Origin of the sequence: Rhodococcus globerulus (genome assembly GCF_019334125.1) — a bacterium.
GTDB classification, from domain to species: Bacteria; Actinomycetota; Actinomycetes; order Mycobacteriales; family Mycobacteriaceae; genus Rhodococcus_F; species Rhodococcus_F globerula.
In genome coordinates, this window is the sequence record NZ_CP079698.1 from 690,163 (window position 1) to 920,848 (window position 230,686).

A 230,686-nucleotide genomic window follows, 5' to 3' on the forward strand; every position below is an offset into this window, starting at 1 on the left:
CGCGCGGCTGTTCTGCTCCTCATTGCCGAAGAACCGATGCACGGCTACGAACTGATTCAACAGATCGTCGAACGCAGTGGCGGAGTGTGGAAGCCGAGTCCGGGATCGATCTACCCCGCACTGTCGCAACTCGAAGACGAAGGCCTCGTGATCATCGACAAGGTCGCCGGACGGAAGACTGCAAAACTCACCGAGGAAGGTGCCGCGTACGTCGAGCAGCACCGGGCGGATCTCGGTGCACCGTGGGACGAGGTTCGCGACAGCGTCGGCGCTCCCGAGCAGGATCTGCGTGAGCTGATCGGGCAACTGATGGGTGCTGCCGGTCAGGTCGCCGCAGTGGGTACACCAGCGCAGGTCAAGGCCGCTGCCGATGTTCTGATCGAAGCGCGTCGAGCGTTGTATCGCGTTCTTGCCGACGACGGGTCCACCGATACCGACAGTTGAGTGCGGCACTCGTGTTGGTGTGTCCGGTCACTATCGCCGGCGAAGCATGAACTACCTTGGGTAGCAATATAATCACTTCGATAATCAGGAGAGTTCATGAGTGTCCACGACTTTGCCGTCAAGGCTGCCGACGGATCCACCGAGGATCTGAGCCAGTACAAGGGCAACCTTCTGTTGGTCGTCAACGTGGCAAGCAAGTGTGGATTCACACCGCAGTACGAGGGCCTCGATGCCCTGTACCGGGAGAACAAGGACCGCGGCCTTCGGGTCATCGGATTCCCGAGCAATCAGTTCGGAGATCAGGAGCCTGGCCAGGACGCTGAGATCCAGGAGTTCTGCAGCACGACCTACAACGTCACCTTCCCGGTGTACGCAAAGATCGAGGTCAACGGCGACAACGCGGACCCGCTGTACGAGCACCTCCGCAGCGAGGCACCCGGTGAATTCGGGCCCGAAATCGGATTCCTGTTCGAGCATGTCAGCAAGACGCGCCCCGAGGCGATCGGTACCGACGAAGTGAAGTGGAACTTCACGAAGTTCCTCGTCGATCGTGACGGAGCGGTAGTTCGCCGGTTCGAGTCGACGGTCACCCCCGAGCAGATCGCCGAGGAAATCTCCGAGCTGCTGTAATTTTCGGAGCTGCTGTAAGCAGGTCTACCAACTGAATATTTAGTCGCAATCCCGGGAGCCCCTGCGTGGTCTCCCGGGTTTGCTGTCTTAAGCGTCGGACCTGTTGATTTCGATCGCACAACGCAGCACAACGTGCCAAAGTTCGTCGAGATCGACGTCGGCGATTGCGAAACCTTTTGCGGTGGAGTGGTGGTCCTGCCCGATCAATCCGGCTAGTTCGGCGAAACCCGGGTGCTGACGTACAACCTCGTATTGGTTCCAGGTTCCGTAGGCCATGAGTTGGCCGGTTTTGTTGATCCACAATTGGATGGGCGCGTACCGGAGTCCATAGGGGTACAAGAAGATGCCGCCTCCCGGACGATTGCCGAACCACAGGTTCTCGTGCTGTCCGCGGGTGTCATCGAGATTTTCGAGAAGTTCGAAGATCCGCTGGGCGGAGACGCGGTCGGACGTGGCGTCGAGTGCGTCGAGGAATGATTGTGTGGTCCAGGATGTCGAGGGGCCAGAACTGCGGGCTTTAACGGCCGCGATTTCGCCGCCGTAGGTGGAAGGCATCAGGAATTCGATGTCCCCGTGTCGGGCATAAGTCAGCTGAAGAGCGGTGACTGCCACTTCGTCGCGAGTTATTCGGTTCAGGAATTCGACCAGGCGTTTGAGATCGTTGTCGATACGGTCGACGGCAAGACACAGGTCGATGCGGCCTTCTGTGATGTTGAGGTCGAGTTGTTCGAGTGCAGTCTCCCCGAGCGCGGCAAGATCATCACCCCGCTGACGATTCCATTTCTCCCTGAACGATTTAGTCCATTGCTCCCTGAACGATTTAGCACCATCGACCCAGATCGCGGATGCGTAGTCGAGAACCTGCCCGATCACCATTCTGCGTCGCTCGGAGTTCGATGCAAGCTTGCACTCGACGATCGTGATCGTGCCGTCAGGGCTGACAATGCACACGTCTGCGGGGCCTGCCGTGGTCGAAAGCTCGCGAACAGTCAAAGCGCCTTCGGGGACACCGGGTACGTACTGCGGGTCGGTTGCGACGATCCGCTGCAAGTGGTCTTCGTTCTCGTAGGCGGTCATCTCGGGTGAATCCCAGGATTCTGTGGATCCGATCCGTCGGATCAGCAATCCGGGGTCTACATCGCGTGCCATGTGACGACTCCTCCGTGGCCTTAGTTCCACTGATTCTGACGTGTGAGCTGCGTCGGCGCCGAGTCGTGTGCACGATTCCTGATGAATGCGCGGATTGTTGGCGCGAACAGTGATGTCCAGGTTGAGCAGTCTGGGCTCGCAACGTCACGTCAACTCCCAAAATTTGACAGATAGTCTGTTGAAAAAATTTCGATAGAGACAGCTCACATCCAAGACCTTAGAAGAAATAAGCAGCTACCCTGGCTAATGAGACTAGGGAGAATCGCATGGACGAACGGGCCGACCGGCTGCGGGAAGACGTGGCGCTGTTCAGTCGAAGGATTCGGACGAAGAGTTCCGGGCATTTGTTGACTCCAACCCAACTGCAGGCACTTGCGCATCTGGATCGGGTGGGCGCGATGAGTGCGCGTGCGCTTGCCGACTTGGAGCGGGTGGTGCCGCAAACCATTGCGCGTACTGTCCTTCTTCTCGAGGAGAAGGGGATGGTGACGCGCACCGTCGATCCACATGATGCTCGCGCGAGTTTGATCTCGATCACGGACATCGGCCGCAGGACCTTGGACGTGGACCGCGCCGCCCGTAGTGAATGGCTTACGTCCGTGCTGACGGAGGAGTTCACTGACGTCGAACGTGAGTTGCTTTATCTCGCAGGACGTTTGCTGCGGCGTGCGGCTGAGTCGACCGATACAACACCGGCGCAGGAGTCAGTGATGCGCGCATGACTGCCGTCGAGGACCAGGCAGATACCAAGGCCTTGCCTGTTCCGTTCCGGGTGAGTGGTGCGGCAGCGACCGGCAGCATTCTGCAACCGCTGAATTCGTCGATGATTGCCGTGGCAATTGTTGGTATCGCCGCTCAGTTCGGTTCGAACGGCGGCGTTTCCTGGATCATCTCCGCGATGTACATCACGACCGCTGTTGGTGCCCCCATGATGGGTCGGCTCGGTGCATTGCTGGGCGCTCGTCGGGTATTTCTCGGAGGCTTAGCCCTGGTCGCCATCGGATCGTGCGTCGGGATGCTTGCCCCGAATGTCGGTTGGTTGATCGGTGCGTACGTGATCCTCGGATTCGGCATTTCAGCCCACATGCCCAACGCGATGACCATGGTCCGCAGCTACTCCGAGCGCTACGGGCGCCAGCCGCGTACAGCGATTGCAACGTTGGTTGTCTGCAGTCAGTCCGTTGCAGCTCTTGGTCCCACTGTCGGTGGTCTCCTTGTGGGGGCTTTCGGGTGGCAATCGATCCTGTGGGTGAATCTTCCCGTCGTAGTGCTCAGTGCTGTTGTGGTTATGCGTGCTGACGTGGGCTTTGCCGGCGGTGGGCGAGTGTCGGTTCGGGAAGCGCTCCATGCTCTCGATGTAGTCGGAATCGGATTGTTCCTCGTGACGATCACGTCGATGATGGTGCTGCTGGTTTCGTTGCCGGGGAACCCGACGTGGTGGCTGCTTCCCGTTGCGGTGACGGGACTCGGTCTCTTTGTCTGGTGGGAGCACCGCGCTCCGGAGCCGTTTCTGGATGTCGAGGCTCTGGCACGTAATCGCGCGCTCAGTGCAACTCTGGGTCGGACATTGCTCACGTACACGTGCTTCTACTGCGTCTTTTTCGGAATTCCACAATGGCTGCAGTACGCGCGGGGGATGAGCCCGATCGAGGCCGGCTTGACGATGCTGCCCGTTGCGGGGGTCAGCGTGGTGGCCACCATGATCGGGTCTCGCACATACCGGCGGTACGGCGCCCGTCGCACTCTGTTTGTCGGTACGTGTGCGCTGCTGGTCGGCGGGGTGTTGATCGCTTCGGTCGAAAGCTCGACTGCCCCGGTCTTGGTGCTTCTCCTTGTTGCCGCGGTACTTGGTATACCGAACGGTTTCAACAACATCGGCAATCAAAGCCTGATCAATGCGGTGACAACCGTGGACGAAGTTGGTGCAGCTATCGGCGTTTACCGCACAGTCGCGTTCATCGGCGCGAATCTTGCGGTTGTGGTGTTGCAGGTAACGGCCGGTCATCAGATCGACGACGCTGGTCTGCACCGGACTGGATGGTTCATCGCAGTTTCAGGATTGGTCCTTCTTGTCGGGATCATGTTCTCGCGCAACATGGGACCGGCCCGCGCTGTCGATTCCCCGAGTTCGTCTGCCTGATCTCGCTGTCGATCAGCTCGCTGCGGCGCGTCGCAGATCTTCGCACGTGCTCCGGTAAATCTGTGCCAGATCAGCCTCGGCGCCGTTGTCCAGGCGTTCTGCCCAGGTGTCGACCGCGATACGTGTTGTCATCGCGGCACTTTCGACGAGTAGTCGAGCGTAAGGGCGGGCATTCTCGCCGCCGAGTTTGATGGCAACTCGGTCCGTCAGTTGGATCAGTGCCATGGATTCTGTGGCAAATGACGATGCGCACAGATGGGGGTCGGATGCGAGGAGGCGTCGAACTCGCAGTATTCGATCTCGCCTGTCAGGAGAGGCCTCCAGTCTCTCGATGATGTTCCCGTAGATTTCCTGCATCCCTGTCAGAGTCACGTCGTCGGCAGGGATCGCATCGAGCCATTCGACGATTTCCGTCTCGAACTCGACCTCGACGCTGAGGGCCGAGTCTTCCTTGGTGGCGAAGCATCGAAAAAATGTGCTGGGCGAGACTCCGGCGCGGCGCGCGATTTCGTCAACCGTCGTCGCCGACGAGCCGTGGAGTTCGAAAAGTTCCAGAGCGGCCCGGGATATCTCGAGGCGAGTTTCCTGGCGGCGGCGTTCCCGCAGGTCGGGAGCGCGTTTTGCCGCGGGGACCTTGACGCTGTCGTGTGTGGTCATCCGCAGTCCTCCATGCGGCTCAACTTACCAGCCGAAATCAACTTGACAGTGACTCTCAAGATGATTGATATTGTCAGTTAAATAAGTTGATTTGTCTTCTAAGACCAGAGAGTTCTCAGTAGCGCATGCATATTCAAGAGACGGAAGCCCAACCGGAATCGGTTGACCTCGACCGCGGTAGCAAATTGTTGATCACCGTGCTGGTCGTCGCAGCGTTCGTGATGATCCTCAACGAGACGATCATGAGCGTGGCACTGCCACGTTTGATGGTGGACCTGGACATCACCGCCAGCACAGCACAGTGGCTGACCACTGGATTCATGCTGACCATGGCCGTCGTGATTCCGACGACGGGCTACCTGTTCCAGCGATTCACTCTCCGGCAAGTATTCGCAGCAGCGATGACGCTCTTCAGCGTCGGCACGCTCCTCGCGGCGTCCGCACCCGGATTCGAACTTCTTCTGGCGGGTCGAGTGATCCAAGCCGGTGGTACCGCCATCATGCTTCCACTCCTCATGACCACGGTCCTGCGTGTTGTTCCCGCCCATAAGCGCGGCGCCATGATGGGCGTCATCTCCATCGTGATCGCCGTCGCTCCGGCGATCGGTCCGACACTCTCCGGTGTGATCCTGCGATCGCTGGACTGGCGCTGGATGTTCTGGCTTGTGTTGCCGATCGCCCTGGTTGCGTTTGCCATCGGTTCCGCTTTGGTCAAGAACCTCACTACTACCGGCGCAGCACCGTTCGACGGGTTGTCGGTTGTATTGTCCGCGTTGGCATTCGGTGGCATCGTCTACGGACTCGGTAGTCTCGGACATTCCGCCGAGGGATCCGGCGTGCCGGTGTGGGTACCGCTGGTTGTCGGTGTCGTGGCGCTGGTCGTGTTTGTTCTGCGTCAGTTGTCGCGGCAGGAGGACGGGCGTGCCCTCCTGGACATGCGGCCATTCCTCACGCCGACGTTCAGCATCGGATTGGCCATGTTGGCGATCAGCATGATGGCCCTGTTCGGTGCGCTGATTCTGCTGCCGTTGTACCTGCAGAATGTGCTCGGCCTCGACACGTTGAAGACCGGTTTGTTGCTTCTCCCCGGTGGTTTGCTCATGGGCATCCTGGCACCGTTCGTCGGTCGGGTCTTCGACCGCGTCGGTCCGCGCCCGCTGGTCATCCCCGGTGTTGTCGTGGTCAGCGCCGCGTTGTGGCTGATGACGCTCCTCGACACGGAGACCGGCTTGCCGATGGTTGTCGGCATCCATTCGATGCTGATGGTGGGTCTGGCATTGGTGATGACTCCGCTGATGACGTCGTCGCTCGGATCGGTCCCGTCGGAGTTGTATTCCCACGGCAGTGCAATTTTCAATACCGGTCAGCAGTTGGCCGGTGCGGCGGGAACCGCGTTGTTCGTCACAATTATGTCGAACACAGCCGCCTCACAACTCGCCGATGGTGCGACCGATGTCGCTGCGCAGCAATCGGGTATCCACACAGCATTCATGTGGGGTGGCGTCATATCCCTGATCGCGGTGGCAGGTTCGTTCTTCATCCGGAAGCCGGCAGTGACCAGCTAGGGATGTGTGTTCGTCTGCACTTATGATTGGCCTTGGTGTGGATCGGGATCGGGGCGGGAGTGCTGAACTATGTCGGGTAGAACAAGAATTGCAGGATTGGTGTTGGCTAGCGCCTGTCTGGTGGCGCTACCAAGTGTTGCCGGCGCGCAGTCCGGGGCGAGCGTTCCCACACACGTCGGACCGGCACAGATAAGCCGTCACGCGGCAACCGCATATGCAGAGACTCACCCCGATTCGGTGCCGGCCGGGTCCAATAATTTCGACTGCAGGCCCACGGCCGAGCATCCACGTCCGGTGTTGCTTGCACATGGCACGGACACTCAGGCGTACACCGACTGGGCGGCTGTGGCGCCGGCTCTCGCTGCCGATGGCTATTGCGTTTTTGTACTCAACTACGGCGGGGATCCTGAGGAAGATACCTTCGGCGTCGGCGACATCGTCTCGAGTGCAAGCGAATTCAGTGCCTTTGTCGATCAGGTGAGATCGAGGACGGGCGCTGATCGCGTCGATGTCATCGGGTACTCGCAGGGCGCCACGGTAACTCGGTACTACACCAACAAACTTGGTGGTTCGCAGTTTGTCGACCACTGGATCGGGCTGGCCTCGCCGACGTACGGCGGTGTGATGTTCGGGCTCGTGCCGCTTGTACGGGCGATACCCGGCGGCGAAGAATTTGTCGAGGACACTTTCTCGGTTGCCGTGCGCGAGCAGATGGAGGGATCGGATCTGCTGCGCAGCCTCAACAACGGCGGCGACACCGTGCCAGGGGTGCGATACACCACCATCGGCTCGCAGGTCGACGAAGTGATCCAACCGTCAGGCAACATCGCGTTGCGGGACTCAGGCGCCGAGAACATCGTCCTGCAGGACCTGTGCCCGCAGAACCTGACCGGGCACTTCCGGATGCCGTACGACCCTTACGTGATCGACATCATCCGCACCTCCCTCGATCCCGATGCCGAGCGGCACGCACCGTGTACGGCCGTCCCGCTCGGCACCGATATTCCGCAAGTGGTGATCGACGCAAATTCCTGACTTCTGCAATCGATTACGACCCCAGAAGTTGCCGACAGTCACGACCGATATGCCGCGCGGTACAAGCTGGGCTCAGCACTCCCTAGACTGAGGGTTCCATTCGTACAAAATCCGGGAGCGCTTTCGTGACTTGCAGTCCACCACGTTCGAGCGGCCAGCGAGCTGATCACAGTCTCTGCAGCCCTGAGAATAGGGAGGGCTGACATGCGCGTTGTATTCGCCGGAACGCCGGAACCTGCCGTCCCGTCCTTGCGTCGACTCATCGAGTCGGCCAATCACGAGGTCGTTGCCGTGGTGACGCGTCCTGACGCCGTCGCCGGTCGCGGACGGAAAGTCACCCGGTCACCCATCGGCATGCTCGCGGACGAACACGGCATTCCGGTGTTGACTCCCGCCAAGGCGTCAGATCCCGAATTCGCGGCCGAGCTGAAAAGCTACGAGCCGGACTGTGCGCCTGTTGTCGCTTACGGAAATCTGTTGCCGCAGAACGTACTCGACATCCCGAAGTTCGGTTGGGTGAATCTGCACTTCTCGCTGCTTCCCGCGTGGCGTGGTGCTGCGCCGGTGCAGGCAGCGATCAGCGCCGGTGACGAGGTCACCGGTGCCAGCGCCTTCCGCCTCGAAGCGGGCATGGACACCGGACCGGTGTACGGCGTGATGACCGAACGCATCCGCGACACGGACACTGCCGGCGATCTCCTAGGGCGACTGGCCGAAGGTGGCGCCGGCCTGCTCGAATCAGTGCTCGACGGAATCGAAGCCGGTGCAATCACGGCGGTTCCTCAATCCGACGACGGCGTCTCGTACGCGCCGAAGGTGACCGTCGACGCGGCCCGGGTGCGCTGGGATCGTCCCGCTGCGGCCGTTGACCGCCACATTCGGGCGGTCACGCCTGCGCCGGGCGCGTGGACGATGATCGGTGACCTGCGGGTCAAGCTCGGACCGGTCACCGTGACTGACGACGTACTGGCAGTCGGCGAGATCGCAGTACGCAAGGACGGTCTGTACATCGGTACCGCTACGACGGCGGTGCGACTCGGGCAGATACAGCCCCCGGGCAAGAAATTGATGTCGGCAGGGGACTGGGCACGCGGTGCCCGACTCGACGCGGAGGTACGAGCAGCATGACCGAATCACGACGACCAGCCCGCCAGGCCCAAGGCCCCGGCGACAAGCGGAACGGGTCGCGAAACAACAAGCCGAAGCAGGCAAAGCGGCCCGATCCGACGGCTGGACTCGATCAGCCGCGTCTCGCAGCTCTCGACGTGCTGCGCGCGGTCCGCGAGCGCGACGCCTACGCAAACTTGGTTCTGCCCGGATTGCTCCGCGATCGCAAACTCGACTCCCGCGATGCTGCCTTGGCAACAGAACTGGCGTACGGCGCTGCCCGCGCGCAGGGGTTGCTCGACGCTGTGATCGTGCACGCGTCGGGTCGTCCGATCGAGGAAATCGACGGCAACCTTCTCGACGTGCTGCGGTTGGGTTCTTACCAACTGCTGCGCACGCGCGTCGCGCCGCACGCTGCCGTCGCGACGTCCGTCGACCTCGCACGCGCTGAATCCGGCCAGGGGCGAGCAGGATTCGTCAACGCGGTACTGCGCCGGGTGTCCGAACGCACTCAGGACGAGTGGGTGGAACTGCTGGCGCCGAAGGATCCGATCGGGCACCTCGCGTTCGAGCACGCGCACCCTGTGTGGATCGCACAGGTCTTCGCCGATTCGCTCGGCGCTGCGGCCGGTGAACTCGAAGACGTCCTGATTGCCGACGACGCCCGCCCCGCCGTGCACCTCGTTGCGCGGCCCGGCGAAATCTCGGCCGAAGAGCTGGCGCTGGTCACCGGCGGCGAGATCGGCCCGTACTCGCCGTACGCCGTGCATCTGGACGGCGGCGATCCTGGCCAGCTCGATGCGGTGCGTCAGGGCTTGGCCGGCGTGCAGGACGAAGGCAGCCAGCTGGTTGCCCGCGCCCTGACTCTCGCACCGCTCGACGGTGACGACGGTGGCCGCTGGCTCGATCTCTGCGCTGGTCCCGGCGGCAAAGCAGCGCTTCTCGGAGCACTGGCAGGAATCGACGGTGGGCGCCTCGACGCCGTCGAACCCGTCGCCCACCGCGCGGAACTGATCCGCAAGACCACCCGTGAGCTGCCCGTCGACGTACACGTGGCCGATGGCCGTGAGTCTGGCCTCGAACCCGGCTACGACCGCATCCTCGTCGACGCGCCGTGCACCGGACTGGGTGCGTTGCGTCGGCGTCCGGAAGCGCGGTGGCGTCGCCAACCGTCGGATGTTGCCCCGCTGGTGAAGTTGCAGCGTGAATTGCTCGCCGCGGCAATCGAATTGGTGCGTCCCGGTGGTGTGGTGCTGTACTCCACGTGCTCGCCGCACTTGTCGGAAACGCTGGCCGTTGTTGCCGATGCGGTCCGCCGTCATGGCGTTGTCGAACTCGACACCAAGGAACTGGTGCCCGGTGTGCCGGACGTCGGCGACGGCAATTCGGTTCAATTGTGGCCGCACCGCCATGGCACGGATGCAATGTTCATGGCGGCATTGCGTAAACCACTGGCGTAGGTAGCTGTGCGCCGTTTTGGTAGCGGGACCTACCAAAACGGCGCACAGGGGTGGGGAGGTGACTTCCGGCCCCCGGAGTCGTATGGTTCCCTCCATGGTTACGTGGGAACAGGTTGTCGTACTCGCTTCGGCGCTTCCGTCAGTGGAGGAATCGACGTCGTACAACACCCCGGCACTCAAGGTGGCAGGCAAGACATTTGCGCGCTTGCGAACCGAAGCCGAGGGTGCATTGGTCGTGATGTGTGGTCTGGACGAGAAAGAGGCGCTGCTCGCCAGTGGGGAAGCGCCGTTCTTCACGACGGATCACTACCACGGGCACGGTTCGATCCTGGTGCACCTCGAACTGATCGAGGAGGATCAGTTGGCGGAAATGCTCGAGGACGCATGGCGGATCAAGGCTCCGTCGAAGGTGCGCAAGCTTCGCGCCGCAGTCAAGCACTGACAGATTTTCGACCGCACCGACGGGCGTGCACAGGGGCGCAGACGCCACGGCTAAACTCGGGCACGTGGCTTCCCCGATGATTGCACCGTCCATTCTGTCCGCCGATTTTGCACGCCTCGCCGACGAAGCGGCCGCCGTTGCCGGTTCTGATTGGCTTCACGTCGACGTGATGGACGCGCATTTCGTTCCGAATCTGACACTGGGTCTTCCGGTGGTCGAAAGCCTGCTCAAGGCAACGGATATTCCGCTCGACTGCCATCTGATGATCGACAACCCCGAGCGCTGGGCGCCGCCGTATGCCGAGGCCGGTGCATACAACGTCACGTTCCATGCCGAAGCCACCGATGATCCGCGTTCGGTTGCCCGCGACATTCGCGCTGCCGGTTCCAAAGCAGGTCTGAGCATCAAGCCAGGAACCGACATCGAGCCTTACCTCGAAATCCTCAAAGATTTCGACACGTTGCTGATCATGAGCGTCGAGCCAGGCTTCGGTGGGCAGTCCTTCATGCCGCAGGTCCTCGAGAAGGCCCGCACGATTCGTAAGCTCGTCGACTCGGGCGAGCTGAAACTGCTTGTCGAGATCGACGGCGGCATCAACGCGGACACTATCGAACAGGCCGCAGAAGCGGGCATCGATTGCTTTGTCGCCGGTAGCGCCGTGTACGGCGCGAGTGACCCCGGAGAAGCTGTGCGCAAGCTTCGTGCGCAGGCCGCATCCGCGTCGCCGCACCTGACGCTGTCGGTCTGAGAACACCGACATGGCAAAGGCTGTTCCGGTGTCGAGTTCTGATCTCGACGCCGCAATGCAGATCGCGTTGACTGCTGCTGATTCCGCACGCGGGTTCACCAGCCCCAACCCGCCCGTGGGTGCCGTCATTCTGGGCGCCGACGGAACCATTGCGGGCGTGGGCATGACTCAGCCCCCAGGTGGTCCGCATGCGGAGATCGTGGCTCTTACCGAAGCCGGCCGGGCAGCGCGCGGCGGCACGGCGGTGGTCACGCTCGAACCTTGCAACCATCAGGGGCGGACCGGGCCGTGTTCACAGGCGTTGATCGACGCCGGTGTGGCGGCCGTGGTTTATGCCGTCGGCGACCCCAATCCTGAAGCGTCCGGCGGTGCGGCGACGCTGATGCGCGCCGGAATCTCGGTCACGTCCGGACTACGAGCGGCTGAGGTCGAAGCGGGTCCGCTGCGCGCCTGGCTGCACAAGCAGCGCACCGGCCGTCCGCACATCACGTGGAAGTACGCGGCGAGCCTCGACGGCCGCAGCGCTGCCGAAGACGGCACGAGTCAATGGATCACGGGTCCGGCTGCTCGAGCACGCGTACATGCCCAGCGGGCGCAGGTCGACGCAATCGTGGTGGGTACCGGCACGGTCTTTGCAGACGATCCCTGGTTGACCGCGCGTCAGCCGACGGGGGACCTCGCGGCCCATCAGCCGGTGCGCGTGGTAGTCGGCAAGCGTGAAATACCCTCGACTGCAAGGATTCTCGACGACGCGGCTCCGACGCTCGTCCTGAACACCGAGAGCATCGACGAGGTTGTCGAGGCGCTCACCGAATACACGGACGTGCTGCTCGAAGGCGGACCACGCCTGGCGGGCGCATTCCTGGCCGCAGGGTATGTCGACGTCATCGAGGCGTACATCGCTCCGATCCTGCTCGGCGGGGGAGCGTCGGCGCTGGTCGACGCGGGAGTACACACCATCGCCGATGCTCGCCGGTTCCACTTGGAGTCCGCGGTAACGATCGGCCCCGATATTTTGTTGAGTCTGGTTCCGGAGAATTCCGCTCCGGGGAACGAGGAGTAGGCAAGCGTGTTCACTGGAATTGTTGAAGAACTCGGCGAAGTTGTCGCCAAGGAAGAACTGGTCGACGCCGCGCGCTTCACGGTGCGCGGACCGTTGGTCACCTCCGACGCCGGTCACGGTGATTCCATCGCGGTGAACGGCGTCTGCCTCACGGTTGTCGACGTACTCGACGACGGTTCCTTCACTGCAGACGTCATGCAGGAGACGCTGAACCGTTCGAGCCTCGCGAGCTTGGCTGTCGGCAGCCGCGTCAATCTCGAGCGCGCAGCAGCACTCAACAGCCGTCTGGGTGGACATCTCGTGCAGGGCCACGTCGACGGTACCGGTCACGTCATTTCGCGTTCGCCGTCCGAGAACTGGGAGATCGTGCGGATCTCGCTGCCCGAGTCCATCTCGCGGTACGTCGTGGAGAAGGGTTCGATCACCGTGGACGGTGTGTCCCTGACGGTGTCGGCGCTGGGAGGTGAGCGTGGGTTCGAGTACTTCGAGATCTCGCTCATTCCGACGACGTTGGAGTTGACGACACTCGGAACCGCGACGATCGGCACACCGGTCAATCTCGAGGTCGACGTGATCGCGAAATACGTCGAACGGTTGCACGCTGCCGGTAGGTAGGACCGCCTCGATCGGGTCTTGACGGACGGTCGTAGGGTTGGTAACAGGGTTGGTCAGTAGGCTTGGCCAGTAGGGTTGTCGGTGCATCCACATCGGATGTACTCGTTGTTTTCGATGATGACTAGTAGTCAAGACTTTGGAGTGCGAGCACGTGACCAGGTTCGACAGTATCGAGCGCGCAGTAGCAGATATCGCTGCAGGTAAAGCTGTTGTCGTTGTGGACGACGAGGATCGTGAGAACGAGGGCGACCTGATCTTCGCCGCAGAGAAAGCCACTCCTGAACTGGTGGCGTTCATGGTTCGGTACACGTCCGGTTATCTCTGTGTTCCGCTCGACGGAAACGACTGCGACCGTCTGGGCCTGCCCCCGATGTACGCCACCAATCAGGACAAGCACGGCACTGCATACACGGTGACCGTCGACGCCCGTGAGGGAATCGGCACCGGTATCTCGGCGTCGGATCGCGCTGCGACCATGCGCCTGTTGGCTGATCCCAACTCCGGTGCCAACGATTTCACCCGTCCCGGCCACGTAGTACCGCTGCGCGCGAAGGAAGGCGGAGTTCTCCGTCGTCCCGGACATACCGAAGCCGCAGTCGATTTGGCTCGCATGGCTGATCTTCGTCCCGCCGGTGTCATCTGCGAAATCGTCAGTCAGAAGGACGAAGGCGCAATGGCTCAGACGGACGAGTTGCGCGTGTTCGCCGACGAGCACAACCTGGCGTTGATCTCGATTGCCGATCTCATCGCGTGGCGTCGTAAGCACGAAAAGCACGTCGTCCGCATTGCCGAAGCCCGTATCCCGACGCGTCACGGTGAGTTCACCGCAGTCGGCTACACCAGCATCTACGACGAGGTCGAACACGTTGCGCTGGTGCGCGGCGACATCGCCGGCCCCGACGGTGACGGCAGCGATGTTCTCGTGCGCGTGCACTCCGAGTGCCTGACCGGTGACGTGTTCGGCTCACTGCGCTGCGATTGTGGTCCGCAGCTCGATGCCGCGCTGGACATGGTGGCGCAGGAAGGCCGCGGCGTCGTTCTGTACATGCGCGGACACGAGGGTCGCGGAATCGGCCTGATGCACAAGCTGCAGGCGTACCAGTTGCAGGACGCCGGCTCAGACACGGTCGACGCCAATCTCGAACTCGGGCTCCCCGCTGACGCCCGTGACTACGGCATCGGCGCGCAGATCCTCGTAGATCTGGGCATCTCGTCGATGCGTCTGCTGACGAACAACCCGGCCAAGCGTGTCGGCCTGGACGGTTACGGACTGCAGATCACCGACCGGGTTCCGATGCCGCTGCGCGCCAACGCCGAGAACCTCACGTACCTGCGCACCAAGCGCGACCGGATGGGCCACGATTTGATCGGACTCGACGAGTACGAAGCCGCTCAGGAAGCCGTCAAGCAGGACGGTGCGGTATGAGCGGTGAGGGACAGCCCCAGCTGGCTATCGCCGAAGCGAAGGACTTGAAACTGGCGATCGTTGCGGGGCAGTGGCACGCCACGATCTCCGAAGCATTGATCGCGGGTGCTCAGCGGGTGGCCGCAGAGGCGCAGATCAAAGATGTGACGTTGATCCGCGTCGCCGGCGCCATCGAACTGCCCGTCGTTGCACAGGCGTTGGCCAAGACGCACGATGCCGTTGTTGCGCTCGGTGTGGTCATTCGCGGTGGTACACCGCATTTCGAGTACGTCTGTGACGCGGTGACAGCTGGTCTGACGCGGGTCTCTCTCGACGAGAGCACACCGGTCGGCAACGGCGTCCTGACCACCGATACCGAACAGCAGGCCCTGGATCGTTCCGGTTTGCCCGGTAGTGTCGAGGACAAGGGTGCGCAGGCCTGTGCCGCAGCATTGGACACGGCGGTCACCTTGCGCCACCTACGACAGCCATGGACTGAGGATTCGTTTCGATGAGCACACCTGACGACAACTGGGAACTGATCGCGAAACCGCGCAAGTCGACGCGATACGCGATCGGGGTTGCGGCTCTCCTGGTCATCGTCCACGTCACTCTGGCAGTCTCGCTGCGAAGCGGATCGACCGGCGTGTACTTCCGCGCGGCCGATCAGCTTGCCATGGCCACGATCGGCTGTGTTCTCGCCGGTGGTGTTCTGCTGCTCACCCGCCCTCGGGTGCGAGCGGGTCAACGGGGTATCGCGGTTCGCAACATTCTCGGCGAGAAGATCGTCGAGTGGGATCTGTTCGAAGGCCTGTCGTTCCCTGACGGTGCCGCGTGGGCCAGGATCGAACTGCCGGACGACGAGTACATGCCGGTCATGGCAATCCAGTCCAACGACCGCGAATACGCGGTGGACGCCGTCGTGAAGCTGCGCGAAATCGCTAACCGCTACGCCCCGGCAGCACACGAAAGCAACTGACGTTCGCCAGGCCGATTCGTCGGACACCACCAGCGTGTTTCCGAATCGGTCGGTGGCGACGACTAACGTGGAACTGTGCCGGATCCTTCGACTTATCGCCCCGCCACCGGAACAATCCCGGTGGCGCCTGGCGTCTACAAATTTCGTGATCCGCATGGTCGGGTCATCTACGTCGGCAAGGCCAAGAGCCTTCGTTCGCGTCTGAACTCGTACTTCGCGGACGTCACGACGCTTCATCCCCGCACAAGGCAGATGGTGACCACGGCCGGCAGCGTCGAGTGGACGGTCGTCAGCACCGAAGTCGAAGCGCTACAACTCGAATACAACTGGATCAAGGAGTTCGATCCACGGTTCAATGTTCGCTATCGCGACGACAAGACGTATCCCGTTCTTGCGGTCACGCTGAACGAAGAGTTTCCGCGGCTGTTCGTCTACCGCGGTCCACGGCGCAAGGGTGTCAGGTACTTCGGTCCGTACTCGCACGCGTGGGCCATCCGAGAAACACTCGACCTATTACTTCGGGTGTTCCCGGCCCGCACGTGTTCCGCCGGAGTGTTCAAGCGCCACAACCAGATCGGCAGACCGTGTCTGCTCGGGTACATCGACAAGTGCTCTGCGCCGTGTGTGGGCCGTGTCAGCCCCGAGGAACACCGGCAGATCGTCGAGGACTTCTGCGACTTCCTCGCCGGGCGGACAGACAAGTTGGTGCGTGACCTCGAGAAGAAAATGCAGCAGGCGTCCGATGACCTCGATTTCGAGACCGCAGCGCGACTGCGCGACGATATCGGAGCCCTCCGCAAGGCGCTCGAAAAACAGGCCGTCGTGCTCGGCGACGGCACCGATGCCGACCTCGTCGCGTTTGCGACTGATGACCTCGAGGCCGCGGTCCAGGTATTCCACGTGCGCGGCGGTCGGGTGCGGGGTCAACGCGGCTGGGTAGTGGAGAAGGCCGGTGACGCCATCGACTGGGCAGCTCTCGACGCAGACTCCGACCTCCCGATTCTGGTCGAGCAGTTCCTGACCCAGTTCTACGGCGAGCAGGCATCCCTCGAACCGGGGAGCGACTCGGAATCGGGTTCGAGCGCCGTTCCTCGCGAGGTGCTGGTTCCGGTACTTCCTCCCAACGCCGCTGAGATCCAGGTGTGGCTCAGCACCCTTCGTGGTTCTCAGGTTCAGCTGCGAGTTCCGCAGCGCGGCGACAAGAAGGATCTCGCCGAAACCGTGCAGCGCAACGCGAAAGAAGCTCTGGCGCAACACAAACTCAAGCGAGCGGGAGATTTCACGTCACGATCGGCCGCGCTTCAAGGTATCCAGGAAGCCCTCGATCTGGACTCGGCGCCGTTGCGAATCGAGTGTGTCGACATCAGTCACGTTCAGGGCACCGACGTGGTTGCCTCGCTCGTGGTGTTCGAGGACGGCTTGCCCCGCAAATCCGATTACCGCCATTACGCGATCAAGGAAGCGGCCGGCGACGGGCACTCGGACGACGTCGCGAGCATCGCCGAGATCACGCGTCGACGGTTCCTCCGGCACAACCGTGACCTCGGAATCCTGGCCAATTCGGCCGCAAGTATGGACGCGGACGGCGGCGACCTGGCGCCGGAAGCGGCGATCGATCCTCAGACCGGTCGGCCACGACGCTTTGCCTATCCGCCCAATCTGTTTGTGGTTGACGGTGGTGCGCCGCAGGTCAATGCCGCCGCCGCCGTGCTCGACGAGCTCGGCGTCACCGACGTAGCCGTCGTCGGACTCGCGAAACGACTCGAAGAAGTGTGGGTGCCCAACGAGGAAGATCCGGTGATCCTGCCTCGGACCAGTGAATCGCTGTACTTGCTGCAACGAATCCGCGACGAAGCGCACCGCTTTGCCATCACGTTCCACCGCAGCAAGCGCTCGCGGCGAATGACGGCGTCGGTGCTCGATTCGGTCAAGGGACTGGGGGAGACCCGGCGAACCGCGCTCGTGTCCCATTTTGGTTCCGTGGCAAATCTCAAGACCGCGACCGTCGAGGAAATCATGGAGGTCCCCGGCATCGGTGCCGCTACGGCGCGGGCCGTACTCGACGCTTTGGGCGGGGAACCTGCACAGACCGTCAACCGAGCGGAAGCGCTGCCGGGCGGGGTAGGGGATGATAAACAGGACGTGGAGTTCGAAATGTCGGATCAGCTGGTTCGGCAGGTACCGGACTCCGTGTCGAGCGAACCATCCATATCGACGACGGGGCAGAGTGCCGAGTGACCACAGACAGCGCAAACGACAGCCGAACCATGGACTTTCTCTTGGTCACGGGATTGTCCGGCGCCGGACTCAGTACTGCAGCCAAGGTCCTCGAAGACCTCGGCTGGTATGTAGCGGACAACCTACCGCCCGAATTGATCTCGCGAATGGTCGGATTGAGCCTGACGTCTGATCCACCGGTTGACCGACTTGCCGTGGTGATCGACGTGCGGTCTCGACTGTTCACCGGCGATCTCGGCTCGGTCCTCACGGAATTGGAAGCCGCGCCGATCCACACGCGTGTCCTCTATCTCGAGGCGTCCGACGACGTTCTGATCAGGCGGTTCGAGCAGGTTCGCCGTAGCCACCCGCTGCAGAACGAGGGCGTCGACGGCACACTCGCAGAAGGTATCGCCGCGGAGCGTCGGCAGTTGGCCGTGGTCAAGGCTGCCGCCGACTTGGTGATCGACACGTCTGCGCTCAAGGCACATCAATTGCGGCAGAAGATCGAAACGGCTTTCGGGGTCGAGGCGAACCGAACCATGAAGGTCACCGTGCAGTCGTTCGGGTTCAAATACGGTTTGCCCATCGACGCGGATCTCGTGTGCGACGTGCGTTTCCTGCCCAATCCGCATTGGATTCCCGAACTCCGCGATCACACCGGCCAGGAGGCCGGCGTTCGCGATTACGTCCTGTCTCAGGACGGCGCCGAAGACTACCTCGACACCTATCTGCATCTGCTCGACCTGACGATCGCCGGATATCGTCGAGAAGGAAAGCGCTACATGACAATTGCTGTGGGTTGCACCGGTGGGAAACATCGAAGTGTGGCCATGTCCGAGGCTCTTGCACGCAAGTTGGGCAGTGAGGCCGACATCGCGGTCAGCATCGTGCACCGAGATCTGGGCCGCGAATGAGCGGTTCGACGGGGCAGGATCTTCGGGGGCCCGCGGTCGTCGCTCTCGGTGGTGGTCACGGACTGTTTGCGACGCTGCAAGCTGTTCGCCGACTCACCTTCGACGTGACTGCCGTGGTCACTGTCGCAGACGACGGCGGCTCGTCCGGTCGCTTGCGCGCCGAACTCGGTGTGATCCCGCCTGGTGACCTTCGGATGGCGCTGGCGGCGTTGGCTGCCGACGAACCCGATGTCAGGGACTGGACGCGCACCATCCAGCACCGTTTCGGTGGTGTCGGCGCGTTGGCCGGGCATTCGGTGGGCAACCTGATTCTGGCCGGCCTCACCGAGGTGCTCGGCGACCCGGTTCAGGCGCTCGACGAGATGGCGCGACTGTTGCGGGTGCGCGGGCGGGTGCTGCCCATGTCGCCGATCGCGCTCGACATCGAAGCCGACGTTCAGGGTTTGGAAGAAGACCCTCGCGTCAGCCGGTGTATCCGCGGTCAGGTTGCAGTGGCGACCACGCCGGGAAAGGTGCGACGCGTGCGTCTGTTGCCGGCAAATCCGCCCGCGAGTCCCGACGCGGTGGCTGCCATCGGACGAGCTGACCTCGTGGTGCTCGGACCTGGCTCGTGGTTTTCCAGTGTCATCCCACACGTGCTCGTCCCGGAATTGGTCGAGGCTCTCTCGTCCACCGAAGCCCGAAAGGTGCTCGTTCTCAATCTTGCTCCGGAACCTGGGGAGACGGCCGGATTCTCGGCAGAGCGTCACCTGCACGTACTCTCCCAGCATGTGCCCGATTTCCGGGTTGACTACGTCGTCGTCGATTCTGCGTCGGTTCCGCCGGGACGGGAACGTGAACATCTGGCGCGGGCAGCGCAACAATTTCACGCCGAAGTCCGATATGCGGACGTCGCCGATACTGCGGCGGGTTCGGCGCATATCCACGATCCGGTGAAACTCGCCGAGGCTCTCGCCCAACTGACCGGGCGGACAGGCACTCTCGAACCGGCCAATGGGGCCGGCACCGATCATTCAACAGCAGAACAGAGGGAGAACACTTCGTGGCAATGACAGCGGAGGTCAAGGACGAACTGAGCCGGTTAGTGGTGACTCAGGTCAGCTGCCGAAAGGCTGAGGTCTCCGCACTGCTCCGATTTGCCGGCGGACTCCACATCGTCGGTGGCCGGGTTGTCGTCGAGGCCGAGGTGGATCTGGGATCCACCGCGCGTCGACTACGCCGCGAGATCTTCGATCTCTTTACCTACAGCGCCGACGTTCACGTGTTGAGTGCGGGTGGGCTGCGAAAATCAGCCCGCTACATCGTGCGCGTTGCCAAGGAAGGCGAAGCCCTCGCACGCCAGACCGGGCTGCTCGATCTGCGTGGCCGGCCGGTCCGCGGCCTGCCGGCTCAGGTTGTCGGCGGAAGCGTCGGTGACGCCGAAGCAGCTTGGCGCGGAGCATTTCTCGCACACGGTTCCCTGACCGAACCAGGCCGGTCCTCGGCGCTCGAAGTGAGCTGCCCCGGGCCCGAAGCGGCACTCGCGCTGGTCGGTGCTGCTCGCCGTCTCGGGATCTCGGCGAAGGCCCGCGAAGTGCGTGGAACGGATCGCGTCGTGATCCGCGACGGTGAGGCGATCGGTGACCTTCTGACCCGGATGGGCGCTCAGGACACTCGGCTCGTCTGGGAAGAGCGTCGGATGCGCCGCGAAGTGCGGGCAACGGCCAACCGGCTCGCGAACTTCGACGACGCCAATCTGCGACGCTCGGCTCGCGCTGCCGTGGCGGCCGCCGCGCGCGTCGAGCGGGCCCTGGAAATCCTCGGTGAGGATGTTCCGGATCATTTGGCTGCCGCAGGTGCCCTGCGCGTCGAACATCGCCAGGCGTCGCTCGAGGAGTTGGGGCAGCTCGCTGACCCGCCGATGACGAAGGACGCTGTCGCGGGGCGTATCCGGCGTCTGCTGTCGATGGCCGATCGCAAGGCGAAGGAAACCGGCATTCCGGACACTGAATCCGCAGTCAACTCGGAGCTACTCGAAGAGGGATGATGGTCCCTCGCCGGCGGGGTCTTCAGGGTGGGCTGCGCACTCTGGAGCCAAGCACATTAGGGTAAGGGTCACATCGACCGATGAACCCCACGTCCGCGTCGTGCACACACGGATTCGGAACTGCGTGGGTCAAGTTGCACACCAGAATCATGGTCAAAGGAGCGAATTGTGACTGTCCGGGTTGGCGTAAACGGTTTCGGCCGTATCGGACGTAACTTCTTCAGGGCGGTGGATGCGCAGAAGGCGCTCGGAACCACCGATATCGAGATCGTGGCAGTCAACGACCTGACTGACAACGCGACGCTCGCTCACCTGCTGAAGTACGACTCCATCCTCGGCCGCTTGCCGTACGACGTGTCGCTCGACGGTGACGACACGATCGTCGTCGGCGATCAGCGCATCAAGGCCCTCGCACACCGCGGCCCGTTGAACGAGCTTCCCTGGGGCGAGCTGGGCGTCGACGTCGTCGTCGAGTCCACCGGCATCTTCACCGACGCAGCAAAGGCCAAGGGACACCTCGAAGCCGGCGCGAAGAAGGTCATCATCTCGGCTCCGGCCAAGGGTGAAGACATCACCATCGTCATGGGCGTCAACGACGACAAGTACGACGGCAGCCAGAACATCATCTCCAACGCCTCGTGCACCACCAACTGCCTCGGCCCCATCGCCAAGGTCCTCGATGACGAGTTCGGCATCGTCAAGGGTCTGATGACCACGATCCACGCATACACGCAGGATCAGAACCTTCAGGATGCGCCGCACAGCGACCTCCGTCGCGCCCGCGCAGCCGCTCTCAACATCGTTCCGACCGGCACGGGCGCTGCCAAGGCAATCGGCCTGGTTCTCCCGCAGCTGCTCGGCAAGCTCGACGGTTACGCACTGCGCGTGCCGATCCCCACGGGTTCGGTCACCGACCTCACCGCGAACCTGAAGAAGTCGGCTACCGCTGACGAGATCAACGCCGCCATGAAGGCTGCAGCCGAGGGCCCCCTCAAGGGCATCCTCAAGTACACCGACGCACCGATCGTCTCGTCGGACATCGTCACCGACCCGCACTCGTCGATCTTCGACTCGGGTCTGACGAAGGTCATCGACGACCAGGTCAAGATCGTTTCCTGGTACGACAACGAGTGGGGCTACTCCAACCGCCTCGCCGACCTCATCGGCCTCGTCGCCAAGTCACTCTGAGCGGAGTTTCGATAACAGTGGCAGTTCAGACGCTGAAGGATCTGCTGGACGCTGGGGTCGAGGGGCGCACCGTACTGGTGCGTTCCGACCTCAACGTCCCGTTGGATGGCGGAGAAATCACGGACCCGGGCCGCATCGTCGCGTCCGCTCCCACCTTGCGGGCACTTGCCGAGGGTGGAGCGAAGGTCATCGTGACCGCGCACCTCGGGCGCCCCGACGGTCAGCCCGATCCCAAGTTCTCCCTCGCACCGGTTGCCGCGAAGTTGGCCGAAATCCTCGGTCGCAACGTGCAACTCGCCGGTGACGTCGTGGGACAGGACGCGCTGGCTCGTTCCGAAGGACTCACCGACGGTGACGTCCTGATGCTCGAGAACATCCGTTTCGACCCTCGCGAGACCAGCAAGGACGAAGCCGAGCGGGTCAAGCTCGCCAAAGCTCTCGTCGAGCTGGTCGGTGATGACGGCGCATTCGTCTCCGACGGATTCGGTGTTGTTCACCGCAAGCAGGCGTCGGTCTTCGACGTCGCGAAGCTGCTCCCGCACTACGCGGGTTACCTCGTCGGCGCCGAGGTCGAGGTGCTCGCCAAGCTCACGCAGGACGCGGCGCGTCCGTACGCAGTGGTGCTCGGTGGCTCCAAGGTCTCGGACAAGCTGGCCGTCATCGAGGCACTGGCACCCAAGGTCGACACACTGGTGATCGGCGGCGGAATGTTCTACACGTTCCTCGCGGCTCAGGGTGTGTCCGTTGGCAATTCGCTCTGCGAAGAGTCCATGATCGAGACCTGCAAGAGCCTCCTCGACCGGTACGCGGACGTCATCCACATCCCTCAGGATGTTGTTGTCGCGGACTCCTTCTCGGCTGATGCCGAGTCGAAGATCGTTCCGTTCGACAAGATTCCCGACGGCTGGATGGGTCTGGACATCGGACCGGAGTCGGTCAAGCGCTTTGCCGCGATCCTGACCGGAGCCAAGACGGTGTTCTGGAACGGCCCGATGGGCGTGTTCGAGTTCCCGAAGTTCGAAGCCGGCACCCGCGGTGTTGCGGAGGCAATCGTCGAAGCAACCGCCAAGGGCGCGTTCAGCGTCGTCGGCGGCGGCGACTCTGCTGCGGCTGTCCGCCAGCTCGGAATCCCGGACGAAGGCTTCTCGCACATTTCCACCGGCGGCGGCGCTTCCCTCGAATACCTCGAGGGTAAAGAGCTTCCCGGCATCGCAGTACTGGAAGGCTGATCCGACATGGCACGTAAGCCGTTGATCGCCGGCAACTGGAAGATGAATCTGAACCACCTCGAGGCTATCGCCCTGGTGCAGAAGATCGCGTTCTCCTTGCCTGCGAAGTACTTCGACAAAGTGGACGTCACGGTTATCCCGCCGTTCACCGACATCCGTAGCGTCCAGACGCTGATCGAGGGCGACAAGCTCCTGCTCACGTACGGCGCGCAGGACGTCTCCGCTCAGGACAGCGGTGCATTCACCGGCGAGATCAGCGGCTCCATGCTGGCCAAGCTCGGATGCACCTACGTCGTGGTCGGACACTCGGAGCGTCGCACCCTGCACGGTGAGACCAACGAGCTTGTCCTCGCCAAGACCAAGGCTGCCTTGAAGAACGATCTCACACCGATTGTGTGCATCGGTGAGGGCCTCGAGATTCGCGAAGCAGGCAACCACGTCGCCTACAACGTGGAGCAGCTCAAGGGTTCTCTGGCCGGCTTGAGCGCGGAGGAGATCTCCAAGATCGTCATCGCGTACGAGCCTGTCTGGGCAATCGGCACCGGTCGAGTCGCTTCTGCTGAGGACGCTCAGGAAGTGTGCGCAGCGGTTCGCGGCACGGTCGCCGAACTCGCCGACGCTGACGTGGCTGCAGGCGTACGAGTCCTGTACGGCGGCAGCGTCAGCTCCAAGAATGTCGGAGAGATCGTCGGCCAGGCCGACGTCGACGGCGCTCTTGTCGGCGGCGCGTCACTCAAGGCGGACGAGTTTGCCACGTTGTCTGCGATTGCAGCGGGCGGGCCACTGCCTAGCTAGCATGTGATCTGAAAAGAACAGTGGGCGCGTAACCGAAATGGTTACGCGCCCACTGTTTTTGCATTCTCAGGCAACCAGTTTTGAGCCGAGTGCGTCGATGGTGTCGGCGGTGAGGCCGAGTCCGTCGTGCAGATAGTTCTCAATTGACGAGTAGCTGGCGCCCACCTGCTCGAAGGCTGCACCGAGGTAACTCTCCTCGACGGTCAACATGACACGGACCACGTCGGCCCGACCGATCGCAGCCGTTTGAGCAATACGCTCGGCAGCCGCGTCGACGTAAGCCGCGGAGTAGGTGTTGGTGAGCAGATAATCGTCGACGATGGTCTCCTGCGGAACCCCTGCGAGAGTCTGCAGCAACGCTGCTGCCCAACCCGTGCGATCCTTTCCGGCGGTGCAATGGAACAACTGGGGTCCCGGTGTTGTCGCGAGCGCGGTAAGCAATTGGGAGAACCCGGCGCGGGTCGCGTCGTCGGTCACAAAACTGCGATTGAGTTCGCGCATGAAATCCTGCGCAGAGTCGACGGTGCGGATTGCCAGAGCCGAGTTCTGAATTGTTCCCGGAAGGATCGGGATGTGTGTGTACTTGGCTGCCGAGAGAATGGTGTCCGAGGTTTCCGAAGCCTCGGCCTCGGAGCGAACGTCGTAGACGGCGGTCAGGCCCAACGATTCGACAACAGCCAGATCCGCCCCGGTGGGGATGAGGACGTTGGCACGGTAGAAGACACCGCGCCGCATGGTGGTCCCGCTTGATGTCGAGTATCCGTTTCCGGCGACATCTCGGAAGTTGTGGACGGAAGCGAGACGCGGAGTGCTCTCGTGTGTTGTGGGACCAGTGGTGTCGGTGTGCATCAGAACAAGCCTTCCGAAGGTAACGTCGCGTCACTTCGAAACTAGCGGGCCGGAAACTCGGCGTTGTGATCGGTACCACCGAACGAGACAACCTGTCGCACGGGTATGTGGTCGGGTTAGCTGTGATCGCCTGTATGGTGTTATCGGTTGTAGTTGTCCCTATTGGATTGGTGGCCGTAGACAGACATGGAACTGTTCTTGGATATCCTGCTGGTCATCACCAGCTTGCTCTTGATTCTGCTGGTGCTGCTGCATCGGGCCAAGGGCGGCGGGCTGTCGAGCCTGTTCGGCGGCGGTGTCCAGTCCAGCCTGTCCGGATCGACAGTGGTCGAGAAGAACCTCGACAGATTGACTGTTTTCACCGCTCTGATCTGGGTCATTTCGATCGTCGGCATCGGCCTGGAGATCAAGTTCGCCTGATCGCCTCCCATCACGTATTTCACACAGAACCCCGCCATCGAGCGGGGTTCTGCGTTTCCGTTGATAATTGAACGATGACCGAATTCGTCTCGAATCAGCATCGTGAAACACCACGCGAGGCCACCGAGCCACTGCGTGAGGACATTCGGCTTCTCGGCGGGATCCTGGGGCAGATTGTTCGCGAACAGGCCGGCGACACCGTATTCGATCTTGTTGAACGCGCCCGGGTGGAATCGTTCCGAGTACGCCGTTCCGAAATTGACCGCGCCGAACTGGTGTCGTTGTTCGCTGGAGTCAGCACCGCCGACGCTATCCCGGTGATCCGTGCGTTCAGCCACTTCGCCTTGCTCGCCAACCTGGCCGAAGACATCCACCGTGAGCGTCGGCGCGCCATTCACATCAATGCCGGCGAACCACCGCGTGACAGCACACTGGCCGCTACCTACCGCAAACTCGACGGTGCGGACATCAACTCCGCGACTGTCGAAGATGCACTGCGCGGCGCCCTTGTCTCACCGGTCATCACAGCTCATCCGACGGAAACGCGTCGACGGACAGTCTTCGAGACACAGTCTCGCATCACCGAATTGATGCGCTACCGCGAACGCACGGCGTTGAGCGTCGGGGAAACCGCGGACGTCGACCTGGACTTGCGTCGGCAGATTCTTACTCTTTGGCAGACCGCGCTGATCCGGCTCTCGCGTCTACGAATCCAGGACGAGATCGAAGTCGGATTGCGTTACTACGACGCAGCCCTGTTCGAAGTCATTCCCAAAATCAACGCCGAAGTGCGCAAGGCGCTTCGAAGCCGGTGGCCCGACGCAGACCTCCTGCGTGAGCCGATCTTGCGTCCGGGTTCCTGGATCGGCGGTGACCGCGACGGAAACCCCTATGTGACGGGGGAGATCGTGCATCGCGCGACGACCCGAGCGGCGGCCACGGCAATCGAGCATCACCTCGCCGAACTCGAACATCTAGAGCGCGAGCTGTCGATGTCGGCGCGGTTGGTCACGGTGACACCGGAATTGGATCTTCTGGCATCGACCTCGGGTGACGATTCGGTGTTCCGGGCGGACGAACCCTACCGTCGCGCAATCCGAGGAATCCGTGGACGCCTCACCGCCACAGGACTTTCCATCTTGGGGGAGATGCCCGCGCACGGCGGCGACTCCGGGTTGGAGGCATACCGCGAACCCGCGCAACTTCAGCACGATCTAGCTGTCATCGACACGTCACTGCGCCGCAACGGTGACGCGGTGATAGCCGATGATCGCCTCGAACGTTTGCGAGAAGCCGTGGAGGTGTTCGGGTTTCACCTCTCGGGTCTGGACATGCGGCAGAACTCCGAAGTTCACGAGAGCGTCGTTGCCGAGTTGTTGGCCTGGTCGGGTGTTCACCCGGACTATGCGTCGTTGTCGGAATCGGAAAAAGTGGACCTGCTCTCGGCGGAACTGACCACCCGTCGGCCGTTGACGTCGCCGGATGCGGAGTTTTCCGAACTGACGACCAAGGAACTGGCGATCATGCACGCCGGTGCCAAGGCAGTTCGAGTTCTGGGCGCCGGTGCCGTTCCCAACTACATCATCAGCATGTGCAGCTCCGTGAGCGACATGCTCGAGGCCGCGGTCCTGCTCAAGGAGGTAGGAGTTCTCGATCCGGGTGTTGGCGGTGAGCCGTCATGCCCCATCGGCATTGTTCCCCTGTTCGAGACGATCGAGGACTTGCAGGGCGGCGCGGCAACATTGCTTGCCACGCTCGACATTCCGATTTACCGAGCCATCGTGACGTCCCGGGGAAACAGCCAGGAAGTGATGCTCGGGTACTCCGATTCTAACAAGGACGGTGGCTACCTGGCTGCCAACTGGGCGCTGTACCGCGCAGAACTCGATCTGGTCGACGCCGCACGGAAGAGTGGAATCCGGTTGCGGCTCTTCCACGGTCGCGGCGGAACCGTCGGGCGTGGTGGTGGACCCAGCTACGAGGCAATTCTTGCGCAACCTCCCGGAGCTGTCGAAGGTTCGCTGAGGATCACCGAGCAGGGTGAGGTGATCGCAGCGAAATACGCCGAGCCGCGGTTGGCTCATCGCAACCTCGAGACGCTCATCGCTGCGACGTTGGAGTCGACGTTGCTCGACGTCGAAGGACTCGGAACCGATGCCGAGGCGGCGTACACCGTTCTGGATGAGCTGGCTGCGCTGGCGCGTACCGCGTACAGCGAATTGGTCCATGACACAACGGGATTCGTCCAGTACTTCGAGGCGTCGACGCCGGTTGCAGAAATCGGCGCACTCAACATCGGTAGCCGACCCGCCTCGCGTAAGCAGACCAAGGCGATCTCCGATCTGCGTGCGATTCCGTGGGTGTTGTCCTGGAGTCAGTCACGCGTCATGCTGCCAGGCTGGTACGGCACAGGCGCGGCTTTCGAGCGATGGATCGACGGCAACCCGGAGCGTTTGGCGACGCTGACGCGTTTGTACGAGAAGTGGCCGTTCTTCCGGACTGTGCTCTCGAACATGGCGATGGTGATGTCGAAATCCGACATGGGCTTGGCGGCCCGCTACGCGGAGTTGGTTCCCGACGTAGAACTGCGTGATCGAGTCTTCGGCATGATCACCGACGAGCATGCGCGAACCGTTCGGATGTACAAGGAGATCACCGGCTACGACGATTTGTTTGCTGACAATTCAGGCCTGGAACGTTCCGTCCACAACCGTTTCCCGTATCTCGAACCGCTCAATCACTTGCAGGTCGAGTTGATCAGGCGATATCGATCAGGTGACGAGAGTGACCAGGTCCGGCGCGGTATTCAGCTGACGATGAACGGCCTGGCCACGGCGCTGCGGAACAGCGGCTAAATAGCGGTCATTTTGCCCACGCCGGGAGCCTCCGGTGTAGTCGGTCGGCGTGACCATGTCATGCCGACCGACCAGAAATCCAAATTGTCTCATTTGACAATTGGACGACCGTTCATGTGGTAGACATCACATCGCCTGACGTAATCGGGAACGGCAGACGCAAGCGGCTAAAGTCCTCAATTCGGGCACCGCGGCGGGTTTCTCATTCCCTGACGCGTCGAGCCGCCGGCCATCGCGCCGCGCGACACTCTTGTCTCGAGGAGGCTTGTCTACGATGTCCACTGCGCTGTTGAATACCTCGGGGCCGCTGATGCTCGGAGGCGAACCCGCCTCCACTGCGGTCCGCGACTTCGTCCCGCTGGCGGCCGAACTTGTGAAGAACTTCTCCCGCGCCAACGCAACCTTCAAAACCCTCAACCTGGAATCCGTTCAGGAGGATTTGGTTGCGGTGACCGCGCAGGGGTTGCAACTGGCGATCCAACTCATGGACCACAGGAAGCTGCCGACCGACCGCGACCTGGACAGTATTCACACCCTGACCGTCCGGCAGGCCCGCCAGGGTGTCCCGCTCAGTGCCATCCTTGCCGTAACAGACGAGGCCATCAGCGTCATTCGGAACCTTATCCTCAGCAGAGCGGGCGTCGAGGACTCTGCCAACCTCAAGGAGCTCAACCACCTCCTGTTCACAGTCGCGCAGCGCCTTCATTCATTCATCTCGGTCAGCTATCTGGCGGCGATCCCTGCCGGCGCCCAGCTCGAGGGAAGCTCCGCCGGCGCCCTCGTCAAAGCCATGTTGGACGGAGACGATCCCACTGATCTTGCGTTGCAGTTGGGTATCGAGCTCGCACCCCGCTATCTCGTTCTGCGGCTCCTCGTGAACCTACCGAAACCCCGGCCGGGGGCCAGGGACGGCGCGCATCAGCGACTGCAGGCATACCGTGATCTCGCCGCGGCACAAGCCAAGGTCGCTGCCCACTTCGGAGCCAAGTTGCTCGAAGCCCCGGCGCCGCAACGCGGCCTGGTCCTCATCGAGGGCACACCACACTGGGGGTTGGTGTGCCAAGTTGTGCGTCAGGCGACGGCCAAGATCGGGGTGCAGATCACGGCAGTCGGCGAGAATGCCGCACTCGAGGATCTCCCAGCGGCCCAGGCGACCACCCGCGAGTTGGTCCACCTCGTCCGGAGGCTCGGGCTGCCGGCGCAGTCATACCGGATGGAGGACCTCGCGCTCGAGTATCAATTGACCCGGACCGGCCCAGCGCGCGACAGCCTGATCGGCCTACTCAGGCCGCTCGACAGCAACCCTGAACTGTTGCAGACGCTGTCCGTGCACTTGTCGAACGACCAGCACCGGCAGCGCACCGCGTCAGCGTTGGGCCTGCACACGAACACTGTCGACAACCGGATCAAGCGCATTGCACACCTCACCGGATTAGACCCGACTTTGCCCTCTGAGCTGCTTAAACTGCGTGCGGCGATGATCGCACTGACCTTTGTCAGCACCGACGTGGACATCCGTCCAGTGAAATTGTGAAACCTCACATAACTCACTGGTAACAACCCACTTTTGATGGCTGGACCCCACTTTTCAGTAGACAGCCGGGATATAAAAATGTGGCGCGAATCACCGCGCAGACCAGTAACGAAAAAGGGGAAAGACATGATCAACGGCCAGGAAAACGCCCTCCTCGGTGCCTTCTTCGACACGATCCTGCAGCTGTTCAACGCAGGCAGCACCGGAACTGGCTCGACGAACGGCGGCGGCGTCGCCTAGGGACGCATTTCGTGCCCCTGTGCGAGATCCTTCGCACAGGGGCACGTTTCTCGCCCCCACGATCTGAGGGGGTGACCACACCGCCACCCCGCTTAGGCCAGGAGTAATACATGATCGCCTCACCAACGACCGGCGCTTTGGCCGTCGTCATGAACACCGTCCTGCAGATGTTCAACGCGGGCAGCAGCTTTCTCTTCACCAACAACGCTCCGCTTCCAGGCGGCGGCGAAGACCCCACGACGCCCGTGCCCTGATCGCTCCACCCGCTCGCACCGTAACGTCGCAGACAGGAATCATCGTGATCAACTCGCCGTACACTCAGGGCAGCCTGGTCATCGACTTCGGCTCTCTTGCCAGCGCACTCGGTTTCGGAAGTGCCGGCCCGATCGTCTCGTTCGGCAGTGCCGGAAGCATTGAATTCAGTAGTGTCGGCGGACTTTGACAGACCTCACTGTCTCCCACGCACATTCGTATCCACTCGCGAAACAGAAAGCAGGTCTTCCTGTGCCTACAATTCCGCTCACCGGTGACCCCGTCGTGATCAACATAATTGTCCAGCTTTTCAGCGCAGGCAGCAGCAATGCGCTCGCACTGGGCGGTGTCGGGAGCAGCGGTCTCGGTAGCACCGGGCTCGGCAGCTTCGACTCAGCGAGCATGGGCAGCGCCGCATAGCAGCCATCGTTCTGCGTGAACTGCTCCCCGAATCTCGGACTGACAAGTTCAGTTCTGACATTCGGGGAGCAGTTCAGTTCGAGTAGTCTCGCAGCGTAAAAACGAACCCGACTGCAATCGCGGCACCTGCCAGGACATACACCGCAATCCGCAACCATGTCGGGCCGGCAAAACTGACGGCAATCGCCGCAGCCAGAGCCACGATGATCATCACGACGCCGTAAGCCGGTGTGCGTTCCGGATGTGCCGCGTGTCGATGCTGTGAATTCTCCACTACTTCACTGTGCGCCACCGTGGTTGGCAGATGCAATGGTGAGTGTTTTTGTCAGCGTGAATACAACTGTGTTTCGAGACCTGGGTTCGCGTGGACGGATTCGAGCCGGGCGAGGTCGGCGGACACGACAAGCGTGTCCATGTCGTCGATCCCGGTTGCGCCGCACCAGGATTGGTCCGCGGGCCACCAAAAGTTCGGGGTGCGCGTCCGTGTGGCGCGTTGTGCGGGGGACCGGGTTGTCGTGACTACCTGGTAGTTCCACCCTTGCAGGCCTTCCGAGACGCGAGCACACCCGCGGATCGGTTCGTCGAGGAACTCGCCCCACCCGTCCCAGAACAGTCCCGATTGCACGTCGTCGAAGTGGTCGTAGACGACATCGATCAACTCAGGCGGCAGTGACCCCATTTCCGGTTCAGTGTCGAAGATGCCCTCGATTGTCGCGCACGGATCCGGGCGTTTGACGGGATCGGGAAACCACGCGCGGACGATCTCGGAAAACTGCGTCCCGACAGTCATCTCTGTGCCGACGGCAGTGGCGATCTGGGACCATGTCACCGCTCGCGACTCGCCGTCGTCATGGATATACGCCGGGTGCAGGATTCGCAGAACATGCGGGTAGCGGTCGGCTAGCCAGTGACCCGTCGGTCCTGCGTCGGGGTACGGGTAGGGCGCGAGCCATGTCGCGCTATCGGGCAACGGATCGCCGATCCAGCCTAGGCGTGGGGACATGCTGCGATTCTCCATGCGTCGTAGCGGCGCTGCATGAGTGCGATCAGGAGCAGACTTGTTGGAAAGTTGTGGCGCCCGGTCGTAATTGATAGCGCTTCTCTCTCCCGTCAGCCTCGAAAACAGCTGCGGTTTCAGATAACCGGGTCATAGTGCCCTTCTGGTACGGGTCGTCCCAACCGGAGGGCGAGTTGTTTCGCCGAGCATCAGTGTTGACCGCTTCCCAGTATTCGCCGGCGAACTTGGCTTCTCGCGCACCGCAGTGGGTGTACATCTTGTAGCTGTAGGCGGTGCCGATTTCAACCTTCTCCGGTGATGGTTCGGACGGAGCGCCGCATCCAGCCAGGCCCGTTGTGAACAGCGCCGCTATGCTCAGCCACTTTGCTACCGAAAGCCTTGTCATACATTGACTTTAGCTTTTGGGAATTTAGCTTTTGGTACGTTGATTGATCGCCGCGAGTCAGTGCCAGGTGTTCCACCACTCCGCATTCGACCATTCCACAAGGGGAACCAGCCATGGCGTCCAGATCTTCCAACTGGTACCGAGTCCGTAAGGCGGAATCGGGATCATCACGGCACCTCCTGATGGTACGAAAATGAACGGCTCGACTGGTGGTACTTCACAGTGGTGTCGGTCCGGGTTGTCGGTGTTGTCGGGTCGACCGTCTTTGCAATTCGATCCTGGCGGAACCGAAACAGACCCACTCAGAGCAGTGTTGGCAGCCCAGATGAAGGTAAGTGAGCGATGCGGAAGGAAAACGAGCTTCACACTTTGAGATGTAACGGGTGATACATTCTCCAGTGTGAATTCCGAGTCATCCGTGAGTTGGCGGATAATCCTGATCAAGATTGCTGCCGAGCCGACGCGTCACCGTGTTGCCGTGTGGCGAGAACTGCGCAAAGTGGGTGCGTTGTCGATCGGGCAAGGCACCTGGGCTGTGCCCAACGTTCCGGCGTTCGCGGCGGGGGTCGACCGTGCGAAAGAACTTGTCGACCGCGCGTCCGGTGAAATTGTCTTCCTCAACGCAACGGGTGCGAGCGAGGAAGACAACTCGCGATTCGCCGCGATGTTCACCGCGGCCCGCGAGGAAGACTGGACCGAATTCCTGTCGGACTGTGCGAAATACGAGGCCGAGCTCGACAAGGAGATCCGGATCCAGAAATTTACACTCGCAGAACTCGAGGAAGAAGAGCAGAGCCTGGACAGGCTTCGTCGCTGGCATCGAGACTTGAAGGCGCGCGACGTATTCGGCGCGAGGCATGCGGAAAGCGCAACGGCGGCGCTCCAGCAGTGCACCCTGCGGTTCGAGGACTACTCGGAGCGAGTGATCAACGCACTGCACTCTCCTGAAGGCATTGACGACGGTGATCTCACATGAGTGACAACAAAGCCCAGGTCGAAGGCGCGCGATGGCAGATGTGGCCGCTGTACGCGGCCGGGTTCACGACTGCATTCGGAGCCCATGCCGTTGCGGCGAACCTCGTGTTCGATCTCGACGATCTGGCGAATTCGCTGCTCTATCTCGGTCTACTGCTGGCCCTGTACGACGGCGCCGAAGTCCTGCTCAAACCTGTGTTCGGCACGCTGGCAGATCGGATCGGTGCCAAGCCGGTCCTGCTCGGCGGGCTCGTCGCGTTTGCCGCAGCATCGTTTCTGTTTGTTGTTGTCGCGGATACGGATTGGTTGTGGTTGGCGCGGCTCGGCCAAGGTGCGGCAGCATCGGCATTCTCGCCGGCTGCAAGTTCTTCGGTGGCTCGATTGACCCGAAAAGGCAAGCACGGCAGTGCTTTCGGAACCTACGGGTTCTACAAAAGTCTCGGCTATACCCTCGGTCCGTTGCTGGGCGGTGTGATCGTGTGGATGGGTGGTCTCACACTTCTGTTTGCAGTCATGGCCGTCCTCGCGCTGGTTGTCGCGATCTGGGCCAAGGTCGTGGTACCTGCGCTTCCGCCGCTACCTCGGGCCAGGCAAACCGTGGTTGATTTGGCTCGTCGCCTGAGTGATCGTCAGTTCCTCGGTCCCACCGCAGCTCTTGCGGCGTCGACTGCCGCACTGTCGGTCGGTGTGGGGTTTCTCCCAGTTGCCGGCGTTGATGCGGGCCTTGGACCGATAGCAACAGGTGCGGCCGTGTCAGTACTGGCGTTGTGTGCGGCATTTGCTCAACCGCGAGCAGGGCGAGCACTCGACGCGGGAAAAATCACCGTCGAGCGAGGTGTGGCATGGGGATTGGTTGTCACCGCCGCCGGTCTGGCGCTTGCCATGATTCCGGGGCTGGTCGGGATTCTCACTGCGGCAGTTGCTGTCGGCATCGGCACCGGCATCATCACGCCCCTCGGCTTTGCCGCACTTGCTGCATCGACGCCCGAGGAGCGCATGGGTCAAACCATGGGTGCAGCCGAACTGGGACGTGAACTCGGTGACGCGGGCGGCCCGCTGATCGTCGCAGGCGTGGCAGCCGTCGCGACACTGACGGCGGGCTTCGGGGTACTTGCCGTAATAACACTGTTGATCGGCGCAGATTCCGCGCGTCAGCGCAACGTCCGTTCATGACGCCGTCGATGCTCCGTGGCTCGGTTGCCGGGAACGTCAGGTTGAAACGCCGCTCGTAATCTCGAGGCTCTAAGTGGTGGCCTGCGCTCTGATCAGTTGCGCGAGCGTCGATGACGTAATGCACAGAACTAGCGCGGAGATCACGACCAACCAGAGCCCCCATCCCACTGACGGTCCAATGATCTTTCCGGCGATCTCGGTACCGCGTTGGAGTATGCAGGCGGCGTTGCCGACGGCAACGATCAAGACTGCGATTCCCGCCAAGGGGCCAATGCAGTGGTTCTTCACCTGCGGTGTGACGCCCCTCGAAAGAAGCGGAGTCAATGCGAAAGCCGCACCGATCCCGAGGATCAGGGTGATCACGCCGCATTCGCCGATACCGGAACTACCCAGCGCGAGGAACGACGTCCACGGACCGATGCTGCCGATGATGATGCCGACACACGAGAGCGCTGCTGCGATCAGATTCGGCCTGAAATGAGCAGGCATCGGCATCTGAGGTACCCGGGGTGAAATCCCGAACGGCTGCTGCTCATACGGCTGACTTACCCGAATAGTCACTGGGTGGACCGACTCTCTCTAACAGCGTTGTTGCTCGTGTCTAGCTTCTTCGGAGTCTAGGGACCGCCCTCTGTGTTGTGACCGATTCGACAATATTCAATTGAACGTGAGTGCAGACCTGGCCCGGACAGTCAGCCCAAAGCAACGGGAAGCAAGCCTCGCGGAGTGTCCTGAACTATCTGGTTGAGCGCCGTGTCCAGCGTCGGAAATGTGAACTCGAAGCCGGTATCGGCGAGCACGCCCGGGTCCACCCAGCGGCTCTTGAGCACTAGCTCGGCTTCGGTGCGTATTACGCGTGCGCCCAACTTCAGCATCCAGTCGGGCGTCGGCAACCCGCGCGCTCGACCCAGGGATGCACGCACCTCACGCATCAACACGTCGTTGGTCACCGCAACGGGCGAGGCGACATTGACCGGACCGGAGATGGCCTGGTGCTCGTAGACGTGGGTGATGGAACGAACTAGGTCATCGGCGTGAACCCAACTGAACATCTGCCGACCGTCGCCCATTCTTCCGCCGAAGCCGACGCGGGCCAGATTGATGAACGGATTTATCGCCCCGCCGCCGGCGCCGAGCACGATCGACATCCGCAGCGCCACCTTGCGAACGGTTGTCGGTGCCTCGAACAGCTCTTGCTCCCAAGCTCGCGCGACAGCCACCGAGAATCCTGTTCCCAGCTCGCCGGTCCTCTCGTTCATCGGCCGATCACGAGCGTCTCGATAGATTGTGCCGGTGCTGGCATTTATCCAGAGCGACGGCGGCTGCGGTGTGCGGGCCAGTGCGCGACCAAGCTGCGCCGTGGTTTCCACGCGTGAGGAAAAGATCTCATCGGCGTTGCGCTTGTTGTAGCGGCAGCTCACCGAGCGTCCGGCGAGATTGACAACCAGATCCGCTCCATCCAGAACGTCGACGACGCCTTGTCCGTCGGACCAAGCGGCATCACACGAGTCGCCCCGCCCGATCGTCCGAACATTGATCCCACTGGCTTCGAGCGAGCGACGAAGGTACTGCCCGATATAGCCCGACGCTCCGCAAATGACGACGCAATTCATGGTGCTCATCGCACGGTCTCCTCTTCTCGCGCAGTGACTTTGGCCATCAATTTCGCGACGTCACCGACCAAGCTCCTGGCCACTGGTAGGCGGGCGAGCTTGACGGTTTTCGCGACCACTGGGGCGAGACCGTCGACCAATGCACGCGTACGTGCTTGTCCGGGCGACGAATCGGTGACCCAGTGCAGAGTCACACCCATATAGGTGAGCCACAGAAGTGTGGGGAGCTGTTTCTCCAATGAGGGCGGTGTCCGCTGGTGGGAGGCAGTCAGAGCCTCGCGCATCAGATCGATCGCCATTGCTCGGGCATCGGTGGACTCGACCGAAAACGGGCTGGATCGCGAGGTGGTAGGTAACGCACTTTGCAGGAATGTTCCGCCGAAGTCGTGATAGGGCGTCATGACATCGAGTCCGGAGTGCAGAACTGTCTTCAGGTTCTCCGTGAGTGAGCCGCCCTGGCGCAACAGTGGAAGTGCCCGATCGCGGTGATCGCGCTGGACGACTAGATACAGCTCATGGACAAGTTCGTCCTTGCTGGCGAAGTAGTAGTAGGCATTTCCGAGAGAGACGCCTGCCTCGCTTGCGATCCGGCGCATGGTTGTCGACTGGAAGCCCTCGTCGCGGAAGAGTCGCAAGGCGGTATCCACAAGCTTTTCCCGCGTCTCAGTTCCGCGACTACTCATGACGTCTCCTAGTTTTGAACGTGTTCAAAACTGAGTCTACGCGCCATAGTTGAACGTGTTCAATTAGAGGTGTGAGGCTACTGTGAGTGCGCGAAATCCAGGGCTTCCTTGATCCAGGCGTTGAACTCCACGGTTGAACTGGTGCCAGTGCGATCGACCTCGACCCACCCTTTGCTCATCGGCCTTCCGCGCATGTCAGGCCAGTGTGCGCCCTTGTGTAGCAGCAGTTCGTCGACGCGTTCCGGCGCGCAGCGGATCAAGAGGTTGCCGTGAGAGTTCGCTGCGACCGCCAATTGTCCGTTGACCATGTAACTCAGGCCGCCGAACATCTTCACCTCACTGACGTCGTCCTCGCTCACGAGTGCATCGCGGATCCGGTCTGCCAGTGCTTTGTCGTATGTCATGCGACCATCCCTCGATGTCGATATCGCGTACCCGGTACGGATATGTCTCACAAGCGTGACATGCGACGACCGATAAGCGTTACGAATGCGCAGGCTGTGGGGCGGTGAAGAACTCGACGAGTGAGACCGGAGCGCGGTCGCCCAGGCAGATTCTCAGGATCACGTCTGCGTCCGCCGCTTCCGATTGGCTGCGGGAGAACATCGCCGCTTCGTAGTCGGCAAGTGCCTCTTCGAGATTGTCTGGATGCGCTGCAATCGCCTTCCCGAGTTCGGCGCCGTCGTACATTGCCAAGTTCGCTCCCTCGCCGGACGGCGCCATCAGGTGCCCCGCGTCACCGAGGAGCGTCACTCCTGGAACACGGTCCCATTGGTGATCATTCGGGAGTGCGTGGATCGGACGCGAGATCAGCGCGGTTTCGCCCGCGGTGATGAGCGCGGTGAGTTCTGGTGCCCACCCGTCGAATTCGGCTGCGACTCGGGCGATCGATGCGGCTGTGTCGGTGAAGTCGATGCTCGCAATCCACTCGGCGGGCCGGTTCAGTTGAACGTACGTGTGAATGACGCCACCGGACTCGCGGTGCGCGGTGATTCCCTTACCTGGGGCGAGCGCATACAGAGCGCCGCCGCCGACTACGTCGGCTGTCGCAGGGTGTCGCTCGTCAACATCGTGCAGGTATGTCTCGATGAATACGGTGCCCACGTACTCGGGTGTGGCGTCGGAGAGTAGAGGTCGAATCTTCGACCACGCGCCGTCGGCGCCCACGAGAAGGTCGGTAGTGACGGTTGTGCCGTCGTCGAAGGTGAGTTCGTGCCGGCCGTCGCCGAGGGAAACGGCACTGGACACTTTCCGCCCCCACTCAATGGTCCCGTCAGGTAGTGAGTCGAGCAGGATCTGGCGAAGATCCCCGCGAAGCACCTCGGGGCGTCCACCGGTGCCGTCGTCCGGTTCGTCGAGCAGCACCGTACCGTGTTGGTCGAGTATCCGTGAAGCCGCGCCACCTTCGTGGATGATCGCGCGGAACTGGTCGGTGAGACCGGCCGCTGCGAGCGCGAGTTGCCCGTTGTTTTCGTGGATGTCGAGCTGACCTCCCTGCGTGCGGGCTTCGGCAGAGGGTTCCGACTCGTAGATCGTTGCAGCGATGCCGTGAACGTGTAGGACACGCGCGAGGGTGAGGCCGCCGAGGCCGGCTCCGATGATCGTGACTGGAGTTGTCATGGTCTTAATTCCTTTCAATGAAATTGGAACGTTGTTCCATTGTCGATCTTGGAACAGTGTTCCAGATATGTCAAGATGGACAGATGGACACAAAGTCGCAGCGGAACGAACGACGCACGGATGCACTGTCGAAAGAGCGAATCGTCGAGGCCGCGATCGAGATCCTCGACACCGAGGGCGAGGGCGCCCTGACATTTCGAGCGTTGGCGTCTCGCCTGGCAACCGGAAGTGGCGCAATCTACTGGCACGTTGCAAACAAGAACGAACTGCTTGCAGCGACGACCACCGACGTCATCACACGTGTTATGACCGGCGTCGTCCCAGGGGTGACGCCGCGGGAAACCATCCGCACCACGGTTCTCGATGTCTTCGACGCGATCGACGCACACCCGTGGGTCGGCACCCAGCTCTCTCGTGAGCCGTGGCAGTCCGCGGTGCTGCAGATATTCGAAGGCGTTGGCCGGCAACTCCAAGAACTCGGAGTTCCCGAATCCGCGCAGTTCGACTGCGCTTCCGCACTCGTGAACTATGTCCTCGGCCTGGCCGGACAGTATGCCGCAGGGGCCCGCCTTCACGCACGCGAGACGGATCGATCGGCCTTCCTCGCGACAATCACCTCAGGGTGGGAACAACTCGACTCAGCCGAGTACCCGTTCTTACGTCAGGTGGCACCGCAGTTGCGTGATCACGACGACCGCGACCAATTTCTTGCCGGCATCGATCTCATCCTGGCCGGAATCGCGACTGTCCGATAGACGGCGTTCGCCCTTGGTTGCCACTGACCCATTCCGGAGAGCCGAATCTTCGATACCGCCGCTGCCGCAGGGGGATTGTGCATCCGCGCGGTTGATCAACCGCGCGGATGCACAATTCGCGCGCGGACGTTCGACGCCTTCGGAAAACCGGGTTAGTGTCTGGCCGCGAGCAATTCGGTAATCCTCGCGACGAGGTCGAGCGGGATCGGCTTGTTCAACGGAAACTTCGCCGTCGCTTTGGCTGATCGATACGGGTCGATTGCCTTCTCGAATTCGGCGTCGCCCTCGGGGAGTGGATACATCGAAATGTGGTGTTTCCATCCGGCAAAATGCACCAGGCTTTTGCCGTCGACCGTGAAGGTCGGCATCTGGTAGCTGATGGTTTCGCCGACGCCGGGGACTGCTTCGTGGATGGTCTGACGGACGCTCTCGAGCACAGGTTGCACATCGATCGGGAAGGACGCGATGTACTGGTCGATCGTCTCGGGGCTTTCTGTGGTCACGTGTCGAACATATCGTCATCGAGCGTTGTCGACCGTGCATTCGACAATCGATCGAGCAGTATGGTGCCTTATGCGGTGTTCACGGGAATTGCTGGGCGTTGCGGCCGTCGCCTTGTTAGTGGGATGTGGTGCGCCGAGCAACAACGCGGATGACGTTGCGCCACCGACGTCGCGAGTGAATGTGCCTGGCCTGGTGGAACCAACCTGCCTGGCCGGCAATCTTCTCGGATTCTCGGACTTGCCGCAGGCAGCAGCACCGGTTCCAGAACCGCGGCCGATCCCGGCTGATTTTGTGCCCGTCCGAGTGGTCACATGTGAGGGTGACTGGAGCGCTGGCGTCGTAGAGCACTCAGTGTCGTGGGTCGAGGAACGACGCGAGGGCGATATGGACGCCGTTATTGCAGGCTACCGGCTTCCATCAGATACACCGCCGGAAATGCGCACCTGCTTTGTGGACCAGCCGACACCTCCGATTGTGTGGCTCGTCGACGATCAAGGCCTGGGACTGCTCGCTCCGGACCCGCCGACAAATGAGTGTGGCGCGTTTAAGTGGGAGGCGATCACTGCCATCCGGGAGCTGCCGGTCACTGAACGGATTGTCCACCTCATCCCAGTTTCGCCGACGGTCGAAGCTCGGTTCATCAAACCGGAGTGATGGGTCAGGCCCCCGATCTACCCACGCGTTCTGAAATGAGACCATTAGGTATGGCGAATCTGGAACCTTGGGAAATCTCGAGATTGACTACCCACCTTCGTGCATATTTGGTCAACGCGAAGCGCTTTGTTCAAGGGTGGTCATTGCGTGAGGTCGAGGACAAGCGCGACGACCATCGTGCCGTCGATTAGTCCGGCTTCGGCTGCCAGAAGTTGGGCCTCGAACCATCTATGTCGGCGAACCCGTACTCTGCTCCGAGTTCACCTGAACTGACAGATCGTTGATTCCATCGGGCCCGATTCGGATCGGCGGCAAGGGCGGCCACTGCGCGTCCGACAAATCTCGGCGACTCGGAATGAGCAAAATCAGGTGGCGCAGTCGGCCCATCCCGATTCGGCAGTAGTGCGTCGCGCCAATTCGATTCTGTGACACCAAAATTATCGAGCATCATCTCCGATCGCAGGAAACCCGGAGTAATGGCAACGGCGGAACATCCGAACGGGCCAAGTTCATGGCCCTGCGAATATGCGAGCCTGTTCACCGACACTTTTGCCAAGTCGTAGAACACTGAGATGCGATAGTTCGAGGCGTTGTATTCGGTAGTGCCATCGGTTATTTCGACAACCAGTCCACCTGGCCGATCGATCATGAGCGGCAGCAGATGATGCGACGTGGTGATGTGGGTGTCGATCGCCAGGCGCAAGATGTGAAAGCCTTTGTCCAGATCGTGTTCCCATACCGGAGTGTTCCACTCCGCCGGTCCACCCTTGAGTAACTCTGCGCCCCAGATGTCGTTGACCAAGACGTCGATCTGTCCGTAGTCGGTGCGTAGTTGCTCAGCGAGATCAGCAACTCGAGTGCTCTTGAGGTGATCGACGGCAATCGGTACTCCGACGCCACCCAATTCGGTGACCAGAGCGGCGGTCTCCTCGATGGTTTCGCTCCGCGGGTAGTCCGATTGAAGGATGCCGGTGGACGTGCTCCGTCCAGTGCAGATAACCGTGGCGCCCGCCTCGCCTAATGCTGCGGCGATTCCGCGTCCAGCGCCCCGCGTTGCCCCGGCAACAACAGCTACACGCCCGCGTAGGGCATCACGTTGAGGTGTCCACGCCATTGTCCGATTCTGCTCGCCGGCGCTGCCACGTTCAAGGCCTCGAAACGCAGGAGGAACCGAAAGCGCTCTGGGCGCGTCAAAATTCATGAGTGCTCAAGAACATGGACCGGGGGGGAACATGAATCGTTGTGTCGGGCAGAGTGCCGAGTGGAGAAACGGTGTCACGCCGATGAGTTCGGTTGTGGCACGAAGAAATTCGAGCAGGCTAGCGATTGTGCGTAGCGGCCGTCGTGGGGGAGTGGCCACAGAAGTTCCACCGGCACGGGAGTCGCCCGAAGACGACTCCCGGCCGGAGTGAATCTGAGATCAGGGCAACTGCGAGGCAGCGTCCGAATCGAGGAACCACCGGGTGGCAACCAATCCTGTGGCGCCGGCACATGGCCAGTCGACCGCTGCAGCGCCGCCAACGGCAGCAGCAACAGCTTCAGCCTTTGCCGTGCCGGAAATGAGCAGCCACACTTCCTTCGCGCGCTGAACGGCGGGAAGAGTCAGAGTGATGCGGACCGGCGGGGGCTTGGGGGAGTCCGTCACCGCGACCACAAAACGAGACTCTTCACGAACCGCGTCTGTGTGCGGGAACAGAGAGTTGATGTGTCCCTCGCCGCCCATGCCAAGCAGGTGTACGTCGAATGTGGGGACCTGCTTGCCGTGCGCCTGCGCGCCCAGCAACTGCTCGTACGCTGTTGCCGCGCCGTCTGGATCGCCTTCGTAGATGCCGTCGGACGCAGCCATCGGATGTACCCGATCCGGATCGACCGGAACATGATCCAGTAGCGCCTCGCGCGCTTGAACCTCGTTACGCTCCGGATCGCCGGCCGGGAGGAAACGCTCGTCGCCCCAGTACAGGTCGATCTGCGCCCAGTCGATATCACCGGGAGTTTTGCGCAACTTTTCGAGCAGTGCGATGCCGGTTCCGCCTCCGGTCAGAACGATGGACGCAACGCCGCGAGCCTTCTGAGCCTCGACGATGGTGTCTACCAAACGTGCGGCGGCCGCATCGACCAACTGGCCCGCGTCCGAAAACTTTTCTACGACAACATCACTCATATGTCACCTTCTCGAGGCCGGCCAGCGCCTCTTCGTAGATTTCGTCAGGATCGAGTCGACGTAGTTCTTCGGCGAGGCAATCGCGTGTCTCCCGGCGACCAAGGGACACAAGTGCATCCGGCTGACCTGTCCGGATCAGCGTTGCAGTTGTGCCCTCCTGTGGGCGGCTGATGGAGATGCTGCGCGTCTCGAGCTTCAACTCCACATTCAGTGCGCCGGTGCGGCGGTATACCGGAACTCCGGTCTTCGCAGCCAACCAGCCAGCCAGAATGTCCAGTGCGGGTTCGGTTTTCAGGCCGGACACCACAGCAGAGGTGACGTTTTCGTGTGGCGGAAGATCGAGCGCCGACGCCAGTAGTGCGCGCCAGTACGTGACGCGGCTCCACGCCAGATCGGTGTCGCCGGCGGTGTACGACGCGAGCCGCCCCTTGATAGTCGCCGTCGGATCAGGTGCGCCGGTGGCGTCGGTGATACGACGGACGGCGAGCTTGCCCACCGGATCCTTGGCCGGAATCGCGGGAGCCTCGAGCGGCCACCACGCGACTACCGGTGTGTCCGGGAGCAGGAACGGGATGACAACACTGCTCTCGTGATCTGCCAGCGGACCGTAGAGACGTAGCACCACAACTTCCGAGGCGCCGGCGTCGCCGCCGACGCGGATCTGGGCGTCGAGGCGTGGTTCGCTTTGTTCGTCGCCGCGCAGCAGCACGATGACGCGACACGGGTGCTCGCGGCTTGCTTCGTTGGCTGCCTCGATCGCTTCTTCGGCGTTGCCGGTGTCGCGGGTGCAGACAACAAGAGTCAACACACGACCCAACGTGACAGCGCCGCCGGTCTTGCGTACCTCGACCAGTTTCTTGCTGACCTGGACCGTGGTGGTTGACGGCAAATCGAGAATCACTAGGGTCGCCTCCATTCGCGTCCGGTGCGGTTCAACATTTCGTCGGCAGATTCCGGTCCCCAGGTACCGGCCTCGTACGGGTCCGGTTTGCCGCCGGCAGCCCAATGTTCGAGGACGGGATCGAGGATCTCCCATGACAATTCGACTTCAGCGTTCACCGGGAACAGTGACGGCTCGCCGAGCAGCACATCGAGGATGAGTCGCTCGTACGCTTCGGGTGAAGACTCGGTGAAGGCCTGGCCGTACGAGAAGTCCATGTTGACGTCGCGTACTTCCATGCTCGATCCCGGAACCTTCGACCCGAAGCGCATGGTCACGCCTTCATCGGGCTGCACCCGGATGACCAATGCGTTCTGGCCGAGATCGTCGGTCATGGTCTTGTCAAACGGTAGGTGAGGCGCACGCTTGAAGACCACGGCGATCTCCGTGACCCGGCGACCCAGACGCTTACCGGTGCGCAGGTAGAACGGCACACCGGCCCAACGTCGAGTGTCGACCTCGAGCGTGATGGCCGCATACGTCTCGGTGATGGAATCAGCCGCGAAGCCGTCCTCTTCGAGAAGCCCGACAACCGGGAGACCACCCTGCCAGCCGCCCGTGTACTGGCCACGGGCCGTGGTCTCGTCGAGAGGTTCGGCGAGCCTGGTGGCGGAGAGGACCTTGATCTTCTCGGCTTGCAGGTTGAGCGGCTCGAAGCTGATGGGCTCTTCCATCGCGGTGAACGCCAGCAGTTGCAGCAGGTGGTTCTGGATGACGTCGCGAGCGGCGCCGATCCCGTCGTAGTATCCGGCGCGGCCACCGAGACCGATGTCCTCGGCCATCGTGATCTGAACGTGGTCGACGTAGTGCGCGTTCCAGATCGGATCGAACAGTTGGTTCGCGAAACGCAGAGCCAGGATGTTCTGAACCGTTTCCTTGCCGAGGTAGTGGTCGATACGGAAGACCGTGTCCTCGGGGAACACCTTGTTGACCACAGCGTTCAGTTCACGAGCACTTTCGAGATCGTGACCGAACGGCTTCTCGATGACAACGCGTCGCCACTGGCCTTCTTCTGCCTGGGCAAGCCCGGACGACGACAACTGCTCGAGAACCTGCGGGAAATCATCCGGCGGGATCGCGAGGTAGAAGCCGTGGTTTCCACCGATTCCCCGCTCGGTGTCGAGTGTGGCCAAAGTATCGGCCAGGTTCGTGAAGCCCTCGGAATCGTCGAAGTTGCCCTTGACGAATCGGATGCCGTCCGCCAGCCGCTCCCACACGCTCTGCCGGAACTTGGTGCGAGCACCGTCCTTGACCGCGTCCAGAACTACCTGTGCGAAGTCTGCGTCAGTCCAGTCGCGCCGGGCGAACCCGACCAGAGCGAATCCGGGCGGCAGCAGCCCTCGGTTGGCAAGGTCGTAGATGGCCGGCATCAGCTTGCGCCGCGCCAAGTCACCGGTGACCCCGAAAATCACCAGGGCACAAGGCCCGGCAATATGCGGAAGACGTTTGTCCGTGCTGTCTCTGAGGGGGTTGACCCAATCTGATGCCGCCGCGGAATCGCTCACAGGCTCAGCTCTTCTGGGTTGCTGCGCGGAGCTGCTCGGCAGTCGCGTCGAGCAACTCGTTCCACGACACCTCGAACTTGTCGACACCCTCGGTCTCGAGGACATTGAACACGTCCGCGAGATCGATGCCGACGGCTGCGAGCTGATCGAACACTGCCTGCGACTCCTGAGCGGTGCCCGAGACGGTGTCGCCCGTGATCTCACCGTGGTCGGCAAGTGCGTCGAGCGTCTTCTCCGGCATGGTGTTGACCGTGTTGGGCGCAACCAACTCCGTGACGTAGAGAGTGTCCGGGTAGTCAGGGTTCTTCACGCCCGTCGACGCCCACAGCGGACGCTGGGCCTTGGCGCCGTCAGCCAGGAGTCCCTGGAAGCGCGGCTGCACCTCGAAGACCTGCTGGTATGCGTTGTATGCCAGACGAGCATTTGCGAGTGCAGCCTTGCCGCGAAGCTCGAGAGCCTCCGGCGTGCCGATCGCCGTGAGGCGGTTGTCGATCTCGGAATCCACGCGGGAAACGAAGAACGACGCCACCGACTCGATGGACGAGATGTCGCGGCCCGCAGCCTTCGCGGTCTCCAGACCGTCGAGGTATGCACCCATGACGGCTTCGTAGCGCTCGACCGAGAAAATCAACGTGACGTTGACGCTGATGCCTTCACCGATCACCTTGGCGATGGCGGGAATGCCGGCCAGCGTCGCGGGGATCTTGATGAGGACGTTCGGGCGATCGACGATCTTGTGCAGTTCGATGGCCTGCGCGACAGTCGCGTCGGTGTCGTGTGCCAGGCGAGGATCAACCTCGATGGACACGCGGCCGTCGACGCCGTTCGACGCCTCGAACTGCGGAGCCAGGATGTCGCACGCTGCGCGCACGTCGTCGGTGGTGACCGCCGTGATGGTGGCGTCGACATCGGCGCCGCGCTGGGCCAACTCGCGGACCTGCGCGTCGTAGTCCGAACCCTTGGACAGGGCTGCCTGGAAGATCGACGGGTTGGTGGTGACACCCACGATGGACTTGGTGTCGATCAGGTTCTGCAGGTTTCCGGACTGGATGCGATCTCGCGAAAGATCGTCAAGCCAGATGGAAACGCCTGCGGCGGACAGCTTTTCGGTGTTCACATTCTGTGTCATCGAGATCATCCCTTCACAGCGGCGAGGGAGCGCTGCGCGGCTTCGACAGTCGCGTCGGCGGTGATGCCGAACTCCCGGAACAAAGTCTTGTAATCGGCGGAAGCGCCGTAATGCTCGAGCGAGACGGCCTGGCCGGCGTCGCCGAGAATGCGCCACCACGGCATTGCGATACCGGCTTCGACGGATACGCGGGCACGCACGGCCGGAGGAATGACCTCGTCGCGGTATGCCTGATCCTGCTCGAGGAACCAGTCGAGGCACGGAACCGACACAACACGCGTTGCGACGCCCTGAGCTTCGAGGGTTTCGCGAGCCTCGGTTGCGAGGTGCAGTTCGGAACCGGTGGCCAGCAGAATGACCTCGGGAGCACCGTTGGCGGCATCGGCGAGCACGTATGCACCGCGCTTGACGCCCTCGGCTGCCTTTTCCTTGGTGCCTTCGAGAACCGGGACGTCCTGGCGGGTAAGTGCCAGAGCGGTCGGGCCCGTCTTGTGCTCGAGGGCGGCCTGCCAGGCAAACGACGTCTCGTTGGCGTCACCCGGACGGACAACGGACAGGTTCGGGATGGCGCGCAGAGCAGCAAGGTGCTCGACCGGCTGGTGCGTCGGGCCGTCTTCGCCGAGTCCGATGGAGTCGTGGGTCCACACGTAGGTGACAGCCGTCTTCATGAGAGCGGCGAGTCGAACAGCCGGACGCATGTAGTCGGAGAACACCATGAACGTTCCGCCATAGGGGCGGGTCGGGCCGTGCAGCGCGATGCCGTTGAGAATCGAGCCCATCGCGTGCTCACGGATACCGAAGTGGAGCGTGCGGCCGTACGGCTTTGCGTTCCAGTCGTTGGTGGAGATGGAGTACGGACCGAAGGAGTCTGCACCCTTGATGGTGGTGTTGTTGCTGCCGGCGAGGTCAGCGGAGCCGCCCCACAACTCGGGCAGGATCGGGCCGAGTGCGTTAAGCGCTGAACCGGAAGCCTTACGAGTTGCGACGCCCTTGGCATCGGGTTCGTACGTCGGGAGAGCGTCGGCCCAACCGGCGGGGAACTCACCGGCGAACAAGCGGTCGAACAGTTCCTTGCGCTCGGACTCACGCGACGCCCAAGCGTCGAACTCGACCTGCCACGCCTTGTGCGCGTCGGCTCCGCGCGAGACGACCTCACGGGCGTGAGCCAATGCGTCGGCATCGACGTCGAACGACTTGGCCGGATCGAAGCCGAGAGCTTCCTTGACCGCTGCAACTTCGTCGGCACCGAGAGCGGAGCCGTGAACGTCTCCGGTGTTCATCTTCTTCGGAGCGGGGAAACCGATGATCGTGCGAAGAAGAATGATCGACGGGCGATCGACGACGGCCTTGGCCGCAGCGACTGCGTCGAGAATGCCGGAGACGTTTTCGCCACCCTCGACATGCTGAACGTGCCAGCCGTATGCCTCGTAGCGCTTGCCGACGTCTTCGCCGAGAGCGATCGTAGTGTCGTGCTCGATGGAGATCTTGTTGTCGTCGTAGAAGACGATGAGGTTGCCCAGTTCCTGGACACCCGCAAGCGACGACGCCTCGGACGTGACGCCTTCCTCGATGTCACCGTCGGACGCGATCACGTAGATGTGATGGTCGAAGGGGGAGGAGCCGACCGGGGTTTCCGGATCGAACAATCCACGCTCACGACGAGCAGCCATTGCCATGCCGACTGCGGACGCGAGGCCCTGGCCCAGCGGACCCGTCGTCATCTCGACGCCGACAGTGTGACCGAACTCCGGGTGACCAGGTGTGAGGGCGCCCCACGTGCGGAGAGCTTCGAGGTCTGCCAGTTCGAGGCCGTAACCCGAGAGGTAGAGCTGCGTGTACAGCGTCAGAGAAGAGTGGCCACAGGAGAGGATGAAGCGGTCGCGCCCGACCCATTCCGCATCCGACGGATCGTGGCGCATGACACGCTGGAACAAGGTATATGCCAACGGCGCCAAGCTCATTGCGGTTCCGGGGTGGCCGTTGCCGACCTTCTGAACCGCATCGGCGGCGAGCACGCGGGCGGTATCGACAGCCTTCGTGTCCAGGTCGGTCCAGTCCGAGGGGTGGACTGGCTGTGTGAGGACGTGGATCTCGTCTGTGATCGACACTGGCAGATGTCTCCTGACATTGTGTACGTGGATTGCGAGGGAGAGGTGTCCCTCCGCTGCGTCACCTAGCCTAATGGTCCTGGCTGTCCGGGTCGATTCGGTTCCACGATGACCGCGGTCTACCATCGTCCGTAGTAGCAAATGCGATAGTCCAGAGAAGTGTCAGCAGTGTGTCGTGAAGAGATAGTGCGGTAACGCGTGGTGCAAGGAGAGAACGTGCGGACAGGGCAACAGCCGAGCGGACATGGCTTCGGCAGCCCCGGAGCAGCCCCGCGGGCGACCAATCAGAACACCGTTCTGGGTCGCGCAATGGGGAAGGTTCTGGCTTACATCGCGCTCACGAAGCCGCGAGTCATCGAATTGCTCCTGGTGGCAACAATTCCGGCGATGCTCATGGCTGATCGCGGAAATGTCGACCTGTGGTTGGTGCTGAGCACCTTGTTCGGTGGATGGATGGGCGCCGCGAGCGCGAACTCCCTCAACTGCGTCGTCGACGCGGATATCGACAAGGTCATGAAGCGCACTGCCAAGCGCCCGCTGGCCCGAGAAGCCGTCCCGACGCGCAACGCGCTGGTCTTCGGTCTTGCGCTCGGACTGGCGTCGTTCGCGTGGCTGTGGTGGCGCGCCAACCTGCTGGCCGGTGTCCTCGTTGTCATCACCATCGCGTTCTACGTCCTGATCTACACCATGGTGCTCAAGCGTCGTACGTGGCAGAACGTCGTCTGGGGCGGCGCCGCAGGCTGCATGCCCGTCTTGGTCGGTTGGGCCGCTGTTACCGGTTCGCTCAGCTGGGAACCGTTTGTTCTGTTCCTGATCATCTTCTTCTGGACGCCGCCCCACACGTGGGCTCTCGCGATGCGTTACAAAGAGGACTACAAGGCTGCCGGCGTCCCGATGCTCCCGGTCATCGCCACCGAAGAGCACGTCACCAAGCAGATCCTGTTCTACAGCTGGGCAATGGTTGTCACCAGCCTGATCCTCGTTCCCGCAGCCGGTCTCGTCTACGCGATCGTTGCTCTGCTGGCCGGTGCCTGGTTCTTGCTCCTCGCTCACCAGCTGTACCGCGGAGTCCGCGGCGGCGCAGAGGTCAAGCCACTCAAGCTGTTCTTGCAGTCCAACAACTACCTGTCCGTGTTGTTCGTGGGCCTGGCCATCGACTCGGTGCTGGGACTGCAGACGATCAGCGAAATGTTCAGCTGACCGCCTGCAGTCACGAACCTACGGAATCAGCACGATCGATCCCGTAGTTGCCCGGCCTTCCAGATCACGATGAGCCTGGGCAGCATCTGCCAGCGCATACTGCGCACCCACCCGAATCTTCAAGGTGCCCGCAGCGATGGCGTCGAAGACGTCGCCGGCCCGCCACCGCAACTCCTCCGGCGTACGAATGTGATGAGCCAACGTCGGCCGTGTCAGGAACAGTGAACCCGAGCTGTTGAGCCGCTGCGGATCAACCGGCGGCACAGCGCCACTGGCAGCCCCGAACAACGCGACGGTCCCGCGGATTCGTACCGACGCCAGGCTTGCATCGAACGTCGTTGCACCCACCCCGTCGTAGGCCACCGCGACACCTTCACCGTCGGTCAACTCACGTACCCGGGCCGCAATGTCGTCCTCGTATCGCAAAACCTCCGACGCACCGGCCTCGCGGGACAGTTGCTCTTTGGCATCTGACGACACCGTCGTGATGACCCTGGCGCCGAGACTCACTGCCATCTGCGTGAGGATCAATCCGACGCCGCCGGCACCGGCGTGCACAAGCACCGTGTCACCCGGCTGGATCGGATACGTGGACTTGGAGAGGTAATGCGCGGTCATGCCTTGCAGGAGTGCTGACGCGGCAACCGGCGCAGGGACGCCGTCGGGAACCTTTACCGCAACAGTGGACGCGACAGCCACCTTTTCGGCGTAGCTTGCGGTTGCTGCCGCCCATGCCACCCGCTCGCCGACAGTGAACTCCGTTACCTCGGAGCCGACTGCCTCGACGATCCCGGTTCCCTCGTCGCCGGGGATGTAGGGGAGATCCCGTGCATACATGCCCATTCGGAAGTACGTGTCGATGAAGTTGATGCCGATGGCTTCGGTGCGGACAAGGAGATCGTGTGCACCGATCGTGGGCTCGGGTTGTTCGGACAGCGTGAGAACGTCTGGTCCGCCGGTCTCGGAAACATAGATGGCTCGCATCTTGTCTGTTCTACACCTGAGGTCGCGTCAACTCAGGCCATGCCTCATGTTGCGGCCGGACTACCGACCAGTATTGTCGAGCTATGAGCACCGATACCGAGAAGTCGGACGCCACACCGTCCGCGACCGCGCCGGAACTTCCGAAGTCGACGGTCAAAGCGATCACCAAGTTCGTCGCCGAACATGGCGGCACCGCGAGCGCCGTCATTCAGCCCGTCGGCGTTGTTGGAGTGCGCATCACTCTCGTGGGTGCCGACGGCATTCTCGGCGACCAGGTGGTCAAGGATCTTGCTACGGCAAATGCCGTCGTCGCGTCCTTCGACAACGTCACCGTTGCCGAGTGGGAACGTGAACTGACCAGCATCGTCACGCCGGCCGACGGCCACTTCAAGAAGATGGCCGGGTGGGTTGCCCACCAGACGCGCTTCCCGAAGGCCCGCAACGGCGCCTGAACAACCTGATTGCGGCGAATTCCGGCAGCTGATGGCAGGAACTTCGCCGCAATTGGTCTATCTAGTTGGTTTCGTCAAGTCGGAAACTGGCAGCTTCGAGCGCAAGCCGCCGCACTTCGACTAGAGCTCGCTCGTAGATCACCGTCCCGATGAGCATGGTCTCGACGGCAGCGGTGCGATCCGGCATGGATCGAGCGTAGTGAACTTCGGCTTCGGCTGTTCTCTCGACGAAGTCTGCGGAGTTGTCGAAATCCGATACCGCTGCCGGGAAGCCGAACCGGCGCAGAGTCGCGACGAGTTCCGCGAGTCGGTACGGCGCCGGAGCGTCATCCTCGATTTTCCAATTCCTGTGCCTCAGCCACACCTGCACCTCGTCGTACGCCGCCAGGACATCGGCGGACAGGTCGCCGGTCGGAATTTCGTCGAGTCCGTGCATCACCGCCCCGAATGCATCGTGCATCGGGGTTGTCTCGTCTTCCGTCGCAGCCAACGTGGCTCGAACTTTCGATATCGACAGACCTCCGATATCGATCAGGGAACGAATCAGTCGTAGGCGCCTCACGTGGTAGTCGCCGTAGTCGGCCTGATTGGTGGCTGATTGTTGACCGCTGGTGAGCAGGCCCTCACGCAGGTAGTACTTGATCGAAGCGATTGATACGCCGCTTCGGGCGCTGAGTTCGGAGATCCTCACAGATTTGCCCTTGACTTCACGTTCGGATAGTAGCACTATCCATTATAGATAGTGCCACTATCCGTATCGAGGCAACATCAAACTGCGATGGAAGGGTTCTCATGAATCGACATCAAGTGCAGAACGGCCGATATACCGCGGCCATCGACGACCAGTTCGTGGTGTTCATCATCGGCATGAGGTTCAACAAGCTCTGGAAGATCCACAAGTGGATCGGCGCGTTTGTTGCGATGCCTCGAATGCTTCGAGAACTGCAGCGATCGCCGGACAAGGGGATGCTCGGGGCACGAATGTCCTGGGGTGGGCGCACGATTACCGTGATCCAGTACTGGCGAAGCTTCGACGACCTCGAAGCGTTCGCGAAGAACCCGAACGATCCACACTTGCCGGCTTGGAGGGCATTCAACCGGCGCGTCGGCAAGAGCGGCGATGTGGGCGTCTATCACGAGACATACCGCGTCGGAAGCGGGCAGCACGAATCGGTCTACGTGAACATGCCCGTCATGGGGTTGGCTGAGGCCACTACGTCCGTGCCAGTGGGGAAGCGACGCGACACCGCAAGGGAGCGGATGGTTCGCTGACCGCTAGGTGGTTTCAGGCCGCTACTGCGGATGCTGCCGGAACGTCTTGTCTGACCTTTCCGGCTGCCCACACCGCCGCCGTTGCTGCCGTGCACAGACCGGCACCCGCGACATGCAGGATCACGAGGATCTGCGGTACATCGGTGAAGTACTGAACAACGCCGATCAGCGCCTGAGCAACAATCAGGACCAGCAGAACATGCAGGCGTTTCTTCACGGCAGCGGATGTTCCGACCGCATAAAGGCCGAACGTCAAACCGACGACCAAGGCCAGATAGCCGACCAGTAGTTGTGAATGCAGATGAACCAGGGTGACGATCTCGACTTCGAGGCGGGGAACCGTCCGGTCAAGACTCTTGTCGCCGGCATGCGGGCCGGCACCCGTCACGAGCGTTCCCGCGACCAGAACTCCGGCAAGAGCCACACCACTCAGTGCCGCGAGCCAGCGCAGCGGCTTCGGCATCACGATCAGCGTGGTCGCGTCATCAGGTTCGGCGATCTTCGCGTACATAACCGTCGCGATCCACACCATCAGCATCGACGCAACCAGGTGTATAGCAACCGTCCACCACAGCAACCCTGTGAGGACGGTAATTCCCCCGATGATTGCCTGAATGACCGTGCCGAGCGGAATCATCCACGCGTACACCAGAACCTCGCGGCGACGACGCGCACGCGTCACAGCCAGGACGATCGCAGCCGCGACAATCACAACCACAAAGGTCAGCAGCCGGTTTCCGAACTCCACAACCTGATGGATGATCGCGACCTCACCATGGCCGACCGGAACAAAACTGCCCGGGAAGCACTGCGGCCAGGTCGGGCAACCCAGCCCCGACGCAGTCACACGCACAACCGCACCTGTGACAGCAATACCGCCCTGGGTCAAGATCACGATGAACGCGATGATCTTCTGCGTCTTCAGCGAGGGGAGAGGCAGGCGATCCACCAAGCTCAAAAATCCGGCATACACACGATTCACCACGCCAACGATGGTAGTTCCCCAACAACTACAGCGTGTCGTTGGGGCAGCCCGCCCTACTGCAGAAGACTGTCGGCACCCCTCACTACGATTCTCCGAGTGACGCATTACGACGAACTCGACATGTTCGGTGGCCTCGACGCCTCCACCCTCCCGTTCCGCCAGCAGCAGATTCTCGCCACAATCCGGGACTGGGTGACCACAAACGGATCCACGCCGAGCACCCGGCAAATCGGGGACGCGGTAGGTCTGCGGTCGACGTCGTCGGTATCCAAACACCTCAAGAGCCTCGAGGAAAAGGGATTCCTCCGCCGGGGCACGGCGATGGCTCGGCAACTGGACGTCCGGCCCTTCCTGGTCGGAATCAAGGGGGGTTCGTCGAACAACAGTGTCGAGGTGCCGGTGGTCGGCGATATCGCGGCCGGTGCACCGATTCTCGCCGAAGAACACACTGACGAGGTATTGGAACTCCCGCGCGAACTTGTCGGCTCCGGAACTGTGTTCGGGCTGCGAGTGCGCGGCGAGTCGATGGTGGACGCCGCGATCTGCGATGGCGATGTTGTGGTGGTGCGCCGTCAGGACGAGGCCCATTCGGGCGAGATAGTGGCCGCGATGATCGACGGTGAGGCCACGGTGAAGGTGCTCCGACGCCGTAACGGCCACGTCTATCTCGAGCCCCGCAACTCGGCATACCAGGTCATGGACGGCGACCACGCAACCATATTGGGCAAAGTTGTTTCGGTGATGCGGCGGATCTGAGGATCTCGATCATCGCCGACCTGTGACAGTCGAGGAGCAGGTCGAATCGCCGGTCTCTCAGGGACTACGGCAGTGGAATGATCGCTGCCGCCAGTACGGCGGGTGGAGGCAGCTTCAGGTGAGTAGTGACAGGTCCGAGACCGATCTCTGGCCACTCTGCGATGAGGGGTAGATCCTCTGCGTCAGGCAATGGCGTCAGCTCAAATAGGTACTCGCGCTGCTGCATCTCGGAGTTCTCGTATCCCTGGCCATCTCTGTGCCGAATGGGTTGAAGCACCGAGTCCTCGAGAGCTCTCAACCGTAAAGGTCTCCCATGCGTCTCGCCGGGTCGGCGTCGGCCGGTTTCAGGATCGGTGATCGCCGGCGCTGTGTATTGACGTAGTAGCGCGTCAGCGTGAACGCCTTTGGCGACCACGACAATTGCGAGTTCGAGCCCCGATGTGTAGGCCACAATCGACCGTAGCCCCACAGTCACGCCTTCCACTTGGGCCAACAGCCTCGGACCGTGTGCGATTGCACCCAACTCTTTGGCGTCGGGCGGCATGAATCTCTGATACCAGACCATGGTCTGAGCCTGGCACACGAACAGATGCATGTGCAGTGATTGCCCACCGGCCCGACGCGTTCGCATCCCAGCCGGTTTGATACTGCTGTCAAAGCCGACGCGCTCAATCCTGCTGATGTGAATGGGATAGGTGTCGAGCGCGGCGGAGGGGTCTTCGGTGTCCTGAGTCAGTACGCGCGAACGCGCACAATTCCGGAGATCGTTCCCTGGAAGTACTCGCCGGACGCGGTGATGAGGGCCGACATCTGCAGGGTGTCGTGCACCGCGGTGGCCGGCATCGTTGTGGACCCAATCTGGGTTCCGTCCTTCGAGTCGATGACGGCAAAGGAGTACCCGTCGAGTGGCGTCGTGTCGGCTGAGCCGTTGCGCGTCACTGTGTAGATGTTGTCGTCAGCCGTGGATAGATGCGGGACTGCGGAGCTTCGAATCGTGTTGTCCCACACAACATGACAGCCAACCGGATCGATGTCGACCCGGGTCATTCCGCCGTTGAATGGTGCGGTGGCTGGAACCGCAGGACCGGCGCCTTCCGGTGTGGTCGGATACGGATACCCGTAGGTGCCGGCTACGTAGATGGAGTGGCCGATCGCAATGGGGGAGTTCTCGCTGCCGCTCGGTGAGCCGTCCTTGCCGGCTGCGGTCAGGACGGGTTGGGAGCACACTTCAGCACCCGTATCTGACCGATAGACCCGGACGCTGACGGTCGGGTGAGCGTTGTCGACGATCGTGACAAAATCACTGCCCGTCGACGGCCCGAAGTACGTGGGTGTCGATCCTGTTCCCCAACTCAACTGGCCAGGGTTCCTCGCGGGGCCGCGGTCGTACGGCTGACGCCAATCGACGGCGATATCGTCGCCCTTGCGGCTGAGTTGGTACAGCGCATGAGTGGTGGCGACGGCCGTTCCCGTGGGCGAGGTGGAAATACTGTTCTGAACCTGTTCGCCTTCGGGGAGGTCGATGGTGTGAGCGATTCGATCGGTGCCGACAACGCCGACGGTGCCGTGGCCGGTCGCGAACCAAACATTGCCGGTCCAGTCCGGCGCCAGCCCGGTGACATTGTCGTCGGCTGCGACAACCCCGGAGAGGTCGATGACGTCGGAGAGTTCCAGACGCCAGGTTCCGTCGGGGTTCTGAGCATGCGCGATGCGAACGAGTTGACGATTGCCGTCGACGGCAACCAGTCGGTTCTCGTGGTCGAGGTATGCGTAGACGCCACCGAGCAGGCTGCCCTTAGCCAGGGGCAACTGCGCGACGGATCGGCCGAACGGTGACGCCTCGGCCTTGGGATCGATGAGGTGAATGGTCGGGATCTGACCGAGCATCGTGGTGCACAGAGAGACGATCAGGCCGTCGGAACCTTGCAAGATTGTCGGGCACGCCGACATCAGAGGAAACGCGGTGACTTCGTGAGGTTCGATGCCCGGCCCTGGGAGGGGCGTGACGTCGGACGAACCGGCGTCGCCGTGCATCGTTGCTGTGCCGACCGGACCGAGGTAGGGATTGGCCGGTGCCAGCGGGCCCGCAGTCGGCAACGACGCGGTTGACGGAACGGCAGCAAGTAGCATCAGCGCACTGGTTGCGCCGGCTATCCGGAGTGCCTTCCGCGAAATGCTCACGTGAATTTGAACCACCGTGCGGCGCAGGCTCCGCCGATCACAGCCCAGACGAGCAGCACGACGATCGAGAACCAGTCCATCGAGGACGCGAGGGCCGAGTCGAGTGCATGGGCCAAGGCGCCGGACGGAACCAGGCGTACCAAGGTGTGCAGCGCGTCGGGGATGTCTTCGCTGATCAGTCCGACACTGCCGATGCCTGCCATCACAAACCACAGGACATTGGCAAGTGCCAGAACGATTTCCGCACGCAATGTGCCGCCGAGGAGCAGTCCGAGTGTGGTGAAGGTAACGGTTCCCAGCGCGATGACCACCGCGCCGATCGCCAGTTCCGTCGGCGTCGGGCGCCAACCAAGCGCCAGGGAGATCAGGCCGAGTATGACCGATTGCAATGCCACGACGATGATGACGGCTGCGCTCTTGCCGGCGATGATTCCCCACCGCGGAAGTGGTGTAGCGCCAAGACGTTTGAGTGCGCCGTATCGGCGGTCGAAGCCCACTGCGATTGCCTGCCCGGTGAATCCGGTGGACATCACCGCCACCATCATGACGCCGGGCAATACTTTGCTGACCCTTGAATCGCCCAGATCGCCCAGGGGCAGGAGGGACAGTCCGATCAGCAGCGTGATGGGAATCAGCATCGTCAGCAGTAACTGCTCGCCGTTGCGCAGCAACAACGTCAATTCGAGCTTGGTCTGAGCCGCCATCATCTTCGCCGCGGAGTTGGGGCGAGGATCGGGGGAGAACGTACCGGGCTCGAAGCGATTGTCAGCCAACCGTCGGTCCCGGGCGCTGTTCGCCGAAGCATTGTTCTGGCTATTCGACACGGCTTTGTTCACGACCTTGTTTCCCGTCATCCCCGCAGATCACGACCCGTCAATTCGAGGAAGACGTCTTCCAAACTACGTTGATCGACGCGAATGTCATTGATCAGGACATTTTGTTCGGCACACCATGTTGCCACCGTCGCCACCGTCGACGGTTCGATCGAGCCTTCGATCAAGTATGTCCCCGGATTGGCTTCGCTCACTCGGAATTCCCCGGCGAGGGACAGTGCAAGTGAATCGACACTCAGTCCGGACATCGTGGTCAGTCGCAATTGACCCTCGGCTCCCTTGCTGGTGACTTCGGCGGGAGTGCCCGATGCGACGATGCGGCCGTGGTCGATGATGACCAACTCGTCGGCCAGTGCCTCAGCTTCGTCCATGAGGTGAGTGGTCAGGAGAATGCTGACGCCGTCGCGGCGCAACGCATCGATCAACTCCCACACGAGGAGACGGGCCTGGGCGTCGAGGCCTGCAGTCGGTTCGTCGAGGAAGACAAGTTCCGGTCGGCTTACCAGTGCACAGGCCAACGACAGCCGTTGTTGCTGGCCACCGGACAACCGTCGATACGGAGTTCGCCGTGCGTCGGTCAATCCGAGCTTGGACAGAAGCCAGGTGGGATCGAGAGGATCAGCGGAGTACGAGGCCACGAGGTCGAGCATTTCGCCGGCTTTGGAGCCGGGGTACGCGCCGCCGCCTTGGAGCATGACGCCGATCCGCGAACGAACTTCACCGGAATCGGCGATCGGGTCCAGTCCGAGTACTCGGACCGTTCCGGAATCAGGGGTGACAAAGCCTTCACACATCTCGACCGTAGTGGTCTTACCAGCGCCGTTGGGGCCGAGAAGGGCAACGACCTGCGCGGTTTCAACGGTGAGATCGATACCGTCCACGGCACGAACACCGTCAAACGATTTGACGACGCCTTCTATCCGCACGGCAGGCGTCGACGATCTTGTTGCACTCGAGGTCACGGAGAATCAGCGTAAGCCCCGGCAGAGTTGCCTTCGTCCACTGGTCTGGTTTTCGTGATTTCCGCTACTGGTTTCTCACTACGCCAGGGCAGGGAATTCCGGGTGACGTAGATCAACGCAAAAGCGGTGATGATCGTCGCGACGACCGCTTGGACGATCATGAACGGCAGGTATTCGGCGCCGTTCGACATGAGCATGACGCTCACGATCGACGTGAACACCACGGCAGGGACGCGGAATATCGGAGCGGTTGCCCAGGCTGCGAGCGGGAGTATCGCCCAGAGCAGGTACCACGGTTGGACAACCGGGAAGAGCAGCACGATCGCGCCGAGGGCGATTCCGAGCCCGCCGACGGGATGGAGGCGTCCCATGTAGACGGACACCATCATTCTGGCCGTGATCAGCACTGCGACCAGATATGCGATCGGGCGGGTGATGGTGAGAATCGCCGTCGTGTGGTCGCCGAGTCCGAGAAGCACTCCGGCCAATCCGGTCCCGACGCCAAGAAGCGTGGGTATCGACATCCAGCTTCGCACGGCTGTTGCGGTGTTGAGCGTGTTGATCCAACCCATACCCAAGCCACTGGCGACGCTGATGACGCCGATCACGACAACGGTCACGCCGGCGAGCAGCAGCGCCGCCGAGAAGAAGGACTTCCAGGTTCCGCCCCACCGGCGGGCCAACGCCATTCCGACAAAACCGAGTGCAAGCAAGGACGGGATCTTTACGGTCGCCGATAACGCGATGAGGCCGGAACCGGCTATCAACAGAGCAAGCGAGCGACCTCGGATCGGGCCGGCGCCTTCGACCGCGCGCAGCGCGACCTCGATTCCGGCGAGCATGAGACCGAGCATCAGGGCTTCGTTGTGAATGCCGGCAACCAGATGGAACAGCAGGAGGGGATTGGCGGCGCCGAGCCACAGGGAGCTGACCGCAGAGACACCGCACCGCTTGGCCAAGCGGGGCAGGGCCCACACGATCAACGCAACGCCCACCAGAACGAGCAGGCGATGAAGGAAGATTCCGGCAACGATGTTGTCGCCGGTCAGCGAACTGATGCCGCGTCCAAGCCACAGAAAGAACGGTCCGTACGGTGCCGGGGTGTCACGCCAGATCGTCGGAACAGTTCTGGTGAGCACGTGATCGACGCCGAGCGCGGCTTTGGGGCCGATGAGATACGGATCGAGTCCGCGTGCCGCGATCTCACTCTGCGCCAGGTACGAATACACATCGCGACTGAACATCGGCGGTGCGACGGTCAGCGGCAAAATCCACAGCAACAGCGTGCGGTCCAGTTGTGATCTGCTCATGCGGCGCGGCGCGCCGGCGCGAGTTCGCAGATCACCGACGGCAAATCGGCCCAACATGAGCCACGCCAGGACAACCAGAACAGTTCCGGTCATTGTCATCGTCAACGAGACAGTCGGCATTCGTCCGGGGAGACTCAGCACCCGTAGTCCGGCCGTCGGATTCTGGAGTACAGGCTGCGCACCCGCACCGAGTGCGCCAACCGCCATCAACACGGTGCCTGTCGCGCCGAAACGCCTGATTCCGCGAAGCTGAGCGGTCTCCTTCTCGTTCAGGCCGGGGCGCTCGTCCTCGTCGCCGTGCAGCGTCGCCATCACGGATTGCCGGGGCTTGGATCCGAACGGCCGGACACCGAGGGTGGAGAGGACAAGTTGTTTCGGCTTGTCCAGCAGGATCGCGCGGGTCGACTGCGCGGTCGTCTTCTGCGTGGGGGTCTGCGGCACCCAGGAAGCCTAGCGGCTCGTGCGCAGGGCTCGGACAACTGTGAACAATGCGGGCAGTCCGCCTATTCCCAAATGTAATGCAGGTTGCCCTTAGTAGACCTGCGAAAAGAATTCCGTCACACTTGTGTTGTGAAAAGAAATGCGACTCGCACTCAAAGCAAGGAAGCTGCAGGTCAGTCCACTGCAGCTGCCTCGCAGAGTCCTGTCGTAATGCCGGTAGCGGTGGGTGTCGAAGGCCAGACTCGGGCAGCGGTGGTCAAACTACTCCTCGAAGAAGGGCCCATTACAGCCTCCGAAATCGGCACGCGACTCGGTTTGAGTGCGGCCGGTGTCAGGCGTCACCTGGACGCGTTGATCGAGTCCGGTGAAGCCCGCGCCGCATCCGCGTCGTCGCTCCGTCAGCGTGGACGCGGGCGTCCGGCCAAGCAATTTCAGATCACCGCCACTGGACGTGGGCGTCTCGGTCACGCGTACGACGATCTTGCCGGGGCAGCAATGCGCCAACTCCGCGAAATCGGTGGAGACGCCGCGATCGAGGAATTCGCCAAGCGGCGGGTCCAGGCAATTGTGGGAGATGTCGAACCGGCAGATCCCGCCGACCTCGGCGCCGTTGCGGAGACGGCAGATGCCATTGCTGACGCTTTCAGCGCCGTCGGATTTGCCGCGTCGACCAGGCCGGTGGGTAACGGCGTGCAGATCTGCCAGCACCACTGCCCGGTTTCCCATGTGGCAGAGGAGTTTCCGGAACTGTGTGACGCGGAACAGGAAGCGTTCCGGCAACTGCTCGGCACGCACGTTCAGCGTTTGGCCACCATCGCGAACGGTGACTGCGCCTGCACGACACACGTTCCCCTCGTATCGAACGGGAGTAGATGAAACCTCCCGATCCGCTAGTTCCCAAAGTTTTTCGCTAGTTCTTCACAGTCAGAAATGTTCCTCGCGTCGAATTCAGCCCTCGTCGCTGCGGAGCAGCCGTCAAGTAACAAGACTCCGGAAGGAGCTCGCATGACCGTCACATCAGACCAGGCGACTACCACTGCAGCTGCAGGCACCGAGCCGCTATCGCAGGAAGAGGCCATCGCGTCCCTCGGTCACTACGGCTACGGCTGGTCCGATTCCGACGTAGCCGGAGCCAGCGCACAGCGCGGACTCTCCGAGGCTGTCGTGCGGGATATTTCCGCGAAGAAGAGCGAGCCGGAGTGGATGCTCGACATCCGCCTCAAGGCTTTGCGTACCTTCGACAAGAAGCCGATGCCGAACTGGGGCAGCGACCTCGAAGGTATCCACTTCGACAACATCAAGTACTTCGTCCGGTCCAGCGAGAAGCAGGCCGAGTCGTGGGAAGACCTGCCCGAGGACATCAAGAACACGTACGACAAGCTCGGCATCCCCGAGGCGGAGAAGCAGCGCCTTGTTGCCGGTGTTGCCGCTCAGTACGAGTCCGAGGTCGTCTACCACTCGATCCGTGAGGATCTCGAGCAGCAGGGCGTCATCTTCCTCGACACCGACACCGGTCTCAAGCAGCACCCGGAGCTGTTCAAGGAGTACTTCGGATCGGTCATCCCGGCCGGCGACAACAAGTTCTCCGCGCTGAACACCGCGGTGTGGTCCGGTGGCTCGTTCATCTACGTCCCGCCGGGAGTCCACGTGGACATCCCGCTGCAGGCGTACTTCCGCATCAACACCGAGAACATGGGTCAGTTCGAGCGCACCCTGATCATCGTCGACGAGAACGCCTCCGTGCACTACGTCGAAGGTTGCACCGCGCCGATCTACAAGTCCGATTCACTGCACTCGGCAGTTGTCGAGATCATCGTGAAGAAGGGCGGCCACTGCCGCTACACAACCATCCAGAACTGGTCCAACAACGTCTACAACCTGGTCACCAAGCGCACCAAGGTCGAAGCCGGCGGATCCATGGAGTGGATCGACGGCAACATCGGTTCCAAGGTCACCATGAAGTACCCGGCCGTATGGCTGATGGGCGAATACGCCCGCGGTGAAGTTCTCTCCGTCGCATTCTCGGGCGAGGGACAGCACCAGGACACCGGCGCCAAGATGCTCCACCTGGCTCCGCACACGTCGTCCACCATCATCAGCAAGTCCGTCGCCCGTGGCGGTGGACGCGCGTCGTACCGCGGTCTGGTGCAGGTCAACAAGGGTGCCCACGGTTCCAAGTCGACCGTCAAGTGTGACGCTCTACTGGTCGACCAGATCAGCCGCAGCGACACTTACCCGTACGTCGACATCCGCGAGGACGACGTCACGATGGGCCACGAGGCCACTGTTTCCAAGGTCAGCGACGATCAGCTCTTCTACCTGATGAGCCGTGGTCTGACCGAGGACGAGGCCATGGCCACCATCGTCCGTGGATTCGTCGAGCCCATCGCGAAGGAACTCCCGATGGAGTACGCGCTCGAGCTCAACCGCCTTATCGAACTTCAGATGGAAGGGGCTGTGGGTTAGTGACCACGCCAGAGACCGGTGTCATCGGAGCTGTAGTCGGGGAGAACCCGACCGCTCCTGTAAAGGGTGCAGCCACAGGCTCACCCATCACGAACAAGGGTGAGCAGTTCTCCTCGTTCGACGTCAATGCATTCGAGGTTCCCGGCGGACGTGACGAGATCTGGCGGTTCACCCCGCTGCGTCGTCTGCGCGGATTGCACGACGGCAGTGCTGTTGCCAACGCTCAGATCACGGTCGACGTCGAGGCCGGTAGCGATGTCACCGTCGAGACTGTCGGCCGCGACGACGAGCGCCTCGGCAAGGCCGGCGTCCCTGCCGATCGCATTGCAGCGCAGGCATACTCGAGCTTCGAGTCAGCGACGGTCATCTCGGTTGGAGCCGAGGTCGAGGTCGAGAAGCCCGTCGTCGTCACGATGACAGGCGCAGGCGCCGACACAGTTGCCTACGGCCACACCCAGATTCGTCTGGCACAGTTCGCCAAGGCGACCGTTGTCCTCGATCAGCGCGGCAGCGGAACCTTCGCGGAGAACGTCGAATTCGTTCTCGGCGACAGTGCGCACCTGACCGTCGTCGCAGTTCAGGATTGGGCCGAGGATGCCGTGCACGTCACGTCGCATCACGCTCGCCTCAGCCGCGATGCAGTTCTTCGCCACACGGCGATCAGCCTCGGCGGCGACCTCGTTCGTCTCTCGGCAACGGTGAAGTACGACGGACCAGGCGGCGACGCCGAACTGCTCGGTGTGTACTTCGCTGACGACGGACAGCACTTGGAACAGCGTCTGCTCGTGGATCACAGCCAGCCCAACTGCAAGTCCAACGTGGTCTACAAGGGCGCGCTGCAGGGCGATCCGAATTCGAGCAAGCCTGATGCGCACACCGTGTGGATCGGCGACGTTCTGATTCGTGCGGCAGCCGAGGGAACCGACACCTTCGAACTCAACCGCAACCTCGTCCTCACCGATGGTGCACGCGCCGACTCGGTGCCGAACCTCGAGATCGAGACCGGCGAGATCGTCGGAGCCGGACACGCCAGCGCTACGGGTCGTTTCGACGACGAGCAGTTGTTCTACCTGCGCGCCCGCGGCATCCCGGAGGATCAGGCACGTCGCCTGGTCGTACGTGGGTTCTTCCACGAGATCATCAACAAGATCGCTGTTCCCGAGGTGCGCGATCGCCTCGAAGCCGCAGTCGAAGCCGAACTCGCAGCAGTCGGCTCCTGACCGCCCCGATACTTCTCATCTTGAAGGAATTTCATGTCTACCAGTGACAACAGCACCACACCGGCCACCTCGGTCCTCGAGGTTCGTGACCTGCACGTCGAGGTTGCCAACAGCGACGCCAACGCCGAACCCATCCAGATCCTCAAAGGTGTCGACCTGACGGTCCGCTCCGGCGAGACGCACGCGATCATGGGCCCCAACGGCTCGGGCAAGTCGACGCTGTCGTACGCCATCGCGGGTCACCCCAAGTACCAGGTCACTTCCGGTTCCATCACCCTCAACGGTGAGAACGTCCTCGAGATGAGCGTCGACGAGCGCGCTCGCGCCGGACTGTTCCTGGCGATGCAGTACCCCGTCGAGGTTCCCGGCGTCTCCATGTCCAACTTCCTGCGCACCGCCGCTACCGCAGTGCGTGGCGAGGCTCCCAAGCTTCGCCACTGGGTCAAGGAAGTGAAGGAAGCTCTCAACGAGCTCGAGATCGATCCCGCGTTCATCGAGCGTTCGGTGAACGAAGGTTTCTCCGGTGGCGAGAAGAAGCGCCACGAGATCCTTCAGCTGGGCATGCTCAAGCCGAAGATCGCGATCCTCGACGAGACCGACTCCGGTCTCGACGTCGACGCGCTGCGCACCGTTTCCGAGGGCGTCAACCGCTACAAGGAGCGCGAGAACGGCGGCGTTCTGCTGATCACGCACTACACGCGCATCCTGCGCTACATCGCTCCCGATTTCGTGCACGTCTTTGTCGGTGGCCGCATCGTCGAGTCCGGCGGACCGGAATTGGCCGATGAGCTCGAGACCAACGGCTACGTTCGTTTCACAGCGGACGCTTCAGCAACCCAGGGAGCATAAGCGCGATGACCACCTCGGTGCGCGAGCTCGACGTCACCAGGATTCGGGAAGATTTCCCTATCCTGGGACGTACGGTGCGCGACGGAAAACCTTTGGTGTACTTGGATTCCGGTGCCACGTCGCAACGGCCACTCCAAGTTCTAGACGCCGAGCGGGAATTTCTCACCACGTGCAACGCAGCGGTTCACCGGGGTGCTCATCAGCTGGCCGAAGAGGCTACCGACGCCTACGAGGACGCGCGAGCTTTGATCGCGGAGTTCGTCGGGGCTGATTCCGACGAACTCGTCTTCACCAAGAACGCCACCGAAGCGCTGAACCTGGTGACATACGTTCTCGGTGACGACCGCTTCGATCGGCACGTCGGTCCTGGCGACGAGATCGTCATCACCGAACTCGAGCATCACGCCAATCTTGTTCCGTGGCAGGAACTTGCGCGGCGTACCGGCGCTACGTTGAAGTGGTACGCGGTCACGGACGACGGCCGGATCGATCTCGATTCGCTCGAATTGACCGACGCCGTCAAGGTTGTTGCCTTCACTCATCAGTCCAACGTGACAGGCGCGATCGCGCCCGTCGAGGAATTGGTTCGGCGGGCCCGCGCGGTCGGCGCTCTGGTGGTTCTCGATGCGTGCCAGTCGGTTCCGCACATGGCAGTCGACTTCCATGCACTCGATGTCGACTACGCGGCATTCTCGGGTCACAAGATGCTCGGCCCCACCGGTATCGGTGTTCTGTACGGCAAGGCCGACCTGTTGGCAGCGATGCCTCCGTTCATCACGGGCGGATCGATGATCGAAACCGTCACGATGGAAGCCAGCACGTACGCGCCGGCGCCACAGCGGTTCGAGGCAGGCACGCAGATGGTCTCGCAGGTAGTCGGTCTCGGTGCTGCGGTGCGCTATCTCAGCGATGTCGGAATGGATGCGATTGCCGCACACGAGCATGCGCTGATCGAAGCCGCACTCGCGAAGCTCTCGACAATCGACGGCCTACGCATCGTGGGTCCGCAGACCGCTGAAAATCGCGGCGGCGCAATCTCGTTTGTCGTCGACGGCATCCATGCCCACGATCTCGGTCAGATTCTCGACGACGAGGGTGTAGCCATCCGCGTCGGACACCACTGCGCCTGGCCACTGCACCGCCGCCTCGGGGTCGCGGCTACGGCCCGTGCGTCGTTTGCCCTCTACAACACCGCTGAGGAAATCGACGTGCTGGTTGCGGCGATCAAGCGTGCCCAGGAATTTTTCGGTGTTGCAGGGGAGTTGAACTGAATCATGCGTATGGAGCAGATGTATCAGGAAGTGATCCTCGATCACTACAAACATCCGCACGGCCGCGGCCTTCGTGAGCCGTTCGGCGCCGAGGTTCATCACGTCAACCCGACCTGTGGCGACGAAGTAACACTGCGCGTGCACATCGCGGACGACGACACCGTCGCTGACGTGTCGTACGACGGTCAGGGCTGTTCGATCAGCCAGGCGTCGACGTCGGTGCTCAACGACCTTGTCATCGGCATGAAGGTCACGGATGCGCTCGAGACCGTGGCAGCTTTCAACGAGATGGTCAGCAGTCGCGGCAAGATCGAGGGCGACGAAGACGTTCTCGGTGACGGCATTGCCTTTGTGGGAGTTTCGAAGTACCCGGCACGTGTGAAGTGCGCGTTGCTCGGATGGATGGCGTTCAAGGATGCAGTTGTCCAGATTGTTGACGGTGGTGCCGTGAATGCTCGAGACAACAGCAGTGATTTGGTCGACACGACTAGAGGACAGGGATCATGACCGAGACACAAGCAACACAGGAGTCCGAGGCCACCGCTCCGGTGAACCCCAATCCCGATTCCACTGCGGAATTCGGTGGCGCGCAGGGTTCCGGAACACTGCCCTCACCGGAACGACTCGACGAACTCGAAGAAGCCATGCGCGACGTTGTCGACCCCGAACTGGGAATCAATGTCGTCGACCTCGGTCTTGTGTACGGGATCTTCGAGGACGACGGCGTTGTCACGATCGACATGACGCTGACGTCGGCGGCGTGCCCGCTGACCGATGTGATCGAGGATCAGGCTCGCGGCGCGTTGGTTCGCAGCGACCTGTGTACCGACATGAAGATCAACTGGGTGTGGCTGCCGCCGTGGGGCCCGGACAAGATCACCGAAGACGGACGCGAACAGCTTCGAGCTTTGGGTTTCACAGTCTGATCCACTGATGCTTTTCCCCTCTGACGCCGGTACCTGACCAAGGTGCCGGCGTTAGGCGTTATGTCCGGTAACGGAGTTATGTGTTCGCGCGATCTTTACCAGCGAAGGCATTTTGCCGTTTTCGTACCGTACATCCCAAGGGAGATCCGCGTGAAAGGCAGCTCCGATAGACACCGTGCTCTCGGAACCTCGCGCGATCGCCGGTCATCTCGTCAGGGTCAACTCACGCTTCTTTCGCCGCAGCAGCAGGAACTTCTCGAGGCGCAGCATTCTCGGCCCGACGTTCCACTGACGGTCAGCCACTACGTGGACGTCGCAGGAAAACTGGACGTCGACACGCTGAAAGCTGCTAGTTCACTCGCCAGCCGTGAATTCGGATGCCGATCACTGCTACCGGCGCAGGGTGTTGTCATGAGTCATGGTGGCAAGCTGGGCGCGAATTCGTTCGACGTAGTAGATCTCCGAACCGAATCGGATCCACACACCGTGGCCCGGAACTGGATGCAGCGCGAATCGGCTCGGCCGATGGACCCGTCGACCGAGCAACTGGCACAGTGGGCCATTCTCGTTCTGGGTGACGAGCACTGCATTTGGTACGCCCGAGTGCATCGCATCGCGCTCGATGTTGCGGGCTGCCGGTCGATGATGATTCGAGCGGCCGAGATCTACACCGCGGCCGTGCGGAACACGGCTCCGGATTCGCCATATTCGCCTCGTACGGCAGTCGACACCGAGGTCGGCTACCGTGTGTCGAAACGCTGGATCCAGGATCAGAAGTATTGGGACGCAACGCTTGCGGGTGCGCCGACCCGAACGTCGCTGGCGGCTGAAACCGCGACGGCTGTGGCATTGCCCAACGTCCGAACCGGAACTGTGCCGCGACATGTCATCGCCTCTCTCGAAGGCATCGCCGAAGCGGAGAGCGTGAGCCTGTCCACGGTGCTCATTGCGACGTTTGCCGTGTATCTCGGGCGCATGACGGGTTCTCGTGATGTAGTTCTTCGAATTCCGACGCCGGCGCCGACTTCGTCGAGTGCGCGGGTGGCCGGCGCAAGCGCGTCGAATATCGTGCCGTTGCGCGTCATGCTCGATCCGCATTGCCGAATTGGTGAATTGGTGCAGGCAGTCAAAGTCGAATTGGTGGGTGCGATTCGGCACCGCCGCTACCGCGACCAGCAACCGCTTCGCGCACCGGTTCTGGCATTGAATCTGTTTCCATCTGGAATCACTCTTGGCGACGCGCGGGGTGTGCTGCATCTAGAGTCTGTGGGCCCCGTCGAAGATTTGGAGGTTACGCTCCAGTCGCACTCCGAAACGAGCGGCATTCAGGTCGATTTTGCAGCGCATCCTGATCTGTATTCGGAGGAAATCCTCACCGAGCACCATCGCAGTTTTTGTGAACTTCTTGCCTTGATCGGTTCCAGCGACGCGGCGACCCTCGTGGCGGATGTCGATCCGCGAGCTGACACGACACCGGATTCAGCGGGGTTGCAGGCCCGTAACTTGGAGTATTGGCGTGAGGCGTTGTCGACACCCGCCCCGACGTTGGGTTTGCTTCCTATGCTCGCAGGTGAGCGTTCCTCGGCGCCGGTCGTCATCTCCCCACAGCTGTATCGACGGCTCGAATCGCTGGCAGCATCGATGTGCACCAGCATGTTCGTGGTGTACCACGCGGCCGTCGCAGGATTGCTGCGTCGACGAGGTTCAGCCTCGGAGGTCTCGATCGGGGTCCCGCTTCGAGGGTATGGTGCGCCGCACCCGGACAACTTTGCCTCGATGTACGCCCATCACGTCGTACTTCGTTTGACCATCGACACCGCGGAGAGTTTGACCCGGTTGATCGAGCGGACCGACGATGCAGTTGTCGACGCGCTGATCCACGCGGATATCCGGTTGTCCGCGGTGGCGGCTGCGCTGGGCGAGCGTCGTTCACTCGACTACGGTCCGCTGTTCAGGACACTGGTATTTGCGCAATCGCCGATGGACACGCATCCACGGTTCCGGGCCGTGATGGGCGGGGTGCCAGTCGGATTCGAACTTGCCGACATGCCAGAACTGTACATCTCGCTACCGAGTCAGGCGGGTAGTTCCCGAGCCGTCGGCTACGTGAACTGCATTGCTCCGCCGACAGAGGCCCGTGATCTTGCATTCCGGTTTCAGCGGATACTTCGCGCCATGGTCGATGATTCTCGACTGACGCTCGAGGCCGTGGATCTGGCGCACAAAGACCTGTGACGTTTGGTGCCCTATGGTGAGGGTATCTGACCCGCCAGTTTGTTTACCGCGGGACTTTTCGCCATTATATGCAGGACGATAGTCCTGTTTTGCCGCATTTGTGATCCGCTCTCATATCTGTGTGGTAACGCCGCGACGGATAGTCACGATGAGATCTCAAGTGGGCAATTTGTCAGCTTTCGGCATTTGCTCCTTTCTTGGCTCGGCCTATTGACTGGTGCGTTTTTGCTCGTGTGTCACGACTATTTCGTTCAAGGGAGATCCGTGTGGAAGGTAGCCCCAATCGAGGAAGAATGTCCGACACTTTCCCGCTGTCCCCTTCACAACTTTCCTTACTTGTCGCGCAACAGCTGAGGCCCGAAATTCCGGTCACCATTGCGCAGTACGTCGATGTGGACGGACCGTTGGACATTGCCGTACTGACCGCGGCGAGTAAGCAAACCGGACGTGAGATCGGATCGGGGTATCTCCGATTGGTCGAGGTGGACGGCACGCCACGGCAATGGCTCGACGTGAACCTGGATGACCGGCTGGACGTGGTGGACCTGCGCGGAGAGTCGGAGCCTGAAGCGGCAGCCCAGGATTGGATGCACCGCGAACACACCACCCCCATGGATCCCTTCGTCGATCGTCTGGTGCGGATGGCAGTTCTCGTGCTTGCGGAGGACCGTTACTACTGGTACAGCCGCATTCATCACGTGGCTCTCGACGGGTTCGGCGCGATGTCGATGATGAATCGCACAGCCGAGATCTACACCGCATCCGTTCGGAACGAACCGGTTCCCGACCAGGAAACAGCGTCGCTCCCCGCACTGGTCCAGTCCGAATCCGACTACCTGGGTTCGACGCGATGGAACCGCGATCGGGAGTACTGGAACACGAAGATGGCTGATCAGCCGTCCGGGACGTCACTTGCACGCAATACGGCGCCAGCGCAGTCGTGGGCCCGGATCCGATCGGCAACTGTGCCTGCGGCGCTGCGAAACACCATCGCAATCGTCGCGGACGCTCATGACGTCACAACCGCGTCAGTAGTGATCGGAGCCTTGGCCGCGTTCCTGGCCCGCACGATCGGCACCAGAGATGTGGTCCTGAGTCTGCCCGTGTCCGGACGCACGACAAAGGCTGCCAGACGGTCCGGCGGAATGATGTCGAACGTTGTACCGCTGCGGGCGACGATCGACCCGAACTACTGCGTCGGTGACGTGCTCCGCGAGGTGAAACTGGAACTCACCGGCGCGTTGCGTCATCAGAAGTATCGACACGAGGATCTGCGACGAGATCTCAACGCGGGTACTGGGGCCATTGCCGATGGTCGAGGATTTCACGGACCACTGATCAATCTGATGCTGTTTCATTCCGGCATTACTCTTGGCGCCGCCGCCGGTGAACTCCGGGTGATCTCGACGGGCCCGGTGGAGGATCTATCGGTCAACGTCTACCAGCCGTCCACCACCGACATCCAGATCGATTTTGCGGCCAACCCGGATCTCTATACCGACGAGACCCTCACCGCCCACCATTGTGGGTTCCTCGATTTCCTCGAATTGTTCTGCGCCGCTGGTCCTGATACCCGATTGTCGGATATAGATTTTCACGGGGCACGGAGCTGGGTCGACAATGTTCGCCATTCGCAAAATATCGAATACTGGGCGCGGAAACTTTCGACACCTGCAGAAGAACTGGGGCTGCCGGTGTCGGCGGACGGGATTCGATCTCAGGCGCCCGTCGCGATCGAATCCGATGTGTTCCGGTGTCTCGAGTCGATGGCCGCGGCGACGGATACGAGTGTGTTCGTGCTGCTGCAGTCCGCGATGGTTGGCCTGCTACGACGCCACGGCTCGGCCGAAGAAGTGTCAATCGGGGTATCGGTGCGTGGATACGGTTCGCCGAGTCCCGACGATTTTGTATCGATGTTCGCCAATCAATTAGTCCTGAGAACCGAAGCGTCGACCTCCGCGACGCTCGCGGAATTGGTCGAGATCGTGGATGGCGTCGCTGTCGAAGCATTCGATCGTGCGGACACCCTTCTGACATCGGTGACCGCAGCCCTCGGGGCCGGTCGCACAGTGCAGAACGGACCTTTGTTCCGGGCGATGCTCTGTTTCGACGAAGCACTCGACGCGCACCCACGGTTTCCCGGGCTGATAGTAGGGGTGCCCATCGGGTCCGACATCGCCACCGACCCGGACCTTGTTGTCTCGCTGACGGTCCCGGCTGGCAGTGACGGCAGCGGCGACCGGACTGTCACCGGGGTTGTGGACTGGCTCGGTTCGCAGCGAGCTGCCGAGGATCTCGCAGACCGCTTCAACCGAATCCTGACCGCGCTGGTGACGACACCTCGCTTGGCTTTGGGGGCTGTTGCGCTACTGCGAGCCGACGAGCGAGGTGCGCTCGTACGGCCGGTGCGGCCGCCAACTCCGGTTCGTACACTGACCGACGTCCTTGCCGGTCAAGTCCGCAACCTGCCACACGCTGTCGCGGTGGTGTGCGGCAGCGAGCGGATGTCGTACCGAGTACTGGACGAGCGATCGAACCGGTTGGCCCGCAAGCTGATCCAGGAGGGTGTTCGTTCCGAATCGCTTGTCGGCATCATGCTGACGAAATCGCTCGACATGATCGTCGCCGTAACAGCCGTGTTGAAGGCCGGCGGTGCTTATCTCCCACTCGATCGTGCGCACCCGGCTGATCGGGTGAGTTTTGTGATCGACGACGCGAAGCCGGTGTGCATCATTTCCGACGCCGAGATTTCTGGCGCGGTGGTGGTCGGGGTCGAATCCGCCGAATTCTCCGCCGACGCTCTCGGCGACCACTCGGGTTTTCACAGCGCCGACAACCTGGCCTACGTCATCTACACGTCGGGCTCGACCGGGAGGCCGAAAGGCGTCCCCGTAACTCATGCAGCGGTGATGCGACTGTTCGAGAACACACGTCGTGATTTCGGGTTCGACCACACCGATGTGTGGACGATGTTCCACTCGTTTGCCTTCGACTTCTCGGTGTGGGAATTGTGGGGAGCGCTTCTGAACGGCGGAACGCTGGTACTTGTCGACCACGACCTTTCGCGTGATCCCGATGCCTTCCGTGCCCTTGTCGCCGAAGAAGGCGTCACCGTGCTGAATCAGACACCGTCGGCGTTCTACCAGTACATCGAGGCGGACACGCGTGCAGTGTCTCCGACTGCGCTCCGGTACGTGATCTTCGGCGGTGAAGCACTGGACCTGCGTCGCCTCGGGCGCTGGTACGACAATCACAGCGACTCGGCACCGACTCTTGTCAACATGTACGGGATCACCGAAACGACGGTGCACGTCACTCGTCTCGAACTGGGCAGTGCACACACACGCTCAGCGGCCGGCAGCCAGATCGGTGACGCCATCGACGGGCTTCGGGTCTACCTGCTCGACGACCACCTCTCACCCGTCCCAGTGGGTGTTGCGGGGGAGATCTACGTTGCCGGCGGCCAGCTCGCTCGCGGTTACCTCGGGCGTCCGGACCTGACGGCGTGCAGGTTTGTCGCCGACCCGTTCAACGCCGGCGGAGGGCGGCTGTACCGATCCGGAGACCGGGCTCACTGGGTTGAACCCGGCCGGCTCGAGTACCTCGGCCGCGGCGACGCTCAAGTCAAGATCCGTGGTTTCCGGATCGAACTCGGTGAGATCGACGCCGTAATCCTCGCTGCGCCTGGAGTAAACGACGCCGTGACGGTGGTGGCACCCACACCGGCCGGTGATGTTCTGGTCACGTATGTGACCACAGCCGACGCCGTCGACGACCAGGCGTTGCGAATGCATGCTGCTGGAATGCTCCCGACGTACATGGTTCCCGACGCGTTCATGGTGATCGACGCAATTCCTTTGACCACCAATGGAAAACTCGACCGACGCAGCCTGCCGTCACCGATCCTGGGTTCCCAGGCTGCGTTCCGGTCACCGACTACTGCGACCGAAATTGCGGTTGCCGCTGTTCTTGCCGACATTCTTGGCAGTGGCCCACTCGGGCTCGACGACAACTTCTTCCATCTCGGCGGAAACTCATTGGCCGCGACGACGGTGGTTGCCCGGGTGGCCGAGGCAACGGGCGTGCGAATGCCCTTGCGGGCGTTGTTCGACCACCCGACTGTTTCCGGAATTTCCGCGAGCGTAGAACACGCAACTCAGACGCCGGACAGCGGCGCCCTGCGGGTTGAACCACGTCCGCAGACGCTACCGCTCGCGCCCGCACAACAGCGACTGTGGTTCCTGGGGCGAGTGGCGCCGGAGTCCGGTGCGTACAACATTCCGTTTGCGATATCGCTGCGGGGCAACGTCGACACCGCTGCGCTGCAGCAGGCTCTTCTCGACGTCGTGACTCGGCACGAATCGCTGCGCACCGTGTTTCCCCAGTGCGGCGACCAGGCAGTTCAGGAAATCCTCGATCCCGGTGACGGCTTCGAGGCGCTGGAATCCATCGGCGTCGAACGGCGCTTGCTCGACGACCGGATCTTCGAATTTGCTTCGGCCGGTTTTGATCTGGTGCGTGAATCTTCGGTGCGGTTCCTGCTGATCCAGGTTGCCGATACCGACGAATATGTCCTGGTGGTTGTCCTGCATCACATGGTGGCGGACGGTTGGTCACTTGCTCCGCTGGCCGCCGATCTCACCGGCGCCTACGCCGCTCGGGTCACCGGCCACGCTCCGATGTGGGAACCGCTAACCGTCCAGTACGCCGACTACGCCCTGTGGCATCGTCAGCACCTTGGCGAAGTCGCCGACCCGAATTCGCTTGCATCCGAACAGATTGCGTTCTGGGCTCGCCAACTCGCAGACGCACCCGAACAACTTGATCTGCCGATCGATCGTCCTCGCCCGATCGCGCCGTCGCTGCGCGGTTCGCACGTGGACTTCAGGATTGATGCGCCCGTCCATCAGAAACTGACGGCTCTGGCCGCAGACCACGGCGCCACGCCGTTCATCGCTCTGCACGGCTGCTTTGCTCTGCTACTGGCCAAGTACAGCGGTACGGACGACATTGTCGTCGGAACGCCGGTCGCGGGTCGAGGGGACAGGTCTCTGGATCCGATCGTCGGCATGTTCGTCAACACACTCGCTCTGCGGACGGTCATCGATCGCGGCATGACATTTCACGCGTACCTCGAACTGGTCAGAAGTATCGACCTCGACGCTTTCGAGAACGCAGACGTGCCATTCGACGTTGTGGTGGACGCACTGGAAATCGATCGCTCGTCGTCGCACAATCCGGTGTTCCAGGTGGCAATCACCTCGCGGATCGCGACCGCCAACACGGGAGAAATCGCCGGGATCTCGATGACGGCTCGTGCGGTCGATACCGGCCTGACCAAGTTCGATCTCGAATTGACGATCGCCGAACGACACGAAGCCGAGATCGAGGGGATTGCGCGACCAGACGGAATCGATGCCACCCTCACCTATTCCACCGACCTGTTCGACACCTCGACGATCGAAGCGATGGCCGAGAACTTCATGACGCTCGTGAAGTCCGCCGTTACCGACCCGGCAACTCGGGTTGGCGATCTTCATACGCTTCATACCGGTGAAAGCGCCGCCGTACTGCCACGACGCGGTCAGGCAGGGTTGCCCGATGCGACGCTAGCGCAGATTATCGGCGGCACGGCAGAGGCATATCCCGACCGGATTGCCGTCGACGACGGTGAGCGCGCACTGTCGTACCGCGAGCTTGACAGTGAATCCAATCGGATCGCTCGATACCTCATGGACCTGGGCGTGTGCGGCGAAGTGCCGGTAGCGCTGGCAGTTGCGCGGTCGGTCGACTCGGTTCTTGCAGTGTGGGCAGTCGCCAAATCCGGTGGAGTCTTCGTTCCCGTCGACCCGCGGTACCCGGAAGATCGCGTGGCGCACATGCTCGAGGATTCCGGAGCGCGGATCGGCATCAGATCAGTCGACGCTGCCGCAGGTGGCAGCGTTGCCGCGTGGATCGACTTTCGCGACCCAGACATCGCGGCGGAGGTCGCGGCGTATCCGGACTCTCCGATCGGCCATGACGAGCACTCCACATCGACCACACCAGCGTCTGCTGCGTACATCATCTACACGTCCGGATCGACCGGTGTGCCGAAAGGCACCGTCGTGACGCACTCCGGCCTGGCCAATCTTGCGCGGGAACAGCAGGATCGATATCGGATCACCGAGAATTCCCGGACCCTACATTTTGCGTCACCGAGCTTCGACGGTGCCGTACTCGAACTTCTGCTCGCGGGGTCCACCGGCGCGACGATGGTGATCGCGCCGGCCGACATCTACGGCGGCGAGGCGCTTGGGAAGTTCCTTCGAACGAGCGCGGTGACCCATGCCTTCGTCACACCCGCAGCACTCGCGACGGTAGATCCCGCCGGTATCTCCGACCTTGAATGTGTTGTTGTCGGCGGCGACGTCTGCACACCGGAACTCGTCGAGAGTTGGAGCCGGGGACGCCGGCTGCACAACGGGTACGGGCCCACCGAAACCACGGTGATGGTGGCGATCAGCGACCAGATCGAACCCGGTGAGTCGATCACCATCGGCGGACCCATCCGCGGTGTCGACGCCGTTGTCCTGGACTCGCGGCTGCAACCGGTGCCGGTCGGCGGCGTCGGCGAGCTGTACATCGGTGGACCAGGGTTGGCTCGCGGCTACCATCGACGTGCCGGATTGACATCGGATCGTTTTGTCGCACATCCGTATTCGCCCGACGGTGCACGGATGTACCGAACCGGAGACCTCGTTCGTTGGACCGAGGACCTCACACTTCGCTACGTGGGGCGCAGCGACCATCAACTCAAGATCCGCGGATTCCGCATCGAACTCGGTGAGATCGACGCCGCGTTGATGGAATCTCCGCTTGTACAGTTCGCAACAACAATCGCCGTCGAATCCTCCGTGGGGACCGCACTGGCGTCGTACGTGCTGTTCAGTGACGATAACCGCGACGGCGAGAACCGCGACACCGAAGCTCTGTTCGGGTTGCTCGGGGAAACCTTGCCCCGCTACATGATTCCGTCGTCCATCACCGCCATCGACGCCATACCGCTGACGCCGGTAGGAAAGCTGGACCGCCGGGCGCTACCCACGCCGCTCGCGCGTGAAATCCTCGGTACCGGGCGCGCGCCGGAGCCGGGTCTGGAGCAGGCAGTAGCGGATGTCTTTGCAGCGCTTCTGGATGTGACCGCCGTGCGAGCAACCGACAGTTTCTTCGATCTCGGTGGCAACTCGCTGATCGCCACGCAGGTCACCGCACGATTGACCGCCGCGACGGGTATCGCGGTAGAGGTGCGGTCGATCTTCGAGAACCCCACCGTCGAAGGTCTGGCACTGCGTCTCGCTTCGTGCGTCGCAGCCTCGGACGATCGCCCGGCTCTCACGGCCGTTGTCCGCCCTGATCGCGTGCCGCTTTCGGCCGCGCAACAGCGACTGTGGTTCGTCAACCGGTTCGATCCGGCATCGCCGGCTTACAACATTCCGTTCTCGATTCGGATTACCGGAAACGTGTCGGTCGACGCCCTCGAAGCGGCATTGTCCGATGTCATCGCACGTCACGAAGCACTGAGAACCGTCTATGTCGATGACGCTGACGGTCCCGTTCAGATCATTCGCGCGCGGGCCGACGTGAATTTTGCGGTGGAGCAGTGCACCGGTAGTGCCGACACCACGGTGGACGAGTTCACAGGTCGAGGTTTCGACCTGAGTGCGGACCTTCCGCTACGGGCGCTGCTGGTACGCGAAGGCCCGGACGTGCATCGTCTGGTGGTGGTTATCCACCACATTGCCTTCGACGGTTGGTCGTTGACCCCGTTTGCTGCGGAATTCGTTGCTGCGTATTCGGCTCGCGCAGTGGGGGACTCACCGGTATTTACGCCGCTGGACGTGCAGTACGCCGATTACGCACTGTGGCAGCACACCGTTCTCGGTGATGCACACGATCCGGAAAGCGTGGTTTCTCGTGAGCTGAAATTCTGGACGGCGGCAATGGCCGGCGCGCCGGACGAATTGCGCCTACCCAAGGATCGTCCACGAGGATCCGAGTCCACCACCGCGGTCGGTTCCGTCCCGGTCATCCTCGACTCCGATGCAGGCAGGCGCATCGGCGTTCTGGCCCGTGACACCGGAACAACGCAGTTCATGGTCTTGCATGCGATGTTTGCACTTGTTCTTGCACGCCTCGGCGCGACCGACGACGTGGTGATCGGAACACCGGTTGCCGGCCGTGGACGCCCCGAACTCGATGCGCTGATCGGAATGTTCGTCAACTCCTTGCCGCTGCGCACAGCGGTTGATCACCGGGCGCCGTTCACGGACCTGCTCGACGCCGTACGCGAGAGCGACCTCGCCGCATTCGAACACGCCGATCTGCCCTTCGACGTGCTGGTGGACGCACTCGACCTCGACCGGTCGACTCCGCGTCATCCGGTGTTCCAGGTCATGCTGTCGTACCACCAGAATATTGTGTCTCCGCAGGTGAGTGTGCATGGCGTCCATCTTCACGCGGAGCCACTCGAACCTGCGACAGCGAAATTCGATCTCGAACTGACGCTCGTGGCGGGTGATTCCGAGAACCCGGAGGTCACCGGCTCCCTGCGTTTCGCGCACGCTTTGTTCGACGAGGACACAGCAGCGCGGATTGCCGCGCGGTTCGAGTCGGTAGCGCGGGCCGTAATCGCCGATCCGAGTACCACGATCGCCGATATAGAACTGCTCACCGCCGACGAGCGGGCGTCGCTGATGCCGGTTCGCGGACCGGCCTGGGTCGGATCGCGCACCTTGGCGGACATCTTCACCCAGACGGCAACGGAGGCCGGACATTCGGTTGCGCTCCGATCGGGAAATGTGACCCTGCGCTACCGTGAACTCTATTCCCGCGCGTCAGCGGTCGCGCATCGGTTGACCACGGAGGGAATCGGCGCCGAAGACATTGTGGCGATTGCGATTCCGCGTTCCGTCGACTCGATTGTTTCGCTGTGGGCCGTGGCATTGACCGGTGCGGCGTTTGTTCCCGTCGATCCGCGATATCCGGCGGATCGAATCCTGCACATGCTCACCGATTCCGGAGCATCACGCGGATTGACGACAACATCTGTGCTCGAGTCGCTTCCACGATCCGTGCCGTGGTTGACAATGGATGAGATTGTCGCTGATTCGCGCGAACTGGTGGTACCAGCAGCACCTATCCGAGCCGACAACCTTGCATACATCATCTACACGTCGGGCTCGACGGGTAAACCCAAGGGCGTCAGCGTCACTCACCGCGGACTGAGTGCGCTAGCCGCAGAACAAACGCAGCGATACGGCATCTCTGCCTCCTCGCGGACCTTTCATTTTTCGTCACCGAGCTTCGACGCTTCTATCCTCGAACTACTGCTTGCCATCGATACCGGCGCCACGATGGTGATTGCATCGCCCGATGTGTACGGCGGTGAAGATCTGGCCGAGCTCATCGCCCGTGAAGGCGTCACGCACGCCTTCATCACACCAGCAGCGCTTGCCTCGGTCGATCCCGCCGGACTTGACGTGCTCCAATCGATCGTTGTCGGCGGCGAAGCATGCCCGCCCGAACTGGTGCAGCGATGGGCGCCGGGCCGTCGGTTGTTCAACGGCTACGGCCCCACTGAAACCACGGTCATGGTGTGCATCAGCGACGCGTTGGCAGTGGGGGAGCCGGTCACTATCGGCGGACCGGTCCGCGGAGTGTCGGCTGTCGTTCTCGACGGATCCGGAAATCCGGTGCCGATCGGTGTGACGGGTGAGCTCTACATCGCCGGTCTCGGACTGGCCCGCGGATACCACGATCAGCCTGCGCTGACCGCATCGCGATTTGTGGCGGCGCCATTCGGTCCCAGTGGAACTCGTATGTACCGGACCGGTGACCTGGTGCGGTGGACTGCCGGCGGAACCATCGACTACGTCGGGCGGTCCGATCATCAGGTGAAAGTTCGTGGGTTCCGCATCGAACTCGGCGAAATCGATTCGGTTCTCAGCAGCCATCCCGGCGTCGAATTTGCCGTCACGGTGGGTGTGGACGGCCCGGCCGGCGAGACGATATTGGCGTCGTACGTGGTGCTGTCGACGGAAACAGTTGCGGTGGAAGAGCTTCTGAGCCATGCGCGCCGGTCCCTGCCGGCATTCATGGTGCCATCGGCGATCACTCCGATCGGCCACGTTCCACTCACCCCCGTCGGAAAGCTGGACCGCGCCGCACTACCGGCCCCGGTGCTTGGCACGATCGAGCGAACGGTGGCGCCCCTGGTCACGGCAACCGAACTGGTGGTCGCCGACGCGTTCGGAGAACTGCTCGGTACCGAGGACATCGGCGCCCTGGACAATTTCTTCGACCTCGGCGGCAACTCACTGCTCGCGACCAGGCTGGTTGCGCGTCTCGGCGAATCACTGGGCCGCCACGTTCCGGTCCGCATGCTGTTCGAACACCCAGACATCCGAGACCTCGCAGCTGCGCTGGATTCAACGGCTTCGGTCCTGGCGCTGCCGCCGATCACTGTCAGCAAGCGCCCCGAACGAATTCCACTGTCGTACGCGCAATCACGCATCTGGTTCCTCAACCAACTCGATCCGGCCTCACCCGCGTACAACGTTCCGGCGGCAATCTCACTCGACGGCAGCCTCGACGTGCCGGCTCTCGAAGCTGCGGTGCTCGATGTGATCGAGCGTCACCAGATCTTGCGAACGGTGTTCCCCGACTCGGATACCGGGCCGCATCAGGTGGTGCAGAGCAACGTCACCGCGGTGGAATTCGAGACGGAAGGCGCCCGTGGGGCGGTGTCGATTGCCGCCGAATTTGCTTCTCGCGGCTTCGACGTCACCTCCGAAGCACCCATCCGCGCACTACTGATGGAGACCGCACCGGATCGCCACACTCTTGTCATCGTCGTGCACCACATCGCCGCTGACGGATGGTCCGTCGCGCCCTTGATGAGGGACGTGCTCACCGCTTACATTGCGCGATGCGCCGGGCATGCTCCGCACTTCACACCCCTCGACGTGCACTACGCCGACTTCGCCCTGTGGCAACGCCAGGCTCTCGGCGGCGCGGACGACCCCGATAGTGTGCTCGGCGCACAGGCGTCGTACTGGCGGGAAACCTTGCGCGGGGCACCCGAGTTGATCGATCTCCCCGTCGATCGGCCGCGCCCGCTCACTCAATCGCTGGCTGGTGCGCACGTCACCGTCGCGCTGCCGTCGCACATTCGCACCGCAGTGGAAGCCCTTGCCGGATCTAACGCAGCGACACCGTTCATGGTGTTGCACGCGGCATACGCCGTGCTGCTGTCTCGCGTGAGTCGCAGCAGCGACGTCGTGATCGGCTCGCCGGTCGCCGGACGTGGCCACCGAGTTCTCGACGATCTGGTCGGAATGTTCGTCAACACCGTCGGACTGCGCACGATTGTCGATCCCGCTGCGACCTTCGTCGACGTACTACGCACTGTTCGCGCCGTTGACCTGGATGCATTTGCCCACACGGACATTCCTTTCGAACAGGTTGTGGAGGTTGTTGCGCCGACGCGTACAACCGACCGCCATCCGTTGTTCCAGACGATGTTCTCCTTCCACGCCGCTCATCAGGTGGCGTGGAAACTGCCCGGACTGAGCGTCCGCGCGGAGGAGATCACGCCCGACGTCGCGAAGTTCGATCTGCAATTCACGGTCGTGGAACAGACAGACGCAGAGGGCGCCGGATACACCGCGTCCCTGACCTATGCAACGGATCTGCTCGACGCAGATACCGCTGCGTCGTTTGCAACGATGTTGGAGACGCTTGTCGCCGAGGTGACTGCCGATCCGACCGTCGTAGTCGGCGACGTGGACCTCCTCGGACCGAATGAGTCCAGTGCTGTGCGCGGTGACGTAGCAGGCGACCCCGCGACGTTGCCGCAGCTTCTCGCCCGAGCTGCGTCCGATCCGTTGGCTTTGGCATTGATCGATGCGGCGGGATCCGACGCTCTGACGTACGGCGAACTCGATCGCCGGTCCGACGCTCTGTGCCGCGTGCTGGTAGCGAGTGGCGCTGCCCCGGAAACGATTGTCGCGATTGCACTTCCGCGCTCCGTCGACTACGTGATCGCAGTGTGGGCTGTAGCCAAGACCGGCGCGGCGTTCCTGCCGGTAGATCCGGCGTATCCGGCCGAACGCATCGAACACATGCTTCGCGACAGCGCGGCCGTTCTCGGACTGACAGCCGGCAGTTATGTCGCCGACCTGCCGGACACATCGCGGTGGGTCACACTCGAGTCGCTCGAACTTACCGTCGGCGGCGCAGACGTGCGTCCGGTGTCGGTCGAGCTCGATCACCCGGCCTACCTGATCTACACGTCCGGTTCCACCGGAAAACCGAAGGGCGTGTTGGTCACCCACGCGGGACTGTCAGCTTTTGCGGAGGAACAACGCGAGCGATTCGGCGTGAGCGCTGATTCCCGCACCCTGAGTTTTGCGTCTCCCAGCTTCGACGCGTCGATTCTCGAACTGCTGCTTGCCGTCGGCGCAGGCGCAACCATGGTGATTGCACCCTCGACGGTGTACGGCGGCGCCGAACTGCGAGATGTGATGCAGCGCTGCGCCGTCACGCACGCGTTTGTCACCCCCGCGGCCCTGGCGACGGTTGATCCCAGCGGACTCGATCAGCTCGACGTAGTGATCGTCGGCGGCGATACGTGCTCAGCCGAGCTCGTATCCCAGTGGGCCCCACGGCGACGGATGTTCAACGCCTACGGTCCGACCGAGGCCACGGTCGCGGTCACGATCAGCGACGAGTTGAGCGTCGGGGATCCGGTGTCGATCGGTGGCCCGATCCGGGGCGTCGCCGCGCGTGTTCTCGATTCGCGCCTGCACTCGGTACCCGGGCGACTCGTCGGGGAGTTGTACGTCAACGGGGCCGGACTTGCGCGGGGGTATCTCGGTAGTCCCGCGTTGACGGCAACACGGTTTGTTGCCGACCCGCACGGCCAGGCAGGTGCGCGGATGTACCGCACCGGCGATCTGGTGCGCAGCGACCGCGGCGGTTCGTTGAACTACCTCGGACGTGGCGACCACCAGGTCAAGGTGCGTGGGTTCCGTATCGAGCTGGGAGAAATCGACACGGTCGTGGCGTCGGAACCGTCGGTCCGTGCAGCCGTCGCGGCCGTCGTGGGGGCCGGCAGCGATTCCAGGATCGTGGCGTACGTCGTCCCTGCCGTCGGCGGAAGTATCGATTCGGCAATGTTGCGCCGCCATGCCGCTCGCTTGTTGCCGACGCATATGGTGCCGTCCGCCTTCGTGACGATCGACTCGATCCCGACGTCGCCGGCAGGGAAGGTCGATCGCTCCGCGCTCCCGACCCCCACGTGGGACGACGACGGCGGCCGGAGGCCGGAGGGTTCCGCGGAGATCGCTCTGTGCGCGGCATTCGCCGACGTACTCGAACTCGACGTCGACATGGTCCATGCAGATTCGAGCTTCTTCGATCTCGGCGGAAACTCGCTGATGGCAACACGTCTGGTAGCTGCGATCGGGGTGAGGACCGGGAGCGCAGTTCCCGTGGGGTGGTTGTTCTCGGATCCGACGCCGGAGGCGCTGGCCCGCAAGCTTGCCGACGCAGACTCGTCCGAGCCGGATACATCAGCACTGTCCGAGCCGGATGCATCAGCACTGTCGGTTCTGCTGCCTATCCGAACCTCAGGGGAAGCCGAACCGCTGTTCTGCGTCCATCCCGCGATCGGCTTGGCCTGGTGCTACGGCGGGTTGGCTCAGTACGTCGATCCAGCCCGACCGTTGTACGGCCTGCAGTCGCCGATCCTCACGGACCCGGAATTCCGGGCAGAGATGATCGAAGATTTTGCGGCGAGATATGTCGCGGAGATCCGCCGAGTCCAGCCGCACGGTCCATATCACCTACTCGGATGGTCGATCGGGGGACTGATCGCGCACGCTGCTGCCGTGCAGCTGCAGGCATTGGGGGAGAGCGTTGCCGAACTGGTCCTGTTGGACAGTTTCGTGCTCGAGGATCCGTCAATGGACGGAGCGCAACCCACACTCGCGGAATTGGTCGCGGGGCTGGGGATAGCGGTCCCTGATGCGGTGGAGTTGACTCCCGCGGCTGCGGAAGTGTTACTCCGTCGCAGTATCGGGGATCATCCGTTGGCCTCCAGCAACACGATCGAGCGACTGTACGACGAGTACTGCGCCGGGGCGCACCTTGCACATCGGTATCGCCCCGGCAGATTCGTCGGTGATCTGCTGTTCTTCTCGGCACACACGGACACCTTCGACCCACTGCGCACTGCGTCGGCGTGGCGACCGTTCATAACCGGCGTGATCGTGGACCGTCCGGTCCCCACCTCACACGCGGACATGTTTACCGACGTCGGGCTGGCGGCGATCGGGCCCGCGGTGAAACTGGCCGTTGCGTCGGGTGGTGATCGAAGCACCGACGTCGACGCTGAACTCGATGCCTTGATCGACGAACAGGACATTCGGCGGTAGGTGCTCAGGCGCGCTTGCGGGTCTTGGTCTTCGACGCGTTGGATTTTGCCTCGTCGACGCTTCGTTGCAGTGCTGCCACCAGATCGACGACGTCGGCGTCCTCGCCGCCTTGTTCGACCTCGGCTGCGGGGATGACCTTCTTGCCGCCGCTCTCGATCATGTTCTCGAGCAGTTCGCGAAGCTGAAGCTGATAGTCGTCGGTGAATTCGGTCGGGTCGAAATCGCCCGCCATGCTGTCTACCAGTGTCTGCGCCATCTTGAGTTCCTTCGGCTTCGGCTTCTCTGCGCCGTCGAGCGAGGGGAACTCGGCAGCGCGAACCTCGTCCGGCCACAGCAGGGTCTGAATTACCAGGACGCCGTCCCTGGCGCGCAACGCCGCCAGACGCGTTTTCTGCCGGAGTGTGAAGTGGACAAGCGCAGTGCGATCGCTCTCCGTGAGCACCGTCGAGAGAAGGACGTATGCCTTCGGTGACGCGGAGTCCGGTTCGAGGAAGTAACTCTTCTCGAAAAGGATGGGGTCGATCTGCTCGTTCGCGACAAACTCGAGCACCGGAATTTCATGCTTTTCCGCAGCCGGCAGCTTCGTGAAATCCTCGTCGGTCAGGACAACGCGCGTCCCGTCTTCGGCGTCGTATGCTTTGTCGATATCGGCAAATTGCACAGTGTTTCCGCACTCCGAGCACACGCGGTTGTATTTGATCCGGCCGCCGTCCTTGGCGTGGACCTGGTGGAACTTGATGTCGTGATCTTCTGTTGCGGAGTACACCTTGACCGGAACATTGACCAGACCGAACGCTATCGAGCCTTTCCAAATCGATCGCATGGTTCCCATGATGGTCGCTGCAACGCAATTGCGCGAGAGAAAACAATGGGTGCGATGTCGAATTGTTGTTCGCGATCACCGCGTCGGCGGGTCAGGACGACGCGATACGCAGCACCAAGGCGGCAACGGCGAGGAGCCCGAGCATCGCCGGAGGCACGATGTTCTGGTCGCCCGATCGCAGGTGAGCGGCGACGGCGCCGATGAAATACAGGATCAGTCCGATGGCGGCGGCAATGCCGATCACGGGGACAACAAGCCCGACCAATAGGCCGACGATGCCGACGAGCTTGATGACGCCGAGTCCGGGAATCCATTCTTCGGGAACGCCCAATCCGGTCAGGGTGTCGACCAGTTTTTCTTCGCGGGTGATGTCGAGATAGGCAGATCCGGCGAGAGTGGCAGTCAGAATCACAGCAACAACGGCATAAAGAATGAACAAGGAAACTCCAGTGATCGGTGAGGCGATATGTAGTGACGCTATCAACGACCGTTACTTGGACCGCCGTTATTTCGACCTCAACGCTGAAAGCGGCGCGCCCATCAATGTTCGCCTCACCCGCCACGGTGAGGCGGCGAATAGTGACGTCATGACCTTCGCCGTCGCGACCGTATCGCGGCGATCCGATAGATAGGCCCGTTGCTGCTCGACGGGCAGCGCAAAGAACGTCGCGAAGAACGTCTCGACGTCACCAGGCTCGAGGGTAAGAAGTGCGCTCAGTCCTACCCGCCGCAGTGCTGCGACAGCTCGAGCCGATCGCGGCCACAGAGCGCGCTGAGGGTCGTCGCCGCGGGCAATCGCGGATGCAACAGCGTCTGCTTCGTTCAGGGCCGTGGCGACGCTGTACCCGGTGCCGGGATGCATCAGTCCGCCGCGTGCGCCGAATCGGAAGGGATCACCGCGCCGACGCGGTGGCGATTCCACAGCGAACCGGACACGTTCGACGGGGGCGTCTTCCGCAACGGTGACGCCGCGATTGCCGAGCCGAATGTGCAGTCGCCGTTTCAGCTCGCCGAGCGGTAGGGGCGGTCGACCTACAAGACACGTCTCCTCGAGGAGCGTCCGGTTGGCGTTGAGGGGGACGGCGTAGAGGAACGACGGCTCTGCGGTTTCCGCGGTGCCGTTGTCGCGTCGCCAATCCATGAACCAGGCTGCGTTGCCGTCGAGTGCGGGCTCCGTGGCGGCGCGATCGACCACGATTCCGAAGGCGGTTTGCTGAGCCATTCTGGGAGTTGGTGGTGTTCCACGGGCATCGACCACGACCTGTGCGCCGATACGGGTCCCGTCAGCGCAGATGAGGGAGTGGGTAGTCACATGAGTGACTCTCTCTGCTATGACCTGCGTAGATCCGGTCGACAGTATTGATTGCAGTATCGATGTATTCAATACGCAGTAAGTGCGATCGAGCGTTGTGGGTCGCTGCGCCCACGCCGACGGGCGACCGATACGACTGGAAATGGCCGCGTCCGGCAACCACGCCGGAAGCTCGTCGAGCCAGGCCGCATACGTTGCCGTCCACGCTCGCGTGGGGTGCGGATCGATCAGAATGACCGACAGATTGTGGGCGACGCATCTCGTCGCCAGCGCCCGCCCGGCCGGCCCGCCGCCCACGATGACGACGTCTGCGGCGGTTGTTCGGGTTGTCATCCCCCGAGGATTCCATCTACATCGCAGATCTCCCACTGTTAGCGGATTCACACGCCGCTGGTCGGAGATGGCCCCAGCTCACGGTAAAATTGGAAGTTCTTGTGTCTGCCGTCAGGACACGTTTGCCCGTAGTTGTCTTTAGTTCTGAGGAGTTCTGCTTGATTACCGCCACTGACCTCGAAGTTCGTGCCGGTGTCCGCACCCTTCTCACGGCGCCCGGTCCGTCCTTGCGAATTCAGCCCGGTGATCGCATCGGATTGGTCGGTCGTAACGGTGCAGGCAAGACCACCACACTGCGTCTCCTCGCCGGTGAGGGTGAGCCGTACGCGGGCAAGGTCGTCCGGACCGGCGACCTCGGATACCTGCCGCAGGACCCCAAAGAGGGCGACTTGAGCGTGCTCGCCAAGGATCGTGTCCTCTCTGCCCGTGGCCTCGACACGATGCTCCGTGACATGGAGAAGCAGCAGATTCTCATGGGCGAGGTTCTCGACCAGGAATCACAGGACAAGGCAGTCAAGAAGTACGGTCAGCTCGAAGACCGCTTCTCCTCCCTGGGCGGCTACGAAGCCGAGAGTGAAGCTGCGCGCATCACCAGCAGCCTCGGCCTCGAAGATCGCATCCTCGGCCAGCCGCTCAGCACGCTGTCCGGTGGTCAGCGTCGACGCGTCGAGTTGGCTCGAATTCTCTTTGCCGCGTCCGACGGTAGCGGGGCACGCTCGGACACGACTCTGCTCCTCGACGAGCCCACCAACCACCTCGACGCGGACTCCATCACGTGGCTGCGCGGATTCCTCCAGAACCACGAGGGTGGCCTTGTGGTCATCAGTCACGATGTGGATCTGCTCAACGACGTCGTCAACCGCGTGTGGTTCCTCGACGCCGTGCGCAGTGAAGCCGACATCTACAACATGAACTGGAAGAAGTACCTCGACGCCCGTGCAACCGACGAGCAGCGTCGGCGCCGCGAGCGCGCCAACGCCGAGAAGAAGGCCGGCGCTCTGCGCATCCAGGCAGCCAAGATGGGCGCCAAGGCAACCAAGGCTGTTGCCGCTCAGAACATGGCAAAGCGCGCAGACAAGTTGATGGCCAACCTCGATGCCGAGCGCGTGTCCGACAAGGTCGCGAAGATCCGGTTCCCCGAGCCCGCAGCATGTGGCAAGACGCCGCTCATGGGCAAGAACCTCACCAAGGTGTACGGCTCACTCGAAATCTTCACCGGCGTCGACCTGGCGATCGACCGCGGATCCCGCGTTGTCATCCTCGGACTCAACGGTGCAGGCAAGACGACCCTGCTGCGCATCCTCGCGAACGCCGAGAAAGCCGATGCCGGTGAGCTGATCGCGGGTCACGGACTCAAGATCGGTTACTTCGCGCAGGAGCACGACACCCTCGACGACAACGATTCGGTGTGGGAGAACATCCGTCACGCCGCTCCGGACACGGGGGAGCAGGAACTGCGTTCGCTCCTGGGTGCATTCATGTTCACGGGCCCGCAGCTCGAACAGCCGGCAGGCACGCTCTCCGGTGGTGAGAAGACCCGTCTGGCACTGGCCGGTCTGGTGTCGTCCGCTGCAAACGTCCTGCTGCTCGACGAGCCCACCAACAACCTCGACCCGATCTCCCGTGAGCAGGTCCTGGACGCGCTTCGCAGCTACACCGGCGCCGTTGTCCTGGTGACTCACGATCCGGGTGCGGCTGAGGCTCTCAACCCCGAGCGCGTCATCCTTCTGCCCGACGGCAACGAGGATCACTGGTCGCAGGAATACCTCGAGCTGATTCAGCTGGCGTAACCGCCTGTGCGCCTTTCTGGTAGCTCCCACTACCGAAAAGGCGCACAGGGGCGCAGTCCCTCAGTCCTGTCGACGCACCGATTCCTCGACCAGATCGAGGACCGCCGACAGATTGTTGCCGGCGTGGCCCGACGCGATTCGGGCCACCAGACCGTCCATCACCAGATCGAGATAGCCGATCAGTACGTCGGTGGGTACGTCGTCACGCAACCGCCCGGCAGATTTCTGGAAGGCCAGACGAGCGCTGGTCGCCTCGGTGAGTTCCGCCGACCGCTGTGACCATTTAGCACGGAAATCCGCATCGGTCCGCAGTCGCCGGGCAATTTCCAAGCGCGTGCCAAGCCAATCGAATTGGTCGGGCTGAGCGAGCATGTCGCGCATCACCTGCACAAGGCCCTCTTCGGCGACGACGTCGGCCATGCGGCTCGCGTCCTCGCTCGCCAACGCGAGGAAAAGTCCGTCCTTGTCCTTGAAGTGATGAAAGATCGCGCCTCGGGACAACCCGGTGACATCTTCCAGTCTTCTGACTGTGGCGCCGTCGTAGCCGTATTCCGCAAAGCAGCGGCGGGCACCGTCAAGGATCTGACTGCGCCGTGCCGCGAGATGGTCTTCACTGACCTTGGGCACGTTCTTGTCCTCGTCTCGCGCATCTCCACGATGCCGACTCTTTGTTCGGAGTTGGCACCACCCGTGAACCGATACCAAACGCACACGGCGGACTCAGCAAGGTCGCTGAGTCCGCCGTGCGGAAAAGGCAGGCTGGCGAACTAGCCTCGGATCATGTTGCGGAGCACGTACTGCAAGATGCCACCGTTGCGGTAGTAATCCGCTTCACCGGGGGTATCGATGCGTACGACTGCGTCGAACACGACCTTCTCGCCGTTCTCGCGCGTTGCCGTGACCTTCATGGTCTTCGGGGTGACGCCCTCGTTGAGCTTCTCGACGCCTTCGATGTCGAAGGTCTCGGTGCCGTCGAGCTTGAGCGACCCTGCGGACTCGCCGACCGGGAACTGCAGCGGGACAACGCCCATGCCGATGAGGTTGGAGCGGTGGATGCGCTCGAACGACTCGGTGATGACGGCCTTGACGCCGAGCAGGCTCGTGCCCTTGGCAGCCCAGTCACGCGAGGATCCGGAGCCGTACTCCTTGCCGCCCAGGACGACCAGCGGGATGCCGGCTGCCTGGTAGTTCTGCGACGCGTCGTAGATGAATGCCTGCGGTGCGCCTTCCTGCGTGAAGTCGCGCGTGTATCCACCCGAGACGTCATCAAGAAGCTGGTTACGCAGACGGATGTTCGCGAACGTTCCGCGAATCATGACCTCGTGGTTACCGCGACGCGATCCGAGCGAGTTGTAATCCGCACGCTCGACGCCATGGGAGTCGAGGTACTGCGCGGCGGGGGTGCCGACCTTGATCGGACCTGCCGGGCTGATGTGGTCGGTGGTGACCGAGTCGCCGAGCAGTGCGAGGACGCGAGCGCCCTTGATGTCCTTGACCGGAGCCGGATCCATCGTCATACCGTCGAAGTAGGGTGGCTTCCGCACGTAGGTGGAGTTCGCGTCCCACTCGAAGGTGTCGCCCTTCGGTGTTTCGAGGTTCTGCCAGCGGCTGTCGCCCGCAAAGATGGTTGCGTACGACTTGCGGAACATGTCCTGGTCGATCGAGGACTTGATCGTCTCTTCGATTTCCTGCGTGGACGGCCAGATGTCCTTGAGGTAGACGGGGTTTCCGTCGGTGTCGTTACCGAGCGAGTCGGTCTCGAAGTCGAAGTCCATGGTTCCGGCGAGGCCGTAGGCAATCACGAGCGGCGGGGAAGCCAAGTAGTTCATCTTGACGTCGGGGGAGATGCGACCCTCGAAGTTACGGTTACCCGAGAGCACCGCGGTGACCGAGAGATCGTTGTCGTTGATGGCCTTCGAGACTGCCTCGGGCAGCGGGCCGGTGTTACCGATGCACGTGGTGCAGCCGTAACCGCCGAGGTAGTAGCCGAGCTTCTCGAGGTACGGCCACAGGCCGGCCTTCTCGTAGTAGTCGGTGACGACCTGCGAACCGGGCGCCATGTTGGTCTTGACCCACGGCTTGGTGGCAAGGCCCTTTTCGACGGCGTTGCGTGCGAGCAGTGCAGCGCCGAGCATGACCGACGGGTTGGACGTGTTGGTGCAGGACGTGATGCCGGCAACAACCACGGCGCCGTGGTCCAGAACGAATTCACCGGCGTCGGACTTGACGACTACCGGCTTGCTCGGACGGCCATGCGCACCGTTCGCAGCCGAGAGAACGTCGACCGCTCCGTCGTCAGCGAAGGAGAGCACCGCGGGATCGGAAGCGGGGAAGGACTCTTCGACGGCCTCGTCGAGCTGCGTGTGCTCGGTCGGCTGGTTGTCTTCCACGTAGTTGTGGATGTCCTTGCGGAACGCAGGCTTGGAGTCCGACAACAGAATTCGGTCCTGCGGGCGCTTCGGGCCGGCGATCGAGGGAACAACGGTTCCCAGATCGAGCTCGATGTACTCGGAGAAGACGGGCTCCTGGTCCGGGTTGTGCCACAGGCCCTGTTCCTTGGCGTACGACTCGACGAGAGCGAGCTGCTCGTCGCTGCGGCCGGTGAGGCGCAGGTAGTCGATCGTTTCGCTGTCGATCGGGAAGATCGCTGCGGTGGAACCGAATTCGGGGCTCATGTTGCCAAGGGTTGCGCGGTTCGCGAGCGGAACCTCGGCGACACCCTTGCCGTAGAACTCGACGAACTTGCCGACGACGCCGTGCTTACGGAGCATCTCGGTGGCGGTGAGCACGACGTCGGTTGCGGTGACGCCTGGCTTGATCTCACCCGAGAGCTTGAAGCCGACAACGCGGGGGATGAGCATGGAGACGGGCTGACCGAGCATTGCTGCCTCGGCCTCGATGCCGCCGACGCCCCAGCCGAGCACGCCGAGGCCGTTGACCATCGTGGTGTGCGAGTCGGTGCCGACACAGGTGTCGGGGTATGCCTGTCCGTTACGGGACATGACGGTGGGTGCCAGGTACTCGATGTTGACCTGGTGAACGATTCCCATTCCCGGGGGGACGACCTTGAAGTCGTCGAATGCGCCCTGACCCCAACGGAGGAACTGGTAACGCTCGCCGTTGCGCTCGTATTCGAGGTCGACGTTGCGCTCGAGAGCGTCGGCCTGGCCGAAGACGTCGAGGATGACCGAGTGGTCGATGACCATGTCGGCGGGGGAGAGCGGGTTGACCTTGTTCGGGTCGCCACCGAGGGTGGTGACAGCCTCACGCATGGTGGCGAGGTCGACGATGCAAGGAACGCCGGTGAAGTCCTGCATGATCACGCGGGCAGGCGTGAACTGGATTTCGATGCTCGGCTCAGCTGAGGGATCCCAGCTTGCGATGGCGCGGATGTGATCCGCGGTGATGTTGGCACCGTCTTCGGTGCGGAGAAGGTTCTCGGCGAGAACCTTCAAGGAATAAGGCAATTTCTCGGTGCCGGGGACGGCCGAGAGGCGGAAGATCTCGTAAGAGTTCTCACCGACCTCGAGGGTTCCCTTTGCTCCGAACGAATCAATACTGGTGCTCACGTCTGCTCCACTCGTCTATGAGGGTCGCCACCGACGGGGCTGTGTCGGCAGCTGAAGCGAGGTACTTACAACTCGGCGTATCCGGTGACAGCTCACGCCAATCGCACAGTTCACGTGAGAACTGTCCGAACATCGGAGCTGAAGTGGACTCGGTCGAGGCGAGGTACCTCTCGGTCTGAAGTCTAACAGTACGCTTGTCCTGTGAGACTTCGGGGCAACTTGACCGAAACAATCTTCACGCAGTCTCAGGACCTGCGCAACGCAGGGTGGACTGGGTGAGCTGACCCACAACGGATTGCGCGGAGTGTCGAAGACTCGCGGGCTTCGCACTCAACCTCAAGTAGGGTGCATTCAGGCCCGTCGCGGTCAGACCGCCCGATAACGACCTCGGATTCATTCGCACACTCGCGTGTGAACGAGCACCGAACTGCACCCGGATGAGAGATGTCTGCTCCTACACATTTGGTCTTCACGCCCTTGCATGCGAGCGGTCCGCTGCACGCCGCACTACCTCTGCATGCCGCAGTCCCATCGGACGTCGATGTCGACGACGTGGTTGCCGACGTTGCGCAGAATGGGGTTTCCGCACCGGCTGCCGATGTCCCTGCACTGGTGAATGTCGTCGCCGACGCACGTGAGCGCGGGATCGATTTGAGCGTGATCGTCCTCGACGCCAATCCTTCCCGCGACACCGACCTCCGGGATCTGGCGACGACGGTCGGCGAATCCGAGGGCGGCACGGTCTTGGTGATGAGTCCGGACTGGATGGGCAGTTCCAGCGATTCGATCAGTCGAGTACAGCTCGAGACCGCGCAGGATCGCTCGTTCGGGGACAGTTCTGCTGCGATCGCCGATCGCTTTTCCCATGAGATTGTCCAACCGGGTCCGCCGTGGGCCTTGTACACGGTCCTGTTGGTGGCGATTGTGGCGATCGCGGCGGCAATTACTTTTGCCGTCAAATGGCGTCGGAGCCCCGAACCCGCGGTCACCGAGCAGGTGAGCGAACCTTCGGAACTGGCCGTCGGACACGCCGGATCTGCTTAGTCCAGCGCGCACGTTCCTGAATATCGACTAGCAGGTATTCACCAGCATTTGTGGTGAGTACGTGCTTTTTCGTCTGGATACAGCAATCCACCTGGTGAAATACACGATGTGTTATTTGGGGCTAAAGTTTCCAAAGTTCTCTCAAGTGTCGTACGGTACAACTGGCACTTTTTGGGGAAGAAGTGTCGCAGAAAGATGGCTGTTGTTCGACGGACTACGCGCGACGCCACCCGAAACCGGGCGGCGCCGAGCGTTGCCCCCGAACGGCGGGTTAGCGACAAGCGGTAGCTACTTCGCTGCATCTTGTTGGTGGCGCCACGTGGCGTCATAGCTTCCTGCGCATTCCCTCCCCGCACGGATCGGCGACCCAGCGGGCCCGTGGCGTACACGCGAGGGAGAGTTATTTGTGAGCCAAGTAACACGAGGCGGATTCGGCCGTCGTAAACCTTCCCGAGCGTCGTCCCGCCTGGCACAGCTGGTAATCGGTGCGGGCATCGTCACTGCCCTGGTTGTCGGAAACCCGGGTGTCGGAGCGTCGGTCCCGCCCCCTCCGCCCAATCCCAGTGACTCCGAAATCGCGTCCGCAGATTCGCAGGTTTCATCGAGCGTCAGCACGGTCAGCGCTCTCATCAACCAGGTTGCCGCGGCAAATGAGCAGTTGTCCGCACTCGACAACGAAGTTGCCGTCAAACGCGAAGACGTCAACAAGACACTCGTCGACCTGCAGAACGCTCGAGGCGCCGCCGATGCCGCAGCCCAAGCCGTCGGCATCACCAAACAAGCACTTCGGGACGCCGGCGCACAGATCGACGTAGCGCAGAGCGATTTCGACAAGTACGCCCGATCGAGTTACGTCCAAGGCACCAATACCGCGTCCATCTCGTCGTTCCTCGACGCCAAGGGCCCGGGCGACGTCCTCGATCGAGCGCAGGTCCTCAAACTTCTCTCGAACACCCAACGCGCCGTGCTCGACGGTTTGCAGCGCGCCCGGACCGAACAGGCGAACAAGGACTCGGCGACCAGGCAAGCCAAGCTCGACGCCGACGCGGCCGCCGAAATTGCCGCCAATCTTCAGGCACTTGCCGAGCAGGCAATCGCGATCGCCCGCAATGCACTCGACCAGCAGGTAGCCAAGAAGGCGTCCATCGAAGCGGAGCGCAATTCCGCGCAAGCTCAACTCGATGCGGCGCGCAACGCTGTTGCCGGTTTGCAGGGGCAGCGCCAGGCATACGCGACGTGGGACGAACAGCGAAAAGCCGAAGAAGCTCATCAGGCCGCACTCGAAGCGGCCGCCAAGCAAGCGGCTGAGGAAGCCGCCGCCAGGGCTGCCGCCGATCAGGCCGCCAAGGACCGTGCCGCTGCGTTGGCTGCTGCTCAGCGCCCTCACACTGCCGTCGAAGATCCGACGCCGACAGTCATCCCCGATGACGACGACGAGACGTCGACGGACACGAGCACCGATTCGGATTCCGACACTCCGGTGGTAACACCGAAGCCCACAACTCCGAAACCGGCAACTCCCAAGCCGACAGTGCCTTCGGTGTCCGGAAGCGCCGCAATCGAATCCGTCATCGACCGCGGTATGTCGCAGATCGGCATCCAGTACGCCTGGGGCGGCGGCGACGAGAACGGGCCGACCCGCGGTATTCGCGACGGCGGAGTCGCGGACAGCTACGGCGACTTCAACAAGATCGGGTTCGACTGCTCAGGTCTGATGATCTACGCGTTTGCCGGAATCGGTATCTCGTTGCCGCATTACACCGGCTACCAGTACACCGCGGGCAAGCAGGTTCCGTCGTCCGAGATGAAACGCGGCGACATGATCTTCTACGGTCCGAACGCGAGTCAGCATGTGGCGCTGTACCTCGGTGACGGGCAGATGCTCGAAGCACCGCAGTCCGGATCCAGTGTGAAAGTTTCCCCCGTTCGCTGGGGTGGAATGACACCGTACGCCGTGCGGCTGGTGTCCTGAACTCGCGAGAAGGCTGAACCCGTTCATGCTTCGATGCCCGGTTCGTTGCATGTGTTGACGTGGTGTTGCGGCATCACGAGCAACTACCTGGAATAGTTGGCGGGGAACACGTTACTGTCGGAACTTTTCTAGGTGAAAGCGATGGATTCTTGGTGACCTCACGTGAAGATTCGATCGGATCGGTCGACGTAGACAAGGCGAGTGGAAATTCCGACGGGGTAGCTCCGTCGCTCGCCACCGACGTCCAGACACTGGAACGAGCGATCTACGAGGTCAAACGAGTCATCGTCGGCCAGGATCGACTGGTCGAGCGGATACTCGTCGGGCTACTGGCCAAGGGACACGTCCTGCTCGAGGGTGTTCCCGGTGTCGCGAAGACGCTGGCCGTCGAAACCTTTGCGAAGGTGGTCGGCGGATCGTTCTCCCGTGTGCAGTTCACCCCCGACCTCGTACCCACCGACTTGATCGGTACGCGTATCTACCGACAGGGACGCGAAGAGTTCGACACCGAACTGGGACCAGTGGTCGCAAACTTCGTCCTGGCCGACGAGATCAACCGTGCACCGGCAAAGGTGCAGTCTGCGTTGCTCGAAGTCATGGCCGAGCGTCACGTCTCCATCGGTGGCAAGCGCTACCACATGCCGGACCCGTTCCTGGTCATGGCGACACAGAACCCGATCGAGAACGAGGGCGTGTATCCCCTCCCGGAAGCGCAGCGTGACCGCTTCCTGTTCAAGATCCTGGTCGATTACCCGACCGTCGAAGAAGAACGCGAAATCGTGTACCGGATGGGCGTCGCCGCGCCGGAACCCCACCAGATTCTCGGGCCCGAAGAGTTGGTTCGACTCCAGCGCGTCGCGAGCACCGTCTTTGTCCACCATGCGCTGGTCGATTACGTGGTTCGGGTCATCGCGGCCACCCGTACGCCGAGGGAATTCGGCCTCGACGACGTTGCCGGCTGGATCGCCTACGGTGCGTCGCCGCGTGCAACACTCGGCATCATTGCAGCCTCCCGAGCGCTCGCCCTCGTGCGTGGCCGCGATTACGTTGTCCCGCAGGACGTCGTCGAGGTCATCCCGGACGTGTTGCGCCACCGGCTCGTGTTGTCGTACGACGCACTCGCCGACGAGGTCACTCCGGACGCCGTCATCACGCGGGTCCTGCAGACGGTCGGTCTGCCTCAGATCGCCGCGCGCCCGGTGCCCACTGTCGCGGGACCACAACCGGTACCGGGACAGCCGGTAGGCCAGCCGATGCAGCAACCTCAGCAGGGCGCACCGCAGTTCAATCCCGCGGGAAACGGCGCGCAATTCATGAGCCCTGATCCGATGAGTCGCCCGCAGTGACGGAAAGTCACCTTCCCGGTCATGCCGGTGCACCGCCGTCGTTCGAGTCCGGTGAACTTCGTGACCCACGACTGACCGCTGCCTTGCGAACACTGGAGTTGACGGTCCGCCGCCGGCTCGACGGGGTGTTGCACGGTGATCATCTCGGGCTCATCCCCGGTCCCGGTTCCGAACCCGGCGAGGCTCGCGAGTATCAGCCCGGTGACGATGTGCGACAGATGGATTGGTCTGTCACCGCTCGTACGACGCACCCACATGTGCGGCAGTCGGTAGCCGATCGCGAACTCGAGACGTGGTTGGTGATCGACCTGTCCGCGAGCCTCGATTTCGGTACCGCAGGTTGTGAGAAGCGCGATTTGGTTGTGGCAGCCGCTGCTGCGGTGACCCACCTGACCAGTTCGGGCGGCAATCGCGTCGGCGCAATCATTTCCACCGGCGCGCAGATGACACGGATTCCGGCCAGGGGAGGCCGCGTCCACGCTCAGGCGATGCTTCGTAAGATCGCGACCACCCCCCATGCGCCGGACGGTGTACGCGGAGATCTGGTGGGCGCAATCGAGGCGCTACGACGCCCACAGCGTCGGCGCGGCTTGGCCGTCGTGATCAGTGACTTCCTGGGCCCGACGGATTGGGAACGTCCGTTGCGCGCCATTGCCGGTCGTCATGACGTGCTCGGGATCGAAGTGGTGGATCCGCGCGACCTCGAACTGCCCGATGTCGGTGACGTCGTGCTGCATGACCCGGAATCCGGTCGCACGCGCGAGTTCTCGACCACTCCGCAGTTGCGCGCGGATTTTGCGCGCGCGGCCGCTGAGCATCGCGTCGAGGTTCAGCAGGCATTGCGCCGGTGTGGGGCACCGCTCATGTCACTGCATACCGATCGTGACTGGATCGCCGACGTGGTTCGATTCATCTCGGCACGCCGACACAGCTTCGGTGTCGGCGCCGGAACTGGGGGCGTTCGTTCGTGAGTCTTTCTCAATTCACTGCGCCGTGGTGGCTGCTGTTCCTGGTCGTCATCGCCGCATTGGTAGCCGGTTACGTCTATGTGCAGAAGCAGCGTCAGAGACATACGTTGCGGTTCACCAACTTCGATCTCCTCGAGAAGGTGGCGCCGTCACGACCGGGCCGGTGGCGCCACGTTTCCGCCATTCTGATGGTGATCTCGTTGGTGTTCTTCACGGTAGCGTTGGCCGGTCCCACAGCGGACAAGAAGGTTCCGCGGAACCGGGCAACCGTCATCCTGGTGATCGACGTGTCGCTGTCGATGCAGGCCACCGATGTGGAACCGACACGTCTCGCGGCCGCTCAGGAGGCGGCCAAATCGTTTGCCGACGGTTTGACTCCTGGCATCAACCTGGGACTGGTCGCGTTTGCCGGAACTGCTTCGGTGTTGGTGTCTCCCACGACAAATCGCGACGCGACCAAAGTTGCCATCGACAATCTCAAGCTCAGCGAGCGGACCGCGACCGGCGAAGCGATCTTCACGTCGCTGCAGTCGATCGACACGTTGTCCGCCGTTCTCGGCGGGAGTGATCAGGCTCCGCCCGCACGGATCGTCTTGCTCTCCGACGGTAAGCAGACGGTCCCCGACAATTCGGATGACCCGCGCGGCGGATTCACCGCAGCACGTCAGGCCAAAGACAAAGGTGTTCCGATCTCGACGATTTCGTTCGGCACGACATACGGCCGTGTCGAAATCGAGGGTGATCGCATTCCGGTTCCTGTTGACGACGCGTCGCTGAAGGAAATCGCGAATCTGTCCGGGGGAAGTTTTTTCACCGCATCCAGCCTCGAAGAGTTGCGTGCGGTGTACGACACGCTGGAAGAGCAGATCGGATTCGAGACCACCCGCGGCGATGCAAGCAAGCCGTGGCTGATTCTCGGAGTTCTGTTTGCCACCGCAGGTTTGACCGTTGCCTTGGTCACTCGCCAAAGGCTGCCATGACCCTGCACCATTTTCGTTTGTCCGACTACTGCCGGAACTCGGCCCTGGAATTGATAGGTTGATCGCCATGTCTACCCCTTCCACCCCAGTGGTGTCAGAACGGACCGTCACCACTCCGCGCTCGGTTCTGGTTACCGGCGGTAACCGCGGTATCGGCCTGGCTGTCGCGCAGCGTTTGGCCGCAGACGGACACAAGGTCGCCGTCACACACCGCGGCAGCGGTGCACCCGAAGGCCTTTTCGGTGTTGTCTGCGACGTCACCGACTCCGAGTCGATCGACCGCGCGTTCAAAGAGGTCGAGGCACATCAGGGCCCCGTCGAGGTCATCGTCGCCAACGCCGGTGTCACCGACGACACCCTGATCATGCGCATGTCGGAAGATCAGTTCACCAGTGTTATCGACGCAAACCTGACGGGTACGTTCCGGGTTGCGAAGCGGGCGACACGATCGATGCTGCGAGCGCGTTTCGGACGCTTCATCTTCCTCGGATCGGTTGTGGGGCTTGCCGGTGGCCCCGGGCAGGTCAACTACGCGGCCTCCAAGGCGGGCATCGTCGGTATCGCCCGGTCCTTGACCCGTGAACTGGGCTCCCGTTCGATCACGGCGAACGTGGTCGCCCCCGGCTTCATCGAGACCGACATGACCGCAGCGCTGGGCGACGACGTGAAAGACAAGGCCACCGAACACATTCCGCTTCAGCGTACCGGCAAGCCGGAAGATGTTGCGGCAGTAGTGAGTTTCCTGGCCTCCGACGATTCGGCGTACGTGTCCGGCGCCGTCATTCCGGTTGACGGTGGACTGGGTATGGGGCACTAGTCCCCGCTTCCACACTTTCCTTTCACTTCGTACGTCTCACTTCAGGAGGACAACTCATGGGCGGCTTGCTCGAGGGTAAGACCATTCTCGTTACCGGCATCATCACCGATTCGTCCATCGCATTTCATGTGGCGAAGGTTGCGCAGGAGCAGGGCGCCAAGGTGCTGATCACGGGTTTTGATCGTCTGCGTCTGATCGACCGCATTGCTCAGCGCCTACCGCAGCCGGTGCCGCCGGCCATCTCCCTCGACGTCCAGAACCCGGAAGATCTGGCCACTTTGGCCGATCGTGTCCGCGAGTTGGCTCCGGAGGGCATCGACGGCGTTGTCCACTCCATCGGCTTTGCCCCGCGCTCGTGCCTGGGCAGCCCCTTCATGGACGCGCCGTGGAGTGACGTTGCTGTTGCACTCGAGGTGTCCGCCTACTCGTACAGTGCCCTCGCAAAGGCGCTGTTGCCGGTTCTGAACGACAAGGGTTCCATCGTCGGTATGGACTTCGATCCGTCGCGTGCGATGCCGTTCTACAACTGGATGGGTGTTTCCAAGGCGACTCTCGAGGCTGTGAACCGGTACGTCGCCAAAGAGGTCGGCGTTCGTGGCATCCGCTCCAATCTTGTTGCGTCGGGCCCGATCAAGACGCTCGCAGCCAAGGCAATTGCCGGCGACAGCACCGGCCCGGGTGCCGAGTTGGACAAGCTCAACACCGGCTGGGACAGTGCGGCGCCCATCGGCTGGGACGTCGAAGATCGTGAAACCGTTGCGAAGACGGTCTGCACCGTTCTCTCGGATTGGCTGCCGGGCACAACTGCGTCGATCATTTACGTCGACGGCGGTTTCCACGCCATGGTGGGTTAGTAGTTTGAATCCGGTTCGCCTTTGCCTGCTCGACGAGCTACGTCCAGGTGAAGGCGAACACGGGGGACATCGATGATGGAACCAGTCGGCGACGTGGCGGTCGGTGACTGGATCAAACCACGGTTGTCGGGTGCGCTGACGGCAGTTGTACCTTCGGGTTTCGACGCGTACGTGCGAGTTCTCCATCCGGTCGACGTCGTCGGCACTCACGTGGTCCGCTGGCGTGATGTTGCCGCCGTAACCGGTCGGCGGGTTCATCCGCTTGTGCAATGGTGGCGTTTGATCGACGCCACTGATTCCGTGAATCCGCGCAGCGAGCTCTGGGACGGCGGTGAGCCGGATATCGGTTCACTCGATCCGCCCGACAATCAGCGTCTTGTCGATCTTCTTGCAGGCCATACGAATTCACCGGACGATGCGTACTTCGCGGTGTGGGAGGGCAATGGCTTCTTTCATGCCGGAGCTACGGCGATCTACAGTGCCGGAAAGAAACAATCTCGCCCCGCACCCGTTGTTTCGATCGCCCGGGAACTGATCTCCGGACCGCGGCTGCGGCACCCCGGACGGGACTATGTTGTGCTGTCAGGATCCCTTCGTGAAGCGTCGACTATCCCCGACCTGATCGGTGCAAAGCCCTGGACGCCGTCAGCAAATCTCGTGTGGCCGCAGGACCATTCGTGGTGCATTGCCACAGAGGTCGATTTTGATTCGACTCTCGTGGGGTGCAGTCGGGCCGCCGCGAAAGAGATCCTGGCATGCCCTGACCTCGAATCGTTCCCGATCAACCCGAACGATTCGTTGCAGTACGACGCTGACTTGGTAAATACCTGAGACCTCCGGTATCTGATGGAGAGTCGCGTTCACTCTTGACGAGAGTGGCGTGCATCACGCACACTTCCCCAGGGAACCGGACATTCGGTCAGGACGTCGGTAGGTGGGATGGATACGGTCGAGTATCGCCGACGCCCGATACACAGGGGGTTGCGCAGAGATGAAACCGCTGAGCGCTCGTCGAACGGTCAGGTCCGCGATTGTTGCCGCGGCGGCCGTACTGCTACTTCCAGTGGTCGGCGCCGCAGCGGCGCCGGAATCCAGTCCAGGTACGGTGTACGAATCCCATGCCGTCGGCAGCGATGCGGTCGAGCGCGCGAGTTGTAACGAGGATTCTCAGCCGGAAACCGGATTGCAGGGCGATGTACCAGCTGAAGACCGTAACAGCGGACGCAGTCGAACGGGCTACAGCTGCAATATCTCTCGGTTGGGTGGGTACGAAGGCCGTGGCGGCGGAATCACCTCAACCAGTTTCGAGAACTGCGCGTATGTCGGCAGCTTCTTCCCCGGAAATCTCCTCGGGCCGGCGCAAGGTGTGCAGGTTATCGATGCCTCCGACCCGGCAAACCCGAAACTCACTGCAACGCTGACCGAACCTGCCATGCTCGCGGGAACGTGGGAGAGCCTCAAGGTCAACACGCAGCGAAAACTCTTGGTGGGAACGGGAGTTCCCCTGTTGACCGGTGTTGGCATGATGTCGGTATACGACATCTCCGATTGCGCTCATCCGAAACTGCTCAATCCGGGACCGGGAACGAATCTGGGGATGCTCCTTCCCATTACATCGCATGAGGGCGGGTTCTCCCCGGACGGCAACACCTACTGGTCTTCCGGTACCGCGCCCGGCATCGTGAGCGCTGTCGACCTCACCGATCCCTCCATCCCGAAGGTGGTGTGGCAGGACCTGATCGGTCTCTCGACCCACGGAATCGGCGTCAGTGACGACGGGAATCAGCTGTACCTGTCGAACAATATGGGCGGCATCCACGTACTCGACGTCAGTGCGGTGCAGCGACGCGATCCCAATCCTCAGGTTCGCCAGCTCTCTCAGCTTTCGTGGACCGACGGATGGGCGACGCAGCACAGTATTCCGGTGAACTACGACGGCGCACCGTATCTGTTCACCGTCGACGAGGGCGGTTCGGGCGGCGTCAAACTCATCGATGTCTCCGACGCAGCCCGACCGGAGATCGCCGCGTCGATCAAGCTCGAAATCAACCTTCCCGAGAATCAGGACTCCTCGCTCGCGTCAGCGTCCGGCGGTTCGGCCTTTGCTTACGAATCGCACTACTGCGCAGCGGACCGCCCGGACAATCCCACGGCTCTCGCGTGTGGGTGGATATCGTCCGGGATCAGGGTTTTTGATGTCCGCGACCCGTTCGACGTCCGGGAAATCGCTTACTACAACCCGCCGGCGAAGACGGGGGGCAATCTTGCGCTGACAAACTCACCGCATGCATTGGCGTCGATCTTGGGCGTTCCGATATTGAGCGCGCCCGCGATCGGCCAGTCGATTCTCAGTGGTCAATTCGACCCGAACCAAGCACTCAGCGCGCGAAGCGGGATGCTCACTCAAGGCGACATCTCCACGGACTGGTGCTTCTCGGCGCCGGAGTGGCGCGGCAGCAAGCTGTGGGTGACGTGCGCGGACAACGGGTTCATGGCGTTGCAACTGGATCCCGACGTCTACTCGCCACCGGCTGATCAGCACTCGACCGTCGGTTCATGACGACGACGCGGGTAGTGCGCGTCGCAGCGTTCGGTTGCCTTGCGGTGATGCTGGTTGTGCTCGGTGCGGCGCTGCGGCCGCTGATGTTCACGGAGCAGGCTGCGCCTGCAGAGATATTGAGCGACAACGAAATCGGGTTTGTTCACGATATGGTCGCGCACCACCAGCAGGCCCTGTTCATCGCCCAGCGACTGAACACGAATGTCGATCCAGCGGTGAGTAGGCTCGCGCAACAGATCGACGATTCGCAGCGGACCGAGATCGGGATGATGCTCGGTTGGCTGCGACTCGTGAACGTGACCCCGGGTAGTCGCACTCCGATGGAATGGATGCACACCGCGTCGAATTCGACGGACCTTGCTGCGCACCATGGCGTTGTGACATCAGAGGCAACTCGCGGTCAGGCGTCGATGCCGGGGATGGCAACCATGGCCGAACTCGACTCTCTCACCTCAGCTACGGGGGTTGATGCGGAAGTGTTGTTCCTGCAGTTGATGGAGCGTCATCACCGTGGCGGGATCGTCATGGCCCAGGCGGCCGACGAACTTCTAGCCGACGGTCCGGTCAAACAATCCGCCCGCGACATGATCAGCACCCAGAGTCAGGAATCCGGACTGATGGCCCTCATGCTCGCACAGCGAGGTGCTCAACCGGTCGGGTAGACGAGCCCTGGATACCACAATGAACAGCGTTCATTCTTCTGGTACGTTCAGCTCCGAGAGCGGCCGTCACCCGTACGTGCCGGTGCACAGTCGAAGGAGTTGCATCGATGCGAATCGGTATCAGTACACCGGTCGTGAGCGTCATCCCAGGCCGGACGGTGGATTGGGAACTGGACGCGGGGATCGAGGAAATCGCAGAGATTGCGCAGCATGCCGATCGGCGCGGCTTCCATTTCGTCACCTGTAGCGAACACATCGGTATGCCCTCCGACGTATGGTCGCCTCAGCTGCCCAATGGGCGCGGAACGCGCTATTGGGATCCTCTGGCAACCCTGTCGTATCTGGCGGGAAAGACCGAGCGCCTACGCCTAGTGACGAACATCCTTGTCCTCGGCTACCACCATCCCCTCGAGATCGCCAAGCGATACGGGACTCTGGACCGGATGAGCGGCGGGCGCGTGGTTCTGGGCTTGGGCGTAGGGACCGTCGAGGCGGAATTCAAGGCACTGGGTGTGCCATTCGAAGGACGAGGACCGCGCGCAGATGACGCGATGCGCGCGCTACGCGCATCGCTGTCACAGCTCGAACCGGAGTATCACGGCGAGTTCTACGATTTCGACGGATTGATCATCGATCCCCACGCGATCCAACCGCGCGTGCCGCTCTGGGTCGGTGGGCACAGCAAGCGCGCGTTGCGGCGGGCTGTGACGCTCGGCGACGGGTGGATGCCCGGCGCACCGGACATGGAGACCCTCCGAACAATGTTGGCAGGATTTCCGGAGCGTCCCGCGGGCTTCGAGGTTATCTGCGGTGCGGACTCTCTGGACCCAGCGGCGCACCCTGATCAGGTAGAAGAGACGCTTGCCGAGATGGACGAAGCAGGCGTCACAATGGTCCCGTTCCGCCCAGTTCATCGATCACTGGCGCACTATCTCGAACAACTCGATGCGATGGCTGCATTGGAGAACTTCACGCCGCTGTGATCCTGCGGGAGTTCTCGAAGAGAAAGCCCGCGGCGCTTCACCCGGTCGGGATGAGGCGGGAGAGTGCACCCGTGGTCAACGATGGGATCACGAATCACCTCCCGGACGAAGGGCGCCATATGTCGTATCGCGGGGCTACATGAGCGCAGTTCTGGGTCGCATACGTGCTCTGCTGCCGCGCGAGCGAATGACCCGAGCCGATGTGATCGCGGGTCTTCCCGGTGCGATCGGTAGCGTGCCTGACGGTATGGCCTCGGGTGTGCTCGCCGGAGTGAGTCCGCTGCACGGTCTTTATGCGAGCATGGCCGGCCGGGTATTCGGAGGATTGTCCACCAGTACCCGTCTGATGGTGGTCACCACCACGAGTGCCTCAGCACTGGCGGCGGGGTCGGCTCTGACGGATATCCCTGATGAGGACCGATCTGCGGCTCTGGTGATGCTTACCCTCGTCGCCGGTGGCGTGATGATCGTGGCCGCCGTCTTGCGGCTGGGGAGATACACGCGCTTCGTCTCACATTCCGTGATGACCGCATTTCTGCTCGGGGTTGCGGCCAACATCGCGTTCGGTCAGATCCCGGCGCTGTTGGGGGTAGACGCGGAAGGCGGGTTTGCGCTCGCGAAGGCAGTGAATGTGTTGACGCACCCGGGGGAGATCGACTGGCGGTCCGCGGTGGTGGGCGTCAGTGCCCTGATACTCATGTGGGCATTGGGACAGACCCGGTTGCGGTTGTACGCATCGTTAGTTGCGCTGCTCGTGCCGACCGTTCTTGTGGTGGCGTTGGGTTGGGATTCGGTGAGCCGCGTTTCCGACATCGCGACTATCCCCACTGGATTCCCGATCCCGGGTCTTCCCGATCTGACCGTGCTGAGCCCCGCCCTGCTCAGTGGCGCGCTGACGGTGGCGGTCATTGTGCTGGTCCAAGGCGCCGGAGTGGCCGAATCCGCCCCAAATCCGGACGGCTCACGCTCGTCCGCCAATCGAGACTTCACCGCGCAAGGTGTCGGCAACGTCGCTGCATCCTTGCTCCGCGGGATGCCAGTCGGAGGATCGGTGGGGCAGACTGCGCTCAATCGCACAGCGGGTGCCCGTACCCGTTGGGCAGCGATCTGGTCGGGCTTGTGGCTGGTTGTCCTGCTCGCAGCCTTCGCGGGACTGGTCGGGCAAGTGCCCATGCCAACCCTCGCAGCTGTCCTGATTGTGGCAGCTGCCGGGTCCCTGGATCCGGCCAAGCTGTCGGCCATCTGGAGCAGCGGATATACCTCCCGGGTCGTGTTCGGTACAACGCTGATGGCGACGCTGTTGCTGCCGGTCACAGCCGCGGTGGGAATCGGGGTCGCGCTCTCACTGATCCTGCAGCTGAACCAGGAAGCCATCGACCTCAAGGTGGTCCGCCTGCGGGTGGACGGCAACCAACTGGTCGAGGCGAGCGCACCGAAACAACTCTCCGACAACGAGATCGTGATACTCGACGTGTACGGCAGCCTGTTCTACGCGGGAGCGCGCACGCTTGCGGCGCATCTGCCGGATCCCGCCGGTGCGAGGTCGCCGGTGGTGATCCTGCGGCTGAGGGGGCGCACGACGGTGAGCGCAACGTTCTTCACCATCGTCGCGGATTATGCTCGTCGACTCGACGCGGTTGGCGGTCAGCTGCACCTCAGTGGGATCGACCCGCGCATTCGCGACTACTGGACCGACGAACTCCTCGCCGCGCATGGGGTGAGCATCGAGTTCCACCCTGCCACCGCAACTATCGGCGAATCGACCCTCGCCGCGTATGCCGAGGCGAGAGTTCGGACGCACGACGGCGACAATCCGCCACGCGAAACGCCTTGTTAGTTCTACTGCAGTTAGTTCGACTACAACAGTGCGTACCCGGGTTTTGTCTGCAGAACGGCATCGCGCAAGATTGAAGGCATGACTGCTGGTGTGAACGACAAGTTCGATGCTCTTCTCGTGTTGTCGTTCGGCGGTCCCGAAAAACCCGAGGACGTTCGACCCTTTCTCGAAAACGTCACGCGGGGAAGGGGAGTTCCACCTGAGCGTCTTGATGCGGTCGTTGAGCACTACATGCATTTCGGTGGAGTTTCACCGATCAATGCACTCAATCGAGATTTGATCGAGCGAGTCCGGGGTGAACTGGCAACGGCGGGGCTGGATCTTCCGATCTACTTCGGAAACCGCAACTGGCACCCCATGGTCGAGGACACTGTGGCACAGATGCGCGACGACGGTATCCGTAACGCGGCCGTCTTTGCCACGTCGGCGTGGGGCGGGTACTCGGGGTGCCGTCAATACCACGAGGACATCGTCCGTGCTCGTGAAGCGGTCGGTGACGGCGCACCGACATTGACCAAACTTCGTCAGTATTACGACCATCCCCTGGTCATCGGCGCGTTTGCCGACGGAATCCGGGCGGCGCGCGCGGCTCTGCCCGAGGCGACTCGCGACGACGCTCGGCTGGTGTTCACGGCGCATTCGGTACCGATCGCCGCCGACAGAAATGCCGGACCGCCCGAGCTGGGCGGCAACCTGTACAGCCGTCAGGTCGCTGAAGCCTCGCGCCTGGTTGCCGGCGCTGTGGGCGTCGATGATTTTGATCTTGTGTGGCAGTCACGATCCGGCCCGCCACAGGTGCCGTGGCTCGACCCTGACATCTGCGATCATCTGGATATGTTGTCCACCAAGGATGTTCGCGCGGTGATCGTATGTCCTGTCGGGTTTGTCTCCGACCACCTCGAAGTGGTGTGGGATCTCGACACCGAGGCCAGGGACAAAGCCGCAGAATTCGGAATGGATTTTGTGCGGGCGGCGACGCCGGGCCAGGACCCACGTTTTGCTCAATTGGTACCGACGCTCATTTCCGAACGTCTGGCCGGTGAGCCGCCGCTCCGCCTCGGGGTCGAGCCGTTGCTCGGCTCGACCACCAACGGCGTTTCCTGCGCGGTCAACTGTTGTGCCGCAGTGCAGCGACCTAAGCGCTGAGCGCTTCGAGCTATGCGTTGGGCTGCTTCAGCTTTCCGCACGGGCCTGGCACCGTCGACGTGCTTCGTGAGGTCAGCAGGGCGGCGACGATCGCCTGGTCTTCGGCACTCAGCGACGGATCGATGTAGTTGAGCGACGGCGCACCTAGTTCACGGACGCGTCCGGCAAGCGTTGCGACAAACGACACCTTCTCTTCGTCGCCCCGGTTTGCTTCGTGGATCTGGAGGACGGATACCGGAAACTTGCGCAGTGTGACCGGCAGGAAACGAGCGGCCAGAACATGGTCGACGTTGAATCCGGCCCACACTCCCTGGTTTGCTTCCACGCACTCGGCGTCGGAGTGCGCTGCACTCTCGCCGATGTACTTGCGCGGCGGGACCAACTTCTTGGGGGCAAGCTCGGACGCGCCCTGCTGCAGGACCGGATAGTCGCCGTCTGTGTACATCCACGGCTGGTTTGCCATCGTGATGAGTCGGCCGGCATCCAAATCGGGTAGGTACCGGGACTTGAGGAGGAAGGCCACGCTGTCGACCGAGATGCCCAACAGTTCGGCGGCCTTCTGACGACTCATGGCGAAGGTCGGCGTGTTCTTCGGGGCGATCTGGATCAGGTTGACCATGTGAACTCCTGTAGATGTTCAGTTGTTGCGGCGTGTCGGTACAGCTGACATGACTATTCGGCGATTATCAACCTCTAGCTCATTTTCGTGGCCTATGTGAGTGTGATGTCACCAACCGAGCTCTCGTAAACGGGGATCTCCGATGCCGAAGTGATGACCGATCTCGTGGATCACTGTGCGTCGTACCTGCTCGACAACCTCGTCTTCGGTGGAGCAGATCGAGCAGATCGATCGACGGTAGATGGTGATGCGGTCGGGAAGTACACCGGCGTAGGTCGTTGTTCGCTTCGTGAGCGGAATTCCTTGGTACAAACCGAGCAGTCCGGGTGGGCCACCTTCGAGTTGAACGGTCACCGCAACATTGGCCATTTCGCGACCGAGTTTGGGCGGCAAGGTGTCCAAGGCGCGTTTGACCATGTCCTCGAACTGGGCGTCGTCGACGTCGATCATCTGACTATTGTGCGGGAATCGCGCCCCTGGGGGTGTGTCCATCTGGAAACAGTGCAGCGTGCGGCTATGTTGGTGGAGTGGCCGATGATCTGTACCAGCGTTACGAATTCACGTTTATCGTTCCCTTGCTGACGCTCTCGCAGGAACAGATGCTCGCCAAGTCCCTGGGTGGACGGGTGGAGGAGCGAAAAGGTCTGCAGTTGTTGACTCTCACCGCGGAAGGCATGCGGGCGGCGACGACCGCGATCACTCTTGTCGACCAACTTGCCGGCTCCGGTGTGCGACCCGAGCGGACTCATCCGGATCTGGTGTCCCGGCAGGACATCGCAGATCGTGCTGGTGTCACGCGGCAAGCCGTCGGACAGTGGGTGCGCGGAGTTCGGCAAGCGTCGACGCCCTTCCCCGTTCCCTACAACTCGGTGGCGGGTGGCATCTGGTTCTGGGGAGATGTTCTGGCGTGGTTGCGTCGTCAGGGATACGGGCAGGACACAGGCTTGCGGTACCCGACGCTTGATGAGCACATTCGAATCGACCGGCATATTGCGATCAACCACAAAACTCCCTGACGTCAGCTCCAGCAAACTGTTTGCTTGATAGTAGCTGTTGAAACAAACCGACTGTAGGTATATGGTCCCCAAGTACCTAATTCAACCTATCGGTGCGTTGGTCGTGCTTGGGGGAGCCTGGTCTACGCCGTTGATACCCGACTATGCAAGCAGGGGAATTCATGGTTTCGACCCCCAGGGCGATGTCGTCAGCTGTGTCGCTGACGGTTGCCTCGAATAACGTGATGTCACCACCAGCAACGTCTAGGCAACGTGGCGGTTGGGTGAGCGGGCAGCGATTGCGCACTGTCGCTGTTGGCCTGTTTGCCCGAAACCAGCCAAGCGAGTCGCCGACGCCGAGGCGCACGGTGCTACTTCTTGTCACCTCGGACAACGGGCTGTCGCAGCGGGCGGCGCTGGTGTTACGCGAGGCCGGCCATCGAGTGCGGACGGCAGTGGTGTCGGACGCGGAGTCGGCGCTCGTGGCCACTGCACCTGACGACTTCGATCTCATCATCTGCCCGTATCTGAAAGTTTATATACCGGAAGAGATTTGGCGAAGATGGACGACGATCATCATCCATCCCGGACCGCCAGGGGATCGAGGTCCCTCTTCGCTGGACTGGGCGATCGCGGATGGCGAGAGCAGCTGGGGCGTCACCGCATTACAAGCTCGCGAGGAACTCGACGGTGGACCGGTGTGGGCGTGGCGAACCTTCGACCTGTGCGCCGGTGCCCCCAAATCTGCGGTCTACAACGATGCGGTTACCGCCGCAGCGGTGGAGTGCATCCAGGAAGTAGTCGACAAGTTCGGAACTCCGGATTTTGTGCCGCTTACCTCGGAATCGGTACCGCGGCCGGTAGCGTCCGCGACGACGCGGCCGGTCATGAAACAAGCAGATCGCGCATTCTCGTGGTCACAGGACGCACCGAGCATCATGCGCGCGATCAATGCGGCGGACGGTTTTCCCGGTGTGAACACCGAATTGGGACTCGACCGTGTATTTGTCTACGACGCACACCTCGACGCTCATGTCGACGCCGACCCCGGCACCATTCTCGAGTATCACCACGAGGCAATCCGTGTTGCCACCGGCGCCGGGACCGTCTGGATCGGCCAAGCGCGCCCTGAAGGTCCGGCAGGTTTCAAGCTCCCGGCGACAGCCGTGGTTCGCCCAGGCACCTTTGTTCCGCAGGTGCAAGACAGTCGCTACCCGGGTATCGACTACCACCGGGACGGCGACATCGGCTACCTCTCCTTCCGTTGCTACAACGGCGCGATGAGCACCGCGCAGTGCCGACGGTTAGCCGATCGTCTGCGCTGGGCCATCGAACTTGATACCAAGGTTTTGGTGTTGACCGGTGATTACAGCGGATTCAGCAACGGTATTCACCTCAATGTGATCGAGGCCGCCGCCGATCAGGCCGGTGAAGCGTGGTCGAACATCAAGGCCATCAACTCGGTCGCGAACCAGATCGTCAATTGCGTCGACCAGGTGATCGTTGCCGCCTTCACCGGAAATGCCGGCGCCGGCGGCGTCATGCTTCCACTCGGTGCCGACGTCGTCGCAGCCCGGGACGGTGTAGTTCTCAATCCGCACTACGCCACGATGGGTTTGTTCGGCTCGGAATTGCACACGTACACGCTTCCCGTCCGGGTTGGTGACTACCAGGCTCGGCGGCTGCTTTCGGAGTGTCAACCCATCAGCATCGGTCAGGCTCGACAGATCGGACTTGTTGATGCCATCGGGCCTCGCGATCCGATGCTTTTCGAGTCGTGGCTGAACAAGATCGCAACAGACCTTCTCGTCGGGGATCGGCGGAAAGCGATGCTCGAGAAGAAACGATCGCGGCTCGCACTCGATCCGGTCGCGCCGTACGAACAGCGGGAACTCGAGGAAATGAAGAGCGACATGTTCGGTGATCGCAACGGGTTCGCTGAGAAACGTCGAAAATTCGTTCGCAAGTTGTGATCGGTGACTGTCGCTGTCTAGTTTTCGCCCGCCGGGTGGTGTGAGGAGGCACTCGCCACCGCTGCTGTTCGGGCGGATCGCACCGCGGCCCACAGCGGCCGCAACAAGGATTCTCGGGCATGGACAGCGGAGATGCTGGGTGGTTGGTTGGTCGAATCATGCTCGGCCACAGTCAAAATAGCGGCAACCTGATCGGCGCTGTCGAGGACTCGCAGCGCCCGAGGTGCAAGGGAATCGGGGTAGCGGTGATGCGCCAGGTCGGAGAGTGCATCGGCAATTGCTGCCCGGGCATCGTCACCCGGCGTGCCGGTGGGGACGGTCTGAAGCGACAGCAGTGCCGCGGCGGCGTCGCGAACGGCCTCGCGCATCGAATATTCGGCTTCTCCGAGACCGACATACTCGGCCGGCCCCGTCACGGTCGGCACGGAGTACACCGTCCAGCGCAGAACGTCGGGACCTTCATGCACGGGAACAAGCCCGATTCCCGCAGATCCCGCAGCGCCGACCAGAACACCCTCACCGGCGCCCAACGCGGCTGCGGCGAAGCCCGTACCGGCAGGCAGCCCGCGCACATCACCCGGGGCAGGTAGCGCCAATCGTAAGTCGGTCGGAGAGATGTTCCCGGCGCGTCGCAGCACCCGGAGCAACATCGGCGCGCCACCGTCGGTGATGCCCGGCCAGTCGAGTCCGAGGGCCGACGCGGTATCCGCGTCGGCGGCACCGATCAAATGCATCGGCGCCCACGCCACGAGCGCATCGATGACGTCGTCCGGGGCGCTGTCGCCGGCGAGCCATGATGCTGCCCACACGGTGAGCGTTGCGCTGGGAGAACTCATGACAGAAGAGTTTAGTTCGGCGTGGCAACCTGTGCCCCTTGGGCGTTGTCACCTAGCGTTATCCGGCGTGAGCGGTGGAAACGGATACGGTGACATCTTCGCGGGCCATGCCCGCACCCAGAAACGTCAAGTGCCTCAGGTGGCGGCCGAGCGCGACCTCGTCGTCGAGGATGCGGCAACGGGATTCTGCGGCGCGGTCGTCGGATTCGAGCGCACGTACGACGGTGATTTTGTTCGGCTCGAGGACGGCCGCTCGCAGAAGCGACTGTTTGCGATGCGTGAGGCTGCATTCCTCATCGACGGCGCACCCGTGACGTTGGTGCGACCGGCACCGAAGGCGGCGTCGGCACAGTCGGCGAGGTCCGCGTCAGGCTCGACCCGGGTTGAAGGATTACGCGCTCGCACAGCACTTCCCAGCCGGATCTGGGTGGAGGGTGTCCACGACGCAGCCCTGGTGGAACGGGTGTGGGGACACGACCTGCGCGTCGAAGGTGTAGTTGTCGAACACCTCGAGGGCTTGGACAACCTGGGGGAGCGACTTGCGGAGTTCGGCCCAGGTCCCGGGCGACGAGTCGGTGTTCTTGTCGATCACCTGGTGACCGGCTCGAAGGAAACGCAACTGACGCAGGGCCTCGGCCCGAACGTGTTGGTGACGGGCCATCCGTACATCGACGTCTGGGAAGCGGTCCGGCCCAAGTCCGTCGGAATTGCTGCCTGGCCGAAGATTCCGCGCGGTGAGGACTGGAAGACGGGGATTTGCCGCGAACTCGGCTGGGGGACACCTCAGGAAGGGTGGCGACGTGTCTACAACGCGGTGGAGAGCTTCCGCGATCTGGAAGCTCCGCTGATCGGAGCCGTCGAACAGCTTGTCGATTTTGTCACCGAGCCGAACCTGACGTAGGCGCGGCGCAGATCACACTCTCTGGTTAGATGGTGTTGTGGCTGCACTTCTTTGGCTTGTCGGGGCACTTGTGCTCGCCGGCGCGGAAGCACTGGCAGGAGATTTCTTTCTGCTGATGCTCGCCGGTGGGGCGCTTGCTACTGCCGGTGTCAGTTCGGTCACCGATTTTCCCGTGTGGGTCGACGCCGTCATGTTCGGCGTGTTCTCGGGAGTGCTCATTCTCGGTGTTCGGCCTTTCCTGTTGCGACGCTTCGGGACTCCGCCGCCCACTCCGATGGGAATTCAAGCGCTCGAAGGTAAACGTGCCGTCGTTCTCGAAGAGGTCGGCGAGCATGCCGGTCAGGTCAAGCTGGACGGTCAGATATGGACGGCTCGCCCGCTCGACAGCGCTGACGTGTATCCGGCGGGGACAACGGTGACGGTGATGGAAATCAACGGGGCAACAGCAGTTGTCTGGAGGGGACCGTAAAAACATGGCAGCACTTATAGTTCTTGGTGTCTTGGTGCTTTTCGTGATCTTGGTGGTTGCGAAATCGGTAGCACTGGTACCGCAGGCAGAAGCCGCGGTCATCGAGCGACTCGGTCGGTACTCGAAAACAGTGTCGGGTCAGCTCACATTTCTGATCCCCTTCGCGGATCGGGTGCGAGCGAAGGTAGATCTGCGTGAACGCGTTGTGTCCTTCCCCCCGCAACCGGTGATCACGCAGGACAACCTGACGTTGTCCATCGACACCGTGGTGTATTTCCAGGTCACCAATCCGCAGGCTGCGGTGTACGAGATCAGCAACTACATTGCCGCGGTCGAGCAGTTGACCACTACGACTCTGCGTAACGTCGTCGGCGGTATGACGCTGGAAGAGACGCTGACCTCGCGTGACTCCATCAACGGTCAGTTGCGTGGTGTGCTCGACGAAGCAACCGGCCGCTGGGGCCTGCGGGTCGCACGCGTCGAACTCAAGAGCATCGATCCGCCGCCGTCGATTCAGGAGTCGATGGAAAAGCAGATGAAGGCCGACCGCGAGAAGCGCGCCATGATTCTCACGGCTGAGGGGCACCGCGAAGCTGCGATCAAGACGGCAGAGGGTGCGAAGCAGAGTCAGATCCTGTCAGCTGAAGGCAACAAGCAGGCCTCCGTTCTCAACGCCGAGGGCGAGCGTCAGTCGCAAATCCTTCGCGCGCAGGGTGATCGCGCTGCCAAGTATCTGCAGGCGCAAGGTGAAGCCAAGGCAATCGAGAAGGTCTTTGCCGCCATCAAGTCGGGTAAGCCGACGCCGGAACTGCTTGCATACCAGTACCTTCAGACGTTGCCTCAGATGGCGCAGGGTGACGCGAACAAAGTGTGGCTGGTGCCGAGCGATTTCGGCGACGCACTCAAGGGCTTCGCAAAAACACTGGGTGCACCAGGCGATGACGGCGTGTTCCGGTACGAACCGCCCGCGGCGGAAGAGAACCTGCCCAGCCCGGAGGACGATTCCGACGAGGTAGCCGAATGGTTCGAGACAAAGTCCGACCCGGCTATCGCCGAAGCTGTCCGCGCTGCGGAAATCGCGGCCCGGACACCGGTAGAGGATCCTGCGGCAGCGGTTCGCGCACAGCGCGAAAGCGCCCCGCAGTTCACCGACCCGGCGCTGCCGGCACCAGGTGAAAGCCAATGGTCCGGACAGTTCCAGCAGGAGCCGGAACCTGGAGAATTCCAGCAGAAATACCCGTATCAAGACCAACCGCCGGAGGGCGGACCGCGTCACTAATATTTGAATGAATTCGAAAAGCGCTGATCACTAGAACTACGTGATCAGCGCTTTTCCTGTTCCGCAGACAGCAATCGCCCAGAGAACGCTGGCGAAGGTTCCGATGATGAACTGTTCCGAGGCATGGGGTTCACGCAGTTCGGGATACCGGGCCAATCCCTTGACTGCCAACACGATTGCGATACCTTCCGGCCACCCAGCCAGAATGGACACTGCGACGGCGATGCGCTCGAGGACTCCGATGACGCGGCCACCGCGCAATGGACCAGCGTTGGGTGCGGGGCTGCCGTCCGGTTGCCGTCTCGCAACCTTGAACGTGGCCAAAACCACGGGAGCACCCGCGGTGGCCGAAGCCAGGACACACAGGACAAGTGTCGCTCCGAGCGCAAATCCCGTGACCGGTGTGGTCCGACTGGCGGCCAGCGCCGCAACCCCGAGGGCGGGTAGAGCCACGGTGGCAGATACCCATTCGGGAACCTGGACGTGGCCGCCGCTCAGTTTTGGCAGCGCAGCCGTGACCAGCGGTGCTGCGGCTGCAACTGCGAGCGCGATCAGTGCCAGAACAACCATGTAATGCGCCCCTGTCAGTGTGTGGTGCGAGCAGTGTAGGTCTGGGCTCGGACAAGTAGCCGCTGGGAGAGTCGTCGGCCGGCAAGTTCGGCTTGCCAGCCGGCGGTGAGCAGGCGTTTCGACATGGCCTGCTTGGTGATTCCGAGCCGCTCGGCGGCGGCGGCCTGGGTGAGGCCGTCGTCCATCAATGCGATAGCCGCACGTCCGTCAGGTGTTTGCCGAAGCACGATCGTGCCAAGCATGGTCAGGGCGCCGTCGATGTCCGCGGCAAGTTCGGCGAGGTCGCCGTCGGCTGGGGCCTGCTCGACGGAGATACGCGCGGGGGCTTTCTTGGCGCGTTCGACGGCGATGCGTGCCGCCTCGAATGCTGGTCCGCGCCCGGCGCGGGTCTGGGCGGGAAGTGGTTCTTCGACGGGGCCGATTCCGATTCCGACACTCCAGTATTCGCGCCGCAGTAGTTCGAGCGCCAGGTGCACCAGGAGTTGGGGATCGTCGGTGACTGCTTGAATTTCGTCGCCTGCTGTCCGCTCGAACCCTCGGACGAGGGGGGCGGACGCGAGATCGCGAAGGACTTTGTCGACGCGGTCGACATCACGGCGACTACCGCGTTGGTCGACTGTCAGTACGAACATTAGTCAACATTAAGAGGTTGACTTCTCTATGTCAATCTTTAGAAGTTGACTTCCCGCTATCAACCTCCAGGGTTTGACCCGTAAGGGCTTGGCCATCGGACGGTTGGTGCAGTTCCACGGACGTCTTGCGGGCGTCGAACAGCAATCCTCCGATGCCAATGGCAATGCAGATTCCTGACAGCACAAGCAGGCGAGGGTCGGCTTCGCCGGACAGGGCATCGCCGAGTACGACGATTCCGATCGTGCCGGGCAGAATTCCCACCACTGTGGCGATCACGTAGGGCACCAGGCGGATCGACGAAATGCCGCAGCAGTAGTTCACCACCGAAAACGGGACGAACGCGATTAAACGTAGCGACCCAACGGCCAGCCATCCGCGTTTCTCGATCCGCTCGTCCACTCGCCTGATTGTCGGACTCGATATCCGTTGCCAGACCACCTCTCGGCCGATGGCGCGGACGAGATACAGAGCCAGGATGGCACTGACCGTGGTTGCCCCAACCGTCAGGGCGATACCTGTCGCCGATCCGAACAGCACGCCGGCGCTGAGGGTGAAAACCGTCCGAGGAAAGGGCGCGACGGTAACCAGGGAATGAACAAGAAAGAACACGAGCGGAAACATCGGTCCGATGGAATCCGCCCACTCCCGGACCTGAGAAACCGACGGGTGCGGCGCAAGGAGTGCCGCCACGAAGAGTGCGAGCACCAGCAGGACAATCGCGATCAATCTTCGGTCCAGCAGGCGCCCCATCACAGGGCACAAGGTTACCGGTGCGCGTGAGGAATCCCGACGTATGCGGCCCAGTCGTCCGGAAACCGGGTGCCCCTACCAGCGTGATGTGATGAAAACCACTACCCTTCGGGTAGGGGTGACGTTGGAGGTCCCGCCCAGTGGTACCGACTCGCCGGTAACTCGTAAACGTGCTGAACAATCGCTAGGTAAGGATCATGGCTACACGCCAATCCGCGCCGTACCAGCCGGTAGGCAAGTTGTCGGGCGGCCTTAGCAGACCCCTTCGCCGCGAACGTGACGTGATCCTCACGATAAGCACGTCCGAAGGCGGGTTAGCATCACAGCCATAACGAGCAATTCGATGAACAGTTCCGATAACAGGTATAACGCTTACGCACAACGAGAGGCAGCGGACACAGTGTCATTAGCTTCAGAAGCCGAGGCTGTCGAGCAGGCATATGCGGAGTGGCAACGCTCCGTCGCCGGAGTGCTCGCCAAGTCCCGTCGAGTCGACGCCGCAGAACTAGGCCCCGAGCCGCAGAAACTGCTCGAAACCGTCACATACGACGGCGTCACTGTCGCACCGCTCTACAGCCCACGCGACGAGCGCCCCGAGCAGACCCTGCCCGGTAGCTTCCCGTACGTCCGCGGAGTCGACGCTCATCGCGACGTCAATGCAGGCTGGTTGGTTTCGGCTCAGTTCGGAACCGCTTCCGCCGCAGACACCAACCGGACCATCCTCGACGCACTCGAGAACGGTGTCAGTGCGATCTGGCTCAAAGCCGGACTCGGTGGCGTCTCCGTCGCCGATCTGAATTCGGCGCTCGAGGGCGTGCTCCTCGATCTCGCTCCGCTCACACTCGATGCCGGCGCCGACGCAAGCGCCGCCGCCCGCGCGATCCTGGCACTGCTCGATGCCCGCGCGGAAGCCGGTGACGGAGTCAGCGATCGCGCAAGCATCCGCATCAACCTCGGCACGGCACCGCTGACGAGTTCCTTCTCCGGCGCAGCCGACGTCGAGCTGACAGAAGCAGTCGAGCTAGCTGTCGCCGCTGACGCTCGCGCCGAATCGGTGCGGGCCATCACCGTCGACGGCACGGCATTCCACAATGCCGGCGCCGGTGACGCCGAGGAGCTCGGAGCGGCCGTCGCAGCCGGTCTCGAATACCTCCGCGCGCTTACCGCAGACGGCGATCTGACCATCGGTGCTGCGTTGGCGCAGTTGGCTTTCCGTTACTCGGCAACCGACGATCAGTTCCAGACCATCGCGAAGTTCCGTGCCGCACGTCTCGTGTGGGCCCGCATCGCTCAGGTCTGCGGCGCATCCGACTTCGGCGGCGCACCACAGCACGCTGTCACGTCCGCCGCGATGATGGCTCAGCGTGATCCCTGGGTGAACATGCTGCGCACCACCCTCGCCGCATTCGGCGCCGGTGTCGGTGGAGCAGACGCGGTGACGGTTCTTCCGTTCGACGTCGCCCTGGCCGACGGCACCCTCGGCGTCAGCAAGTCGTTCTCCTCACGCATCGCCCGCAACACACAGTTGCTGCTGCTCGAAGAGTCGCACCTGGGCCGCGTGCTCGATCCGTCGGCCGGCTCCTGGTATGTCGAAGACCTGACACAGCAGATCGCCGCGACTGCCTGGGAGTTCTTCCAGGAAATCGAAGCAGCCGGCGGATATCTGGCTGCACTCGAAGCGGGAATCGTCTCCGATCGCATCGCCGCTACCAAGGCCAAGCGCGACTCCGACATCGCACACCGCAAGACCACGGTCACCGGTGTCAACGAGTTCCCGAACCTCGGCGAAACACCGCTTTCCGCCGAAGCCGTCGAGCCCGGCCAGTCCGTCGCCCGGTACGCGGCTGCGTTCGAAGCGCTTCGTGACCGCTCGGACGCATTCCTCGCTGCCGGCGGCGCCCGCCCCACTGCGCTGCTCGCGCCGCTGGGCTCGGTTGCAGAACACAACGTTCGCACCACGTTTGCGTCGAACCTTCTCGCTTCGGGCGGTATCGACGCAGTCAACCCCGGCCCGCTCGAGGTAGGCGCAGAAGCCATCTCCGCTGCAGTCAAGGCATCCGGCGCCACCGTCGCCGTGCTGTGTGGCACGGACAAGCGTTACGGCGAGAGCGCCGCAGCGGCCGTCGCAGAATTGCGCGCTGCCGGTATCACCAAGGTGCTGCTGGCCGGCCCGGAAAAGGCCGTCGGCGATGCCGCGGGCGATTCGCGTCCGGACGGATTCCTCACAGCCCGCATCGACGCAGTATCGGCTCTGACCGAACTGCTCGACTTCATCGAGACGGGAAGCTCCAAGTGACGACACGAGAGGTCAAGCACGTGATCGGCAGTTTCGCCGAGGTCCCACTCGAGGACCCGCAGTCCCCGGCACCCACACCACCGTCGGTCGAGCAGACACAGGCCCTCATCGAAGAGGGTGCCACCGCCAACAACTACGCCGCCGAGCAGGTTGTCTGGTCCACCCCGGAAGGCATCGACGTCAAGCCGGTGTACACCGGTGCAGACCGCGCGGCCGCCGCCGAGTCCGGTTACCCGCTCGACAGCTTCCCGGGTGCTGCACCGTTCCTGCGTGGTCCGTACCCGACCATGTACGTGAACCAGCCGTGGACCATTCGCCAGTACGCCGGCTTCTCCACTGCCGCCGAATCGAATGCGTTCTACCGTCGTAACCTCGCGGCCGGTCAGAAGGGCCTGTCGGTCGCGTTCGACCTCGCGACCCACCGCGGCTACGACTCCGATCACCCCCGCGTTGCCGGTGACGTCGGAATGGCCGGTGTCGCAATCGATTCCATCCTCGACATGCGTCAACTCTTCGACGGAATCGACCTCTCACAGGTGTCGGTCTCGATGACGATGAACGGCGCTGTGCTGCCGATTCTCGCGCTGTACGTTGCTGCGGCAGGCGAGCAGGGTGTCACTCCCGACAAGCTGGCCGGAACGATCCAGAACGACATCCTCAAAGAGTTCATGGTTCGCAACACCTACATTTATCCGCCCAAGCCCTCGATGCGGATCATCTCGGACATCTTTGCGTACTCGAGTGCGGAAATGCCGAAGTACAACTCCATCTCCATCTCGGGTTACCACATCCAGGAAGCCGGAGCGACGGCCGATCTGGAACTGGCATACACCCTCGCTGACGGCGTCGAGTACATTCGCGCCGGCCTCGACGCCGGTATGGACATCGACAAGTTCGCACCGCGCCTGTCCTTCTTCTGGGCCATCGGCATGAACTTCTTCATGGAGGTCGCCAAGCTCCGCGCCGGACGCCTCCTGTGGGCCGAGCTTGTTGCCAAGTTCGATCCCAAGAGCGCGAAGTCGCTCTCGCTGCGTACCCACTCGCAGACCTCGGGCTGGTCGCTGACCGCGCAGGACGTCTTCAACAACGTTCCGCGTACCTGCGTCGAAGCCATGGCTGCCACCCAGGGACACACGCAGTCACTGCACACCAACGCACTCGACGAGGCCATCGCACTGCCGACGGACTTCTCCGCCCGCATCGCCCGCAACACCCAGCTGCTGCTGCAGCAGGAGTCCGGTACGGTTCGGCCCATCGATCCGTGGGGCGGCTCGTACTACGTCGAGTGGCTCACCAACGAGCTCGCCAACCGGGCACGTAAGCACATCGAAGAGGTCGAGGAAGCCGGCGGAATGGCTCAGGCCATCAACGAAGGCATCCCGAAGCTGCGCATCGAGGAAGCTGCTGCTCGCACGCAGGCGCGCATCGACTCCGGTCGGCAGCCGTTGGTCGGCGTCAACAAGTACGTTCCCGACGAGGTCGACACCATCGAAGTCCTCAAGGTCGAGAACTCCAAGGTGCGCAAGGAACAGCTCGAGAAGCTGGTTCGTCTTCGCGCGGAACGTGATCCGGAAGCCGTCGAGGCCGCACTCGCGAACCTCACCCGCGCCGCAGCATCCACCGAAGGCGGCATGGAGAACAATCTCCTCGCCCTCGCAGTTGTCGCCGCTCGCGCTATGGCTACCGTCGGCGAGATTTCCGACGCCCTCGAAAAGGTGTACGGCCGCCACCAGGCCGAGATCCGCACCATCAGTGGTGTGTACCGAGACGAGGCAGGATCGGTGAGCAACATCAGCAAAGCGATGGAACTGGTCGAGAAGTTCGCCGAGAACGAGGGGCGTCGTCCCCGCATCCTCGTTGCGAAGATGGGCCAGGACGGTCACGACCGTGGCCAGAAGGTCATCTCCACGGCCTTCGCGGACATCGGATTCGACGTTGACGTCGGACCGCTGTTCCAGACCCCCGAAGAGGTCGCCAATCAGGCGGCCGACAACGACGTCCACGTAGTCGGTGTGTCGTCGTTGGCAGCCGGTCACCTCACCTTGGTGCCGGCACTGCGGGAAGCGCTGGCTGCGGCCGGTCGCCCCGACATCATGATCGTGGTCGGCGGAGTCATCCCGCCCGGCGACTTCGACGAACTCTACGAAGCCGGCGCTGCTGCCATCTTCCCGCCCGGAACCGTCATCGCCGACGCTGCCAGCGGATTGCTGGAGAAGCTGGCCGTCCAACTGGGCCACGATCGCAGCTGAGAAGGGGTTGACTGAAGATGGCACAGCCCATCGACACGCCGACGCCGGCTGCTAGGCCATCTGTTGATTCCCTTGCCGAGGCCGTGCGCGCAAATCAGCGCGCCGGCCTCGCCCGGGCGATCACCCTCGTCGAATCCACACGCGACGATCATCGGGCGCTCGCGCAGCAACTACTGCTGAAGTTGCTGCCCGAAGCCGGGGGAGCGCACCGCATCGGCATCACCGGCGTTCCCGGCGTCGGCAAGTCGACGTTCATCGACGCGCTCGGCATGTACTTGCTGGGCAAGGGACATCGGGTTGCGGTGCTGGCGGTCGATCCGTCGTCCACCCGCACCGGCGGCTCGATTCTCGGCGACAAGACGCGCATGGCTCGGCTTACCGTCGAACCGAACGCGTACATCCGGCCATCACCGACGTCCGGCACGCTCGGTGGTGTTGCCAAGGCAACCCGCGAGACCATCGTGCTTCTCGAAGCTGCCGGTTTCGACGTCATCCTGGTGGAGACAGTGGGTGTCGGGCAGTCCGAAGTCACTGTTGCCAACATGGTGGACTGCTTCACGTTCCTGACCCTCGCTCGTACCGGAGATCAGTTGCAGGGCATCAAGAAGGGTGTTCTGGAACTCGCAGATCTGGTCGCGGTCAACAAGGCCGATGGCAAGCATGAGCGCGAGGCGCAGGGCGCTGCCCGCGAACTTGCGGGAGCACTTCGTCTGATCTACCCGCACGACGCTATCTGGAAGCCGCCCGTCATCACGATGAGCGGTCTCGAAGGTCTTGGCCTGGACGAGTTCTGGGGAACTGTCACCAAGCACCGTGAGGTGTTGACCGAGGCGGGTCAGTTCGAGGAGAAGCGTCGGAAGCAACAGGTCGACTGGACCTGGACGATGGTGAACGACCAACTGCTGCGCCGACTTTCGGCCAACGAGCACGTTCGCGCGATTCGTGCCGATGTCGAACGAAGCGTACGCGAAGGATCGTTGACTGCGGCGTTGGCTGCTCAACGGATTCTGGACGCATTCGACGGAAGCGACAAGTAGCACTAGAAGTCAGGCACGGTCGTTGCGGCTCCTCATTTTCGAGGAGGTGCAACGACCGTGCTGTTTCTGCAGGTGCGGTGCACAACAGAGTCCGTGAGACGACCGATGTCGAACGTCAGGAGCTGTAATGCATGTGCCTTCGCCAGTGCCTCGTCGCGATTGTGTGCGTCGAGTTTCTTGTACAGGGAACGCAATTGCGACTTGATCGTGTTGGCGGATACATGAAGTTGCCTGGACATCGAAACGGAGGTCATGCCGAGGGCCAGTAGTGCGAGGACCCGTTGTTCTCCACCGGTCAGGATGACAATGTGCACGGACTTCGGAAACGATTCCGGGGTAAAGACATTCGTAAATTTCTCGAGTGCCTTCGATCGCGTGGATGCGGCCGCTTCCAGCTTCTCGATATCTTCGGCGGCGATGGTCGAGAAGGGGCGCAACAGTCCGGTCTGGTCTGCGATAGCGCAGGCGTAGGACCACGCCTCGATTGCACGATGATGCTCACCGAGTTCCGAATGTGCAACTGCTTGAACCAGAAGGGATTCCATCTGTGCGCGCGGGCACGGCTCGCCATTCCACTGGTACTGACTGCACAGGATGATCGCCGATTTGTTCTGGCCCATACGCTGTCGGACGCGTGCGACCGACACCAGGGTCCACGGGCTGCTTCCAGGATCGGCGATGCCCTCTGCAAGTGACGCGGCCTGGTTTCCTTCGCCGAGGGCTAGAAGTAGATCGATCTCGGTGGACAGCATCAGTGGCTCGGCAATGGACGTCGGATTGCACTGCGAGGAGTGGGCAGCGACTGTTCTGCGCAGCAACGACAACGCTGAGAACGAGTCACTGGTGCTGAGGGCGAACTGACTGCGGGCGTAGACGGTGAACGCCCAGAATTCGTCCGCATAGAGTGCATCGTTCTCGGTGGGGTGCCCAAGTTCGGTCAGTGCCCGTTCGGCATCTTCGAAATCGAGTGAATCGAGGGACACCAAGGCGCCGGCCGTTAATCCGGCAACCTTGACCTGGGATTGCATCTTGATCTCGACGTTTCGATGTTGGTTTTCGAGATCCAACCATTGCCGTGCGCGGTGCAGTTCACCGACTACCGCCCAGTTCAGTGCCGCTGTGCCGGCGGCGCTTCGCGCGATGTAGTCGATGCGCTGCGATTTCCCGCTCCAGTAGGCCATTCGCGCTAGGCCTGTCGATTCGGCAAGTCGGCCGTTCAGTTGAAAGGTGATTGCCCATTGCGCTCGCATGGTGGAAAGTCGATCGCTGATGTCGTGCCGATCGGTCTCAGTGATGTAGCGGCTCAGTTCGATCAGACGCACGGTGACATCTGCAGCGCGATCGTATTCGCCGACGTGCATGAGCATCAGAGCCTGGATGCAACCGATGGTGAGAGCTGACACGGCATCGGCACTCGCCCCGAGTTCGCGTAACTCATCAGCCGAATCGGGGAGTGAGGTCCCGAAGGTCACCTGCTCGTCGGGATGTTGCAGGTACAGATTGCGTGCGGCCCGGAAGCTCGAGTGCTTGTCGGTGGACTCGGGCGGAATCTGCTGGAAGGCAGAGCGAACCAACTCGAGATTGTCCGCGATCATCGTCGCCCAGTGCTTGTCGAGAATGTCGACTGCAAGCGGCCAGTCCTGTGCCTCGACTGCATAATCGAGCGCAGACGCGTGTTGTCCGGCATCGAGTTGAGCGCGCGATAGGTATGACAGGCGAGCGGCCGGATCACTTCCCCCGGAGGGTTGGGACGTCAGGATGGATTGTCGGATCGCCGGTGCCAGTCTCCAGGTTTCCACGACCTCGGTGTCGACATACGAGAGAACCCCGGCAGCTTCGAGCGCAATGAGTCGATCGCGAATGTGCTGAGAGGATTCGCAAGATTCGAGCAAGTGCATGACGGTATCAACGGTGAGCTCACGGGCTGCTGCCGTAGCGACGACAAGATCGTAGTGTCCGACCAGGTGCGCCTCGGCCGCGATAGATTCCTGGGTGTAGTGCTGGATTACTCGTCGCAGGTTATGCCGGAGAAGGTGTTCGCGTCCGACCTGAGTTGGAAGGTTTTTGAGTACCGAAATCGAACGGCGTACCAAAACTGGCAACCCGCCGGTCATTGAGTAAATATGTTCGATTTCGCCGGGAACGATATGTGCACCGGAACCTTCGAGAACGCTCGTCGTATCCTCGAGCGTGTAGAGAAGGTCGTGCGCGCTGATCGATTCCTGATCGAGATCGAGCAAATGCGGTTCGGGGAACACGGTGCGCCCCGTCAAGGTCACAACGAGATTGACGCATCGGCAATACTTGACGAGGTCGGCGAGGCTTTCGTCCAACTTGCCATCCACTTTGTCCGGCCTGATCAATACAAGAATGACCGGGCGCGAGTTGTCGCGGAGCATCCGAACTATCGCGGTGAATGGGTCTTGCTCTTGCTCGATCACAGGATTCGGAAAGACAATTCCGGCGCTGACGAACCTTTGCAGCGCGTGTGCCCAGTATTCACGAGCCGTCATGGATGGAGCGGGCTCAGGGATCCAGACGGAAATGCGCTCAGTCGCGCGAATGGTGCGCAACCACGAGGCGACCAGGGTGGATTTCCCGTAACCGATCGGTGCGCGAATAATGGTCAGCGCGGCATATTTATCGAGTTTCGTGAATTGCGGCTGGTGCGAAATCGACTCGGGGTGGGCGCGCCAGTCAGGAATTGACGACCAATTGTGGCGGTCCTTACCGATCACCAGAGCGGACTCCTTATATCGGCAGCTTTCGCGCCATGTGAACGGTTTGTCGTTTACTACCGTTTGTTCACAAGGATCCTAGCCGGTGTTAATCGGGTGAACGAGGGATATTCCGACTTCGTCGTCTTTCTTCGTTGAATGCCGGTTCGTAGACGGGATCGCTCTTCGGCAGCTGAACTTATCGATTCTCGGGCGCGACCGTCGGCTCCGTGATTTCTTTCTCGACGGCCAGTTCGATACCGGCGAACTCGCCTTGGGCTTCGGCTGCGGTGAGCTTGGACCGCTGCCACGCGTAGACCAGCAACGCGGCCCAGGCGCCGATGATTGCGACGTATCCGAGCACCGTCACAGCGCCGGTGATGTCGAAGGACTTGAACAGTTTCTGCGTATTGGTCAGCACGATCACACCGCCGACGGCAGTGCCGAGCAAGGTGGCGGGAACTCTACTGACCAGCCAGGCGGCGGCTGGAGCTGCGATGATTCCGCCGAGTGCCAGGCCGGCGACAACCAGGAGATTACCGGCAGATTCGCGGCCAAGCCCGACGAGGAAGCCCAACGACGCTGCTGATGCGACCAGGAACTCCGACGCGCTGACCGAACCGATCACGGTGCGCGGAGCAGTTTTGCCACGCGAGAGCAGGGTGCTGGTGGTGATAGGGCCCCAACCGCCGCCCCCGGAGGCGTCGATGAATCCTCCGAACAGACCGAGCGGGGATAGGAACCGAGCAGTGTGCGGTGTACTGCGAGCATGGGCGGTCGCGGGTGGGCGGACCGAGAAACGCAGCGCGACATAGACACCGATCGCGAGGAGGATTGTCGCCGTAATGGGGACCGCTGCTTCGGTAGACAGGCCGGACAAAACCGTCGCACCGGCAAATGCGCCTATTGCACCCGGAACACCGAGCTTGGCGACCAACTTCCAGTCGATGTTCTGGAACTTCCAGTGCGACAGACCCGAAGCCAAGGTAGTTCCGACCTCGGCAAGGTGCACAGCGGCACTGGCCTGGGCAGGCCCGAGCCCGCCGATCATCAGCAGGGTGGTTGCGGTGACACCGAACGCCATTCCGAGTGCGCCGTCGACAAGTTGAGCGCCGGCACCGACAAGTGTGAACAACAGCAGGTTGAACATGAGAAGACAGACTCCGAGCGAAGAAGCGACAAAGTCAGGGGTGCAGGCAGCGAGAAATCGCCGCTCAGCAACACGCCTGATCGAAGCATGCGCTACGACGAGTGGGCCAGAACGCCATCAATCCGAGCGCGAATGCCGGCGAGGCATCGGAGCTGGATATCTGCACGGTGGGGTCCTTTTATCTCGTTTGTGGGTTCTGTTCCTAGCGAGCATAACCGTTGACAGCGAATTTCAACCCACGGCGCGAGCGAACCGTCCCACCCGTTGGACAAGTTCATCGAAGAACTTCACCGGATCCGTGCTGATGGCGATGTCCGCATTGGGGTCACGTTTCCAGTGTCCGACCCAGTCGGCGACGGTGGTTCCGATCAGAAGTGGGCTCTCGGTTTCGACATCCACGGTTGCCGGCCTCAGCGTGGCTATCGTCGGGTCCAAGGCAATCGCAGCGGCAAACGGGTCGTGCATGTGGGCGAGGAATCCCTGGTCGTACTCCCGATGAAACTCCATGTAGAACCGGATGGCGTCGGACAGGTGCCGGATGACGCTGTTGGACGCGGCGCTGCGGACGTCCGGTCCGTCGTCCGGGGAAATGATCTCGGCCGGGGTGCTCCCCGCCGCTTCGGCAAGCCGACGGACGTGTTCCGGGAACATCTCGATCGACTCGGTGACATTGAGTCCACAAATGATCGGACGCCGGTGCGCCGGGACACCGGAAAACGCGTCGAACACTTCCTTCGCTGCGTGTGGGTCGACGGAGACGTTCCATTCGGCGGTAGGCGTGGTGTTTCCCGGGTAGTTGAACGATCCGCCCATCACGACCAATCGATTCAGCAGACGTGGGAGGTCGGGCTCGATCCGGATCGCGAGGGCAAGGTTCGTCAGGGGACCGGTCACCAGACCTGTGATCTGACCGGGATATTCACGAACCAGGTCCACCCACAATTCGGTGGCGGTACGTACCGACAACTCTCGCCCGGAATCGGGGAGTACCGCATGACCGATACCTTGCGGTCCGTGGGTTTCCTCGGTGGTCCGTAGCGGGATCACCAGGGGCACGGTGGCGCCCAGGGCAACCTCGATGTCGGGGGCTCCGCACAGCTCGAGCCAATTGAGATTGTTTGCCGCGACCTGTTCCACAGGGACGTTTCCGGCGGTGCTCGCGATCCCGAGAATCTCGGCTTCGGGGCTGGCCAGCAGATACAGCAGGGCCAGCGAGTCGTCGATGCCCGTGTCGACGTCGACAATCAGCTTGTGACGGTTATTCATCGGTCGCAGCCACCGTGGTAGGCGCATTCAGGACAGGGAAGTTCACGGACCGCGCGATGAAGCATTTCGCGTGAGCGGGGCCGTGTAGAGCCTCAGCCTTGTCGACCATCGATGTGTCGGACACCAAAACCGTTGGATGCAAGGTTACTTCGATGAACTGGCCGTCACCATCCGCCTCCTCGATCATCGTGCCGACCGGCTGATCTGTGTAGTCGAGCACAACGACTCCGGCAGCGGCGGCCAGTCCGAGATACCAGAGCATGTGGCACTGAGCGAGCGATGCGACCAGCAGTTCTTCGGGGTTCCACCGCTCCGGGTCGCCACGAAAAGCGGGATCGGAACTGCCGAGGAGTTCGGGTTTGCCCGCGGCTGATACGGAATGGTCCCGCGAATAGGCTTGTGAACTGGATGTTCCGGTTCCCAGATCGCCTGTCCATTGCAGATCCAGGGTGTACGTATGCGACTTCACATGTCCATCTTGCCCTGTATGCGTCACTATCTCAGCGCGCCCACGCGGCAACGTCGTTGCCCCACTTCTGTGCTGGTCGCGGATAGTCGTCGAACTCGGCCAGCGCCGGCCGCGCGGTGGTGACTTCACCATGACTGACAACAACATCTGGCCCTGGCGCCTCGGGCGGCCCGGGTTGCAGGGTTCGGCCCGGAGCATCGAGCAGTCGGACCCCGGTCCGAGCTAGTGCCACGTCGACATCGCGACCGAGCCCGTCCTGTCTTCGCAAGGTCAGCGCGTCCACGACGGCGGCCGCGAGGAAGTATCCGGTTGCGTGGTCGAGCGCTTGGGCCGGGAGCGCACCAGGCTTGTCGCCACCTTCGAGGAACGAGATCCCCGAGGCGGCTTGCACGATGGAGTCGAATCCGCGTCGATCTGCCCACGGTCCGTCCCAGCCCCACGCACTGACCCGTCCGTGAATCAGGTGCGCGGGGAGTTCGTGCCCGATGAGTGCCTCGAGGGCGCCTGGCCGGTACCCGGTCACCAGCACGTCGGCGGTTTCGAGAAGTCCGCGGAAATGTGCGGAGCCTTCTGTGCTCTTCAGGTCGAGAAGTGCCGAACGCTTTCCGTGCCCCGTATCCAGGTGCTGCCATTCGATCTCCGGCATGCCTGGGGGATCCAGGCGCAGGACGTCGGCGCCGAGTAGAGCCAGCGCGCGTGTTGCGACAGGTCCGGCAATGACGCGGGTGAGGTCCAGAACACGCAATCGGGGCGAATGCGTGGGTGATCCTTCGGTGTCCCGGACTCGGATGGATACGAGCGGCGCCGACCGCGCTGTGGCGTACTGCTCGCTCAGACGCCATTCGTTCTCGGTACGGACACGGACAGCGATAGCCCCGGCGTCTGCGGCGCGCTGTTCGATCTCGATGGCGTCGATCGCGGATATCCGTTGCACTACATCGTCTTTGGTTGCGCTGGAACCCAGTTCGAGGATGGACAGTAGTCGGTCGCGGTGGTGCGGGTAGTTGCCGTGGGTGCGCACCCAGCCGTCGCGGGCGGCAAAGAAGCCCGAGTACGCCGAGAACGCGTCGACGGGTTGTCCGCCTATCCGCAGGAGTCGGTCACTGGAGAAGGACGCGGCGATGCGTTCGGGATCGAGTGTCCATGGCGTGCGATCAACCAGTGGCGAGCGGTCTATCGCCGACGCAAAAGCGGCCACTGATCCGGCGGCGAGGTCGAACACCGGTAGGTGCGCCGAGAGGTAACCCCCGGACTCGGGACAGGTGATCGAGGAGTGGACGTGCGCTCCGACATCGCGCTGGTACTCGTCCAGATAGAACCCGTAACCGTGCTCCATTCGATGCCTTTCGGGAGGTCAGCGACCGAGCAGGTCCCGGCACCGTTCGGCCAGCGTAGCGCGCAGCGGGGCGGCCCTCTCCGCCAACTGCTGTTGCTGCCGCACGTATTCGGCACGGCCAGCCGGTGTTTCGATGGCGATGGGGGAGTATCCGTAGTCGCGCAGATCGTAGGGACTGGCGCGCATGTCGAGTTCACGCGCCAGGAGTGCGTGCTCGAAGCAGGCCATCACCAGATCGGAATCGACGAGCGGCAGAAGTTTGAAGCTCCATTTGTAGAGATCCATCCCGGCGTGCAGGCATCCGGGCTGCTCGTAGTCGATCTGCGTGTCGCGAATCAGGTTGAGCGCATTCTTCGGAGCCGCGTCCGGAGTGAAGAAGCGGAACGCGTCGTAGTGAGTGCATTTGAGGGGCAAGGATTCCACTACGGCGTCGGTACCCGCGAATCCCAGTCGCAGGGGAACAGACTGATGGCGGATCGCTTCCTCGCCGCCCCGGTACACCATTGCCCACTCGTGCAAACCGAAGCAACCGAGCACAGCGGGGCGCGAAGAGGTCTGGTTCAACAGATTCCAGACGAATTCGACCGTGGGCAGTCGACGCTCGAGCACGGATCGATCGACGCTCGCGCAACCGGATTCGTCGACGCGATACCCCGAGAACTCTGCGTACTCGGATCCGGCCTCCAGCGCTACGCCGTATCCGGGGTGCCAGCGTCGAAGCTGCGCGGGCTTGAAGTTGTAGTACGTGAACAGGAAATCATGCACCGGGTGAGAAATACCGGCACTGCGACGCGCCCGGTGCGGCCCGACAAGCTGCTCCACTTTTTCGAAGTGCAGAGCTTGCCGAGCCGTCCACTCGCTATGTGCGAGCGCGAGTGTTTCCACCGAACGTGTCATGGATCAGTTGTTCCGTTGTCCCGGAACAGCATCGGTTCCGCGGTGAGTGCCGTCGCGGACGGTGCCGACGTACTCCTCGAGGAGGTCTTCCAATGCCACGATGCCGATGACAATGCCGTCGGCATCGGTGACGGCACCGAGGTGGGAGCTGGCGCGGCGCAGGCCTGCCAACGCTTCGGCGAGCGGCGTGCTGAGCGGAACGACGGGCAACGGACGGATATCCGACGTGGGTACGACGGTATCCGGCCCGGCAGCTTCGTCGAGAACCTCGTCGAGCACGTCCTTGAGGTGCACGTATCCGGCCAGAGTGCCGTCGGCAGCACGGACGGGGTAGCGCGAGTAGCCCGTTTCGATGACGGCCCGCTCGATGTCGCCCAGCGTGGTGCCGGTCGGGGTGAGCGGGATGGTCCGCACCTTGTCGAGAGTGATCAGAACTTCCGACACCGTGCGATCGGTCGATTCGAGGGCCTGCTTCAACCGGCGGTGTTCTTCGGCGTCGATAAGCCCTTCGGATCGGGATTCACCGATCATCGCGGACAACTCCACCGCCGAGACGGTGACATCGAGTTCGTCCTTCGGTTCGACTCGCAACAGACGCAGAATCCCGTTTGCGCAGATGTTGTAGAACGCGATGATCGGGCGCGCGATCTTGATGAACGCCAGGTGGATCGGCACGAGAAGCATCGCGGTCTTCTCCGGCCCTGCCAGCGCGATGTTCTTGGGCACCATCTCACCGAGCAGGATGTGCAGCACAACCACCAACGACAGTGCGATCGCAAACGAAATCGGATGCAGCAATCCGTCAGGCAGACCGGCCGCTTCCATCGGCACCTCGAGGAGATGCGCGATGGCGGGTTCGGCGACCTTACCGAGAAGGATCGAACAGATCGTGATGCCGAGCTGCGCCGCGGCGAGCATGAGCGACAGATTCTCGCCGGCCTTGATGACGGTGAGTGCCCGCTTCTTGCCCTGGGCGACCAACGCTTCGAGTCGGTCGCGGCGAGCAGAAATCAGCGCGAATTCCGCGCCGACGAAAAACGCGTTGCCTGCCAGCAGTACAACGGTGAGGAGAACGCCGAGAAGGTTATTCATCGTCGGACTCCTTTGTGCGCTCTGCTGCTGATTCGGGTTCGACATCACCGGGGACCGGAGTGATGGTCACGCGGTCGATTCGACGGCCGTCCATCGAGGTGACTCGCGCAATCCATTTGCCGCGGTGATCGCCGGACGCGTCGACGTCGGGCAATGCCACTTCGTCGCCCTCGTCGGGGATGCGTCCCAATTCGGTGAGCACCAAGCCGCCGAGGGTGTCGTAATCGCCTTCGGGTGCGGTGTACCCGGTAGCTGAGGTGACTTCGTCGATGCGCAGGAGCCCGGAGCAGGACCATCCGTCGCCGACGCGCTGGACGTCGAGTTCAGGTTCGTCGTGCTCGTCGCGCACGTCGCCCACGATTTCCTCGATGAGGTCTTCCATGGTGACGATGCCGGCGGTTCCGCCGTATTCGTCGACCACGAGTGCGACCTGCATGCCGTCCGAGCGGATGCGTTCCATGACGGCGTCACCGTCGAGGCTCGACGGGACAACCGGCACGCGCTGCGCGAGGCTGTCGACTCGCGTCGTGCGTCGGCGCTCGGCGGGAACCGTGAACGCGTGTTTGATGTGGACAACTCCGACGGTGTCGTCGAGGTCGCCGCGAACAACGGGGAACCGTGAGTAGCCGGTACGGGACGCCGTCACGATGAGATCGGCGACTGTATCCGACAACTCGAGTGATTCGATCTTCACACGCGGTGTCATGAGTTCTTCCGCTGTGCGGTCACCGAACTGCAACGACCGGTTGACCAGAAGCGCAGTGCCCGCGTCGATGGAACCACGCTGCGCCGACGTGCGCACCAGCGAGCCGAGCTCCTGCGGGGAACGTGCCGAGCGCAGTTCCTCGGCAGGCTCTATGCCCAGGCGCCTGACGATCCAGTTGGCGGTTCCGTTGAGACCGTTGATCGCCCACTTGAAGACCAGCGAGAAACCGGCTTGCAAACCGGCTGTGGCGCGGGCTGTCGGCATCGGCTTGGAAATCGCCAGGTTCTTGGGGACAAGCTCACCGAAAATCATCGAGAACGAGGTCGCGATAACCAGGGCGAGGATCAATGACGTTGTGGACGCTGCTGATTCGCTCAGCCCGACGGCCTTCGTGACCGGGGTGATGAACCGGGCGAGAACAGGCTCGGCCAGGTAACCGGTGATGAGTGTGGTGATCGTGATGCCGAGCTGCGCGCCGGACAACTGAAACGAGAGCGTCTTGTGTGCGTGCTGGACCTGACGCGAACGGAGGTCGCCGTCACGAGCAGCTTCGTCGACGGTGCTGCGCTCGAGCGCGGTAAGTGAGAATTCTGCCGCCACGAAGAGGGCGGTGCCTGCGGTCAGTGCGATGAAGCCGAGCAGGCTGAGAATGGTGAATGCGATGTCCATCGATCATCGCCACCCAAGTGGAGAGCGAAGTGCGCCGGGTTTGTCTCCCGGCTCGCTAGAGGAGCCCTCCGAACCAGCGGAATCAGATGATTCCTCGGATATGACGACGGGTGTTGCGCCGGGTAAGTGTGTGGGTGCCTCGGGCACCGGGTTCCTCTCGTCGGGCCGATGACTTCTCGGCTTTAGCGGGCTCGGTCGGGTTGCCGATTGGCACCCGACCGAGTTTCATTTGTTGTTTCCACGTTTGATGATACCGGCGAGTGCCCGGGCTTTGGGAGCCGAGCACCCGCCGTTCGTCACAATTACCGATTCACCAGCCGGCGGGAAGTGGCCGTCCCTCGGCAAATCCGGCTGCAGACTGAACACCGAGGACTGCCTTGTCGTGCAGTTCCTCGAGTGAGCGCGCCCCGGCATACGTGCAGGTACTGCGGACACCGGAACAGATCTGGTCGATCAGATCCTCGACGCCGGGACGCTCGGGATCAAGTCGCATGCGTGAACTCGAGATGCCTTCCTCGAACAAACCCTTGCGGGCGCGATCAAAAGCCGTCTCGGTGGCGGTGCGCGCAGCAACGGCGCGCTTGGACGCCATACCGAAGCTCTCCTTGTACGCGTTGCCGGCCTGATCGACCTTGAGATCGCCCGGCGACTCGTACGTGCCGGCGAACCACGAGCCGATCATGACGTTCGACGCTCCCGCAGCCAGAGCCAGCGCTACATCGCGCGGATGGCGCACTCCACCGTCAGCCCACACGTGTTTGCCCAATTCGCGTGCTGCCGCGGCGCATTCGGCAACAGCCGAGAACTGCGGTCGTCCGACGCCGGTCATCATGCGTGTTGTGCACATCGCGCCTGGTCCGACACCGACCTTGACGATGTCGGCGCCCGCGGCGATGAGATCACGGGTGCCCTGCGCGGAGACCACGTTTCCGGCCACCAGCGGCACACCGAGATCCAGAGCTTTGAGCGTGGTCAGTGCGTCGATCATGCGCTGCTGATGCCCGTGGGCGGTATCGACGACGATGACGTCGGCACCGGCGTCGACGAGCGCTTTGGCCTTGGCACCCACATCGCCGTTGACGCCGACCGCCGCGGCAACGCGCAGCGCGCCGTTGGCATCCACGGCGGGGTCGTAGATCCCGGCACGAATTGCGCCGGTACGAGTCAGGACTCCGGCGAGTGTGCCGTCGTCGTTGACGATGACGGCAAGCGGATCGTGCTTGGTTTCGAGTAGTTCGAACACCTCACGCGTTGTTGCGGTGACCGGTGCCGTGACGAAGTCGGTGATCGCGACGGTACGAAGGCGAGTGAACCTGTCGACGTCCGCGCAGGCAGCCTCGGTGACCACGCCGAGCGGCTTGCCGTCCTCGACGACGACAACCGCGCCGTGCGCCCGTTTGGGCAGCAAGGCCAACGCGTCGGAGACAGCGTCCTCGGGGCTCAGGGTCACCGGAGTGTCGGCGACGAGATGACGGCTCTTCACGAACGCCACCGTTTCGGCGACCGCTTCGGTGGGGATGTCCTGCGGGATGATGACCAACCCGCCGCGCCTGGCGACAGTTTCGGCCATTCGGCGACCGGCGACTGCGGTCATGTTGGCGACAACAACCGGAATGGTGGTTCCCGAGCCGTCGGCCGACGCCAGATCGACGTCGAACCGGGACGTCACGTCAGTCCGGTTGGGGACGAGGAAGACATCGTCGTAGGTCAGGTCGTATGGGGGGCGTTGCCCTTCGAGGAACTGCACGTTTCACGAGCTTACCGGCGACGGCGCAGTTACGCCGATTGTTTCGCGTCCTTGCGACCGCGAGAGCGCGATGGTGGTGACGATCATGACGGCCACCGCGCAACCGATGACGAGAATCCCGAGGCCCTCGACTCGTAGTCGCTCGTCGAGAACCGTCATACCGAGGAAGACTGCCGCGATCGGTTCGCCGATGGTCAAGGCCGGCAACGACGCAGACAACGGACCCACCTGGAACGCTCGTTGCTGCACATACACGCCGATAGCACCCGACGCGATGAGAGCCCAGGTCTGCCACGCGCTCACTACGCCGACAAAACCGTGCTCCAGAAGCTCGGTCACGTATTTCGTGAATGCGACGGCTATACCGAAGTAGATGCCCGCTGCGGCTCCGAGAAGCAGCGCGCGCCATCCGGCATCGAGTTTGGACAAGCCGCCGATGGTGGCAACGACGGCCACTCCGACCGTGATCGCCAGCGGCACCGCCCAGTCCGACCACGGAGCATTACTGTCGCCTTCGGTGGGATCACCGACCACCAGGAAGACGGCCAGGGCAATGGCAAGCATGACCGCAAACGTCCAAGCCGTTCGAGTGATCCGGATCCCCGAGAACTTTGCCGAAAGCGGCAGCGCAAACAACAAGGACGACACGATCAACGGCTGCACCACCAACACCGAACCGAGTGCCAGCGCGAGGGCCTGCATGACGTAACCGCCGCCGTCGCCGATCAGGCCGGCCCACCACCGGGGACTTCGGATCAACGACGCCACCAGCGCGCCGCCCTCAGGCACCGACGACGCGGCCCGCTGTTGAGCTACCGACGCGCACGCGAAGAGCAGTGCGGCAGCGAGTGCGCAGATGATCGAGATCAGTGGAAGATCGCCCATAGATCTCAGTGTGCGCGTTTGCCTCCGGCTTTTCCGGCAGACGGGCGACCCGAATTCGGTGTACCTGTTCCGCGGCGCGGCGTGAGCCCCTTGGACGCGAGGCGCTCCGAACGTGTGGGGACGGGAGTGCCGTCGGCGCGAATCTTCTTCACCGTCTTGGGATCGGTGACCCGGCGCGACGCAACAGCGCGCTTGTCACCGTCCTTCTTCATCCGGCCGCCGGCAGCTGTGCGGCCAGCAGTGTCGTGTTCCTGGCGCCCACGCTTGGCCGTGTGTGTGACCTCGACGGTCGTATCGGGAGCTGCGACGGGGATTCCCGTCGGTTCCATGGCTCCGGTGATGCGGGTGAGTTCCAGGTCGTCTGGACGGACCCGAACGCTGTGAACCTTCACGCCGGCCGCCTTGGTCAGCTTCTCGACCCCCGCGCGTTCCTCGTCGGTCACGATCGTCACGACAACACCCGATTCACCTGCGCGGGCCGTACGACCGGCGCGGTGCAGGTAATCCTTGGCCTCGGCGGGCGGATCGACATGGACAACCAGCGTCACGTCGTCGACATGGATGCCGCGGGCGGCGACGTCGGTAGCCACCAGGACCGGCGTCGTGCCGTCGGAGAACGACGCGAGGGTCTTGGTCCGGTTGTTCTGCGTCTTTCCGCCGTGCAGGGCTCCGGCGGACACGCCGATCAAATGCAGTTGCTGCGCAAGACGATCCACGCCGTGCTTCGTCTTGACGAACATGATGGTTCGTCCCGCACGCGAAGCGATATGTGCGACAACGGATCTCTTGTCCACCTGGTCCACGAACAGCAGGTGATGTTCCATGGTGGAGACCGTCGCAACCGGGGGAGCGGTGGCGTGCGATGCCGGGTTGCGCAGGTAGCCTGCGACCAAATCGTCGACCTTGCCGTCCAACGTTGCCGAAAAGAGAAGGCGTTGACCATCTTTCGGAGTCGTGTCGAGAATCTTGGCAACCTCGTCGATGAAGCCCATGTCTGCCATGTGGTCCGCTTCGTCGATCGTGGTGATCGCAACGTCGTCGAGGATCACCGACTTCTGCTCGAGTAGATCGAGCAACCGGCCAGGCGTGGCGATCAGCAGATCGACCCCGCGAGCCAGAATGTCGGCCTGACGCTTGATCGGGACGCCGCCCACCGCGCTCGCTACCCGCAAGCCGACCTCGGTGGCCGCGTCGTCGAGCGCTTTGTGAATCTGAATTGCCAGTTCGCGGGTGGGAGCGAGCACCAATCCGCGGGGGCGATTGCGTTTGCTTGCGCCGCCCTTGAGGCGGACCAGCATGGGAAGCCCGAAAGCCAAAGTCTTGCCGGAACCTGTCGCGCCACGCCCCAGAACGTCGCGGCCTGCCAGCACATCGGGAATCGTGGCAGCCTGGATGGGGAACGGAGCATCAATCCCGTGTCGGCGCAGTGCGTGCACCATCACAGCGGGGATTCCGAGGTCGATGAACGAGCGCCCTTCGGTTGATGTGGGCGAGTCGATCGTCGATTTCGGCATTTGTCCAGGCTACCGGGTATCGGTAGACGCAGGTGACCGCGTCTACCGATACCGGGTGTGAATCAGGCCTCGATTTCGCTACGGTCGCCGCTCCACAACGTGTGGAACTTGCCGGGCTTGTCGATGCGCTCGTAGGTGTGAGCGCCGAAGAAGTCACGCTGACCCTGAGTCAACGCAGCCGGGAGACGCTCCGCGCGCAGTCCGTCGTAGTACGACAGCGACGACGCGAATGCCGGCACTGGGATGCCGAGCATCGTCGCGGTGGCGACAACACGACGCCAGCTGTCGATTCCTGCTTCGATGGCTTCACGGAAGTACGGAGCGAGAATCAAGCTCGGCAGCGACGGATCAGCGTCGAACGCGTCCTTGATGCGGTTGAGGAACTGCGCGCGGATGATGCAACCACCGCGCCAGATCGTTGCCAGATCCGCAGGCTTGACGTCCCAGTTGTACTCGGCGCTACCGGCCGCGATCTGGTCGAAGCCCTGCGCATATGCCACGATCTTCGAGGCGTACAGCGCTGCCTGGATGTCCGCGGCGAACTGCTCGGCATCAGCAGGCTTGTCACCGAGCGAACCCGAAGCCAAGCCCTGAGCCTGAGCTGCGGCGCGCTGCGTGCGGCTACCGGAGAGCGCGCGAGCGAACACGGCCTCGGCGATACCGGTAACCGGTACTCCGAGATCCAGAGCGGACTTGACCGTCCAGCGGCCCGTGCCCTTCTGCTCGGCAGCGTCGACGATGACGTCGACCAGCGGCTTACCCGTCTCGGCGTCGACCTGACGCAGAACCTCGGCTGTGATCTCGATCAGGTACGACTCGAGCGTGCCCTTGTTCCACTCGGTGAAGACGTCGGCGACCTGGCCGGCGTCGTAACCCAGAGCGTCACGGAAGAGGTTGTACGCCTCGCCGATGAGCTGCATGTCGGCGTACTCGATGCCGTTGTGCACCATCTTGACGAAGTGACCGCTGCCGTCCGGACCGATGTGCGTGCAGCACGGGGTGCCGTCGACGTGAGCGGAGATGGATTCGAGGAGGGGGCCGAGAGCCTCGTAGGACTCCTTCGGACCGCCCGGCATGATCGAGGGACCGTTGAGCGCGCCTTCTTCGCCACCGGAGATACCAGCGCCGACGAAGTGGAGTCCACGCGCACGGATAGCGGCCTCACGGCGAATCGTGTCCGTGTACAGCGAGTTGCCGCCGTCGATGATGATGTCGCCCGGCTCCATCGCATTGGCGAGCTCTTCGATCACAGCGTCGGTCGGCGCGCCGGCCTTGACCATGATCAGCACGCGACGCGGCTTCTGCAGCGCGGCAACAAATCCCTCGACAGTCTCGGTGCGCACGAAGTCGCCCTCGGAACCATGGTCGGCGATCAACGCATCGGTCTTCGCGATGCTGCGGTTGTGCAAGGCAACGGTGTGACCGTGGCGGGCGAAATTGCGGGCAATATTCGAACCCATGACGGCCAGTCCGGTGACGCCGATCTGTGCCCGGGGTGATTCGGTGCTAGTGGTTGACATGCTTACAGCTTTCCCTCTCGGTCCGCGGCTGTGAAATCCTGCGCCTGGCGCAGCCGAAAAACTGTGCGGCCGCGACGCGCGTGAACATCAGACCGTGCATACAAAACACGGATGCAGATCACTTTATTGCAGTGACCTGCATCCGTCTCGATACAGCTTCCGGCGTGGCCGGAGTGTGATCAATATTCAGTTGGTGAGCCGCAGCTCAGCGAGTGTATTACCGCTGATCGCGCTTCGGTCCGTCGAAGCCGTCGTAGCTACGACGGTCGGTGCGGCTGCGGAATCCGCCGCCACTGGTCGAGCCTGCGCGGTCGCTGCTGTCGCGGTTGCCTTGGTATCCACCCGTCGAGCGGTTGCCCTGGTATCCGGTGGAGGGGCGGCTGTCGCGGTTGCCCTGGTATCCGCCGCGGCTTTCGCCGTCACGGTTGCCCTGGTATCCACCCGACGAGCGATTTCCCTGGTAGCCGGTGGAGGGGCGGCTGTCGCGGTCTCCGTACGAAGGGCGGCTGTCGCGGTTGCCCTGGTAGCCGCCGGAGGAGCGGTTGCCCTGGTAGCCGCCGCGGTCGCTGCTGTCGCGGTTGCCCTGGTATCCACCGGAAGAACGATCGCCCTGGTAGCCGCCTGAAGAGCGGTTGCCCTGGTAGCCGCCGCGGCTTTCGCCGTCACGGTTGCCCTGATATCCACCCGAGGAACGATCACCCTGGTAGCCGCCCGAGGAGCGGTTGCCCTGGTATCCGCCACGGTCGCTGCTGTCGCGGTTGCCCTGGTATCCACCCGACGAGCGATTTCCCTGGTAACCACCGGAAGAGCGGTTGCCCTGGTAGCCACCACCTTCACGGTTGCCCTGGTAACCGCGTGAACCACCGCGGTCGCCGAAGGAGCGCTCGCCACGAGAAGAGCTCTCGCGCAACGGTTCTCCGGTGGGCTTCTTGGCTCCGGTGATGCGAGCGAGCTCGGCGGAACCCGGGGTGACGGGAACGGCTGCGGCGTTGACGCCCGCCATTCCGGTCAGGCGCTTGAACTGACGCTTCTGGTTCGGCAGAACGATCGCAACGACAGTTCCCTTCTCACCGGCGCGAGCCGTACGGCCTGCGCGGTGAAGGTAATCCTTGTGATCGGCCGGGGGGTCGACATGAACGACGAGGTCAATGCCGTCGACGTGGATGCCGCGGGCTGCGACGTCGGTGGCAACAAGGACGGGAGTGCGGCCGTTCTTGAAACGCTCGAGGACGCGGGTGCGCTGGTTCTGTGCCTTGCCGCCGTGCAGGGACTCTGCGGCGATTCCGACTGCGCGGAGGCGATCGGTGATGCCTTCGCAACCGAGCTTGGTGCGGGCGAACATGATGGTTCGTCCGTCACGGGCGCCGATCTCAGCGAGAACAGAGTCCTTCTGCCCGCGATCGACGAGGAGTACGTAGTGCTCCATCGTGTCGACGCTCGCGCGGCCGTCTTCGGTGGAGTGGGTGACGTGGTTGGCCAGGAACTGACGAACCAGCGACTGGACCTCACGGTCGAGAGTTGCGGAGAACAGCAGACGCTGTCCGTCGGCCGGGGTCTCACCGAGGATCGAGCGAACCTCGGGCAGGAAGCCCATGTCCGCCATCTGATCGGCTTCGTCGAGTGCGGTGATTTCCACCGAGTCGAGGATGCAGGTGCCCTGGCGCAGGTGATCGCCCAGACGACCCGGCGTAGCCACGAGGACGTCGACGCCGCGGCGGAGCTGATCGACCTGCTTGGCGAACGGAGTACCACCGACGGCGGGACGGACCGTGAGTCCGAGAGCACCGGCGTAGGAGTTCAGGGAGTCGACCACCTGGAATGCAAGTTCACGGGTCGGGACCAGCACGAGTGCGCGAGGACGCTTCGCGGCCGGACGATCTTCGTGGCGTGACAGGCGGGTCAGCATCGGCAGACCGAAGGCCAGGGTCTTGCCCGATCCGGTCTGTGCGCGGCCCAGAACGTTGGTGCCGGCAAGCGCGTCCGGAATGGACTGAGCCTGGATGGGCGACGGGCTGGTGATGGAGTTGCGGGCCAGAGCGGCAACAAGCTGCTCGGGCAAGCCGATTTCGGCAAAAGTGATGGTGGGCTCAGCCGAAACTGCGTCGGTGGCAGCTTTGTCTTCAGCGGCGGGTGTTACTACGACATCTTCGGCGATGTTCTCAGAAGACGACATTTGGACAGCGTTGGTCACGCGGAAACCTCTCCGGACTACGGGCACGTCGCGGAGCGGAAGAAGCCATGCTTGAACACACGACACAGTTCGCAAAGGGACGAGCCAGGGCACATGTCACCTGGCAATCCGAACGCATACTGCGGGGAATTGGGCTGTGTGCCGTTAAATGTTGATGAACCACGATGGTGGCCGGGCTCTACTGTACGCCACTCGCTGCCGGGAAGTCAGGTAACCCCGCGTGTGACCTGCACTACTACAGCGTGTTCTGCTGGTCAAGACCTTAGTACGCGTTGAGAAGTAAGCGAAGTTCGGTGAGCCACGGCACGGCGACGGCAACGGTGGGGACGACCAGGATCGTGATCGCGGCAAGATAGGCACATACCGCAACACGGGGATCGGCAGCGTCTGTCGAGAGTCGCTGGACGCGGATCAACGTCGACGGACCACCGGCTGCCATGGCGCCACGCGGTGCGGTCGAACCTGCACACGCGACCAGTGCCCGGGCTAAGGGAGTCGGGCCCGTGACGCGAACCGCGGAATCGTCGGCCAGCAATTCGACCAGCAATTGGACGGATCCGAGAGCGGACTTGCTACGAACGAACCGGGGGAACGCATGGTTGACCGCGGTGAATGCTTCGAGAACCAGATCGTGACGCGCGCGCAGGTGTGAACGCTCGTGCGTGAGAATTGCCTTGACCTCGGCATGATCGAGGTTTTGCAACGTTCCTTGGCTCAGGACCACCCGCTGACGTATTCCGGGCAGGCAGTACGCGATGGGTTCTTCGACATCGAGAACGCGCAGGTCCGGGGTGCGCTCCACCGCTGCGGGCATGGCGCAGTCGTCGAGTAGATCGACGAGGATGCGGTGGCGTGCCCGTCGCCGCCGAGTTCGTACACCCACTTGCAGGATCGAAAAAATCAGTTTCGCGCCGATGAGCAAGGTGAGCGCAAATACCACGACGTACAGAATCCACAGTGGCAAACCAAGAGCGTCGATCTCAGCGGTCGGCGCAGTGGTCGGTCGTCCGTCAGGTCCTGGAACCAGGAGCTGACTGGCAATGGCCAAGCCCGAGCTGAAAGCTGACAACACCGCGGCAAGCGCGATGGCCTGCCACAGGACGAGAGCCGCACGCGGCGCCCGGTACGGCCACGTGGAGCGGCTCAGGAGTGCTGGTACCGGACCCGCTAGCAACAACGCGAGGATTCCGAAAACCAGTGCAGTGGTGGCGTTCATGACCTAGTCATCATGCACGAAGAAATCAGTTAGGCCTAGAAAATCTACGGCCGCACATCTTTTTTCGCGGATTCGCGCACCTCGAGAGCGGCAAGTGCTTCGCGCAGAGCGTCAGCCTCGTCGGCATTGACCTGGCCGACGAAGTGAACCAGGGCTGCGGCTCGACCGTCTGACTCCGGCGCTTGAGCCAGAGCGTCGACCATCAGGCTCGCGACCAACTCTTCACGCTTGTTCACCGGGAGGTAGCGATGTGCGCGATCGTCACGTTGCTGAATCACCAGGTGCTTCTTCGCGAGTCGTTGCAGGACGGTCATGACCGTCGTGTACGCCAGTTCGCGATGTGTTGCGAGTGCTTCATGTACCTGTCGCACAGTTTGGGGTTCGGTTGTAGACCACAAATGATCCATAACCGCGCGTTCGAGTTCACCTAGACCTGCCATTCTTCGATTCTACGGACTTCCACGACGAAATACGTACTACTGGTAGTAGTAAGGGCGGATCAATCAGTGTGGTATTGGACATAGTGAGCTGTAGGACAGATAACGTGGATGGAGACCGTGGCCACGTCAGAGCAGAGTCGATCAGTAGAAAGTAGTCGCGCGCAGATGAAGATCGACAGTTCCTCTGAGTCCACGCCTCTCTCGACCCGACTATCGGCGTACGGGGGTAAAGCCCGGGAGCTTGTTCGTTTCGGAATTCGGGATGCCCCGATGACGACGTCGATCGTGGTCATCACGTGGGTTCTGGGTGCGGCGACGGGAAGCCTTGTGCATGGGCCGTCGAGATCGCTGGCTCACCAGATTGCGGTCGGAATGGGTTCGCTGCAACACGGGCGACTATGGACACCACTGACATCTGCGCTGTGGGAGGGGAACCTTCTGCGGTACATCGGCGCGACCGTGCTGTTGCTCGTTGTCGCCGCACCCCTCGAACGACGCATGGGCACGGTGAAACTCGCGATCGCGGCGGTCACAACGCAGATACTGGGCGTGATCCTTGGGCTGGGGTGGGCGTCGCTGGCCAAGGTTGTCGACGCCAGCTGGGGGTTTCGCCTCCACTCGGGAGCCGCGGTGGGCGCAAGCGCCTGGGTCGTGGGGGCTCTGATGGTCGCCACCGCGAACATGGGAACGCTGTGGCGTCGACGCATCCGCGTGGGCGTTCTCGCTCTCACCATCACGCTCGCGTTGTTCAGTGGGCAACTTCAGGACGTCATCCGCCTCTTCGCCGGTGTGGTCGGGTTGGTGATCGGTGCGTGGATCGTCGGTAGGTCAGCGCGCGGTGACCGAATCGTCGGGACTCAGCGGGAAGGCCGCGTGCTGGTGGCCATAGTTGTCGCGGCGAGTGCGATCGGGCCGATGATCGCGGCACTCTCCCCGGAGGCAGTGGGACCCTTGGCTGTTCTCCGCGATCTGTTCCGCGGTGTTCCCTGGACAGTGGCCGAGGTCCGCGACCTGTGTGCCGAGTCGTCGACCGACCCGGATTGCCGACGCGGATTGTTGGAACTGCGCTTGTCCGGGATCGGGCCGACGTTGCTCTCGCTCATGCCCTCGATCTTCGTGCTCGTGCTCAGCGACGGTTTGCGGCGCGGCCGGCGCTTCGCCTGGATCGCCACGGTGTGCGCGCAGGTGATCCTTTTGATTCTCTCGATCGGGAACTTCGTCATCCGGTTCGTCGACGCCGCCGACAGCGAGAGCTTGTTCTACGGCATCGGTGACCCCAACGTGTATCGGACGTTGGTGCCGTTCCTTACCCCACTGTTCGTCCTGATCATGTTGATCCTCACGCGGCGATATTTCGACGTGTCTGCTCCGGCCGGAACCTATCGGAAACTGGCAGTGTCACTCTTAGCGCTACTCGCCGGTCTGATCGTGGTGTATGTGGGCGGCGGGATGGTTGCGCGCCACGGGTTCGACCGCGAACCGAGCGTCGCGTTACTTCTGGCTGATTTTCCGCAACGGTTGGTGCCGCCTGTCTATCTGCAACTGGTTGATCCGCGGCTTCTGCCCGTCGACATCGAAGCGACTCTGTTGTTCGAATGGACAGGAGTGGTGTTCTGGGTGGCCGCATCGATTCTCGTGTTCGTGACGTTCCGCAAACCCGTCGACGCACTTGATCCGCGGGACGCCGCGCGCGCCCGAGCGATGCTGATCGCCGGAACCGGAAGCCCGCTGTCGTGGATGACGACGTGGACGGGAAATACCTTCTGGTTTTCGTCGGACGGCTCGAGTTACGTTGCCTACCGCGTTATTTCCGGGGTGGCTCTTACTACCGGCGACCCGGTGGGGCCACCCGGTTACCTGCGAGACACCATCGGCGAGTTTGCAGAATTCGCCACGGAAAATGGCTGGATCCCGTGCTTCTACTCGGTCACCGACGACGTTCGAGCGATTACGGATTCGATGGGGTGGAGCGGCCTGCAGGTTGCCGAGGAAACGATTCTCGATCTGGGCGAGATCGCGTTCACCGGTAAACGATTCCAGGACATTCGAACGGCGTTGAACCGGGCGAAGAAGTCCGGCATCACGGCCGAATGGATCAACTATCCGCACGCCGCGATCGCCGTCAAGGATCAGATTGTCGCGATTTCCGAGGAATGGGTCGCAGACAAGGGAATGCCGGAAATGGGCTTCACGCTCGGCGGACTCAATGAAATCGACGACGACAACGTGCGATGCCTGATCGCGATCGACGAGGAACGCACGGTCCACGGTGTCACATCATGGCTGCCCGTGTACCGGGACGGCCGAATCGTGGGCTGGACTCTCGACTTCATGCGGCGCCGTTCCGAGGGTTTCAGGCCGACCATGGAGTTCCTGATCGCGTCGGCTGCCCTGAGTTTGGAATCCGAAGGAGTCGAATTCCTGAGTCTCTCGGGCGCCCCGCTGGCGAAGGTCGCGACGGATGACGGCTCGGATTCGGTTGAGCTGGAAGCGATGACATTGTCCGGCGTGATGGACAACGTGCTCGAATTCTTGGGGCGCACCCTCGAACCCGTGTACGGTTTCCGCTCGCTGCTGGCCTTCAAATCGAAGTTCCAGCCGCGATATGTGCCCATGCACATGGTGTTCGCCGATCCTGCCGCGCTGCCGAGTATCGGCAACGCAGTAGGGCGGGCGTACCTGCCTACCGTGTCGCTCGGTCAGGGAGTGAAGTTGGTGCGGACGATTATCGGTCGATGAGCGAATGCCGTCAGGAAGTCTGTGCGGCCGGCCCGCCGACGGTACCGAAAACATGTCGAGTTCCGATGGGCACGATCAGCGGGCGATCCGAGACCGGGTCGTCGATGACAGCGGCTTCGAGACCGAACACCTCGAGGAGCAGTTCCGCAGAGATGATGTCTTTCGGAACTCCCGAGGCGACGATGGCGCCGTCCCGCATCACGATCAAATGGTCGCTGTAGCGCACCGCAAGATTGAGATCGTGCAGGATCATGACCACAGTGCGGCCCATCTCCTCGTGCAATTGATCAACGAGGTCGAGAACCTCCATGGAGTGCGCAAGATCCAGGTAGGTCGTTGGCTCGTCGAGCAGAAGGATATCTGTGCCCTGTGCCAGCGCCATCGAGATCCACGCCCGCTGCCGCTGACCACCGGACAGCTGATCGACCGGACGATCTGCAAGATCTGATACCCCGGTCAACTCGAGCGCCTGAGCTACTTCGCCTTCGTCGTCTGCCGACCATTGACGGATCCACGACTGGTGGGGATGGCGGCCACGCGCAACCAGATCGGCGACGGTCAACCCTTCGGGAGCGACTGGAGTTTGCGGCAACATGCCAAGGACTCGTGCGACGTCCTTGGTCTTCATCGAGCTGATTGCCTTGCCGTCCAACACAACCGACCCACTCTTGGGCTTGAGTAGTCGTCCCAGAGCGCGCAAGAGCGTCGACTTACCGCAGCCGTTCGGTCCGATGACCGTCGTGATCACGCCGGTCGGGATTTCGAGATCAAGACCGTCGACGATGATGCGATCCCCGTAACCCAGGGTGAGATCCTTTGCGACGAGACGTGCGGGGGCGTCGACGGACTGGGACAACGTGGTCATGCTGTGACCTTCCGATTGTTACGAACCAAGAGGTAGAGCAGGAACGGTCCGCCGAGCGCTGATGTCACGATGCCGACCGGCAATTCGACGGGAAGAACCGTGCGGGCGATCACGTCACTGCCGACAACAAGCACAGCGCCGGTGAGCGCGGACGCGACGATCGGGGGGCCGGCAGATCGCACCAAGCGCATCGCTACCTGCGGAGCAGCCAGGGCGACAAAGCCGACAGGCCCGGCAGCGGCGGTGGCGATCGCAGCCAATGCGACGGACGAGAGCAGGAGCTTGGCCTGTGACGACTGAAGGCGCACGCCCAGTGACGTCGCGTTGTCCTCGCCCAATCGCAGTGCGCCCATGGTGAACGACGCGATCACGGCGTATCCACCGACAACTACCACCGCGACGGCAACCGGCCACATCTGGTTCCAGGTCGCTCCGTTCAGCGAGCCGTTCAGCCATACCTGCGCCCGGGACGCATCGTTGATATCGGCTGAAATCAGGAGCCACCCGGTAGTTGCCACTAACATCGCGTTAACGCCGATGCCGATCAGGATCAGACGGAATCCTTCGACGCCTTTGCGCCACGCCAGCGTGTAGATGACCACGGCGGTCAGTAGCCCGCCCGCCAGCGCTGCCAGCGGAATGCCGAGTGTCGCAAGCAGACCCACAAACGATCCGCCACCACCGAGAACGATCAGTGCGACAGCGGCCGCGCTGGAACCGGCGGTGATACCCAGGATGTCCGGACTCGCGAGTGAATTGCGGGCGATGGTCTGCGTGATCGCGCCCGCGATGCCGAGTGCCATACCGATGAACAGAGCTGTCAGCGACCGGGGCAAGCGGAGATCGAAGACGATGAGGTTCTGGGTTTTTGTGCCGCCACCGAACAGAACTGAAATCACGTCAGGGATGGAGATCGGGTAGTCGCCGCGTCCGACGCTCAGGCAGATCAGCACGAACAGTGCGGCAGTCAGTGCAACGCACACCGACACCGCCAGCGGGCGATACACCATCGAAAACGAACCGACACGAATCGCTTTGCGGGAGGGAACAGTTCGGGGGAGCGCACCAGGTTCACCCCGGAGAACCTTGCCTTGTGTGATGGTCACAGACTTGCCAACTTCCTGCGCCGTACGAGAGCGATGAAGAACGGCGCACCGAAGATCGCCAGAATGATTCCGACCTGAAGTTCACCCGGACGGACGACAACGCGTCCGATGATGTCGGCGGTGATCAACATGATCGCGCCGAGCAGACCCGCGTACGGGACGAGCCAGCGGTAATCAGGGCCGGTGATTGCCCGGGCAACGTGTGGCACGACGAGGCCGATGAAGGCGATAGGTCCGCAGGCAGCGGTGGCGGCGCCGGTCAGCAAGGTGATCGCGACAATGCCGAGAGTGCGACTGAAGACGATGTTGGTTCCGAGCGCTTTGGCTACGTCGTCGCCGAGACTGAGGACGTTGAGTCCTGGCGTGCTCGCGAGAGCAATGACGAGACCGACGACCAGGAAGGGAAGCACCTGCCATAACACGTCGAATCCGCGTCCGGACACCGAGCCGACCACCCAGAATCGGTACGCGTCGAGGCTTGCCTGGTCGAGGATGATCACCGCATTGGTCATGGCCTGGAGGAAGAACGCGACAGCGGCCCCGGCGAGAGCCAGGCTGAGCGGACTGGAACCTCCGTTGCCGATGGATGACAAGCCGAATACGACAACACTCGCGATGAACGAACCAGCGAATGCAAACCACATGTACTGACTCGGTGCGGTGAACCCGAACAGGTAGATCGACATGACAACCAAGAACGCAGCGCCGGCATTGAGGCCGAGGAGGCCGGCGTCGGCAAGGGGATTTCGGGTGTGCCCCTGAATGAGTGCACCGACGATTCCCAGCGCGATGCCGACAACCAAGCCCAGGATTGTTCGCGGCGCGCGCAGAGTTCGCACGATGATGTCGGTCTGCGACCCGTCGGAGTTGAAGATTGCATGGAAGATCTCGGCAAAAGTGAGCGGACGCGCTCCGACCGCGATGCTGGCAAGCATGACCAACACCAGAAGGACGGTCAGAACTGCAAGACCGATGAGACGACGCCTGCGGGTGGCTGATACCGAGTTGTCGCGCTCGAGTTCGGCGAACCCCTCGTCGCGAGCGGTGCTTTCGCGGACAACGTCGATTCCGGATCGGTTGATCGGGCGCAAGAGTGCGCGTCTGACGCCAATGGGCTGCTTGGTCTGTGCATCCCGGGTGATCAGGCCGACCCAACCTTTTCCGGACGTTCGTCCATTCGTGCCCTCACGGAATCCGAAGTTCCAGATGAGAAGCCCGATAGCGATGGCGATTGCTGTCCCGCCGAACACTGCGCGATCAGCTTCACCGCCGCCGTTGTCGTCCTGCAAGGACTGGACTATGTACCAGCCGATCACGAGAGGGAGCGCGATGATTGCGACGTCGAACAGTCCGGCAAGGATGCGCAATCGGACGGGCGCCGGTCCTCGGGGTACGACACGTCGTCCGTAGTTCTCGCTGGGCCCGCGCGGATGTTCGCTCCCGGGCGTGTCGGTCATGGTCACTGGTGGATCGAACTCCTGGTCTTGGCTCGCAGGGATTTCAGATCTTAGGTTACGGAACCCTATCCCCGGGAACCTCGCTCGGGTTGGTTTCCGGACCGAATATGCGTGCCGAGGCTCACAGATCTTTACTCTTGAATTATGGTGAGGCTAACCTATGTTGAGTGTGTAAGACCCCTACGGCCGATTGGAGTGCATGGTGACCATGACCCTCACCACCGAGCATGTGCAGATTCGTGACTTGGATTTCCGGACTGACGCATTCAGCCGCACCTGCACACGCTTACGGGGGCTCAACCCCGATTACCCGCGCGTGTATGCAGTTGCTGCCATGGCTGGTGAGGGCAAACGCCGATGGTGGAAACTGAGTGCCGGTCTGCACAGTGAACGAGTCGAACAGCTGTATTTGCGATCTCTCCAGGATCTCGACAATCCGGAGGCCGCGGCAATCCAGGTTGCGACGTCCTTGATCCACGCCGTTGTCGGCAGGGTAACCGCTTCCATCGTGGCGGAGGGCTCGGCGTGGGATCCCGGTCTCGAGAACCTCTGGATACATATGGACAGCGACAGTGGTATCGACTGGGCAGGCGTGGTTGACGAAACGCTGCGCGTGGCGCCGGGCGGTACCGAGTACGGCCGGGATGGCGTTGTCGGCATGCCCTGTGAGGAAGCGCTTTTCGTCTGGACCGCGCACAGGTGCCTTGGAGCCCTGCATGCAGTGCTCGCCGCTGTGTCTCGTTGCGCGCCGATAGATCCCTATCGATTCTGGGGTTTGGTCGGCGAAGCCATCCTGGGAGCAACTGCGTACGTCCCGATTCTCGCGGGTGGCGGCGAAACGGCAGCGCAGCGCCGAGGTCAGGGACTGCTCGACGCATTTGTCGGCGCCGGAGTGCCGGTGCGGTCTCGTCGGAAGATCGCAGCGCGCCCCCGTTGGAATCAATTTGACGAAACGCTTGCTTAATTAGGTAAACCTTGCCTATTATTGAGCAATGCAAAGCGGGGAGAACAACCCGCCGAGTTCAAGAAACTGCCGGACCGCGCCGGAGTCCTGAGGGCTGCAGAGACTCCCGGTCCTTCCCATGGCGGGTTCCGCATCGTCATGATGCGGAACCCGCCTGTTCGTCTTTACGGACCTGAATCGTCGCTCGAGTTACGGCTGGTGTAGGCAAGTAGTCAGCGGCCGCCGCACCGGCGCCACGGGAAACACAGATGGAGAAGGCATGTCCGACACAGCTGACATCGCAGACATGAAGAGCTTGCTGGGAACCGGTTTCGACGCCACCATCGGGCTGGAATACACCGACGTGACACCAGATCGAGTTCGCGCTCAGTGGACGGTCAAGCCGACGCTTCACCAGCCGGCCGGTATCCAGCACGGCGGCGTGTACTGCTCCGTAGTGGAATCATTGGCCAGCATCGGCGGCACGGTGTGGCTGGGGGAGCGCGGACACGTTGTCGGCGTCAACAACAACACCGATTTCCTGCGCGCGACACGCGAAGGGACGCTGACCGCGGAGGCCAACCCGATTCATCGCGGTCGTACATCCCAGTTGTGGGAGGTGCGCATCACCGATGAGCAAGGTCGACTGGTGTCCAAGGGGCAGGTACGCCTTGCGAACATCACGGACACCTCAGCGATCGGCAACTGACGACGGCGAGGTCCGAGGACAACAAAACGGCGGTGGAATCAGATTCCACCGCCGTTTTCCGTGTCAATCGAGAGGCTCAGCCGGCAGCCTGTTCCGGTTTGCCTTTTCCGCTCTCGACCGCCGCCTTGGATTTGTTGTGTTTCTCCAACTCGCCCATGGCATTTCGCGCGAACACCTGTTGCTCGGTCGACGCCATCTGAGCACGGCCACGGCCGAAGAACGTCACCGTCCACGACAGGATCGTGGACACACGTGAGCGGAAACCGACCAGATACAACAGGTGGATGGCCAACCACGCCACCCAGCCGATGAAACCGCTGATTTCGAGCTTGCCCACCTTTGCCACCGCGCTGAATCGCGAAATGGTGGCCATACTTCCCTTGTCGAAGTACTTGAACGGAACGCGAGTAGTGGGTGCCTGTCCGTCGATCTCGGCTTTGATCTGCTTGGCAGCGTACTTGCCGCCCTGCATCGCAACCTGTGCCAAGCCCGGCAATTTGTCCAGCGACATCATGTCGCCGACAACAAACACGTTGGGATGACCCGGCAGCGACAGATCCGGGTTGACCATGACCCGACCGGCGCGGTCTGTCTCGCCGCCGCTCTGCTCTGCCAGCTGCTTGCCGAGAGGGCTCGCCTGAACACCGGCCGACCACACTTTGCACTGCGACTCGATGCGGCGCAGTGTGCCGTCCTTCTCCTTGATGATCAGTCCGTCGTTGTCGACGTCAGTGACCATGGCATCCAACTGAATCTCGACTCCGAGGCCCTCGAGCGTTTCTGCGGCCTTGCGGCTCAGCTTGCCGCCGTAGACCGGAAGCACAGCGGGCGCACCGTCAAGGAGAACTACCCGAGCCTCACGGGGATCGATCTTCCGGAATGCGCCATCGAGGGTGCGACGCGACAATTCCGCGATCTGACCCGCGAGCTCAACACCCGTCGGGCCTGCGCCGACAACAACAAACGTGAGCAGGCGTGCGCGCTCGGCGGGATCGTCCGACAGTTCTGCCTGCTCGAACGCGCCGAGAATGCGACCGCGCAACTCGAGCGCGTCATCGATTGTTTTCATACCTGGCGCGAATTCGGCAAAGTGATCGTTTCCGAAGTACGACTGTCCGGCGCCCGCAGCGACGATCAAACTGTCGAACGGCGTCACGGTAACCCGTTCCAACAGCCGTGAAGTTACGGTCTTCTTCTCCAAGTCGATCGTCTCGACCTCACCGAGCAGTACCTGCGCATTTTTCTGCTTGCGGAGTACTAATCGGGTTGCCGGCGCGATATCGCCGACGGACAGAATTCCCGTGGCTACCTGGTAGAGAAGGGGTTGGAAAAGATGATGGGTGGTGCGCGCAATCATCGTGATTTCGGCATCGGCTTTTTTGAGAGCCTGTGTGCCGAACAATCCACCGAAGCCGGAACCGATCACCACGACGCGGTGGCGGTGCGATTCAACCGACTGGATGCTCATTCCGTGCTCCTCGAGTTGTAGACGACGGTTCTACGGTAGTCCCACCTACGCTGAGGTTCTCTGCGAGTCCGCAAGATGTCCGACTCTTCCGGAATCGATCAAGTGAAGTGTCCCCAGCGTCCTACTTGCCGCATCGGACAAGTAGGAACGGCTGGATGATCGCGCCGAGCGCGAGAGCGCCGGTTTACTGCCGAATCGACAGGATGAACAGGGCGATACAACCGCCTACGAAAACCAAGATCGACAACGCGACAGACGCGTACCCGACGCCCACACCAATTGCTGCCAAGTCCATGTGTTGACCCTCTCCTTTTAATGCCAAAAGTTGGCTCGCTCACATCACGGTACTGATGTGCCGTGGATTCGTCGGCATAACCCCGTCGTGGCGCGCCGGAGCGCACTGTGAATTACGGGTTCCGCCTACGGTCCGATTGGAAGCGCGGATCGCGACGGGCCAGCTATCGTATTGGTCGGTCAGTTATCGCTGATGGTTTGCCGTCGGCGTTGCCGAAAGTATGCAGTCCTCACAGATGTGCCGTGGCGGTCCGGTGTACCGAACGCATGATTCTTGTCGCGACGCGGTAAGCGCTTCGACTGTTCGGCCGAGGTGACGCCCCTCTTGGTCCACCGTTGGAACGGCATCCTGCCTGAAACAGAGTATCTACAAGGGTGATTCGCGATCATGAGAATCTGCCCGAACGTCCAATCGGCGTCCAGGGAATCCCCATTTACAGAATCGGACAATTACGACATAGGGAGAAATGAGGATTGGTTCGGTAATCGAACGAAACCCGCAGAGGGATTAGAAAAGATTGCTGAATTCGACCAAAATCAGCGTTTTGGGTCGGTTTGTTCGCTAGATGGATGCTAGCTTTGTCGCAAACAGGTCGATTGAGCGTGAATGAATGGATTCGGGAGGACACCCGTGGGTGGCGATGCTTTTCAGACTGTTCCGGTAGATCGACGGAAATTTGTGAAAACTGTGCTTGCAGCTTCTGCGGTCACAGTTCCGGTAGTGACGTCCATCAGCCTGGGTGGTGCCGCACCGGCATTTGCATCGGGAGACACACCGAACTTGTCGGGTCTGCCGAATCGTGGTCAGCAAGGACAGAACGGCCAAGGCGGTCAAGGCAGCCAGCCGGGTCAGGGCGACAGCGGATCCGGTCAGCCCGGCAGTTCCGGGTCTTCCGGATCTTCGGGTAGCTCTGGTTCTTCGGGGTCATCAGGTTCGTCAGGTAGTTCCGGATCTTCCGGCTCATCGGGATCCAGTTCGGGTAGCTCGGGATCGTCGGGGAGTTCCTCGGGTTCGGGCGGCACAACAACCACCACGGTGCCGACGGAACCCACCATCCCGGCGGGACCCACCAACCCCACCGAGCCAACAGCTCCGACTGACCCGACCGAACCTACAATCCCGACAGTACCCACAAATCCCACCGAGCCGACCTGATCCTTGTCGATTACGAGGGGCTACCCACACGATGAGTGAGTTCGATGCCGCGCTGCACCGCGCTCTGAAAAAAACTTCAGAGCGCGGGCACCGTGAAGGTGAAGGAGACACCGCCTCACGGGAATCCAGTGGATCTGACGATTGCAATTGCGACGTATGACGATTTCGATGGCGCGTATTTCACTATCCACTCGATATTGACTCACCATCGTGAAGTCCTCGATCGAGTCGAGTTCGTGTTGTTGGACAATTTCCCCGAGGGGTTGCCGGCACCGATGCTCGAATCCTTCGCGAAGTACGTGGACCGGTTCCGGTATATACCGTTCACCGAGGTACGTTCGACTGCCGTTCGGGATGTGCTGTTCCGCAAGGCAACTGGAAAGTACGTCTTAGTGCTCGATTCCCACGTGATCCTGTCTCCTGGGTCATTGGAGTCGCTGCTGGACTACTTCGACGCGCATCCGGAAACAGATGATCTGATCCAGGGCCCGATGCTGTCGCAGGACTCGTCACACATCGCGGCCACACACATGGAGCCGGTCTGGCGGCGAGGGATGTTCGGCGCCTGGGGTGTCGATCCGCGGGCGAAGGAAAACCCCGACGTTCCATTCGAGATCCCCATGCAAGGTTTGGGGTCGTTTGCGTGTCGACGTGAGGCGTGGCCCGGACTGAACTCGCACTTCACCGGGTTTGGTGGTGAAGAGGGCTATATTCACGAAAAATTCCGGATCAACGGCGGGAAAGTGGTGTGCTTGCCGTCATTCGGCTGGTTGCACCGATTCGAACGCCCGGCCGGGGTGCCGTATCGCATCAACTGGGACGACCGGATTCACAATTACCTCCTCGGTTGGCAGGAGATCGGTTGGGATGTCGAGTCGGTACACCGTCAGTTCTCCAAACATCTGGGTAACTCGTACCCGTGCATTCGTGAGCGCGCCGAGCGGAGCGTGCAGAAGCCCGAGCTGATCTTCGGTGGTCTGCTCGTCCTGAGTGACGATTGCCGCGTCGCGCCATGGCGGTCGTGCCTAGCCGAGGCCGAGTCGGTCGATGTTGCAGTGCACCGAGTCGTGCCAGCGGAAGACACCGAGGATCCGTGGCGACCGGCGAGTGCGTTTGTCGCAGGAATCGACAAGGCGATTCTGTTGGGCTGGAAGTCCGTGGTCTTCCTGTCGGAACACAACGTCATCGACGGTGCGCTGCCGTACAAACTTCGAAACGTCATGATCGATCTCGCCGAAGACGTCGATTGTGCAGTTATCAACGGGGCCGAAAATGACGTGTCCGGTGCGGTGTTGATCGTGCGCAGTAGTGCCTACGAGCGTTTGCGTGACCGGCTGTCCGACTGCATCACCCGCATGGGTGAGGATGAGTTCTCCTTGCCGGTTTGGCTCGTCTCTGAGGGGGCGAGCGCTGTAACGCTGAAACAGGATCTGGCACGCCGCCGGGCAACCTCCGGCGATGATTCGGTGGCCACCATGGGAGTGGCCCTGGTAAATCTCGATACGGACCGCGAAAGCTGGTCGCACTCGTGGCGGAAGTTCAATCGACTCGCGAACATCGCTGGGGTAGAGAGAATTTCGGCGTACGAGGACCGCGCGAACCCGGCAATCGGATTTGCGGTCTCCTGGCGTCGTGCCATCACACGGGCAGCAGAGAAAGAATGGGGTTCGGTTCTCGTCGCGGCCGACAATCTCGATCTGCTCGATGTGTCGTCGTCGATACTCGACTCAGCACGCACTGAACTCGACAATCTCGAGTGGGACGTGGTGCATCTCGGCCATGATCCGAAGTCACACGACGGAACCCTTTTTGGTGATTCTTCGTTGATTCGAGTCAGCGCGGAAAACCGTGGGGTGCATGCGGTACTTGTGAATTCTCGTGCGTACGAGACGCTACTTGTCGCCATTCCCGATCCTGAATCGCAATCCGCCGAGTTTGCGCAGTGGGCTGGTCGATATCGTTCCCTCGCTGAGTTTGTAGTGGATGCCGGCGCGTCAGGCATGCTGACCTGCCTGTCGTTGTCGCCAGGTATCGCCACCAACCGGACCTTGCTCCGTTCAGGCGCACTCGAATCCGAATACTCACGACGCTTCACACTCTGATTGCACAACACATCCACGGGAGGCTCCCTTGACCGAATTGCTCGTAGACACCCGGCCGCAGCGCGCAAACAGCGTGGAAAGCAATGATCTCGCCGACGGAGTTGTTCTCTACGACAGCTCCAGCGAGGTAGCACATCACCTCAATCCCGTTGCGACCTTGGTCTGGGAACTGTGCGACGGGCGGACTGTCGGCGACATAGTCGACGCTGTCGCCGAAGTCCTCGAAATCCCCACTGCTGAAGCGCAATCCGTGGTCGTTGAAACTTACGGACAGCTGAACACGTCACGGTTGTTGGTGTGAGGTCCTAGGTGACAGCTGGCGATGCGGAGAACATCCGTTCGCAGTACCTATGGGTCGACGCACACGTCACGGGCACCGCGGTTCCCGAAGTTCGCGTCGTCGAACACAAGATTGCCAGCCCGTGGTCTGCGAACCACCGGGTAGACGCGCACGTTGTGCCCAGCGAATCGGTGCCAGGGCGATGGGATGCGACCATCCGCTCCACAATCGATGCGACCCGTGAAAACCTGGTCGGACTCGACGGTCTGCAGGCCGCCGAGAGTATCTATCGCACCGTGCACCGCGATGTCATGACCGCGGCTCGCATCGACCAGTGGACGCGGTTGCACGCTGCTCTGGTGGATTGTGGCGGCGTGCGGGTGGCGATTGCCGGGCACTCGGGAGCAGGGAAGACCACGCTTTCGTTGGCGCTCGCCCTGCGGGGCGCACAGCTTCACGCGGACGAGGGCGTTTTCATCCGAGGTGAAGAAGCTGTCGGTCTGCCGCGCCGCGTCCACGTCAAGGCGGGCACGTTCGATGTATTGCCGGAGATCAGCAGCTGCGAGCTGCTGCATCTGCCGTATGAACCCCCGGTGTGGGCACTTGACCCGACATCATTGCCCACGCCACCCGACGTTGTGGCTGGGTTGCGGGGGATCGATGTGCTGTTGATCCTCGAGGGGTGGAGCGACACGACGCGTGTTGAGCCAGTGCCCACCGCCGTGGCTTTGCAATCGTTGGCCGAACAAACCGCACTGTGGTCCGACGATCACCGGCTGACGCTTCGTAACATCGCAGCGCTGTTGTCGAATACGGCGTGCTTCAGTTTGACCCGCCAGCACCTGGATTCCGGGATCGCGGCCGTCGAGGAATTGGTGGCGTCGTGCGTGACACGCAGTATCTGATCGCGATGCTCGACGCCGAGGACGGCGCTGAGGTCATCCGTTCATGTAGTGATGACGACTGGCCGCGTCTTATCGACGTTGCCGCGCGGCACAAGGCGCTACCGCTACTCGCCGCTGCCGCTGTCGACGCTGAGTTCGCCTCGATTCTGTCTCCGAGTTTTGCAACGATGCTGGCAACATCGACCGCCGACGTATCCAGCCCACAATTGACACTGAGCCTGGTGCATCATCGCAATACGCTGCGAATCGCCGATCTGGAATCTCAGCGGGCTGAACTTCAGGAGATGCTGCGCGACAAGGGGTTTCCCACTGTTGCACTCAAAGGCGCGGCGTTACTCGAACGCAACATCTGGCCCAATCCCGCGGCGCGGCGGATGATCGACATAGATCTGCTTGTCGTGGACCTTGCTCACGCGGTCCCCGCCAACGACGCGATCATCGACCACGGATACCGCATGGTGCGCTCCGACGAGGTGTCCGCAGATTCCATCGATCACGATGACCATCAGGAACCAGCGCTGCTTCGAGACGATCGACATGGTTCCGTCGAAATCCACGCACACCTTCTGCCGCGCTTTGCCCGACACGCGCTCACCCGAGAGCGTGCGGTGCAGAACATCGTGTCGTCGGCCGGCCCGAAACTCGCGCTTGACGATGTGGCCCTGCACGTTATCTCCCATGCCCGCCTTGCCGACCGGGCATTGGTACGCGCTGATCTAGCGCTGAACAGTATTTTCGACGTCGGATATCTACTTGCTCATGATCCGTCGATCGGCCACGCATTGGCGAGCCGCCCGATGGCGCGCGACGTTCGCCGGGCCGTGAACGTGCAGTTGGCAGCCGTGGAATCAGTCTTCGGCACAAGCGTTGTCGGCGTAACTGCGTCGGCACGGCTGTGGTGGCGATGGACGCTGTGGTTGGCGGATCACCCGCGCATGCACTCGCTCTACCGGGATCTGGTCATGGTTCCGCTGTTCCTCGATCGTGATCGACTCTCGATCAGGGCAGGACAGGAGCTGCGCGGAATTTCGCTGGCACGCGCCCGACTGACGTATTTCACCCGCCGCGCGCGGACCGCACTCGGTGACGCGCAGCGCACCTCCGCGCATGCTTAGGGAAGTTCTCTACTTTCTCAGCTTTCTCGTTGATCATGTACGGCAGCTCCGCTAGACAGATCTGCGTTCAGAAGGACTCGAAACCGACCGCCTTAGAGTTACCGGTGGGTGCGCCGGTAACGTACAGAGGACTGCCGCGCGATACCCCCGGTATGACACGAGCGCGGGTTCTGACTGTCGTCGCCACGGTTGTCCTGGCACTGTTCCTCGGCGGTGGGTTCGCTGCCGCCTCGCCAGGTGGACCGGACCCGTACTGGTGGATGGGTCCGCAGGTCCGGCCGTGGCTCGAGCCGATCTTCGTCGGTCTGGCCAACTGGTTCTTCAACCTGCCGCTGGTGCCGTACCTGTCGTAGCCGCCACGGCGCTCCCATCGCCACCTGATGCGTGCAGCAGCTTCGCATTCAGTGGCGGAACACTTCGTGTTGAACTACCCCGCTATGAGTTGAATGTCCGTTATCTTCCTCGGTAATGGTTGCAATCTCGTGGCTGCTCCGCCTCGCGTGCACGGAAGCTGTCACCACGAAAAGGAGTACATCCGTGAATGGTATCGAAACGCCCGCTCGTTGGTCCCGGACCACCTCGGTGCTTGGAGCCGGCGCACTTGCTGTCGCGATCACCCTCGGCAGTGCAGTTGGTACCGCGTCAGCAGATAGTCCGGTCACCGACTTCGGCAGCGTCTCGTTTTCGGTGACCAACACTGCCGACAACACCGTCTACGACATCAACGCCGTCCTCAACCTACCTGCGGGCACCCTCCCGATAGGGATGATGATCCCGCCGATCGGTGCGCGCGCCTCGGCCCCTCAAGCGGTCAACGACTCCTTTGGCGACTCCTTTGTGGGCACCTCGTTGGACTTCGTTCTGGGTTTCGTTCTGGCTGCGGGTAATTTCTCCTTAACGCCCAGCAACTTCGGATCACCTGGGAGTTCAGGGTGGTGAGCCAGTCCCGACTCACGAATGGGGCCGGTCACCCTTAAGAAGAGCCCCTCTCGACGTCAGCCGAGGATATGGAAGATCAGTCGACCACCGGCGCCTCGAGGTGTCGATGGTTCCGGTGTGCTCACGGAGACACCTGCCGTTGCGTTTAATTCGAATGTTGCGTATATTTCGTTTGGAAGTTCTTTTGTGTTCGCAGGAGGTAATGCCATGTCTGCTGGCGATCAGCCCAGTGTCATCGAGCAGGAACAGGCGCGTCAGGCGTTGCAGGTGCTGCGCGGTGTCGAACCCGACGTGGGGGAGACGCTCGATGTCAAGGTTGCGGGCACTGCGGAGTCGCTACATTTGCCACGTGCAGCATTCGAGTTGATCCGGGATGTGTTGGCGAATATGGCTGCCGGGCAGGGTGTCACGGTCGTCCCGGCGCATGCCGAGTTGACCACGCAGCAGGCCGCCGAGATGCTCAATGTCTCTCGCCCACATGTGATCAAGCTGCTCGACGAACGACAGATCGAGTATCGGTTGGTCGGGCGTCATCGCCGGATCCTCGCATCGTCGCTGATTGCCTATCGGCGGTCTCAGCTTGGCGCCGCGCGCAGTGCCGCCGACGAGTTGGCAGCTCACACGGAAGAGCTCGGGCTGTACTGACGTGACCTTCACCGTGTTGTACGACGCAAACGTGTTGTACCCCAATGTTCTACGAGATGTGTTGATACGGCTCGCGCAGACCGGGCTTGTTCATGCCCGTTGGACAGACCGCATTCTCGACGAAGCTTTCGGGAACTTGGCGCAGGACCGTCCGGACATCCCGATCGCGAAACTGGACAGGTTGCGTGAGTTGATGAATGTCGCGGTTCCGGACTGTCTGATCACTGGTTACGAAAAACTCATCCCCGCCCTGGCGCTGCCTGATGTCAATGATCGGCATGTGTTTGCCGCAGCGATCCGAGCGGGAGCCCAGGTCATTGTCACCGCGAATCTGCGGGACTTTCCGGAATCCGAACTCGCCCAATTCGGCGTCGAGGCCAAGCATCCGGACGAGTTCGTGATGGATTTGTTCCACCTCGACGGGGTGCGGGTTCATCAGGCGGTCAGTGCGACTGCAGCGGGATGGCGAAATCCTCCGGGGACGCCAGCGGATGTGTGCGACCGTCTTGTGGCAGCGGGTCTTCCGATTTCGGCAGCAGCGCTGCGGCGCTGAACAGAAGCTTCGGTTGCTACCTCCACGCTAGTGCTCAAGCCTTCGACGGTCGGCCTAGATTTGGCCTTGTTGTTTGCCGAAATTCGAACTGATTGGTTTGTTGTACAAGGCTAGACATGCAGTCATTTGCCTGCATATCATGTGTCCATGGCGTCATCTACCGACCTGGTTTTCAAAGCACTGGCTGATCCAACGCGCAGGTTCCTTCTCGACTGCCTGCGCGAAGACAATGGTCAGACGCTGGGGGAGTTATGTGAGCGCGTGACGATGACACGTCAGTCTGCAACCCAACACCTGGCCGTGCTCGAGGCGGCAAATCTGGTGAGCCACGTGCGCCATGGTCGAGAGAAGCGTCATTATCTCAATCCTGTTCCACTCGAGGAGATTCGCGAACGATGGATTGACACTTTCGAACACTCGCGACTTCAGGCGCTGAGTGCAATCAAACGACATGCGGAGGCAGAAATGACCGTCAAGCCCACCTACAAATACGTCACCTACATCGAGAGCACACCGGAAGCGGTGTGGCGAGCACTCACCGACGCTGACCTCACGGCGGCGTATTGGGGGCACCAGAACGTCTCCGACTGGAATGTCGGATCCTCGTGGGAGCACCGCCGCGCCGATGGTTCCGGTATCGCTGATGTCGTGGGCACTGTCATCGAAAGTGAAGCGCCGAGCCGGCTGGTTACATCATGGGCGTCTCCTGACAATCCCAGCGAGGACACTACCTCCCGGGTGACGTACACAATCGAACCGTACGGCTCGATTGTTCGCCTCACCGTCGTGCATGAAAACCTTGCCGACGAGGAAGCGCATAGCAGCATTTCCCGGGGCTGGCCGGCAGTTCTCTCCAACCTCAAGTCCCTGCTCGAGACGGGGCACGTTCTTCCTGACACACCGTGGGAGATGCCGGCCAACTGAAGGGTAGTCGGGCTGGTTCACAGGGAAGGGGAGGGCCTCGTGGACCGGGCGCCGGCAAGCCTGGGGGAGTGATTGAGGTAGTGTCGTGCAGCGCTCAGGGGGAGTGGCAGTCGGCCCAATTTCCGAGAAAACCTATGTGATAGTGCGGTTTTCGATCGGGGTTGGCTGATCGAACAGGACAGCTCGCTAAATAATTGGCGTCTTGTCGTTGATCTCTTTATTCCGATTGCCTAATATCGGACGGTGACGGAATCACGTAATTTCCCGAATATATGTAGTCAGCAAATTACCTAACAACGCAATAAAAATGAGCGCGCACCTCACCACACCACAAAGAAGTCGGGCACAAAGCACAGACAACAGGGTTCGACTTGTCACGATTTCGCATGTTTGACGAACCCTTGTGCGTAAACATCGGCTGCGATGGAATTGAGAAAGCTGGATCCGGGGGAGAGCGCGTCTAGCGGCGCGAATTATTCCGAACCGAGGAACGATTGTGGACAAGAATCGCGACAATCCGAGCCACCCGGCAGAGCCGTTTCCTGACGTCAGGTGGAGCCACGACAGGCCCATATTGCGTAAACCCGTCACTGTCTTCGTGTCGAGCAAGTTCGGATCGTGGCTCATTCGTACTGCAACACCGTTGGATCGGTGGATTTTGCAACGCAGCAAGAGTCGGTACACGATCCTCGGGCCGCTCGGATTGCCGCTTCTGCTGTTGACGACAGTCGGCCGAAAGACCGGGCAACCTCGCACAACTCCGCTGACATACGTCCGCGAAAACGGTCAACTGTTTGTCGTGGGAAGCAACTTCGGGCAGGACCATCACCCGGCCTGGTCGAACAACCTGCTGGTCAACAACCATGCCACTGTCACCATTGGCGGTGTGGATGTACCGGTGGAAGCGACACCTCTGTTAGGCGCGGAGAAAGAGTGCACCTTCGAAAGGTTCGTTGCAATCGGTGAGGCCTATGCGAGATATCGAGATCGTACGGACCGCGATCTGCGAATATTCTGTCTTGTTCCACGGTGAAAGAGCACAAGCACTGACTGACTAGCGCCCCAGTGCGGAGCACAGTGCGGCGTTCAGCTCTTGTGCCGGCACCATCGGAAGTGCGTGGTGTGTCGCCGAAGCGAGAATCAGAGTCTTCGCGTGGGGGAGCGATGCACGTATCAAAGCCGCAACTCGGCTGCTGTCATGAACTTTGCTTCGTCCCGCCAGGATGACCGTGGTGTCGACGGAAAACCCCGCCAACTTCTTCCTGCCGGGGCGCTTCGGCACAATCGTCTTCGATTTTGGAAAGTGTGCTGCCCCAAGAGTGAGGAGTGACATCCAGTCCTCATCCAGCGATGCACCACCGGTTTCCCATTCGATGAACGTCCGTTCCCTTTTTTCGTTCGGGCGCAAAAGAATTGGTAGTGCATGCACCAGGTATTGCATCCTCATGCCGGCAAAGCAGGAATTGGGGTCGATCAATATGAGCCGACTCACTCTGTCGGGATTGTGTAGCGCGTAGGCCAAGGCGATCATGGCTCCGTACGAGTGGCCGATGATGCTGGGGGAGTCGAGGTCAAGTCCGTCTATGACGCTCTTCAGCCAATCAAGCAGGTCATCGACAGCTTTCATCGGTTTGCCGTGGGCGGTGCTGCGTCCAACATCTCCCATCAGATCCACTGCATAGACTCTGTTATGCGCGCTGAGCGCAGTCACATTGTCAAACCACACGGTCGATGTTGCTCCACCTCCTGGTAAAAGAACGACCGGAGGGCCTGATTCAGGGCCGCATACATTGACATGAGTTGTGCCGTAATCGGATTCGATCTCAATAGTAGTTGTGTCGTCCGGCCAGGTGGACAGTACCGAATCGTAGGCAGCGTAGAAGGCCGCACCGCTATCGGTTGCCGCGAACTGATCGATCGATGATGCAGGCATTGAGAACTCCATCCTCATTTATCTCGATAGTCGAGATAATAGACAATGGAACTAATCGCGTCGAGCGGAGGAGTGGAAGTGACCGATACGAATAAGTCGACTACCAGCGGTCACGAGATGGTGCACCTACTGCGGGCGTTGGTCGTGCAGTTGGATCTGTTCGGTGCGAACTTCGCAGCGCAGCATCAACTTCACTCCACAGATGTGCGCGCGCTGATCAGCCTTCTTGACGCTGAACGCGCGGGACAACCAGCCACGCCGGGATGGCTGGGTCAGCAACTGGGTTTGAACTCCGCGTCGGTAACAGCATTGATCGACCGTATGGAACAACGCGGCCTGGTGGTTCGAGAACGAGACATGAGTGACCGTCGACGCGTGATCATCGATGTCACCGATAGCGCCAAGAATCTGGGGTGGTCGTTTTTCGGACCGCTGATCGGCCAGGCCACCGACGTCTTGGAATCCTTTTCGCCGACGCAATTGACGACGATAGGCGAGTTCTTGACGAAAATGAGTGCCGCGGTCGAGGTCACCCGAGGATCGCAGGCACCAGCCGATTAGACTGGCTCCCAGAGATTTTCAGAGTTCGGGCGCCAGGCGGTCATGTTGCCGTCGACGGTGATAAAACTGGTGTTCAGCCAGAATGTGGTATCGGGATTCCAGCCCGCAAGTACGGTGGCACCTGAGCGGGCGGACAGAGGAATCGTGATACCCGGAGTGGTGAGATACCCGATCATGCTCAGGTGAACTGCGTCGTAGTCGTTGACTACCTTGCTCCAATCCGGAATGAACCAGTCGTGATACTCGCCCGTGGTGTCGTACCAAACGGAACGACGCGATGCCGGTACAGCGAGGGGATAGGTGTCGACGAGGTGAGCCCAGTCCGCAGGACTCGAGATCTCGTACACCCGAGATGTTCTGTCGATGCTCACCGGCCACACGTGAGCGAAACTCCATCCCGGGCTGTCCTCAACGAGCATCAACTCGACGGCTCCGAGGACGTCCCGGGCGCGAGTGGTGTCGTAAGCCCCGTTCGCGGCTGGGATCGACCACCATTCACCGCCGATCTGCCTGTCAGGATCCGCTTTCAGATACTCGACGAACGTCGCTTCATAGTCCAGCGTGTGCGCTCGCCACTGCTCCAGTCCGTCCTCGAACTTCCGGATGTGCAGGGGCGTCACGTCTGGGTCATCGGTACGGTCGTACTTCTGAACCATTCGTTGGTTGACGAGGTCGACGGGCTCGGCCCACCACTGAGTGTGCGGTGACGCCAAGACTGCATGCGCGATGGGTCGGAGAAGCTCGACAACCTGGGGGACAACCAACACGATGTCCTCTTCGTCCGGCGGCTGCCAGTAGCGTGCAAAATCCACGGCATAGGCGAACCGGTCGAGAATTTCGATTTCGGACAGTGCGGCAACGGCTCCGAAGTCCACGTTAGCGAGGACATCAACAACGTCGCCGAGTGTGGAGTGCAGACCGTAACGCGACGCCAACTCGTGCGTGCTGCAGGCATTTCCGATATTTGCGCAGAAGAACCGACGACGAGGTGAGCCCAGCATCATCGAGACCGTATCCATGTACCAAAGCTAGTCGCCTGTAACCGCGTAGTCGTGCACTGAAGGTCCGGCGCGGCGTAGTTCGCAACACGGTTAACTTCTATCGCGGGGCGCACGCTCCGGGTGGTGCGACGTTTGTTTCGTATGGGCCGGGTGCCGCGATGGCTGCTTGAATTGGCGCCGTGCCGGCACTTGCTCAGGGCGCAGAGCCCAGAGCATCAACTCAGGAATGGGCTCGCGCGATATTCGAAGATCAACCGGCCGGCGATTCTGTCAGCGGGATTCTCCTGGACAGTCCGCTACAACATCCGTCGTTGCTGCGTCGACTCCAGGTCGAGATGTGGAAACGAGCGTGTCAGAACCGTCGTGCTCGATCTGCGTCTGATCCATGGGGGAAGGTCCTTCAGACGCTCAGATCCCCACTACTTGACATAATGTAGATTATCGGCAAATTACCGACCTGCGGATATGTGGCGGATGGCCTGAATAAACCCAATCTCTCGTGATGCCCGTCTGTGCCTATACGTACACGCATTCATCCCGTCGGTGTCCGCGCGCCCGCTGGCCGCGGCCCTGTGGAATCGGTCGCCGACTCAGATCTTCCGGCGCCGCCACGCCCCGTACCCACGGGCCCATGGCAACCAACGCCGTCTGGCCCAGACCTGGACATACTGACGGGTCTGGGCGGGATTCCGGTTCGTGGTCGGCAGTTGCCAGGGTCCGCGTCCCCCAGCTCAATACGTCACTGTGACATATTGAGCTTTTCTGGTGGGTGATCAGAAAGCTCTAAGAAATTCGATAACCGACTAAACTTGTCAGCATGCCCGAATGTCCGCTCACGAGTTCGCGAGGCCTACGTCCTCAGTGAACCCCATACGTGAAGTGGTCGAACGCTGGCTTGCTATGCCTGACCAGTTTGATCGATTTACCCGTTTGCTTCGTGGCAACGGATTCCTCGAGGCCACACGAATACTTATCGGCCTCATGGTCTTTTCCATGGGAGTCACCGTTGTGGGAAAACGACTGGGAACGGCATCCGATCAAGTAAGCAGCATTCCGCTTGACATGATGATCGGTGTACTCGCGCTGATAGGCGGATTGGCATACCCGGTATTCACGACTACCAGAAACCGTTCGCTTCAATTTGTCATCGCGAGCGATGTGTCGATCGCCATTATCGTGCTCACCGAAGCGGATCTTGATCAGCGACTTCTCGGATCACTGGTGTTCGGGCTGATGGGCACGTATATCGCTTTCTTCCACAACATGCGTGCTCACCTGGTTCACCTGCTGTTTTCGATCACAATCGTCGTCGCAGCATGCTGCGGTGTTTTCACCGAAGAACCGACGACATTCTTCGATACCTTTGGGCGAATTCTCTTTGCGGTGAGCGTCATCAGCGTTGTTCCGTTCCTGACGCAGATTGCATTGATCCTTCTGAGTAACGACGCCCAAGGGTCGGAGCTCGATCCCCTGACAGATCTTCTCAATCGCCGCGGTCTTGCTCGTCGTACAGCGGAGCTGATTCGATCCAAGTCCGGCATCGGCCAGTCACTATTGGTGGTTGTCATCGACATCGACAATTTCAAGCAATTCAACGACACTTTCGGACATGATGTCGGTGATCGCGTCATCATTCGAACGGCAAATCGATTGACCGCGTGGGCGCGAGCAGATGCGGCAATTGCCAGAGTCGGCGGTGACGAATTCATCGTGGTTCAGATCATGCCGCTCTCTGATGTCGGTGATCTGATCTCGCGAATCCACCCCGCAATGAATACACCAATTGTCGAACCACGATCGACTACAAGTATCGGGATCGCGATCCACAATGGCAGTTGGCTGGATTCGGACGCCGAGGAAGCCGGAATCGACGCGCTTCATCGTCTCGCCGATTCCGCGATGTACGAGAGCAAACGACTGGGCGGAAATCACGTCCACACAATCGTGATGACGTCGCCGTAGCCGTCAACCCTCGAACAACCTAGTCCTCGATGATATGAATCGCAGCTTCCTCCGCAGAGGCGGCCGCTCCATCAACACCGACGTCCTCGGCTACCAAGTTGCTTTCCTCGTCCTCGTATCGCCCTTCGTCCTCGGCAACAAGGCGTCCCGCACGGCGTGTGCCCACTTCACGGTCCGGTGGGAATTCCGCTTCGCGGACAGCGTCTTCCGCGTCACCTTGCTCGAATAACGGATCTCCCAGCTTGGCCGCAGGGTCGGGTTCTTCCTCGGCAAGACGCTCGTCGAGGGTCTCCCCCGTTTCCGAATCGCCGAGGGCATAGGGACGCTCAGGCGGCGAAATCCCTTCGTCGAGGATGTCGTCAACGCCTCGGTCGATCAGAGTGTCTTCTGGTTGCAGTTGGTCGTCTGGATCGAGGCTGTAGTTACCTTCGGCTGCTGCGCCGGTATCGTCCGCATCATTCATGACTTCACGATGCCACCGCGAGCGAGATTTGGCCACGGAACGCTCATGTCAGCAGTTACTCGGTGCCGGTCGGCCGGCAAATCGGTCTTGCAGATAGTCGACCGCGGCCGGCAGCCCGATGGCTCCCACGGTCAGGTGATCCAGATTGGGGCCCAACACGCTTTGGATGGTCGCGCCTGCTGCGCAGTATCGGGCCATGGTTGCCACGACGGAGTCGACCGGAATGAGATTGTCTGTGGCGCTGTGCCATTCGTATATCGGTGCCGTCGGAATTCCGGGATAGAGTTCCACGCTGTTGTCGTTCATGACGCTGATGGCGTCGGGGTTGTCCAGCATCGATGTCGACAGCGCTACGTCGAGGGCGCTTCGCCCGGCTCCGGTGATGAGGAGTTGGGTTGTGCAGGCGTTGGTCAAGTCTGTAGCCAGAGCATGTCCTAGACCGTTGAGTTGGCTGGTCAGTGGCAGTTCGGTCGGGTATTCGCGTTCGAGACCCAATGCGGCTGCAAATGCGAGACCGAATGCCGGGTGAGGATCGCGGCCTAGTGCGTTTGCCATCTTGGTGATGTTCATGGGTACACCGCCTTCGGCAACGCCGACGATGTTGATTTCAGGGGCATATGTCGGTGCAAGCGCTGCGGCCCACGCTGTTGCCATACCGCCGCCCGAGTATCCCGCGATTCCCACGGGACTGGATGTGAGCCCGAGTTCGGGCAACTTCTGCACAGCGCGGATTCCGTCGAGAGTGATCTGTCCGCCGAGGCGCGCAGCGCCGTACGCGCTGGTGGGACCCAGATGGTCAGGAAGCGCAACTGCCCAGCCGCGTTGAAGGGCGATGTTCAGTGCTATGGCTTCACGGTAGGTGCTCCTGGGGTCAGAGCTGTAGAGCGCTCGTGACGGTGCGCATTCAGTGCCCAGTGCGTTGACGATGTGTTGATACGACAACAGCGGGCCTTCTGGTGTGTGGTTGGGAGGGATTATGACGGTGGTGACCGCGACGATCGGATTGTTTGCCGAGTTCAGCGATCTGAAGTTCACCTGCCAGACTGCGGATCCTGGGAAGGTTAAGAGGTCAGGGGCTCGTCGGACGGAGATGGGTGTGCCGACGGGACCGGTTGCGGCTTCGGTTTGTGAGTAGAACGGATCTGGATCCAGAGAGGCCGGCGCAGCGGACGCTGTTATTGGTGTCGTGGAGAGCGCAAGCAATGTGAGCGCCGTCGCCAGCATCGGTCCAGCAAGCATCCGTCGAGTCCTGAATTTCAATTGTTTCCCCTCTACCTGTTTGTCGAGCAGGCACAAACTCCCCCGTAGGTGCCACTTTGCACCTTAGTGCGTAGTAGTACCCAGCGGCTACCAGTTTCATGCATCGTCCTAGATGAGATGCTCTCGCAACGCTGCCGCTATGTATGCGGACGGCACTGCGTCGATCATCTGGTTGTGTGCGCAGTCAACGGTGTCGGCTGCGATCGCACCGCCCACATATGCGCGCCACTCGTCGACACTATGACCGTTTTCACTAGATTGTCCGGCTATGAAAAATGCGATGTCGCCACCGAAATACGGCGGACGGTGAGCATTCACCAGTGCGACCGAGCGGGAATAGCCGTCGCTGATCCGGGCGAGGTGATCGGCCTCGATACCGGTGCCGGGCCCGAGTGTTCGCTCGAGGAGGTCGACAGCGTCGTCGAACGTCGCGACGTTTGTCTCCCCCGGCGGCAATCCGAGTCCTGCGACCAATTCGGCGACGGAGAGGTCGACAGGTTGATCGTTGTCCGCGGATGGGTAGCTGTCGAGGATCGCAACAGTGGAGACGTCCGCGTGTCGCTTCTCGAGTTCGTGGGCCACCGCGTGGGCGATGACGCCGCCAAGTGACCACCCGACCAGATGGATGGGCCCGCTGGGTGCAAGTGATTGGACGCGGTCTGCATAGTTCTGAGCGAGTTCGGTGAGGGTGCTGAAGCTGGGTCCTCCGCTCAGGGACGGCAGTTGGAGGCCGTAGAGAGGGCGATCTGGGTCCACATGCGCAGCGAATCCTGCGTATCCCCAAGCCAACCCGATGCCGGGATGGATGAAGAACAGCGGAGGTTTGGTGCCGCCTGCGCGCAGAGTGACAACCGGAGCGAGGAAGGCGGACGTGTCGGCGGGTTGATTCGCCTGGTCTGCGGCTCGGGCAACGCCTGCGGGTGTGGGGTCGAGGAAAAGTGCTTGCAGGCGGACGCGTCGGCCGATTCGTTCGTCGAGTTCGGCAGTGATCCTCGTTGCGACGATGGAGTTGCCGCCGAGGTCGAAGAAGTTGTCGTCGATACCGACGCGGTCGACGCCGAGGACGGATGCAAAGACCTCGGTCACAACTTCCTCGGTGTGGGTTGTGGGCGGTGCGTACGGCACGTTGCGGTTCTCGAAATCGGGTGTCGGGAGTGCGCGGCGATCGAGTTTGCCGACCGGCGTCATCGGGATCTTGTCGACGACGATGATTGCCGCGGGAACCATGTGTGCGGGAAGTCTGGACGAGAGATGATGCCGCAGTTCGGCTTCCGCGATGGTGTGTCCGTCGACGGGCTGAACGTACGCCGCGAGCATGGTGTCGCCGGACGGTGTTTCCTGGCCGAGGGTTGCGGCGAAGGACACGGACGGGTGTGACGTGAGAACGGAGTCGATCTCCCCCAGTTCGATGCGGAATCCGCGTACCTTGACTTGGAAGTCGCTTCGTCCCATGTATTCGAGGGCGTGATCGGCATTCCAGCGAACCAGATCGCCCGTGCGGTACATCCGTTGGCCTGGTTCGCCGTACGGGTCCGCGACAAAGCGGTCGGACGTAAGTCCGGGGCGGCGGTGGTAGCCACGCGCGAGACCTGGGCCGGTGACGTAGAGCTCACCGATGACGCCGACGGGGACGGGCCGCAGGTGAGTGTCGAGTACCAGTCCGGCAAAACCGATGGCGGGGCGACCGATGTTGATGTTCTTCCCCGGCCGCATGGGCGTGCTGACGGCGGCTTGGATGGTGGATTCGGTGGGTCCGTAACCGTTGAACATCCGCCGGTCGCGTCCCCAGGTGTCGACGAGTTCGGTGGGGCACGCTTCGCCGCCGACTGCGAGTACCTGCAGCTCCGGTAGTGCCGAGCTTTCGATCGAGCTCAGCGCGGTAGGCGTGATGAAAGCATGCGAGACGTGTTCGCCCGAGAAGATCTCGGCAAGTTCGGATCCGCCGAATACGGCCGGCGGGATGATGACGAGGCACGCGGCGCTGCCGAACGCCATCATCAGTTCGAAGACCGACGCGTCGAAGCTCGGGGATGCGAGGTGCGCGATGCGCGAGTTGGTCTGCACGTTGAAGCGTTGGTGCTCTTCGGCGTTGAGGTTGGACAGGCCGAGGTGTGTGACGATGACGCCCTTCGGTTTTCCGGTCGATCCGGAGGTGTAGATGAGATACGCGGGGTGCCCGAGGCGTAGAGGCATGGTGCGTTCGGCATCGGTGAATCGGGCGGGACTCCGAGATGTGAGTTCGCGGGCGGTCTGTTCGGAGTCGACGACTATCCAGTCGATGTTCGGGGGCAGCTTCGCGTGCTGTGCTGCGACGGTCAATCCGAGGACCGCCTGAGAATCGTCGAGCATGTGGGTAATGCGTTCGTGCGGGTAGTTCGGGTCGACGGGCAGGTAGGCGGCGCCGGTCTTGGCGACGGCCCAGATCGCGACGACTTCCGAGGCCGATCGTGGCAGCGCGAGTGCAACGTAATCTTCCGGACCGATTCCCCGGGCGCGGAGCACTCGTGCCAGTCGATTGGCTTCGGTGTCGAGTTCTCGGTAGGTCATGGTGCGTTCCTGGCTGGAGACTGCCGGCGCGTCGGGGTTCAGTGCGGCAGCGGTCTCGAGGATTTCGGGCCAGGTGCGCGGTCGGGTCGCGTCGGCGCCCAATGCGGGGACAAGTGATTCGGTCTCGTCGGCGCCGAGGATGTTGATGTCGGCGACGTGGATGTCGGTGCTGCCGACCACGGTGTCGAGGATCAGTTGGAGCCTCTGCGCCAACGCGTGAATGGTGTCGGGTTCGAAGAGGTCTACGGCGAAGATGAAGGCCGCGGACATTCCATCAGGTTGTCCGGCTGCGTCGAAGGATTCGTTGACGACCAGTTCGAGGTCTTCCTTTGCGGTCTTGGATTCTGTTCCGAGTGCTTCGACGGTGAGTCCGGGTAGTTCGAGCGCCACCGTCTCGTTGTTCTGCAGTTCGAGTGCGACTTGGAACAGTGGTGAGTACGACGTGGACCGGGTGGGATTGACAACGTCGACGAGTCGTTCGAATGGCAGATCCGAGTGATGGTAGGCGGCGAGATCGGTGTCGCGGATGCCGTCGAGGAGTTCGGTGAACGTCTGATCTTGATTCACGGGGGTGCGCAGGACCAGTGTGTTGACGAACATTCCGACGAGGTTCTCGAGCTCGTCTTTTCCTCGTCCGGCGATGGGTGTGCCGATGCTGACTTCGTCAGCTCCGGAGAGTTTTGCCAGGAGCACGGCAAGCGCGCCGTGTAGTGCCATGAACATCGTGACGCCTTGTTCACGAGTCAGCGCGGTGAGTGCACGGTGGGTGTCCGCGTTGATCTGGAAGTCGAAGCGGTCACCGTGGAAAGTCTGTTGGAGCGGCCGGGGGTGGTCGGCTGGTAGCGCGATGACGTCGTCGAGCCCGGCGAGTTGTGCGTCCCAGTACGCGATTTGGCTGCTGATGATCGATTCGGGATCGGATTCGGAGCCGAGGACGTGTTGCTGCCACAGTGTGAAGTCGACGTACTGGACCGGTAGCGGCTCCCAGGCCGGTGCGATGCCGGCTGTTCGGGACAGGTAGGCGGTCATGACGTCGCGTGCGAGTGGAGCCATGGATGCCCCGTCCGCGCAGATGTGGTGGACCACAACGAACAGGACGTGTTCGGCCTCGTCGGTTGTGGTGTCGACCGTGAACAGCGTGACGCGCAGCGGAAGTTCGTTGGCTACGTCGAACCCTTCCTGAGCGAGCTCGCTGATGCGACTGAAGAGATCGTCGGGTCCGACCGTTGCCGTAGCGACGGCGGGTAGGGCGTCGGCGACGTCGAGCACCTTCTGGAACGGTTCGCCGTTCGCGGTCGGGAAGACGGTTCGTAGGCTTTCGTGGCGTCCGACGACGTCGACGATCGCGGCTTTCATGGCATTTGTATCGAGGTCACCGGTCAATCGCACGGCAAACGGAATGTTGTACGCGGCTGAGCTGGTGTCGAATTGATTGAGGAACCACATCCGCTTCTGGGCAAGCGAGAGCGGAATGTTGCCGGTCCGTTCGAACGGAACGAGTGGGACGTGGATGCTGGTCGACGGCCCCTCTTCCCGCTGCGAGGAGATCAGTACTGCCAGCTGCGCGGTGGTGGGTGATTCGAAGATCGTCCGCACGCCGAGGTCGAGTTCGAGGGCGGTATTCAGCCTGGATACCACGCGGGTGGCGATCAGCGAGTTGCCGCCGAGGTCGAAGAAGTTGTCGTTGACGCCAACTTTGTCCAGGTCGAGGATGTCGGCGAACACTGCTGCGATCTGCCGTTCGAGTGGTGTCCGGGCCGCCAGGAATTCCGTGGACGGCGCGGTGAAGTCCGGAGCGGGTAGTGCGCTGCGGTCGATCTTTCCCACGGCGTTGCGTGGTAGTTCGTCGACGATGGTGATGCTGGTCGGCACCATGTGGGTGGGCAGACGTCCGGACAGGTGCGCGACGACGGCGGCGGGGCTGAGGTCGGATCCTTCGGAAACGGTGAGGTACGACGCGAGGACGGTCGCTCCCCCTGGTCCTTCGACGCCGAGGGTGACGGAGTTGGTGACACCGTCGATGGACGTTATCTGGGTGTCGATTTCGCCGAGTTCGATGCGGAAGCCGCGGACTTTGATCTGGAAGTCGCTGCGACCGACGTATTCGATGGTGTGGTCGGCGCGCCAGCGCACGATGTCGCCGGTGCGGTACATCCGCTCCCCTGGCTTGCCGTAGGGGTTGGCCACAAACCGTTCGCTGGTCAACCCGGTGCGCTGGTGGTAGCCGCGGGCGAGACCGACGCCAGCGATGTACAGCTCGCCGTGCGCGCCGACAGGTACGGGTTGGAGACGGCTGTCGAGGACGATTTCGCTGACGCCTCGGATGGGGCCGCCGATGGTGATGGGTGCGCCGACGGTCATGGGTTCGCTGATGTCGGCCATGACGGTGGTTTCGGTAGGTCCGTACGCGTTGGCGAGCTCACGTCCAGGGGCCCATTGCGTGACGAGGTGCGGTGGGCAGACCTCTCCCCCGACAACAACGTGCCGGAATTCGTCGAGTCCTTCGGCGTTGACGGTGGAAAGGGCGGCCGTGGTGATGAAGGCGTGTGTGACGTGTTCGGTTTTGATGAGCTCGGCAAGTTCGCTGCCGCCGTAGATATCGGTGGGCACCAGCACCATCGTGGCTCCCACGCCGAATGCCTGGAGGTATTCGAAGATCGCGCCGTCGAAGCTGGGCGTCGCGAAATGCAATGTGCGCGAAGTGTGGTCGGCATGGAAGCGTCGTTGTTGGTCGAGCGCGAAGCTGTCCAGGCCGGAATGGGTGACGACGACGCCTTTCGGTTTCCCGGTGGAACCCGAGGTGTAGACGATGTAGGCGGCGTTGTTCAGGTCGATTGCACCCAGTCGTTCGTCCTGGCTGATCGGGAGTGTGCAGGCGAGGGAGACGTCCCGGATGAAGGGTTCTTCGTCGAGGACGAGCCACGGCGCCGCGGGTGGGAGTGAGTCGACGGACTCGCTGACAGTGAGGCCGAGCAGGACTTTCGAATCGGTGAGCATGTGTTCGATGCGGTCGGCTGGGTAGTTGGGGTCGACGGGAACAAAAACTGCTCCGGTTTTGGTGACGGCCCATACCGCGAGTACCGATTCGATCGAGCGGGCAATACCGATCGCGACGGCGGTTTCGGGGCCGGCGCCGCGCTTGATGAGTTCGCGGGCCAACTGGTTGGATTTGCGGTCCAGTTCCAGGTAAGTAAGTGCGCGTTCGCCGGCCGAGAGTGCGATGTGTTCGGGGAACGTTGCGGCGGCGTCGGCAAATATCTCGGGGAGTGTTCGAGTGGATCGCCCGGGGGCGCCGAAGACGGGGACCAGGTCGCGGCTCTCGAATTCGGTGAGGATGTGCATCGAGGACAGTGGTTCGTCCGGCGTCGCCGCGATACGTTCGATCGCGATGAGTATGCGTTCGGCGATGATCTCGGTGTCACGCTCGGTGAACTGGCTGGGCTGGTATTCCATCTTGATGTGGAGGGCTCGATCTTCGGAGGCGACCACTGCCAGGGGGTAGTGGGCGGAGTCACGTCCGTCGATTCCCAGGACATGCATGCCGGCGATATCGGTACCGGCGGACAGTCCGGCGCGATCGACCGGGTAGGACTCGAAGACCGTCAAGGTATCGAAGGAGGCGGCAGGGCCCACCGCTGCGGATATGTCGGTGAGTCCGACGTAGTGGTGATCGAGCATGTCAGCTTGCTCGCCCTGGATGCGAACGCACAACTCGGACAGTGATTCTCGTGCGTTCAGTTGAACGCGTACGGGCACCGTGTTGATGAAGAGGCCCACCATGGACTCGACGCCCGACACTTCGGGTGGGCGCCCGGAGACGGTTCCACCGAATACGATGTCGTCGCGGCCGAGCAACTCCCCCAGCACAATTCCCCACGCGGCCTGAACGACCGTTGCCATGGTCAGTCCGTGCGAGCGGACAAAGGTGCGGAGAACATCGGTGCGTTCGGGCGAGAGACTGACCGAGCACACCTCACTTGTCTGCTCGGGGTCGTCGGTGGACGCGCCCAACAGCGTTGGTGTGTCGATCCCCTGCAGAGCGCCTCGCCAGGCTTCGAGCGATGTGTTGCTGTTGCGGGTGGTCAGCCAGGCGAGATAGTCACGGTAGTGCGGTGCGCGGGGCAGGATCTCGGGGTCACCGTCGGTGGCGTACAGCGTGAGCAGGTCGCGCAGCACGAGGGGCGTCGACCATCCGTCGAGCAGGATGTGGTGGTTGGTGATGACAAGTCGGGCCGAGTCGTCACTGATGCGGACGAGCATGAACCTGATCAGCGGCGCTGTTTCCATATCGAAACGCTGCGAGCGGTCGGCCTCGAGGAGGCGTGTCCACTCCGCTTCGATCTCGGAAGGCCGGAGATGTGACAGGTCCGCATCCGTCCAGTCCGCCGTCACGTCGGATCGAATGATCTGCAACGCGCGCCCGCCGGGCGCTGCGATGAATCCGGCTCGCAGGCTGGGATGACGGTCGAGCAATGCCGCTGCGGCGCGTTGCATCCGCGCGTGATCGATGCGGCCGCCGAGTTCGAGAGTCAACTGCACCATGTACGGATCGATACCGGTGTCGTCGAACTGTGCGTGGAAAAGCAGCCCAGATTGCAGCGGTGAGAGGGACCAGACGTCCGTCAGGTCGGGGAATCGTGTGGTCAGGTGTTCGATCGCAGGCTGATCGAGAGTGACGAGGTCGACGTCCGACGGGGTGAGTTGCCGGATGTGCGTCTGCTCGACGTAGTTGCTGAGCGCGGTCAGGGCGCGGGTCCACAGTTCAGCTAGCTCCGACGCGTCGGTAGCGGTGAGGATTCCTCCCGGGAACGCCCAGGTGCTGCGCAGGACCAGGCCGTTGCTGCTGTCCGTGGCCACGGTGTTGATGTCGAGCACCGACGCGGCCGGGAGTTGTCCGTTGTGTGGTTCGTCGAGGGTTACTCCCGGCACTGGCAACCACGGAACTTCCTCGCTGCCGGTCTCAGTACCACCGAGTCGTCCGAGGTAGTTGAACGAGATCTGCGGCGCCGGGAGTTCATGCAGTGATCGGGCGTCGTCGAGGTATTTGGCCATTCCGAACCCGATGCCGTTGTCCGGTACGGCGAGCAGCGTTTCCTTCACCGATTTCACTGCCGACGCGATGGCGTCGCCGCCGGAGAGAGCGTCGATGACGGAGATGCCGGCGAGGTCGAGTCGTACCGGGAAGATGGTGGTGAACCAGCCGACGGTTCGGGACAGGTCGGCTCCCGGTACAGCGGCTTCCTCACGTCCGTGGCCTTCGAGATTGATCAGGACATCGGTGCCGCGCTTGCCGTGCGAGTGACGCCACCCGGTCACGGCCAGTGCCAGTGCTGCGAGCAGGCCGTCGTTCACCGAGCCGCCGAACAGGTGCGGAACGGCGGTGAGAATGTTGTCGGTGACCGCGGAGTCGATGTCGACGGTGATCTTTTCCACGGTCGAACCGAGGTCGACGGTCGGGTCGAGTGCCCGGTTTCCCAGCAGTGCGTCGCGGCCGGCGGTGGCTTCCCAGCGCGTGAGTTCTGCGCGGCGCGCGGGTGCCTGTTCGGCGAGGCCGGTTGCCCACCGGCGCATCGACGTCCCATCTGCGGGCAGCGCGACCGGAGTGCGGGCTTCGGCGGCGGCATATGCGGTCGCAAGATCGGGGACGAGTAGACGCCACGACACACCGTCGACGGCAAGGTGGTGAATCACCAGGAGTAGCCGTCCACGGGCGCTGGCTCCGACAGGATCGAGCCACACCGCTGCGATCATCTTTCCGTTCTCGGGATCAAGGCGACTCGACGCGTATGCCATGGCTTCTTCGGCGGTGCGGCGGAACTGCGGCCCCTGATCTGCACTGATCTCCAGGCGGTGCAGTACATCAGATGCGCGCACCGTTCCGGGTTCGGTGACGATCAGGCTGCGTGTGCCGGTGTCGAGGCGGCTTCGCAGCACATCGTGATGGTCGAGCAGGGATTGCAGGGCGTCATCGAGTGCACGGGCAATGGTGTGACGAGGCAGAGAGAGCAGCGCGCTCTGGCTGTAGCTGCGGATCAGTTCGAGATCACCACCACTGCGCTCGAGGAGCCATGTCATGATCGGGGTAAGCGGCATTGTTCCGACTGCGCCGCCGGGTAGTTCCTCCAGTGCGGGTGCGGTTTCGACGGGTTCGCTGCGGACCACCTGCGCGAGTCCGGCCACGGTTTTTGCCTCGAACACGTCGCGCGGAGTGAAGGCCAGTCCGGCGTCCTTGGCCCGCGAGACCAATTGGATCGACATGATCGAATCGCCGCCGAGGCCGAAGAAGGAATCGTCGATGCCGACCGATGGTAGGCCGAGAACGTCGGCGAACAGATCGGCGAGCATGGATTCTGTTGTGGTGGAAGGGCTTCGATTAGACGTCGGCCCCAGAGTGAGCACGGTGAAATCGGGAGCCGGGAGATGTCCCCGATCAAGTTTCCCGTTGACGGTCAGCGGAAGCTCGTCCAGGACCACTATCACCGTCGGCACCATGTACGACGCCAATTCGGCGGACACGGAGACGGTCACTGCCTCGGAATCGATGCTCGCTCCAGCTTCGGGCACAACGTATCCGACGATTCTCGAGCTGCCACTTTCGCTGCGCACGATGGCAACGGATTGCGCGACGCCGGGGCAGCGGAGCATGGCGGCTTCGATCTCACCGAGTTCGATGCGGAAACCACGCACCTTCACCTGGAAATCGCTGCGTCCCACATACTCCAGCTGCCCCGCGTCGTTCCACTTCGCAAGGTCCCCACTTCGATACATTCGATCCCCCGAGCCACCGAAAGGGTCGGGTAGGAACCGCGTAGAGGTCAATGCGGGCTTGCCGAGATACCCGCGGGTGATCTGGTCACCGGATACATACATTTCTCCGACGACGCCGGGCGGTACCAGGCGTAGTCGCTGGTCCAGGACGTAGACGTTCATTCCCGGTAGTCCGCGGCCGATGATGCTGGCGGAGCCGCGATGCGCGTCGTCGCGGGTCAAGGCGATGCGACTGACATGGACGGTGGTCTCGGTGATGCCGTACATGTTGATCAGTGCAGGTGTTGTGGGTCTGCGGTCGAACCACTTTCGTAGTTGACCGAGGTCGAGTGCTTCTCCACCGAAAATGACGTAGCGCAGCGCGAGGTCTGGTTCGCCCGGTGCTGGGTGATGACCGCGGTCGGCTTCTGCGAGTTGGTAGAACGCGGTGGGTGTCTGGTTGAGGACGGTGACACCTTCGCGGCGCAACAACTCGTCGAACATGTCCGGTGAGCGGGTTGTGTAGTAGTCGACCACAACGAGGCGGCCACCGTGCAGGAGCGGGCCCCACAGTTCCCAGACGGAGAAGTCGAAGGCGTAGGAGTGGAACATCGTCCACACGTCGGTGTGGTCGAAGCCGAATGTCGGGGACGCGTTGTCCATGAGGGTGAGGACGTTGCGGTGTGAGACGAGCACGCCCTTGGGCTGTCCGGTCGATCCGGAGGTGTAGATGATGTAGGCGATCGAGTCGCCGCGCAGTGGAGCCAGGCGGTCCGCGTCGGTGATCCGGGACGGCGCAAGATGCTCGAGACGCAGGTCTGTTTCCGGTGTCCCGAGTTCGATCACCGGGAGGCTGTAACCGTCCGTGAGGCCGTCGGGCAACATCCGCCGGAACTCGTCGGACGTGATCAGGGCACCGGGTTGTGCGTCGGCGACGAGGAATCGGATGCGCTCTTCCGGGTAGGTGACGTCGATGGGCAGGTACGCGCCACCCGCTTTGATCACGGCAAGAAGCGCGACCACCAGTTCGGTGGTGCGGGGCAGTGCGACGCCGACGACGGATTCCGGTCCTATCCCCTGGGCGATCAGCAGCCTGGCGAGTCGATTCGCGCGGCCGTCGAGTTCGGCATAAGTGAGTGACGTGGTGCCGTCACCAACCGCAGTGGCGTTGGGATGCGCCGCGACGCTCGCGTAGAAGCGATCTGCGATGGTGTCGTCTGCGGTGAGCGACGCATATCCTGCGGTGTTCCATTCGGTCAGCGCTGTGCGGCGCTCGGTGTCGTCGAGGATGTCGAGGTCGCCGAGCCTTGTTGTCGGCTCCTGTGCGGCGGCGGTGAGCAGTTCGACAAGCCGGCGAGCATAGGTTTCCATGAGATCGGCGTCGAAAAGATCTGTGGCATAGATGAACTCGGCATCGATGCCGTCAGGAGCGCCGTGTTCCCCGTACCGTTCCGTGACCGAGAGTTGCAGATCGAATTTGGCGACAGGGAGTTCGATGTCCACTCCGGACACACTCAGTCCGGGAAGTTCGAGTGTCGGCACCACGTTGTTGCGGAATTCGAGGAGGATCTGGAACAGCGGAGTGTGCGATGTGGAGCGCTCGGGGTCCAGTGTGTCGACCAGACGCTCGAACGGTAGGTCGCCGTGCTGGAACGCACCGAGGTCGATCTCGCGCACCTGATCGAGCAGGTCGGCGAAGGTGGAGTCGAGTGAGAGCGGTGTGCGCAGGACCAGGGTGTTCACGAACATGCCGATGAGGTGATCGAGTTCGGCTTCACCGCGTCCGGCGATGGGTGTTCCGATCACGATGTCGCTCTGGCCGGATAGTCGGGCAGCAAGTGCCGCGTAAGCGCTGTGCAGGACCATGAACATGGTGACGCCGCGCTGGCGGGCTACATCGGCGAGGAGTCGGTGGGTGCTCGCCGGAATCTCGAACGCCGCCACGGCGCCTTGCATCGACTGCTTCGCTGGACGGGGATGCGAGGTGGGCAGATTGATGGGGTCGGGCAGATCCGCCAGTTGGTGTGTCCAGTAGTCGAGTTGACGGGAGATCTCCGAGTCCGCGTCCTCCTCCGAACCGAGGTTCGCCTGCTGCCACAGCGTGAAGTCCGCGTACTGGACGGGTAGTTCGGCCCAGGTCGGCGCGCTGCCGGTGCTACGTGCGGCGTAGGCGGTGGCAACATCGAGCGCGAGGGGGCTCATGGAGAACCCGTCGGCGATGATGTGGTGAGCCACGACCACAAGAACGTGGCGATCCGGGGCGATCTCGAGCAGTGTGCTGCGAATCGGGACAGCGCGTGAGACGTCGAAGCCTGCTGATCCGAATTCGAGGATGCGGTTGATCAGATCCTGCTCGGCGACGGGTTCCGGTTCCAGATTCAGTGGGACGTCATCGACGGGGACGATGCGTTGCGTCGGTGTTCCGGCGGTGGCGGGGAACATCGTCCGCAAGCTTTCGTGGCGGTCAAGGACGTCGTCGAAAGCGCGGGTCAGCGCGTCGTGGTCGAGTTCTCCGGTCAGGGTGACGGCAAGTGGGATGTTGTATGCCGGTGAGCTGATGTCGAATTGGTTGAGGAACCACATGCGCTTCTGCGCGACGGATACCGGGATGGGTTCGGGGCGCTCGATCGGGGTGAGTGGCACTCGCGCGGTGAGGTCGCGGCCGGCGTTCTGGGCGGCGTGTGCCAGTGCCCGTACCGTCGGGGCGTCGAACAGGGTCCGAACGCCGATGTCGCAGCCCAGCGCGGCGTTCACCCGTGCGACGACGCGAGTCGCGGTGAGCGAGTTTCCGCCGGCGTCGAAGAAGTGTGTGTCGAGGCCGATCGGTCCCGATTCGAGGACTTCGTCGAATGCTGCGGCGACCAGTCTTTCGAACTCGGTGGTCGGGGCCGTGAATTCTCCGCCCGCGGTGTCGAACTGCGGTTCCGGTAGGGCCGCCCGGTCGACTTTTCCGGTGCCGGTCAGTGGGATGTCGTGCAGGATGACAACACTGGCGGGGACCATATGAGCGGGCAGGTGCTCACGTGCGTGTGCGAGGACGTCTGCGACGGTCACCGCAGCATCGCTGTCGATCAGGACGTACGACGCGAGTGCCTGTTGATCGGCCGGTCCGTGAACGGCGAGGGTGACGGCAAATTCGACTCCCGGCAGTGCGGCGAGGGCGGTGTCGATCTCTCCGAGTTCGATGCGGAAGCCGCGGATCTTGACCTGGAAGTCGCTGCGGCCGAGGTATTCGACGGTACGGTCGGCGCGCCAGCGTACGACGTCGCCGGTGCGGTACATCCGCTCCCCTGGTTCCCCGTAGGGGTCGGCGACAAAGCGCTCGCCGGTCAGCCCGGCACGCTGGTGATAGCCGCGCGCCAGTCCGGCGCCGGCGATGTACAACTCACCGGGCACTCCAACGGACACCGGTTGGAGGCGTCGGTCGAGGACCAGTTCGCGCACGCCTCGGATCGGTCCGCCCAGGACGACGGTGCCGTCGGCCGGTATGGGGTCGCTGATGTTGGCGCCGATGGTGGTTTCGGTGGGCCCGTACAGGTTGTGGAAGGAGCGCCCAGGTGCCCAGGTGTGTAGCAGTTCCGGTGGGCACGCTTCACCGCCGACGATCACGCACGTCAACGCGTCGATGCCGCTCGGATCCACTGAGGTGAGCATGGCCGGGGTGATGAATCCGTGGGTGACCGCCTCATCGCGCAGGACTGCGGCGAGTTCCTCGCCGCCGTACACGGTGGTCGGCGCGATCACCATGGTGGCACCGTTGGGGAACGCGAGGAGGTATTCGAGAACGGAGGCGTCGAAACTGGGCGAGGACAATGCCAAGGTGCGGGACTGCTCGTCTATCCCGAAACGCTCACGTTCCTCGTCGGCGAAGTTCTCGAGGCCGGAGTGCGTGACAAGTACGCCTTTGGGTTGTCCGGTCGATCCCGAGGTGTAGATGACGTACGCCGCGTTGTCCAAGCGCGTGGGGGTAACACTGCGGCCCGATGCCAAGGTGGCCAGACGCGCTTGCGTTTCGGGTGAATCCAGTTCGATCCATCCGATAGCGGCGGGTAGGTCACCGGAGTGCTCGGTGGTGGTGATCCCGATGTGTGCGGCGGAGTCGGCGAGCATGAACTCGATTCGCTCACGTGGATAGCGCGGATCAACCGGAACAAAGGCGGCGCCGGCCTTCGTGATCGCCCACATCGCGACGACGGATTCGACGGACCTGCTGACGCCGATCGCGATCCGATCCTCAGCCGCGACACCATCGGCGATGAGCATCCGGGCAAGGCGATCGGATGCGTCGTCCAGTTCGCAGTAGGTGACCTGGCGCGTGCCGGCGGTCAGTGCGATCCGATCCGGGAAACGGGCTGCGGCGTCGGTGAACAGTTCGGCAAGAGTGCGATTCGACCCGCCCGGCGTCCCGTACGCCGGAACCAGTTCGCGCATTTCCGGCTCGGGCATCAGGGACAGGTGAGCCAGCGGCAAGTCGGGATGCGCGGCAATGAGTTCGAGGGTCCGCATCAACCGGTCGGCTACCGCGTCGACGTCCCGATCGGCGAGTGCACCCGGGAAGTACTCGAACTTGAGCTTGAACATGCCGCCGTCGGTGGACGCGATGACGGCCAACGGGTAGTGCGCGGCGTCCTGCGCGTCATGCACGTCGAGTACGTGCATTCCGGCGATGTCTATTCCGGCGGACAACCCGGTGCGATCGACCGGGTACGACTCGAAGACGGTCAATGTGTCGAACGTGGCTGCGCTGCCCACTGCGGCCGAGATGTCCGGTAGACCGACATGATGGTGGTCGAGCAGCGCAGTTTGCTCACTCTGCACGCGAATGCACAACTCGGCCAGGGACTCTCGTGCGTCGAGTCGCACCCGGATGGGAACGGTGTTGATGAACAACCCCATCATCGATTCGATACCGTGCACCTCGTGTGGACGCCCGGACACCGTGCCGCCGAAGATCACGTCGTCGCGGCCGAGCAACTCGCTCAACACGAGTCCCCAGCCCACCTGGATCAGTGATGCCATGGTCAGTCCGCGAGATCGAAGGAATCCGCGCAGGGCTTCGGTTCGGGCGACATCGAGTTCGAGGAACCTGTCACGCGATGTGGTGGTCAGTTCTTCGGCCGTGCGGGCGTGAGTGACCAAGGTCGGTTCGTCCATCCCGGCCAGGGCATGCGACCAGGCTGTCAAAGCCGACTCGGTGTCGCGGTGTGAGAGCCATTCGAGATAGTCACGGTACGGATGGACGCGTGAGAGGGCACTTTGGTCGGAGTCCGTCGCGTACAGCGTCAGCAGATCCCGCAGCAGCAACGGCATGGACCAGCCGTCGAGGAGGATGTGATGGTTGGTCAGAATGAGTCGGTAGGTTGTCTCCCCCGTACGCAGGAGCAGGAAACGCAGTAACGGCGCGGTGGCCATGTCGAACCCGCGGACGCGATCTGCTCGGAGCAGTTCGTAGAATTCCGTGTCCTGCTCGCTGGGCGGCAGCGGGGAGATGTCGATCTCGGTCCACGGCACAACCGCATTCGCGTGGACGATCTGCACGGAGTTGCCGGCCTCGTCGGTGACAAACGAGGTGCGGAGGTTGTCGTGTCGATCGAGCAGTGCCTGCGCGGAGCGATGGAGACGCGCAGGTTCGACGCTCTCGAGGTCGAGGGTCAACTGCACGGTGTACGCGTCGACGGTGTGTTCGGCGTACCGCGCGTGGAAGAGCAACCCGGCTTGCAGGGGTGAGAGTGACCAGATGTCGGCCAGATCGGGGATCTGCTCCTCGAAGCGGTCGATAGCGCTCTGATCGAGTTCCACCAGCGGGAGATCCGACGGGGTGAACCCGCCGCGTTCGGAATTCTCGGCGTGGGCGGCCAGTGCGGTGAGCGCCGATACCCACAAGTCCGCGATCTCCCGGACATCGCCGTCTGACAGAACGCCGGACGGGTACGCCCACGTAGCCGACAACTGTGGTCGCCCGTCGATGTCGGTGGCGACGGCATTGACGTCCAGGACGGCCGCGAGCGGCATGTCGGATCCCCGCGCGGATGCTTCCAGATCGACGTCCGATGCCAACGCCCAGTCGCCGTCGTGAGAAGATTCGGAGCCGCCGAATCGGCCCAGGTAGTTGAAGGAAATCTGAGGCGAGTCCGGTCCCGACAGTTGTTGCTGCCCGACATCGTCGAGATAGCGGAGCAGTCCGTATCCGATGCCGCTGTCGGGAATTGTGTGAAGCAGTTCCTTGACCGATTTGAGAAGCGGTCCGGCATTTTCCTGCCCGGACAGCAGTGCGGCGGTATCGACTGCCGATAGATCCACCCGCACCGGGAACACGGTCGTGAACCAGCCGAGCGTGTGCAGAACATCGGCACCGGGGACGACGTGCGCCTCGCGACCGTGTCCCTCCAACGAGACCAGCACGTCGTCGGCCCGAACTCCGCGAGACGATCGCCACTGCGTCACCGCCAGCGCCAGCGCAGCGAGCAGTCCGTCGTTGACCGAGCCCGAATACAGCGCGGGCAAGGCGGTCAGCACGGTCTCGGACACGTCCACCGGAACCTCGACGGCTACGCGCGCCAACGCCCGGCCGGTATCGAGGTGCGGGTCCAGCGGCCGCGAACCGATTTGCGGGTCCGCTCCGGCCAGCATGGAACGCCACAGGTCTATCTCGCTGCGACGGGTCGGGGCGATCTCCGCGAGAGCGGTTGCCCACCGCCGCAGGGACGTCTCACCGGGGGTCGACGTCGAGGCGGGGGTGAGTCCGGCGTCGAGTTGATGGAAGGCTGCCGCGAGTTCGGGTACCAGTACCCGCCAGGAGACACCGTCCACTGCAAGATGGTGAATGACCAGGAGCAAGCGTCCGGCGCCGGTGGGGCCGGACAACCAGGTGACCTTGATCATCGACGCGTTTCGTGGATCCAACGCGTCGCGGGCGTCGTCGAGGGCGGTGACGATCGCCTCGTCGAACTCCGACGTTCCCGGTTCGGCGTCCACCTGAACGCGTCGGCACACGTGGGCCGCGTCGATGCTCCCGATCTCGCCGACGACCAGCGCCCGGTGCGGTTGCAATTCGAGTCGAGCGCGCAGCGTTCCGTAGCGGTCGAGAACGACTTGTACTGCGGCAGTGAGCTGTTCGATGCCATGCAGAGCAGTGGGGGCGTTGAGCAGAGTGGACTGCGAGAACGAGTCCAGTCCTGCCGTGTTCTCGGCAAATCGATCGAGCCACCAGTGCGCAACCGGCAGGAGCGGCATCGAACCCACTCCCCCTCCCGGCAGTTCCTCCAGCACGAGCGGTGCGCCGTCTTCGGCGAGCTCGATCACTGCCGCAAGTGCGGCGACGGTCTTGGCTTCGAACACCTCACGCGGCGAGAACACGATGCCGCTCGTGCGAGCGCGAGCCACCAGTTGGATCGACATGATCGAATCGCCGCCGAGTGAGAAGAACGAATCGTCCACGCCTACCGAATCCAGCCCGAGAACGTCGGCGAACAATGCGGCGAGAGCCGTCTCGAGTTCGGTTTCCGCTGCTCGCGAATGCGTGCGGGCGGCAGCGAAGTCCGGGACCGGGAGTGCGCGGCGATCAAGCTTTCCGTTGGACGTGCGCGGCAATTCGTCCAGGACGACAACCGTCGACGGCACCATGTGCGGGGCCAGTTGGGTGCTGACCACCGCGATGACGTCATCCGGACTCAGAAGCGAGACGTCGGTATCCGAGGCAACGACATATCCGACGATCCGTGCCGGTCCGCCGTCACGCTCGACCGTGGTCGCGACAGCTTGAGCCACACCAGGGCACCCTGTGAGTGCCGTTTCGATCTCGCCGAGTTCGATGCGGAAGCCGCGGATCTTGACCTGGAAGTCGCTGCGACCGAGGTACTCGAGTTCGCCCTCACCGTTCCAGCGGACCAGGTCACCGGTCCGGTACATCCGGCTGCCTGGAGCTCCGGCGGGATCGGCGACAAAGCGTTCGGCTGTGACGGCGGTTCGGTTCCGGTACCCGCGGGCCACACCGTCGCCGTTGACGTACAGTTCGCCGGCCACACCGATCGGCACGGGGTGTAGTCGCGCGTCGAGGACGGATGCGGTGATCCCGAGCGACGGCCGTCCGATACTGACGCGCCGCGACGGCGTCAGCGGTTCGGTGATACTCGCGACGACGGTCGATTCGGTCGGCCCGTACGCGTTGATCATGATCCGCCCCGGGCGCGCCCAGGCCGCTACCAGTTCGGGCGGGCAGACGTCGCCGCCGGTCCCGACAGCCTCGAGTTCGCCCAGGACGCTTCCGTCGACGGTTGCCAGCGCGGCGGGTGTGATGAAGGCGTGAGTGACGTGCTCGTCGCGCAGCAGAGCCGTGAGTTCGTCGCCGCCCAGGATCGAGGGCGGTGCGATCACCATCGTTGCGCCCGCGGACACCGCGAGCAGCAGTTCGAGGATCGAGGCGTCGAAGCTGGGCGAGCTGAAATGCAGAGTCCGTGAGTGTGTATCGACCCCGAATGTGATGCGTTCCTGCTCGGCGAGTGCTGCCAGGCCCCGGTGGGTGACCATGACGCCCTTGGGCAGTCCGGTCGAGCCGGACGTGTAGATGACGTAGGCAACGTGGTCGAGGGATCGGGGCGCGCGGAGTTCGGAATCGCGGATCGGTTCGTCCGATGCGGCAGCGCATTCTGCGCGGACCTCCATCGTGTCGAGAACAACCGTGCTCACGTCCTCCGGAATGGTGTGTGTGTCGGTCGTGGTGGTCACGACTACACACGCGCCGGAATCGGTGATCATGTGCTTGATCCGGTCTGCCGGATACGACGGGTCGACGGGAACAAACGCTGCACCGGTTCGAGCGACCGCCCAGATCGCGAGCACGGACGTCGCCGATCGCGGCAAGGCAAGTGCCACGACGCTCTCCGGTCCTGCTCCGTGCGAGATCAGCACTCGTGCAAGTTGATTGGCGTGCCGATCTGCAGCTTCGTAGGCGATCTCGATTCCCTCGAAGGCCAGCGCGATCGAATCGCTACGGTAGTTCGCCGAGATCAAGTCCGGCAGAAGCGCAGGTTCGGGAAGTGCTCGCGTGTCGGCGGCGCGCACCTCGGCGCTACCGAGCAAGTCGATGTCGCCAACGGGCGCATGTGGATCCCGGGTGACCGCGTCGGTGATTCGGAGCAGGTACTCGGAAAAGCGCTCGATGGTGGCGCTGTCGAACAATGCGCTCGCGTAGGTGAATCCGCCCTCGATCCCCGCCGGTTCGCCGTGCTCGTCGAACTTCTCGGCGAGCGTCAACTGGAGATCGAAGTTGGACACCACTGTTTCGAGGTCGAGAATGTCCACGTCCAGGCCGTCGAGAGTCAATGCCGGCCGCTCGGTGTTCTTGAACTCGAGCATCGCCTGGAACAGTGGAGAGTGCGACGTGGACCGCTGCGGCGACAGGGCATCCACGACGCGCTCGAACGGAATGTCCGCGTTGTCGAAGGCGTCCAGGTCGACACTGCGGACCTGCTCGAGAGCGTCGGCAAAGGAACGAGCGGGGTCGAACCCGGTGCGCAGGACCAGTGTTCCCACGAACATGCCGACCATCGGGTCGAGCAGCGCGTTACCTCGGCCGGCAATCGGTGAACCGATCGCGATGTCATCCATCCCGGACAGTCGTCCCAGCAGCAACGCATATGCCGCGTGCATCGCCATGAAGAGGCTGCTGCGAGAATTCTGCGCGGTGGCAAGCAACCGTCGATGCACGTCCGCGTCGATCTCGAACCGTACAACGGCGCCGGACAGATCCTGAACGCGCGGACGGGGTCGATCCGTCGGTAGTTGCAGTACTTCGGGGAGCCCTTCGAGTCGGTGTGTCCAGTAGTCGAGTTGGCGGGACAGTTCGCTTCCACTCTCGGTGACGTCGCCGAGAACGCTCTGCTGCCACAACGCAACATCTGCGTACTGGATCGGCAGCGGTGCCCAATTCGGTATGAAGCCGCGAGTGCGCGCGGAATACGCGGTCATCACGTCGATTGCCAGCGGCGCCATCGAGAAACCGTCCGCGCAGATGTGGTGCACCACCACGACGAGGACATGTTCGTCAGTCGATACCCCGATCAGTTCCGCTCGGATCGGCGGTGCGGCCGTGACGTCGAATCCTGCCGTGGCCACCTCGTTGATCCGGCTGCGGAGTTCTTCCGGCGCGCAGCGGTGCAGTGGCAGCGACGGCAACGCATCAGCTGCCGGAACGACGACCTGAGCGGGAACACCGTCCACCATCGGGAACGACGTGCGCAGCGATTCGTGCCGCTCGAGTACGTCGCCGAGCGCATTCTGCAGGGCACCGTGATCGAGGTCGCCGCGCATCCGGATCGCGATGGCCACGTTGTACGCCGACGAGCTGATGTCGAACTGGTTGACGAACCACATTCGCTTCTGGGCCAGCGACAACGGGATTCGGTCCGGACGCGCCTGCGGTTCCAGTGGAAGCGTTGTCGCTGCGCGCGCCGCGCTCTCGCAGTTCGTTGCCAAGCCTTCGACTGTCGGCTCGTCGAAGATACTGCGAATTGACAGGCTCACCCCCAGCGCGTCGTTGATACGGGCAATCGCGCGGGCCGCGATGAGGCTGTTGCCGCCGATGTCGAAGAAGTTGTCGTCGACGCTGATCTCGTCGGTACCGAGAAGATCAGCGAGGATGTCTGCGATGGTCTGCTCGAGCGGCGTCCGTGGTGCGACATATGCACGCGTGCTCGTAAAGGTGGGATCCGGCAACGCCGTTCGATCGAGTTTTCCGGTGGAACCGAGCGGAAAAGCATCCATCGTGATGATCGACGACGGCACCATGTACGCCGGAAGTTCGTCCCGAAGCACCTGCCGAATCCGATCCGCGTCGAGCGCAGCCCCTTTGTCGCCGATCGCGTATCCGACAAGAGAATCGCCGAGCGCGTCGTCGTGATGAACACGGGCCGCTGCCTGCGCTACCCCCGGGGTGCGTAGTATCGCCGATTCGACCTCGGGCAACTCGATCCGCAGACCACGAATCTTGACCTGGAAATCTTTTCGGCCGATGTAGTCGAGTTGACCGTCCACCCGCCACCGCACGATGTCGCCTGTGCGATACATGCGGGCGGCCCCGGTTCGGCTGTACGGATCGGCTACAAAGCGGTCTGCGGTGAGCTCGCTCCTGCCGAAATATCCGCGCGCCAACTGGACGCCGGCGAGGTACAACTCGCCGTGAACGCCGACCGGAACCGGGTGCAGGCGCGAGTCGAGCACGTAGACCTGGGTGTTCCAGACCGGTGCCCCGATCGGAACCGACGTTCCCGGGCCGGGCAGGTATTCGGACGCGGTGACGTCCACAGCTGCTTCTGTGGGGCCGTACAGATTGTGCAGGGCGCCGTCACTCACGCGGGTCAGGGCCATCGCCGTGGCCGGAGGCAGTGCTTCGCCGCTACTGAACACGTGGCGCAGAGTTGCGCAGTCGCCGCGCGATGCGACGGCAACAAACTCGGCGAGCATGGACGGAACGAAGTGGGCCACGGTGACCCGCGATTCGGCGATCAACGTCGAGAGATAGGTCGGGTCGCGGTGACCGTCCGGCGCCGCGATCACCAACTCCGCACCGGTCTGCAGGGGCCAGAACAGTTCCCAGACCGAGACGTCGAAGGTGATCGGCGTTTTCTGCACCACGACATCCGACGGTTCGAGTGGGTAGGCGCCTTGCATCCACTTTAGCCGGTTGACTATCGAACGATGCGATACGGCAACACCTTTCGGGCGACCGGTGGAGCCGGATGTGAAGAGGACGTAAGCGATGTTGTCCGGGTGGAGCGGAGCAATCCGGTCGGCGTCGGTAACCGGAGGGGTCGGCGAAGCCTCGAGGTCGACATCGAGGACGTCGATGTCCGTCGGGAGGTGCCCGTGATGTCCACTGCTGCCGAGGACACACACCGGTGATGCCACGGACAACACGTACCGGATTCGCTCCTCCGGATGGTCCGGATCTACCGGGACGTATGCGCCGCCGCTGCGGATCACCGCATGGATCGCCACCAACAGTTCCAGCGAGCGCGGGATCGCCACCGCGACGCGCTGATCAGGCCCGACGCCGCGGGCGATCAACGTCCGAGCCAGTGCGTTCACCTGGTTGTCGAACTGTTCGTAGGTCAGAGCGGCGTCACCGAAGCGCAGAGCGACGGCTTCGGGAGTTCGCTCGGCCTGGGCGCGTGTCAGATCGTCCAGGGTCAGTGCCTCGAGCGGTCGCGACGTCGCGTTCCACCGCTCGAGGACCAACGTGCGCTCGCCTACTGCGCACAGGTCGATGTCTCCGACGACGGAATCCGGCTTCTGAGTCGCTGTGTCGAGAAGAGAGACAAACCGATCTGCCAATCCGGACATGGTGTCGGAGTCGAACAGATCACTTGCGTAGTTCAATCTCCCCTCCAGGTGATCACCACGCTCGGTGACAACGACCTGGAGATCGAATTTTGCAGCGCCGGTGTCTAATTCGTCCACCGAGACGGTCAGGGACGGCAGAGCGACCTCGGTGGGCGTTGCACCCTCCATGACAAGCATGACCTGGAACAGCGGCGAGTCACCGCTCAGAGCGTCCACCAGCACGTCGTAGGGAACGTCACTGTGCCGCAGTGCTGCCACATCGGTGGCGCGCGTGCGGGATACGACGGTTTCGAAACTCGCGGCCGCGTCGATGACGGTGCGCAGGGCCAACGTGTTGACGAACATGCCGACGACGTCGTCGAGCGCACGCTCACTTCGCCCGGCTACGGGTGTGCCGATGACGATGTCGTTCCCGCCGCACTCCCGAGCGAGGAGGACCGCCAACGCTGCATGCACCACCATGAACACGCTGGCATCGTGCTCGGCAGCGATGGCCGCAACACGGCGATAGGTCGGTGCATCGATCGTGAAGTTCACGTCGTGGGCGCGCAGGAATCCACGCGCCGGGCGCGGATGATCCATCGGAAGTTCCGGAAGGTCGTCGCGGGCAGCGAGTTCCCCGCGCCAGAAATTCAACTGCGAGCCGAGTATCGAATCGGGTGTTGCCGCATCACCGACCACACGGCGTTGCCACTCGCTGAAATCGCCGTACTGCACCTCGAGCGGCAACCACGCCGGAACCCGTCCGGACTCCCGGGCCGAGTACGCCACCATGACGTCGCGGGCCAACGGTGTCATCGACAGACCGTCGGCGGCGATGTGGTGCACCACCAGGACCAGCACGTGGTCGTGTTCGGAGGCTTCGAGCAACACTGCACGCACCGGGGGCGCCGACGTGACGTCGAACCCCAGCCGCGCCAGCTCTTCGGCTCGGGCACGCATCGCGTCGGCGGAAGTCGTCTCGACTGTCAGTTCCGGATTCACATCGGCGACGTCGAGCACCTTCTGCACCGGACCCCACGCGGTGGCCGGGAACACCGTGCGTAGGGACTCGTGGCGGATCAGGACATCCCGCAGGGCTGTCGACAATGCCGCCACGTTCAGGGGGCCCGTCAAGTGGACGGCGATCGGAATGTTGTACGCCGGCGACGCCGGGTCGAGTTGGTTGATCAGCCACATGCGTTGCTGCGCCAGTGATGCCGGAATCGGTTCGGGACGCTCGATCCTCGTCAACGGCGGGAGGAGAGTCTCACGTGAATCCGAGGAATCCGCGCGCGCAGCCAATCCGGACACGGTCGGCGCCTCGAACAGATCGAGCACGCTCAGGGACGTGCCGAGCGCGCCGTTCACCCGCGCCACCACCCGCGTGGCAATCAGCGAGTCGCCGCCGAGGTCGAAGAAGCTGTCATTCGTGCCGGCGCGGGCGATGCCGAGAAGATCGCAGTACACAGCCGAGACGCGCTTTTCGGTAGAGCTTTCCGGTGCGCGGTACTCGCCGATCCCCGACGCCTCGTCGATTGCCGGCAAGGCGTTGCGGTCGATCTTCCCGGCGGGTGTCAGGGGAATCGCGTCCAGCACCACGATGCGTGAGGGCACCATGTGCGGTGCCAGCGATGCCGCAGCATGCGCCGTCACCTCCGGCACCTCGATACGCATCCCCGGCGCTGCCGTGACGTACGACGCCAGCATCGTCTGTCCGCTGCTGCCGCTCACCCCGACAGTCACCACGTCGTCGAGGCTCGAATGCTGACGCAGCACTTCGTCGATCTCACCGAGTTCGATCCGGAATCCGCGGACTTTGATCTGGAAGTCACTGCGGCCGAGGTATTCCAACTCACCGTCGGCAGTCCAACGAACCAGATCACCCGTCCTGTACATCCGCTCGCCGGCTTCCCCGTTCGGGGCAGCGACAAAACGCTGAGCCGTCGTGGCGCCCTGTCCGTGGTAGCCGCGGGCCAGGCCGACACCACTGACGTACAACTCGCCGGCCACCCCGATCGGCACGGGGTGCAACCGTGCGTCGAGCACCATCGCCGACGCTCCCCGCACGGGTTGACCGATCGTGACCGGAACGTCGCTGCGCAGCGGACCGGCCATGGTGGCGACAACAGTCGTCTCGGTCGGTCCGTACGCGTTGAACATCAACCGGTGCCCGGACCATTGCTCGACAAGCGACGACGAGCACGCGTCACCGCCCGTGGCGATCACACGCAGCAGGGGCAAGTGGTCCGGATCAACAGTCGCGAGGGCAGCCGGGGTGATGAATGCGTGCGTCACTTTGCCCGCGCGCAGGACCTCCGCCAGTTCTTCACCGCCGTAGACCGTGGGTGGTGCGATCACCATCGTCGCCGCGGCTCCGAACGCAAGCAGGAGTTCGAGAACGGACGCGTCGAAACTGGGGGAAGAAAAGTGCAGGGTCCGTGCGTCGGGGCTGGTACCGAAACGGATTCGTAGTTCCTCGGCAAAACTGCTCACACCGCGATGCGTGACCACAACGCCCTTGGGCACGCCGGTCGAACCCGAGGTGTAGATCAGATAGGCGGGATCGTCGAGTCGCAGCGGCCTCAGCAAATCTGCGTCGGTGATAGCTGCGCTCGAACGGTGCTCCTCCAGGTCACCGAGCACCAGCCAGCCGACAGTGTCCCCCAATCCGCCCCGGACATCACTGGTGCAGATCCCGAGCGTCGCCCCGGAGTCGGTCAGCATGTGCGTGATCCGGTCGGACGGATAGTGCGGGTCGACGGGAAGGAATGCGCCACCGGCCTTCGCCACAGCCCAGGTGGCGATCACCGATTCTCGTGAACGTGCCAGTGCGAGCGCAACATACGTCCCCGGGCCGACTCCGCGCGCAATCAACTCTCGCGCCAGCGCATTCGACTGGGCGTCGAGGTCTCGGTACGTCAGTGCCTGATCGCCCACGACTACCGCGTCGGCGTCCGGATTCACTTGTGCGGCGGTGCACAGAATGTGCGCGAGAGTGCGAGGGGACGCCGCTGCGGGACCGGGAACTGCGCGGAGCGATTCCCCTTCGGCCTCGTCGAGTATCGGAAGATCACCCACTGCCATGCCGGGAGATTCCAGCGCCCGGCCCAATGCCCGTAGCACTCGCGTGAGCACCTGGTGCGCGGAGCGCTCGTCGAGCACATCCTGGTCGTAGGCGGCGTCCAACGTCAACGTTCCCGCGTCGTCGACCACACCGATGGAAAGGTCTGCGCCCTCGATTGTGCGGTTGGTAGGACCGTCGGTCAGGACGACATGCAGTCCGGCGGTGTCCACTACGCCCTGGCTGTAGTCGCGGACCGTAACATCATGGTCTGCAACATCATTCAATACATCGGCGCACGAATGCGCTTGATCGACTGCGCTGCGGAGCGGCACTACGGGTGCGCCCGGCGCAAATCGAGCACCGATCACGATGTCGTCGGTGTTTGTCAGCCGAGACAGCACGATGGCCAGGGCGCCGTGAACCAGACTGAACACGTCTGTGCCCGCTGCCCGCATGCGCTGGTGCAACTCGGGTGCGATCGGGGTGCGCAGAGTTCCGATCTCCTCGCGGTGATCCGAGGTGCGTGGACGATCAAGCACCACCGACGCGCCTTCGGGGGCGTCCGTCATCTCCCTGGCCCAGAACTGCTCGAGCTCACGGGCCCGCGCGCGCTCCCTACCGATCTCAGCCGTCCTGCGATGAACGTGATCCAGCGGTGTGCCGGGACCAACCGCGATCAACTCACGAATCAACTCCGCAAAATCTGCGTGGTGCTCTTCGAGTTCGGTGCGCTCGTAACGATCCGGATTGGCGCGGAACTCGATCAGCGTCTTGACGGGACTACCGCTCTGATAGATGTTGACCAGCAGGTCTTCCACCGGACCCGACGTCACGATGTGGTACTCACCGACCATCGGGCCCAAGGTGATTTCCTGACGGAAGAGCATCACGTTCATCATCGGCCCGGACAGTCGCTGATCCTCCATCGACAGTCCGGCATCCCGGCGAATGTCTTCGAGGCTGCACCGCTGATGCCGAAGCGCGCCGAGTAGCTCGAGCTGCACTCGCCCCACCAAATCATCGACAGTGTCACCCGGGAGCACCTCGATATGCAGCGGAGCCACGTTGACCAACATGCCGCCCGAGCGCTGCAACGGCGCTGTGGTGCGAGCCGAGACCGGCAAATTGATCAACACGTCCCGATAACCGGTACGACGCGATAGGTAGCAGGCCAACGCCGAAATCAGCACAGCAGCCGGCGTTGCACCCGAACGTGCACTCCACTCGTCCAGAGCTGCGACGGACGTTTCCGACAGCGAATCCGTCACAATCCGAGAATGCGCGCGAGGTGGTGCTTCCCGGCCCGCGAGTGTCGATCCGTGATCCACGCCTGCGATGCGCTCGGCCCAGTACTGCCGATCAGCATCGAATCGACTCGACGCCCGATACGCCTGGTCCAACTCCGACAGCTTCACCACATCGAGCGCCTTGTTGGGCGCGGGCTCACGCCCCTCGAGTTCCGAGGTGTAGAGCGCCGCTATGCGGTTGACGATGGTCATGCCGCTGTATCCGTCGAGCGCTACGTGGTGAATTCGCGTGTACCACAGGTAATCTCGATCCCCCGTTTGCAGGATCGTCATTTCGACCAGACGGTCTCGCGTCAAATCGAGCGGTGTTGCGTGATCGTTGTCCATCCACTCCGCAGCAGCTTCGCGCGGATCGTCACATTCTCGAAAGTCGAAGTAGTCGATCTCCGCGCCGATTGTGGGGTCGACGATCTGGCACGGCTCGCCATCCGGGTACATCAACCGCAGGAACGGTGATTCGAACTCGTGCGCCGCCGCCACCGCAGACCGCGACAACAAGTCGATGTCCAGGTCGCCGTGTATCTCGATGTACTGCGCGATGAAATACGGAACCGCCGGGTGTAACTGCTGCGCAAACCACATGCTCCGCTGCACCGCGGACAACGGAAACGCCCCGGCAGGCAGAGTTCGCGACTGCTCATCCCGATTGTCGGTACCCATCACAACCACCCCCGCATGCTTCGCCGGGAGTGGCGATCGAAAGGTGTGGTTCGGGGATTGAAGAAGTACATCGCACCGCCTCGATATCGAGAGTGGAAACCATGAACGACCCTGTTCGAGCCACCGCACATCGCGTCGATCGCGATTAATGGGTCGGCTCGGAGTTCGAACCTCCCCGAAGGTCCGAACTGAAGGATTGAAGTTGTGTCGCCTCGTGCGCCCACCGCATATTCACGGCGGCGCGCACACAGCTACAAAGTGATTGCCCAGACGGGGAGGATCGAAACACCTCGTCGATCGAAAGAAATTACGCGTTCATCGAAAACGTTCGGCCTCGCGTGCGAGCACCGTCAGCTGCTCACACAAGGCGAGTAGCTCGGTAGTATCGGCGCCCTCAGCGACAGCAGTGGCAACGTCTTCAGCAGCGCAACGAACTTCGAACATTCGGTCCACCAACTCGACGGCCTCGGTGGCCGTCAGGATGACCGCGTCCGCGGGAACGCTGGTGCCCTTCACCGCATTACGCTGCTCGTACGCACGCTGGCGGCACGACTGGCAGCAGTACCGGCGGCGACGGCCGACGCCGACTGCCGCTACGCCACGACCGCACCACGCGCAAGGACTACCGGCGCTTCTGGGGCGCGTGCTCGAGGTCATGAGATGACACTTTACTCGAGATTCAGACGCCCTCGATGTCCGCTCGGATGCGAGCGCGCGGGACCCGGTAAGATGGGGAGGTTGCGTCTTCTCGCCACACGGGAACCAATCCGGTGCTCGTGGCGTTGTAGATGAGTGTGAGCGTCTACTCCCCAACACCGGGCGCCCACCAGCGGTGACGAACGAAGAGAGGACACCACCATGGCAGATCGCGTACTTCGAGGTAGCCGACTCGGAGCTGTGAGCTACGAGACCGACCGTGACCATGACCTCGCCCCCCGTCGTATGGCGAAGTACAAGTGCGACAACGGTGAGATCTTTGACATCCCGTTCGCCGACGACGCCGAGATCCCCGGTACGTGGATGTGCCGCAACGGCCTCGAGGGTTCCCTTATGGAGGGCACTGCGCCCGAAGCCAAGAAGGTCAAGCCGCCGCGTACCCACTGGGACATGCTGCTCGAGCGTCGTTCCGTCGAAGAACTCGAAGAACTTCTGAAAGAGCGTCTCGATCTCCTGAAGGCCAAGCGCCGCGGAGCGTGATGCACTAGCACTACAGTTTGCACGTCGAAGACCGTCCGGCCAGGTGCCGGGCGGTCTTTCTCGTTGCATCCGATGCCGATGTGGTCCTTGTGTTGCAGTCATTGTCCACGAACCCTTCTTCGACGCCGATGTCATCCGAAAGCGTTCCCGCTCAGCAGTTTTCATCGATCAGACAAGCGCCGTGCCGGTAGCCTTCCTCGCACTGTTCGGCAGGGAAAGCCATCGGCACGGATATCTGTACCAGTGTTTGCTGTATCCCCTGACGGCTCGGCTGCCAAACGTCACGGATGGAGTACGGCCGGTATGCGAGTGAGCACAGTTTCTGCTCAGTGAGCACAGGCTCCAGCGCCCAGAAAACCATGCTCACTCGAGGAAAAGGGGCCCAGCTTCCTTCGGCGATTGCGCCTACGCGGTCCAGCGACGCATCGCCACGTATCCCGCCGCCCCCACCACGATCAACCCGACGCCCAGAGCGACCGTCGTCGAATCCGTCACCAGTCCCGCCATGCCGGTGACTGCTACGAAAACTGGCACGAAATCGAACAGTCGAGCAATCGATTCCGGCGGCTCGACCGGAAACCCGAGTGCTTGGCCGGCCTTGCTCCGGGCGTAGCTCGGATACCACTCGGTGAACGAGATAGCGAAGAACGTGCCCGCCAACTGCAGAATCCAACCGGTCCAGAAATTGCCGCTGTCGCCCAGCACTGCGTCACCGATCAGTCCGACAATCGCAGACCAGGTGAAGGCCAGCGCCCAGACCGCGGTGATCACGTAATTGATCCGCAAGAAAAGCGAAGTGGTCCAGTACTCCTCCGGAGTGGATTCCTTTGCATATTGCATGGTGAACGGATTGCGCAGCAGTATCGATCCGAAAGCGAAGACAACAAGCGCGATATTGGTGAGCTCACCGCCCCACAATTCGAACCATTCGATCGTATTTGCCGATGCGAACAGTCCAATTCCTGCGAGTATGCCGAAGAAGAGGACATCGAACAGTTCCAGCAGTTTCAGAGTGCCGCCCCGCCGATGATTTGCGGCCAGTATCAGCAGAGATAGTCCGAGCGCCGCTGCAGCGGATTCCTCGAATCGTCCTGGTCCGGACAATAGTGAGAGCAGAATCCACGGGGACAATCCCGCAAGTGGAGACCGTAGAACAGCATCGACAACGCTCGTCTTACGGCTGACACTCTGATCTTCAATCATGGGAAACGCCCTTTGCTCGACTAGGTGTCAAGGCGAATACCCGATAATGAAGGAGGTGAAGCCCTTGTGCCCCTAACGGCGCTTTTTACGCCCCGAATCGCACGGCCCGGAGTACTTGTCCAGTCCGACGCCCTTGTTCGCTTTCTTGCTGCGTCCGGTCGGGCCTGATTTGGGGCGCTGTACCCACTGACCGTCGGCGTCCAGACCGGGCATGCGTTCACTGAGAGTTCGGCTGTAGCGCGTCTCCCCGTCGACGGTCAGCACACCGTCCTGCACATCGATGTGCGCGACGGTCGCCCAGAACGAGTTCTTGCCGTTGCCGACGTACACGAGGATCTCGTCGGCGTCCGAACCAGGGAGTCCGTCCTTACCGGCTTTGCCGTACCGAATGGCGACGCGAGGATTGCCGAACGAATCGATTGCACCGGCCCCGTTGTCCACGCTCTGATAAACGTTGACCAGCAGATCGCCGTTCTCGTGGGGCAGCACACGAACCTGCTCGACGGCCGGCTTCTTCCCCTTGCCCGGTCCGGCGCTGTCTCCGTAGTGGTAGATGTGCGGCCAGGTTTCGAGTCCACCTCGATGGTTCGGCTCACCGCTGATCACGACGTAGTCGTTGGTCTCTTCGTTACGGCAGAAGAAGTAGACGTCGAGGTCTCCTTCGCCGTACTTCTTGACCTTGCCGTTCTTGTCGTACGTCGCCCCGCGCCCGTCCCATTCCAGGCCGACAGTCAACACCCAACTGGGATCGCCTTGGCTCTTACGCAGGTCGATGCGCGCTGTCTTGTCCTGTGAATCCTTGGTGAGGCTGACGGAGACTTTCTCGAAGCTGATGGTGGGGGCGGGAGCGGCTACGGGTGCTTCAGGAGCCGCAACAGTTGCGGGCTCGTCGTCATCGACGTCGATACCGTGTTCAGCGGCAAAGGCCGCCAGTCCGGCGCTGTATCCCTGTCCGACGGCGTCGAGTCGCCAACCCGCGCCGCGGCGATACAAGGCGACCAACTGCAGCACCGTTTCGGTAGTCAAACCTGTTGGCACAAAAGACAACTGCTGCGACGATCCACGGGCGTCGACGCGGAGGGAAGTGACATCCGAGAAGTTCTTTCCCTGCGCTTCAGTGCTGCCGGTCATCAACACGCGGTGAACGTCAGCAGGCAGAGCGGCGAGGTCGATGGTGATCGTCTCGTCCGAAACGAGTGCAACGCCGGGGCCTTTCGGGTTGTTGAAGAAAACGAAGTCGTCGTCGGTTCGGACTTTCCCGTCGGCGCCGAGCAGAACTGCCGCGATATCCACCACACCGCGAACGCTTCCGGTGTCGAGCGCGATGGTGTAGCTCGCGTCCACCAGATCGGTTTTCGAGCCCTTGGTTACGTCAGTCATTGCTCTCTCCTGTTTCGGGAAGGGAGGGTTCACGTCGTCGGGAAATTACTGCTATCACTATTGAGCCCGCAGCGAGGAGGCACAGGACGACCTCGGGCGCGGGGCCAAGCTTCGTTGCAAGGGTGGTGTCGGTCGACAGCGGCACATCCGCAACCAGATACTCGGGTACGAACAAGTCGGTTTCCGACGTGACGGAACCGTCCGGCGAGATGATGGCGCTGACACCGCTGGTAGCTGCGACGACCACGGCTCGGCCGTGTTCGACGGCACGAACTCGCGACATCGCCAACTGTTGGTACGTCATCTCCGTATCGCCGAAAGTGGCGTTGTTGGTCGGTACGGCAAGAAGTTGCGCTCCGTTGCGCACTGATTCCTGGAATGCCCGGTCGAATGCCACTTCGTAGCAGGTGGCGATGCCGATGGGCACACCCGCGGCGTGGACAACGCCATTGCCGTCGCCGGGTACGAAGTTGCCGGCGCGGTCGGCGTACTCGGAGAACTTCCGGAAGAAATCGCGATACGGCAGGTACTCGCCGAACGGTTGGATGATCTTCTTGTCGTGCTGTTCCTGCGGACCCTTGTTTCCGTCCCAGACGATCACGGAGTTCGTGGTGGTCCGGTCGGCCTTGACCAGCACGGTACCGACCAGGATCGGCGCACCGATCGATACGGAAGCGCGAGTGATGTCGGCTGCTGCGTCCACGTTGCGCAGCGGATCGATGTCGGAGGCGTTTTCCGGCCAGATGACAATGTCGGGTTGTTTGACGCGTCCGGCGTCGACCTCGTCCGCCAGCCTCAGAGTTTCGGCAACATGGTTGTCGAGCACCTGCTTGCGTTGGGAATTGAAGTCCAACCCCAACCGCGGGACGCTTCCCTGAATTGCCGCGACGGTGATCGTCTTCTCGCCGGAGTCCATGGTTGCGAGGAACGGCGCCACGACAACAGCCAGCAGAACAGGTACGACGGATGCGGCAACCGCTCCGACAAATCCCCTGTCCCAGCGTTTGCCTGCAACGGCAATAGCTACGGCAGCCAAACCGGTGCCGGTCAGGGCCACCCCGAAACTGAGCAGCGGCGCTCCGCCGAGGCTGGCCAGCGGAAGCAGTAAACCTTCGGACTGGCCGAAAGCAAGCCTGCCCCAAGGGAATCCGCCAAACGGAACACTGGAGCGCAGCCATTCGGTCAATGACCAGATTGCGGCAATCCAGAGCGGAGCCCACGGTAACCGAGACACCAAAACTGCCAGGAGCCCGAACAATCCGATGAACAGTGACTCCACGGCGGCAAGGGCGATCCACGGCATTGCGCCGACAAATACCCCGATCCACGGGAGTAGTGGAATCAGGAAGCCGAGACCTGCCAGGTAGCCGTATCCGAATCCAGCTCGCAGCCGCAGTCCCCCGCGGCCGAAGTTCGTCAGCACACACGTGAGGAGTGCAATGCCCACCGGTGCGAGAAACCACAGAGGCCGCGGCGGAAACCCCACAAAGATCAGATATCCACCCGCTGCCGAGTACAGCGACCGCAACCACACCGAACGGGTCAGAATCTCGGTTATCCGAGACCGCTGCCCGGCGGGTGACTCAACGCTCATAAACGACGCGTCCACGATGCACCGATCGAACACACACCGGTGCCTGCGCGTCGGCGTCGAGACTCGGTAGCGCCGGGACACGCGAGCGCGGATCGGTCGACCATCGCTGGACCGAGTCGGCCGGCGCGCTTACCTCGAGGTCTCCCGCTTCCCAGATGACATACGACGCCGGCGCACCCGGGTTGAGTGTTCCGGCCGCGCCGTCGCGGACTCCACCGGCGCGCCAGGCGCCGCGGGTTGCGGCCGAGAAGGCCGCTCGAGGTGAGATGCCGCTTCCGTCGGTGCGGTGATGCACTGCGGCGCGGAGCATCGCCCACGGTTCCACCGGAGTGACCGGTGCGTCGGAACTGAATGCGAGGGATACGCCCTTGGATGCGGCCGGGGCAAACGGGTTGAGTGCAACGGCACGTTCGCCGCCCAGTCGCGTCGCGTACAGGCCGTCGGTGCCGCCCCACAATTCGTCGAAGACCGGCTGGACGCTGGCAATGACGCCGAGCGCGGCAAAGGTTTCGGCGTCGGCGACAGACATCATTTCGGCGTGCTCGAGACGGTGACCCAGTGCGGCGACCTTGGGTCCGCCGAGTTCGTCGGCAACCTGCTGAAATGCCGTCGCAGCGGCCGAGACGGCGGCATCACCGATTGCATGGAACCCGGCTTGAATTCCGGCGAGGGTGCATGCCCGTACGTGCGCCGCGATGGCGTCGACGCCCAAGTAGGCGTTTCCGGTCGAATCCGGTTGATCTGCATAGGGTTCGGCGAGCCACGCAGTGTGCGATCCCAGCGAACCGTCGATGAAGAGGTCACCGCCGAGTCCGTGCGCGCCGGTCTTGTCGAGGAGCGCTCGAGCGTCCTCCGCGGTACTGACGTGCTCACCCCAGTATCCGCGGACCTCGACGCCGTGATCGTGGGCGAGGAGTTCCTGGAAATCGGTGAGGCCGGAGATATCCGGGCCACCGCACTCGTGCACGGCAATGATTCCGCGTGAGGCGCAGAGATCGAGAGCGGCGGTGCGGGCGGCGGCGCGCTGATCTGCCGTGAGGAGGTTGCGTGCGGCGGCGCGGGCGAGATGGTGGGCTTCGAAAGTCAGCGGGCCGTCGGCGGAGTAACCGGCCTCGTTTGCCAGTCCATCGATCCCGTCCCGCAGCGTGCTCGAGCACACTGCCGAGTGCACGTCGATCCTGGAGAGGTACACCTTGCGCCCTGGCGCTGCGGCATCAAGGTCAGCCGTCGAGGGCGCAGTCTGATCGGCCCACTCGGTGTCGTCCCAACCGTGCCCCCAGATGACGGCGTCGGGATTGGCGTCGGCGAATGCCGTTACACGCAAAAGGCATTCGTCGAGCGACTGTGCACCGACAAGATCAAGTCCGACTATGGACAATCCGAGCGCAGTGATGTGGACGTGGGTATCGACAAAACCGGGAGTGACAAACGCACCGTCCAGATCTTCGATCTCGGCGCCGGGATGCAATGCGCGTCCGGCGCGTTCGTCACCTACCCAGACGACGGTGCCGTCGGTGATGGCGAGCGAAGTCGCGTCAGGTGCAAAGGAACTGTAGATCCGGCCGTTGACCAGCAATCGAGTAGTCACGAGCGCCAAGTCTGCCTGTTAGTACTGCGGCCCCCGCGAACGGGTGGGTGTATCCGTGTCGAGAATCTCACCCTCGAGGACAAGTTCCTTGCCGTTGCTGGCCACATATTCGGTGGTCGCGGTAGGTGTTTCGACGATGATCTCGCCGTCGATGACCTCACCGTTTCCACGCATCCGAGCTGCGTATCCGACGGTGCCTGCAAAGGCGTCACCGCCCGCTGCGAACGCTGCTGCCCGCCGGCCTGCCAGGAGGACAGCAAGAGGACGCAGTGCCCAACGGGTCGGGGGAATCAGTAGGAGCAGACCCAGGACCGATGTGACAAGACCGGGAACGAACATCAACGCGGAACCAGTAGCAACGAGCGCGCCGTCTGCCACGGCGAGTGACGGTGAACCTTCACCTCGCGTTGCCTTGCGGAATCCGTCCATGACTTTTCGCCACTGCGAACGCATGAGCACCATCCCGACCAGTGAACCGGCCAGGAACAGCAGAATTGTCCAGGCAATGCCGATGGCGTTGCCCACGATGACAAGTGCGGCGATCTCGACGATCACGTAAAGCAGGAACATGGCGGCGATCATGACGTCCCCTTTCAGACGGTCTACCACTACAACGCACGACGGTTCGGTTTTTCTCCCGAGCGCCCGACATTGCCTGTGTAGTGAGTCACTTCCCACCGCGCCGGGTGTGCGCGACGTTAACTAACGCTCCGCTAACGATCTAACCCTAAAGTTGACCTTTAGACTCTGCGTGTGGTCAAGTCGTTTCACCCGCTTTCCAGCGGACCTAGTGAACGTGAAGGAGCCCGACATGAGCCGACTCCCCGGCAACAGACTTTCCCGGCGTCTACCCGCTGCGCTGGCCGGCGCTGCCGCCGTCGTAGCCCTGACTGCAGGGTCTGCCCTGGTCGGAGCCGGTTCTGCGGCGGCAGATCCGCAGGCACCTGCCGAGTTCACAGTGCCGATCGAGATCAATGTGCCCACCGACCTCGCGGCACTGATCGATCAAGCCGGCGCAATCTCGCCCGAGGCCACCGCTGCGTTGAATCAATTGATCGGCACGGCGGCAGCTGACCAGATCGCTGAGACATTGGGTGTTAATCTCGGCTTCACGACACCGGCGCCGTTCATGTATCCCGCACCGACGGTTGGTTGTGGGCTCGACGGACAGATGGCGACGGTGACTCTCGCTACCGCGCAGTCCGGGCCTAACTTCCCGTTGCCTCCGTGGGTGGAGGACAACCAACTTCGATTCCAGGCACTTCCCGCGTACATCGGGATTCCGAAAACGTCCGAGTTGAGTGTCGCGTGGATCAACACCAGCACATTCAAGGGCGGAATTGTTCCTCTGGACGAGACCCTCCCGGTCGTGGACACTCCCCTGTTGTCGAAGGTCGTCGACACCGGTGACGGCAAGGTCCTGGCCGCGATATTCGGCAAGGTCGACTACACCGACGGAAAGTCCTGCATCGTGCTTCCGACGGTCGGCTCCTTCGACGCCTGAGTTCGTGTCGGCCTACGAGCCCGGAGTCACCAGCCCGGTCTCGTAGGCCAGCACGACAGCTTGCACGCGGTCGCGAAGATCCAGCTTGGTGAGGATGCGTCCCACATGAGACTTGATCGTCGACTCCGATAAGTACAGTTCCTGGGCAATCTCCGTATTGGATCGCCCCGCCGCGATATGGCTGAGCACTTCCCGTTCACGTTCGGTCAACACGTCCAGAACGATCGGATCTCGCCGTGGCGCCGGACCGTCGACGATGAAGCGAGACAACAATCTTCGCGTCACCTTGGGTGACACAACAGCATCGCCGGCCGCAACACTGCGGATTGCGGACACGAGGTCCTCGGGTGGAGTGTCCTTGAGCAGGAACCCACTGGCACCTGCCCGCAACGCACCGAGTGCATGTTCATCGAGATCGAACGTCGTCATCACAAGAACACGCGATTCGATCCCCGACGCCAGAATCTGCTCGGTTGCACTGACGCCGTCGACAATCGGCATTCGGACGTCCATCAGCACGACATCCGGCTTCAGTGCGATCGCCGAGGCAAGCGCAGCCGCTCCGTCCCCGGCTTCACCGACCACTGAAATATCTTCGTGTGCCGCGAGGACCATATTGAGCCCCATACGCATGAGTTCCTGGTCATCGACAATCAGCACGGAGATAGGCACCGCGTAAACCTATCGGGCCGACCGGGCTGATGCGACTCAGCCTTTCGGATGGGCCGGCAGATGTCGAGTGGCGTCGTAGGGCTCGAAGTAGGATTCGCCCACGACGAACATCCCCTTCTGCGGCAGCCAGAAATCTCCGAGACGTGCCTGCACAGGTAGCGGACCTGGCGGTCCGATATCGACCCCGTCGAAACTCGCTCGACTCCGGTCGACGGTCCACAACATCCGAGGATTCGCTCGGAACCATTGACCGTTCGAGGTGGTCCCGGTCAGTTTCACCCGGCCGACACCCAGCGCAGGTCCAGCGGCCCGTCCCATCGCGGACATCACGCCATCGCTGCGCCACATCGCGCCAGGCATCAGCTTGCCCATGCCCGTCATCACGGCGGTCGCCGCTGATCGGCCCACGTCGAGTTCCCACACGAGTGTCTCGTCCACCCTGACCGTGAAGGCGGACGGGCCCGTCCACGTCACCTTGATGTCCGCTGTTCGCGCGTCGGCGAGATCCGAGCCGAAGTATCGGGCGCAACTGTTCTCGGGCGAGTTGCTGCTGTAAATGATCCAACGTCCGTCGGGGTCTCGATGCCACACCGAGTCGTACCCGGCACCGACCGAGCTGGCGGGAAAGTGCCGCATCGCCAAGTAGTGGCCACTAGCGAATGGTTGTCCCATCACCCCGTAGCCGGCGAATCGTTCTTGTCCGTCACCCGGGGGAACCTCTCTGGTGCGTTCAGCAATTGATCGTGGATTGTCAGTCATCATCTGTCCTCTCCGAATCCGTCCCCGTTCGACGGTTACCCCGTTTCAACATCGGCACCAGCGCGTTGCAAAGTCGCCAGTGCAACATTCGTCGGGATTCTGGAATGCTGGATGTACAGCAACCACACAACGGGGAGGCTGACATGAGGTTTTACGAGGATCACATCGTTCCGCGACTGGTGAACGCAACCTGCGGGATGTCGCTGACCGAACCCTCGCGCAAGCGAGTCTGCGCCGACCTGCACGGTCGCGTTGTCGAGATCGGGTTCGGATCCGGTCTCAACGTCCCGTTCTACCCAGACTCCATCGATTCGGTCAGCGCCGTCGAACCCGCCGACCTCGGCTGGAAACTAGCGGGCACACGGCTCGCGGCGTCACCCGTGCCCGTCGAGCGCTCCGGACTCGACGGGCAGTCACTTCCCTTCCCCGACAACACCTTCGACGCCGCACTCTCCACGTGGACGATGTGCACTATCCCCGACGCGGGCGCCGCGCTGCGCGAGGTGCGACGGGTTCTCAAGCCCGGCGGAACCCTGCATTTCGTTGAACACGGTCTTGCCCCGGACGAGAAAGTGCGACGCTGGCAGCACCGCTTCGAACCGATCCAGAAAGCAGTCGCAGGCGGCTGCCATCTCACGCGCAAGATCCCGACGCTCGTGCAAACCGCGGGCTTCGAGATCCACGCCCTCGACACCTTCTATCAGAAGGGTGTACCAAAAATCATGGGCGCGCTGTCCCTCGGCGTTGCCAGGCCCGTAGGTTGACTGACTCCGGGCACCAGGACTTGTGCGGCGCTACCTGTTGCGTCGCCGAGTGATCCGAAGCTCGCTACGGCTTCGCGCCGGGCGCGAGCGAATTGCGGATCAGCCGCGGGCACGTTGACCGATGGCCGCTTCGGAGACGATATGGACGATTCGACTTGCCCGTGTTGCGTCTCGAGCGGCACTGACGATCCACCACAGCATCTGTTTACGGGCGCTGGGCGGAAAACCGTCCCAGTTGCTTCGAGCTCGCGGGTCTCGATCCAGCGCCGCCGTCAAGTCAGACGGTTCCTCGAGGTCTTCTACTTGGTCGGAAATCGTCCACCAGCCGTTGGCTTTCGCGGCAGCAATGGCGTGGCGCCCAGCGTCGGTCATGAGACCGCGCGCCTCCATATCGGCTGCGCGTTCGCGGTTGAGCCGGGTCCAAGAACTCTTGGGTCTGCGTGGCGTGAACAGTTGCAAGCCGCGCTCTTCGTCGAGGATGGTGTTGGTGGAGTCGATCCAACCAAAGCAGATGGCTTCCTCGACGGCCTCGGGGTACGGGCAGCGTTGACGGCCGGCGGTGTTGCGCCAGGAGCACAACCACACACCTCGGGCTGATTTGTGGTTGTGCGTCAGCCAAGTTCGCCACTGTTCCCGAGTCTCGGCATGGATGATCGGGTAGTCGAATTTCCACGTTGGGGGGTGGGCGGAGACCGGTGGCGGCGATTCCGAAGTGGTCATTTATTCTCCTAGTTCAGAGCGAAGCGGACACGTATCTCGATAGACGAGGGACCGGCATGGTGGCGAGATTCTGAGGTGAATGGCGAGCTGCCTTACGGTGTCGGCGAGCTCGGCTGGTTCGATGACTGTCACTGGAGCGGTGAGCGCAATGCGAGCAACCGTCATGGCGAGCCGGCCGAGATCTTCACCGCGGATCTCGACCACACTGAAGTTCGGCCCCAACTCGATTGGTGTGTGGTCAATCCATCGGAGCACACCAATCGAGTTCGGAGAACGTGGCTTCGATGACGAGTTTCGCATCGAGGTGACGGGGCGACGAGCCGAGTGAGCTCGCGACGAAGCCAGCCGCATCACCACCCGGAATCTCGCGTGGTGTGAAATGACTGCCCGCCAGCTGGGGCTCCCAGAGTCGGTCCAGCCGAAAAGTTCGCCAGTCACCACGATGTTGGTCCCATGCCAGGAGGTACCAACGTCGTCCTGCCGTGACAAGTTGGTGCGGCTCGACCAACCGTCTGCTGCTCTCGCCATCACCTCGCCGATAGTCGAAACGCACATGCTCATGGTCGCGACATGCCGCGGCGAGCACACTGAGTGCTTCGGGATCAACGATGTCGTTGTCGTCCACCCGCCGCATCGAAATGACGCTCGAATGTAGCGCCGACACACGTCGGCGCAGGCGATGAGGCAGGAGTGTTTCGATTTTCGTCAGCGCGCGCAGCGACGTTTCTTCGATGCCGTCGATGGCTGCCTCAGCGGCGTAGCGTAGCCCGACGGCTACCGCGACGGCCTCGTCATCGTCGAGAACCAGGGGCGGCACGTGTGCTCCTGTTGCAAGTCGGTAGCCCCCATATTTTCCCGACGTGGAATCGACCGGATAGCCGAGGTCGCGGAGGCGATCAACGTCGCGGCGCACCGTTCGCTCCGTGACCTCGAGTCGTGCGGAGAGCTCGGCGCTGCGCCAGAAACGATGAGTCTGCAGGAGCGACAGCAGCTGCAGCGCTCTACCTGTTGGATCGTTCCGCATTTCTTCAGTGTGCCAACAATCGAGGACACGATGTGTCCGCAATGTTCCCTATCGTCTGGGCAACCGGTCATTCCACACACACGATCGGTAATCAACCCAAAGGAGAATCCGTGAATCCATCCGACTTCCCCAAGCCCGTCCTTATCCCAGTCAACGGCGTGGAACTCGAAGTCTTCGAAGCAGGGCGACACAATGCCGGGAAACCCATCGTGCTGTGTCACGGATGGCCAGAGCACGCCTATTCTTGGCGATACCAGGCGCCCGCCCTTGTCGAGGCGGGCTACCACGTCATCGTCCCGAACCAGCGCGGCTACGGCAATTCATCACGTCCGACCGAAGTGACGGACTATGACATTGAACATTTGGCGGGTGATCTCATCGCACTTCTCGATCACTACGGCTACGAAGATGTCACCTTTGTCGGTCACGATTGGGGCGCCTTTGTCGTGTGGGGCCTGACCCTGTTGCACCCGGACCGGGTAAACAAAGTGATCAACCTGAGCTTGCCCTACCAGGATCGCGGAGAGCAGCCCTGGATTGAGTTCATGGAAGCCGTGCTTGGCGGTGACTTCTACTTCGTCCACTTCAATCGACAGCCGGGCGTCGCGGACGCCGTGTTCGAAGACAACACCTTCCGGTTCCTCCGCAACATGTACCGGAAGAACGAACCCCTCAGGGAGCCTCAGCCGGGTATGGCGCTGATCGATCTCGCCAGAGCAGAGACGCCGCTCGGTGAGCCTCTGATGAGCGATAGCGAATTGGCCGTTTTCGTCTCCGCCTTCGAATCGACAGGATTCACGGGCAGTATCAATTGGTACCGAAACTTGGACCGCAACTGGCATGTGTTGGCGGACGTGAACCCCATCATTCAACAGCCCACACTCATGATCTACGGCGACCGCGACGCCATCGCGAAGTCTGAAAAACTGACAGAGTTCGTGCCCAACGTAGAAGTAGTCAATCTTGACTGCGGTCATTGGATCCAGCAAGAAAGGCCCAAGGAAACTAACCAAGCAATCTTGAACTGGCTGGAACGGCAGGATGCAACATAGCTTCAACGCTAGGTGGCGCCTCAGGAAATATGTCAATCTCATTCAGATCCGGTAAGGCGGCTTGATCTGGACCCCTTGGTGCATGGATCAGGCGGATTGCTGAGCTCGGCCATGCGCGAGTCGGTTTCGATGATGTTGCCGCCGAACGGGAGCCGATCGACGATCGCCCGCGCACAGTCACGGTCGCCGAACTGCCCTCGCGCCAGGGCGTGACGTGATCGACACGAAATTCATCGATCGTCGCGCGGGATTCCCCGAGGATCGACGTTGTTCTGACGTCGGCTTGCCGTTGTTCGGTCGAGCCGTGTTGATCCGCCATCCCACCGCGCCGCAGCGCTCGGACCACAGATTCGAATACTTTCCATCTCTTGCGATCAAGTCTTCGTGAGAACCAAGCTCTTCCATCCTCGCCGCTGGTTAGTCGCGGCACTGGACTTTGATATGTTCGCGGACAACGACTTTCAGCGCCAAGTCCAATTCGGAACGTTTTCGGAAGATATGGACCTCGCCGTCATCGCAGCGCACGGGACACTGGACAATGAGGCCGCAGAAATCGACTGGGCCGATCCCACTGTCGTTCTGCGCGAAAGTGAGAGTGGCACAGTCACTGTCGCGGACATTGTTACCGAACTGGCCAAGTGGGACAGATCGGCATGGGCGTGGTTGGCAGCAGAACGCGTCACACTGAGCGGCCACTATCTGCGTGCCAAACATCCAGAACTTGTCCGCGAGTACCCGCATCACTGAGGAAGCAGATCAACCGTCTGTCGAGGATGACTGACTTGTTATAGAGCGGACTACCTCCACTGTGACTGGAGGAGGTGCCACATTCGAAACGTGCAGTATTCCCGGTCTTCGTAAGAATCTGCGAAACTCCACGGATGGCACTCATCGGGCGCGAAGCAGCAGCACTGCTCAACGACGCCCGAATCGAACTCGGCCCCGGATTAACCGAATCTGAATTCGACTCTGTCCACGAACGCTTCGGATTTCACTTCAATCCGGATCACCGTAGCCTGCTCGCCACTGCCTTACCGCTCGGTGACCGCTGGCCGGACTGGCGAAACGGCGACGACCTCGAGCTGGAGACATGGCTAGATAGTGTTGCCGAAGGATTCATATGGGATGCACTGCATCAGAGTCCGCCGTTCTGGCCGCCATCGTGGGGCACATTGCCCTCCTCAACCGAGGACATAGCCACAACGGTGCGCCGAGAACTCAGGGGGTGGCCGCGCCTCATTCCGATCTACGCGCACCGCTTCACCCCCGCCGCGCCCTCACCGTCAGAATCACCGGTGTTCTCCGTGTGGCAGACCGACATCATCTACTACGGGGCCAACCTACTCGAATACCTCACCAACGAGTTGCTGTCCGGACAGGGCCGAAAGGCACTCTCCCCCCGAACTATCAGCGTCCCGTACTGGTCGCGGTTCGTCGAGTCAGCAAACAGCGCAGAATCAGTCTGACCAACATCGACGCGCAAAACCGTCTATCGAGTGTGCCGTTAACCCGACTCGGTTCCCGTTCAGTCAGATACAACATTGATGCATCTGTATCGAATAGCGGCACCTCGACGGGGTGCCGAGAGGCGCAAGACGGCCACCGACTCTTTGGAAGCCACTCGATATCTCCGGGTGTCGGCGGGCTTCGTCGTGTACCAGTCAGAGAGAACCCGATGGCGCTGTACGCCGACGAGTTCGCAAGGGATTGCTTTCGACAACGCTATTCGCCATTCCCACGGCAACGGAAGAACCAGATCCAGCGACCTGCGATCATCAGTCATTACTTCCAGGCTGAACTGATCAGTGACGACTTAAGAGGTCGATTGGCGGTGTGCAGTATTCGAAACGTGAAACATTCCTCCTGACACCATGCGGACACCGAACCGTACCGGGATTGTCGCACTGACGTGAGCCCGTTTGATAGCGGTCGGTCGGTACGCTCGTGGACATGGGACTGGGGTTTTTACTGCTGTTTGCCATGTTCGGCCCGTTGCCGTTGCTCTGGTGGGCGGCGGTCCGGGCGAAGAGCCGCGGCCTTGGGGGGTCGTTCGTCGGGCCGTTTCAGGAGATGTTCGATCCCGGTGCGGCGCGAGCACAGATCGTCATCGAGCAGATCGCGGAACTGCCTGACCCTGCGGGCTCCGGCGACCCGGATAACGACGACGATGTGCCGTACACAGTCGCCTATAAGGGCGTTCGGCTCCACATCAACCCTGATAGGGGTCGACAGTGCGGAGGCGACGGGACCACCAAGTGAGCTGAGTGAGCACCAGCCTGGCCAACCCCGGCAACGCCGACCCTGACGCGGTCGCGTTCCTCAAGGACCTTCGCGATCTCCATCCTGGGTGTGCCAATCCAGATCACCTGACGAATGATACGAGCTTTCGCTGGGTCAATTCGCTTGGGCTGCCCGCCGATACGACCACGAGCGCGAGCCGGCGCCAAACCTGCGCCGTGCGCGCCCGGATCAGCGTCCTCTCGAATTGTGCTAAGGCGCCCAAGATTTGGAAGATGAGCATTCCGCCGGCCGATGACGTGTCAGTCGACTCCGTCAACGAGCGGAAAGCCGCGCCGCGCCGCTGCAAGTCCTCGACAGTTTCGCCCAGATGCTTGAGTGACCGACCTAGCCTGTCCAGTCGCCAGACGACGAGGGTGTCACCGGCCCGAAGGTGACTGAGTAGATCGAGCAGGACCGGGCGATCGTCCTTGGCGCCACTCGCCGCTTCTTCCCACCCTCGATCACATCGAATGGCCGCCAGAGCGTCACTCTGCAAATCGAGGACGTGATCGGTCCCGGAAACCCCTATTTACCTGTGACTCCCGAAATTATTTGGCACGTTTTTTACCGAATTATTTGGCACGCGGCTTGATCGTCAGGTGATTCGAGGTGGACGTTGCCACCCGATCGGTATCGTCGCGGTATGACTCGTTCCGACGTTTCCTGGCAGAGCCGAGCGATGGCGTGGCCGCTGGTCGTGGGAACTGTATTCGGAAGTTACTTCGCGCTTCTCTTCGCAGATTCCAGTGATGTCAGTAGTGTTCTCACCGCGATCTGCCTGGGGTCGCTGTGCTCGCTGCCTGCCGGCGGGCTGTTGGGAATGGCAGCAATCCTGACGGGGAAGGGCGTCCTCGCGGTCGGCGAGCGACACGTCCGCGCCGCGGCACCGACAACGTGGCGACTCGCATTCCCAACGTCGACGGCTGTGGTGGTCGCGATGATCGTCACTGCTGCGCTCTCCGTCGCAGGAGCCGATGGGTGGAGTATCGCCTGGCCTGCGTTGACAATCTCAGCCATTTCCTTCGGCGCAGCATCCGTGTACTACCCCGCGGTCACACATGAGGACCTCGCTCACGATGACGTTGCATCAGCTGAAAAATAGGATTCGGCACATAGCCGAATTCCCTACCGTATCAGCCATTAGCACTCCCCTGGTGTGGCGTTCGGGATATGAGTTCAATGCCAGTAGTTGCCCATAGTGTGAGCTATGCGGCGATTGCGCATGGTGTCCTCGGTGAGCCCGGTGCCAGCGCGCTCACCGGTGCCGTTAGCAGATCCGTTGCCGGCCCCGGAACGATTCCCGACGATTTCCATCCGACGTCGGCAGTGGTGTGCGAATTCAGCGGGTACACCGACGATTGCGGCTGCGCACTGTGCGCCAGACCAGCGGGCTCGGCAACTTCGTCGCGGTAGTCGAGCAACTTAGTCGCCCTTCGACCAAATGACCGTGGTTCGGCGAATGCCCTACCGACGGCACAATTCCCACTCCCGTCACGTGGCTGGTCGACGACGCAGGAAACGCAGTAAGGGCCGCTTTTCCCGTTGACGGACGTGCGGAATCCCGCGGCCCGACGCCTACGTGGCAATCACGAATCTGACGGTGCCGGACGAACAAGCGCACAATCTGCCCCGAGAATTGTGAAGCCACAGCCACGGCACGCCACGTTTTGGCCTGTTTAACCGGATCGCTCTCAGATCATTTCTACGGGTTTGGGTGTTCGTTTTGACCATCGACAAACTGGATAGTTTCTCCTGCCGGACACCCGAAATGCCCTGAGCAGCAGTAGAAACCCTGGGATAATCGGAACATGAGCTACAGCCACGGCAACTTAACCAACCCACTAAATAGCGGATGCGTCGCATGAGCGGCATTATTCTATCGTGACAGTCATGAAACCAGCGCCGCTCCCTCCGCGCCCGCTCCGAATCAGCCTGTCCGTCGTCGCATGGTTCAACCTGCTCTCCGCCCTTCTCGGAATGGCTGGACTAACCATTGGTGGCGGGTTCGGCCTCCCTCCGGAATGGATCCAAGGAACCATCTTCACTTCCTACTTCTGGCCAGGCATCATCCTCGGCGTGATCGTCGGCGGAAGCCAGGCAACCACGCTCGTTGCTCAGTACGGCAGGTTCGCACTGGCGTGGGGTCTACACGCCGCGGCCGGCCTAATCATGATGATCTGGGTCTTCGCCGAAATCGCCATCATCCTCGTCTGGTCGCCGCTGCACGGCATCTACTTCGCCACCGGCATCATTCAGACAACCCTCGCCGTGCTTGCTCTAGGTGCCTGGCCGCGCCCCTTCCTCCAACAATCCTCAAAGCAACCAACACCCTCTTCCTGACCGCACCGCAGGACATAATCTTCATAAATTCGTCAACACAACGTTCAGTTGCGTCCCCGCGCTGGGATACCTCGGACTTACTGTTGATCGGTTCCCACGCCATGTTCGATCACTCGCCGGGAAGTGAAGTCAGTTCTCGAGCCTCAGGTCGTCGTCGATCAAGTTCTCAGTAGCTGCTGCACGCGCTTGCACCGGCGCCGGTGAGGAGAAGTGCCGAGACGATGCCAAATGCGGTTCGGGTGGTGAACATCTGAGGTCAACGATCCATTCGTGGGAAGAAGAAGGACAGGAGGGTGCCGGCCAGCAGTAGGCCGGAGCAGACGAAGAGGGCTTGGGAGTATCCGGAAACCAGTGCTTCGGTCGGCGCGCTGTCCGAGCGTGCCGTCGAGGACGCGGCGACGCTCACGAGAACGGCTAGTCCGAGTGAACCGCCGATCTGACGCGACGTGCTCAGCAGCCCGGATGCCATGCCGACTTCTTCGGGAGGAGCGTCGGCGGTGGCGACGTTGCTGAGCGGCATGAACGACAGGCCGATGCCGATGCTCGCCAGAAGCGAAGGCACCAGGATGACAGCCCAGAAGGGACTGTCGAGGTTCATGGTCGAGAAGATGAAAGTCCCGATTGCTGCGACCGCTGTTCCGACTACGAGTAGCGGCCGAACTCCGTAGCGTGGAAGGAGTTTGGTGGATGCGAGGATGCCTATGACCAGGCCGAAACAGAAGGGCAGGAACGCCAGACCGGTGGTGGTCGGCGAATAGCCCAGTCCGCGTTGCAGGAATAGCGAGACGAAGAAGAACGCGCTGAACTGTGCCGCGCACACCAGGCACATGATGGCGTTGGCCAGTCCGATTCGGGGTCGAAGGAGGGTGGACAGTCGTACCAGTGGTGTGGCGCAGCGGCTTTCGACCGCGACGAAGGCGGTCAGCATGACGATCGTGAGCGCGAATCCACCCAGCACGTAACCCGAAGTCCAGGAATGTGATTCAGTGGCGATGACGGTGCCGACAAGGGCGGTGATTCCGGCCGTCGCCAAGATGGCGCCGGGGAGATCTAGGGAGCCGCCTCTAGCGGCTTGGCCGGCAGGCAAGCCGCGGGTACCGGCAACTGCGGCGATCAGGGCCACCGGTGCGCCGGCGAACATCACCCATCGCCAACTGAGTCCTTCGGTCAAAATGCCGCTCAGTACTACACCGAGTGCACCGCCCAGTGCTGATGACATTGCGCCGATGCCGAATGCCTTGGCCCTGGCGCGTCCGGTGGGAAAGGCCTGGCTGAGGGCGGCGAGCCCGGCCGGCGCGATCATCGCAGCGCCGACGCCTTGAAGTGCCCGAGCGCCGACAAGCATCTCGGCGGACACCGAGAAGGTGCCGACGATGCTGACGAGGGCGAACAGCAGAAGTCCGGCGACCAGAACCCGGCGAGTGCCCATCACATCGCACAGTCGGCCGCCGAGAAGCAGCAATCCGCCGAAGGCGAGGGCGTACGCGTTGACGACCCAGGACAGCCCGGCGTCGGAGAAGTTCAGTGATTCCTGGATGTCGGGTAGCGCGACGTTGATGACCGACATGTCGAAGGCGACCAGGAACTGTGCTGCCGCGGCGGCTGTGAGGATCAGGGCAGGCGCGGCTACCGCCCGTGTTGATGTTGTCATTGCAGGCACCTCATTTGTATACATGTTCTCATAAGTAGTTAGGTTTACCTTGCTGACGACCGAGATGCAAGGGGTTCCCCGGGCGAGAGCGCCGTAGCAGGGGCGCGCACAATCGATGCATGGCCGAAAAGATGGAACCGAGATCGCCGCGGCTCGGACGTCCCCCGACGATCACGTCGGAGCAGATAGTCGAAGAGGCGAAACGGCAACTTCAGTCCGGCGGCGCCGACGCACTGAGCATGCGAGCGTTGGCGAAGTCGCTCGGCACCACACCGATGGCGCTGTACCGACACGTGGGCGACAAGGAACAGCTGATCAGCGCGGTTCTCGATGCGTACTCACAAGACCTCGGTTCGCTGGTCCTGCCACAGGATCAGGTCGAGCGGATTCGCTTGATCTTCACCGCGATCTTCGAAACGCTGGCATCGGAGCGCTGGATCATCGAGTTGCTTCAGCGCGGTGGGCGCGGCGGTAGCGGCGCCGTCGTCCTGGTCGATCGAGCCATGGCCGCGTGTGTCGAACTGGGCATGTCTCCACGCCGCGCACTGTTGGTCTACCGAGCGCTGTGGAACTACACGCTCGGCGCACTGCTCAACATCTATGACGACAGCGCGCGACCCGAAGGCAGCGTGTCACCTCTTGCGATCAAGATCCGAGAAATCGGGCCCGCGGAACTACCCGTACTCAACGAGGTGCTCGAAGACTGGCCGGCCGGGACGACGACCGATGGTTATCTCGAAGGCCTCGACATACTGATCGACGGATACCTGCGTAGCCCGGCCTAACGGCACTGACACCAGGCCATGCCTCAACAGCGACAACGTGCCAGGTAGTCAACACGCCGAGCCTCGCGCCGAGAGGCGGTGTGGCCGCCACCCGGATGCAACTTCATCTCCCATAGCCAACCGATTAACGCAGCATCTCGACGCATTGTTCGCCATTAGGAGAAATCGGCAACCTGCCTATCTGAGTTGTCCAGGATCAGCTGTTTTGAGGGGTGGCCGGATACACAGGCAGCCACATCGCATCCTGAACGGCCTGCACCAAGTCGTCGTGGGTCACGGTGGCGACGCCGTCATCGGCTGCTGCCTTCGCGACCGCCACAGCCACCGTCGCGGACGAGGCACGAAGGTTTTCGACGTCGGGGAGGAGGGACGCTCCCCGCTCCGAGACATCCACCTGACCGGCGACCGCGACCGCACCTGCAAGGAGCATGCCATCGGTTACGTGACGAGAACCGGACACGATCGTGCCAAGGCCTAGGCCTGGATAGAGCAGAGCGTTATTGCATTGACCGATCCGATAAGTGACGCCGTTGTATTCGACCGGTTCGATCGGTATCCCGGTCGCCATCAACGCCTGCCCTTTGGACCACAAGATGGCGTCCTGGGGCATGACCTCTATACGACTGGTCGGGTTCGAGAGCGGCAGCAAGATGGGGCGTTCAACCCCGCCACTGAGCGCTTCTACGACGTCCTGCGTGAAAGCTCCGTGCGCGGTCGAAGTACCGATCAGGATGGTGGGTTTGACGTGCTGGACCACCGTCAGAAGGTCGATAGGGCGCCCGCCCCAATCGGCGACTTCGTGTGCTGGCCGGGCATAGGCTTGCTGGTAGTCGGGCAGGTCCTGCATATCGTCGGTGACCAAGCCGTCGCGGTCGATAAGCCACACTCGAGCGCGGGCCTCGTCATCGCTGAGCCCGGTGCGGCTCATCGCGGCGGAGATCTGGTCGGCCATGCCCGTGCCGGCGGTGCCAGCGCCAAAGATGACAAGTCGTTGATCCGCGAACGTCTGTTTGGTGACCTTCAGCCCCGAGATGACCGCCGCCATGACGATGGCGCCGGTTCCCTGAAGATCGTCGTTGAAAATGCGGTACTTGTCGGCGTGGTCTACGAGGATACGGCGGGCATTGGAGGGGCCGAAGTCCTCAAAATGCAGCAGTGCCTTCGGGAAGAGCTTCTCCACTGTCTCGAGGTAGGTTCCGATGAACTTGTCGTACTTCTCCCCCCGGACGCGATTGTGTCGGTTCCCAAGGTAGAACGGGTCGTTGAGGAGCGCTTCGTTGCTTGTCCCCACATCTAGATTCACCGCGATGACGCGATTGGGGTTGATGCCGGCTGCGGCGGTGTAGATCGCCAGTTTCCCCACGGCGATGTCGGTACCGTTGACGCCCCAGTCCCCAATCCCGAGGATCTCCTCAGCGTCGGAGCAGACGATCAGGTCCACATCCTCCGGACCCAATTCCAGTGTGGCGAAGGCAATTTCGATGTCGTCGACGTGATCGATCGACAGGTACACTGCACGCGACTGGCGGTAGTCTTGTGACCACTGCTCGATCGCGTCCCCGATGGTCGGGTCGTACACGACGGGCAGCAATTCCGAGAGGTGATCCGCAATCACGCGGTAGTACAAGACTTCGTTGCGCTCGTGGAGCGAATCGAGGTAGATGTACTTCGCGAGATCCGTTGACTGCTTTTGCAACTGTGCGTATGAGCGTCTCGCCTGCTGATCAAGGGTCTCGACCGCTGATGGCAACCGCCCTACCAGGCCAAGTGATGCACGCTCCTCTTGCGTGAATGCAGTTCCCCGGTTCACCGCATCGTCGCGAAGAATCTTCTTTGCTTCGTCCATGCTCTCCCCCATCCGCCGGGAGGACCGCCAGTGGACCCTTCAGGTGACAGTCCGGCGCCAATGACTGACCTCAATTGGAGTCAAATCTAACCCCGCAGTCGCTGCGCTGCCCACAGGTTGACTGAACTGTCCCGGCTGGCGTATCAGGGTTGCTCGCAGTGTGAACTGCTATCGACGGTGGTGCTCCCTTCACAAGAGACCGCCCTGGTGCCTCTCTCAGACCGCCACCGTTTAGTGACTCCACGGAGCAACGAAGCCATACAAACCAGCCTTGTATATGAGCATCGGCCAAAACTCTGACCACGCCGCATCCGAAATCACCCGAGACAAACTGCGGTTCTTCAGCATGTTCCGCAGGCTCAACCTCGTGACGGCAATCAATTGGTTTTCGCGCACCAGTCGAGTGGAGAGTGTGCGCAGATGGTTGCGTCGCCGATCGGCAACGCGCCCATAGATTTTCGCAACCTTGAACCGGGCCTTCGCCCGGTTTGCGGACCCCTCTCTCTTTTTTCGCCAGCGCTCGTTGCGCTTTCGCCATCCGGACGCGATCCTTCGCCTCGTGACGCGGGTTGTCGATCTTCTCCCACCGGCGCGCAAAAGGTCCACCACGAGCACCGGTGAGCTCCCTCAAAACGCTAGAATTAGCGTCGCGAAATCCTCTCGGGTTTACCCCGCCGACGGGAAACCCGATCACTCCAACGCCTGACCAATCAAGTCTTCGACCACAGGTGGGTGTGATGACCCGTCAATTGCTCCCACCGAGGCGCACTCTTTTCAGTGCGACGCCAACACCGGCATACAACCGGCGATTCTTGCGCACCGCCACAACGAAAGTCGAGATTCAAGGCGACTGATCGATTCGAACTACGTCTGACGCTCGTCCTTTTCATCAGTTGAATTCGGAACCGAGTCAGCCGCCTGCTCGCGCGTAGCCATACCTCCGTTCCCACCCTTGTCTGTCGGGCCCGGATGCCCAGCCTTCGGGGCGTCGTCGCCGTGATCTGTTTTCGCCATGTGATCTCCTCAATCTAAAATGCGTTCGAGCGTGACAAGATTGACGTGATGATTCGGTGAAGCGAGCCCGTTGGTGTGACTGACTCGTCAACTATGTGGTGACGAAGAACCCTCACTCTGAAGAGCTACACCGTTCGTCGCTCTGCGAATCCATCAGGAAGGAGACTTCTTTCCTAGGAGTAACTGGCTCAAGGATCGACTGCTCGGATCTAAAGGGCCGGATTTGATGCTCACCTTCTTACCGGCGGCGAGAGGCGCGGTGCGGTAAACGGGTTGACAATGCGCCCTGACCGTACGGGGGCGAGCGAAGCAATATTGCGGGCTGCGTCGTGTTCCCCATGAGCCGTCCGCGACCAGTGGGCGGCGGAATTTTGCACTGCGAGATCCGATTTGCTTTCTCGCTTTGTAGGTGACGAAGTCCCGCAGTTGGGCGTTTCCCACCAATCGAGTTGCCTAAGGTGTTTCTTTCCACGCCATACCCGATCCGTTCAGAGGTTTTCTGTCTCGATACGACGATCGGCGGGTTGTCTGAACAACTTTTCGAGAGTTGATGATTGGTGTCGGGGACGAACGGCTGTTCTTTCCTCCGCCGAGTTTTCGGTTTCTGCCGTGCTGAGTTCATGCCGACCTCCGGCAGCACCAGACGCGTGCAGACGTTGAGTTCACCGATCCGGTACCACGTTTCATGAATACCCCGCTGCTGCTCCGGGGAATGTGAGGCTCAATCGGGGAGCGTTACTTGGCAGACGCTGAGATCTCCGAATCCGGCCAGCTTTCCAATCAGCCTGATTTCAGAGCTTACATTCGGGCAACCACCCGTTTATTCTTTTCTTCCAGCAGGCCTCGTAGGTTCGATGCCTGCTGGAATTTACGGTGACGTTACTCCGATGCGCGCTCCACCAGTGCGTGTCCAGCTCTCGGTCGACAACCGGACTGAGGGGGCAAGAGCTACACACTCTCGCGTGACCACCACTGTGCTCCACCTACATTCGGGTGGAGGACCGTCTCGTGCATCGAATGCGAGCCGACGTGGACGAGAGAGGAGCAACCGGTGACTACAGACAGCTACGCCCACACACGTCATGTCGTGAGCATGTCCGGTGTGGAGAAGGTTTTCTCCACCGGCACCACAGCACTCGAGCGCCTCGACCTCGATATCGCGGCCGGGGAATTCGTGTCGTTGCTGGGCGCGTCCGGTTCCGGCAAGTCCACTGTCCTGCGACTGATCGCTGCTCTCGACACCGCAACTGCAGGTGACGTTTCGGTCTTCGGCACCGCGCCTGAGCAGGCTCGACGTAGTGGCCGAATTGCCTACGTATTTCAGGACGCAACGCTCTTGCCGTGGGCTACCGTGCACAAGAACGTCGCCTTACCCCTGAGCCTGGCCGGCCGCCCACGCAAGGAGATCAATGCAGCGGTTGACCGTGCCCTCGACGTCGTCGGCCTCGCGGACCGCAGGCGTGACCTGCCTCGCCACCTCTCGGGCGGTATGCGGATGCGTGTGTCGATTGCTCGCGCACTCACCCTCGATCCGAGCTTGCTGCTCATGGACGAACCTTTCGGAGCGCTCGACGAAATCACACGTCAAGACCTGCAAGCCGAAATCAAGAAGATCTGGCAGAACACCCCTGGTCTCACTGTCGTTTTCGTGACCCATAACGTCTTCGAGGCGGCGTTCCTGTCCACTCGGATCACTGTCCTCGGCTCCCGGCCCGGCCGCGTCGTCGCCGAATTCGACAATCCGGTTGGTGCGCTTCCTGCCGATCAGGTGCGCAGCGATTCCGAATACACCGCGAGCGTTTCCCGTATCTCTGCAGCGCTCGAGAACAATGCCGGACGGATAGCGATATGACCATCAGCATTGACATCGCGGACTCGATCGAACCCTCGCAGTCCGAACACGCGCGCCCCAGTCGACGTACATCGAGGCGTATCAACTGGGCTCCCATAGTGTTTCCGCTTCTGTTGGCTGTTTTGGTCATCACTCTCTGGCAGGTCGTATGCACGGTTCGCGAGATTCCCGAGTACCTCTTCCCCGCCCCGTCGGACGTACTTGACGCGGCGACAGAGAATGCCGGGTTGATCCTGTCCGCGTTCGTCATCACAGGAACCGAAGCTGTGGTTGCATTCGTGGTCAGTGCCGCAGTGGGGATTCTCGGTGCATTCCTGCTATCGAGTCACCGCATAATCGAACTCAGCGCCTACCCCTATGCGATTCTGCTGCAAACGATCCCGAGTATTGCGACGGCACCTCTGATCATCATCTGGTTTGGAGTCACCCAGACCTCGGTGGTTATCATTGCCACGATCATGGCGTTCGTACCCGTGCTGTCGAATACGCTCATCGGTTTACGTTCCGCAGACCGGCGGATGGTCGAGTTGTTCTCGCTACTCGATGCGTCGAAGTGGCAAACCCTGGTGAGGCTACGGATCCCCGCGTCCATGCCGTACATCGTCGGAGGCCTGCGCGTATCGAGCACTATGTCGGTCATCGGCGTCATCGTCGCCGAATACATTTCCGGAATCGGAAGCGGCCGAGCAGGCCTCGGTTTTCTGATCACCAAATCGGCCAGCCGATTCGAAACACCGCTACTTTTCGCGGCAGGCCTCGCGTGTGCCGCACTCGGAATCGTGTTCTTCCAAATCGTCCAATGGTTCGGCCGACTCCTCCTTTCGTCATGGCACGAATCGGAAATGTCCTCCGCCTCCTGACCGGCCTCTTTCATTGCCGGTCTACATCCGTCACCCACTGCTCCGAAAGAACTCTCATGAAGCGCACACGTCTGCTCGCTCCGCTCGTACTCGTAACAGCACTCACGCTGTCCGCCTGCTCCAACGCCGTTGGTACCGCCGATAACTCCGAAACTGACGTCACCATCGCCCTCGACTGGCTCGCCCAACCCACTAATGCCGGCGCGTACATCGCCCTCGAAAACGGCTACTACGACGACGTGGGTCTGAACGTCACCGTGCAACCCGGTGGCACCGAGGCGTCGAGCGTCAAGATCGTCGCCGGTGGCGGCGCGCACTTCGGCCTCGAATACGGCGGCCCGCTCCTGCAGGCGAGGGAGAAGGGGATCGACGTCGTCGCTCTGGCGCCGACCCTGCAAAAGAGTCCTGCTGTGTACGTGTACCACGCCGGAGCAGACATCAAGACCCTCGCGGACCTCAACGGGCGTACCGTCTACACCCAGCCGTCCTCGGGTGACTGGGAACTCACCGTCAAGGAATTCGATCTCGACAAGGTGAGCCCGGTGCAGTTCCAGGGCAGCTACGCGCCGTTCGCAGCCGATACGGATGCTGTTGCGCAGGGCTACGCAACATCGACGCCGGCAACCCTCGCAGCGCAGGGCATCACGGTGGGAACGATTCCGAGGATATCCGAAAATGATTACGGCAGTGTTCTTTTCACTACACGGAAACTGATCGACGACAATCCGGAACTGGTAGAGAAGTTCGTCGCTGCCACAGTTAAGGGCTGGGACTTCATTCGGGACGAGCCGCAGAAGGCCGCCGACATCCTCTCCGCCTACATCGAGGACAGCTCGATTGAGGACATCGTCGCCGAATTCACAGCACAGGTTCCGTACATCTGGAGCGGCGACGCCGACACGCACCAGTTCGGTTGGCAGACCCAGGAACGCTGGGACGCGATCTACGAGCTGCAGTTGAGGCAAGGAACGGTCACCGACCGTAGCGCCCTCGACGGCGCATGGACCACCGATTTCCTGCCCGCGTCATGAGCAAACGCATCCGCCTCAACGCGGTTACCGTCAATGGACCCACCGTCTCGCCCGGGCTCTGGGCACACCCCGACGACCATGCGCACGAATTCACCAGCCTCGATTACTGGGTTCGATTGGCCCGAACCCTCGAACGCGGCCGGTTCGACGCCGTGTTCTTCGCCGACATGCTCGGCCTCTACGACGTGTACCACGGGAACCCGGCGCCGGCGCTCACCGGGGCGATCCAGGTACCGATCCACGACCCCACCTATCTGGTGCCGGCGATGGCAGAAGTGACCGAGCACCTCGGGTTTGCAGTCACGGTATCGACGACGTACGAGAACCCGTACACCGTTGCCCGAACCCTTTCGACGCTCGATCTTCTCACCGAGGGTCGCGTCGGATGGAACATCGTGACCTCGAATCTCGACAGTGCGGCCCGACTGCACGGGCATTCCACACAGGTCGACGTCGAAGTTCGGTACGCCCGAGGCGAAGAGTTTCTCGACGTCGCATACGAACTGTGGGAACGCAGTTGGGAAGATCACGCGGTTGTCATCGACAAGGCCGCTGGTGTGTACACCGACCCCGCACTCGTGCAGGGAATCGAGCACCGCGGCACATGGTTTTCAGTGCCGGGTGTACATACCGTCGATCCGACGCCCCAACGCACTCCGCTTCTCTTTCAGGCCGGAAGCTCTGAGCGGGGGCGACAATTCGCCGCAGCGCACGCCGAAGCTGTCTTCCTGAATACACCGACCATGCAGGCCACCAAATTCATCGTCGACGACGTCCGTCAGCGGGCTGAAAAACTGGGCCGCGATCCCGACTCGGTGTTGTTCTTCCCCAAGATCACACCGATCGTCGGCGCCGATACAGCTGACGCGCACCGTCGTTTTCGGGACTTTCTGCGCTTCTCCAGCACCGACGGCATCTTCACGTTACTCGGAGCATGGACCGGCATCGATTTCGCCGAAGCCGGCGAGGACAAACTACTGGGAATTGCGTCCAAGTCCGATACGCGCGGTCTCGTCGAATCACTAAGGCGTCAGAAGCCTGGTGGCGATTGGTCCAGTGACGAACTCGCCCAGGTTTTCGCATTCGGCACCAGTGCGCTGACAATCGGTGGACCTGAAGAGGTTGCCGACGAACTCGAAGAATTCATCGATTTCACCGGCGCCGACGGATTCAATGTGGCATCGGTCGTCCAACCCGGGACCATCGACGACTTCGTCGACCACGTCGTTCCCGAATTGCAGAAGCGAGGCAGAGTGCAGACCGAATACGCCGCTGGAACCCTGCGTGAGAAGCTCACCGGCCGGGGTCCGGGCCTACCCGACAACCACCCGGGGCGCCGGGCGAGTTCAGCAGTGAGGACACCATGACCAAACCGTTTATTCTCACCTACGTCGAGCAGGCCGGCCCGGCCGCCGACAGCGGTTTGTGGAACCACCCGGACTTCGAGCCGGAACTGTTCAAGAAGCCCAGCTATTGGAACGCCCTGGCACGACAACTCCAAGACGCCGGCTTCGCAGCACTGTTTATCGCCGACATGCCTTCGATCGGCTCGGACATACCCTCCCAACACGAACATCAGTTGCGTCAGGGGTTCGGGCCACGTATCGACCCGACCTACCTGATTCCGGGAATGTCGCGGGCAGCAGAGCGACTCGGGTTCGTCGTCACCTCCTCGATCACGTATGACCACCCCTATCGGCTGGCCCGAAAGTTTGCAACGCTCGATCACCTCACCGGCGGCCGTGTGGGCTGGAACATGGTGACCACCAACGCCCGTCAGGCAGCGCTCAACCACGGACTCGCAGACCTACTCGAACATGACGATCGCTACGACCGAGGTGACGAGTTCCTCGCCGTCGCCTACGCATTGTGGAATGACAGCTGGGATGACGACGCCGTGCGCCGTGATGCGGCCAGTGGCGTGTACATCGATTCCGACAAGGTCCGACCGGTCGACCACCGCGGCCCTCGATTCTCGGTTCAGGGGATTCCCGTATTCGCACCGTCTCCGCAACGTACACCGGTGCTGTTCCAAGCCGGATCCAGTGAGAGGGGCCGCGAGTTCGCGGCAACTCACGCCGAGGTCGTATACCTCAACGCCGCAAGCGCAGAGGAAACCTCGTTCCTTGTGTCGGACATACGCAATCGCGCCGAGAAGCACGGGCGCGACCCCCAATCCCTGCGCTTCCTCCCTCGCATCATTCCGGTGGTGGGCCCAACCCGCGCCGATGCGGAACGCAAATACGAGGACTTCGTCGATCACCACGACGAAGGGAGCGCCGGGTTCGTGCTGAAACAATGGGCAGGCATCGACGTGGATGCGCTGCCGAATACCGGCGAGATCAATCTCGACGACCTGCCTGTCAAGGGACAGACATCCCAGCACACAGCGGACTACCTGCGCCGACTGAGCCGGTCCGGGCGCCGCTTCACCAAACGAGACCTGTTACGCGCCTATGCATTCGGCGGAGAAGGAAACGTGCAGTTGGGAACTGGTGCCGAGATCGCCGACCAGCTCGAACGGTTCCGAGACGAGACTGGAGTCGACGGATTCAACGTCGCATACATGCTGCGCCAGCACAGCCTGGACGATTTCGTGCAGTACGTCGTGCCAGAGTTACGCGCACGCGGACTACTCGTAATCCCCGCCACCGACCATTCAATTGCGAGGACGCTACGCGAGAAACTGACCGGCACCGGCCCCCAGCTGCCGATCGACCACCCAGGCCGCCGCGCCCACAACCTAGCGGGACAAACAGCGTGAGCGTCAACGAACTACCCGCACTCGTCAACGAACTACCCGCACTCGTCGACGCCGAATGGCTTGCGTCAACACTGCCGGAAGGCGACATCATCACAATCGACACCACTGTGCTGAGCGTCGCCCGTAGCGGCGGTGGCGTCGAATGGCGCAGCGGCCGAGAAAGCTTCGAACACGAGCATATCCCGGGATCAAGATTCGCAGACCTGCTCGAAGCGTTCTCCTCCCCTGACGCGCAGTTGGTGTTCACCCGCCCGGATTCCCACGGATTCCAGACTGCAGCACGCGCACTCGGAATCGGCCCGGACTCCCGAGTAGTACTGTACGACAATGCCATCAATGCGTTCTCTGCACGCCTGTGGTGGTTGTTCCGCTCATTCGGCCACGACCGAGTCGCAGTGCTCGACGGCGGCCTACAGGCGTGGAAGGCGGCCGGCCACGCCCTGGAATCAGGGCTCGCAGCGCCGGTCGACGCCGGGATCTTTGTCGCAGAGCCACGCGACGGGTTCTTCGTCGAGCGCGCCGATGTCCTGGCCGTCGTCAACGGAGAACTACGCGGAACGCTCGTATGCGCCCTCCCGCCGGAAAACCCTGAGGTAGACAGCGGTTTTCGTGGCCGTCCTGGTCGCATACCGGGATCTGTCTCGGTGCCCGCCGCCGACATGCTCTCCCCTCAGACCGGAACTCTTGCACTGACAACACAATTCGACGAACTAGCCGACCAGGACGAGCCGGTGATCACCTATTGCGGTGGCGGGATCTCGGCGAGCCTGGACGCCTTCGCCCTCACTTTGCTCGGGTACCGCAACGTGAGGGTGTACGACGGGTCGCTCAACGAATGGGTGCTCGACGTGAACGCCCCACTCGTTGTCGGCCTCTGACGACGGGTACACCCGCCAGCGCCGTGTTGAATCCGAATACATCTGAGACGGGAAGAATACACAGGGCGCCATCGCCGGGTTGTATCCGCAGGGCGACCGAGTCGGCGTAGGCGTGCCTCACCAAATTCGGTTTCAGCCTGCCCCGAATGCTCTCCGGTGCCACTGAAAATGCGGCAGCGGGCGACGCGATCCTCTCCCTGGTCTGATTTCTGGCCAGACCGGAGCACTCAACCTGGTCTCCTACTCACTGGCATTTGCACTCGGCACCGCCGGCATGGCCACACATCCTGATCCGCTTCGTCACTGTCCCAGATGCCGGCACAGCCCGAATTCGATCGGCTGGACAGTCGGACTGTGCAGCATGTTCTACCTGATTGTCATCGTGATGGGATTCGGGGCCGCAGCGATACTCGGGCCCGACGGCACCGAACGAGTCGGCACCGGCGGAAACCTCGCAGCACCGACGCCCGACCCGTCATAGAGGCATCCGTCCCTGAATGGAACCGCCGCGCATGATCGCGTCTTTCCGCTGAGAAAGACCGTCGCACGGCGATTTAACCGGGGTTCGAAGTTACTATCCCAAGAACGGAGCGACTGCCCCTTGGTAGGAATCCGATAGCCCGAACCGCCCATCCGTACCACGTCGGTTCAACCTTGATCGGCAGTCAAAGCTCGAACCGCGAACACCGAAATCACGCCCGTCAACACGATATAGAGGCTGATTGCCCACGAGCCATCGAAGATCGACAACAGCTCAAGGTAGATGATCGGCACGAATGCAGATCCGAGAACCGTTCCGATGCCCAATGCCAAAGACATACCTGTGTAGCGAATCGATACAGTGAACGCCTCCGCGTACAAGACGCCTAAAGTTCCGTATGAAGCACAGAACCCGACCGTGGCCAGCAAATAACCGGTCACCGTCAATAGAACACTTCCACTGTCGATCAGCCAGAACATGGGGAAGGCGATCACGATGGTTAGCACGATCCCAGTCATGAACACAGCCCTACGTCCGAACCGATCGGACAACACACCGGCTACTGGAATCCCGAAGAAAGCCACGACCGAGCAGGCGACAGCGACCAGGAGCATCGTGTTGCGGGAGAGCCCGATGTATGTGGTGCCGTAGGTGATACTGAATGTGAACAGCGCGTAGAAAATCGCACCCACATTGGCAAAACACAGCGCGGCAAGCAGAACCGGCTTCCAATGGTTCCGAAGCGTCTCAACGATGGGCATGTCGACTCGTGTGCCCGACTCTCGAAGCGTTTTGAAGGCTGGGGTTTCTGAGATCTTGAGTCGAATAACAAGCCCTACGATAACCAGTGTGGCGCTGAGCAGGAACGGAATTCGCCAACCCCAACTCGCAAAGTCATCATCGGGCAGTTGCCCGAGCGCCAGAAAGGTTAGCGTCGACAGGGTCAAACCGAGTGCGAGACCTGACTGTGGAGCACTACCGAACAGTCCTCGTTTCTTCTCAGGTGAGTGCTCGACGACCATCAAGACAGCACCACCCCACTCCCCGCCCAGCGCAAATCCCTGAACGAACCTCAAGACCATGAGCAGAATCGGTGCTGCAACACCGATTGCCTCATAGGTGGGCAATAGTCCGATCGCAAACGTCGCCCCACCCATCGCAATAAGTGAGATGACGAGCATTGATTTGCGTCCGATCTTGTCCCCGAAATGCCCGAACACGACAGAACCGAGGGGCCTACCGAAGTAGCCGACTGCGATACCACCGAACGCTAGAACGGTGCCGACAACTGGATCGTAGGTAGGGAAGAAAAGAGCATTCAGAACCAGCGCCGCAGCGGTCGAATAGGCAAAGAAGTCGAACCACTCGATCGTCGTACCGATCAAGCTAGACGCGACAATCGCGCGCATACGACTTGGCTGAGAGTTCGTCTCGGTCTGTTGATCTTTCCCGACTGATGAAGGGACTTGCTCGGACAACGGTGTCGCATCCATGTAATTACTTCCTGGCAAGGGGCAGGGGTACAGCCATCTGGGTCTATTTACCCTGATGAGTCGCGATGAAGACCACCCGCCGTGTGGTAATGGTCACTTTACGGTCGGCAACCACCCCTTGGAACGGGCGATTCGCACGTCAATTGCTACAGAAAATGGGTAGATCTCACACTGCCCCGTATGGTCATCAGAACGCGTCCACGCTCGGGAGTCCGGCTGGTGGACAGGATGTTCCAGCGTCATTCATGCTCATATCAATGGGCGGAGAAACTGCGCGCGAGGATATTGGCGTCGACGATGAAGCCGAGATGCGAATTCGAATATCCTTCGCGTAGAGCACTTTTGGAGAACGGTCTTTACATCCGCTATCCGAAAGGAATCATGCGATTGCCCTCGAATTGTTCTCGTCACGAACTCGCACAGCGTGTTTCCTTCCGCGCTGCGCATTCGAAGGCACCCGTTGCTATGTCGAGTTGACTCGGCCGTTCATCACCGCTCGGCAACGCCAACGTCTGCCACTGCTGTCGTCAAGTCGGACTAACGGAGATGATCAACACTTCGAACTTGCATCCTGCAAAGAAGGTTCGTCAAACCTTGAACGTTGGGGTGTGCGGTCGAAGCAGGCACGGCGAGGGCCTCAGGCCGTTATGCCGTGACCATCACCGTCTGTGGGCACAGCCCGAAGGCTGCGGCGACGTACTTTTCGAGAAACTCGATCTGAGTGGAGCGGACCGAGAGCAGTCAGAGTTGCTACGGTCTTGCAACGAATCGGAGTCTGCGAAGTATCTTGAATCAGGTTGTACAACAACATCTTCAAGCGCCAGAATGCGTTCCCGATGGACCATTGCACGTTCGGATGAACGCTGCGGATCGGACTTGCCTCCACCAAAGGAGAGCCAAGCAATGCGCCGACCAAACTTCGACTGACCGATGGGGTGTACTCGGCACGACACCCCATCGGTGATCAGCGACGGAAGGTCGAGGAATGGCAGGGCCAATCTATAGGAGTCCCGACAAGTATTCGGTGTACACACCCGTCGCGCCCGAAGGAAACCCGTTCAGGAGCTCCTACAACTCATTCGATGCTCCCTTGTACCCGCATATTAGTGATCTGAGGACATCGAGGACGACACTAAGCGCGGGCTGCGGTCAGTGCGGTTGCTACGCGAGATGGGCTGGGATGCCCGATATGCAGGGCCATCCATTGCGAGGCGTCCGTGAGTACATCGAGGTCGATACCTGTACGGATGCCAAGACCGTGGAGCATCCACACCAACTCTTCGGTGGCGAGGTTGCCCGTCGCCCCGCGAGCATACGGGCACCTACCTAAACCCCCTGCTGCAGTGTCGAATTCAGTGACCCCCAACCTCAATGCCGCATAGACATTGGTGAGCGCTTGGCCGTAGGTGTCGTGGAAATGCCCCGCAATCGAGTCGACTGGAACACCCTTCTCCAAGACTGCGTCGAGCACCGCACGGACATGCCCTGGGGTGGCGACACCGATCGTGTCGCCGAGCGAGATCGACGAGCATCCCATGGCCATCAGTTCCGCGGCGATATCGGCGACGCGGCGAGGATCGACCTTCCCCTCCCATGGGTCCCCGAAGCACATCGAGATGTATCCGCGGGTGCCGACGCCGGCACACTGCGCACCTGCGATTACCCGGTGCGCATTGTCGAGCGTGCCGAGGATAGTGGTGTTCAGGTTCTTGCGGGCGAAAGTCTCGGTGGCGCTGACGAATACGGCGACCTCTTTAGCACCTGAGGCGAGCGCACGTTCGAGCCCGCGCACATTCGGGGTCAGTACGACCTGACGGACAGTGTCCGGTAAGTCGAGTTCCGCCATGAGTTCTTCCGCATCGGCGAGTTGTGGGATCCATTTCGGGGAAACGAAACTCGTCACCTCGAGCGATCGGACACCGGCAACGACCAGGCGACGGCAGAACTCGGCCTTGACCTCGGTAGGGACGGTGGCCGATTCGGCTTGTAGTCCGTCACGGGGTCCGACTTCATACACTCGGACGGCGCTGGGCAGTGTGGGGTCGGTGAATTCGTGGGGCGCCGGCCGCCACACCGTATCGCCATCGGCTGACGAGGTAGTCATGTCAGTGCCCGGATCGGAGATCGGCGAGGACTTTTTCGGCGTGTTCGACGCGAATGCTCTTGTCGTTGATGAGCCTCTTGACCACGAGATCGATTTCGTCGCTGGTGGCGCCAGCGGACGCGGCGATGGTGCGAGCGTGCAGGCTCATGTGACCGCGTTGGATTCCCTCCGCTGCCAACGCGCGGCAGGCACCTAGATTCTGTGCGAGTCCGACGGCGACGATCACGTCTGCCAGCTCCGAGGCGGTGGAGACGCCGAGCATCTTCACCGCGGCTTGCGCGACGGGATGGACCTTGGTGGCGCCTCCGACCAACCCGACGGCCATCGGCACTTCGAGAGTGCCCGCGAGATGGCCGTCCGCAGTCTTCTCGAAGTGCGAGAGTGCCGTGTAGCGGCCGTCGGCGGAGATGGCATGCGAGTGGCACCCTGCCTCGACGGCTCGGGTGTCGTTACCGGTGGCCAACACGGCGGCCGTGATGCCGTTCATGATCCCTTTGTTGTGGGTCGCGGCCCGGTAGGAGTCAGCCTCGGCGAAGGCAGAGGCGTGCACGATATCATCGACTACTTCGTCGCCGCCGAGCAATTCCTTGTCGAAGATTGCTCGTACCCGGGCGATGCGGAGATCCGCCTTGTTAGTCAGGATCCGCAACAACGTGCGACCTCCGGAAATCTCGGCCAGCCGCGGAGCGATTGCCTCGGCCATGGTGTTAACGGCGTTGGCGCCCATGGCATCTCGCACATCGACATGGATGTGCACCACGACGTGCACCCCGGTGCGGGTCGGCACCAGTCGCACGGTGAGTTCACGGGCGCCGCCACCGAACCGCACCAGCATCGGGTCTTGGGCATTGGCCAGTTCAATGATCTCCGCACCGGCTTCGAGCACCCGAAGCCGGGAGGCTTCAGGGTCGGGGCAGTTCAGGATTTGGATCTGAGCCTGCATGACCGGATCAGTGCTCGACGTGTGAAATCCACCGTGTACTCGCGCCATTCGGGCGGCGTTGCTGGCGGCCGCAACCACCGACGGCTCCTCGGTAGCCATCGGCACGAGGTAGTCACGCCCGTTGACAGTGAAGTTCGTGGCAATACCCACCGGGATCCCCATGACACCGACGACGTTCTCGATCATGTGATCGGCCTGCTCGACACCGAGCCCCTGTTCGGGATCGAAGACGGCAACGTCGAGGTCGGACAGACCTGTCCGCTCGGCGACAACCTTGCGGCGCTCCTGCGCGCTCGAGTCCTTCAAGCCGGGGATGCGACTGTTGACGGGCACTGGCGTTCCTCCACGTACTCGCGGGCGCTCGGACGTAGTCTGTTCCGAAGTCAACCCTGTTATGTGCTTCGCTTCACACAGTAGGACGGTTCTTGGCGTGCAGGTATGTATCGAAAACCCATAGATTCACTGACTTGATGGGTGATCATCACTGCCTACGTAGCTCGTCGAGACGGACCGCCGCAGAAATCCGAAACAGGTGCTCGTCGCTTCGCCAGTCGTCGCCGAGGAGCGACTTCAATCGATCAAGACGCTGCAGAATTGTGTTGGTGTGGTAGTTGAGCGCCCTCGCGGTCTTGGTGGGGCTAGCTTCGTTGCGCACGAATGCCCGCAGGGTCGAGAGCAGGTCGGAGCCCTTGCGCGAATCGTAGTCACGGACAGGGCCGATCGTCTCGTCGATGAACGCATTCAAGGTCCGTGCATCTGTGTCGAATAACAGCGCGTACGGCAAATACGCATTGCTACTGACCGCAGCGTCTGTCGTCCCGAGTGCCGCAAGCAGACGCGCGGTGCGAAGCCCGGATTCGAAGCGGGCAGGAAGGGACTCCGGGGTTGACGCGGTCGGTGTCGTGATCGCCAGCACCGGACTGTGCAGCGTATCTCGTAGGTAATTACGCAGGTCCGCGGCGATCCCGGACGGAGAGGTGGCGGTAAGGATGACCACGACCATCCCGGCATGTTCACCGACCAGACCGTGATCGCCGACGAACCCTGTTGCGGCACGGGCGGCGGCGCCGCGGTCGTCGGCGGGGACGGAGAGAAGTACGACCGAGTCGAGCGCGCCGAGAGTGACGTTCTGTGCACGCACACGCCGATCCAGGTCGCGGCGCCGCTCCGGTGTGGGGTCGAGAAGGTCGGCGACCAACTCCACGCGGGCACGCAGATCTGCGTCGGCAACGGCATTCTGCTGCAGCACCAACAGTGCTCCCACTTGGGCGGCACGTTCGATAGTTCGTTCGTCGACCGGCCCGAGATCGGATTCACCGCCGCTGATCAGTACCGCGCCGAAATACAGTTTGCCTGCGGTGATAGCAGCGACGATCGGTGTGCTGGTGTCGTCGACGCGAACGCAATGCCCGGTTGTACGACTGGTCATGACAGCGTCGAGAACCTTCGACGGCAAAGAATGTCTCGACGGCAAGGACAGTGAATCCTGGGTCGAGGTCGAGGTCGACACCGAGGCCGCGACCGGGTGCAGATCTCGATCGACGATCGTGACCGTGCGACCGAGCGCAGTGGACAGAGTGCCCGAAACCTGCTCGAACCCGCCGCCCACCAGAAGTACGTCGATGAGTTCCTGGTGCACGACATTGGACCGATCCCGCACTTCCAGGTACTCGGTAAGCCGGTCCAATGCCGTGCGGGCCTCGTCTTCGGAACGGCGGATCCGTTCGAGCGTGTTCGCGGTCTGCAGTATCACCGACGCATGATCTGCGAGTGCGGACAACATGGCAATCTCCTCCGGCGTGAAGGTGTGCTCAGTTCTGGTGGCGGCGAACAGCACTCCCAGAACCCGCCCTTCGGTCAGCATGGGCACCCCGAGGATGGACACGATTCCCTCGGCCGAGACCGCGTCGTCGATGCGCGTTTCGTGTTCCCCCTCGACCCACTCCTGGTAGTTGTGAACCCATTGCGCTGAACGGGAATTCGCGACCTGGCTGGCCAATCCCATACCGGGCGGAACGCGCAGATGTTGAAACTGCGCCGTCACCGAGCCGACTGTCTTGCGTACGTTCAGCTCTCGGGTCGCCGGATCGAATTCCGACAGGTAGGTGACATCGGTGCCCATCATCTCGTGGGCGCGGCTCACCAACCGCTCGAGGAGCGCGTCGATATCACGGAGTTCGGCGAGTTCACGCGCGCTCGAGAACAACACTCCGAGTTCACGTTCTCGCCGTTGTAGGCGAGTGAGCTCCCCTTGATGGTGGCGTGCTTTCTCGGCGAATGCTGCCCGCTCCGGCGCGTGAACGCGGAACCGCTCGAACAACGCACCGACCTCGGGCGAATCGATGGCGAGGTTGCCGACTACGACATCGATCAGGATCCCCAGTGCAGGGGGCTTGGTCCGAGAATCCATCACCAGTGTTTCTCCCAATCGACACAGAACCGCGATGCAATCGAGGTCCCGCCGGTAATGCAGCGGCATCCGTCCAGGTTCCCCGGAGGCCGATGCTGCGTCCAACACGTGACGTAGCCACGGTTTCCTGAAGATAGCGGATATTGCAAATATTCACCCACTGTGTCATTGCCCCACTTATTGCATCAGTTTGTGGGTTGAACCCCCATCGACTAGCTGCCGGCTTGATCCTACTGTGATGGGTAACACACAGCTATCGGCCCTCTTCTGTCGAGGCGAAAGCGACCCGGGCCCATCCACATCCACACCTCATCTTTTCCAATGCACGAGGAGTAGCAATGCAGATACATGTCGGTATCGACGTCGGTGGAACGTTCACCGATGCGGTTGCCATCGCCGACGGTCGGACGGTTCGGGGTAAGGCCTTTTCTACCCGCGATGTCACCACCGGAATTTTGAACGCGCTCGCCGTCCTACGCGAGCGTCTGGGTCTTTCCGAATCGGACTTCTTCGCGCAGATCACCCGGTTCGCGCTGGGCAATACCATCGTCACCAACGCGGTCGACGAGTACAAATTCGCCCCGGTCGGTTTGCTGACCACAGCCGGATTTCGTGACACTCTCCGG

181 protein-coding genes and 2 pseudogenes (2 of these 183 running past the window's edge) are annotated in these 230,686 nt (G+C 62.0%); 102 read left to right on the plus strand and 81 right to left on the minus strand.

Annotation, left to right across the window (positions count from 1 at the left end; all coding sequences use genetic code 11):
* Positions 1 to 444, plus strand: the 3' portion of a protein-coding gene (locus KYT97_RS03190; RefSeq protein ID WP_045067677.1) for a PadR family transcriptional regulator. It extends 150 nt beyond the left edge of the window; the window shows 444 of its 594 coding nt (coding positions 151-594); the start codon falls outside the window, past its left edge; its stop codon occupies positions 442 to 444.
* A 96-nt stretch (positions 445 to 540) separates the two neighbouring features.
* Positions 541 to 1,074 (plus strand): glutathione peroxidase, encoded by a 534-nt coding sequence (locus KYT97_RS03195; RefSeq protein ID WP_033232146.1) that lies wholly within the window; start codon positions 541 to 543, stop codon positions 1,072 to 1,074.
* An 87-nt stretch (positions 1,075 to 1,161) separates the two neighbouring features.
* Here the strand turns inward: KYT97_RS03195 and KYT97_RS03200 are convergent, their stop codons facing one another.
* Entirely contained in the window at positions 1,162 to 2,223 is a 1,062-nt protein-coding gene (locus tag KYT97_RS03200) for a hypothetical protein (RefSeq protein ID WP_219111747.1), read from the minus strand.
* A gap of 266 nt (positions 2,224 to 2,489) precedes the next feature.
* On the opposite strand from KYT97_RS03200, the gene KYT97_RS03205 reads away from it, so the two are divergent.
* Both KYT97_RS03205 and KYT97_RS03210 read left to right on the plus strand, forming a co-directional pair.
* Positions 2,490 to 2,945 (plus strand): MarR family winged helix-turn-helix transcriptional regulator, encoded by a 456-nt coding sequence (locus KYT97_RS03205; RefSeq protein WP_033232145.1) that lies wholly within the window; start codon positions 2,490 to 2,492, stop codon positions 2,943 to 2,945.
* Complete coding sequence (locus tag KYT97_RS03210) at positions 2,942 to 4,363, plus strand: MFS transporter (protein WP_219111748.1); 1,422 nt, start codon at positions 2,942 to 2,944, stop codon at positions 4,361 to 4,363. The genes KYT97_RS03205 and KYT97_RS03210 overlap by 4 nt, the downstream gene beginning before the upstream one ends.
* Before the next feature lie 12 nt (positions 4,364 to 4,375).
* Here the strand turns inward: KYT97_RS03210 and KYT97_RS03215 are convergent, their stop codons facing one another.
* Positions 4,376 to 5,020, minus strand: coding sequence for a TetR/AcrR family transcriptional regulator (locus KYT97_RS03215; RefSeq protein WP_051730342.1), 645 nt, complete (start codon positions 5,018 to 5,020; stop codon positions 4,376 to 4,378).
* Between the two features lie 125 nt (positions 5,021 to 5,145).
* On the opposite strand from KYT97_RS03215, the gene KYT97_RS03220 reads away from it, so the two are divergent.
* The 18 genes from KYT97_RS03220 to tpiA all read left to right on the plus strand — a co-directional run bounded on the left by KYT97_RS03220 (position 5,146) and on the right by tpiA (position 23,811).
* Positions 5,146 to 6,585 (plus strand): MDR family MFS transporter, encoded by a 1,440-nt coding sequence (locus KYT97_RS03220; RefSeq protein WP_045067681.1) that lies wholly within the window; start codon positions 5,146 to 5,148, stop codon positions 6,583 to 6,585.
* A gap of 69 nt (positions 6,586 to 6,654) precedes the next feature.
* Positions 6,655 to 7,620 (plus strand): esterase/lipase family protein, encoded by a 966-nt coding sequence (locus KYT97_RS03225; RefSeq protein ID WP_219111749.1) that lies wholly within the window; start codon positions 6,655 to 6,657, stop codon positions 7,618 to 7,620.
* Between the two features lie 204 nt (positions 7,621 to 7,824).
* Positions 7,825 to 8,748 (plus strand): methionyl-tRNA formyltransferase, encoded by a 924-nt coding sequence (fmt, locus tag KYT97_RS03230; protein WP_095886253.1) that lies wholly within the window; start codon positions 7,825 to 7,827, stop codon positions 8,746 to 8,748.
* The gene (locus KYT97_RS03235; protein WP_033232140.1) at positions 8,745 to 10,187 is read left to right on the plus strand and encodes an RsmB/NOP family class I SAM-dependent RNA methyltransferase; all 1,443 of its coding nucleotides are present in this window, start codon (positions 8,745 to 8,747) and stop codon (positions 10,185 to 10,187) included. Before fmt ends, KYT97_RS03235 begins: the two co-directional genes overlap by 4 nt.
* A gap of 94 nt (positions 10,188 to 10,281) precedes the next feature.
* Positions 10,282 to 10,629, plus strand: coding sequence for an MmcQ/YjbR family DNA-binding protein (locus KYT97_RS03240; protein WP_033232253.1), 348 nt, complete (start codon positions 10,282 to 10,284; stop codon positions 10,627 to 10,629).
* A 64-nt stretch (positions 10,630 to 10,693) separates the two neighbouring features.
* Complete coding sequence (gene rpe, locus KYT97_RS03245; RefSeq protein ID WP_033232252.1) at positions 10,694 to 11,377, plus strand: ribulose-phosphate 3-epimerase; 684 nt, start codon at positions 10,694 to 10,696, stop codon at positions 11,375 to 11,377.
* Positions 11,378 to 11,387: 10 nt separating this feature from the next.
* Positions 11,388 to 12,440: a bifunctional diaminohydroxyphosphoribosylaminopyrimidine deaminase/5-amino-6-(5-phosphoribosylamino)uracil reductase RibD gene (ribD, locus tag KYT97_RS03250; protein WP_092808070.1), complete on the plus strand. Its 1,053-nt coding sequence runs from the start codon at positions 11,388 to 11,390 to the stop codon at positions 12,438 to 12,440.
* A 6-nt stretch (positions 12,441 to 12,446) separates the two neighbouring features.
* Positions 12,447 to 13,055, plus strand: coding sequence for a riboflavin synthase (locus KYT97_RS03255; protein ID WP_033232138.1), 609 nt, complete (start codon positions 12,447 to 12,449; stop codon positions 13,053 to 13,055).
* Positions 13,056 to 13,206: 151 nt separating this feature from the next.
* The gene (locus tag KYT97_RS03260; protein ID WP_033232137.1) at positions 13,207 to 14,481 is read left to right on the plus strand and encodes a bifunctional 3,4-dihydroxy-2-butanone-4-phosphate synthase/GTP cyclohydrolase II; all 1,275 of its coding nucleotides are present in this window, start codon (positions 13,207 to 13,209) and stop codon (positions 14,479 to 14,481) included.
* Positions 14,478 to 14,975, plus strand: a complete 498-nt coding sequence (ribH, locus tag KYT97_RS03265; RefSeq protein WP_033232136.1) for a 6,7-dimethyl-8-ribityllumazine synthase — start codon at positions 14,478 to 14,480, stop codon at positions 14,973 to 14,975. The genes KYT97_RS03260 and ribH overlap by 4 nt, the downstream gene beginning before the upstream one ends.
* The gene (locus KYT97_RS03270; protein ID WP_219111750.1) at positions 14,972 to 15,439 is read left to right on the plus strand and encodes a PH domain-containing protein; all 468 of its coding nucleotides are present in this window, start codon (positions 14,972 to 14,974) and stop codon (positions 15,437 to 15,439) included. Before ribH ends, KYT97_RS03270 begins: the two co-directional genes overlap by 4 nt.
* Before the next feature lie 75 nt (positions 15,440 to 15,514).
* A complete protein-coding gene (gene uvrC, locus KYT97_RS03275) occupies positions 15,515 to 17,677 on the plus strand; it encodes an excinuclease ABC subunit UvrC (RefSeq protein WP_219111751.1) in 2,163 nt (720 codons plus the stop codon).
* Positions 17,674 to 18,573 carry an RNase adapter RapZ gene (gene rapZ, locus KYT97_RS03280; protein ID WP_033232134.1) on the plus strand — a complete coding sequence of 300 codons (900 nt, stop codon included), beginning with the start codon at positions 17,674 to 17,676 and terminating at the stop codon, positions 18,571 to 18,573. The genes uvrC and rapZ overlap by 4 nt, the downstream gene beginning before the upstream one ends.
* Positions 18,570 to 19,625 (plus strand): gluconeogenesis factor YvcK family protein, encoded by a 1,056-nt coding sequence (locus KYT97_RS03285; RefSeq protein WP_033232133.1) that lies wholly within the window; start codon positions 18,570 to 18,572, stop codon positions 19,623 to 19,625. Before rapZ ends, KYT97_RS03285 begins: the two co-directional genes overlap by 4 nt.
* Positions 19,622 to 20,599, plus strand: coding sequence for a DNA-binding protein WhiA (gene whiA, locus KYT97_RS03290; RefSeq protein ID WP_172935629.1), 978 nt, complete (start codon positions 19,622 to 19,624; stop codon positions 20,597 to 20,599). The genes KYT97_RS03285 and whiA overlap by 4 nt, the downstream gene beginning before the upstream one ends.
* A gap of 168 nt (positions 20,600 to 20,767) precedes the next feature.
* The gene (gene gap / locus KYT97_RS03295) at positions 20,768 to 21,787 is read left to right on the plus strand and encodes a type I glyceraldehyde-3-phosphate dehydrogenase (RefSeq protein WP_033232131.1); all 1,020 of its coding nucleotides are present in this window, start codon (positions 20,768 to 20,770) and stop codon (positions 21,785 to 21,787) included.
* Positions 21,788 to 21,804: 17 nt separating this feature from the next.
* On the plus strand, positions 21,805 to 23,016 hold the full coding sequence (locus tag KYT97_RS03300) for a phosphoglycerate kinase (protein WP_033232130.1): 1,212 nt from the start codon (positions 21,805 to 21,807) through the stop codon (positions 23,014 to 23,016).
* Positions 23,017 to 23,022: 6 nt separating this feature from the next.
* Positions 23,023 to 23,811, plus strand: coding sequence for a triose-phosphate isomerase (gene tpiA / locus KYT97_RS03305; RefSeq protein ID WP_033232129.1), 789 nt, complete (start codon positions 23,023 to 23,025; stop codon positions 23,809 to 23,811).
* A 66-nt stretch (positions 23,812 to 23,877) separates the two neighbouring features.
* Here tpiA and KYT97_RS03310 read toward each other — a convergent pair whose 3' ends face one another.
* Positions 23,878 to 24,660, minus strand: coding sequence for a tyrosine-protein phosphatase (locus tag KYT97_RS03310; RefSeq protein WP_219111752.1), 783 nt, complete (start codon positions 24,658 to 24,660; stop codon positions 23,878 to 23,880).
* 186 nt (positions 24,661 to 24,846) lie between these two features.
* Between KYT97_RS03310 and secG the strand changes: the two genes are divergently transcribed.
* From secG to KYT97_RS03340, 6 genes are all read left to right on the plus strand, one after another.
* Positions 24,847 to 25,080 (plus strand): preprotein translocase subunit SecG, encoded by a 234-nt coding sequence (gene secG, locus KYT97_RS03315; protein WP_033232127.1) that lies wholly within the window; start codon positions 24,847 to 24,849, stop codon positions 25,078 to 25,080.
* A 74-nt stretch (positions 25,081 to 25,154) separates the two neighbouring features.
* On the plus strand, positions 25,155 to 27,935 hold the full coding sequence (gene ppc, locus KYT97_RS03320; protein ID WP_219111753.1) for a phosphoenolpyruvate carboxylase: 2,781 nt from the start codon (positions 25,155 to 25,157) through the stop codon (positions 27,933 to 27,935).
* Between the two features lie 274 nt (positions 27,936 to 28,209).
* Positions 28,210 to 29,469: a PucR family transcriptional regulator gene (locus KYT97_RS03325; RefSeq protein ID WP_033232125.1), complete on the plus strand. Its 1,260-nt coding sequence runs from the start codon at positions 28,210 to 28,212 to the stop codon at positions 29,467 to 29,469.
* A 350-nt stretch (positions 29,470 to 29,819) separates the two neighbouring features.
* The gene (locus KYT97_RS03330; protein WP_165826291.1) at positions 29,820 to 29,963 is read left to right on the plus strand and encodes a hypothetical protein; all 144 of its coding nucleotides are present in this window, start codon (positions 29,820 to 29,822) and stop codon (positions 29,961 to 29,963) included.
* Between the two features lie 44 nt (positions 29,964 to 30,007).
* Entirely contained in the window at positions 30,008 to 30,151 is a 144-nt protein-coding gene (locus KYT97_RS03335; RefSeq protein ID WP_165826289.1) for a hypothetical protein, read from the plus strand.
* Positions 30,152 to 30,213: 62 nt separating this feature from the next.
* Positions 30,214 to 30,381 (plus strand): hypothetical protein, encoded by a 168-nt coding sequence (locus tag KYT97_RS03340; RefSeq protein ID WP_165826287.1) that lies wholly within the window; start codon positions 30,214 to 30,216, stop codon positions 30,379 to 30,381.
* A gap of 73 nt (positions 30,382 to 30,454) precedes the next feature.
* Here the strand turns inward: KYT97_RS03340 and KYT97_RS03345 are convergent, their stop codons facing one another.
* Genes KYT97_RS03345 through KYT97_RS03355 form a run of 3 tightly spaced genes read right to left on the minus strand, consistent with a single transcriptional unit; the run spans position 30,455 to position 31,784 of the window.
* Complete coding sequence (locus KYT97_RS03345; protein WP_033232250.1) at positions 30,455 to 30,655, minus strand: hypothetical protein; 201 nt, start codon at positions 30,653 to 30,655, stop codon at positions 30,455 to 30,457.
* Positions 30,656 to 30,706: 51 nt separating this feature from the next.
* The gene (locus KYT97_RS03350; protein ID WP_219111754.1) at positions 30,707 to 31,384 is read right to left on the minus strand and encodes a hypothetical protein; all 678 of its coding nucleotides are present in this window, start codon (positions 31,382 to 31,384) and stop codon (positions 30,707 to 30,709) included.
* Between the two features lie 43 nt (positions 31,385 to 31,427).
* A complete protein-coding gene (locus KYT97_RS03355; protein ID WP_219111755.1) occupies positions 31,428 to 31,784 on the minus strand; it encodes a hypothetical protein in 357 nt (118 codons plus the stop codon).
* 400 nt (positions 31,785 to 32,184) lie between these two features.
* Between KYT97_RS03355 and KYT97_RS03360 the strand changes: the two genes are divergently transcribed.
* On the plus strand, positions 32,185 to 32,760 hold the full coding sequence (locus KYT97_RS03360; protein ID WP_245006004.1) for a Chromate resistance protein ChrB: 576 nt from the start codon (positions 32,185 to 32,187) through the stop codon (positions 32,758 to 32,760).
* Positions 32,757 to 33,932 carry an MFS transporter gene (locus tag KYT97_RS03365; RefSeq protein WP_230590038.1) on the plus strand — a complete coding sequence of 392 codons (1,176 nt, stop codon included), beginning with the start codon at positions 32,757 to 32,759 and terminating at the stop codon, positions 33,930 to 33,932. The genes KYT97_RS03360 and KYT97_RS03365 overlap by 4 nt, the downstream gene beginning before the upstream one ends.
* 69 nt (positions 33,933 to 34,001) lie before the next feature.
* On the opposite strand, the gene KYT97_RS03370 is transcribed toward KYT97_RS03365, so the two are convergent.
* The 5 genes from KYT97_RS03370 to KYT97_RS03390 form a co-directional block, all read right to left on the minus strand.
* Positions 34,002 to 34,421 carry a hypothetical protein gene (locus KYT97_RS03370; protein WP_230590037.1) on the minus strand — a complete coding sequence of 140 codons (420 nt, stop codon included), beginning with the start codon at positions 34,419 to 34,421 and terminating at the stop codon, positions 34,002 to 34,004.
* Positions 34,422 to 34,624: 203 nt separating this feature from the next.
* Positions 34,625 to 35,554 carry a TIGR01777 family oxidoreductase gene (locus KYT97_RS03375; RefSeq protein ID WP_230590036.1) on the minus strand — a complete coding sequence of 310 codons (930 nt, stop codon included), beginning with the start codon at positions 35,552 to 35,554 and terminating at the stop codon, positions 34,625 to 34,627.
* Positions 35,551 to 36,228, minus strand: a complete 678-nt coding sequence (locus KYT97_RS03380; RefSeq protein WP_033232122.1) for a TetR/AcrR family transcriptional regulator — start codon at positions 36,226 to 36,228, stop codon at positions 35,551 to 35,553. The genes KYT97_RS03375 and KYT97_RS03380 overlap by 4 nt, the downstream gene beginning before the upstream one ends.
* 77 nt (positions 36,229 to 36,305) lie before the next feature.
* Positions 36,306 to 36,632 (minus strand): TfoX/Sxy family protein, encoded by a 327-nt coding sequence (locus KYT97_RS03385; RefSeq protein ID WP_033232121.1) that lies wholly within the window; start codon positions 36,630 to 36,632, stop codon positions 36,306 to 36,308.
* Positions 36,633 to 36,711: 79 nt separating this feature from the next.
* The gene (locus tag KYT97_RS03390; RefSeq protein ID WP_033232244.1) at positions 36,712 to 37,848 is read right to left on the minus strand and encodes an FAD-dependent oxidoreductase; all 1,137 of its coding nucleotides are present in this window, start codon (positions 37,846 to 37,848) and stop codon (positions 36,712 to 36,714) included.
* An 83-nt stretch (positions 37,849 to 37,931) separates the two neighbouring features.
* Here KYT97_RS03390 and KYT97_RS03395 point away from each other — a divergent pair, with 83 nt between their 5' ends.
* Positions 37,932 to 38,603: a TetR/AcrR family transcriptional regulator C-terminal domain-containing protein gene (locus KYT97_RS03395; RefSeq protein WP_219111756.1), complete on the plus strand. Its 672-nt coding sequence runs from the start codon at positions 37,932 to 37,934 to the stop codon at positions 38,601 to 38,603.
* Positions 38,604 to 38,755: 152 nt separating this feature from the next.
* Here the strand turns inward: KYT97_RS03395 and KYT97_RS03400 are convergent, their stop codons facing one another.
* Positions 38,756 to 39,106: an iron chaperone gene (locus KYT97_RS03400; protein WP_219111757.1), complete on the minus strand. Its 351-nt coding sequence runs from the start codon at positions 39,104 to 39,106 to the stop codon at positions 38,756 to 38,758.
* Between the two features lie 70 nt (positions 39,107 to 39,176).
* On the opposite strand from KYT97_RS03400, the gene KYT97_RS03405 reads away from it, so the two are divergent.
* Positions 39,177 to 39,761, plus strand: a complete 585-nt coding sequence (locus tag KYT97_RS03405) for a hypothetical protein (RefSeq protein ID WP_219111758.1) — start codon at positions 39,177 to 39,179, stop codon at positions 39,759 to 39,761.
* 50 nt (positions 39,762 to 39,811) lie between these two features.
* Positions 39,812 to 39,952, plus strand: a complete 141-nt coding sequence (locus KYT97_RS03410) for a hypothetical protein (RefSeq protein WP_155276677.1) — start codon at positions 39,812 to 39,814, stop codon at positions 39,950 to 39,952.
* Here KYT97_RS03410 and KYT97_RS03415 read toward each other — a convergent pair.
* The 6 genes from KYT97_RS03415 to tkt form a co-directional block, all read right to left on the minus strand.
* Positions 39,949 to 40,875, minus strand: a complete 927-nt coding sequence (locus KYT97_RS03415; protein ID WP_045067696.1) for an SDR family oxidoreductase — start codon at positions 40,873 to 40,875, stop codon at positions 39,949 to 39,951. The two genes, KYT97_RS03410 and KYT97_RS03415, sit on opposite strands and share 4 nt — an antisense overlap.
* Positions 40,876 to 41,181: 306 nt before the next feature.
* Entirely contained in the window at positions 41,182 to 41,922 is a 741-nt protein-coding gene (gene pgl, locus KYT97_RS03420; protein WP_219111759.1) for a 6-phosphogluconolactonase, read from the minus strand.
* Positions 41,915 to 42,823 (minus strand): glucose-6-phosphate dehydrogenase assembly protein OpcA, encoded by a 909-nt coding sequence (gene opcA / locus KYT97_RS03425; protein ID WP_092808104.1) that lies wholly within the window; start codon positions 42,821 to 42,823, stop codon positions 41,915 to 41,917. Before opcA ends, pgl begins: the two co-directional genes overlap by 8 nt.
* Positions 42,823 to 44,367 carry a glucose-6-phosphate dehydrogenase gene (zwf, locus tag KYT97_RS03430; protein ID WP_033232114.1) on the minus strand — a complete coding sequence of 515 codons (1,545 nt, stop codon included), beginning with the start codon at positions 44,365 to 44,367 and terminating at the stop codon, positions 42,823 to 42,825. Before zwf ends, opcA begins: the two co-directional genes overlap by 1 nt.
* Before the next feature lie 4 nt (positions 44,368 to 44,371).
* Entirely contained in the window at positions 44,372 to 45,496 is a 1,125-nt protein-coding gene (gene tal, locus KYT97_RS03435) for a transaldolase (RefSeq protein ID WP_045068064.1), read from the minus strand.
* A 5-nt stretch (positions 45,497 to 45,501) separates the two neighbouring features.
* Positions 45,502 to 47,604 carry a transketolase gene (gene tkt / locus KYT97_RS03440; RefSeq protein ID WP_033232113.1) on the minus strand — a complete coding sequence of 701 codons (2,103 nt, stop codon included), beginning with the start codon at positions 47,602 to 47,604 and terminating at the stop codon, positions 45,502 to 45,504.
* A 216-nt stretch (positions 47,605 to 47,820) separates the two neighbouring features.
* On the opposite strand from tkt, the gene KYT97_RS03445 reads away from it, so the two are divergent.
* The gene (locus KYT97_RS03445) at positions 47,821 to 48,804 is read left to right on the plus strand and encodes a heme o synthase (protein WP_045068066.1); all 984 of its coding nucleotides are present in this window, start codon (positions 47,821 to 47,823) and stop codon (positions 48,802 to 48,804) included.
* An 18-nt stretch (positions 48,805 to 48,822) separates the two neighbouring features.
* Here KYT97_RS03445 and KYT97_RS03450 read toward each other — a convergent pair whose 3' ends face one another.
* A complete protein-coding gene (locus tag KYT97_RS03450) occupies positions 48,823 to 49,788 on the minus strand; it encodes a quinone oxidoreductase family protein (protein WP_219111760.1) in 966 nt (321 codons plus the stop codon).
* An 83-nt stretch (positions 49,789 to 49,871) separates the two neighbouring features.
* Here KYT97_RS03450 and KYT97_RS03455 point away from each other — a divergent pair, with 83 nt between their 5' ends.
* Positions 49,872 to 50,240, plus strand: a complete 369-nt coding sequence (locus KYT97_RS03455) for a hypothetical protein (protein WP_033232110.1) — start codon at positions 49,872 to 49,874, stop codon at positions 50,238 to 50,240.
* A gap of 61 nt (positions 50,241 to 50,301) precedes the next feature.
* On the opposite strand, the gene KYT97_RS03460 is transcribed toward KYT97_RS03455, so the two are convergent.
* Positions 50,302 to 50,931, minus strand: coding sequence for a MerR family transcriptional regulator (locus KYT97_RS03460; protein WP_219111761.1), 630 nt, complete (start codon positions 50,929 to 50,931; stop codon positions 50,302 to 50,304).
* 101 nt (positions 50,932 to 51,032) lie between these two features.
* Here KYT97_RS03460 and KYT97_RS03465 point away from each other — a divergent pair, with 101 nt between their 5' ends.
* Complete coding sequence (locus KYT97_RS03465; protein ID WP_172935493.1) at positions 51,033 to 51,512, plus strand: DUF4188 domain-containing protein; 480 nt, start codon at positions 51,033 to 51,035, stop codon at positions 51,510 to 51,512.
* Between the two features lie 13 nt (positions 51,513 to 51,525).
* Here the strand turns inward: KYT97_RS03465 and KYT97_RS03470 are convergent, their stop codons facing one another.
* Positions 51,526 to 52,497, minus strand: a complete 972-nt coding sequence (locus KYT97_RS03470; RefSeq protein WP_172935494.1) for a COX15/CtaA family protein — start codon at positions 52,495 to 52,497, stop codon at positions 51,526 to 51,528.
* 96 nt (positions 52,498 to 52,593) lie between these two features.
* Here KYT97_RS03470 and lexA point away from each other — a divergent pair, with 96 nt between their 5' ends.
* On the plus strand, positions 52,594 to 53,253 hold the full coding sequence (gene lexA / locus KYT97_RS03475) for a transcriptional repressor LexA (protein ID WP_219111762.1): 660 nt from the start codon (positions 52,594 to 52,596) through the stop codon (positions 53,251 to 53,253).
* Positions 53,254 to 53,317: 64 nt separating this feature from the next.
* Here the strand turns inward: lexA and KYT97_RS03480 are convergent, their stop codons facing one another.
* The 5 genes from KYT97_RS03480 to mptB form a co-directional block, all read right to left on the minus strand.
* The gene (locus KYT97_RS03480) at positions 53,318 to 53,848 is read right to left on the minus strand and encodes a hypothetical protein (protein ID WP_219111763.1); all 531 of its coding nucleotides are present in this window, start codon (positions 53,846 to 53,848) and stop codon (positions 53,318 to 53,320) included.
* Positions 53,849 to 53,985: 137 nt separating this feature from the next.
* Complete coding sequence (locus KYT97_RS03485) at positions 53,986 to 55,383, minus strand: hypothetical protein (RefSeq protein WP_415395506.1); 1,398 nt, start codon at positions 55,381 to 55,383, stop codon at positions 53,986 to 53,988.
* A 47-nt stretch (positions 55,384 to 55,430) separates the two neighbouring features.
* Complete coding sequence (locus KYT97_RS03490) at positions 55,431 to 56,288, minus strand: ABC transporter permease (RefSeq protein ID WP_080711635.1); 858 nt, start codon at positions 56,286 to 56,288, stop codon at positions 55,431 to 55,433.
* A complete protein-coding gene (locus KYT97_RS03495) occupies positions 56,285 to 57,229 on the minus strand; it encodes an ABC transporter ATP-binding protein (protein ID WP_045067702.1) in 945 nt (314 codons plus the stop codon). Before KYT97_RS03495 ends, KYT97_RS03490 begins: the two co-directional genes overlap by 4 nt.
* Positions 57,226 to 58,980 (minus strand): polyprenol phosphomannose-dependent alpha 1,6 mannosyltransferase MptB, encoded by a 1,755-nt coding sequence (gene mptB / locus KYT97_RS03500; protein WP_033232104.1) that lies wholly within the window; start codon positions 58,978 to 58,980, stop codon positions 57,226 to 57,228. Before mptB ends, KYT97_RS03495 begins: the two co-directional genes overlap by 4 nt.
* Before the next feature lie 210 nt (positions 58,981 to 59,190).
* On the opposite strand from mptB, the gene KYT97_RS03505 reads away from it, so the two are divergent.
* The 9 genes from KYT97_RS03505 (at position 59,191) to KYT97_RS03545 (ending at position 82,427) form a co-directional block, all read left to right on the plus strand.
* Entirely contained in the window at positions 59,191 to 59,856 is a 666-nt protein-coding gene (locus KYT97_RS03505; protein WP_080711642.1) for a helix-turn-helix transcriptional regulator, read from the plus strand.
* 129 nt (positions 59,857 to 59,985) lie between these two features.
* Positions 59,986 to 61,446, plus strand: a complete 1,461-nt coding sequence (gene sufB, locus KYT97_RS03510; protein WP_033232102.1) for a Fe-S cluster assembly protein SufB — start codon at positions 59,986 to 59,988, stop codon at positions 61,444 to 61,446.
* Positions 61,446 to 62,666 (plus strand): Fe-S cluster assembly protein SufD, encoded by a 1,221-nt coding sequence (sufD, locus tag KYT97_RS03515; RefSeq protein WP_141485766.1) that lies wholly within the window; start codon positions 61,446 to 61,448, stop codon positions 62,664 to 62,666. Before sufB ends, sufD begins: the two co-directional genes overlap by 1 nt.
* A 33-nt stretch (positions 62,667 to 62,699) precedes the next feature.
* Positions 62,700 to 63,515 carry a Fe-S cluster assembly ATPase SufC gene (sufC, locus tag KYT97_RS03520; protein WP_033232100.1) on the plus strand — a complete coding sequence of 272 codons (816 nt, stop codon included), beginning with the start codon at positions 62,700 to 62,702 and terminating at the stop codon, positions 63,513 to 63,515.
* Positions 63,516 to 63,520: 5 nt separating this feature from the next.
* Positions 63,521 to 64,786: a cysteine desulfurase gene (locus KYT97_RS03525; protein WP_219111765.1), complete on the plus strand. Its 1,266-nt coding sequence runs from the start codon at positions 63,521 to 63,523 to the stop codon at positions 64,784 to 64,786.
* A 3-nt stretch (positions 64,787 to 64,789) separates the two neighbouring features.
* Positions 64,790 to 65,293, plus strand: coding sequence for a Fe-S cluster assembly sulfur transfer protein SufU (gene sufU, locus KYT97_RS03530; protein ID WP_033232098.1), 504 nt, complete (start codon positions 64,790 to 64,792; stop codon positions 65,291 to 65,293).
* Positions 65,290 to 65,712: a metal-sulfur cluster assembly factor gene (locus KYT97_RS03535; protein WP_033232097.1), complete on the plus strand. Its 423-nt coding sequence runs from the start codon at positions 65,290 to 65,292 to the stop codon at positions 65,710 to 65,712. The genes sufU and KYT97_RS03535 overlap by 4 nt, the downstream gene beginning before the upstream one ends.
* Positions 65,713 to 65,862: 150 nt before the next feature.
* Complete coding sequence (locus KYT97_RS03540) at positions 65,863 to 67,947, plus strand: condensation domain-containing protein (RefSeq protein ID WP_219111766.1); 2,085 nt, start codon at positions 65,863 to 65,865, stop codon at positions 67,945 to 67,947.
* A 293-nt stretch (positions 67,948 to 68,240) separates the two neighbouring features.
* Entirely contained in the window at positions 68,241 to 82,427 is a 14,187-nt protein-coding gene (locus KYT97_RS03545; protein WP_245006005.1) for a non-ribosomal peptide synthetase, read from the plus strand.
* A gap of 4 nt (positions 82,428 to 82,431) precedes the next feature.
* On the opposite strand, the gene ku is transcribed toward KYT97_RS03545, so the two are convergent.
* The 3 genes from ku to KYT97_RS03560 form a co-directional block, all read right to left on the minus strand.
* Positions 82,432 to 83,250: a non-homologous end joining protein Ku gene (gene ku, locus KYT97_RS03550; RefSeq protein ID WP_172935502.1), complete on the minus strand. Its 819-nt coding sequence runs from the start codon at positions 83,248 to 83,250 to the stop codon at positions 82,432 to 82,434.
* A 91-nt stretch (positions 83,251 to 83,341) separates the two neighbouring features.
* Positions 83,342 to 83,689 carry a DoxX family protein gene (locus KYT97_RS03555; protein ID WP_033232093.1) on the minus strand — a complete coding sequence of 116 codons (348 nt, stop codon included), beginning with the start codon at positions 83,687 to 83,689 and terminating at the stop codon, positions 83,342 to 83,344.
* A 66-nt stretch (positions 83,690 to 83,755) separates the two neighbouring features.
* Positions 83,756 to 84,895 (minus strand): lycopene cyclase family protein, encoded by a 1,140-nt coding sequence (locus KYT97_RS03560; protein ID WP_219111768.1) that lies wholly within the window; start codon positions 84,893 to 84,895, stop codon positions 83,756 to 83,758.
* Between the two features lie 158 nt (positions 84,896 to 85,053).
* Here KYT97_RS03560 and KYT97_RS03565 point away from each other — a divergent pair, with 158 nt between their 5' ends.
* Positions 85,054 to 86,685: an ABC-F family ATP-binding cassette domain-containing protein gene (locus KYT97_RS03565; RefSeq protein ID WP_033232091.1), complete on the plus strand. Its 1,632-nt coding sequence runs from the start codon at positions 85,054 to 85,056 to the stop codon at positions 86,683 to 86,685.
* 60 nt (positions 86,686 to 86,745) lie between these two features.
* Here KYT97_RS03565 and KYT97_RS03570 read toward each other — a convergent pair whose 3' ends face one another.
* Together KYT97_RS03570 and acnA are read right to left on the minus strand one after the other, a co-directional pair.
* Positions 86,746 to 87,312 (minus strand): TetR/AcrR family transcriptional regulator, encoded by a 567-nt coding sequence (locus KYT97_RS03570; protein ID WP_033232090.1) that lies wholly within the window; start codon positions 87,310 to 87,312, stop codon positions 86,746 to 86,748.
* A 140-nt stretch (positions 87,313 to 87,452) separates the two neighbouring features.
* Positions 87,453 to 90,254: an aconitate hydratase AcnA gene (gene acnA, locus KYT97_RS03575; protein ID WP_033232089.1), complete on the minus strand. Its 2,802-nt coding sequence runs from the start codon at positions 90,252 to 90,254 to the stop codon at positions 87,453 to 87,455.
* Positions 90,255 to 90,698: 444 nt separating this feature from the next.
* Between acnA and KYT97_RS03580 the strand changes: the two genes are divergently transcribed.
* The 13 genes from KYT97_RS03580 (at position 90,699) to KYT97_RS03640 (ending at position 105,423) form a co-directional block, all read left to right on the plus strand.
* The gene (locus KYT97_RS03580) at positions 90,699 to 91,298 is read left to right on the plus strand and encodes an Rv1476 family membrane protein (protein ID WP_219111769.1); all 600 of its coding nucleotides are present in this window, start codon (positions 90,699 to 90,701) and stop codon (positions 91,296 to 91,298) included.
* Positions 91,299 to 91,704: 406 nt separating this feature from the next.
* On the plus strand, positions 91,705 to 93,270 hold the full coding sequence (locus tag KYT97_RS03585; protein WP_033232088.1) for an NlpC/P60 family protein: 1,566 nt from the start codon (positions 91,705 to 91,707) through the stop codon (positions 93,268 to 93,270).
* Positions 93,271 to 93,443: 173 nt separating this feature from the next.
* Positions 93,444 to 94,616, plus strand: coding sequence for an AAA family ATPase (locus tag KYT97_RS03590; protein WP_080711641.1), 1,173 nt, complete (start codon positions 93,444 to 93,446; stop codon positions 94,614 to 94,616).
* On the plus strand, positions 94,613 to 95,587 hold the full coding sequence (locus KYT97_RS03595) for a DUF58 domain-containing protein (protein ID WP_045067714.1): 975 nt from the start codon (positions 94,613 to 94,615) through the stop codon (positions 95,585 to 95,587). The genes KYT97_RS03590 and KYT97_RS03595 overlap by 4 nt, the downstream gene beginning before the upstream one ends.
* Entirely contained in the window at positions 95,584 to 96,564 is a 981-nt protein-coding gene (locus KYT97_RS03600; RefSeq protein ID WP_033232085.1) for a VWA domain-containing protein, read from the plus strand. Before KYT97_RS03595 ends, KYT97_RS03600 begins: the two co-directional genes overlap by 4 nt.
* A 67-nt stretch (positions 96,565 to 96,631) precedes the next feature.
* Positions 96,632 to 97,381, plus strand: coding sequence for a 3-oxoacyl-ACP reductase FabG1 (fabG1, locus tag KYT97_RS03605; RefSeq protein WP_045067715.1), 750 nt, complete (start codon positions 96,632 to 96,634; stop codon positions 97,379 to 97,381).
* A gap of 56 nt (positions 97,382 to 97,437) precedes the next feature.
* Positions 97,438 to 98,235, plus strand: a complete 798-nt coding sequence (gene inhA, locus KYT97_RS03610; RefSeq protein ID WP_045067716.1) for an NADH-dependent enoyl-ACP reductase InhA — start codon at positions 97,438 to 97,440, stop codon at positions 98,233 to 98,235.
* Positions 98,236 to 98,307: 72 nt separating this feature from the next.
* Positions 98,308 to 99,066 carry a hypothetical protein gene (locus KYT97_RS03615; protein WP_219111770.1) on the plus strand — a complete coding sequence of 253 codons (759 nt, stop codon included), beginning with the start codon at positions 98,308 to 98,310 and terminating at the stop codon, positions 99,064 to 99,066.
* A 160-nt stretch (positions 99,067 to 99,226) separates the two neighbouring features.
* Positions 99,227 to 100,795, plus strand: coding sequence for an LVIVD repeat-containing protein (locus KYT97_RS03620; RefSeq protein ID WP_219111771.1), 1,569 nt, complete (start codon positions 99,227 to 99,229; stop codon positions 100,793 to 100,795).
* On the plus strand, positions 100,792 to 101,457 hold the full coding sequence (locus KYT97_RS03625) for a DUF305 domain-containing protein (protein WP_219111772.1): 666 nt from the start codon (positions 100,792 to 100,794) through the stop codon (positions 101,455 to 101,457). The genes KYT97_RS03620 and KYT97_RS03625 overlap by 4 nt, the downstream gene beginning before the upstream one ends.
* Positions 101,458 to 101,564: 107 nt before the next feature.
* Positions 101,565 to 102,440: an LLM class F420-dependent oxidoreductase gene (locus KYT97_RS03630; RefSeq protein WP_219111773.1), complete on the plus strand. Its 876-nt coding sequence runs from the start codon at positions 101,565 to 101,567 to the stop codon at positions 102,438 to 102,440.
* Positions 102,441 to 102,579: 139 nt separating this feature from the next.
* Positions 102,580 to 104,277 (plus strand): SulP family inorganic anion transporter, encoded by a 1,698-nt coding sequence (locus KYT97_RS03635; protein ID WP_095886288.1) that lies wholly within the window; start codon positions 102,580 to 102,582, stop codon positions 104,275 to 104,277.
* 78 nt (positions 104,278 to 104,355) lie between these two features.
* Entirely contained in the window at positions 104,356 to 105,423 is a 1,068-nt protein-coding gene (locus tag KYT97_RS03640) for a ferrochelatase (protein ID WP_219111774.1), read from the plus strand.
* Between the two features lie 10 nt (positions 105,424 to 105,433).
* On the opposite strand, the gene KYT97_RS03645 is transcribed toward KYT97_RS03640, so the two are convergent.
* Positions 105,434 to 106,042 (minus strand): hypothetical protein, encoded by a 609-nt coding sequence (locus KYT97_RS03645; RefSeq protein WP_033232077.1) that lies wholly within the window; start codon positions 106,040 to 106,042, stop codon positions 105,434 to 105,436.
* Positions 106,043 to 106,150: 108 nt separating this feature from the next.
* A complete protein-coding gene (locus KYT97_RS03650) occupies positions 106,151 to 106,492 on the minus strand; it encodes a metallopeptidase family protein (RefSeq protein WP_033232076.1) in 342 nt (113 codons plus the stop codon).
* Between the two features lie 77 nt (positions 106,493 to 106,569).
* Here KYT97_RS03650 and KYT97_RS03655 point away from each other — a divergent pair, with 77 nt between their 5' ends.
* Both KYT97_RS03655 and KYT97_RS03660 read left to right on the plus strand, forming a co-directional pair.
* On the plus strand, positions 106,570 to 107,058 hold the full coding sequence (locus KYT97_RS03655; protein ID WP_033232075.1) for a transcriptional regulator: 489 nt from the start codon (positions 106,570 to 106,572) through the stop codon (positions 107,056 to 107,058).
* Between the two features lie 263 nt (positions 107,059 to 107,321).
* Positions 107,322 to 109,010: an enoyl-CoA hydratase-related protein gene (locus KYT97_RS03660; protein WP_245006006.1), complete on the plus strand. Its 1,689-nt coding sequence runs from the start codon at positions 107,322 to 107,324 to the stop codon at positions 109,008 to 109,010.
* Between the two features lie 17 nt (positions 109,011 to 109,027).
* Here KYT97_RS03660 and KYT97_RS03665 read toward each other — a convergent pair whose 3' ends face one another.
* Positions 109,028 to 109,846 (minus strand): hypothetical protein, encoded by an 819-nt coding sequence (locus KYT97_RS03665; protein ID WP_045067725.1) that lies wholly within the window; start codon positions 109,844 to 109,846, stop codon positions 109,028 to 109,030.
* Positions 109,847 to 109,913: 67 nt separating this feature from the next.
* Between KYT97_RS03665 and KYT97_RS03670 the strand changes: the two genes are divergently transcribed.
* From KYT97_RS03670 to KYT97_RS03680, 3 genes are read left to right on the plus strand one after another with little or no spacing between them, the layout of a single operon-like run.
* Positions 109,914 to 110,747, plus strand: coding sequence for a DUF3097 domain-containing protein (locus KYT97_RS03670; protein ID WP_033232072.1), 834 nt, complete (start codon positions 109,914 to 109,916; stop codon positions 110,745 to 110,747).
* Positions 110,748 to 110,784: 37 nt separating this feature from the next.
* Positions 110,785 to 111,216 (plus strand): NfeD family protein, encoded by a 432-nt coding sequence (locus KYT97_RS03675; protein WP_033232071.1) that lies wholly within the window; start codon positions 110,785 to 110,787, stop codon positions 111,214 to 111,216.
* 4 nt (positions 111,217 to 111,220) lie between these two features.
* Positions 111,221 to 112,495, plus strand: a complete 1,275-nt coding sequence (locus tag KYT97_RS03680; RefSeq protein ID WP_045067726.1) for an SPFH domain-containing protein — start codon at positions 111,221 to 111,223, stop codon at positions 112,493 to 112,495.
* A 36-nt stretch (positions 112,496 to 112,531) separates the two neighbouring features.
* Here the strand turns inward: KYT97_RS03680 and KYT97_RS03685 are convergent, their stop codons facing one another.
* The 3 genes from KYT97_RS03685 to KYT97_RS03695 are packed head-to-tail and all read right to left on the minus strand — an operon-like array spanning position 112,532 to position 114,448.
* Positions 112,532 to 113,065, minus strand: coding sequence for a hypothetical protein (locus tag KYT97_RS03685; RefSeq protein ID WP_045067727.1), 534 nt, complete (start codon positions 113,063 to 113,065; stop codon positions 112,532 to 112,534).
* Between the two features lie 14 nt (positions 113,066 to 113,079).
* Positions 113,080 to 113,697 (minus strand): MarR family transcriptional regulator, encoded by a 618-nt coding sequence (locus tag KYT97_RS03690; RefSeq protein ID WP_219111776.1) that lies wholly within the window; start codon positions 113,695 to 113,697, stop codon positions 113,080 to 113,082.
* Positions 113,698 to 113,728: 31 nt separating this feature from the next.
* Complete coding sequence (locus KYT97_RS03695; RefSeq protein WP_219112796.1) at positions 113,729 to 114,448, minus strand: TVP38/TMEM64 family protein; 720 nt, start codon at positions 114,446 to 114,448, stop codon at positions 113,729 to 113,731.
* A gap of 400 nt (positions 114,449 to 114,848) precedes the next feature.
* Between KYT97_RS03695 and mutA the strand changes: the two genes are divergently transcribed.
* Genes mutA through meaB form a run of 3 tightly spaced genes read left to right on the plus strand, consistent with a single transcriptional unit; the run spans position 114,849 to position 120,030 of the window.
* Entirely contained in the window at positions 114,849 to 116,744 is a 1,896-nt protein-coding gene (gene mutA / locus KYT97_RS03700) for a methylmalonyl-CoA mutase small subunit (protein WP_219112798.1), read from the plus strand.
* On the plus strand, positions 116,741 to 118,993 hold the full coding sequence (gene scpA / locus KYT97_RS03705; protein ID WP_219111777.1) for a methylmalonyl-CoA mutase: 2,253 nt from the start codon (positions 116,741 to 116,743) through the stop codon (positions 118,991 to 118,993). The genes mutA and scpA overlap by 4 nt, the downstream gene beginning before the upstream one ends.
* A gap of 17 nt (positions 118,994 to 119,010) precedes the next feature.
* Entirely contained in the window at positions 119,011 to 120,030 is a 1,020-nt protein-coding gene (gene meaB / locus KYT97_RS03710) for a methylmalonyl Co-A mutase-associated GTPase MeaB (RefSeq protein ID WP_051730336.1), read from the plus strand.
* Positions 120,031 to 120,062: 32 nt separating this feature from the next.
* Here meaB and KYT97_RS03715 read toward each other — a convergent pair whose 3' ends face one another.
* From KYT97_RS03715 to KYT97_RS03785, 15 genes are all read right to left on the minus strand, one after another.
* Positions 120,063 to 122,768, minus strand: a complete 2,706-nt coding sequence (locus tag KYT97_RS03715; RefSeq protein WP_219111778.1) for a LuxR C-terminal-related transcriptional regulator — start codon at positions 122,766 to 122,768, stop codon at positions 120,063 to 120,065.
* 178 nt (positions 122,769 to 122,946) lie between these two features.
* On the minus strand, positions 122,947 to 123,897 hold the full coding sequence (locus tag KYT97_RS03720) for a sulfite exporter TauE/SafE family protein (RefSeq protein ID WP_219111779.1): 951 nt from the start codon (positions 123,895 to 123,897) through the stop codon (positions 122,947 to 122,949).
* Positions 123,898 to 124,128: 231 nt separating this feature from the next.
* Positions 124,129 to 125,163, minus strand: coding sequence for a nucleoside hydrolase (locus KYT97_RS03725; RefSeq protein ID WP_219111780.1), 1,035 nt, complete (start codon positions 125,161 to 125,163; stop codon positions 124,129 to 124,131).
* Positions 125,156 to 125,632 carry an OsmC family protein gene (locus KYT97_RS03730; RefSeq protein WP_116103250.1) on the minus strand — a complete coding sequence of 159 codons (477 nt, stop codon included), beginning with the start codon at positions 125,630 to 125,632 and terminating at the stop codon, positions 125,156 to 125,158. Before KYT97_RS03730 ends, KYT97_RS03725 begins: the two co-directional genes overlap by 8 nt.
* Positions 125,633 to 125,663: 31 nt before the next feature.
* Entirely contained in the window at positions 125,664 to 126,968 is a 1,305-nt protein-coding gene (locus tag KYT97_RS03735; RefSeq protein ID WP_116103252.1) for a CoA transferase, read from the minus strand.
* Positions 126,969 to 126,986: 18 nt separating this feature from the next.
* Positions 126,987 to 127,865, minus strand: a complete 879-nt coding sequence (locus KYT97_RS03740) for a 3-methyladenine DNA glycosylase (RefSeq protein ID WP_116103253.1) — start codon at positions 127,863 to 127,865, stop codon at positions 126,987 to 126,989.
* A 3-nt stretch (positions 127,866 to 127,868) separates the two neighbouring features.
* The gene (locus tag KYT97_RS03745; RefSeq protein ID WP_033232058.1) at positions 127,869 to 128,957 is read right to left on the minus strand and encodes a hemolysin family protein; all 1,089 of its coding nucleotides are present in this window, start codon (positions 128,955 to 128,957) and stop codon (positions 127,869 to 127,871) included.
* Positions 128,950 to 130,332, minus strand: coding sequence for a hemolysin family protein (locus tag KYT97_RS03750; RefSeq protein WP_116103255.1), 1,383 nt, complete (start codon positions 130,330 to 130,332; stop codon positions 128,950 to 128,952). Before KYT97_RS03750 ends, KYT97_RS03745 begins: the two co-directional genes overlap by 8 nt.
* Positions 130,333 to 130,642: 310 nt before the next feature.
* Positions 130,643 to 132,079, minus strand: a complete 1,437-nt coding sequence (gene guaB1, locus KYT97_RS03755) for a GMP reductase (RefSeq protein ID WP_033232056.1) — start codon at positions 132,077 to 132,079, stop codon at positions 130,643 to 130,645.
* Positions 132,080 to 132,082: 3 nt separating this feature from the next.
* Positions 132,083 to 132,964 carry a DMT family transporter gene (locus KYT97_RS03760; RefSeq protein ID WP_033232055.1) on the minus strand — a complete coding sequence of 294 codons (882 nt, stop codon included), beginning with the start codon at positions 132,962 to 132,964 and terminating at the stop codon, positions 132,083 to 132,085.
* Between the two features lie 5 nt (positions 132,965 to 132,969).
* On the minus strand, positions 132,970 to 134,478 hold the full coding sequence (locus KYT97_RS03765; protein WP_219111781.1) for a DEAD/DEAH box helicase: 1,509 nt from the start codon (positions 134,476 to 134,478) through the stop codon (positions 132,970 to 132,972).
* Positions 134,479 to 134,540: 62 nt separating this feature from the next.
* Complete coding sequence (gndA, locus tag KYT97_RS03770) at positions 134,541 to 135,998, minus strand: NADP-dependent phosphogluconate dehydrogenase (protein WP_219111782.1); 1,458 nt, start codon at positions 135,996 to 135,998, stop codon at positions 134,541 to 134,543.
* Positions 135,999 to 136,215: 217 nt separating this feature from the next.
* Positions 136,216 to 138,171, minus strand: a complete 1,956-nt coding sequence (locus tag KYT97_RS03775) for a DEAD/DEAH box helicase (RefSeq protein WP_245006007.1) — start codon at positions 138,169 to 138,171, stop codon at positions 136,216 to 136,218.
* Positions 138,172 to 138,451: 280 nt separating this feature from the next.
* Positions 138,452 to 139,405 (minus strand): M56 family metallopeptidase, encoded by a 954-nt coding sequence (locus KYT97_RS03780; RefSeq protein WP_033232051.1) that lies wholly within the window; start codon positions 139,403 to 139,405, stop codon positions 138,452 to 138,454.
* Positions 139,406 to 139,449: 44 nt separating this feature from the next.
* Positions 139,450 to 139,845 carry a BlaI/MecI/CopY family transcriptional regulator gene (locus tag KYT97_RS03785; RefSeq protein WP_033232050.1) on the minus strand — a complete coding sequence of 132 codons (396 nt, stop codon included), beginning with the start codon at positions 139,843 to 139,845 and terminating at the stop codon, positions 139,450 to 139,452.
* 165 nt (positions 139,846 to 140,010) lie between these two features.
* On the opposite strand from KYT97_RS03785, the gene KYT97_RS03790 reads away from it, so the two are divergent.
* Positions 140,011 to 142,584 (plus strand): rhomboid family intramembrane serine protease, encoded by a 2,574-nt coding sequence (locus KYT97_RS03790; RefSeq protein ID WP_033232049.1) that lies wholly within the window; start codon positions 140,011 to 140,013, stop codon positions 142,582 to 142,584.
* A gap of 10 nt (positions 142,585 to 142,594) precedes the next feature.
* Here the strand turns inward: KYT97_RS03790 and KYT97_RS03795 are convergent, their stop codons facing one another.
* From KYT97_RS03795 to KYT97_RS03805, 3 genes are all read right to left on the minus strand, one after another.
* Positions 142,595 to 143,449, minus strand: coding sequence for an ABC transporter ATP-binding protein (locus tag KYT97_RS03795; protein WP_033232048.1), 855 nt, complete (start codon positions 143,447 to 143,449; stop codon positions 142,595 to 142,597).
* A complete protein-coding gene (locus tag KYT97_RS03800) occupies positions 143,446 to 144,459 on the minus strand; it encodes a FecCD family ABC transporter permease (RefSeq protein WP_202025710.1) in 1,014 nt (337 codons plus the stop codon). Before KYT97_RS03800 ends, KYT97_RS03795 begins: the two co-directional genes overlap by 4 nt.
* A gap of 92 nt (positions 144,460 to 144,551) precedes the next feature.
* Positions 144,552 to 146,012: an iron chelate uptake ABC transporter family permease subunit gene (locus tag KYT97_RS03805; RefSeq protein WP_072782575.1), complete on the minus strand. Its 1,461-nt coding sequence runs from the start codon at positions 146,010 to 146,012 to the stop codon at positions 144,552 to 144,554.
* 208 nt (positions 146,013 to 146,220) lie between these two features.
* Between KYT97_RS03805 and KYT97_RS03810 the strand changes: the two genes are divergently transcribed.
* Both KYT97_RS03810 and KYT97_RS03815 read left to right on the plus strand, forming a co-directional pair.
* Entirely contained in the window at positions 146,221 to 146,976 is a 756-nt protein-coding gene (locus tag KYT97_RS03810) for a hypothetical protein (RefSeq protein WP_415395430.1), read from the plus strand.
* Positions 146,977 to 147,235: 259 nt separating this feature from the next.
* Positions 147,236 to 147,664, plus strand: a complete 429-nt coding sequence (locus KYT97_RS03815) for a PaaI family thioesterase (protein ID WP_033232047.1) — start codon at positions 147,236 to 147,238, stop codon at positions 147,662 to 147,664.
* Positions 147,665 to 147,740: 76 nt separating this feature from the next.
* On the opposite strand, the gene KYT97_RS03820 is transcribed toward KYT97_RS03815, so the two are convergent.
* The gene (locus tag KYT97_RS03820) at positions 147,741 to 149,132 is read right to left on the minus strand and encodes an NAD(P)/FAD-dependent oxidoreductase (protein WP_045067742.1); all 1,392 of its coding nucleotides are present in this window, start codon (positions 149,130 to 149,132) and stop codon (positions 147,741 to 147,743) included.
* A 1,164-nt stretch (positions 149,133 to 150,296) separates the two neighbouring features.
* A complete protein-coding gene (locus KYT97_RS03825; RefSeq protein WP_033232045.1) occupies positions 150,297 to 150,569 on the minus strand; it encodes a hypothetical protein in 273 nt (90 codons plus the stop codon).
* A gap of 141 nt (positions 150,570 to 150,710) precedes the next feature.
* Here KYT97_RS03825 and KYT97_RS03830 point away from each other — a divergent pair, with 141 nt between their 5' ends.
* From KYT97_RS03830 to KYT97_RS03875, 10 genes are all read left to right on the plus strand, one after another.
* Entirely contained in the window at positions 150,711 to 152,684 is a 1,974-nt protein-coding gene (locus KYT97_RS03830; RefSeq protein ID WP_245006008.1) for a glycosyltransferase family 2 protein, read from the plus strand.
* 28 nt (positions 152,685 to 152,712) lie between these two features.
* Positions 152,713 to 152,985: a PqqD family protein gene (locus KYT97_RS03835; RefSeq protein ID WP_219111785.1), complete on the plus strand. Its 273-nt coding sequence runs from the start codon at positions 152,713 to 152,715 to the stop codon at positions 152,983 to 152,985.
* An 8-nt stretch (positions 152,986 to 152,993) separates the two neighbouring features.
* A complete protein-coding gene (locus KYT97_RS03840) occupies positions 152,994 to 153,869 on the plus strand; it encodes a phosphoenolpyruvate carboxykinase (ATP) (protein ID WP_245006009.1) in 876 nt (291 codons plus the stop codon).
* Entirely contained in the window at positions 153,848 to 154,984 is a 1,137-nt protein-coding gene (locus KYT97_RS03845; protein ID WP_219111786.1) for a nucleotidyltransferase family protein, read from the plus strand. Before KYT97_RS03840 ends, KYT97_RS03845 begins: the two co-directional genes overlap by 22 nt.
* Positions 154,985 to 155,136: 152 nt before the next feature.
* Positions 155,137 to 155,337, plus strand: coding sequence for a hypothetical protein (locus KYT97_RS03850; RefSeq protein ID WP_045067746.1), 201 nt, complete (start codon positions 155,137 to 155,139; stop codon positions 155,335 to 155,337).
* Positions 155,338 to 155,521: 184 nt separating this feature from the next.
* On the plus strand, positions 155,522 to 155,923 hold the full coding sequence (locus tag KYT97_RS03855; RefSeq protein ID WP_092807956.1) for a hypothetical protein: 402 nt from the start codon (positions 155,522 to 155,524) through the stop codon (positions 155,921 to 155,923).
* A 207-nt stretch (positions 155,924 to 156,130) separates the two neighbouring features.
* Positions 156,131 to 156,568: a helix-turn-helix domain-containing protein gene (locus KYT97_RS03860; protein WP_095887845.1), complete on the plus strand. Its 438-nt coding sequence runs from the start codon at positions 156,131 to 156,133 to the stop codon at positions 156,566 to 156,568.
* Position 156,569: 1 nt separating this feature from the next.
* On the plus strand, positions 156,570 to 157,121 hold the full coding sequence (locus tag KYT97_RS03865; RefSeq protein ID WP_219111787.1) for a PIN domain-containing protein: 552 nt from the start codon (positions 156,570 to 156,572) through the stop codon (positions 157,119 to 157,121).
* Positions 157,122 to 157,286: 165 nt separating this feature from the next.
* On the plus strand, positions 157,287 to 158,045 hold the full coding sequence (locus KYT97_RS03870) for an ArsR/SmtB family transcription factor (protein WP_219112801.1): 759 nt from the start codon (positions 157,287 to 157,289) through the stop codon (positions 158,043 to 158,045).
* A 496-nt stretch (positions 158,046 to 158,541) separates the two neighbouring features.
* A complete protein-coding gene (locus tag KYT97_RS03875) occupies positions 158,542 to 159,078 on the plus strand; it encodes a nitroreductase family deazaflavin-dependent oxidoreductase (protein ID WP_219111788.1) in 537 nt (178 codons plus the stop codon).
* Between the two features lie 21 nt (positions 159,079 to 159,099).
* Here the strand turns inward: KYT97_RS03875 and KYT97_RS03880 are convergent, their stop codons facing one another.
* The gene (locus KYT97_RS03880; RefSeq protein WP_033232227.1) at positions 159,100 to 159,978 is read right to left on the minus strand and encodes an alpha/beta fold hydrolase; all 879 of its coding nucleotides are present in this window, start codon (positions 159,976 to 159,978) and stop codon (positions 159,100 to 159,102) included.
* A gap of 117 nt (positions 159,979 to 160,095) precedes the next feature.
* Between KYT97_RS03880 and KYT97_RS03885 the strand changes: the two genes are divergently transcribed.
* On the plus strand, positions 160,096 to 160,539 hold the full coding sequence (locus KYT97_RS03885; RefSeq protein WP_033232226.1) for a MarR family winged helix-turn-helix transcriptional regulator: 444 nt from the start codon (positions 160,096 to 160,098) through the stop codon (positions 160,537 to 160,539).
* Here KYT97_RS03885 and KYT97_RS03890 read toward each other — a convergent pair.
* Positions 160,536 to 161,558 (minus strand): hypothetical protein, encoded by a 1,023-nt coding sequence (locus KYT97_RS03890; protein ID WP_219111789.1) that lies wholly within the window; start codon positions 161,556 to 161,558, stop codon positions 160,536 to 160,538. The two genes, KYT97_RS03885 and KYT97_RS03890, sit on opposite strands and share 4 nt — an antisense overlap.
* 882 nt (positions 161,559 to 162,440) lie before the next feature.
* Between KYT97_RS03890 and KYT97_RS03895 the strand changes: the two genes are divergently transcribed.
* Complete coding sequence (locus KYT97_RS03895) at positions 162,441 to 163,502, plus strand: GGDEF domain-containing protein (protein ID WP_233363863.1); 1,062 nt, start codon at positions 162,441 to 162,443, stop codon at positions 163,500 to 163,502.
* Between the two features lie 19 nt (positions 163,503 to 163,521).
* On the opposite strand, the gene KYT97_RS03900 is transcribed toward KYT97_RS03895, so the two are convergent.
* From KYT97_RS03900 to KYT97_RS03915, 4 genes are all read right to left on the minus strand, one after another.
* Positions 163,522 to 163,965 (minus strand): DUF5709 domain-containing protein, encoded by a 444-nt coding sequence (locus tag KYT97_RS03900; protein WP_033232036.1) that lies wholly within the window; start codon positions 163,963 to 163,965, stop codon positions 163,522 to 163,524.
* 48 nt (positions 163,966 to 164,013) lie between these two features.
* Positions 164,014 to 165,204, minus strand: a complete 1,191-nt coding sequence (locus KYT97_RS03905) for a lipase family protein (RefSeq protein WP_219111791.1) — start codon at positions 165,202 to 165,204, stop codon at positions 164,014 to 164,016.
* 129 nt (positions 165,205 to 165,333) lie between these two features.
* Complete coding sequence (locus tag KYT97_RS03910) at positions 165,334 to 191,871, minus strand: non-ribosomal peptide synthase/polyketide synthase (protein WP_219111792.1); 26,538 nt, start codon at positions 191,869 to 191,871, stop codon at positions 165,334 to 165,336.
* Positions 191,872 to 192,186: 315 nt separating this feature from the next.
* Positions 192,187 to 192,528 (minus strand): hypothetical protein, encoded by a 342-nt coding sequence (locus KYT97_RS03915; RefSeq protein ID WP_033232035.1) that lies wholly within the window; start codon positions 192,526 to 192,528, stop codon positions 192,187 to 192,189.
* 201 nt (positions 192,529 to 192,729) lie between these two features.
* On the opposite strand from KYT97_RS03915, the gene KYT97_RS03920 reads away from it, so the two are divergent.
* Entirely contained in the window at positions 192,730 to 193,068 is a 339-nt protein-coding gene (locus KYT97_RS03920; protein WP_033232034.1) for an RNA polymerase-binding protein RbpA, read from the plus strand.
* Positions 193,069 to 193,473: 405 nt separating this feature from the next.
* Here KYT97_RS03920 and KYT97_RS03925 read toward each other — a convergent pair whose 3' ends face one another.
* The 5 genes from KYT97_RS03925 to KYT97_RS03945 all read right to left on the minus strand — a co-directional run bounded on the left by KYT97_RS03925 (position 193,474) and on the right by KYT97_RS03945 (position 199,415).
* Complete coding sequence (locus KYT97_RS03925; RefSeq protein ID WP_033232032.1) at positions 193,474 to 194,271, minus strand: hypothetical protein; 798 nt, start codon at positions 194,269 to 194,271, stop codon at positions 193,474 to 193,476.
* A gap of 72 nt (positions 194,272 to 194,343) precedes the next feature.
* Positions 194,344 to 195,651 carry a TerD family protein gene (locus tag KYT97_RS03930; protein ID WP_219111793.1) on the minus strand — a complete coding sequence of 436 codons (1,308 nt, stop codon included), beginning with the start codon at positions 195,649 to 195,651 and terminating at the stop codon, positions 194,344 to 194,346.
* Positions 195,644 to 197,245 (minus strand): apolipoprotein N-acyltransferase, encoded by a 1,602-nt coding sequence (gene lnt, locus KYT97_RS03935; protein WP_219111794.1) that lies wholly within the window; start codon positions 197,243 to 197,245, stop codon positions 195,644 to 195,646. Before lnt ends, KYT97_RS03930 begins: the two co-directional genes overlap by 8 nt.
* On the minus strand, positions 197,235 to 198,833 hold the full coding sequence (locus KYT97_RS03940; RefSeq protein WP_033232030.1) for an amidohydrolase: 1,599 nt from the start codon (positions 198,831 to 198,833) through the stop codon (positions 197,235 to 197,237). The genes lnt and KYT97_RS03940 overlap by 11 nt, the downstream gene beginning before the upstream one ends.
* Before the next feature lie 18 nt (positions 198,834 to 198,851).
* Entirely contained in the window at positions 198,852 to 199,415 is a 564-nt protein-coding gene (locus KYT97_RS03945; RefSeq protein WP_033232029.1) for an FxsA family protein, read from the minus strand.
* Positions 199,416 to 199,644: 229 nt separating this feature from the next.
* Here KYT97_RS03945 and KYT97_RS03950 point away from each other — a divergent pair, with 229 nt between their 5' ends.
* Positions 199,645 to 200,337 carry a hypothetical protein gene (locus KYT97_RS03950; protein ID WP_116103276.1) on the plus strand — a complete coding sequence of 231 codons (693 nt, stop codon included), beginning with the start codon at positions 199,645 to 199,647 and terminating at the stop codon, positions 200,335 to 200,337.
* Positions 200,338 to 200,349: 12 nt separating this feature from the next.
* On the opposite strand, the gene KYT97_RS03955 is transcribed toward KYT97_RS03950, so the two are convergent.
* Both KYT97_RS03955 and KYT97_RS03960 read right to left on the minus strand, forming a co-directional pair.
* Positions 200,350 to 201,009 carry a response regulator gene (locus KYT97_RS03955; protein ID WP_033232028.1) on the minus strand — a complete coding sequence of 220 codons (660 nt, stop codon included), beginning with the start codon at positions 201,007 to 201,009 and terminating at the stop codon, positions 200,350 to 200,352.
* Positions 201,010 to 201,045: 36 nt separating this feature from the next.
* Complete coding sequence (locus KYT97_RS03960) at positions 201,046 to 201,768, minus strand: hypothetical protein (RefSeq protein WP_045068095.1); 723 nt, start codon at positions 201,766 to 201,768, stop codon at positions 201,046 to 201,048.
* A 143-nt stretch (positions 201,769 to 201,911) separates the two neighbouring features.
* On the opposite strand from KYT97_RS03960, the gene KYT97_RS03965 reads away from it, so the two are divergent.
* A complete protein-coding gene (locus tag KYT97_RS03965; protein WP_095887849.1) occupies positions 201,912 to 202,532 on the plus strand; it encodes a class I SAM-dependent methyltransferase in 621 nt (206 codons plus the stop codon).
* 99 nt (positions 202,533 to 202,631) lie between these two features.
* On the opposite strand, the gene KYT97_RS03970 is transcribed toward KYT97_RS03965, so the two are convergent.
* Positions 202,632 to 203,252 carry a YdeI/OmpD-associated family protein gene (locus KYT97_RS03970; RefSeq protein ID WP_095886313.1) on the minus strand — a complete coding sequence of 207 codons (621 nt, stop codon included), beginning with the start codon at positions 203,250 to 203,252 and terminating at the stop codon, positions 202,632 to 202,634.
* Positions 203,253 to 203,490: 238 nt separating this feature from the next.
* Complete coding sequence (locus KYT97_RS03975) at positions 203,491 to 204,276, minus strand: helix-turn-helix transcriptional regulator (RefSeq protein ID WP_245006010.1); 786 nt, start codon at positions 204,274 to 204,276, stop codon at positions 203,491 to 203,493.
* Between the two features lie 110 nt (positions 204,277 to 204,386).
* Between KYT97_RS03975 and KYT97_RS03980 the strand changes: the two genes are divergently transcribed.
* From KYT97_RS03980 to KYT97_RS03995, 4 genes are all read left to right on the plus strand, one after another.
* Positions 204,387 to 205,328: an alpha/beta fold hydrolase gene (locus KYT97_RS03980; protein ID WP_245006011.1), complete on the plus strand. Its 942-nt coding sequence runs from the start codon at positions 204,387 to 204,389 to the stop codon at positions 205,326 to 205,328.
* A gap of 384 nt (positions 205,329 to 205,712) precedes the next feature.
* A complete protein-coding gene (locus KYT97_RS03985) occupies positions 205,713 to 206,075 on the plus strand; it encodes a hypothetical protein (RefSeq protein ID WP_245006012.1) in 363 nt (120 codons plus the stop codon).
* Positions 206,076 to 206,209: 134 nt separating this feature from the next.
* Positions 206,210 to 206,794, plus strand: coding sequence for a hypothetical protein (locus tag KYT97_RS03990; RefSeq protein WP_219111795.1), 585 nt, complete (start codon positions 206,210 to 206,212; stop codon positions 206,792 to 206,794).
* Positions 206,795 to 207,278: 484 nt separating this feature from the next.
* Positions 207,279 to 207,587 carry a hypothetical protein gene (locus tag KYT97_RS03995; protein WP_245006013.1) on the plus strand — a complete coding sequence of 103 codons (309 nt, stop codon included), beginning with the start codon at positions 207,279 to 207,281 and terminating at the stop codon, positions 207,585 to 207,587.
* Between the two features lie 103 nt (positions 207,588 to 207,690).
* Here the strand turns inward: KYT97_RS03995 and KYT97_RS04000 are convergent, their stop codons facing one another.
* Complete coding sequence (locus tag KYT97_RS04000; protein WP_052683540.1) at positions 207,691 to 208,104, minus strand: recombinase family protein; 414 nt, start codon at positions 208,102 to 208,104, stop codon at positions 207,691 to 207,693.
* A gap of 147 nt (positions 208,105 to 208,251) precedes the next feature.
* On the opposite strand from KYT97_RS04000, the gene KYT97_RS04005 reads away from it, so the two are divergent.
* The 3 genes from KYT97_RS04005 to KYT97_RS04015 all read left to right on the plus strand — a co-directional run bounded on the left by KYT97_RS04005 (position 208,252) and on the right by KYT97_RS04015 (position 209,948).
* Positions 208,252 to 208,710, plus strand: a complete 459-nt coding sequence (locus tag KYT97_RS04005; RefSeq protein ID WP_219111796.1) for a hypothetical protein — start codon at positions 208,252 to 208,254, stop codon at positions 208,708 to 208,710.
* Positions 208,711 to 208,778: 68 nt separating this feature from the next.
* Positions 208,779 to 209,021, plus strand: a complete 243-nt coding sequence (locus KYT97_RS04010) for a hypothetical protein (RefSeq protein ID WP_219111797.1) — start codon at positions 208,779 to 208,781, stop codon at positions 209,019 to 209,021.
* Between the two features lie 477 nt (positions 209,022 to 209,498).
* Positions 209,499 to 209,948 (plus strand): hypothetical protein, encoded by a 450-nt coding sequence (locus KYT97_RS04015; RefSeq protein ID WP_245006014.1) that lies wholly within the window; start codon positions 209,499 to 209,501, stop codon positions 209,946 to 209,948.
* A 256-nt stretch (positions 209,949 to 210,204) separates the two neighbouring features.
* On the opposite strand, the gene KYT97_RS04020 is transcribed toward KYT97_RS04015, so the two are convergent.
* Positions 210,205 to 211,599, minus strand: a complete 1,395-nt coding sequence (locus tag KYT97_RS04020) for an MFS transporter (RefSeq protein WP_219111798.1) — start codon at positions 211,597 to 211,599, stop codon at positions 210,205 to 210,207.
* 119 nt (positions 211,600 to 211,718) lie between these two features.
* On the opposite strand from KYT97_RS04020, the gene KYT97_RS04025 reads away from it, so the two are divergent.
* Entirely contained in the window at positions 211,719 to 212,384 is a 666-nt protein-coding gene (locus KYT97_RS04025) for a TetR/AcrR family transcriptional regulator (protein WP_051730327.1), read from the plus strand.
* Positions 212,385 to 212,580: 196 nt separating this feature from the next.
* Here the strand turns inward: KYT97_RS04025 and KYT97_RS04030 are convergent, their stop codons facing one another.
* The 3 genes and pseudogenes from KYT97_RS04030 to KYT97_RS04040 all read right to left on the minus strand — a co-directional run bounded on the left by KYT97_RS04030 (position 212,581) and on the right by KYT97_RS04040 (position 215,244).
* On the minus strand, positions 212,581 to 214,230 hold the full coding sequence (locus tag KYT97_RS04030) for an NAD-dependent malic enzyme (RefSeq protein ID WP_245006015.1): 1,650 nt from the start codon (positions 214,228 to 214,230) through the stop codon (positions 212,581 to 212,583).
* A 255-nt stretch (positions 214,231 to 214,485) separates the two neighbouring features.
* Positions 214,486 to 214,813, minus strand: a pseudogene (locus KYT97_RS04035) (transposase); the annotation flags it as partial.
* A 281-nt stretch (positions 214,814 to 215,094) separates the two neighbouring features.
* Positions 215,095 to 215,244 carry a hypothetical protein gene (locus KYT97_RS04040; protein WP_181317502.1) on the minus strand — a complete coding sequence of 50 codons (150 nt, stop codon included), beginning with the start codon at positions 215,242 to 215,244 and terminating at the stop codon, positions 215,095 to 215,097.
* 1,051 nt (positions 215,245 to 216,295) lie between these two features.
* Between KYT97_RS04040 and KYT97_RS04045 the strand changes: the two genes are divergently transcribed.
* From KYT97_RS04045 to KYT97_RS04075, 7 genes and pseudogenes are all read left to right on the plus strand, one after another.
* Positions 216,296 to 217,096 (plus strand): ABC transporter ATP-binding protein, encoded by an 801-nt coding sequence (locus tag KYT97_RS04045; protein WP_239654734.1) that lies wholly within the window; start codon positions 216,296 to 216,298, stop codon positions 217,094 to 217,096.
* Positions 217,093 to 217,956 carry an ABC transporter permease gene (locus KYT97_RS04050; RefSeq protein WP_219111800.1) on the plus strand — a complete coding sequence of 288 codons (864 nt, stop codon included), beginning with the start codon at positions 217,093 to 217,095 and terminating at the stop codon, positions 217,954 to 217,956. Before KYT97_RS04045 ends, KYT97_RS04050 begins: the two co-directional genes overlap by 4 nt.
* 56 nt (positions 217,957 to 218,012) lie before the next feature.
* Positions 218,013 to 218,987: an ABC transporter substrate-binding protein gene (locus KYT97_RS04055; RefSeq protein ID WP_181933048.1), complete on the plus strand. Its 975-nt coding sequence runs from the start codon at positions 218,013 to 218,015 to the stop codon at positions 218,985 to 218,987.
* Complete coding sequence (locus KYT97_RS04060; protein ID WP_219111801.1) at positions 218,984 to 220,354, plus strand: LLM class flavin-dependent oxidoreductase; 1,371 nt, start codon at positions 218,984 to 218,986, stop codon at positions 220,352 to 220,354. The genes KYT97_RS04055 and KYT97_RS04060 overlap by 4 nt, the downstream gene beginning before the upstream one ends.
* Positions 220,351 to 221,751 carry an NtaA/DmoA family FMN-dependent monooxygenase gene (locus KYT97_RS04065; RefSeq protein WP_116103293.1) on the plus strand — a complete coding sequence of 467 codons (1,401 nt, stop codon included), beginning with the start codon at positions 220,351 to 220,353 and terminating at the stop codon, positions 221,749 to 221,751. The genes KYT97_RS04060 and KYT97_RS04065 overlap by 4 nt, the downstream gene beginning before the upstream one ends.
* Entirely contained in the window at positions 221,748 to 222,629 is an 882-nt protein-coding gene (locus KYT97_RS04070; RefSeq protein WP_219111802.1) for a sulfurtransferase, read from the plus strand. Before KYT97_RS04065 ends, KYT97_RS04070 begins: the two co-directional genes overlap by 4 nt.
* Before the next feature lie 116 nt (positions 222,630 to 222,745).
* A pseudogene (locus KYT97_RS04075) lies at positions 222,746 to 223,095 on the plus strand (sodium:solute symporter family transporter); the annotation flags it as partial.
* Between the two features lie 182 nt (positions 223,096 to 223,277).
* Here the strand turns inward: KYT97_RS04075 and KYT97_RS04080 are convergent.
* The 4 genes from KYT97_RS04080 to KYT97_RS04095 form a co-directional block, all read right to left on the minus strand.
* The gene (locus KYT97_RS04080; protein ID WP_116103295.1) at positions 223,278 to 224,603 is read right to left on the minus strand and encodes an MFS transporter; all 1,326 of its coding nucleotides are present in this window, start codon (positions 224,601 to 224,603) and stop codon (positions 223,278 to 223,280) included.
* Positions 224,604 to 225,735: 1,132 nt separating this feature from the next.
* Entirely contained in the window at positions 225,736 to 226,707 is a 972-nt protein-coding gene (locus KYT97_RS04085; protein WP_219111803.1) for a hydroxymethylglutaryl-CoA lyase, read from the minus strand.
* Position 226,708: 1 nt separating this feature from the next.
* Positions 226,709 to 227,983, minus strand: a complete 1,275-nt coding sequence (locus tag KYT97_RS04090) for a hydroxymethylglutaryl-CoA reductase, degradative (protein ID WP_045067771.1) — start codon at positions 227,981 to 227,983, stop codon at positions 226,709 to 226,711.
* Positions 227,984 to 228,131: 148 nt separating this feature from the next.
* Positions 228,132 to 230,060, minus strand: a complete 1,929-nt coding sequence (locus tag KYT97_RS04095) for a helix-turn-helix domain-containing protein (protein ID WP_219111804.1) — start codon at positions 230,058 to 230,060, stop codon at positions 228,132 to 228,134.
* 338 nt (positions 230,061 to 230,398) lie between these two features.
* Here KYT97_RS04095 and KYT97_RS04100 point away from each other — a divergent pair, with 338 nt between their 5' ends.
* On the plus strand, positions 230,399 to 230,686 hold the beginning of the coding sequence (locus tag KYT97_RS04100) for a hydantoinase/oxoprolinase family protein (RefSeq protein WP_219111805.1). The gene runs 1,764 nt beyond the window's last position; 288 of the gene's 2,052 nt are visible here — the first part of the coding sequence; it begins with the start codon at positions 230,399 to 230,401; its stop codon lies beyond the right edge, outside the window.

What these genes read in the sequence shown, in the direction of transcription:
- KYT97_RS03195 (WP_033232146.1), top strand. Translation starts at nt 541, where the DNA reads ATGAGTGTCCACGACTTTGCCGTCAAGGCTGCCGACGGATCCACCGAG.
- KYT97_RS03200 (WP_219111747.1), bottom strand. Translation starts at nt 2,223, where the DNA reads ATGGCACGCGATGTAGACCCCGGATTGCTGATCCGACGGATCGGATCC.
- KYT97_RS03205 (WP_033232145.1), top strand. Translation starts at nt 2,490, where the DNA reads ATGGACGAACGGGCCGACCGGCTGCGGGAAGACGTGGCGCTGTTCAGT.
- KYT97_RS03210 (WP_219111748.1), top strand. Translation starts at nt 2,942, where the DNA reads ATGACTGCCGTCGAGGACCAGGCAGATACCAAGGCCTTGCCTGTTCCG.
- KYT97_RS03215 (WP_051730342.1), bottom strand. Translation starts at nt 5,020, where the DNA reads ATGACCACACACGACAGCGTCAAGGTCCCCGCGGCAAAACGCGCTCCC.
- KYT97_RS03220 (WP_045067681.1), top strand. Translation starts at nt 5,146, where the DNA reads ATGCATATTCAAGAGACGGAAGCCCAACCGGAATCGGTTGACCTCGAC.
- KYT97_RS03225 (WP_219111749.1), top strand. Translation starts at nt 6,655, where the DNA reads ATGTCGGGTAGAACAAGAATTGCAGGATTGGTGTTGGCTAGCGCCTGT.
- fmt (WP_095886253.1), top strand. Translation starts at nt 7,825, where the DNA reads ATGCGCGTTGTATTCGCCGGAACGCCGGAACCTGCCGTCCCGTCCTTG.
- KYT97_RS03235 (WP_033232140.1), top strand. Translation starts at nt 8,745, where the DNA reads ATGACCGAATCACGACGACCAGCCCGCCAGGCCCAAGGCCCCGGCGAC.
- KYT97_RS03240 (WP_033232253.1), top strand. Translation starts at nt 10,282, where the DNA reads ATGGTTACGTGGGAACAGGTTGTCGTACTCGCTTCGGCGCTTCCGTCA.
- ribD (WP_092808070.1), top strand. Translation starts at nt 11,388, where the DNA reads ATGGCAAAGGCTGTTCCGGTGTCGAGTTCTGATCTCGACGCCGCAATG.
- ribH (WP_033232136.1), top strand. Translation starts at nt 14,478, where the DNA reads ATGAGCGGTGAGGGACAGCCCCAGCTGGCTATCGCCGAAGCGAAGGAC.
- KYT97_RS03270 (WP_219111750.1), top strand. Translation starts at nt 14,972, where the DNA reads ATGAGCACACCTGACGACAACTGGGAACTGATCGCGAAACCGCGCAAG.
- KYT97_RS03285 (WP_033232133.1), top strand. Translation starts at nt 18,570, where the DNA reads ATGAGCGGTTCGACGGGGCAGGATCTTCGGGGGCCCGCGGTCGTCGCT.
- whiA (WP_172935629.1), top strand. Translation starts at nt 19,622, where the DNA reads ATGACAGCGGAGGTCAAGGACGAACTGAGCCGGTTAGTGGTGACTCAG.
- tpiA (WP_033232129.1), top strand. Translation starts at nt 23,023, where the DNA reads ATGGCACGTAAGCCGTTGATCGCCGGCAACTGGAAGATGAATCTGAAC.
- KYT97_RS03310 (WP_219111752.1), bottom strand. Translation starts at nt 24,660, where the DNA reads ATGCACACCGACACCACTGGTCCCACAACACACGAGAGCACTCCGCGT.
- secG (WP_033232127.1), top strand. Translation starts at nt 24,847, where the DNA reads ATGGAACTGTTCTTGGATATCCTGCTGGTCATCACCAGCTTGCTCTTG.
- ppc (WP_219111753.1), top strand. Translation starts at nt 25,155, where the DNA reads ATGACCGAATTCGTCTCGAATCAGCATCGTGAAACACCACGCGAGGCC.
- KYT97_RS03325 (WP_033232125.1), top strand. Translation starts at nt 28,210, where the DNA reads ATGTCCACTGCGCTGTTGAATACCTCGGGGCCGCTGATGCTCGGAGGC.
- KYT97_RS03330 (WP_165826291.1), top strand. Translation starts at nt 29,820, where the DNA reads ATGATCGCCTCACCAACGACCGGCGCTTTGGCCGTCGTCATGAACACC.
- KYT97_RS03350 (WP_219111754.1), bottom strand. Translation starts at nt 31,384, where the DNA reads ATGTCCCCACGCCTAGGCTGGATCGGCGATCCGTTGCCCGATAGCGCG.
- KYT97_RS03355 (WP_219111755.1), bottom strand. Translation starts at nt 31,784, where the DNA reads ATGACAAGGCTTTCGGTAGCAAAGTGGCTGAGCATAGCGGCGCTGTTC.
- KYT97_RS03365 (WP_230590038.1), top strand. Translation starts at nt 32,757, where the DNA reads ATGAGTGACAACAAAGCCCAGGTCGAAGGCGCGCGATGGCAGATGTGG.
- KYT97_RS03370 (WP_230590037.1), bottom strand. Translation starts at nt 34,421, where the DNA reads ATGCCTGCTCATTTCAGGCCGAATCTGATCGCAGCAGCGCTCTCGTGT.
- KYT97_RS03375 (WP_230590036.1), bottom strand. Translation starts at nt 35,554, where the DNA reads ATGAGCACCATGAATTGCGTCGTCATTTGCGGAGCGTCGGGCTATATC.
- KYT97_RS03380 (WP_033232122.1), bottom strand. Translation starts at nt 36,228, where the DNA reads ATGAGTAGTCGCGGAACTGAGACGCGGGAAAAGCTTGTGGATACCGCC.
- KYT97_RS03385 (WP_033232121.1), bottom strand. Translation starts at nt 36,632, where the DNA reads ATGACATACGACAAAGCACTGGCAGACCGGATCCGCGATGCACTCGTG.
- KYT97_RS03390 (WP_033232244.1), bottom strand. Translation starts at nt 37,848, where the DNA reads ATGACAACTCCAGTCACGATCATCGGAGCCGGCCTCGGCGGCCTCACC.
- KYT97_RS03395 (WP_219111756.1), top strand. Translation starts at nt 37,932, where the DNA reads ATGGACACAAAGTCGCAGCGGAACGAACGACGCACGGATGCACTGTCG.
- KYT97_RS03405 (WP_219111758.1), top strand. Translation starts at nt 39,177, where the DNA reads ATGCGGTGTTCACGGGAATTGCTGGGCGTTGCGGCCGTCGCCTTGTTA.
- KYT97_RS03410 (WP_155276677.1), top strand. Translation starts at nt 39,812, where the DNA reads ATGGCGAATCTGGAACCTTGGGAAATCTCGAGATTGACTACCCACCTT.
- KYT97_RS03415 (WP_045067696.1), bottom strand. Translation starts at nt 40,875, where the DNA reads ATGGCGTGGACACCTCAACGTGATGCCCTACGCGGGCGTGTAGCTGTT.
- pgl (WP_219111759.1), bottom strand. Translation starts at nt 41,922, where the DNA reads ATGAGTGATGTTGTCGTAGAAAAGTTTTCGGACGCGGGCCAGTTGGTC.
- tal (WP_045068064.1), bottom strand. Translation starts at nt 45,496, where the DNA reads ATGACACAGAATGTGAACACCGAAAAGCTGTCCGCCGCAGGCGTTTCC.
- KYT97_RS03450 (WP_219111760.1), bottom strand. Translation starts at nt 49,788, where the DNA reads ATGCGAGCCATCTATGTTTCCGAGACCGGCGGACCAGACGTTCTCACG.
- KYT97_RS03455 (WP_033232110.1), top strand. Translation starts at nt 49,872, where the DNA reads ATGAGCACCGATACCGAGAAGTCGGACGCCACACCGTCCGCGACCGCG.
- KYT97_RS03465 (WP_172935493.1), top strand. Translation starts at nt 51,033, where the DNA reads ATGAATCGACATCAAGTGCAGAACGGCCGATATACCGCGGCCATCGAC.
- KYT97_RS03480 (WP_219111763.1), bottom strand. Translation starts at nt 53,848, where the DNA reads ATGCATCTGTTCGTGTGCCAGGCTCAGACCATGGTCTGGTATCAGAGA.
- KYT97_RS03485 (WP_415395506.1), bottom strand. Translation starts at nt 55,383, where the DNA reads ATGCTACTTGCTGCCGTTCCGTCAACCGCGTCGTTGCCGACTGCGGGC.
- KYT97_RS03490 (WP_080711635.1), bottom strand. Translation starts at nt 56,288, where the DNA reads ATGACGGGAAACAAGGTCGTGAACAAAGCCGTGTCGAATAGCCAGAAC.
- KYT97_RS03505 (WP_080711642.1), top strand. Translation starts at nt 59,191, where the DNA reads ATGCCGGTAGCGGTGGGTGTCGAAGGCCAGACTCGGGCAGCGGTGGTC.
- sufB (WP_033232102.1), top strand. Translation starts at nt 59,986, where the DNA reads ATGACCGTCACATCAGACCAGGCGACTACCACTGCAGCTGCAGGCACC.
- sufC (WP_033232100.1), top strand. Translation starts at nt 62,700, where the DNA reads ATGTCTACCAGTGACAACAGCACCACACCGGCCACCTCGGTCCTCGAG.
- KYT97_RS03525 (WP_219111765.1), top strand. Translation starts at nt 63,521, where the DNA reads ATGACCACCTCGGTGCGCGAGCTCGACGTCACCAGGATTCGGGAAGAT.
- sufU (WP_033232098.1), top strand. Translation starts at nt 64,790, where the DNA reads ATGCGTATGGAGCAGATGTATCAGGAAGTGATCCTCGATCACTACAAA.
- KYT97_RS03535 (WP_033232097.1), top strand. Translation starts at nt 65,290, where the DNA reads ATGACCGAGACACAAGCAACACAGGAGTCCGAGGCCACCGCTCCGGTG.
- KYT97_RS03545 (WP_245006005.1), top strand. Translation starts at nt 68,241, where the DNA reads ATGTCCGACACTTTCCCGCTGTCCCCTTCACAACTTTCCTTACTTGTC.
- ku (WP_172935502.1), bottom strand. Translation starts at nt 83,250, where the DNA reads ATGCGATCGATTTGGAAAGGCTCGATAGCGTTCGGTCTGGTCAATGTT.
- KYT97_RS03560 (WP_219111768.1), bottom strand. Translation starts at nt 84,895, where the DNA reads ATGACAACCCGAACAACCGCCGCAGACGTCGTCATCGTGGGCGGCGGG.
- KYT97_RS03580 (WP_219111769.1), top strand. Translation starts at nt 90,699, where the DNA reads ATGTCTGCTCCTACACATTTGGTCTTCACGCCCTTGCATGCGAGCGGT.
- fabG1 (WP_045067715.1), top strand. Translation starts at nt 96,632, where the DNA reads ATGTCTACCCCTTCCACCCCAGTGGTGTCAGAACGGACCGTCACCACT.
- inhA (WP_045067716.1), top strand. Translation starts at nt 97,438, where the DNA reads ATGGGCGGCTTGCTCGAGGGTAAGACCATTCTCGTTACCGGCATCATC.
- KYT97_RS03615 (WP_219111770.1), top strand. Translation starts at nt 98,308, where the DNA reads ATGATGGAACCAGTCGGCGACGTGGCGGTCGGTGACTGGATCAAACCA.
- KYT97_RS03620 (WP_219111771.1), top strand. Translation starts at nt 99,227, where the DNA reads ATGAAACCGCTGAGCGCTCGTCGAACGGTCAGGTCCGCGATTGTTGCC.
- KYT97_RS03625 (WP_219111772.1), top strand. Translation starts at nt 100,792, where the DNA reads ATGACGACGACGCGGGTAGTGCGCGTCGCAGCGTTCGGTTGCCTTGCG.
- KYT97_RS03630 (WP_219111773.1), top strand. Translation starts at nt 101,565, where the DNA reads ATGCGAATCGGTATCAGTACACCGGTCGTGAGCGTCATCCCAGGCCGG.
- KYT97_RS03635 (WP_095886288.1), top strand. Translation starts at nt 102,580, where the DNA reads ATGAGCGCAGTTCTGGGTCGCATACGTGCTCTGCTGCCGCGCGAGCGA.
- KYT97_RS03640 (WP_219111774.1), top strand. Translation starts at nt 104,356, where the DNA reads ATGACTGCTGGTGTGAACGACAAGTTCGATGCTCTTCTCGTGTTGTCG.
- KYT97_RS03645 (WP_033232077.1), bottom strand. Translation starts at nt 106,042, where the DNA reads ATGGTCAACCTGATCCAGATCGCCCCGAAGAACACGCCGACCTTCGCC.
- KYT97_RS03650 (WP_033232076.1), bottom strand. Translation starts at nt 106,492, where the DNA reads ATGATCGACGTCGACGACGCCCAGTTCGAGGACATGGTCAAACGCGCC.
- KYT97_RS03665 (WP_045067725.1), bottom strand. Translation starts at nt 109,846, where the DNA reads ATGAGTTCTCCCAGCGCAACGCTCACCGTGTGGGCAGCATCATGGCTC.
- KYT97_RS03680 (WP_045067726.1), top strand. Translation starts at nt 111,221, where the DNA reads ATGGCAGCACTTATAGTTCTTGGTGTCTTGGTGCTTTTCGTGATCTTG.
- KYT97_RS03685 (WP_045067727.1), bottom strand. Translation starts at nt 113,065, where the DNA reads ATGGTTGTTCTGGCACTGATCGCGCTCGCAGTTGCAGCCGCAGCACCG.
- KYT97_RS03690 (WP_219111776.1), bottom strand. Translation starts at nt 113,697, where the DNA reads ATGTTCGTACTGACAGTCGACCAACGCGGTAGTCGCCGTGATGTCGAC.
- KYT97_RS03695 (WP_219112796.1), bottom strand. Translation starts at nt 114,448, where the DNA reads ATGGGGCGCCTGCTGGACCGAAGATTGATCGCGATTGTCCTGCTGGTG.
- meaB (WP_051730336.1), top strand. Translation starts at nt 119,011, where the DNA reads ATGGCACAGCCCATCGACACGCCGACGCCGGCTGCTAGGCCATCTGTT.
- KYT97_RS03720 (WP_219111779.1), bottom strand. Translation starts at nt 123,897, where the DNA reads ATGTTCAACCTGCTGTTGTTCACACTTGTCGGTGCCGGCGCTCAACTT.
- KYT97_RS03725 (WP_219111780.1), bottom strand. Translation starts at nt 125,163, where the DNA reads ATGAATAACCGTCACAAGCTGATTGTCGACGTCGACACGGGCATCGAC.
- KYT97_RS03735 (WP_116103252.1), bottom strand. Translation starts at nt 126,968, where the DNA reads ATGGAGCACGGTTACGGGTTCTATCTGGACGAGTACCAGCGCGATGTC.
- KYT97_RS03740 (WP_116103253.1), bottom strand. Translation starts at nt 127,865, where the DNA reads ATGACACGTTCGGTGGAAACACTCGCGCTCGCACATAGCGAGTGGACG.
- KYT97_RS03745 (WP_033232058.1), bottom strand. Translation starts at nt 128,957, where the DNA reads ATGAATAACCTTCTCGGCGTTCTCCTCACCGTTGTACTGCTGGCAGGC.
- KYT97_RS03750 (WP_116103255.1), bottom strand. Translation starts at nt 130,332, where the DNA reads ATGGACATCGCATTCACCATTCTCAGCCTGCTCGGCTTCATCGCACTG.
- KYT97_RS03760 (WP_033232055.1), bottom strand. Translation starts at nt 132,964, where the DNA reads ATGGGCGATCTTCCACTGATCTCGATCATCTGCGCACTCGCTGCCGCA.
- KYT97_RS03765 (WP_219111781.1), bottom strand. Translation starts at nt 134,478, where the DNA reads ATGCCGAAATCGACGATCGACTCGCCCACATCAACCGAAGGGCGCTCG.
- gndA (WP_219111782.1), bottom strand. Translation starts at nt 135,998, where the DNA reads ATGTCAACCACTAGCACCGAATCACCCCGGGCACAGATCGGCGTCACC.
- KYT97_RS03775 (WP_245006007.1), bottom strand. Translation starts at nt 138,171, where the DNA reads ATGTCGTCTTCTGAGAACATCGCCGAAGATGTCGTAGTAACACCCGCC.
- KYT97_RS03780 (WP_033232051.1), bottom strand. Translation starts at nt 139,405, where the DNA reads ATGAACGCCACCACTGCACTGGTTTTCGGAATCCTCGCGTTGTTGCTA.
- KYT97_RS03785 (WP_033232050.1), bottom strand. Translation starts at nt 139,845, where the DNA reads ATGGCAGGTCTAGGTGAACTCGAACGCGCGGTTATGGATCATTTGTGG.
- KYT97_RS03790 (WP_033232049.1), top strand. Translation starts at nt 140,011, where the DNA reads ATGAAGATCGACAGTTCCTCTGAGTCCACGCCTCTCTCGACCCGACTA.
- KYT97_RS03795 (WP_033232048.1), bottom strand. Translation starts at nt 143,449, where the DNA reads ATGACCACGTTGTCCCAGTCCGTCGACGCCCCCGCACGTCTCGTCGCA.
- KYT97_RS03800 (WP_202025710.1), bottom strand. Translation starts at nt 144,459, where the DNA reads ATGGTGTATCGCCCGCTGGCGGTGTCGGTGTGCGTTGCACTGACTGCC.
- KYT97_RS03805 (WP_072782575.1), bottom strand. Translation starts at nt 146,012, where the DNA reads ATGACCGACACGCCCGGGAGCGAACATCCGCGCGGGCCCAGCGAGAAC.
- KYT97_RS03810 (WP_415395430.1), top strand. Translation starts at nt 146,221, where the DNA reads ATGACCCTCACCACCGAGCATGTGCAGATTCGTGACTTGGATTTCCGG.
- KYT97_RS03815 (WP_033232047.1), top strand. Translation starts at nt 147,236, where the DNA reads ATGTCCGACACAGCTGACATCGCAGACATGAAGAGCTTGCTGGGAACC.
- KYT97_RS03820 (WP_045067742.1), bottom strand. Translation starts at nt 149,132, where the DNA reads ATGAGCATCCAGTCGGTTGAATCGCACCGCCACCGCGTCGTGGTGATC.
- KYT97_RS03850 (WP_045067746.1), top strand. Translation starts at nt 155,137, where the DNA reads ATGACACGAGCGCGGGTTCTGACTGTCGTCGCCACGGTTGTCCTGGCA.
- KYT97_RS03860 (WP_095887845.1), top strand. Translation starts at nt 156,131, where the DNA reads ATGTCTGCTGGCGATCAGCCCAGTGTCATCGAGCAGGAACAGGCGCGT.
- KYT97_RS03880 (WP_033232227.1), bottom strand. Translation starts at nt 159,978, where the DNA reads ATGCCTGCATCATCGATCGATCAGTTCGCGGCAACCGATAGCGGTGCG.
- KYT97_RS03885 (WP_033232226.1), top strand. Translation starts at nt 160,096, where the DNA reads ATGGTGCACCTACTGCGGGCGTTGGTCGTGCAGTTGGATCTGTTCGGT.
- KYT97_RS03890 (WP_219111789.1), bottom strand. Translation starts at nt 161,558, where the DNA reads ATGGATACGGTCTCGATGATGCTGGGCTCACCTCGTCGTCGGTTCTTC.
- KYT97_RS03895 (WP_233363863.1), top strand. Translation starts at nt 162,441, where the DNA reads ATGCCTGACCAGTTTGATCGATTTACCCGTTTGCTTCGTGGCAACGGA.
- KYT97_RS03900 (WP_033232036.1), bottom strand. Translation starts at nt 163,965, where the DNA reads ATGAATGATGCGGACGATACCGGCGCAGCAGCCGAAGGTAACTACAGC.
- KYT97_RS03905 (WP_219111791.1), bottom strand. Translation starts at nt 165,204, where the DNA reads ATGCTTGCTGGACCGATGCTGGCGACGGCGCTCACATTGCTTGCGCTC.
- KYT97_RS03910 (WP_219111792.1), bottom strand. Translation starts at nt 191,871, where the DNA reads ATGGGTACCGACAATCGGGATGAGCAGTCGCGAACTCTGCCTGCCGGG.
- KYT97_RS03915 (WP_033232035.1), bottom strand. Translation starts at nt 192,528, where the DNA reads ATGACCTCGAGCACGCGCCCCAGAAGCGCCGGTAGTCCTTGCGCGTGG.
- KYT97_RS03920 (WP_033232034.1), top strand. Translation starts at nt 192,730, where the DNA reads ATGGCAGATCGCGTACTTCGAGGTAGCCGACTCGGAGCTGTGAGCTAC.
- KYT97_RS03925 (WP_033232032.1), bottom strand. Translation starts at nt 194,271, where the DNA reads ATGATTGAAGATCAGAGTGTCAGCCGTAAGACGAGCGTTGTCGATGCT.
- KYT97_RS03930 (WP_219111793.1), bottom strand. Translation starts at nt 195,651, where the DNA reads ATGACTGACGTAACCAAGGGCTCGAAAACCGATCTGGTGGACGCGAGC.
- lnt (WP_219111794.1), bottom strand. Translation starts at nt 197,245, where the DNA reads ATGAGCGTTGAGTCACCCGCCGGGCAGCGGTCTCGGATAACCGAGATT.
- KYT97_RS03945 (WP_033232029.1), bottom strand. Translation starts at nt 199,415, where the DNA reads ATGATCGCCGCCATGTTCCTGCTTTACGTGATCGTCGAGATCGCCGCA.
- KYT97_RS03950 (WP_116103276.1), top strand. Translation starts at nt 199,645, where the DNA reads ATGAGCCGACTCCCCGGCAACAGACTTTCCCGGCGTCTACCCGCTGCG.
- KYT97_RS03960 (WP_045068095.1), bottom strand. Translation starts at nt 201,768, where the DNA reads ATGACTGACAATCCACGATCAATTGCTGAACGCACCAGAGAGGTTCCC.
- KYT97_RS03965 (WP_095887849.1), top strand. Translation starts at nt 201,912, where the DNA reads ATGAGGTTTTACGAGGATCACATCGTTCCGCGACTGGTGAACGCAACC.
- KYT97_RS03970 (WP_095886313.1), bottom strand. Translation starts at nt 203,252, where the DNA reads ATGACCACTTCGGAATCGCCGCCACCGGTCTCCGCCCACCCCCCAACG.
- KYT97_RS03975 (WP_245006010.1), bottom strand. Translation starts at nt 204,276, where the DNA reads ATGCGGAACGATCCAACAGGTAGAGCGCTGCAGCTGCTGTCGCTCCTG.
- KYT97_RS03990 (WP_219111795.1), top strand. Translation starts at nt 206,210, where the DNA reads ATGGCACTCATCGGGCGCGAAGCAGCAGCACTGCTCAACGACGCCCGA.
- KYT97_RS03995 (WP_245006013.1), top strand. Translation starts at nt 207,279, where the DNA reads ATGGGACTGGGGTTTTTACTGCTGTTTGCCATGTTCGGCCCGTTGCCG.
- KYT97_RS04005 (WP_219111796.1), top strand. Translation starts at nt 208,252, where the DNA reads ATGACTCGTTCCGACGTTTCCTGGCAGAGCCGAGCGATGGCGTGGCCG.
- KYT97_RS04010 (WP_219111797.1), top strand. Translation starts at nt 208,779, where the DNA reads ATGAGTTCAATGCCAGTAGTTGCCCATAGTGTGAGCTATGCGGCGATT.
- KYT97_RS04015 (WP_245006014.1), top strand. Translation starts at nt 209,499, where the DNA reads ATGAAACCAGCGCCGCTCCCTCCGCGCCCGCTCCGAATCAGCCTGTCC.
- KYT97_RS04020 (WP_219111798.1), bottom strand. Translation starts at nt 211,599, where the DNA reads ATGACAACATCAACACGGGCGGTAGCCGCGCCTGCCCTGATCCTCACA.
- KYT97_RS04025 (WP_051730327.1), top strand. Translation starts at nt 211,719, where the DNA reads ATGGCCGAAAAGATGGAACCGAGATCGCCGCGGCTCGGACGTCCCCCG.
- KYT97_RS04030 (WP_245006015.1), bottom strand. Translation starts at nt 214,230, where the DNA reads ATGGACGAAGCAAAGAAGATTCTTCGCGACGATGCGGTGAACCGGGGA.
- KYT97_RS04040 (WP_181317502.1), bottom strand. Translation starts at nt 215,244, where the DNA reads ATGGCGAAAACAGATCACGGCGACGACGCCCCGAAGGCTGGGCATCCG.
- KYT97_RS04050 (WP_219111800.1), top strand. Translation starts at nt 217,093, where the DNA reads ATGACCATCAGCATTGACATCGCGGACTCGATCGAACCCTCGCAGTCC.
- KYT97_RS04055 (WP_181933048.1), top strand. Translation starts at nt 218,013, where the DNA reads ATGAAGCGCACACGTCTGCTCGCTCCGCTCGTACTCGTAACAGCACTC.
- KYT97_RS04060 (WP_219111801.1), top strand. Translation starts at nt 218,984, where the DNA reads ATGAGCAAACGCATCCGCCTCAACGCGGTTACCGTCAATGGACCCACC.
- KYT97_RS04065 (WP_116103293.1), top strand. Translation starts at nt 220,351, where the DNA reads ATGACCAAACCGTTTATTCTCACCTACGTCGAGCAGGCCGGCCCGGCC.
- KYT97_RS04080 (WP_116103295.1), bottom strand. Translation starts at nt 224,603, where the DNA reads ATGGATGCGACACCGTTGTCCGAGCAAGTCCCTTCATCAGTCGGGAAA.
- KYT97_RS04085 (WP_219111803.1), bottom strand. Translation starts at nt 226,707, where the DNA reads ATGACTACCTCGTCAGCCGATGGCGATACGGTGTGGCGGCCGGCGCCC.
- KYT97_RS04095 (WP_219111804.1), bottom strand. Translation starts at nt 230,060, where the DNA reads ATGGATTCTCGGACCAAGCCCCCTGCACTGGGGATCCTGATCGATGTC.